Here is a 226259-nt window from a genome sequence, read left to right on the forward strand (position 1 = left end):
ACATCGAGAGGAGGTGCAGCGAAGCAAACCGTAGGCGATGCCCCCGGATGAATCCCGCAACGAAGGAACCCCGAGCCTAAGCGAGGGGCCGTACGCCGGGGCAAGACCTTTGGTTACTTTGGGGCGTTTGCCAAAGTAACCCGACCGTCAGGGCGGAACCGACAGCCGCAACACCCGAAGCAACGGATATTCACACCGCCCCCAAAAAAACACCCCACACAACCAGACCAATTCCACAGATTCCCTCCACCCAACTACAGCCCAACCCCCAAACCAGAGTAACCTGACCCCCGCACAATCCCCCCGGAGACCCAAGCCGATATGGAACTTCATGTCGTGATCAACGGCCGCAAGGACCTCGCCGGTCAGTTGTATCAACAACTGCGTGGCGCCATCGAATCCGGACGACTGACCGCCGGCACCCAATTGCCCCCCAGCCGCCTGCTCGCCGAGCAACTGGGGATCTCACGCAAAACAATCTCCGATACCTACGCCCAACTGACCTACGAAAACTTCCTCACCGGCGTGATCGGCAAAGGCACCTACGTCAACGCCCGCCCCGCCTCGCCCCAGCGCAAGCAAAGCCATTCGGAACTGGCCGGTGCCGACGTCATCGAGCGCTGGCGCAACCTGCCGGTGTTCCTGCGCCATCCGACGCTGGAAGGCTCATTGCGCTACGACTTCATCGGCGGCGCCACCAGCAAGGGCCAGTTTCCCCAGGATGACTGGCGCCGCTGCGTCTCCCACGCGCTGCGCCAGATCGCCGCTTCCAAAGGTTTCTACAGCCTGCCCGAAGGCTTGCCAGCGCTGCGCAACGCGATTGCCCGGCACATCGCGTTCTCCCGTGGGGTCAACTGTCAGGACGAGGACATCGTGGTGTGCAACGGCGCGCAACAGGCGCTGGACCTGATCACCCGCGTTCTGATCAGCCCCGGCAGTCGGGTGGCGATGGAAGACCCCGGCTACCCGCCGGCGCGCCTGCTGTTCGGCACCCATGGCGCCGAAGTGGTCGGGGTGCCGGTGGATGCCGAGGGAATTCAGGTCGAGCACATTCCCGATGGCACCCGCCTGATTTATGTAACGCCCTCGCATCAGTTTCCACTGGGCATGTCGATGAGCCAGGCGCGGCGTGTAGCGCTGCTGGAGCGCGCCCACGAACTGGGCGCAATCATCATCGAGGACGACTATGACAGCGAATTCCGCTACGAGGGTCGCCCGACCGACTCGCTGCACAACCTCGATCAGCGCGGCATCGTCGCCTACGTCGGCACCTTCTCCAAGACCCTGCTGCCAGAGCTGCGCCTGGGTTATGCGATCCTGCCGCCGGCGATTCTCGAAGCGGTGATCCGCGCCAAACAACTCACCGACCTGCACGCCTCCACCCTGCCGCAATGGGCGCTGGCGAAGTTCATCGCCGAGGGCTGCCTGCTCAAGCATATCCGCCGCTGTCACACCATTTATGCCCAGCGTCGCGAGCGCATCCTGGCGCGCATGGCCACCGATCTGGCGCCGTGGCTGGAGGCCGTGCCGCCCAGCGCCGGGTTTCATATGGCAGTGTTTTGCAAAGTACCGATCAACCTGCCGCTGGTGATCGAACTGGCCAGAAAAGTCGAAGTCGGGCTGTACGCCATCGACGGTTTCTTTCATCAGCAACCGGTCAGAAGCGGGATGTACTTCGGCTTCGGCGCCATCGAAACCCTGGACATCGACATCGCCCTTGATCGCCTGCGCGACATTCTGCAACAAGTGGCGTGAGAGATTGGTCTAACCGATTAACCGCTGATTGGTTATTGGTGATCCGGGAGTGCAGGCCTATCCTGCACAGGCGTTATCCCTCAATGAGCAGGATTCGTCCGGCCTGATTCAGGAGTGTGAGCAATGTCCAACGAAGTGATCAACACCGTTCAGGTGCAGGCTGCCACCGGCAGATCAGAGGAGCTGGGCAGGCAACTGCAGAAAATCGTCGAGACCCTGCGCCAGACGCCCGGTTGCGATTCCTACATGGTCGATCGCTGCCCCGAAGACAGCCAGCGCTGGCTGGTCAGCGCCCACTGGCAGTCGGAGGCGGCCATGCAGGCGCACTTCAACCGGCCTGAGGCTCAAGGGTTTATCGACCTGATCGACAGCCGGCTGGCAAACAGCGTCGACTTCAACAGCTTTCCGATTGTTTGAGTAACGATCAAAAGACCGCAGTCTTCGGCAGGTTCGAAGACTGCGGTCTTTTTTATGCGCCACACCACACATTGGTCACCTGAACTTCCCGAATATTGGCGGTGTAAATGTCGCGGCGCGCGGACTACCGTGATGACCGACCACTCAGCCAACCGGTGACCTCCCATGAAAACCCTGCACGTGTTTGCCGCACCGCTCGCCGCCCTCGCCCTGACCGTTTCCGCGTCTGTACTGGCCCACGGCACTGACGCCCCGTCCGAGAAAGTCACGGTGCTGCAGGATCAGATGCTGAAAAACGTTCCGGGCAAAAAAGCCCTGATGATCGAAGTCGATTACAAGCCCGGACAGTCCTCCATCGCCCACAAACACGAAGGCACTGCCATGGCCTACGTACTGGAAGGCGAGATCGTTTCCCAGGTCAAGGGCGAACAGCCGATCACCTACAAGAAGGGCCAATACTGGTACGAGCCGGCCGGCTCCGAGCATCTGGTGTCGAAGAACGCCAGCAAGAGCAAGCCTGCCAGGTTGCTGGTGTTCATGGTGCTTGCGCCAGAGGAACAAATCCTGATTCCTCTGGAAAAGTGATCGCAACTACAAGGCCCGAATCGTTGATTCGGGCCTTTTCCTTACTTCACTAAAACGCAACAACACCGAGTTCCGTTGCGAGCGAAACATGAAGCAACCGTTACTCTCTTCGAACAATTAAAACTTCCATTAGTATCAGCGCTCGCAGGACGCGAACCCAACTTGACAATGGAATATGTATATGAGCACTGAACAACAGAAATCCTTTATTGCAGCCATCAGGTGCGATGACGCCGGCATGACCCTTTTCGGTCAATGGCTGGAAAGCAGCTGGTTCAACAACACCCTGGCCAATCAGCAGAATCGCCTGACCACCCGGCACCGCTATTCCCGACTCGGAAAAATGGTCACCGCGCGAACAGCCCGCCCGCAGACGCGGACAAAGTCGCAAGACATGTTCGTGTACTTCCAGTGTCACGGCGATCGCTACACCCTGCAAATTCTGAGCGAAATCGGCCATGGCAAGTACATCGGCAAGGACCGGGACGGTTGTCTGGCGGCACTGGCCGGCGCTGACAACGCCACGTCGTTCCATCTGCTGAACGCCAGCGACAGTATCGTGACCCTGGATCAACTGCCTTCCCGCCAGGCCAGCATCGTCTTGAAAGTGCGCAATGCCGGAACGGTCAACCGGCAATACAGGAGCAACCCGCATGTTTACAGCTACGCGGACAAGAGTGGCGATTCGGTCAAATTCAATCTCACGATTCTTGAACGAAACGTTTCCCAACCGACCGGCAACACCCCTTACGTGGTCTGGATTGAACCGCTTCGCGGCGATGAAAACGACGACTGAGCATTAACAAAACAATAAGAAACGCCATCAGCCATAAGTGAAATGCTCAAATCTTTGGTTTGAGCATTTTTTATTCCCTTGAGCGATTAACCAAATCCGGTTACAGCAAACAAGACTATTGTTCAGCCTTTGTTCAGCCAATTGGTTATTTCGTTAATCATTGTCCGGTTTAGTATGTGGCAACTGTCGATATCGACGGCAACTTGAAACTTTGACTGACTTTGTTTCACGGGAGAAACACCATGAAACTTGTGTTTGCCGGTACTTTAGCGATTTCGGTATTAGCCTTGGCCGCCTGTTCGGTTCCTACCGCACCGAAAGCGGTGTCCTCGCTCGATACGCTGTTCACTGCCCCAGTGGGTCGCAGCAACGCGACTCAGGTGCAGAGCGGCCCCGGCGTGTCGCTGGGCATTGTCTACAGCCCGAGCACCCAGACCAATCGTGAATACCTGCGTGACTACCAGGCCAACGCCGGCACCGGTTTCGGCCAGAGCCTGCTGGTGCAGCCGATCCATGACGCCTACGTCGCCACTTCGAAGCCGGACATGGCGGTGGATTGGGTCAAGGCCTCGTTGCAACGTCAGTTCGGCTCGGTGACGGTTTACCCGGACATGCAAAGCCTGCGCGCCGCCCGGCCCGATGTGCTGGCGATCGTCGATACCCACAGCCAGTTGATGACATCGCGCAGCTCCGACATCAAGGCCGATGTGAGTGCCGATTTTTACGATGCGCAACTCAACTATATCGGCACGGCCAGAGGCTCAGACGCCGCAGCACTGAGCCCGCTATGGGCCGATTACAAGCGCACCGAGGACATCGTTGCCGATATCCATCAACAGCAGGACGTACAGGTTCGGGCGTTACAGAAGTTTGACCAGTCGCTGGACAGTCTGGTGAGCCGGCCGGCGCAGAAGGTGTCGATGCTTGAAGATCATCAGGCGCAGAAGGTGTATTGACCGCAAAGAAGCCAGTACCGACGCTACAAATCCTTCAGACAAAAAAAGCCCCTGCATCTCACGATGCAGGGGCTTTTTCATTCAGCGCCGGATCAGGCCGGTTCAAGCTCGGTGTTTGCAGGTGCAACCACCGGTGCCTGGCCGCTGCTCAGCGCCACGTCGTTGAGCTCACGGTTGGCGACCGCATACATGGCGTAGTCGGTGCCGCTGGCGGCACGGATTTCCACCAGCATGGCGCGCCAGCGTTCGATCATCGCGGCATTCTGCTCCATCCACAGCGCCAGACGCGCTTCCACGTCCTGAGTACCGCCGCCCGCCTGCAGAACGGCGATGGTGATCGCGCGTTGCTGCCAGTCGACGTCGTCACGGAACGCTTCACGGGCCAGGGCCTGCCAGTTGTTTTCAACCGGCAAGGCGCTGATCTGCGAGATGTACCAGGTGATGTCCAGGGCACTGCCCACGGCGAAGTAGGCCTTGGCCACTTCCGCCGGATCCTGGCCAGTCACGTCGGCAGCCTCGATGATCGGCAGCAGCGTGTACAGGTGCGTCGTACCCGCCACCATACGCGCCAGCAGCTCCGGTACACCGGCGGCAACATAAGCCTGATAACGCTCCTGCCAGTTTTCGCGGATCTCGCCGCTGAGCAGTTCGTCGAGCTTCAGACCCAGCTCCTTCAGGTGCGGACCGAAGTGCGCGACGTCACGGGCAGCGTTCTGCTCGTTGCGACGGGCACGCAGGAACCAGCGCGTGGCGCGACGGCCCAGACGCATCAGCTCGTCCATCAGCTCCAGTTGCACGTCGGCGGAAACCTGATAGTCCAGGGCTTCGATCTGACGGAACCAGTGCGGGAGGTGGAAGATGTCGCGCACGATCACGTAAGCACCGGCCACGTTCGCCGGGGTCATGCCGGTCGACTCTTTCAGTCGCTGAACGAAAGTGATGCCCATGTGGTTGACCAGATCGTTGGCGATCTGGGTGCTGACGATCTCGCGCTTCAGGCGGTGACGACGCATGGCTTCGGCAAACTTGCTGACCAGGCTCGGCGGGAACGCCGTTTCCATGTCGCGGGTCAGGTAGTCATCATCCGGCACCAGCGAGTTGAGCAGCTGTTCCTTGAGGTCGATCTTGCTGTACGAGATCAGCACCGACAGCTCGGCGCGGGTCAGGCCATGGCCTTCGGCAACGCGCTCGGCCAGTTGCTCTTCGGTCGGCAGGAACTCGATGGCGCGATCCAGCTTGCCACGGCCTTCCAGGTCGCTCATCAGACGCTTGTACTCGGCGATCCGCGCGTAGGCACGGCGGGCCGCCAGGGACAGGGCCTGAGTCTGCTTGTAGTTGTTGCCCAGCACCAGGTTTCCGACTTCGTCGGTCATGCTCGACAGCAACTGGTTGCGTTGCTTGTCGGTCATGTCACCGGCCTGAGTCACCTCGTTCAGCAGGATCTTGATGTTCACTTCGTGGTCGGAGCAGTCCACGCCACCGGCGTTGTCGATGAAGTCGGTGTTGGAACCGCCGCCATTGAGACCGAATTCCACACGGCCCAGTTGGGTCATGCCGAGGTTACCGCCCTCGCCCACCACTTTGCAGCGCAGCTCGTTGCCGTTCACACGCAGCGCATCGTTGGCCTTGTCGCCGACATCGGCGTGGCTTTCGGTGCTGGCCTTGACGTACGTACCGATACCGCCGTTCCACAACAGATCCACCGGCGCCTTGAGCAGCGCGTTCAGCAGTTCGGTCGGGGTCAGCTTGTCGGCCTGGATGTCGAAGCGCGCTTTCATTTCCGGCGAGATGGCGATGCTCTTCGCGCTGCGCGAGAAGATGCCGCCGCCGGCGGACATGATGCTGGTGTCGTAATCCGACCAGGCCGAACGCGGCAGGTCGAACATGCGCTGACGCTCGGCGAAGCTCGAAGCCGGATCCGGATTCGGGTCGATGAAGATGTGCAGGTGGTTGAACGCCGCGACCAGTTGCAGCTTGTCGGACATCAACAGGCCGTTACCGAACACGTCGCCGGCCATGTCACCCACGCCGACCACGGTGACGCTGTCTTCCTGGACGTTGATGCCGCGCTCGCGGAAGTGACGCTGAACGCCCACCCACGCGCCCTTGGCGGTGATGCCCATTTTCTTGTGGTCGTAACCGGCCGAACCACCGGAGGCGAACGCGTCGCCCAGCCAGAAGCCGTAGTCGATGGCGATGCCGTTGGCGATGTCGGAGAAGGTTGCAGTGCCCTTGTCCGCTGCCACTACCAGGTACGGGTCATCGTCGTCATGACGCACGACGTTGGCCGGCGGCACCAGGGCGCCGTCCTTCAGGTTGTCGGTAATGTCCAACAGACCGGAGATGAAGATGCGGTAGCAGGCGATGCCCTCGGCCGCGATCTCGTCACGGCTGCCGCCCAGTGGCAGGCGACGCGGCAGGAAGCCGCCCTTCGCACCCACCGGCACGATGACCGAGTTCTTCACTTGCTGGGCTTTCACCAGGCCAAGGACTTCGGTACGGAAGTCTTCTTCACGGTCGGACCAGCGCAGACCGCCACGGGCCACGTTGCCGAAACGCAGGTGGACGCCTTCGACGCGTGGCGAGTAGACGAAGATTTCGAACTTCGGCACCGGCTTCGGCAGCTCTGGAATCGCGTGCGGGTTGAACTTGAAGCTGAAGTACGACTTGTTCTGACCGTTGGCGTCGGTCTGGTAGAAGTTGGTCCGCAGCGTGGCCTTGATCAGGTCCAGGTAACGACGCAGGATGCGGTCTTCGTTGAGCACCTGGACGTCGTCCAGCGCCGTCAGGATCGCTTGCTCCAGACGCAGTTGCTTGTCGTCCAGATCCTCGTTGCTCAGCTTGCGCGCCAGGTAGAAGCGGGTCTTGAACAACCGGGTCAGCTCACGAGCGATGTCGGTGTGGTTGTTCAGGGTGCTGGCGATGTAGCCGAGGTCGAAGCCCAGGCGGATCTGCTTCAGGTAGCGGGCGTAGGCACGCAGCAGCGCCACGTCGCGCCATGGCAGGCCGGCGGTCAGCACCAGACGGTTGAACGCATCGTTCTCGGCATCGCCACGGACGATGTGGACGAACGCGTCCTGCAGGGTGTCGTTGAGTTGCTGGATGTCCAGGTCCAGGCCTTCGGCAGCGGTGAAGGCAAAATCGTGGATCCAGAACTCGCGGCCATTGGTGTGGCGCAGGCGGTACGGGAACTCACCGAGCACCCGCAGACCGAGGTTTTCCAGGATCGGCAGAACGTCGGACAGGGCCAGCGGGGTATCGGCGTGATACAGCTTGCAGTGCAGCTCGCGCTGACCGGTCACCTGACCCAATGGCTGATAGAAGCTCATCACCAGCGGATTTTTTTCGCTCAGGCTGAGCAGGTGCTGCATGTCGACCACGGCCGAATGCGCGGCGAAACGCTCGCGGTAACCGGCCGGGAAGCCTTTCGGGAAGTCCGCCAGCACGTTGGTGCCCTGGGCTTCGCCGAAGTTTTCCACGGTCAGCGCGGTGTAGTCGTCCTGCCAGCTGCGGCAGGCCTGGATCACTTCGTTTTCCAGTTGCTGCGGGTCGATGTCGATGCGGTTTTTCGGGTCGACGCGCAGGATCAGCTGCACGCGCGCCAGCACGGACTCGGAGAAGAACGTCCAGAACTCGCAGTCGCTGGCCTTCAGGCGCTCCATCAGCACCTGCTGGATCTTCTGGCGAACTTCAGTGGAATAGATGTCACGCGGCACGTAGGCCAGGCAGTAGCAGAAGCGGCCGTACGGATCTTTGCGCAGGAACACGCGGATCTTGTTGCGCTCCTGGATCTGCACGATCGACATCACGGTGCTGAACAGCTCGTCGACCGGGGTCTGGAACAGGTCGTCACGCGGCAGCACTTCGAGCACCTGCGCCAGTTCCTTGCCCAGGTGAGCCTTGGCCTGGAAGCCGGAGCGGTGTTCGATTTCCTCGACCTTGCGACGGATGAACGGAATGCTCCGCACGCTCTCGCCGTACACCGACGAGGTGTACAGGCCCATGAAACGGTGTTCCTTGATGACTTTGCCGTTGGCGTCGATTTCACGGATCGACACGTAGTCCGGGTACGCCGGACGGTGGACGCGGCTCGGGTGCGCGGCCTTGGCGAAGGTCAGCAGCTTCGGTTCACGCAGGTAGGTGACGGCGTAGTCTTCGATGCGCGTTTCGTCATACGTCATGCCGGTACGCAGCAGCTTGGTCAGGCCGAGGAACGAATGCTGGTCGTACTCGATGTGGCCGCCATCGGCCTGATCGGAAACCACGAACTCTTCGTAGCCCAGGAAGGTGAAATGATTGTTCACCATCCAGTCGAGGAAACTCTTGATTTCGTTCTTCTCGTCGGCATCGACGGCGAACGCGCTGTTATCGAGCCCGGTGAGGATTTCCTGCACCTTGGCCTTCATCGGCTCGAAATCGGCGACCGCGACGCGGACTTCGGCAAGGACCTGCTCCAGTTCCTTGGTCAGCACATTCAGCTCGGCCGCGTTGGCGCAACGGTCGATTTCCAGGTACATCAGCGATTCGTGCTGAACGCCTTCGCCCGTGGTGCCCTTCGGCAGGATTTCCAGCAGCTCGCCCTTGTCGCCACGACGCACGCTCAGCACGGTGGTCTGCAGGGTGTGAATGCTGTAGCCGCGACGGTTCAGCTCGGTACGCACCGAGTCCACCAGGAACGGCAAGTCATGGTGCAGCACTTCGACCGCGGTGTGGGTCGACTGCCAGCCATGACGTTCGTAATCGGGGTTGTAGACGCGCACTTGCGGTTGCGCGTGATCGAAGCGCTCAAGCAGGCGCCACGCAGAAAGAGTACAGCCAGCGAGGTCGGAGAGGCGACGCTGGGTCAACTCGTCCAGGGAAATGATGCCGAAGAATTGTTCAGCGAACAGCGCCACTTGTGGCAGTGCCTGTTCACTGATGTGCTGCGCCAGTGCCGCTTGCAGTTGATGCTGGAAGTCGGCTTTGCTGGCTGCGGTGAAGAACGCCATCTGTGGTACTCCGCTTGGGCTTGTTATTGATGGAAAGCGTCACATGCAAAACCCCTTTCGGGGCGTTTCGTCGCCCTGTTCCTGATTCTCGGGCAGAGGAAACAGGGTGACAGGTGGGTGAAGCTGGACGAGACAATCAAGTCACATTCACCTTCCATGGATGGGCATCTGCAAAAACGACTGCCAGGTGCATCGACAATGCCTTTACGGGTGCCCATCCGTTGCGCAGCTTAAAGGCTGCGACAATGTGTCTGCTTGCGGTGCTGCGACATATTCGGTCATTGGCACGTAAACGGCGTCGAATGCATCGAACAACACTAGCAGTCGTTGAGGAAATTGGCCGGTTCAAAGGCCGATTTGCGGAACCGGCGTGCCAGAAGCGATGACCTGGCGTTACACATCCCGAAATGAAAACGCCCATGGCCGTTGCCGGACCATGGGCGCTCGAACCGGATCAGTCCGGCAGCTCTTCGAAAGCCCTGAATTTGCTGATGGTGGAGCAGTCGTAGCAGACGGTTCGCAGGATCATCTTGTCCATGCTGGCGTCGATGTTGGGGGAGTCGCATTCGCGGCAGAACAACTGATGATTGTCTGGGTCGGAGACGGACGGCGTGAACGGGTTGTAGCGTGCCGCCTGCTCCAGCCGGTCACGCTCCGCCTCGACGGCAATCTGTTGCTGGCGGACTTTGGCGCACTTCCCGCAATTGCACATCTCGCGCCTGCCCGCCTCGCGGCGGGCAACGGGGTCGGATGCGTAATAGCGATGTGCGCAACTTGCGCAGTTGTACACGTATCGCGAAACCGGCGTTCCTCTGGCCGGACGGCGCATCCACATCGGCCGATCACAATACGGGCAGGTCAGGTCCGCACTGACCATCGGCGGCAACACTTCCAGCACGCTGTTCAGCGTTGTCGGGAGGCCGAATTCGGCGATCAGTCCGGCTTTCTTTTCACCGCCGAGGTAACGCTGATAAAGCTGTTCGACCTGCGCCTCGGACAAATGCCGGATTTCTTCCGGCCATTCGAAATATTGAGTCATTGAAAGAGATCCTTTTTTTCATGATGGCAATCGCACTCCCTTGCGGTTGAACTACGGAATCTGGCGGCAAACGCGGGCTCAAACAAGCCCAAAACCGCTGAACGGCTGCGATTTTGTCGATTTCCCGATACCCTACCCGGAACAGGAAATATTCGTACCAGCCCGTCTGAAAAGTCTTTAAGAACAATCCCTCACAAACGCCGCTTAGCGGCGCCATCAGTCCTGATGCCCAAAAAGTGACCGCAAAATTCAACCTCAGGCATTGGAGAAATTCGCGCCCTATCCGTTTTTTCTCTCAAATGAGTTGCTCTCTGTACTCGTCGGTTACGGCGTACATAAAACCTATATAAAACAGAGCATTAGAAGAATCTAATCATTTCTTACAGACCAGCAGGATTTACCCCACACAATTATAAGAACATTTTCCTACAACGCAGTTTGTGCACTGTAGCGAGTAGTGCTATCAATATTTTCAAGTTACAAACTACCGCCCCCCCCCCAGAAACAAAAAGCCCAAAGGATTGGGCTTTCAACAGAAAGGAACCAACATGCCAGAAGACAACTTCCCGGGAATAATCACTTACGGCGACGGATCATGGGAAATATACCCTTTAAATCCAGGCAGGCTCCGTGACGACATCCGCAAGAACTACCCTCTCGGCAATCCAATGCATGGATTTACCCTGGCCATCGAAAACGACTATCTCACCCGCACGCAAAATCTTGAGCAAGACTTACAGATAGAATTAAACGCTGCAGAAAGCACCTCCCCACCATTCACAACGAGTTCACCGGAGGCATGGCTAAACAGAGCGATCAACGTAGTCAATGAGCTATTGTTTCAAAAAAACGCAAACCTTCAAAAACAGCTTAGAACCGCTCAAGAATCAAAACAGCATGCAAAGCTGCAAGCCACTTACGACTCAATAATTTCGCAAAAGCAAATAGCAAGCCTTCAAGACAGGCAAACCAGACTCTATGCTGAAGTCGCCCGGCGCCAAGCCGAAGCTCTAGCGCTACAGCAGGCAGCTGAAGCACAACGACAAGCACAAGAACAGGCTCGCCTCGCTGCACTTGCAGAAGCCAAACGACTCGACGACGAAAAGGCTGCCGCAGCAGAAAAAGCACGACAACTCGATGATTACAAACGCAGCGTGGCCTACGTCGCCGACGCAAACAAATACATCCTGGAGAAGTACGGCGCAAACCTGCACCAAGTGGTGACTGATCTTCAAAAAGACATTTCAGGCAAAAAGATTCGCAGCTACAGCGAGGCCATGCAGACCTTCGAGCAGGTGCGGACCAACCCGAATGCAAGGCTCAGCCCGCAGGATACCCGCGCGGTGGTGGACGCATTGAATGCGCTGGACAAGGCGACCTACATGGACAACGTCAATCGACTGGCCAAGGGGTTTGGCGTGACCGGCAAAATAGTGCAGGCACACTCGGTAATCGAGAAGACGGTCATTGGCTTCCGTGACGGTGACTGGAAGCCTTTGATGCTGGAGTTGGAAAGTATTGCTGCGGGAATGGGGGCAGGCGCCATACTGGCTGGTGTTATCGCAATGCATGCCCAAGCCTTCGCAGTCAGCATCCCTGGCATCGTTATAGTGGGCCTACTGGTTGCCGCTGTAGCCTCCTATCTGGATGCCAAAAAAGTAGAAAGAATAAACATTATCCTCCTTGACCAGCTCAATTCCGCATCATCCACATAACCGATGCCGCAGGATTGGGTTCAACCGACTCAATCCTGCAGCACAAAAAAAACATGCATATCCAGGAGCCCTGAATGTATAAAAAAAGCCCAAGAGATATCCGCCCGTTATTGGCGAACATCTTATTTTGCACCCCAATTTTTCTTATATGCTTCATCCTGCCCGCACATCCACAAACCGCCCTGGACATTGCCATCGACAATCTCCTGGATGACCAGCTATTTGGACTAACTGGCTTTTGGTCATCTTTATTTCCTTTCAACTCAAAAGCCGCTGCAAACTATGTAGCAATATTCGGCCCACTGCTCGCCGTCTTTTCGATCTACACAACCCTCACAACAGAAACAGACCCAAAGCAACTCGAGAGCGTCACACTTAAGCGTTATCTGGCCATTTCCATCGGAGGAACTTTATTCTTTATTTTTTTGGCGTGTACTTTCTATCTTGAATCAGACGACCTCGGAACACGCACCGGAAAGTACGGCAACCTATTTGGCGCCAACGTCTTGTTCTTCTCCATCCACCACTCCCTCATGTCTTTCCTATTGTTTTTCATAGCCCCCCTTTTCACATACTCCTTCTATTACTCTATTCCACGACTTTTCATAAAACGATGGCTGTGCAAGAGACAAAAAATGAAGATGTAGCGGCAGATTTTTCTCCAGACTGGCAAAATAACGTTTTTTTCGTCGCGCCATCGCGTCCCCGCCCACCCAGGACTTCCCCCCATGCAAATGACCACCGACCTTTTGATCGTCAACCCGTGCGACGACGAGGAAGACAACATGGCCATGCTTTGCTGCCACAGCAAGAAAGGCGAAATGTTTCTGATGAGCCGTTATCCGGACGAAGACGAGCTGGAAATCACCCTGGACGGCGAGCCTTCAACGCTGGACGGCGTCAAGGCCACATTGACCGCCACCCTGCTGAAAATCGAAATCGCAGCGGCGGATGCTGATGCCCTGAACGGGGATGATGTGCTGGAGATCACGTTCAACCCGGACATGGTCGATCTGGCCGAGGTTGAGGAAACCCTGAAAAACATTCTTGACGGGACCGGGACCTTCATCAGCCAGATTTGATGGGGCCTGAACTGGCGCCTTCGCGAGCAAGCTCGCTCCCACAATGGATCGTGTTTCCCTGACAGAACGCGGTCACGTTGGGAGCGAGCTTGCTCGCGAAAGGCCCCGAAAGAACACCGCACCTCCCCCGCCCTACAAATTTCCAACAATTACCCCAGTCATTTCCCGCACTTTGCGCAAAATGCCGTTAGTCGCCACCCCCTGCGATGGATTAAAGTAACGCCCCCAGCCCCGGCGTTATTCGAACGCCTCGGCCACCCTTTCCAGGAACAGTCATCGATGGAACATCGTGAAGCGCTGCTGGCGCTGCGAACCTTTCTTTCAACGCAGATTCTCGGCCAGGAAAAACTCATCGAGCGCTTGCTCATCGCCCTGCTCGCCGACGGCCACATGCTGGTCGAGGGCGCTCCGGGTCTGGCCAAGACCAAAGCGATCAAAGAACTCGCCGAGGGCATCGAAGCCCAGTTCCATCGCATCCAGTTCACCCCCGACCTGCTGCCGGCGGACATCACCGGCACCGAAATCTATCGCCCGGAAACCGGCAGTTTCGTGTTCCAGCAAGGTCCGATCTTCCACAACCTGGTGCTGGCGGACGAAATCAACCGTGCCCCGGCCAAGGTGCAATCGGCGCTGCTCGAAGCCATGGCCGAGCGTCAGGTCAGCGTCGGGCGCAGCACCTATGAACTGTCGCCGCTGTTTCTGGTGATGGCCACGCAAAACCCGATCGAGCAGGAAGGCACCTACCCGCTGCCGGAAGCCCAGCTCGACCGTTTCCTGCTGCACGTCAAGATCGGCTTCCCCGACGCCGCCGTCGAACGGCGCATCCTGCAACAGGCGCGCGGCGAGGCTCTCAACGGCGAAACCAAACCCGAACGCCGGGTCAGTCAGCAGGCGATTTTCGCCGCGCGCAAGGAAATCCTCGGTTTGTACATGGCGGACGCCGTGGAGGAATACCTGGTGCAACTGATCATGGCCACGCGCAACCCGGCCAAGTTCGATCCGGAAATGGCCGAATGGATCGCCTACGGCGCCAGTCCGCGCGGTTCGATCGCCCTCGACCGTTGCGCCCGCGCCCATGCCTGGCTGGCCGGACGCGATTTCGTCAGCCCTGAAGACATTCAGGCCGTGCTGTTCGACGTGTTGCGTCACCGCATCATTCTGTCGTTTGAAGCCGAAGCCGCCGGCATTGACCAGGATCGGGTGGTGCAACGGATTCTCGACGTCGTAGCCGTCGCTTGACCCCCATGAACGCCTCCCTGCCGTCCGAACCGGGCATTCGCGTCAGCCTCGCCGAGCTGATCGAGATGCGTCACCGTGTGCGCGAAGTGCAGTTGTTTTCCACCCCGAGCCAGCGCAGCCCGCTGATCGGCCTGCATCACTCGAAATTCCGTGGCCGAGGCGTGGACTTTGATCAGGTGCGGGTCTATCAAGCCGGCGACGATGTGCGCACCATCGACTGGCGGGTGACCGCGCGCACCCAGGAGCCGCACACCAAGCTGTTCCATGAAGAGCGCGAACGGCCGATTTTCATCATGGTCGAGCAGAGCCGGCGGCTGTTTTTCGGTTCGGGGCTGATGTTCAAGTCGGTGCTGGCGGCGCAGGCGGCGGCGCTGATCGGCTGGGCCGCGCTGGGCCATAATGACCGCGTCGGCGGGCTGGTCTTCGGCGACAACGAGCACTATGAAATCAAGCCGCGTCGCAGCAAGCAGAGCCTGTTGCAGTTGCTCAATCGGCTGGTGCGGGTCAATCAATCGCTGCACGCCGAGCGCGAGCAGGATCGCGATGCGTTCGGCGTGGCGCTGCGCCGCGCGCGGGAAGTCCTGCGACCGGGCAGCCTGGTGATCGTGATTTGCGATGAGCGCGCGCTGTCCGACAGCGCCGAGCAGCAACTGAGCCTGCTGTCGCGTCATTGCGACCTGTTGCTGCTGCCGCTGTCCGATCCACTGGATCATGCCCTGCCCGCCGCCGGGCTGCTCAGATTCGCCGAACGTGGCGCACAACTGGAACTCGACACCCTGAATTTCGACCTGCGCCAGACGTACCGCGCCCAGGCCGAAGCGCGTATCGCCCGCTGGGAGTTGCTCGCGCAGAAACTGCGGGTGCTGCTGATGCCCCTGAGCACCCAGAGCGAAATGGTCGAGCAGATGCGCGAGTTCCTTAACCCGCAACGTCCGGGGAAAGGTCGATGAACGGCCTCGAACAACTGCAACCGCTGATTTCGCCGCCACCGATCGCCTTCTGGCCGCCGGCACCGGGCTGGTGGCTGCTGCTGTTGTTGCTGCCGCTGATCGGTATTGGATTGTGGCGCCTGCGCCGGTTCATTCCGCTCAAGAAAAAGCCGATCGTGCGCGCCGAGCAACCGCTCGACCCGGTGCGCATCGCTGCACTCGCCGAACTGGCGCAGATGCCCAAACCCTACGACGGCGCTCCGGCCGGGGCCTGGCTGCAACAGCTCAATGGCCTGCTCAAGCGCCTGTGCCGCACCCACTACCCTTACAGCCAGAGCCACACCCTCAATGGCCGCAAGTGGCTGGCGTTTCTCGATAACCGCTGCCCCGCCGCCGGCCTGACCCGCTGGATGGTGCTGGTCGAAGGCGCCTACAAGCCCGAGTGCAAACTGGACGACAAGGCCATCGCCGGCCTGACCCAAGCGGTCGACACCTGGATCCGCAAGCATGTTTGAGTTCGCCTGGCCGTGGATATTTCTGCTGGTGCCGCTGCCGTGGCTGATGCGCCTCGTGCTGCCGGTGGCCGACAGCGGCGAGCCGGCGCTGAAAGTCAGTTTTCTCGGCGACCTCGAAGGCCTCGCCCGCCGTCGCGCCCGCGCCAACCTGCCGGCGTGGCGGCAGCAGACGCCGTTCATTCTGTTATGGCTGTTGCTGCTGATCGCCGCCGCCCGCCCGCAATGGCTCGGCGAGCCTCTACCGATTGCCGCCAGTGGCCGTGATTTGCTGGTGGCGGTGGACGTGTCCGGCTCGATGGATTTCCCCGACATGCAATGGCAGGACGAAGAGGTCAGTCGCCTGTCGCTGGTGCAGCATCTGCTCGGTGATTTTCTGGAGAGCCGCGAGGGCGACCGGGTCGGCCTGATCCTGTTCGGCAGCCAGGCGTACCTGCAAGCACCGCTGACCTTCGACCGACGCACCGTGCGCGTGTGGCTCGATGAAGCGCGGATCGGCATCGCCGGCAAGAACACCGCCATCGGCGACGCCATTGGCCTGGCCCTGAAACGCCTGCGCATGCGCCCCGCCCAGAGCCGGGTGCTGATTCTGGTCACCGACGGGGCGAACAATGGCGGCGAAATCGATCCGCTGACCGCAGCAAGGCTGGCCGCCAATGAAGGGGTGAAAATCTACCCGATCGGTATCGGTGCCGATCCCGAGGAAAGCGGCGCCACCGCGTTGCTCGGCGGCAATCCGACCCTCGACCTCGACGAACCGGCCCTCAAGGCCATCGCCGACGCCACCGGCGGCCGCTATTTCCGCGCCCGTGACGGCAAAGAGTTGCAAGCGATCAAGGACACCCTCGATCAACTCGAGCCGGTGACCCAGCAACCGACCCAGGCCCGCCCGGCCCAGACGCTGTATCAATGGCCGCTGGCCTTGGCCCTGCTGCTGAGCCTGTTGCTGGTCGCTCGTGAATTGTGGCCGGACAACCCCTTGCAACGGCTGTTCACCAAGGAGCTGTATCTGCAAAGCCCCCTGCCTGACTGGCGCGCCCGCCTCAAGCGCTTGCGCCTGCGGAGGCGTCGATGATCGCCCTCTGGCCGCACTGGTTCCGTCCCTGGTGGTTGCTGCTGTTGCCGCTGCTCGGCTGGCTGATCTGGCAACTCTGGCACCGACAGAAACGCGCCGGGCGCTGGCAGATGATTTTGCCGCCAGCCTTCCACGCCGCCCTGCTCAGCGGCGGCAGCGGTCGCGACAGCAAATTGCCGTGGATCGCCCTCGGCCTGGCCTGGGTGCTGACCCTCGTCGCGCTGCTCGGGCCGAGCTGGGAACGGGTCGAACAGACCAGCCAGAAACCCGCCGACCCGCTGGTGGTGGTGCTGGAACTGACCCCGGAAATGCTCGCCACCGACTCGCCGCCCACGCGCCTGGAGCAGGCCCGGCGCAAGCTGTTCGACCTGTTGCAGGCGCGCAGCGATGCGCAGACCGCCATCGTCGTCTACGCCGGCAGCGCCCACACGCTGGTGCCGCTGTCGGACGACCTGGCGACCAGCCGCAACCTGCTCGATGCGCTGAAACCGTCGCTGATGCCGGAAAACGGCCATCGCGCCGATCTGGCGGTGAACAAGGCGCTGGCCCTGCTCAAACAGGGCTCGTTGGGTCAGGGGCGGATCCTGCTGATCGGCTCGTCGCTGTCGGAACAGGAGCGCCAAGGCATTCGTCATGCGCTGGGCGGGCAATCGGCGCAGTTGCTGATGCTCGGCATCGGCACCGCCGAAGGCGCACCGATTGCCCAGGAGGACGGCAGCTTCCTCAAGGACGCCCAGGGTGCGATCCGCGTGCCGCAACTCGACAGCCCGGGTCTGAACGCCTTCCTCAACGCGGTCGGCGGTGAATATCGTGCCGCGCGGCTGGATGAGTCGGACCTGCGCACCCTGGGTCTGCTCGATGGCCCGCACAGCTTGCGCAGCGACGGCCAGACCCTGCGCCTCGACACCTGGGCCGATCAGGGTTACTGGCTGCTGTTGCCGCTGTTGCTGCTCGCCGCGTGCGCCGGGCGGCGTGGCTGGCTGTTCTGCCTGCCGCTGCTCTTTTGTCTGCCGCAACCGAGCTACGCTTTTGACTTCGAAGACTTGTGGCTGCGCCCCGATCAGCAGGGTTTGCACTTGCTCAAGCAGAAGCGCCCGGCCGAAGCCGCGCAACACTTCGAAGATCATCAGTGGCAAGGGGTGGCGTTGTACGAGGCCGGCGACTACAGTGGCGCCGCCCAGCGTTTTGCCGAAGGCAGCGACGCCCGCTCCCACTACAATCGGGGCAATGCGCTGGCGAAAAGCGGCGAGCTGGAAGCGGCGATCGACGCCTATGAACAGGCCCTGGAACTGCAACCGGATTTACGCCCGGCGCAGACCAACAAGGCCCTGGTGGAAACCCTGCTGAAGCAGAAAAACGCGCCGCCACCCGCCGAGCCACAAACCCAGGCAGCGCAGCAGAATGTGCCGGGCGACGAACCGCCGCCCGCGACCGCGCCGCCCCCGGCGGTCAAGAGTGAAAGCCAGAGCGAGGCACCGCCGGAGTCCGCCAGCGAACCGCCGCCGCCCCCCCCGCCGCAGCCAGGCCCCGACGAAATCCCGAACAGCGCGGCGGCGGAAGAACAGAACAGCGGCCCGATGCTGCACCCCGACGGGGACAACCTCGAAGGCGAACAGCGCCAGGCACTGGAACAATGGCTGGGCAAGATCCCGGACGATCCGGGCGAATTGCTGCGACGTAAATTCTGGTACGAACAGCAACAACATCAGGATCAGGAAAACACTCGATGACCCGCTTCACCGCTCTCTTGCTGCCCCTGCTGATCTGCACGGCCTCCGCCCAGGCGACCGAGCTGACGGCCAGCGTGGATCGCAGTCGCCTGAACTCCGGCGAGACGGTCGAACTCACCCTCGAATCCAGCGATGTCACGCAATTCGGCAAACCGGATCTGACCCCCCTCGAGCCTTTTTTCGAAGTGCGCGGCACGCGGCAAGTCAACCAGCTCAACTCGCTGAACAATGAAAACCACGCCACCACCCGCTGGATGATCACTCTGCTGCCCAAACAGAACGGCAGCGTGGTCATCCCGTCGTTGCAACTGGGCGAGGCACACAGCCAGCCGATTACCGTGCAGGTCGTCGAAAGCGCCTCCATCCAGGGCCAGAACACCCGCGACCCGGTGTTCATCGAGTCCAGCCTCGACCAGACCAGCGTCTACGTGCAGGCCCAGGCGATCCTGACCCTGCGTGTCTACCACTCGGTGTCGCTGTACGACGACAGCAGCCTGAGCCCTTTACAGATCAGCGACGCGCGTGTCGAGCCACTGGGCGAGATGCGCACCTACGAGAAAGACATCAACGGCGTGCGCCACGGCGTGATCGAGATGCGCTACGCGATCTATCCGCAGCACAGCGGTTTGCTGACCGTTCCTGTGCAGACCTTCACCGCCACCGGCGTCGATACCCAGTCAACCCAGGACAGCAATTCCCAGGGACCGAAACCGGGCAAGCTGATGCACATCAGCTCCACGGAAATCGCCCTGACGGTCAAACCCAAACCGATGACCTACCCCAACGATGCGCCCTGGCTGCCGGCCCGCAGCCTGAGCCTCGAAGAGAGCTGGAACCCGGAGCCTGATCACATTCAGGTCGGCGACTCGCTGACCCGCAGCCTGACGCTCAAGGTCGAAGGCCTCGCCGGTTCACAACTGCCGGCCTTGCCGGCCACCGAGGCCAACGGCCTGCGCCGCTATCCGGATCAACCGGTGCTGACCAATCAAAGCACCGACCGGGGTCTGGTCGGCAGCCGTGAAGAACGCGAAGCGCTGGTGCCGAGCCGCAGCGGCTCGATCGAATTGCCCACGGTGGACGTGGTGTGGTGGAACACCTTCGAAGACCATCTGGAACACAGCAGCCTGCCGGCGCGTACCCTGCAAGTGGCGAACAACCCGAGCCTGCAGGTCGACACCCCGGCCGGCAGCCTGCAACCGGGCAACAGCGCCGACCTCGAAGCGCTGTGGTGGTGGAAACTCAGTACGCTGGTCCTCGCCTGCACCACCCTGCTCGGCTTCGGCCTGTGGTGGCGCGCACGCTGGCAACCGGCGATCCTGCGCGCCGCGCAAACCGGCCCGAGCCCGCGCACCCTGATGGACGACATCAAACGCGCCAGCCAGGCCAACGACCCCCACGCCACCCGCCAGGCCCTCGACGCCTGGGCGCGCCAGCAGCCGGAAACCCTGGCGGATATGGCGGCGCGCTTCGTTCCACTGTCCGACGCTCTCGACGGGCTGAACGGGGCGCTGTACAGCGAAACCGGCCAGCACTGGCAAGGCGAAGACCTGTGGCGGGCCATCCGCACGATCCCCACCGCCGAGCGGGTGCAGGACCCGACAGGCGACAGCGGCCTGCCGCCGCTTTACCCCAAATAAGCAAAAAATCGCAGCCTGCGACAGCTCCCGCACCGATCCGTGGGACGCGCCGGAGGCTGCGATCTTGCAAGACACCCAGCAACCCCTTCCGATTGCCAGTAAACTCTCCCCTCTTTCGCCGCCCTTCATCTCTCGCGGCCATCACCTCTTTTTGTTGCGGAGTCAGCCTTGCGTCTGTTTCACACCTCCGACTGGCACCTTGGGCAGAACCTGCACGGCCAGGAGCGCGATTTCGAGCACGCCTGCTTTCTCGAATGGCTGCTGCGCCAACTGAAACTGGCGCAGCCGGACGTGCTGCTGATCGCCGGTGACATCTTCGACACGGTCAACCCGCCGGTCAAAGCCCAGGAACGCCTCTACGACTTCATCGTCAACGCCCACGAGCAGCAGCCATTGCTGACCATCGTGATGATCGCCGGCAACCACGATTCCGGCTCGCGCATCGAGTTGCCCGCGCCACTGATGCGCCGCTTGCGCACGCATGCCCTTGGCCGGGTGTTGTGGCTGGATGACGGCCAGCTCGACGCCGAGCGCCTGTTGCTGCCGCTGCCCGATGCCAGCGGTGAAATCGCCGCGTGGTGCCTGGCGCTGCCGTTCCTGCGTCCGGCCGAGGTGACCGGCGCCCATCTGGGCGATGACTACCTCAGGGGTATCGGCCAGGTTCACGAATGGTTGGTCGCAGCGGCCAATGCCAAGCGCAAGCCAGGCCAGGCGCTCGTCGCCATCAGCCACGCGCACATGGCCGGCGGTTCGGTGTCCGAGGACTCCGAGCGCAGCCTGATCATCGGCAATGCCGAGGCGCTGCCTGCCAGCCTGTTCGGGCCGAGCATCAGTTACGTCGCCCTCGGCCATTTGCACAAGCCGCAGAAGGTCAACGGCGAAGAACGCATCCGCTACAGCGGCTCGCCGATTCCCTTGTCGTTTTCGGAAATCGGCTATCAGCATCAGATCCTCGACATCACCCTGGACGGCGAAACCCTGGTCAGCGTCGAACCGAAACTGATTCCCCGCGCGGTCAATCTGCAACGTCTCGGCCCTGCGCCATTGGCGGAGATTCTGCTGCAACTGGCGGATCTGCCGAACATCGATCTGCTGGCCGAAACCCAGCGCCAGCCATGGCTCGAAGTGCGGGTGCGCCTCGATGAGCCGCAACCGGATCTGCGTCATCAGGTCGAAAGCGCGCTGCAAGGCAAAGCCGTGCGGCTGGTGCGCATCGCCGCCGAGTACGCCGGCAATCGCGGGGCGGACGGCAGCGACGACGCCAGCGCGCTGATCGAACTCGACCAGCTCACCCCGCAGGAATTGTTCAGCCGTGCCTGGCTGGACAACTACGGCAACGAGGTCGATGAACAGACCCTCAAGGATTTCGCCGAACTGCTGCAAGACGTGCAAATGGAGGGCGAGCAGCCATGAAGATTCTCGCCATTCGCTTGAAAAACCTTGCCTCGCTGGCCGGGCCGTTCGAGATCGACTTAACCGCCGAACCGCTGGCGAGCGCCGGTCTGTTCGCGATCACCGGCCCGACCGGCGCCGGTAAAAGTACCCTGCTCGATGCCTTGTGCCTGGCGTTGTTCGGCGCGGTGCCACGGCTGAACAACACCGGGCGTGACGCCAAGGTGCCGGATGCCGACGGTGAAATCGCCACCGGCGACCCGCGCACCTTGCTGCGTCGCGGCACCGGCGAAGGCTTTGCCGAGGTGGATTTTGTCGGCGTCGATGGCCGCCGTTATCGCGCGCGCTGGGAAGCCAATCGCGCCCGGGAAAAGGCTGCCGGCAAGTTGCAGGCCAGCCGCCAGAGCCTGCGCGACATCGACCAGGATCAATTGCTGGCGAGCCAGAAAGGCGAGTACAAGACCCAGCTCGAAGCCGCGCTGGGGCTGAACTTCGAACAGTTCACCCGCGCCGTGCTGCTGGCCCAGAGTGAATTCAGCGCGTTCCTCAAGGCTGACGACAACGACCGCAGCGAACTGCTGGAAAAACTCACCGACACCGCGCTCTACACCCGCCTCGGCCGCCGCGCGTTCGACAAAACCAAAGAGGCCCGCGAAGCGCACAAGCAGTTGCAGGATCAGGCCACCGGCGTCACGCCCCTGGCCCCTGAGGCCCGCGCCGAACTCGACGAGCGCTTCAACGCCGCCCGACAACAATTGACATTGCAACAGGCGCAACTCAAACAGATCGAGCAGCAACACGACTGGCTCAAGGAACTGCTGCGCCTGCAAGACACGCAACAAGCCGCCGCCGAGCAACTGCGCAGTGCCCAACAGCAATGGCAGGGCCTGGCCGGCGAGCGTCTGAAGCTGACCCGGCTGGAGCAACTGGGCCCGCAGCGACATCAGTTCGCCCGCAAGCACGAACTCGACGCGCTGCTGACTCCGCTGGCCGCGCAGATTGCCGCACACACCCGGCAACATGGGGAACTGAGCGAACGTCAGACGCAACTTGCGCAAAGCCTCGACACGGCAAAAGCCGCCCTGAGCGACGCGCAACAGCAACACTCGGACAATGCGCCGCTGCTGCGCCAGGCCTTCGAAGAGCAAAGCACCCTCGCCCGCCTCGCCAAGGACGCAACGGTCAGCGCCGAAGCCAGAGCCGGCGCGGAACAGGCCTGCGGCGAAGGACAAAACACCATCGGTGCCTTGCAGGAAAAGCAGACTCTGGTCGCTGAACGCCTGCAACGCATCGCCGCCGAGCTTGAGCAAAGCAGCCATCTGGCGCCGTTGAGCGATGCCTGGAATGCCTACCGTGATCGTCTGCAACAACTGATGCTGATCGGCAATCGCCTGAACCAGGGCCAGACCGAACTGGCAAGCCTGGAACAGAACGCCACCCGCAGCGCCGAAGCGCTTGCCACGCAAAAGCAACAACTTGAAGTGCTGTTCCAGGAGGCCGGTGCCGAACCGGATGCGGTCGCCGAACAGATCGGGATCCTCGGCACGCTGTTGCAGGACAACCGCAAGCAACTGCGCGCAATCGAAGACCTGACGCGCCTGTGGGCCAGCCAGCAGGAGCTGGAAAAACGCGGCGCCGACCTGCAACTGCGCTTGGTCACCGCGCAGCAAGAGCGTGATCGCCTGACGCAGGACGGGGTGAAAACCAAGGCTGAACTGGCCGTCGCCGAACAGACCCTCAACGTCACCCGCGAACTGCTGGAGCGTCAGCGACTGGCCCGCAGTGCCAGTGTCGAAGAGCTGCGCGGGCAATTGCAGGACGACCAGCCGTGCCCGGTCTGCGGCAGCAACGAGCATCCGTATCACCAGCCGGAAGCCTTGCTGCAAAGCCTCGGTCGTCACGACGAAAGCGAGCTGACCCAAGCGCAGCAGGCAGTTGATCAGCTCAAGGAAAAACTCGCCGAACTGCGCGCCGAAGTCGGCGGCGTCATCGCCCGGCAAAAGGAACTGCTGCAACAACAGGAACAGTTGAGCGCCCAGCAACAGGCCCTGGCGCCAAGCCTCGACGCTCACCCACTGGCGGCGCAGCTGTTGAATCAGGACGCCGACAAGCGTGGCGCCTGGCTTACCCGGCAAAACGAGCAATTGAACCAGAGCATCAGCCAGGACGAGCAACGTCAAAGCGCCCTGCTCACCCTGCAAGAGGACGCCGCGCGCCTGACCCAGCAACTGCGCCAGGCGGAAACCGCTCATCAACAGGCGGCGCAGCACCTGAGCAATCAGCAGCGCGAACTCGACAGCGACCGTCTGCGACTCGACGAAGAACTCACCGCGTTCGGCAGCCTGCTGCCAGCGGAAACGATAGAAGCCTTGCGCCTTGAACCGTCCGCGACCTTTATTCAGCTCGACCGGCAGATCGCCGAGCGCCTGGCGCAAGTCGATCAGCAAAAGGAAGAACTGGCCGAACAGCAACAACGTCAACAGACGCTGGAGAAGGAACAGGATCGCCAGCTCAGCCGCGTGCAGCAGCTGCAAAGTGCCGAGCAGCAATTCAGCGCGCTCGCCGAGCAGCAACAGGCCAGCCAACAGAAACTCGCGCAGTTGCTCGGCGATCACAGCAGCGCCGAGCATTGGCAGCAGCAACTGGAGCAGGCCGTGGAGCAGGCGCGCACGGCCGAATCCACAACCACTGAGCAATTGCAGAACACTCGTACCCAGCTAGTGCAAATCGCCACCGAACTCAAGGCACAGCAAGAGCGCTTGCAGGCGCTGGAAAGCGAAGCGCATGACCTCGTCGGCAAGATCAGCGACTGGCGCGCCCGGCATCCCGAACTGGACGACGGCGGCCTCGAAGACCTGCTGCGGGTCGATGACGAGCAAGTCGCTGAGCTGCGCCAGCGTTTGCAACTCAACGAAAAAGCCGTCGAACAGGCCACGGTGCTGGTGCAGGAGCGCGACCAGCGTCTGCTCGATCATCAGGCCCAGCACAACGGCAACCTCGACGCCGAACAACTCGCCGGCGCCCTCGCCGAATTGCAGAACCAATGTGCGGTCAGCGAGCAGCAATGCGCCGAACTGCGAGCCGAGCAAGCCGAAGATCAGCGTCGGCAGAACGCCAATTCGGCACTGGCGCAACAGATCGCCGATGCGCATGCCGAGTACCTTCGCTGGGCGCGGCTCAATGCGCTGATCGGTTCGGCCACCGGCGACGTGTTCCGCAAGATCGCCCAGGCCTACAACCTCGACCTGCTGGTGCATCACGCCAACGTGCAATTGCGCCAACTGGTCAAACGCTATCGCCTGAAACGCGGCGGCAGCATGCTCGGCCTGCTGGTGATGGACACCGAAATGGGTGATGAACTGCGCTCGGTGCATTCACTGTCCGGCGGTGAAACCTTCCTGGTCTCGCTGGCCCTGGCACTGGGTCTGGCATCGATGGCGTCGAGCACGCTGAAGATCGAATCGCTGTTTATCGACGAAGGTTTCGGCAGCCTCGATCCGGAATCCCTGCAACTGGCGATGGACGCCCTCGACGGCTTGCAGGCCCAGGGCCGCAAGGTCGCGGTGATTTCCCACGTTCAGGAAATGCACGAGCGAATCCCGGTGCAGATTCAGGTGCAGCGTCAGGGCAATGGCTTGAGCACGCTGGAGGTGAAATGAACACGCTGTATTCCTTCCGCCGCTGCCCATACGCCATGCGCGCGCGGATGGCGCTGCGTTATTCGGGCGTGGCGGTGAGCATTGTCGAGGTGAGCCTCAAAGCCAAACCGGCCGAGATGCTGGCGATCTCGCCCAAAGGCACGGTGCCGGTGCTGGATGCGAGTGGTCAGGTGATCGATGAAAGCCTGGAAATCATGCGTTGGGCGCTGGCGCAGAACGATCCGCAGGACTGGTTGTTTGGCGGTGACTCACGGATTGCCGAGCTGATTCAGGAGAACGACCAGGTGTTCAAGGTGCACCTGAATCGCTACAAATACGCCGAGCGTTATCCCGAGCAGCCGATGGAAACTTATCGCGCCGAGGGCGCCTTGTTCCTGCACAAGCTGGATGCGTTGCTCGAGGGTCGTGACTACTTGCTGACCGATCATCCGAGCCTCGCCGATGTGGCGCTGCTGCCCTTCGTCCGGCAGTTCGCCCATGTCGATCGCGAGTGGTTTGCGCAGACGCCTTACGTGCGGTTGCAGGTTTGGTTGCAGCGGTTCCTGGAGTCCGAACTGTTCACCGCCATCATGAAAAAATGATTCAGGCGAGAACCGCGCACATGCCGATTGCCGAGCAATCCACTTCGAACGAACCGAGAAAACTGCTGGGGGTTTTCACCGGTGGGTTGCCGGCCAGCAGCCCCAGCGCATTGGCCCGTTCAATGTTGTGCGCGATGCTGTGATTGGCTTCGATGGCGCGGGCCAGTCCGCCGGCCGAGCCCAGGCTTTGGCCTAACAACGACGAGCCATTGGTCATGAATGCCAGAGCGGCGATGACCCAGAGTCTGTAGCCTTTCATGCTCCGCCGACTCCCGCGAGTTCAGCCCGGTCCATCGCTGCGTTTTGCGAGCGAAGTTCGAACTGGATACCGGGATGTGCAACCTGGATCGGCGCGTCGAAGCTGTGTTGCGATTGGGATGAGAGGCTGACGAACAGCACCATGACCAGGTACAGACCGATGGCCAGGTAGGCGCCGCGTTTGGCAGAAGCGATGATTGAACTGGCCATGATGATCTCCGTGGACATGTTTCGATGTGCACAGGATCAATCAGAAAAGCCTGGGTAACCACTCAGCGTTTCCCATAGTAAGCATCAGCTTCGTTGATCATTAAGCCGGTCTATTTCAGCCTTTGATAAAACTGATGAGACAAACAATGCGGGAGCCGGATTTGCCCGCTCCCGCAGTTTTGTGACAGGCACAAAAAATGCCGCAGGCTGCGATCTTTTGAGCTTGATCTTCGCGAGCAAAAATCAAATTCAAAAGATCGCAGCCTTCGGCAGCTCTTGCAGGGGCAGGCGTAACGCTCAGTGTTGAGCTTTGTGATCCAGAGCCGCGTAGAAGTTGGCGCTCTGTTGCAGGTATTTCTGGGTGTAGCTTTGGGTGTGGGATTTTTTGCTGCTGATTTCAACGCTGGCACTGGCTGGCAGCGCCACGGTGGCGGAAATGGCGGAAGCGGCAATGATGGAGAAGAGATTGAAGTTCATGGCGGTAACCCTCGTGTTCAGTTTGGCTTGCTTTGCCCGGTTGGGCCGTGAAGCAAACTTAACGCTCGAGGGTTGCTCGCTTGAAATGCTTTGAAACGTTAGCTGTTATCAGCAAAATTAATACAACGCAGCAGGCCCCGTAAACCGGGGCCTGCGACTCATTGACGCAGGAAAAACTTCAGGTCGCTCGGGGCGTCCATCGGCAGTTTTTGCACGGTTTTGCCCAGCAGACCGGACTTGGCGTCACGCTCGACCACCACAATCTGGTTGCTCTTCTGGTTGGCGATCAGCAGGAATTTGCCGCTCGGATCGAGGCTGAATTCCCGTGGGTGATCACCTTCCACCGAACGCCGTTGCAGCTCTTTGAGATGGCCGGTGGCCGGGTCGATGGCGAAGGTCAGCAGTTGATTGGCGGTGCCACGGTTGCTGACGTAGAGGAATTTACCGTCAGCGGACGCATGCAACGCGGCGGCGGCTTTGTCCGAGGTCGGCTGGCCGGCGGCCAGATCGACCATTTGCGTCTGGGTCAGCACGCCGTCGTGATAATCGAAGACCGCGACCTGCGCGCTCATTTCCATGGTCAGCCAGGCATGCTTGCCATCGGCGCTGAACAACAGATGACGCGGCCCACTGCCCGCCGGCAAGGCGACCGAAGCGGTTTTCGCCGGGGTCAGCGGCAGGTCCGGATTGGCTTTAGGGTCGAACTGGTAGATGAATACCTTGTCGGCACCCAGGTCGTTGGAGAACACATAGTGGCCGTCCGGCGAGGAAACGGTCGAATGCACATGGTTCGACGCCTGGCGCTCGGGATTGACCCGGCTCGCCGGGTGAGCGCTCATCTGCACCACCGGTTTGAGTTTGCCGTCGCTGCCCACCGGCAACACGGCGAGGGTTCCGCCCGGGTCCTCAAGCACCGAGTAGTTGCTGACGAACAGGTGGCTGGCATCGCCGCTGAGGCTCGAATGCGTCGGCTCGTTGCCCAGGCTCTGCACCTGGCTGATCTGGCTCAGCGCATGGGTCTTGGGATCAATCGCAAAACTGCTGACGCGACCCACCGGATCTTTCTGGCCGGGACCGTTTTCGTTGACCACGAACAGGTGGCGCTGATCCCTGGAGAGAGTCAGCCACGACGGGTTTTCGCTTTTGACCACTTGCAGCGGCTTGGCGTCGATCTGGCCGGTGGCGCTGTCGAAGCTCATCCGGTAGATACCCTGGCTGGTGCCGGCAGTGTAGGAACCGACCAGCAATTGGTAACTCTCGGCGCTGGCACTGGAGATGCCCATCGCGCCCACGCTGCCGGCCATCAGCAGCGGCCAGAATTTACGCATCTTCATCGGTTTCATCCTCGTCGTTGCTGCCACCGAACGCATCCAGGCAGACGAGACGGTGTTCGCCGGTATCACCCTTGATGATCCAGCTCTGCAAGGTGTCATCGAACGTCGCGGCCCTGACTTGTTCCGGGGTGAATTCCCAATGTTTCGTCACTCGACCGTCCATGAGTTCAATGTGCAGGCCGTCGTCTTCATACAGGGCGAATTCGAAGGCGTGCAGGCCATCGATCTCCAGCATGTCGCAGTGTTCGAGGACTTCGAGAAGGGTTTGGGCAGTCATGGCAAACAGTCTTTCCAGGGGGGGTAAAGCGGCAATGATAGCTCATTGTTACAAGCGACCTCTTGTGGAAGCGGGCAAGCCCGCTCCCACAACGACAACCTAGAGGGCTTCGCGCGAGGGCTTGCCGTCGACCAGCCGCTGGATGCGCAGCGGGTTGGCGTTTTTCAACGGCTCCGGCAGCAGGCTGTCGGGGTAGTTCTGGAAGCACACCGGGCGCAGGAAGCGGTCGATGGCCAGGGTGCCAACCGACGTGCCCCGGGCATCGGAGGTCGCCGGATACGGCCCGCCATGCACCATCGAATCGCACACCTCGACCCCGGTCGGATAGCCGTTGAGCAGGATCCGCCCGACCTTCTGTTCCAGCAGCGGCGTCAGTTCCGGGAACTGCTGGAAGTCCGCCGGCTCGCCGATGATCGTCGCCGTGAGTTGCCCGTGCAGCCCCTGCAGCGCGGCGCTGAGCTGCGCCTGATCCGCGACCTCGACAATCACCGTGGTCGGACCGAACACTTCTTCCTGCAACGCCTCATCGCCATCGAGCAGCAGACTGACATCGGCCTTGAACAACTGCGGCTGCGCCTGATTGCCCTGTTGCGGGTTGCCCGCCAGATGTTCGATCGCGGCGTGCGCCAGCAGCTTCTGCAAGCCGTGGCCGTAGCTGCCGAGGGTGCCGACGTTGAGCATGGTCTGCGCCGGTTGATCGCCGATCAGCCCTGCGAGCTGTTGCACGAAGGCACTGAACTGCGCCGAGCGAATGCCGATCACCAGCCCGGGATTGGTACAGAACTGCCCGCACCCCTGCACCACCGATGCGGTCAGGTCACGGGCCACCGATTCCGAGCGTGTGGCCAGCGCCTGGGGCAGAAGAATGACCGGGTTGATGCTCGACATCTCGGCGAACACCGGGATTGGTTGTGGTCGAGCGGCTGCCATGTCGCACAACGCCCGGCCGCCCTTGAGCGAGCCGGTGAAACCCACGGCCTGGATTGCCGGATGCTTGACCAGCCACTCCCCGACACCGCCGCCATAGACCATGTTGAACACGCCGGCCGGCATGGCGGTTTTTTCCGCCGCGCGAATCAGCGCATCCGCCACCTGCTCCGCCGTTGCCATGTGCCCGCTGTGGGCTTTGAACACCACCGGACAACCGGCGGCCAGCGCCGCAGCGGTATCGCCACCGGCAGTGGAAAAGGCCAGGGGAAAGTTGCTCGCGCCGAACACCGCCACCGGGCCGAGGCCGATGCGGTATTGGCGCAGATCCGGACGCGGCAACGGCTGACGATCCGGCAGCGCCAGGTCGATCCGCGCGCCATAGAAATCGCCGCGCCGCAGCACTTTGGCGAACAGGCGCATCTGGCCGCTGGTGCGACCGCGCTCACCCTGGATCCGTCCCGCCGGCAGCGCGGTTTCACGGCAGACCACGGCGACGAAATCATCACCGAGGGCGTCCAGTTCATCGGCGATCGCATCGAGGAACTGCGCGCGACGCTCGGCGCTCAGGCTGCGATAGACCGGATACGCCGCAGCGGCCGCTTGCGCGGCGGCATCCACTTCGCCTTCGGTGGCCTGGAAAAAGTCGTGAGGCAACTGCTCACCGGTGCTGGCGTCGACGCTGTGCAATTTGACGCCGCCGGCCGCGCTGCGACGGCCGCCGATGTAGTTGTGTCCGAGAATCTGAGTCATGGGAGCTCCTTAAAGGGTGCCGATGCTGTCCGGTTCGAAAACCGCTGCAACCGGTACGATGCCGTTGACCAGCGGTGCGCCGAATTCGGCCTGGCTGATTTCAAATACGTCGCCCGGCCGGGTACGGATACTATCGGCAAATGACAGCGTTGCGGTGCCGAAAAAGTGAATATGCACGTCGCCCGGGCGCAGGAACTGGCGGTATTTGAAGTGGTGGTACTCGAGGTTCGCCAGGCTGTGGCACATGTTGGCCTCGCCACTGAGGAATTCGTTCTGCCACAGCACCTCGCCGTCGCGCAGGATGCGGCTGGTGCCGGCCAGGTGCTGCGGCAGCTCACCGACCCGCAACTCCGGGCCGTAGCTGCAACTGCGCAGTTTCGAGTGGGCCAGGTACAGGTAGTTCTTGCGCTCCATGACGTGGTCGGAGAACTCGTTGCCCACCGCAAAACCGAGGCGATACGGCTTGCCGTCATGGCCGATGATGTACAGGCCGGCCATTTCCGGTTCTTCGCCGGCGTCTTCGGCGAACGGCGGCAGCGGGAAGGGCTGACCGGGGCGCACGACGATGCTGCCGTCGCCCTTGTAGAACCACTCCGGTTGCACGCCGGCCTGCCCCGCCGCCGGTTTGCCGCCCTCCACGCCCCACTTGAAGATGCGCATGGTGTCGGTCATCGCCGCTTCGTCGCCGGCCTGCTGGTGCATTTTGTCCCGGGCCGAGGCGCTACCCAAATGGGTCAGACCGGTGCCGCTGACCAGCATGTGCGCCGGGTCCGGGTGATCCAGCGGCGGCAGGATGCGCAGTTCGCTCAGCAGTTCGGCGTAGTCATGGCTGAAGCCCAGGCCGAGGGTTTGCACCTGTTGCTCCAGGCCGCTGCCGGCCTCGATGGCGGCGAGTGCCAGATCCCGCACGCTGCGAGCGCCCTGCACTTCCCGCACCTGATCGTCCTCGACCACACCGACGCGGCGCTCGCCGTTACTCAATTCGAATTGCACCAGATGCATGTTCTTCTCCTTTGCGTGTTGTTCTGCAGTTTCAGGTTCGGGTGGCGCCGCGCGCACTGGCGGCGAACTGGTCGACCGGCAGCACGTGTTTGCGCTCGAGTACGCGGTAGACGATGCCTGTGAGAACCAGCCCGAACACCATTACCCCGGACAAGAAGTACAGCCCCGAGGCCAGATTGCCGGTGTACTCCTTCAGCGCCCCGATCACGAACGGACCGATGTAGCCGCCGAGGTTGCCCACCGAGTTGATCAACGCGATGCCCGCCGCCGCACTGGCACCGGCAAAGAACCGCCCCGGCAAGGTCCAGAACACCGCCGTGCAGGAAAACAGCGCGAACGCCACCAGGCACAACGCCGCCAGTTGCGCCACCGGCAAGGTCAGCCAGGCACTGAGGAACAGGCCCATCGCGCCCAGTACATACAGCACCGCCAGATGGCCGTATCGATCGTTCAAGCGGTCGGAACTGCGCGGCACGATCAGCAAGCCGACGATGCCGAAAATGTACGGCACCGACGACACGAAACCGGTCACCAGATCGCTGCCGCCAAACTGTTTGATCAGGGTCGGCAGCCACAGACCCAGGCCGTAGATGCTCAGGGTCACCGGCAGGTAAAACAGCGCCAGCAGCAACACGCGCTTGTCCTTGAGCGCATGCAGGGGATTGCCATGGCGGGTCTGGCCGTATTCCTGCAAATCCTTTTTCAGCTCGCCGGTCAGCCAGTCTTTCTCGGCCTGATCCATCCATTTCACTTGTTGCGGGCCGTCCGGCAGCCAACGCAATACCGGCCAGGTCAGCAGGATCGCCGGGGTGCCGATGACGATGAACAGCCACTGCCAGCCGTGCAGGCCGAGGATGCCGTCCATGCCCAGCAAACCGCCGGACACCGGGCCGGTGATCATCATCGCGATCGGTTGGGAGAGGATGAACAGCCCGAGGATCTTGCCGCGATGGCGTACCGGGAACCATTGGGTGATGTAGTACAGGACGCCGGGAAAGAAACCCGCCTCCGCCGCGCCGAGCAGAAAGCGCATCACATAGAAGCTGTGCGGCCCCTGGACGAACGCCATGCCGATGGTGATGGCGCCCCAGGTGATCATGATCCGTGCGAACCAGCGCCGCGCGCCGAAGCGTTCGAGCATCAGGTTGCTGGGGATTTCCAGCAGGAAGTAGCCAACGAAGAACAGCCCGGCGCCAAGACCGTAGGCGGCATCGCCGATGCCGATGTCGGCGCCCATGTGCAGTTTGGCGAAGCCGACTGCGGAGCGATCCACGTAGGCGATCAGGTACAGCAGGATCAGGAAGGGAATCAGTTTCAACGTGATGCGCCGGACAAGCCGCAGTTCCTGGCTCATGGGTTCGGTCTCCGATTGTTGTTTTTATAGAACCTCGGGGGACGCCTCTCGCGAAAAATCACAGGGCCAATCCCTCCGTCGAAAACGACTATATAGTAATACTAATTACCCAACAACACTTCCAAAGCCTCGATTTTGCGCTTATGTTACGCCGTAGTTCGCAAACAATAGTCTTACAATAAGAGAATCGATCATGTCTGATAAGAAACCCACCCTGCGCTCGGCCCAATGGTTTGGCACTGCCGACAAGAACGGCTTCATGTACCGCAGCTGGATGAAGAATCAGGGCATCGCCGACCATCAGTTCCACGGCAAGCCGATCATCGGCATCTGCAATACCTGGTCGGAACTGACCCCGTGCAACGCGCATTTCCGCCAGATCGCGGAACACGTCAAACGCGGGGTGATCGAGGCCGGCGGATTCCCGGTGGAATTCCCGGTGTTCTCCAACGGCGAATCGAACCTGCGTCCGACCGCCATGCTCACCCGCAACCTGGCGAGCATGGACGTCGAGGAAGCGATTCGCGGCAACCCGATCGACGGCGTGGTGCTGCTGACCGGTTGCGACAAGACCACCCCGGCGCTGCTGATGGGCGCCGCCAGTTGCGACGTGCCGGCGATCGTCGTCACCGGCGGGCCGATGCTCAACGGCAAGCACAAAGGCAAGGACATCGGTTCCGGCACCGTGGTCTGGCAGCTCAGCGAGCAGGTCAAGGCCGGCACCATCACCATTGATGACTTTCTCGCGGCCGAGGGCGGCATGTCGCGTTCGGCGGGCACCTGCAACACCATGGGCACCGCGTCGACCATGGCTTGCATGGCCGAGGCACTGGGCACTTCCCTGCCGCACAACGCGGCGATTCCTGCGGTGGATGCGCGGCGTTATGTGCTGGCGCACATGTCCGGCATGCGCGCAGTGGAGATGGTGCGCGAGGACCTGAAACTGTCGAAGATCCTGACCAAGGAAGCCTTCGAAAACGCCATTCGCGTCAACGCGGCCATCGGCGGTTCGACCAACGCAGTGATTCACCTGAAGGCCATTGCCGGACGCATCGGTGTCGAGCTGGATCTGGACGACTGGACCCGCATCGGTCGCGGCATGCCGACCATCGTCGACCTGCAACCGTCCGGGCGTTTCCTGATGGAGGAGTTCTACTACGCGGGCGGCCTGCCGGCCGTGCTGCGGCGTCTGGGCGAGGCCAACCTGATCCCCAACCCGAATGCGCTGACGGTCAACGGCAAATCGATTGGCGAGAACACCAAGGACGCGCCGATCTATGGCGAGGACGAAGTGATCCGCACCCTCGACAATCCGATCCGTGCCGACGGCGGCATCTGTGTGCTGCGCGGCAACCTGGCGCCGTTGGGCGCAGTGCTCAAGCCATCCGCCGCCACGCCGGAATTGATGCAGCATCGTGGCCGCGCGGTGGTGTTCGAGAACTTCGACATGTACAAGGCGCGGATCAACGACCCTGAGCTGGACGTCGATGCGAATTCGATTCTGGTGATGAAGAACTGCGGGCCGAAGGGTTATCCGGGCATGGCCGAAGTCGGCAACATGGGCCTGCCGGCCAAGCTGCTGGCGCAGGGCGTGACGGACATGGTGCGCATCTCCGACGCACGGATGAGCGGCACGGCCTACGGCACGGTGGTTTTGCATGTGGCACCGGAAGCGGCGGCCGGCGGGCCTCTGGCGGCGGTGCAGGAAGGCGACTGGATCGAGCTCGACTGCGCCAGCGGACGCTTGCATCTGGACATTCCGGATGCGGAACTGGCGGCGCGCATGGCGGATCTGCAGCCACCGCAGCAATTGTTGGTGGGCGGCTATCGTCAGCTCTACATCGATCATGTGTTGCAGGCGGATCAGGGTTGCGACTTTGACTTCCTGGTCGGTTGCCGTGGCGCTGAAGTGCCGCGCCATTCCCACTAACCCCGCCGTGCCCTGTGGGAGCAAGCCTGCTCCCACATTTGGCTTTTGTGCCCCCCTCAGGATCGTGCTGTGCCTGCTATGATGCGCGGCATCTCCATCGCTCAGGATCGCGCCGTTCCCCATGGATTACCGTAAACCCTCCGACCGCAAAAGCATGCACTCGCGCATCGTCCAGGAACTGGGCATGCAGATCGTTTCCGGACGCTTCCTGCCCGACGACAAACTGCCCGCCGAAGCCTTGCTCTGCGAGGAGTACGCGGTCAGCCGGCCGGTGTTGCGCGAAGCCACGCGGGTGCTGGTGGCCAAGGGGCTGGTGTATTCGAAGCCTCGGGTCGGCACGGTGGTCAAGCCACGCCGCGAATGGCACATGCTCGACCCCGATGTGCTGCACTGGCTGATGCAAAGCAGCCCGCAGAATGAATTCTTCAACGTGCTGACCAGCGTGCGCAGCATCATCGAACCGGCCGCCGCCGCCCTCGCCGCCCAGCATGCCACCGACGCCGAAATCGCCAGCATCGGCGAGGCCTACCAACGCATGGAAGCAGCGCCGACCCCGGAGGCCTTGCTGCAACCGGACCTGGACTTCCACAGTCGTATCGCCGATGCGACCCACAACGACCTGCTCGCCAACCTGTGCAACATGCTGTCGGTGGCGATTGCCGAAGCGCTGAAACACTCCAACCAGCGACCGAACCTGCACGAACTGGCGATGCCACGGCACAAGGCGATTCTCACCGCGATCGAGAATCGGGATGCGTTGGGGGCCCGGCATGCGACGTTGGTGCAGCTGGATGATGCGCGGAGTGCTTTGAGTGTTGTGCTTGGGGCGGATCTTTCCTAGGTCGTTAGTCCGCCGGCCCTCACCCTGGCCCTCTCCCGGGGGAGAGGGAACCGATCCGGGAATATTGACGATCTACACCGACGTGAACGATCTGCCTTGAATCCATAATCGACTCGGTTTTTCAGGTCGATGTATCACGCGAGACATTGCGGTCAGTCCCCTCTTCCCCCGGGAGAGGGCCAGGGTGAGGGAAAGCTTTTGATCTTGCCCCATAAAAAAAGCCGCAACCCTAAGGTCGCGGCTTTTTCATTTCAGCCAAATGGATCAGTGAGCAAACAGCGAATTGCCCTTCTTCCCGGCCAGCTTCTCCGGTTTGATCAGGAACTTCGCCAGTGCCGGCAGCAGCCACAGCGCACCGAACATGTTCCACAGCAGCATGAAGGTCAGCATCAGGCCCATGTCAGCCTGGAACTTGATCGCCGAGAAGATCCAGGTGCATACGCCGATGGCCAGGCACAGGCCGGTGAACAGTACCGCTTTACCGGTGGATTTCAGGGTCTGGTAATAGGCTTCCTGCAACGGCAGCCCCGCCCGCAGGAAACTCTCCAGGCGGCTGTAGATGTAGATGCCGTAGTCCACGCCGATCCCCACGCCCAGCGCCACCACCGGCAGGGTCGCGACCTTCACGCCGATGCCCATGAACGCCATCAGCGCGTTGCCCAGCACCGAGGTCAGCACCAGCGGCAGGACGATGCACAGGGTCGCCGCCCACGAGCGGAAGGTGATCATGCACATCACCGCCACACAGATGTAGACCAGGACCAGGATGGTCAGCTCGGCCTGTTTGATCACCTCGTTGGTGGCCGCTTCGATGCCGGCGTTACCGGCCGCCAGGATGAATTCCAGACCGTCCTTGTTATTGTCCTTGGCGAACTCCTGCACCGCTTTGACCGCACGATCCAGGGTTTCGGCCTTGTGATCGTTGAGGAACACCAGCACCGGCGCCAGCGAGCAACTGTTGTTGTACAGGCCGTCGGCACGGGCGATGGAGTTGTTCAGCACGTCCGGGTTGCGCGACAGGGTTTCCCATTTCAGGTTGCCCTCGTTCATGCCCTTGATCATCTGCTTGGACACGGTCACCAGCGAGATCGCCGACTGCACGCCCTCGGTGTTCTGCATCTTCCACATCAGTTCGTCGATCGGCGCCATGGCTTCATAGCGCGAGCAACCTTCGGACTTGGTCTTGACCATCACCACCAGCACGTCGGAGCTGGTCGAGTAGTTGCTGATGATGAAGTTGTTGTCCTTGTTGTAGCGCGAGTCCGGACGCAGTTCCGGCGCGCCCTGGTCGAGGTCGCCGATCTTCAGGTTCTTGCTGTACCAGAGGCCGCCACCGAAGGCGATCAGCGCGATCAGGATCGACACCGGCGCCACTTTCGCGCTGGCGAAGTTCGACAGCAGACGCCAGAACGGATGCTCGCGGTTTGCATCCTTCTTGCTCTTGGCGACGGCGCGCTTGCTGATACCGACATAGGAAATCGCCACCGGCAGCAGGATCAGGTTGGTGAACACGATCACCGCCACGCCGATGGACGCGCCGATGGCCAGTTCGCGGATCACGCCGATGTCGATGATCAGCAGGGTGATGAAGCCGACCGCGTCCGCCAGGATCGCGATCATCCCCGGCAGGAACAATTGCCGGAAGGTACGCCGCGCGGCGGTCAGGGCGTTGTCCGCCTCACTCGATTGCAGGGCGATACCGTTGATCTTCTGTACGCCGTGGGAAATACCGATGGCGAAAATCAGGAACGGCACCAGCATCGAATACGGATCAAGGCCGAAGCCGAAGAAGTGCATCAGCCCCAGTTGCCAGACCACCGCCACCAGCGTGGTGCTCAACACCGCCACGGTGCTGCGCAGGCAGTTGGTGAACCACAGCAGCAGGATCAGGGTAATGATGAAAGCGACGCCGAAGAACAGCACCACCATCACCAGGCCATCGATCAGGTCACCGACCTTCTTGGCGAAACCGACGATGTGGATCTTGACGTTGGGGTTCTGCGCTTCGAACTTGTTGCGAATCTTGTCTTCCAGTTCATGGGAGAACTGGCGGTAATCCAGTGCCAGCAACTTGCCCTGGTCCTGCGGGTCCGGGTACGACTCCAGCAGCGGGATGTCGACGATGCTCGACTTGAAGTCGTTGGCCACCAGACGCCCGACCTGGCCGGACTTGAGCACGTTGTTGCGCAGCAGATCGAGGCTGGCTTGGGAGCCGTTGTAGCTCTGCGGAATCACCTCGCCACCGGCGAAGCCTTCCTCGGTCACCTCGGTCCAGCGCACGCTCGGGCTCCACAGCGACTTGAGGCCGGAGCGATCGACGCCGGAGATGTAGAACACCTCGTCGTTGATCTGGCGCAGGGTCTCCATGTACTCCTTGGAGAAGATGTCGCCATCGGTGGCCTCCACCGAAATGCGCACGGTGTTGCCCAGGTTCGCCAGATCGTTGCGGTGCTCCATCATCTTCTCGATGAACGGATGCTTGAGCGGGATCATTTTTTCGAAACTGGTGGACGGCCGGATCAGCGTGGCCTGCCAGAACAGGAAAATGCTGACCAGCAGGCAGATCACGATCACTGCCGGGCGGTTGTTGAAGATCAGGCGCTCGAGAAACGTCGCCTTGTCCTGATGATGAGTGCTCAAGGAAGTCATAGCTCCGCCTTCTTATTATTGATCCGGCTCATTTGCCCAGCTCGGCGCCGTTCGGCGAAGTGATTCGCACGCCGCCCTGCCCGGTCAGGATCAGATTGCCGTTGCCGGCGGCGGTGACCGACGACAGGGAAATCCGATCCGGACGGTTGAAGACGCTGAAAGTCTCGCCATTGTCGCTGCTGCTGATCACCGAACCGCCGTTGCCGACGATCACGATAGACCCGTCCTCCAGCAGCGTCGCACCGGACAACCCGAACTCCAGGGCACCGCGAGCGGCTTGCAGTTCGACCTGCTCCCAGGTGCTGCCGAAATCGGTGGAGCGGTAGAGGTTGCCGCGCAGACCGTAGGCCAGCAGCGTCTGCGCTTGCGCCGTGCCGATCACGCCGAACAGCGAGCCTTCGTACGGGCCTTCGAGTTTTTCCCAGGTCTGGCCCCAGTCGGCGGAGCGGAACATGCTGCCCTGCTCGCCGACGATGAACAGCCCGGCGTCTTTCACGGCGGCGATGGCGTTGAGGTGGAACTGGTCTTCGTTGTCGAGGCGATCGCTGACGTCTTCCCAGTGTTTGCCGCCGTCGGTGGTTTCCAGCAGCGCACCGTAGGCACCCACGGCGAGGCCGCTGTTGACGTCCTTGAACCAGACGTCGAGCAGCGGCGATTCGCGCTTGAGGTCTTCGAACTGCTTGCTCCAGGTCAGGCCGCCGTCTTCGCTGGCGAGGATCTGCGCGTCATGCCCGACCGCCCAGCCGTGCTTGTCGTCGACGAAGTACACGGCGGTGAGCAACTGGCGGGTCGGCACCTTGGCCTGTTTCCAGGACTTGCCCTGGTCATCGGAATAGAGAATGTGCCCGCGATCACCGACCGCCACCAGCCGCTGGCCGGCGTGGACGACATCGAGCATCAGGCTTTTCGCGGCCTTGGCCGATTCGGTGGCGTAAACCACGTCGGCTGGCGCTTCGGCGGCCACGACGGGCACCGACAATGTGGCAAAGCCCAGCAGAGAGAGCGCTGTAGCCAGCAACGCGGTTTTGCGTAACGCCGGCGGGCGGCAACGACTCATAGACCTTCCCCTGTTTTTTATTGTTGGGTGATTGACCTTGAAGGGCGCCGCAAGGCTGCCTGAATGACTGCCCGGTCACAAGGATAGTCCTGAAACCCGCCATCCAGAGCGCCTTCGGAAGCTGACCCATCCTATCGGGCATTCGAAACGTCTGACAATCGGCGCAACGTTATCTTTTGTTAACCGAAAGGCACGGGGTCGCCGCTGAATACGCGGCCATTCGCCGGATGGATGAGGGAATCTTGCAAGGGGGACTTGCACAACCGATATTATGGTATACCATCATACCGACAGACACTCTTAATCCCCCAGAACGGAGCAGCTCATGAGTTTCGAAATTCGCAAGATCGTCAGCTATGTCGAAGAAACCTTCATCGAAGGCGGCAAAGCCACCGATAAGCCCGTGACCATGGTCGGCCTGGCCGTGGTGATGAAAAACCCGTGGGTGGGCAATGGTTTTGTCGAAGACCTGAAACCACAGATCCGCGCCAACTGCTCCGACCTCGGCGCGCTGATGGTCGAGCGCCTGGTGGGCATCATCGGCGGTGCCGAGAAGATCGAGGCCTACGGCAAGGCGGCCGTGGTCGGTGCCGACGGCGAAATCGAACACGCCTCGGCGGTGATCCACACCCTGCGCTTCGGCAACCACTACCGCGAAGCGGTCAAGGCCAAGAGCTACCTGAGCTTCACCAACAAGCGCGGCGGTCCGGGCACTTCGATTCAGATCCCGATGATGCACAAGGACGACGAAGGCCTGCGTTCGCACTACATCACCCTGGAAATGCAGATCGAAGACGCGCCGCGCGCTGACGAAATCGTCGTGGTCCTGGGCTGCGCCGACGGCGGCCGCATTCATCCGCGCATCGGCAACCGCTACATCGATCTGGAAGAACTGGCCGCCGAAAAAGCCCAGTAATCACAATAAAAAGGCAATTGCAGGAGCGCTCCATGATTCGGCTCAACGCTGAACTCACCCCGGCCGGCACCAGTTATCTGGCGACCGGCCAAGGCCAGCCCGTGGTGTTGATCCACGGCGTGGGTCTGAACAAAGAAATGTGGGGCGGCCAGATTGTTGGCCTGGCCACGCAATACCGGGTGATCGCCTACGACATGCTCGGGCATGGCGCCAGTCCGCGACCGGCCAGTGGCACCGGCCTGCTCGGTTATGCCGAGCAGTTGCTGGAGCTGCTCGACCACCTGCAATTGCCCCTGGCGTCGGTGATCGGTTTTTCGATGGGTGGTCTGGTGGCGCGGGCCTTTGCCCTGCACCATCCGGAACGCCTGAAAAGCCTGGTCGTGCTCAACAGCGTGTTCAACCGCAGCGAAGAACAGCGTGCCGGCGTCATCGCCCGCACCGCGCAGGCTGCCGAACACGGTCCGGACGCCAATGCCGAAGCGGCGCTGTCGCGCTGGTTCAGCCGTGAATATCAGGCCGCGAACCCGGCGCAGATCGCCGCGATCCGCCAGACCCTGGCCGGCAACGATCCGCAGGGTTACCTGACCACTTACGAGCTGTTCGCCACACAGGACATGTACCGCGCCGACGACCTGGGCAGCATCCAGGCGCCGACGCTGATCGCCACCGGCGAGCTGGATCCCGGCTCGACCCCGGAAATGGCCGAGCAACTGGCCGCGCGCATTCCCGGCGCGCAGGTTGCCGTGCTGCCTGAGCAACGGCATATGATGCCGGTGGAATCGCCGCGTCTGGTCAACCAGATGCTGCTGGAATTCCTCGAATACGCACACTCCCGACAAAACCATATAAAGGGGATCGTTGCATGACACTCGCACGCTTCCAGATGTGCATCGGCGGGGAATGGGTCGACGCCCTCTCCGGCAAGACTTTCGAAAGTCTCAATCCGGCACTCGCCGAACCTTGGGCAGAACTGCCCGACGCCGACGAAGCCGATGTCGAACGCGCCGTGCAAGCGGCACAGACGGCCTTCGACAGCCCGGCCTGGCGCGGCCTGACCGCCACAGCGCGCGGCAAGTTGCTGCGTCGTCTCGGCGACCTGATCGCCGAGAACAAGGAAAAACTGGCGCAGCTGGAAAGCCGCGACAACGGCAAACTGATCCGCGAAACCCGGGGTCAGGTCGGTTATCTGCCGGAGTTCTTCCACTACACCGCAGGCCTTGCCGACAAACTCGAAGGCGGCACCCTGCCGCTGGACAAGCCGGACCTGTTTGCCTACACCGTGCACGAAGCCATGGGCGTGGTCGCCGCGATCATTCCGTGGAACAGTCCGCTGTACCTGACCGCGATCAAACTCGCGCCGGCACTGGCGGCGGGCAATACCATCGTCATCAAGCCGTCCGAGCACGCTTCGGCGACCATCCTTGAGCTGGCGCGCCTGGCCCTCGAGGCCGGGATTCCGCCGGGCGTGGTCAACGTCGTCACCGGCTATGGCCCGAGCACCGGCGCCGCCCTCACCCGCCACCCGCTGGTGCGCAAGATTGCCTTTACTGGCGGCGCGGCCACGGCACGGCATGTGGTGCGCAGCAGCGCCGAGAACTTCGCCAAGCTGTCGCTGGAACTGGGCGGCAAGTCGCCGAACATCATTTTCGCCGACGCCGATCTGGACAGCGCGATCAACGGCGCCATCGCCGGGATCTACGCGGCGTCCGGGCAGAGTTGCGTTTCCGGTTCGCGGTTGCTGGTGCAGGACGAGATCTACGATGAATTCGTCGGCCGTCTGGTCGAGCGCGCCCAGCGCATCCGCATCGGCAATCCGCAGGACGACAGCAGCGAAATGGGACCGATGGCGACCGCGCAACAACTGGCGGTGGTCGAAGGTCTGGTGGCTGATGCCATCGCCGAAGGTGCGCGTCTGCGCATCGGTGGCAAGCGCCCGAGCGGCGTCGGCGATGGCTGGTTCTACGAACCGACGCTGTTCGAATGCGACCGCAATTCGATGAAGATCATGCAGGAGGAAGTCTTTGGTCCGGTGGCCTCGGTCATCCGTTTCAAGGACGAAGCCGAAGCGCTGGCGATCGCCAACGACTCGCAGTTCGGCCTCGCTGCCGGCATCTGGACCCGCGACCTGGGCCGCGCCCATCGCCTGGCCCGGGACGTGCGTTCGGGGATCATCTGGGTCAACACTTACCGCGCCGTATCGGCGATGGCACCGATCGGCGGCTTCAAGAACAGTGGCTATGGACGCGAAAGCGGCATCGACTCGGTGCTGGCCTACACCGAACTGAAAACGGTGTGGATCAACCTTTCCCAGGCGCCGATGCCTGATCCGTTTGTGATGCGTTAGGAGGCCTGAGAAATGATCGAACCCGGCATTTACAAAGACGTCATGGGCTCGTTTCCGTCCGGGGTCACGGTGGTCACCACCCTCGACCCGGATGGCAACCTCGTCGGGATTACCGCCAGCGCGTTCAGCGCGCTGTCGATCGATCCGGCCCTGGTGCTGTTCTGCCCCAACTACGCCTCCGACACCTACCCGATACTGCGCGACAGCAAGCGTTTCGCGATCCATTTGCTGTCCGCCGACCAGACCGCCGAGGCCTACGCCTTCGCCGGTAAAGGCAAGGACAAGGCCAAAGGCATCGACTGGCACCTGAGCGAACTGGGCAACCCGATTCTCGCCAAGGCCACCGCGATCATCGAGTGCGAACTGTGGCGCGAATACGACGGCGGCGACCACGCGATCATCGTCGGCGCGGTGAAGAACCTGATCCTGCCGGAGCAGCCGGTGACGCCGATGATCTACCACAAGGGCAAGCTGGGCGCCCTACCCACCCTGGCCTGACGGATTTCACCGCGCCTCTGGGCGGGTCCCTTTGTGGGAGCAGGCTTGCCCGCTCCCACAGGGTTGCCCCCACCCGAGAGGGGATGCGGTGCGAGGAGCAATGATGAGTAACGAAAAATACGAAAAAGGCCTGAAGATCCGCACCCAGGTGCTCGGTGAAGCCTACGTCAACCGCTCGATCCAGAACGCCGACGACTTCACCCGCCCGTTGCAGGAAATGGTCACCGAATACTGCTGGGGTCATGTGTGGGGTCGTGACGGCCTGTCGCTCAAGGAGCGCAGCATGATCAACCTGGCGATGATCTCGGCGCTCAACCGCCCGCATGAACTGAAACTGCATGTGCGCGGCGCCTTGCGTAACGGCCTGAGTCGTGAGCAAATACGCGAAATTCTGCTTCAGGTCGGTATTTATTGCGGCGTCCCGGCAGCCGTGGACAGTTTCCGGCTTGCCCGTGAAGCCTTTGCCGAAGCCGACGCCGAGGCCTCCAGTTAACCCCTCGGCTGTTTGATGCCCGTCTGGCATGGACAGCCAACCTAAAGAGCGGACCCCATGAAACGCCTGCCACTCGACGACACCTTCAAGGTCAATCGCAACCCCGTTACCCTGCGCGAAATCGTGCTGGATAAACTGCGAAGCGCCATCATGAATTTCCAGCTGTTACCGGGCGATCGCCTGGTCGAGCGCGATCTGTGTGATCGCCTGGGCGTCAGCCGCACCTCGGTGCGTGAAGCCTTGCGTCACCTGGAATCCGAAGGTCTTGTCGAGTTCGCCGATGCCAAAGGCCCGCGCGTGGCGATCATCACCCTCAATGATGCCGTCGACATCTATGAACTGCGCTGTGTGCTGGAGGGCCTGATCGTCCAGTTGTTCACCCTGCGTGCCAAGGCCAAGGACATCAAGGCCCTGGAGAAAGCCCTCGACGACAACCGCAAGGCGCTCAAGGACGGCGAGCTGCAGCAGGTGATCGACTCGGTGCAGGGCTTCTACGACGTGCTGCTCGAAGGCTCCGGCAACCATGTCGCGGCCACGCAACTGCGTCAGTTGCAGGCCCGCATCAGTTACCTGCGTGCGACCTCGGTATCCCAGCAAAACCGTCGCGGCGCGAGTAACCAGGAGATGGAAAAAATGGTCGAAGCGATCAAGAGTGGTGATGCCCTGGCGGCGCATCAGGCTTGTGTCGACCACGTCCGCGCGGCCGCTGCCGTCGCCCTCGACTACCTCAAGCGCAAGCAGGAAGAAACCGGCGATACCCCGTCGATCACTCTGCCCATCGCCTTGAAAGAACCCCGCATAGGTCACTGACATGTTCAGCCCGAGCTTTTGCCCGAAATGCGGTGGCCCTGATCTTGGTCAGCAGATTCCGCCGGGCGATACGCACGAGCGCCTGATGTGCCGGGGTTGCGGCTACATTCACTACGTCAATCCGAAAATCATTGCCGGCTGCATCATCGAGCAGGACGGCAAATACCTGCTGTGCCAGCGCGCGATCCCACCGCGCCCTGGCACCTGGACGCTGCCGGCAGGCTTCATGGAAAGCGGCGAGACCACCGAAGAGGCGGCCTTGCGGGAAGTCTGGGAAGAAAGCGGCGTACGCGCGGAAATCCTCTCGCCCTACTCGATCTTCAGCGTGCCGAAGATCAGCGAGGTGTACATCATCTTCCGCGCGCTCGCGCTGGAGATCACCGGCCAGTTCGGCCCCGAGACCATGGACTACAAGTTCTTCGCCCCCGAAGACATCCCGTGGGACAAGATCTATTACCCGGCGATCCGGCAGATTCTCGAACGCTACATCGAGGAACGCCAGGCCGGGGTCTATGGCATGTACATGGGCAACGACGACAGCGGCAAAATCCACTTTATGCGCTGATTTGACTTCTGTGGGAGCAGGCTTGCCCGCTCCCACAGGGGGATTGGTAGCGTTGCTTAAAGTGGTGCGATGCCCTCGACGATGACAATCTCCGCCGTCGCCCACTCCTCGCGATAACTTTTCGCTTCCTGATACGCCGCCGAACGGTAGCAGGCCACGGCCTGTTCGTAGGAATCGAACTCGATCACCACGCTGCGCTGCGGCGTCTGGCGCCCTTCCATCGCTTCGCTGCGCCCGCCTCTGGCGAGAAATTTTGCGCCGAATTCGGCAAACGCCTTTGGCGCTCGCTGGGTGTATTGGCTGTACTGATCGGGATCGGTGACGTCGACGTGGGCAATCCAATAAGCCTTCATAGTGACCTCTCTGCTGATTTTGTATTATGGTATACCAATACTATTTCCAACAAACACTGAGAGTCCAGCATGGCCTTCAACAGTATCGAAGAAATCATCGAAGATTATCGCCTCGGCAAAATGGTGCTGCTGGTCGATGACGAAGACCGCGAGAACGAAGGCGACCTGCTGCTGGCCGCCGACGCCTGCACGCCCGAGGCAATCAGCTTCATGGCGCGCGAAGCCCGTGGCCTGATCTGCCTGACGCTGACCGACGAGCATTGCCAGCGCCTGGGGCTGGAACAAATGGTGCCAAGCAATGGCAGCGTGTTCAGCACCGCGTTCACGGTGTCCATCGAAGCGGCGGTTGGCGTCACCACCGGGATCTCCGCCGCCGACCGGGCGCGAACCGTAGCCGCCGCTGTCGCTGCCGATGCCCGTGCCGAAGACCTGGTGCAGCCCGGCCATATCTTCCCGCTGCGCGCCAAGGAAGGTGGCGTGCTGACTCGCGCCGGGCACACCGAAGCCGGCTGCGATCTGGCACGCCTGGCCGGGTTCACCCCCGCCTCGGTGATCGTCGAAGTGATGAACGACGACGGCACCATGGCTCGCCGTCCGGATCTGGAAGTGTTCGCGCGCAAGCACGGGATCAAGATCGGCACCATCGCCGACCTGATCCACTACCGCCTGAGCACCGAACACACCATCGAGCGCATTGGCGAGCGCGAGCTGCCGACGGTACATGGCACCTTCCGTCTGATCACTTTCGAGGATCGCATCGAGGGCGGTGTGCACATGGCAATGGTGATGGGCGACCTGCGCCGCGAGGAGCCAACACTGGTGCGGGTGCATGTGATCGATCCGCTGCGCGACCTGGTCGGCGCCGAGTACAGCGGGCCGAGCAACTGGACGCTGTGGGCGGCGCTGCAACGGGTTGCGGCCGAGGGGCATGGTGTGGTCGTGGTGCTGGCCAACCATGAATCGTCGCAGGCGCTGCTCGAGCGGGTACCGCAACTGACTCAGCCGCCACGGCAGTTCAGCCGTTCGCAATCGCGGATTTATTCGGAGGTCGGCACTGGCGCGCAGATTCTGCAGAACCTTGGGGTCGGCAAATTGCGCCATCTTGGGCCGCCGTTGAAATATGCGGGGTTGACCGGGTATGACCTGGAGGTGGTCGAGAGTATTCCGCTTGCGGGATGACGCTAAATCAAAAGCCCCCTCACCCTGGCCCCATCCCGGAGGGAGAGGGGATCGACCGAGGTGATTTTGCGCACCACGGCGGCATGGAATATCGAGCCGAACTCAGGTTATGAAAAGCCCCCGATCAGCTCCCTTTCCCCCTCGCCCCTCTGGGGAGAGGGCTGGAGTGAGGGGCTGGTTCTGAGTGCAGACAACCCACCCCAAGCCGCACACCAAAAAAAATCCCGTTCCAACAGATAGCCGGTAAGGCAAAATGCTTGCACAAAGTTTGGAATACCATAATATGATATTCCATAGACCGGACGATTCGAAAAGCTCGTCCAGCTACTGCTCCCGATAGGCGGGCAACAACGCAAGCCCGCTCAAAAACACAACAATGAGGGCGTAAAAATGGTGTTGAACAAAGCTGCAACCGCAATCCTGTTTGCGGGACTGCTGAGCGTGACCGGTCAGGCCGCCATGGCCGCCGAGAGTGTGAACTTTGTCAGCTGGGGCGGTAGCACCCAGGATGCGCAGAAACAGGCCTGGGCCGACCCGTTCAGCAAGGCCAGCGGCATCACCGTCGTGCAGGACGGCCCGACCGACTACGGCAAACTCAAGGCCATGGTCGAAAGCGGCAACGTGCAGTGGGACGTGGTCGACGTCGAAGCCGACTTCGCCCTGCGCGCCGCCTCCGAAGGCCTGCTCGAACCCCTCGACTTCAAACAGATCCAGCGCGACAAGATCGACCCGCGTTTCGTCAGCGACTACGGCGTCGGCTCGTTCTTCTTCTCCTTCGTCCTCGGCTACAACGAAGGCAAGATCGGCGGCACCAAGCCGCAGGACTGGAGCGCCCTGTTCGACACCAAGACCTATCCCGGCAAACGCGCCCTGTACAAATGGCCGAGCCCGGGCGTGCTGGAACTGGCCCTGCTCGCCGACGGCGTGCCGGCCGACAAGCTCTATCCGCTGGACCTGGATCGCGCCTTCAAGAAACTCGACACCATCAAGAAAGACATCGTCTGGTGGGGCGGTGGCGCGCAATCGCAGCAACTGCTGGCCTCCGGTGAAGCGAGCATGGGCCAGTTCTGGAACGGCCGGGTTCACGCCCTGCAAGAAGACGGCGCACCGGTCGGTGTGAGCTGGAAACAGAACCTGGTCATGGCCGACATCCTGGTGGTGCCGAAGGGTTCGAAGAACAAGGATGCGGCGATGAAGTTCCTGGCCAGCGCCAGCAGCGCCAAGGGTCAGGCCGACTTCTCCAACCTGACCGCCTACGCCCCGGTCAACGTCGACAGTGTGCAGCGTCTGGACTCGACGCTGGCCCCTAACCTGCCGACTGCCTACGCTAAGGATCAGATCACTCTTGATTTCGCGTACTGGGCCAAGAACGGTCCGGCCATCGCGACACGGTGGAACGAATGGCTGGTCAAATGAAAATGGCGGCCACTGCGTCCCGTCCCTCCACTGCCACCGGGAGCGCCTCTGGCGCTGCCGGTTCGGCGCCCGGCAAGGCGAGTGCGATGCCGCAAACCCCGACCCTCAAACAACGCTGGCGCGGCGCCGGCAACCTCACGCCGGCGTTGTTGTTCCTCGGCCTGTTCTTCCTCGCGCCGTTGATTGGCCTGCTGTTGCGCGGCGTGCTGGAACCGGTGCCGGGCCTTGGCAACTATGAACAACTGTTCGCCAACTCCGCTTATGCGCGGGTGCTGCTCAACACCTTCTCGGTGGCCGGGCTGGTGACCCTGTTCAGCCTGCTGCTGGGCTTCCCGCTGGCCTGGGCGATCACTCTGGTGCCGCGCGGCTGGGGGCGCTGGATACTCAACATCGTGCTGCTGTCGATGTGGACCAGCCTGTTGGCCCGCACTTACTCCTGGCTGGTGCTGTTGCAGGCATCGGGCGTGATCAACAAGGCGCTGATGGCGCTGGGCATCATCGATCAGCCGCTGGAGATGGTGCATAACCTGACCGGCGTGGTGATCGGCATGAGCTACATCATGATCCCGTTCATCGTGCTGCCCTTGCAGGCGACCATGCAGGCCATCGACCCGATGATCCTGCAGGCCGGTTCCATCTGCGGCGCCAGCCCGTGGACCAACTTCTTCCGGGTGTTCCTGCCGCTGTGCCGGCCGGGCCTGGCGTCCGGCGGGTTGATGGTGTTCGTGATGTCGCTCGGTTACTACGTCACCCCGGCGCTGCTGGGTGGGGCGCAGAACATGATGCTGCCGGAGTTCATCATTCAGCAGGTGCAATCGTTCCTCAACTGGGGCCTGGCCAGCGCCGGCGCCGCGTTGCTGATCGTGATCACCCTGGTGCTGTTCTACTTCTACCTGAAGCTTCAGCCGGAATCCCCGGTTGGCGCCAGCAACGCGAGGTAAGCCGACATGCTCCTGACTCCCAACGCCATGAGCCGCCGGATGCGCTTCGGCCTGTACGCAACCACCGGGCTGATCGGTCTGTTCCTGCTGTTGCCGATCGTGTTCATCGTCCTGCTGTCGTTCGGTTCGTCCCAGTGGCTGGTGTTCCCGCCACCGGGCTGGACGCTGAAATGGTACGTGCAGTTCTTCTCCAACGCCGACTGGATGAGCGCGGCCATGGCCAGCCTCAAGGTTGCGGTGCTGACCACCGTCTGCGCCGTCGCCCTCGGCCTGCCCACTGCGTTTGCGCTGGTGCGGGGACGCTTCCCCGGCCGGGAAATGCTCTACGGCCTGTTCACCCTGCCGATGATCGTGCCGCTGGTGATCATTGCCGTGGCGGTGTACGCGCTGTTTCTCAAACTCGGTTACACCGGGACGATGTTTGCCTTCGTCGCCAGCCATGTGATCGTCGCGTTGCCGTTCACCATCATCTCGATCATCAACTCGCTGAAGCTGTTCGATCAGTCGATTGAAGATGCGGCGGTGATCTGCGGGGCCTCGCGCCTGCAAGCGGTGTTCAAGGTGACCTTTCCGGCGATCCGTCCGGGCATGGTGGCCGGTGCCCTCTTCGCCTTTCTCGTCTCGTGGGACGAAGTGGTGCTGAGCGTGATGATGGCCAGCCCGACCCTGCAAACCCTTCCCGTGAAAATGTGGACCACCCTGCGCCAGGACCTGACGCCCGTGATCGCCGTCGCCTCGACGCTGCTGATCGGCCTGTCGGTGCTGGTCATGGTGATCGCCGCCGCGCTGCGCCGGCGCAACGAAATCAGCGCCTGAGCGCCCAGGAGTACGACATGAGTGCCGTGATCAAAGACGCGTCCCAGCAGAACGACAAACCCCTGGTCAGCCTGCGCAACCTGAACAAGCACTACGGCGACTTCGCTGCCGTGGACAACATCTCGCTGGAGATCAAGGACGGTGAATTCCTCACCTTCCTCGGCTCCAGCGGCTCCGGCAAAAGCACCACGCTGTCGATGCTCGCCGGTTTCGAAACGCCGAGCAGCGGCGAGATCCTGGTCAACGGCCAGTCGCTGGTGAACGTGCCGCCGCACAAGCGCGACATCGGCATGGTGTTCCAGCGTTATTCGCTGTTTCCGCATTTGTCGGTGCGCGACAACATTGCCTTCCCGCTGACGATCCGCAAGCTCGCCGCCGCCGAACGCGACAAACGTGTCGACGCGATGCTGAAACTGGTGCAACTGGAGCAATTCGCCCATCGCCGCCCTTCGCAATTGTCCGGCGGCCAGCAACAACGGGTCGCCATTGCCCGGGCGCTGGTTTACGAACCACGCATCCTGCTGATGGACGAACCCCTCGGCGCGCTGGACAAGAAACTGCGCGAAGACTTGCAGGACGAACTGCGCCAGTTGCATCGGCGCCTGGGCATCACCATCGTCTACGTGACCCACGACCAGGAAGAAGCCATGCGCCTGTCCCAGCGCATCGCGATTTTCAGCCACGGCAAGATCGTCGGCCTGGGCAGCGGCTATGACCTCTACCAGAACCCGCCGAATGCCTTTGTCGCGTCGTTCCTTGGTAACTCGAACTTCCTCAAGCTCAAGGCCCAGGGCAACGGCGCGGCGAGTTTCGAAGGTCAGCCACTGTCGATCCGCCTCACTGCCGGTCTGCAGAATGATCAGGATGTGCTGTTGATGGTGCGTCCGGAAAAGGCTTTGGCACTGAGCACCCAGCAAGCCACCGACGAACCGTTGGCCGCCGGCTGGAACGAAGTCTCGGCGAAGGTAGTGGAAGTGCTGTTTCTCGGTGAGAGCCAGACCTGCAGCGTGGTCACCTCGGGTGGCACTGCGATGACGGTGAAAGCGCTGTCGGCGGCGGGCATGCCGCTCAAGGCAGGCGATCCGGTGAAAGTGCGCTGGGCCACGGCGGATGCCTGCGTTTACACCGAATGGGCGGAGAGCGATCTGAACAAGGCGGCGGGAGCGCACTGAGAACCCGCACAACAGGGTCACCCTCGGGTCATCCAGCGTCGGGCTGTGGTGGCCCATTTTTTTGGCTGTCAGGAATATGGTTGGTGGGGCTGAAAAGCGCCCCTCATCGGAACGCCGCTCAGCCCTCTCCCCTTGGAGAGGGCAAACCAGCCAACACGGCCTCAACCAATAGCCCGATACCCTTCAATCTCGTCCGGCCACGCCGTCAGCACTTCAAACCCGGTCTCGGTCACCGCGACCATATGCTCCCACTGCGCCGACAGCGAGCCATCCTTGGTCAGCACCGTCCAGCCATCCGGCATGTTCTTCACATGGCGCTTGCCGGCGTTGAGCATCGGCTCGATGGTGAAAATCATCCCCGCCTTCAGCTTCAAGCCCTGATTGGGGAAACCGTAATGCAGGACTTGCGGCTCATCGTGATAGACCTTGCCGATCCCGTGCCCGCAATACTCGCGCACCACGCTGAAGCCCTCTTTCTCTGCCAGGCTCTGGATCGCGTGGCCGATGTCGCCCAGGGTCGCGCCCGGGCGCACCATGCGGATGCCGGCGCACATGGCCTCGTAGGTGGTCTTGATCAGATGCTGCGCTTCGGGCGTCGCCTCGCCGACCACGTACATACGGCTGGTATCGCCGAACCAGCCGTCCTTGATCACCGCGATGTCGAGGTTGACGATGTCGCCGTCCTGCAACGGCGTGCCCGACGGAATGCCGTGACACACCACGTCGTTGACCGAGGCGCAGACCGTTTTCGGAAATCCGTGATAACCGACGTTGGCCGGAATGGCTTTCTGCACGTTGACGATGTAGTCGTTGCACAGGCGGTCCAGCTCATCGGTGGTGACGCCGGCCTTGACGTGGGGCACCAGCATCGCCAGCACTTCGGCGGCCAGTTTGCCGGCCCCGCGCGATTGTGCGATGTCGGCCGGGGTGTTGATCTTGATCTGGTTTCTCATGCCGTGACTGCTTCCTGAGTCAGTTGTTGCAGGTCCAGGCCGCCGGCCTGTTCAGCGCGAATCAGCAAGCGGCAGATGGCGCTGTGGTCGAGGTTGGGGTGCAGTTCGGCGAGCATGCCGATGCGCATCCAGTGCTCGGCCTGTGCGTTGATCGAGCGGCTGAGCGCGGTGCTGGAGATGCGCAGATTCTCGTGCATGTCCTCTGAGATCTTGACGATGCCCATAAATGTTTCCGATACGAAATATATATGGATCGTATATTAATCGGACAGTCGCAAAAATTGCAAACCCGCAGCGGCGCGGCAAATCGCAGGCAAAAAAAAGCTGCCAGAAATGGCAGCAAAAAACTGAGAGCACGCGATGTATTGAGGCCAGTATGGGCGCCGGATAATGACAGCGTCATGACAGCCGAAAATTCATCGAACCGCCCCTGCGGCGTCATCAGGATGTCATCAAATCAACGGCAGAATCCTCGCAACCGCGAGCCTTCGACGGATGATTTGCAAGGATTCCCATGAAAGACGACGCCTCTCTGTTTGCCGCCATCGACCTGGGCTCGAATGCGTTTCGCATGATGATCGGCCAGTCGGTACGCAGCCGAAAGGGCCTGATGATTCAGGAAATCAAAACCCTGCGCGAGCCGGTGCGCCTGGCCGAAGGCCTTGATGGCGGCGCGCTGGATGCGTTGGCCCTGGATCGCGGCTGGCAGGCGTTGGCGCGGTTCGGCAAGAAGCTGCGCGGCTTCGAACCCGGCCGCGTGCGTGCCGTCGCTACCAGCGCCGTGCGCGAAGCCGACAATGCGCCGCTGTTTCTGGCCAGCGCGGAACGGCACCTGGGCTTTCGCATTGACGTCATCTCCGGGCATGAAGAAGCGCAACTGGTGTACGCCGGGGTGGCCCATGCCCTGCCGAGCGCCGAAGACATGCGTCTGGTGGTCGACATCGGCGGTGGCTCCACCGAACTGATCCTTGGCCAGGGCTCGCAACCGTTGCTGACCGAAAGCATCGCCATCGGCAGCGGCACCTTGAGCGCGCGGTACTTTCGCGGCGGCGAAGTTTCTTGCGCCGCCCTGCAGGAAGCCGAACGCGTCGCGATCCTTCAGTTTGAAAAAGTCGCCCGGCGTTATCGTGCCCAGGGCTGGCAGCAGACCATCGGCTCTTCCGGCACCGCGCGCATGCTCGCCAAAGTACTCAAGGCCAATCGCCTGAACGACTTCGGCCAGGACGGCATCACCTACGGCGGCCTGCTGCGCCTGTCATTGCTTCTGCTGAAAGTGCAGAACGTCCAGCAACTCAAACTCGCCGGTCTGCAACCCCACCGCCAGGGCATCCTGCCCGGCGGTCTGGTGATCATGCTCGCCGCGTTCAAAGCGTTCGGCATCGCGCAAATGATGCCCTCTGAACCGGGCCTGCGCCTGGGTGTGTTGCACGGCTTGATGAGCAACCATTAATACCCGCCTCGCTTTATATTCCCGCTCCCCTTCGGCGGCCCGATCGATTACCATGCCGCCGCCGGTTCCCAAACGGGATCAATAGGGAATCCGAGGTGCCTGCACGGCACCAATCGGAACTGCCCCCGCAACTGTAGGTGCTGAGCCTGCTCCTTGACTGCCACTGGGATCACCCCCGGGAAGGCCGGAGCACAGGCGATGACGCATCAGTCAGGAGACCTGCCGGCGCAGTAAATCACTAACCGGCGGGGTGTCCGGGAGGACATCCTGCCGTGCGCGTCCTCGATGGATGCCCGGCCTTGCGCGGCCTCCTTGCCTGCGTTCGATGGTGTGTTTCCAAGCCGTACCCTCCCGCTCCGCGTACGGTTCCCCTGGAGACTGCATCATGCTGCTGCCCCACGTTGCCACCCTCATCGCCGGCCTGACCCTCAGCGCTCTTGCCCAGGCGACACCGACTCACTATCCCCTGACGATCGAAAACTGTGGCAGCACCCTCACCTTTGCGCACGCACCAACGCGCACGGTCACCATCGGCCAGGCCGGTACGGAAATGCTCTACGCCATGGGCCTGGGCGACAAAATGGTCGGCACCTCGCTGTGGTTCAACAACGTGCTGGACACGTACAAGGTGCAGAACGACAAGGTCGGGCGGCTGGCCGACAACGAACCGAGTTTCGAGGCGGTTATCGGCAAACGTCCGGAACTGGTCGCCGTGGAGCTGGAATGGATGGTCGGCCCGCAAGGGGCGGTCGGCACCCGCGAGCAGTTTCATGAGCTGAAAATCCCTACCTATCTGCTGCCTTCCGACTGCGAAGCCAAGGACAATCTGGTCGGCGCCGACGGCACACGCCTTGAGCCGTTTCGCATCGACAGCATTTACAAGAGTGTCAGCCAACTGGCAGAAATCTTCGATGTGCGTGACCGTGGCGAACAGCTCAATGCCGAGCTCAAGGCCAGCCTCGCCAAATCGATCGCCACCGCGCGCAACAAAGACTTGAAGGATGCCAGCGCGCTGGTCTGGTTCTCCAGCGCCCAAATGGACATCGAACCCTTCGTGGCCGGCCACAAAGGCGTTCCTGATTTCATGCTCAGTACCCTCGGCGTGCGCAACGTGGTGCAATCCGATGAAGAGTGGCCGACGGTCGGTTGGGAAACCATCGCCAAGGCCAATCCGACCTTTCTGGTGATCGCGCGCATGGACCGCCGTCGCTTCCCGGCTGACGACTACGAGAAAAAACTGGCGTTCCTGCGCAGCGATCCGGTGACTCGTAACATGGAGGCGGTGAAACACAACCGCATCATCATTCTCGACGCCATGGCGATGCAGGCCAGCCTGCGGATGTTCGACGGCGTTGAACAACTGGCCTCGGCCATTGACGGCTACGACCTGTCGAAATGATCAGGGGCCTGGTCCGTCTGTCGCTGGTCGGGGCGATCCTGTTGGCCGCCGTGATCGCCGGTGTGGCCATCGGTGAAACGCCAATCGAACCGGGTGTGGTGTTTCAAGTGCTGGCCAACAAACTGTGGGCGGCCGGCCATGTGCTCGACCCCATCGATGAAGGCATCGTCTGGAACTATCGCCTGACTCGTGCCCTGGTGGCGGCCGCCTGTGGTGCCGGTCTGGCGACCTGCGGAGTGATTCTGCAATCACTGCTGCGCAACCCGTTGGCCGATCCCTATCTGCTGGGCATTTCCGCCGGCGCCTCGACGGGCGCGGTGATGGTGGCGTTGCTGGGCGTCGGTGCCGGAGTGCTTTCGCTGTCGGCCGGGGCCTTCGTCGGCGCCGTGACGGCCTTCGTGCTGGTGATCCTGTTGGCGCGCGTCAGCGGCTCCGCCAGCGGCACCGGGCAAATCATTCTGGCAGGGATCGCCGGCTCGCAGCTATTCAACGCGCTGACGGCGTTTCTGATTACCCGCTCGGCGAGCTCCGAGCAGGCGCGCGGGATCATGTTCTGGCTGCTGGGCAATCTCGGCGGCGTGCGCTGGCCTTCGGTGTGGCTGGCGGTGCCGGTGGCCCTGGCTGGATTGATTGTGTGCCTGTGGCATCGACGGGCGCTGGATGCGTTTACCTTTGGTGCGGATTCGGCGGCGTCCCTCGGCATACCGGTGCGCCAGGTGCAGATACTGCTGATCGGCTGCGCGGCGCTGGTAACAGCGGTGATGGTCTCGATTGTCGGCTCGATCGGTTTTGTCGGTCTGGTGATTCCTCACGCCGCACGTCTGCTGCTGGGCACCGGCCACGCACGCCTGCTACCTGCCAGCGCCCTGGGCGGCGCCTTGTTTCTGATCGCTGCCGATGTGCTGTCACGCACGTTGATCAAGGGCCAGGTGATACCGGTCGGGGTGATTACCGCGCTGGTCGGCGCACCGGTTTTCGCCTTGATCCTGATCAGCCGGAGAAACGCCCGATGAGTGTATTGAGCTGCTCAAACCTGACATTCAGGGTGCGCGGCGCCGAACTGCTCAGCGGTGTCGGCCTGGAGGTCCTTCAGGGAGAAACCCTCGGTATCGTCGGCCCCAATGGTGCAGGGAAATCCACCCTGCTCAAATTGCTCGCAGGCCTGCGTGAACCGAGTGCCGGCGAGGTTCTGCTCGAAGGTCGGCGCCTGGGGCAAATGACCCGGCGGACGATTGCGCAGAAACTCGCGGTGGTCGAACAACAGGCGGACACCGATGACGGCATTCGCGTGTTCGACGCCGTTGCCCTGGGACGTACGCCCTGGCTGTCGGCGCTTGAGCCGTGGTCACGCAGCGATGACGAAATCGTTCAGCAGGCGCTGTCCGACGTCGATGCCGTCCACCTGCGCAGCCGTATCTGGCGCAGTCTGTCGGGTGGTGAACGCCAGCGCGTACACATCGCCCGGGCATTGGCCCAGCGCCCGCAGATCCTGGTGCTGGACGAACCGGCCAACCACCTCGACATCCAGCATCAACTGGCGATTCTGAAGGTGGTGCAGGCGCTGCCGGTCACCACGCTGATCGCATTGCACGACCTGAATCAGGCGCTCAAGTGTGATCGCCTGGCGATTCTGGAGCGCGGACGACTGGTGGATCTGGGCAAGCCGCTCGACGTGCTGACGCCCCAGCGCCTGCAAGACACCTTCGGGGTCAGGGCGCATTACCTGACGGATCCGTTCGACGGCGCACAGGTCCTGCGGTTTCATTCATGAAGCGGTCGGACGGTTGTGCATATGCGTCGTCTGCCACACGGGATCGGCGTCGACCGCAATGATCTCGAACCCCTGCCGCAACCAGAAGTCGATGGCTCCCGGCAGAAATGGGTGGGTGTGCAGATAGATCATCTCGACGCCGTCCGCCAGCGCCATGGCTTTCAATGAACGGTAAAGGGCCCCGGCCAATCCCGAGCGGCGCAGCGTCGGCACGACGAACAGGCGCACGACCTCGACCACTTTGAGCCCCGGATAGGCAAGATTCGGAAAACGCCGGTCGTAGCCGAGATAGCCGATCGAGGCCACGATCCGCCCCGCATGGCGGGCGATCAGGAAGCGCCCCTCGCCTTGCAGATAGACCTCTGCAAAGCGCGCCAGGTCGTCAGGCATCCCGGACGCGCTGAGCTTGGGGAAAAGCCCGGCGCGCGCCTCGAGCACAAAGTCGAGGATTTCAGGAATGTCGGCGCCAGACACTGCCTGGATAATCGGTTGTTCACTCATGTAATGCGAATGCCTGCCAGAGTTGCAATCAGTGCCCGGTGAAGGGCACTGCCTTCACCTCAGGCGCGGGTCGAATAGCGAGGCAGATCAAGCACTCGCTCGGCGGCCCAGCCGAACACCAGGCCAACGGTCGTCCACAGTACCAACTGAATGCCCAGCGACGCCACGCGGAATTTCCACAGCAGCACGGCCGAGAAGGTTTCCGGGACTTCGTTGATGGCTGGAAACAGGAACCCGGCAATCGCCATGATGACAACGTACAGCGTCACCGCGATGATCGAGCCGCTCCAGATGCCCCTGGCAGTCATCAATTTGCGCGCCGCATTGATCGCAATCACCGCCGCAATCACCGATACCAGCAACATCAGGAAGAACAGCCTGGTGCGTTGCGCGATGGTGTCCGGATCACCCACCGATGGCGGGTTGGCAGGATATTTCAGGCCCGGCACCAGAATCAGCGTGACGAACGCCGCCAGCGCCAGCAGCGCCGCCAGACCACGCGGACCGATATTGCCGACCCGACCGAGGGCGTATGCGAACACCAGCGCAAAGATCCCGTCAAGCGAAACGCTGTACACCACCACGCCGGTGAACAGGCCGAAGCTGCTTTGCACTTCGCGGCTGACCAGTTCTTCTTCCGGCGCATCGCCGTGCATTTGCGCCATTTGCTCTTCGAAGGCAATCGCCCGATCAATCTGTGGTTCGCCGAAAACCTTGGCGAAACCGAAGGCAAGAATTCCGGCGAGCAACCCCACCAGCATGCCGCGAACCAATAATTTACCCGTCATGTCGTAATCCTTGAGTCAGTGGCAGGGGAAGCCAAGCAAGTGGCGGCCGTCGTGCACGAACTCGTGGACATACATGCCCTTGACCAGCGCAGTGGCGCCCTGCTCTGCACCGACGAAATAAATCGCCAGCATCAGCAACAGGCCGCCAAACATGGCCCAGGGAAGAATTTCGCCCAGCGGAATGGTGGGCAGGGAAACATCAGTCTGCGAAGCAGCGCTATAAGCCATGTGAACCTCCAGGGAAGACGCGTCCCGGTACGGATTTGAGATAAGGAGAACAGGGTCTGGCTCACGGCTGACATCAGCCGTTTACAGTGGCGCGACCGCACCGGATTTGCACCGGTTGCCCGTTCGGAATGAGCTGCAACATTTCCTGTAACAAAATGATACAACTCGCCGAAGTTTACGCGTTGGCCCCAATAAAAACAGGGTCCGGGAATCAATTTCATGTAGAGCCTCTTTTGGAGGCGGGGCCGCCCGCAAAATAGAGGCGCAAAAAAACCGGAGCACCGTGAAGTGCTCCGGTCGGGTCAGGCAACCGCGTCTCAGGCCAGTTCTTTACGCAACTGACGCGCCGCGTTGACCATGTGTACCAGCGCCGCTTCGGTTTCCGGCCAGCCACGGGTTTTCAGTCCGCAGTCCGGGTTGACCCACAGGCGTTCGGCCGGGATGCGTTTGGCAGCCTTGCGCAGCAGGTTGGCCATTTCCGAAGAATCCGGAACCCGTGGCGAGTGGATGTCGTAGACGCCCGGGCCGATCTCGTTCGGGTAGGCGAAGGCTTCGAAAGCGTCGAGCAGCTCCATGTCCGAACGCGAAGTTTCGATGGTGATCACGTCGGCATCCATCGCCGCGATGGACTCGATCACGTCGTTGAACTCGCTGTAGCACATGTGGGTGTGGATCTGGGTTTCGTCACGCACGCCGGAGGCGCACAGACGGAACACTTCAGTCGCCCAGTCCAAGTAGTGCTGCCACTGCGCCTGACGCAACGGCAGGCCCTCACGGAACGCGGCTTCGTCGATCTGCACGATTTTGATCCCGGCCGCTTCCAGATCCACCACTTCGTCGCGAATCGCCAGCGCCAGTTGGCGCGCCTGCACCTCGCGGCTCACATCTTCACGGGGGAACGACCACATCAGCATGGTCACCGGACCGGTCAGCATGCCCTTCATTACCTTGCCGGTCAGGCCCTGGGCGTAGCGGATCCATTCGACGGTCATGGCTTTCGGGCGGCTCAGGTCGCCGAAGATCACCGCCGGTTTCACGCAGCGCGAACCGTAGCTCTGCACCCAGCCGAAACGGGTGAACACGTAGCCGTCCAGTTGCTCGGCGAAGTATTCGACCATGTCGTTGCGCTCGGCTTCACCGTGAACCAGCACGTCGAGGCCCAGGCGCTCCTGAATTTCCACGGCATGACGAATTTCGCTGTGCATCGCTTCGGTGTATTCGGCGACAGTCAGCTTGCCTTGCTTGAACGACTGGCGCGCCAGACGGATCGACGCGGTCTGCGGGAACGAACCGATGGTGGTGGTCGGGAACAGCGGCAGATCGAGGCCGGCGCGCTGCTTGGCGATACGCTGGGCAAACAGCGACTGACGCTGGCTGTCCTTGGCGGTGATCGCCGCGACGCGCGCTTGAACGGCGGTTTTGTGGATACGCGGCGACGCGGCACGGCTGGCCTGAACGGCGCGGCTTTGGGTCAGCGCTTGCAGCACTTTCGGCGCTTCAGGCTCGTTCACCGCCTGGGCCAGTACGGCGACCTCTTCGCACTTCTGCACGGCGAAGGCCAGCCAGCTCTTCAGCTCGGCGTCGAGTTTGTCTTCGCGGCCCAGATCCACCGGGCTGTGCAGCAGCGAGCAGGACGGCGCGACCCACAGACGATCGCCCAGACGCTCATGAGCGTGTTGCAACGTGGCGAGGGCGTTTTCCAGATCGCAACGCCAGACGTTACGGCCGTTGACCACGCCCAAGGACAACACCTTGTACGCCGGCAGGCGATCAAGAATGGTCGGGTACTGATCCGGCGCACGTACCAGATCGATGTGCAGACCGTCGACCGGCAGATTCGCCGCCAGGCCGAGATTTTCTTCCAGACCACCGAAGTACGTGGCGAGCAGTTTTTTCAGCGGATCACGCTGAATCTGGTTGTAGGCGCGCTCAAAAGCGTTTTTCCATTCCTGCGGCAGGTCGAGCACCAGAATCGGCTCGTCGATCTGCACCCACTCCACGCCTTGAGCCGCAAGACGCGCAAAGATCTGGCCGTACAGCGGCAGCAGGCGGTCGAGCAATTCCAGTTTGTCGAACTCCGCGCCCTTGGCCTTGCCCAGCCACAGGTAAGTCAGCGGACCGATGATCACAGGCTTGACGTTGTGACCCAGCGCACGGGCCTCTTCGACTTCTTCGAACAGTTGATCCCAGCCCAACTGGAACTGCTGGTCGGCGCTGAACTCCGGGACCAGATAGTGATAGTTGGTGTCGAACCACTTGGTCATTTCCTGAGCATGGGCACCGCCGCAGCAGCTGTCACTGACGCCACGCGCCATGCCGAACAGGGTTTGCAGAGTGGCTTTGCCATCGTGCGGACGGAAGCGCTCGGGGATCACGCCGAACATCAGCGAGTGGGCCAGCACCTGGTCGTACCAGGCAAAATCCCCCACCGGCAGCAGCTCGATACCCGCGTCTTTTTGCAGCGCCCAATGCGCCTTGCGCAGCTCGCGGCCGACGTCGCGCAGACCCGCTTCGTTCAGTTCTCCTTTCCAGAACGCCTCTTGCGCTTTCTTCAGTTCGCGGTCGCGACCGATGCGCGGAAATCCAAGGGAATGGGCCAGTGCCATAACAAACAACTCCAATGTCTTGTCGATGGCGGCCATTGTCGATTTCGGTCATGAATGAGACAAACTCAATTTAATCTCGTTGGTCTCAAGTTTTGTTCATGTACATCACCCCGCGTCGATCTGCCCCCGTCACCCTTGACCTCTGTGTCAAAAAGTTGCGAGGGATGACATCCGGGCTTATGTTGCTTGCGTGCTAATCCCGTGCGCATGAAGCGCCATGACTCACCGAAGGAAAACGAAATGTCAAAGCAATCCCGCCCTGCAGTGCTTGGGCAGATCGGTAATACGCCGCTGGTACGCGTCACGCGGTTCGATACCGGTCCATGCACCCTGTTCCTCAAGCTTGAATCACAAAACCCCGGCGGTTCGATCAAGGACCGCATCGGCCTGGCGATGATCGACGCCGCCGAACGCGATGGCCGCCTCAAACCGGGCGGCACCATTGTCGAGGCCACCGCCGGCAACACCGGCCTCGGGCTGGCGCTGGTCGGGCGCGCCAAGGGCTACCGCGTGGTGCTGGTGGTGCCGGACAAAATGTCCACCGAGAAAGTCCTGCACTTGAAGGCCATGGGCGCCGAAGTGCATATCACCCGCTCCGACGTCGGCAAGGGCCACCCCGAGTACTACCAGGACGTGGCGGCACGACTGGCCAAAGACATTCCCGACGCCTTCTTCGCCGACCAGTTCAACAACCCGGCCAACCCGCTGGCCCACGAATGCAGCACCGCACCGGAAATCTGGGCGCAGACCGAACATGACCTGGACGCCATCGTGGTCGGCGTCGGCTCGGCCGGCACCCTGACCGGACTGACCCGGTTCTTCCAGCGCGTGCAACCGAATCTGGAAATGGTGCTGGCCGACCCGATCGGCTCGGTGATGGCCGAATACAGCCGCAGCGGCACCCTGCCGAAACCCGGTTCCTGGGCCGTTGAAGGCATCGGCGAGGACTTCATTCCGTCGATCACCGACCTCTCCAGCGTGCGCCATGCCTACTCGATCAGCGATGAAGAAAGCTTCGACCACGCCCGTCAATTGCTGAAAGCTGAAGGCATTCTCGGTGGTTCGTCCACCGGCACCCTGCTCGCCGCCGCGCTGCGTTATTGCCGCGAACAGACCGAGCCGAAACGTGTGGTCAGCTTCGTCTGCGACACCGGCACGCGCTACCTGTCGAAGGTCTACAACGACCAGTGGATGACCGACCAGGGCCTGCTGCAGCGCAAGGGCTACGGTGACTTGCGTGACCTGATCGCCCGGCGCTTCGAGGATGGCCGCGTGATTTCCGTCGGCCCCGACGACACCTTGCTCACCGCATTCCAGCGCATGCGCCTGGCCGACATCTCACAACTGCCGGTGCTGGTGGAAGGCAAGAAACTGGTCGGCGTGATCGACGAATCGGACATTCTGCTCGGTGTGCATGAGGACGCCTCGCGCTTCAGCCAACCGGTTGCCAGTGCCATGTCCGACAAACTGCAAACCCTCGCCCCCGGCGCCTCGCTGGCGGACCTGGAATCGGTGCTCAGTCGCGGCCTGGTCGCGATCATCGCCGACGCGGCAGGCTTCCATGGCCTGATCACCCGCACCGACATGCTCAATCAACTACGGAGATCCCTTGCATGAGTCAGCACGACAAGAACGCCCGGCCCCAGGGTTTCGCCACGCGGGTGATCCACGCCGGACAGACCCCGGACCCGACGACCGGGGCGCTGATGCCGCCGATCTACGCCAACTCCACCTACCTGCAGGACAGCCCCGGCGTCCACAAGGGTTTCGACTACGGTCGCTCGCACAACCCGACGCGTTTTGCCTTGGAGCGTTGCGTGGCGGATCTCGAGGGCGGCACTCGCGGATTCGCGTTTGCCTCGGGGCTGGCGACGATTTCGGCGGTGCTGGAATTGCTTGATGCCGGCTCGCACATCGTCTCCGGCAATGACTTGTATGGCGGCACGTTCCGTCTGTTCGACAAGGTCCGCCAGCGCAGCGCCGGGCACCGTTTCAGCTACGTCGACCTGGCGGACCTGTCGGCGTTCGAAGCCTCGCTGCAGGACGACACGCGCATGGTGATGGTCGAGACCCCGACCAACCCGCTGCTGAGCCTCAGCGACCTCGCGGCCATCGCCCGCATCTGCCGTGCTCGCGGCATCATCTGCGTGGCCGACAACACCTTCGCCAGCCCATGGATCCAGCGCCCGCTGGAGCTGGGGTTCGACATCGTGCTGCACTCGACCACCAAGTACCTGAACGGCCACTCCGACGTGATCGGCGGTATCGCGGTGGTAGGACAGAACGCTGAGCTGGCCGAGCGCCTGGGCTTCCTGCAAAACGCCGTGGGCGCAATTGCCGGGCCGTTCGACGCCTTCCTCACGTTGCGCGGGGTGAAAACCCTGGCGCTGCGCATGGAGCGGCATTGCAGCAATGCGCTGGAACTGGCGCGCTGGCTGGAACAGCAGCCGCAGGTGTCCCGTGTCTACTACCCCGGCCTGCCGTCGCACCCGCAGCATGAGTTGGCGAAACGGCAGATGCGCGGTTTCGGCGGGATGATTTCCGTGGACCTGAACACCGATCTGGCCGGCTCGCGGCGCTTTCTGGAGAACGTGGAGATTTTCGCCCTCGCCGAAAGCCTCGGCGGCGTCGAAAGCCTGATCGAGCATCCGGCGATCATGACCCACGCCACGATCCCGGCCGACACCCGGGCGAAACTCGGCATCGGCGATAGCCTGGTGCGTCTGTCGGTAGGCGTCGAGGATCTGGAAGATCTGCGTGCCGATCTGGCCCAGGCGCTGGCACGGATTTAACCGGCCACAAACGACAAAGCCCGCACAGGGCGGGCTTTGAAGTTCGAGTAGGCGGCCAGTGCTGGTCTCTGGCTTACGAGGTTTATCAGGACTCCCACAGTACAGGCAATGTGCTCTGCTGCTTCACACGGCGTAAGGGCTGGATCCCAGCGCGGGGATCTTTCTAACCGTGTACCCTTCGGAACGCGCCCAACGCTTCCTCGCTATCCGCTTGCGCATCAGTCTGCGTCTTCGCCTACATCCTTGAGCCTAGCAAACACCCCCGAATGCGCCCCGCCATTTTTAGACCGATTTTCTTCTAGCCCCCACCTGCAAGGAAGTTAACCGACTATCGCCTGCGGCCTCCTGGCACCGGTGCCGCCCGAACGGCGAACTATACTTCTGGTTTCGTTCGCCGGTTTCACGCAGTACGTCGACACCCGTGCGCTTTCGCGGTGCGCCCGTGCCAATCGCCAATCTGGTTAACCCCGGGCCAAGGAGCCACGTCGTCGAAACCGACGGCCAGCGCTCGGCGCTGTGTGGCTGATGGGGCGTGGAGAAGAACATGAGACACAAGCTCTGGTCTGGTGTTGTACTGGCAGTCGCTGCAACGGTGGTGACGCCCGGTGTATGGGCAGCTCAGGCGCAGGCATTGGCGTCCGACGGTGCGGATCATGTGAAGGCCGGGGCTGTGGCTTCTGATGGTTCGGATCATGTTGGCGCCGGAGCCGTTGCCTCTGATGGCGCGGACCATGTGAAGGCTGGGGCTGTGGCCTCCGACGGCGCGGATCACGTTGGCGCCGGCGCCGTTGCCTCTGACGGTTCGGACAAGGTTGGCGCTGGTGCTGTGGCCTCTGACGGTGCAGATCACGTCGGTGCTGGAGCCGTCGCCTCCGACGGTGCGGATCATGTCGGCGCCGGGGCCGTCGCCTCCGACGGTGCGGATCACGTTGGCGCTGGTGCCGTGGCCTCTGACGGTGCGGATCATGTCGGCGCCGGGGCCGTGGCCTCTGACGGTGCGGATCATGTCGGCGCTGGGGCCGTGGCCTCTGACGGTGCAGATCACGTCGGTGCTGGAGCCGTCGCCTCCGACGGTGCGGATCACGTCCGTGCTGGAGCCGTTGCCTCCGACGGTGCGGATCATGTCGGCGCCGGGGCCGTCGCCTCTGACGGTGCAGATCACGTTGGCGCTGGTGCTGTCGCCTCTGACGGTGCGGATCACGTCGGTGCTGGAGCCGTCGCCTCCGACGGTTCGGACAAGGTCGGCGCTGGTGCCGTGGCCTCTGATGGTTCGGATCATGTCGGCGCTGGTGCCGTGGCCTCTGACGGTGCAGATCACGTCGGTGCTGGAGCCGTCGCCTCCGACGGTGCGGATCATGTCGGCGCCGGGGCCGTGGCCTCTGACGGCACGGACAAGGTCGGCGCCAGTCGCCTCGCCTACTCCCGCGTCGGTGTTGGCTCCGACCAGGTCGCCTCCGCGCTCATGACCGGCAGCTATTCAGACCAGTTCAACAGCCCTCAATAACCGATCCCTGCCAACCGACGGGCGGCTTCAATAGCCGCCCGTTTTGCCTCGCACTAGCACATTTGTGCTAATCGACCACCCCGCCACGCGGCGCTATATTCCTTCGCAACCCCCGACGTTTCCCAACATTGCCGCTGTGCAGTGCGCGGGATCGTTGCGTCTGGAAAAAGAACAACACCAAGGAAGAAACACCATGAAACTGCAAAGCCTCAGCACACTCACGGTCATCGGCGCCTTGCTCATCGGCGTCACCGGTTGCCAGACCGCCAAACCCACCGAAGCCAGCATGAAAGAACGCGCCCAGACCGTCATCGGCAAACCGGTCAGCAAAATCGACAACATCCGCAGCGACAGCACCCTCACCTACTACACCGCCTATACCCCTGCCGGCGAATACAACTGCGAGCTGCCCAGCGGCGCGATCATCGCGGTCGCCAGCATGGGCATCATGACGCCGCCGCTGTCCTGTCTGCCCAAAGGCGCCTCGCCCATTCCGGTTCAGTGATCCGGCGTGACGCCACACGAACTCATTTTGCTTACCCGTCAATGGACTCCGTCTGATCATGAAAACACTTATCGTCACCCTCGCCCTCGCCGCCATCGCGCTGACTGGCTGCGCCACGCCGAAACAATGGGAAGCCACCGGCGGCAGCAAGACCGACGGCATCGTGCAGGTGTCCTACGAGCTGGGCCAGTTCGAAAGCGGGCAGACCTCGGCGGCACAGGGCCTGGCCACCGCCGAGAATCGCTGCAAGACCTGGGGTTACAAGAGCGCCGAAATCACCGGCTCCGAGAAAAACATCTGCCGCACCATGGGCCAGTACAACTGCCTGCAAACCACCATCACTCAGGACTATGAGTGCCGGCGTTGAATCAAACCTGCCCGACCGGCTCCAGTGGCCGGTCGCGCAGGGCACGCAAGGTCGCGCGCAGCTCGGCCGGGCGTACCGGTTTGGACAGGATGGCAATTTGGCGGTCGTGCAAGGCCGCCTGTATTTTCTCGATGTCATGCCCGGTGATAATCATCGCCGGCACCGCCCAGCCCCGCTGCCTGCGGACTTCGTCGATGCATTCAATGCCCGTGGAATGCGGTCCCAGATCGTAGTCGGCGACAATGATGTCGCAGTCGGTGAGCAAATCCCGCCCCGTCAATTCGGCCTGTACCTCGCAGCCCCAGCGCTCGAGTAGCGCCGAGGTTGCCAGCAACACGTTGCGATCATCCTCCACCAGACACACTTTCAGCCCTGTCAGCATGCCCGCCTGGCGTGGCTCATCGCGCTTGACCGGCTGTGGCGGCGACGCAACCAGGGGCAAGCCATGCAGGCTGACCGTCGTACCGCGCCCGAGCCGTGAACGAAGGCTGACCTCCACCCCCATCATCTGCCCGAGGCGCTTGACGATCGACAAGCCCAGGCCCACGCCTTCGACGTCCTTGTCGCGCAACTGGCGAACCCGATAAAACTCCTCGAACACCTTGGGCAGATGCGCCTCGGCAATCCCGTTGCCCTGGTCATGAATCACGATCGCCACCCCCGCTCCGCGCTTGCGTACCCCCACCAGCACGGGCCGCTGCGCACCGTACTTGAAGCAGTTGGAAAGCACGTTCTGCACCATTGTCGCCAGCAAGGCCGGGTCGGTTCGCACCCAATGCCTGCAGGGTCGCAGCCGCAACTCCACGCCGCTCCAGCGCGCGGCTTCAGCGTTCTGACGAATCAGGTCCGCCAGCCACTCGCCCAATTCCACGGTTTGCAACTTGGGCAGAATCCGCCCGTTGTCCAGGGTGTACAGATCCAGAATCGAACGGAACAGTTGCGACACGTTGAGCAGCGAACGGTCGATATTGTCCACCAGCCGCCGCTCCTCCTCACCCAGCCGCGACTCGCGCAGACAGGCCGTGAACAGGCCGATGGAATGGATCGGCTGGCGCAAGTCATGACTGGCCTGGGCGAGGAACCGCGACTTCTCCAGATTGGCCGCCACCGCCTCCTCCGACGCCTTGCGCGTGCGCTCCAGCAGCAGGTGCGCATACACCGGAATCACCGTGCTGGTAATCAGCAGCATCAGCACCATGAACGGCTGCGCCTGCCACACCGGCGTCAGGCGATAGACGATCACCAGCGCCAGCAGCGCCAGCCCCGTGGCAATCGCCAGATAGCGCGAGCCGTAGCGCATGCCATTACCGAGGTTGACCCAGACCATCACCGCGTACAGCGGCAGCGCGGCCTCGCCACCGACCACCAGGCCGAACGAGGTGCCGGTGTAGTCATGCACCATGCCGAAGATCCGCCGCGCCGGATAATGCCCCGGCCAGCGCACGATCGCCTGGCGCAGGGCGATCGACGCCAGCAGAAATACACAGATATAAGTGATCACCGGCAGATAGGTTTCGAAGCGCTGCCCGGGCAAAAAGCCCAGTGCGCCGATGTAAACCACGGCAACGCTGGCGAGGATGATGCGCAGATTGGCCTGGTCGAGTTCGGTGTTTTTCTCGAACTTCATGGGGAACGTCCTTGTGCGGCACTCGTCATATTCAGCACGAACCAACAGGCAATGCCTTCGACCGGTGCTAAGGTGCATGCCTTGATAAATACCTGATCCAGGGAGGACTCGGCCATGGCATGTCGGATCATCATAGCCGACGATCATCCGCTGTTTCGCGAGGCGATGCGGCGCACCGTCCAGCGCCTGCTGCCTGAGGCATCCATCGATGAAGCGGGCGATCTCGACAGCGTACTGGCCCTGCTGCCCCGCGGGATCGAGCCGGACTCGCTGATTCTGGACCTGCGTTTCCCCGGCCTGACGTGCGTCAGTCAGCTCGCCGAGCTGCGTCGGCGCTTGCCGCGTACAACCCTGATCGTGGTGTCGATGGTCGATGACGAGGCGTTGATCGGCGAGGTCATGGCGGCCGGCATCGACGGCTTCATCGGCAAGAACATCGCCCCGGATGACATCGGTCAGGCGATCCTGGCGATCCGCGAAGGCGAAGTGCTGGTGAAGTTCGCGCCGTCAGGCCTGTTGCCACTGGAAACCGGCGCGGCCCTGACCCCGCGTCAGCAGGACGTCCTGCGCCTGATCGCCCAGGGCAAGACCAACAAGGAAATCGCCCGCGAACTCGATATTTCGCCGTTCACCGTGCGCATTCATGTGTCGTCGCTGCTGCGCACGTTGAACGTGCCGTCGCGGGCTGCCGCGGCGGTGAAGTATTCCGGCACGCTCTGACGGCGCTTTTTTGAGCATCCTCAGTCTCAGCTAAGTCTTGTTCCCTATCGTCTCTTCCTGCGCACTTTCAGCGCTGCTCAGGAGAGGCAACCCGCCGATGAACGCCATCAAGGCCGACTGGCTCAACAAAGTACCCGAGGTGACGCTGTCCTTCTGGGTGATCAAGATTCTTTCTACCACCGTGGGTGAAACGGGTGCGGACTTTCTGGCGGTCGATGCCGGTTTCGGCGCTGGCTGGACCAGCATCGGCATGGCACTGCTGTTGGCTGTCGCGCTGTTCTGCCAGTTGCGCACCAAAGCCTATACGCCGTGGATCTACTGGCTGAGCGTGGTGCTGGTGAGCATCGTTGGCACACAGATCACTGACATCATGACCGACATGCTCGATGTCAGCCTCTACACCAGCACGGCGCTGTTCAGCGTGCTGCTGGCCATCAATTTCTTCGTCTGGTACCGGGTCGAGCGCAACCTGTCGATCCGCGAAATCGTCACGCCCCGGCGCGAATGGTTCTACTGGACGACCGTACTCTGCACCTTCGCACTGGGCACGGCGGCAGGTGACCTGGCCACCGAAGCCCTCGGCCTGGGTTTCACCCTCGGCGTCATGATCTTCGGCTTATTGATCGCCGCTACGCTGATCGCCTGGCATCTGGGCGCCAATGTGGTGCCGGGCTTCTGGATCGCCTACATCCTGACCCGCCCGTTCGGCGCCTCCCTCGGCGACTTGCTCACCCAGGCCAAGACCTATGGCGGCCTCGGCTTGGGCGCAGCGTGGACCAGCGCGATTTTTCTCAGCGTCATCGTGCTGTTGGTGGGGGCCGCGCAGATCAACACCGGCAACCGCAAAACCATCACTCAATAACTGTTCAACAGCCACCAGGAAATTCTCATGCGCACACTGCAAAACATGGTTCGTCACGTTGCGATCGTCTCCGCGATTGCCTTGCTGAGCATCGCCACCGGCTGCTCGAAACCCGCCGACAAACCCAATGCCGGAACGCCATCAGCCAGCGTCGCGGCACCATCCGGGTCGAAACTCGGCGACCTGTCGGCGTTCCGCACCATCGCCGCCGATGTCAGCGCGCTCGTCGCCAAAAACGATCTGCCTGCCGCCAAGACCCGGATCAAGGATCTGGAAAGCGCCTGGGACTCCGCCGAAGCCGGAATCAAACCCCGCGCCGCCATTGACTGGCATGTGCTGGACAAGGCGATCGACCGTTCGCTCGACGCGCTGCGCAGCAGTACGCCGAAGCAAAGCGACTGTCAGGCGGCCATGGGCGAGCTGATGGCAGCTTTCGATGCCATGCGGGTCCAGCCATGACCCGGAGCGAGTGAACGGGCGGACAAACACCGGCACAGGTGCTTGAATACAGGCGCGACGGTCACGACCGCCGCGCCTTTTTTGCGGAGTGGAACATGCGGATATTGCTGGTCGAAGACGACCCGATGATTGGTGAGGCGATCCAGGGCGCGCTCAGCGATGCGAGCTATGCCAGCGACTGGGTGAAAAACGGCCTGACCGCGCTGTCGGCGCTGCAAACGCAACCCTATGATCTGGTGTTGCTGGACCTCGGTCTGCCCGGCAAGGACGGCCTCGAGGTACTCGACAGCATACGCGCGGGCAACAACCCGGTGCCGCTGCTGATCATCACCGCCCGCGACAACCTTGATGACCGCCTGCGCGGTCTTGACGGTGGCGCGGACGACTACCTGCTCAAACCCTTCGAAATTGCCGAGTTGCTGGCGCGTATTCGTGCGGTGTTGCGGCGCAAGGGCGGCAACGCTCAGTCGCGGCTGGATAACGGCATTGTCTCGCTGGATCTGCTGTCGAAGCAGGCCTGCACTGCCGAAGCGACTGACGTGCAACTGTCGAGTCGCGAATTTGCTCTGTTGCAGGCGCTGCTGATTCGGCCGGGGGCGATTCTCTCGCGCAGCGAACTGGAAGATCGCCTGTACGGCTGGGGCAATGAAGTGGAAAGCAACGCGGTCGAGTTCCTGATCCACTCACTGCGGCGCAAACTCGGCAACCATGTGATCAAGAACGTCAGGGGTATGGGATGGATGGTTTCAAAAGGCGCCTGAGAGCCTCGGTTCAGTTTCGACTCTCCGCCACGCTGTCTCTGGCGATTTTTCTTGTGGCCGTCGCGGCTGGAGCATTCGCATTCGTTGCCGCCATCGACGAAGCCCACGAAATGCAGGACGAGACCCTGCGCCAGGTCGCCATGCTGTTCGAACGCCAGCACATGACCCTGCGTTACCCCACCATCGACCCGATTCAAGGTGATGACGAGGAGTCCCGAGTCATCGTTCAATACCTGGCCGACAGCAGCAAAGCCGTCGGCAACGACGATGCCCTGATTCCACTGCCCTTCCCCGCGACACTGGCCGATGGTCTGGCGACCGTGAACGTCACTGGCGAGGACTTCCGGGTACTGGTCAGGACTACCGCACGGGGCGAGCGGTTCGTGGTGGCCCAAGAGGCCGATGTCCGCAATCAGGAAGCCCGTGAAAGTGCCTGGCGTAGTCTGCTGCCGTTTCTGATTCTGTTTCCGGTGCTGTTGCTGGTGGTCGGCGATCTGGTACGCAAGATCTTCCAGCCGATCTCGCGCCTCGCCAGCGAGATCAACCAGCGTGACGAACAGGCCCTGCACCCGATTGACGAGCGACCGTTGCCGAATGAGATCCAGCCCTTCGTCGTCGCCATCAATCGCTTGCTGGAACGGGTCGCACAATCGATGGACAGCCAGCGCCGCTTCGTCGCTGACGCGGCCCATGAGTTGCGTTCACCGCTGACGGCGCTGTCGTTACAGGCCGAGCGCCTCGGCGCTGCGGACCTGTCGCCAGTGGCCCGCGAGCGGTTGCGACCGCTGACGCTGGGCATAGAACGCAGCCGAAAACTGATTGATCAATTGCTGACACTCGCGTGTGCACAGGCGGGTGCGGTCCGGCTTCCAGGCGCTATTTCCGTACACAGTGTTTATCGGCAGGTGCTGGAGGACTTGCTGCCACTGGCTGAGCGCAAACAGATCGATCTGGGCGTGGAAGGTGCTGCAGACACACAGGTCGTCATCAGCGAGATGGATCTGTTCACCTTGATCAAGAACCTGGTGGACAACGCCATTCGCTACACGCCACCGGGTGGAACAGTCGATCTGTCGATCGGGCAACGGCGTGGTTCAGTGACGTTGCAAGTCAGCGATTCAGGGCCCGGTATTGACGAGGCCGAACAATCGCGGGTTTTCGAGCCGTTTTATCGAAGTGAACTGAGCGAAGAAACGGGTTCCGGCCTTGGCCTGTCCATCGTCAAGGCTATCGCCGAACGTGCCGGCGCGCAGGTTCTGCTCGGTTTTACCGACGAAACCCGCAAGCGCGGCTTGCGGGTTTCGGTGGTGTTCCCAACGACAGCAGGGTGAGATTTCCGGCTCAGGTGCGGCTCAAGGATCGACGTGCGCCATCAATTCCGGCACCGATTCCGGCCGCTTTGCGTAACGCTGCGCCAGCACCGCGCAGACCATCAACTGGATCTGGTGAAACAGCATCAGCGGCAGGATCAGCACCCCGATGGTGCTGCCGGCGAACAGCACCTGCGCCATCGGCACGCCGGTCGCCAGGCTCTTTTTCGAACCACAGAACAGGATGGTGATGCGGTCTTCCTGGCTGAAGCCGAATGCCTTGCCCAATACCGTCGACGCCACCAGTACCAGCGCCAGCAGGACGCAGCAGGCCACAACCAGGCCCAGCAGGTCGATCACCGGGATCTGATGCCAGATGCCTTCATTGACCGCTTCGCTGAACGCACCGTAGACCACCAGCAGGATCGAACCCTGGTCGACGAACTTCAGCCAGTTCTTGTTGCGCCCGACCCAGGCGCCGATCCAGCGCCGGGCGATCTGTCCGGCGATGAACGGCAGCAGCAGTTGCACGCTGATTTTCAGGATCGCGTCGAGGGTCGAGCCGCCGTCGCCGTGGACGTTCAGCAGCAAGGTCACCAGCAGCGGTGTGAGGAAGATCCCGAACAGGCTGGACGCCGCCGCGCTGCAGATCGCCGCCGGAATATTGCCCCGCGCCAGCGAGGTGAAGGCGATCGCCGATTGCACCGTGGCCGGCAGTGCGCAGAGGTAGAGCATGCCCATGTACAGCTGATCGCCGACCAAGGGCGACAGCAACGGCTTCAGCGCCAGACCCAATAACGGGAACAGGACAAAAGTGAGGCCGAACACCAGCAAGTGCAGACGCCAGTGGCCGGCGCCAGCGATGATCGACTCGCGGGAAAGTTTGGCGCCGTGCAGGAAGAACAGCAGCGCGATGGCGATGTTGGTGAGCCAGCCGAAGCCGACGGCGACCTGGCCGCTGGCGGGCAGGAAGCTGGCGAGCAACACCACGCCGATCAGGGTCAGGGTGAAGTTGTCGGGCAGGAATCTTGGGCGCGTCATGGTTTGCTCATCCGGGGGTTGCCTGTACGTGAAAGCGACTCTAACGTACCTGAGAATTACCGACTAACGCCGAAGAGCCGCCAGATGCCGCCTAAAGGACACGAAAAAAGCGTCAGACGCAGCGTCCCCGGGCTGCCGAGCCTGCCTCGTCCGCTGTACGGGCGCACCGAATCGCTGCCCAATCGCGCCCTCACCCGTCGCCACAGTCACCCGTGGGTGCAACTGTCCTACGCGATTCAGGGCGTACTCGAAGTGCAGACCAGCGCCGGACGTTTCGTCGCCCCGCCGGAACGCGCGGTGTGGATTCCGGCGGGCATGCCCCATCGGGTGTTCAGCTCGCCACAGACTGAAATGCGCAGCCTGTACATTGATTGCAGCGTGTCGGGGTGGGCAATCGAGCGTTGTCATGTGCTTGGGGTCAGCGACCTGCTGCGCGAGCTGATCCGGGCGTTCAGTCTGGTGCCGGTGGAATACGACCAGAACGGCGCACACGGACGGATGGCCCAGGTGATCCTTGATCAACTGGCCGAAGCACCACAGATCGACTTGATGCTGCCACTGCCCCAGGACAGTCGCCTGCGGCAGATTTATCAGAGCCTGGAACAGCATCCGGAGCAGCAAACTACGCTCAACCACTGGAGCGGAAAATTCGGCGTTACCGAGAAAACCCTGAGTCGGCTGTTTTTGCGCGATACCGGCCTGACCTTTCGTGCCTGGCGTCAGCGCTTGCGCCTGCTGGGTGCGCTGACCCCGCTGGAACGGGGCGAACGCGTCACCGACGTGGCTCTGGCCTGCGGTTATGACTCGACTTCGGCCTTCATCGCCGCGTTTCGCCAGCAATTCGGAGAAACGCCCGGAGAGTTTTTCCGATAAAAATGCCGATATTTATCGAATTTGTACGAGCCAAGCGACCCACTTCAAGGTAGAGTTTCGTCCATCAAACATTTTTGACGTCTTTCGACGATAACCCTGATGACCCACCCTTTAGCGAACCAGTCGGCGGTAACAGCATGATCGAAGTCACTGAAGTCTCCATTGCCCAATTGCGCGCGGCGCTCGAATCCGGCCAGACCACTGCGGTGGAACTGGTGCAGGCCTATCTGGCGCGGATCGACGCCTATGATGGCCCGGACACCGACACGGCGCTGAATGCCGTGGTGGTGCGCAACCCCGAGGCGCTGAAAGAAGCCGAAGCTTCCGATGCCCGCCGGGCAAGAGGTGAACTGCTCGGCCCGCTCGACGGCATTCCCTACACCGCCAAGGACAGCTATCTGGTCAAGGGCCTGACTGCCGCCTCCGGCAGCCCGGCCTTCGCCGATCTGGTCGCCCATCGCGACGCGTTCACCATCGAACGCCTGCGCGCCGCCGGGGCGATCTGCCTGGGCAAGACCAACATGCCGCCGATGGCCAATGGCGGGATGCAGCGCGGGGTCTATGGCCGCGCCGAAAGCCCTTACAACGCTGACTACCTGACCGCACCGTTCGCGTCCGGCTCGTCGAACGGCGCCGGTACGGCCACTGCCGCGAGCTTCTCGGCGTTCGGTCTGGCCGAAGAAACCTGGTCCAGCGGTCGCGGCCCGGCCTCGAACAACGGCTTGTGCGCCTACACGCCGTCGCGCGGGGTGATCTCGGTGCGCGGCAACTGGCCGCTGACCCCGACGATGGACGTGGTGGTGCCGTACGCGCGCACCATGGCTGACCTGCTCGAAGTGCTCGATGTGGTGGTTGCCGAAGACAGCGACACCCGTGGCGACCTGTGGCGTCTGCAACCGTGGGTGCCGATTCCGAGCGTCGCCTCGGTGCGCCCGGCCTCGTACGCCGAACTGGCAGTCAACCGTGATGCCTTGGCCGGCAAACGCCTGGGTGTGCCGCGCATGTACATCAACGCCGACCCCGAGGCTGGCACCAGCGCCGAACCGGGTATCGGCGGCCCGACCGGCCAACGCATCAACACCCGGCCTTCGGTGATCGATCTCTGGAAAGAGGCGCGCAAAGCCCTGGAAGCCGCCGGTGCCGAAGTGATCGAAGTGGATTTCCCGCTGGTGTCCAACTGCGAAGGCGACCGCCCTGGCGCGCCAACCGTGTTCAATCGCGGTATCGTTTCCAAGGAGTTCCTGCACCACGAATTGTGGGAGCTGTCGGGCTGGGCGTTCGATGATTTCCTGCGGGCCAACGACGATCCGAAACTCAATCGCCTGGCCGACGTCGACGGGCCGAAAATCTTCCCGCACGACCCGGGCACCCTGCCCAACCGTGAAGGCGACCTGGCGGCAGGCATGGACGAGTACGTGCGCATGGCCGAGCGCGGCCTCGCCTCGTGGGATCAGATCCCGACCCTGCCGGACGGTCTTCGCGGCCTGGAACAGACCCGCAAGATCGACCTGGAAGACTGGATGGACCGCCTCGGCCTCGACGCCGTGCTGTTCCCGACCAACGCCGACGTTGGCCCGGCAGATGCCGATATCAATCCGGTTTCGGCGGACATCGCCTGGAGCAACGGCATCTGGGTCGCCAACGGCAACCTGGCAATCCGTCACCTCGGCGTGCCGACCGTGACCGTACCGATGGGCATCATGGCGGACATCGGCATGCCGGTAGGCCTGACGTTTGCCGGGCGCGCCTATGATGATTCGACGCTGCTGCGCCTGGCGGCAGCGTTTGAAGCGACCGGTTCGAAGCGCCAGATACCGCCGCGTACGCCGGCGCTTTCGGCGCGTCGATAGCAGCACAACGTTATGCCGCGACCGGTGGGCGCGGCATTTTTCCGACTTGATGATGAGTAACCGGATCACACTTATCAGTACCGGACAACTGTCAGTTCTATCAGTTGTTCGGTCGATAACGTGCGAGTAGCGTGAAAATGAGTTGATAGTCCCTATCAACGAAACACCTACTCACCATTCGGAAAGTTGCATCATGAACAATCCTGAAAACCCAATAGCAACTGCTCTTCGCGATGATTTGAATCCAGACTCACCGCGATCTAAAACGCCTTCTCCCTTCGTATATTACCGAGCTTCTTTTCAACCACCCCTGCCCTCCGGAAAAACAGAAATTCGTGCGAAAGAGTTCTGGTTCCAGAGCTTCACCGATCAAGCCGAAAGTCTTCTTGGAAGCAGCGGCGAGGGATTCGAAATCGAGAAACTATCCCTGGTCATTCCTAAAGGATTGAAGGACGGCACCTACCCGATAACAAGCAAAGACCGGCCATTCATTCTCATTGAAGTCGATCAGATTTCACCGGCTGCAAGGAGTGGAAATCTGACAATTACCCGCCATAACGACGGCACGATCTCAGGATTTTATAAAGTCGAGATAGTGATAGAGGACATCAAGTACACCGTTGACGGAAAATTTCATCTTGAGCCTACGTACGACAACCAATACTAGGAGCCTGCGGTGTCGCTGGGAAAATTTCGGCTGCGCTGAACGGATGAGCAAGCTGTTTCTCCGTTGCGTTCAGCGAGCCTGCTACACGCAACACTTCGGAAAAACCGAACCACAGTGACGAAATAAACGATTTTTCTCCCGCGTAATCCCCTCGCTAGCATGACCGCGTCTACCCAAACAATATTCAGACCGGGAGAACGCCATGCCAGCCACACACCTTAATATCGGCGAGCCGTGGATGTGGGGCGCCTTCATCGTCTTCGTTCTGGCGATGCTGGCCCTGGATCTGTTTGTCTTCGGCGGACGCAAGGCGCATCGGGTGTCGGTGCGCGAAGCCTCGGCGTGGGTGGTTGCCTGGTGCCTGTTGGCGCTGGCGTTTGCCGGTCTGCTCTGGTGGTATCTGAACGGCGCGTTCGGCGCCGAGATCGCGCAGCGCAAAACCCTGGAATTCCTCACCGGTTATCTGATCGAGCAATCGCTGTCGATCGACAACATGTTCGTCTTCGTGATGATCTTCGGCTACTTCGCAGTGCCGCCGGAGTTGCAACGGCGCGTACTGCTGTACGGCGTGCTCGGGGCGATCGTGATGCGCGCGGCGATGATTTTTGCCGGGGTCTGGCTGGTGTCGCAGTTTGCCTGGTTGCTGTACGTGTTCGGCGTGTTCCTGATCATTACCGGGATCAAGATGCTGGTGTTCGCCGAGCAGCAACCGGACCTCGACAACAACCCGCTGCTGCGCTGGGTGCGCGGGCATCTGCGCATCACTCACGGTTTTCATGGCGAGCGCTTTTTCGTGGTGCAGAACGGCGTGCGCTGGGCCACGCCGATGTTTCTGGTGCTGGTGCTGATCGAGGCCAGCGACCTGATGTTCGCGGTCGACAGCATTCCGGCAATCTTCGCCGTCACCACCGACCCGTTCATTATTTTCACCTCGAACATCTTCGCAATCATGGGCCTGCGCGCCCTGTACTTCCTGCTCGCCGACATGGCTGACCGCTTTCACCTGCTCAAGTACGGCCTGGCGCTGGTGCTGGTGTTCATCGGCGGCAAGATGACGGTCATGCCGTGGTTTCACATGCCCGTGGAGTGGTCGCTGGCGGTGGTGGGGACGGTGATTTTGCTGTCGGTGGTGTTGAGCCTGATCCTCACACGCAAAGAGGATCAGACCCAGTCTTTGTAGGAGCCGTGCTACGGCTCCTGCAAGGAGGTTGCGCTTACTTGTCGGACTTGATGCTGGTCCACACCCGCGTGCGCACCCGCTCCAGTTTCTGCGGCAACGGCTGCACCACGTACAGGGTTTTCAGCGCCTCGGGGGTCGGTGTCAGGTTCGGGTTGCCGGTGATTTCCTTGTTGATCAGTGGTATCGAATCCTTGTTGGCATTCGGATAACCGAGGAAATCGCTGATCCCGGCGATGACCTTCGGATCGAGCAAGTTGTTGAGGAATTCGTGCGCCTCGGTGACGTTCTTCGCGCTCTTGGGAATGGCGAAGGTGTCGAACCAGATCGGTGCGCCTTCCTTCGGCAAGCGCCAGTCGACCACCACGCCGTTGCCCGCTTCTTTGGCGCGGTTGCCGAACTGATAGAAGCTGCCGGAGTAACCGATCGCCACGCATATGTCGCCGTTGGCGATGTCGGTCATGTACTTGGCCGAGTTGAAGTAGGTCACGTAGGGGCGCACCTTGAGCATCAAATCCTTGGCCTTTTCATAATCGGCCGGGTTCTGGCTGTTTGGGTCGAGGCCCAGGTAATGCAGGGCTAGCGGCAGGATTTCCGACGGTGAATCGAGCATCGCCACGCCGCAGGATTTCAGCTTTTCCATGTTCTCGGGCTTGAATACCAGGTCCCAACTGTCCACCGGGGCGTTCTCGCCGAGCGCAGCCTTGACCTTGGCCGGGTTGAAGCCGATCAGCACCGTACCGACCATGTAAGGCACGCCGTACTGGTTGCCGGGATCGTTGGCGTCGAGCAGTTTGAGCAGCTCGGGATCCTGATGCTTCCAGTTCGGCAGCTTGGATTTGTCGAGTTTCTGGAACACGCCGGCCTTGATCTGGGTATCGAGAAACTGGTTCGACGGCACGACGAGGTCGTAGCCGGAGTTGCCGGTCAGCAGCTTGGCTTCCAGGGATTCGTTGGTATCAAAGGTGTCCCAGGTGACTTTGATGCCGCTTTGCGCAGCGAAATCCTTGGGCACGGACGGCAGGATGTAGTCCGCCCAGTTGTACACCCGCAATTCGCGCTGTTCGGCCTGTACGGCGCTGGCGAGCAGCGTCAGCCCAAAGACAGTGGCGCCCAGAATGCGTTTGATCGTGACCATATTGTTTCCCCGGATGCGGCGTGAGTCGGATGGTTTTTATGTTCTGTACACGGCAGCGGCCAGACGGGTGGCCATGGGTAAGGAGCAGCGGCTGACTCTTGTAGTTTTGCAGGATGGCTCCGATTCTTGCCGAGAGCGCCGCCCGATCACAGTAGGGGGTTGGCCAAAAGGGGATCGAAATGGCCAATTTGCGTGACCGAAAAACACATCACCGCACCAAATACAGAAAACTCTTCACGCTTGGGCTTTCAACGCCCGGGACGTGGACTTGCCTAAACCACTGATGTCGCCTATAGCTTCAATGGCCAACTGCCACTCCTCAAGAAAATGGAATTTGGACGAAGTGTCATGAAAAAAATATTAGCGATACTTGTAGCCAGTTTTTTCCTTCTGCCAGCAGTCGCATTTTCTGGATGGTTTGATAAACATGAACAACTTTCGCTGACAACCAGACTGAGTGACACTTCAACCATTCCTGACGACGCATATTTAAAAATAATCATTGTAGGTGCAAAGCCCGCGATATTGGAAATCTGTAAAGATTCATTCGCCCATGCTTTCGCGAGAAATGTCATTGGCAACAACAGCAATACGCTGATTGTTCTTACATACGATTCCGTACCAATACTAAGGCTGCAATACGATGAAAAAACCAGAACCTGTACAAAAGCGTACATTCTAGAAAAAGACCTCTCCGGCTATACACTATCAACCGATATAGCAAGGCAACATAAATTCAACATCATTTACGCGCATGACGCTGAAGTCAACAATCTATCCAACACATTGAAAAATGGTATCCCACTTTTGGAGATGACTACATCTGTTGGGCCATTGATGTCGTCCCCCATCACCCAGCAAGCTATAACTTATTTTTCCAACGCATTTTCCAATGCTGGCACGACACGAAGTGACTACACAGGCGAGTTCAAACTACCAAATCGTGAAAATCAAACCAAATTGACATTGGACGCAACCATTGGCGTCCAGAAGTTTGTACTGATGGAATTATACATAGAAGTAAAAAAATCCCTATTTGAAGAAAAAAACTACCAATCGGTAATGAACTCAAAACTTGATAACACAGCATCAATCCAGGAAATTCTCAACGCTCGCCGAACAAAAGAAGGTATAAATTTCAAGTCAGGCGACTACTCCATTATAAAAAGCGAATGCAGCTACCTGAAAAACTCATTTCAATCAAAACTAAACTCAATGGATCTGCAAAGACTTCAAGAAGCCTACTTACTCAATAATCACAGGGACAAAAAAATGGGGATTGGCTCGCTTGAACAGTGTTTTGGCTATCCAATCAGAAAGCCAAACGAGCAGCTTACATTTAAGTTTCTTGTAGATGAAGTGTCCTCGGCCGCACCAGATATCGACACTCACTTTTTAAAATTTCTAACCACAGGTGAACACGCAAAAATCCTGACAAAAGATGTAAACTTCCACGATCAGGATACAGATCTTGATATTTCAAGCATGGCAAAATATCTCAAATTGAAAAAATCGACACCTCTTTGCCACAGTTACATTGGCTATCACCAGGTAGCCTTCATGCAAATAATCAACAATAAAAACTATTTTTTGACAGCCTCAATAAATCAGGAGTACAGCAAGCTTGAGGCAAGCAAGGGAAAACTATCAAAAATCAGTAATCTTTCAATTAGCAGAACGCCAGATCCCGACTATGAGAACATCGGAGAAGTAGCTGGGTGCATTAGCAACTGGAGTCAGATTCATCAGTCTGTTAGTTCGCGATAGAAAACATAATGAAGAATTTAATTATCAACCTGACATTACTTTTAGCCACAGTGTCTATCGAAGCACAGGCAGAAAACTTCCCATGGTCTTCGATGCACAAATGCCGCTTGGGTTCTTATGCGTTCCACGGACTTTATCCAGAGGCACTCGGACAAATTGAGCGCCTTCAACTCAAACAGCGAATCACTCAAGCGTGGAATGGGTCGCAAATGAGCAGTAATGTCCATGGTACAGACTCGATTTTGGGTGGAAAGCCTGTTACAGGGGCTATCGATCTGAGCGTTCGGTGCCTCAGTGACGTACAAATAAAAAGCCTGCTCGCAGAACTTGCTGGCAGCGGGTTCATTGCATGGTACAGAAAGGATGGCCTGGACGGCTGGAAAGGGCCCAGTCACATACATGCGGTGTGGGTCCATAGCCCCTTGAAGGCAAGCTTGAAACGACAAGCGATAAGCTGGATGAATCACAAAAACGGGCTGAAATCCGATGCTCCCTACAGCTACTGGCAACCATCAGAAACCATGGTTGAATTCATAAAAGCTCGGTATGAAGCTGCTAATCAGTAAATAGAACCAACCTACCCTTGAAACTCAGTAATGCCCGGACGCTGTCCGGGCATTTGCGTATGAAACAGAGGACAGTCAGTCGGTATAGCCCAACCGCGCCGCCCTGCTCTGCTGACGGGTCTGGCCACGCGTCGCGAGGCAGTAATACAACGGGCACGTGACGATCAGCCCGACCAGCCAGGACAGATCCGCACCGTCCACCAGATTGGCGTAGGGGCCGACGTACAACGAGGTGTTGGCGAACGGCAACTGGACGATGATGCCGATGAAATAGGCAATGATCGCGTGCAGGTTGAAATGTCCGTAGATCCCGCCGTCGGCGCGGAAGATCGAGGCGATGTCGTAGCTGCCGCGCTTGATCAGGTAGAAGTCGATCAGGTTGATCGAGGCCCATGGCACCAGCACCAACAGCAGCGCCATGATCAGGCCGATGAACTCGGAAATGAAGTCTGCCGACGCGCCCAGCGCCACCACGCAGCAACCGGCCAGGATCACGCTCGACAGCACCACGCGCACTTTGATGCTCGGTGTCCACTGGCTGGCGAAGGTCTGGATCGAGGTAATGATCGACAGCACCGCGCCGTACAGATTCAGTGCGTTGTGGCTGATGATGTTGAGCAGGAACAGCACCATCAGAATCGGTCCCAGCCATCCGGTGGACTGCTTGACCGCCGCCATCGCCTCGGTGCCTTCCGGGGTCGCCAGCACCGCCACCGCACCGAAGGTGAACGACAGAATGGTGCCCAGCGTCGCCCCCAGGTAGGTGGCGAAAAACGGCTTGCTGATGCCAATGTCCGCCGGCAGGTAACGCGAGTAGTCGGACACGTACGGCGAGAAACTGATCTGCCAGATGATCCCCAGCGACACGGTCGCCAGCCAGCCGGACAGGTTGAAGCTGCCACGGGTGAAGAAGTCCGCCGGCAGATCATGGCCGAAGATGTAGATGAACCCGGCGAGCAACGCGCTGCCCATCACCCAGGTGCCGATGCGGTTCAGCGTATGGATGAAGTTGTAACCGATGACGCCGATGGCCGTGGCGCTCAGTGCGCCGATCAGAATGCTCAGCGGCGCCGGCACCGATGGCGCGATGCCGACAATGGACTTGCCCGCCAGCACAATGTTGGAAATGAAGAAACCGACGTAGATGATCGCCGCGAAAAACACGATCAGCAGCGCGCCGTAACGACCGAACTGACCACGACTCTGCACCATCTGCGGAATGCCCATGCGCGGTCCCTGGGCCGACGCGAGAGCGATCACCAGGCCGCCGATCATGTGCCCCAGCGCAATCGCCAGCAGCCCCCAGAACAGGTCCAGATGAAACACCTGAACCACCATGGCGCCGGTGACGATGGGCAGTGGCGCAATGTTGGTACTGAACCAGAGCGTGAACAGATCGCGGGCCTTCCCGTGGCGTTCCGCGAGTGGGACGTAATCGACTGTGTGATTCTCGATCAACGGGTCTTGCCGGGACATCTGGGGCATGTGCATGAACTCGAGTTTGTCTGTTCTTATCTTTGTATGAAGCCAAACCAGGGGGCTTTTTCTGCCCCCTCAGGCGAACACCATATTATGGTATTCCAAACTTTGCACAAGACTGATCTGCTGTTTTCATCGACAACTGATCCGCCATCTTCCCGGAATCCGGGGCTGACAGGAGATCAAAAAAGCCCCGTAAACCCTGAGTTTCCGACGAAACGACGCGCTTTATCGTTTCACTGAAAAAGACCTTGCAATCGATGTATTACGGTATACCATCAGACCTACAAACACATAAAAACCCGCTCCACCGCATTCGAGGATTGTCCAATGATCGATGCTGCCATCTACAAACAAGTCATGGGCTCGTTCCCGTCCGGCGTCACCGTCATCACCACCCTGGATGACGACGGCCAGATCGTCGGCCTGACCGCCAGCGCTTTCAGCTCGCTGTCGATGGACCCGGCCCTGGTGCTGTTCTGCCCCAACTACAGCTCCGACTCCTACCCGGTGCTGATCAAGAACAAGCGCTTTGCCATTCACTTCCTGTCTGGCGGCCAGCAGAGCGAAGCCTACGCCTTCGCCCGTAAAGGCAAGGACAAGGCACAAGGCATCGAGTGGACATTGAGCGAACTGGGCAACCCGATCCTGGCCAATGCGACAGCTATCATCGAATGTGAGTTGTGGCGCGAATACGAAGGCGGCGACCACGCCATCATGGTCGGCGCGGTGAAGAACCTGATCGTGCCCGAGCAGAACGCCGGCCCGCTGGTGTATTGCCACGGCAAGATGGGCGCCCTGCCCGCGTTCGCCTGAGCCTGACCACTTCCCTTTACAACAGGCCTGCAAGCGACCGGCCGCCAACAAGAGATCAGAGGTAGCGTCATGAAATTTTCCCTGTTCGTACACATGGAACGCTGGGACGAAAGCGTCAGCCACCGTCAACTGTTCGAAGACCTGACCGAACTGACGTTGATGGCCGAGGCCGGCGGTTTCAGTACCGTGTGGATCGGCGAACACCACGCCATGGAATACACCATCTCGCCGAGCCCGATGCCGCTGCTGGCGTATCTTGCGGCCAAGACCACCACCATTCACCTGGGCGCCGGCACCATCATCGCGCCGTTCTGGCACCCGCTGCGGGTGGCCGGTGAATGCGCGCTGCTCGACGTGATCAGCAACGGGCGGATGGAAGTCGGCCTGGCCCGTGGTGCCTATCAGGTTGAATTCGACCGCATGGCCGGCGGCATGCCGGCCTCCTCCGGCGGCCAGGCGCTGCGGGAAATGGTTCCGGTGGTTCGCGCCCTGTGGCAAGGCGACTACGCCCACGACGGCGACATCTGGAAATTCCCCACCTCCACCAGCGTGCCAAAACCGGTGCAGAAGCCGAATCCGCCGATGTGGATCGCCGCCCGCGACCCGGACTCGCACAACTTCGCCGTGGCCAATGGCTGCAACGTCATGGTCACGCCGCTGATGAAAGGCGACGAAGAAGTCCTCGACCTGAAAAACAAATTCCAGACCGCGCTGGATAACAACCCTGGCGTGCCGCGCCCGCAACTGATGGTGCTGCGCCACACCCACGTTCACGCTAAAGACGATCCGGAAGGCTGGAAGGTCGGCGCCAAGGCGATCTCGCGCTTCTATCGCACCTTCGATGCGTGGTTCGGCAACAAGGAAGTGCCGGTCAACGGCTTCCTCGCGCCAAGCCCGGAAGAAAAGTTCGCCGGCCGCCCGGAGTTCGAACTGGAAAGCCTGCACAAGACCGCGATGATCGGTACGCCGGAAGAAATCATTCCGCGCATCAAGTACTACCAGGAACTGGGCGTGGACGAGTTCAGCTTCTGGTGTGACAACAGCCTGCCCCACGCCGAGAAGAAGAAATCGCTGGAGCTGTTTATCAAGCATGTGGTGCCGGCGTTTCGCTGAGCACCGGGCTGACCGTTGACCCCATGAAAACGCCCCGACGGGTTCGGGGCGTTTTTATCAAGCGTGGCGTCGTTCCGCCGTACCGCCCACCCGGGTCGCCACGTCCTCGGGCGCCAGCACACGGCCATCGGCCGACAACAGTTGGATTTTCCTGATCGGCTTGCGCTTCTGTGCGTCGACCATCACCGACCCCGACTCATCCGTCTCGAACAGAAACTCCCCGCCCCACTGCGACAGCGCAACGATCACGGTCTGCAACGCGCGGCCCTTTTCCGTCAGCACGTACTCTTTATAGGCACTGCCATCGGACGCCGGCACCAGTTGCAGGATGCCCGTTTCAACCAGCCCCTTGAGGCGGGTGCTGAGCATGTTCTTGGCGATGTCCAGGCTCTTCTGAAAATCACCGAAACGGCGAACCCCGTCCAGCGCATCACGGATGATCAGCAGCGACCACCAGTCGCCGATCAGATCCAGCGTGCGGGCAACCGGGCAGATGTTGCCTTCAAAGCTTTTGCGCTTCATTTCAGGTGTCTCCAGCAAAACAGCAAAGTCGATGCGGTTGCATCTTACAACCCTTGATCGACAGCGGCTGCCTTTCCCGACCTGAAACTTAGCACTTGCGTACAAGTGGCCGGCGCACGTTGCGAGGATAGTCAACGCTGCCATCCCGGCATCCGCGATCCCTGACACAAGGAGTTCCCATGAGCACGTTCACCACCCAAGACGGCACCGAGATCTATTACAAGGACTGGGGCAGCGGCAAGCCCGTGTTGTTCAGCCATGGCTGGCCGCTGGACGCCGACATGTGGGAATACCAGATGGAGTACCTGAGCAGCCGTGGCTACCGCACCATCGCCTTCGACCGTCGGGGTTTCGGCCGCTCCGGGCAACCGTGGAACGGTTATGACTACGACACTTTCGCCGACGACATCGCACAACTGATCGAGCACCTGGACCTGCGTGACGTGACCCTGGTCGGCTTCTCCATGGGCGGAGGTGATGTCAGTCGTTACATCGCCCGTCACGGCAGCGAGCGGGTTGCCGGACTGGTGTTGCTGGGCGCGGTGACGCCGTTGTTCGGGCAGAAAGCCGACTTCGCCGAGGGCGTCGACAAAGCGGTATTCGATGGCATCAAGGCTGGTCTGTTGAAGGATCGTGCGCAGTTCATCGCCGATTTCGCTGCACCGTTCTATGGCACCAACCAGGGCCAGAAAGTCTCCGATGGCGTGCTGACGCAAACCCTGAACATCGCCCTGCTGGCCTCGCTCAAGGGCACCGTGGACTGCGTGACTGCGTTCTCGGAAACCGATTTCCGCCCGGACATGGCGAAGATCGACGTGCCGACCCTGGTGATCCATGGCGACGGCGACCAGATCGTGCCGTTCGCAACCACCGGCAAGAAAGCCGCCGAGCAGATCAAGGGTGCCGAATTGAAGGTCTACAGCGGCGCGCCGCACGGTTTTGCCGTGACCCACGCACAACAGTTGAACGAAGACCTGCTGGGCTTTCTCAATCGCTGAGTTCGAAGTGAACTGAGCACCCGAAAAAAGGGACACCGGCACCCTTGTCGGCGTCCCTTTTTTTGTCCACACGCAGGGTCAAGCCATTGACCGGCGCCCCGTATTTACGGGCCTTGCAGGCCTCTGCATCACGTTTTTATCTTCACATCCCAGCTTAATAATATTTTACCGATACCCACCCCCTCCCTAGTCTGATCCCAAGCACAGAGAACAGGTCGACAGCGGCCTGAATCCAACTGCCTCGTGAGAAAGGATTAGAGATGACCACTGAAATAATAAAAACAGACACGCTTGTTGTCGGTGCCGGTCAAGCGGGTGTGGCCATGAGTGAACACCTGAGCAAACTGGGCGTGCCGCACCTGGTTCTGGAGCGCAACCGCATCGCCGAACGCTGGCGCACCGGGCGCTGGGATTCGTTGGTCGCCAACGGCCCGGCGTGGCACGACCGCTTTCCGGGGATGGAATTCGATGACGTCGATCCGGACGGTTTCGCCCACAAGGAGCGCGTCGCCGATTACTTCGAAGCCTATGCGAAGAAATTCAACGCGCCAGTCCGTACCGGCGTCGAAGTGAAGAGTGTGCAGCGTAATGTCGGCCGTCCGGGCTTCACCGTCGAAACGTCCGACGGCGTGATCGAAGCCGCGCGCGTCGTCGCGGCGACCGGCCCGTTCCAGCGTCCGGTGATCCCGGCGATTGCGCCAAAGGACACGCGTCTGTTGCAGATCCACTCGGCCGATTACCGCAACCCGCAGCAACTGCCTCAGGGCGCGGTACTGGTAGTCGGTGCCGGTTCTTCAGGCGTGCAGATCGCCGACGAACTGCAGCGTTCGGGCAAGCAGGTCTACCTCTCGGTCGGCGCCCATGACCGCCCTCCCCGTGCCTACCGCAACCGCGATTTCTGCTGGTGGCTCGGCGTGCTTGGCGAGTGGGATCAGGCCGCGATGAAACCTGGCCGCGAGCACGTGACCATCGCCGTCAGCGGTGCCCACGGCGGTCGCACCATCGACTTCCGGGGCCTGGCCCATCGCGGCATGACCCTGGTCGGCGTGACCGAATCGTTCAACGACGGCGTGGTGACGTTCAAGCAGGATCTGCTCGACAACCTCAAGCGCGGCGACGAGAACTACCTGGCGCTGCTCGATGCCGCCGACGCCTACATCGAACGCAACGGCCTGGACCTGCCGCTGGAGCCTGAGGCGCGGGAAACCTATCCCGATCCTGACTGTGTGAAGCATCCCCTCGCCAGTCTGGATCTGGCCGAGGCCGGCATCACGTCGATCATCTGGGCCACCGGGTTCGCCGTGGATTACGCCTGGCTGAAGGTCGCGGCGTTCGATGCCAACGGCAAGCCACAACATCAGCGTGGGGTGTCCAGCGAGTCGGGCATTTACTTCCTCGGGTTGCCTTGGCAGTCGCGGCGCGGCTCGTCGTTCATCTGGGGCGTGTGGCACGACGCCAAGCACGTCGCCGACCACATCGCCACCCAGCGCAAGTACCTGGACTATCGCGATGCCGGTCAGCGCGAGGCCGCGCACAGCAAAACGGCCGACACCGTCGACGCTTGATCACCCCATTCCGTACCGGCGCCGGTTGCGCCGGGCCAGATTTCGTCAGGAGCTTCACATGAGCCAGCCAACCCACACCCGTATTCGCATGTTCAACACCAAGGACACCTACCCGAACCAGACCCTCGATAACGATTTGTGCCAGGCCGTGCGCGCCGGCAACACCGTGTACGTGCGCGGTCAGGTCGGCACCGATTTCGACGGGCAACTGGTGGGCCTCGGCGACCCGCGCGCGCAGACCGAGCAGGCCATGCGCAACGTCAAGCAACTGCTGGAAGAGGCCGGCAGCGACCTGAGCCACATCGTCAAGACCACCACCTACCTGATCGACCCGCGCTACCGCGAGCCGGTGTATCAGGAAGTCGGCAAATGGCTCAAAGGGGTGTTCCCGATTTCCACCGGGCTGGTGGTGTCGGCGCTCGGTCAGCCGCAGTGGCTGATGGAGATCGATGTGGTAGCCGTGATTCCCGAGTAAGCAGGCGCACCGGGTCGAGCCCTTCGCGGGCTTGCCCGCGAAGGGCTGGTCCAGGCCCCTCGCTCTCAAGTCGAACAGGAGTAAAGACATGACATTTTCCATCGCTGCCCGCTGCCCCGAAACCGGTCAGTTCGGCATCGCCATCAGTTCGTCGAGCATCGCCGTCGGCGCTCGTTGCCCATGGTTGCTGCCAGGGGTCGGCGCGGTCTCGAGCCAGAACATCACCCTGCCGTCCCTCGGCCCGGAAGTCCTCGCGCTGATGGAGCAAGGCCTCGCGCCCGACGCCGCGCTGGACAAGGTACTGGCCCGCAACGGCTACAGCCAGTACCGGCAGATCATCGCGATCAATCACCTCGGCCAGACGGCGCACTTCAGCGGCGGGCAAACCCTCGGCGTACACAACGCCGTGTCCGGCGATCAGTGCGTGGCCGCTGGCAACATGCTCGCCGGACGCGCGGTGATCGAAGCCATGGTCAGCGCATTCGAGGACGGCGAAGGTCAGTTGGCCGATCGTCTGATCAGAGCCCTGCAGGCCGGTCAGGCCCGCGGTGGCGAAGCCGGTCCGGTGCATTCGGCGGCGGTCGTGGTGGTCGGCGAACTGACCTGGCCAATCGTCAACCTGCGGGTGGACTGGGCCGATGAAGACCCGATCGGTCAATTACAACGCCTGTGGGATGCCTACCGTCCGCAATTGCAGGACTACATCGACCGCGCCCTCGACCCGGCCAAGGCGCCGGGTTATGGGGTTGCCGGAGACGATCGATGAGCTCCAGCGTCGAGCTGCTCAGAACGCTGGTGGGCTTCGACACCACCAGCCGCGAGTCCAACCTGCACCTGATCGAGTTCGTCCGCGACTACCTCGCCGGGTTCGATGTGCCGTGCGAGTTGATCTACAACACCGAGCGCAGCAAGGCCAATCTGTTCGCCACCCTCGGCCCGGCCCATCTGCCGGGCATCGTGCTGTCCGGGCACACCGACGTGGTGCCGGTCGACGGCCAGCCCTGGACGCTGCCGCCGTTCGAACTCAGCGAGCGCGACGGCAAGCTGTACGGGCGCGGCACCGCGGACATGAAGGGCTACATTGCCTGCGTGCTGGCGTTGGTGCCTTCGCTGGTCGAGACGTCGTTGCGCCTGCCCGTTCACATCGCCCTGTCCTATGACGAAGAGGTCGGCTGCCTCGGCGTGCGTTCGCTGCTGGCGGCGCTGGAACAACGTCCGGTCAAACCGCTGCTGTGCATCATCGGCGAACCGACGCAGCTCAAACCGGTACTCGGCCACAAGGGCAAACTGGCAATGCGTTGCGATGTCCACGGCCATGCCTGCCATTCGGCCTACGCCCCGAGCGGGGTGAACGCCATCGAGTACGCCGCCGAGCTGATCGGCGAGCTGGGACGCCTTGGCCAACAGCTCAGGGCCGGGCCTCACGACCCGCGCTTCGACCCGCCCTACACCACGGTGCAGACCGGCGTGATCAGCGGCGGCAAGGCGCTGAACATCGTGCCTGCCGATTGCCGTTTCGACTTCGAAGTCCGCGCCCTGCCCTCGCAGGATCCGGCGCAGGTCGCGGAACAACTCAAGGCGTTCGCCGAGCAGCAAGTGCTGCCGCGCATGCGTGCGGTCAGCGAGCAAAGCGAGATCCGCTTCAGCGAGTTGTCGGCGTATCCGGGCCTGGTGACCGATGCACAGAGCCAGGCGGCCGAGCTGATCGCGGCCTTCTGCGGTTCGAAGGATTTCGGCACCGTGGCGTTCGGCACCGAGGGCGGATTGTTTGATGCGGCGGGCATTCCCACGGTGGTCTGCGGGCCGGGCAGCATGGATCAGGGACACAAGCCCGACGAGTTCGTCAGCCTCTCCCAAGTGCATGCCTGCGACGGGATGCTGCAGCGGATACTGGCGTTCATTCGCGCCTGAAATCCGCGAGCGGGCCGTCCCCGAAAATCAGCCAGTCGCCGCCTTCGGCAGCTCGTTTTCAGGGCTGGCGAAGGCGGCTGTCCGAGTGAAATCCAGCGATCCGGCGGCTTACTTTTTTTAGGGCTTGAAGCAACAAAACTACTAATTTATCTCTCCCGATGCATTGCACATGATCGGCTCCAACAAGAAATGCGTCGCCCCGCGCGGCGCTCACTGAAGTACGTCCACGTACTCGTCCTTGCCTTGGAGTTCTCATGTCCAGCTCTGCAACAACCAGCGCACCACTCATTGAAAAACACACGATCGGCTATGTGCCTCCCGAGGATCGCCACGGAAAAGTCCGGGATCTGTTCACCCTCTGGTTCGGTGGCAACATCGCGCCGCTGCCCATCGTCACCGGCGCCCTCGGCGTTCAGTTGTTCCATCTGAATCTGGTGTGGGGCATCGTCGCCATTCTCGTCGGTCACCTGGTCGGCGGCGTGCTGATGGCGCTGCATTCGGCCCAAGGCCCACAGATGGGCATTCCGCAGATGATCCAGAGCCGTGCGCAATTCGGCTCCCTCGGTGCGCTGCTGGTGGTGCTGATTGCCGGCGTCATGTACATCGGTTTCTTCGCGTCCAACATCGTTCTGGCCGGCAAGTCGCTGCATGGCGTGGTCGACAGCGTTCCAGTGCCGGTCGGCATCGTCATCGGCGCCCTCGGTTCGGGGATCATCGGCATCATCGGCTACCGCTTCATCCATGTGCTCAACCGCATCGGCACCTGGGTGCTGGGGATCGGCATCGTGATCGGCTTCGGCTACATCCTGACCCACATCCAGACCGACGACTTCCTCACTCGTGGCAGCTTCAATCTCTCTGGCTGGCTCGCCACGGTGTCGCTGGCGGCGTTGTGGCAAATCGCGTTCGCACCATACGTTTCCGACTACTCGCGCTACCTGCCGGCCAACGTACCCGTGGCGGCGACGTTCTGGACCACGTATCTGGGTTCGGCGCTGGGCTCGAGCCTGTCGTTCGTGTTCGGCGCCGTCGCGGTGCTGGCGACGCCGGTGGGCATGGACACCATGGACGCGGTGAAACTCGCCACCGGCGCCATCGGCCCGCTGATGCTGGTGCTGTTTCTGCTCAGCGTCATCAGCCACAACGCCCTCAACCTGTACGGCGCGGTGTTGTCGCTGATTACGCTGGTACAGACTTTCGCCTACCGCTGGATCCCCACCGCGAAAAGCCGCGCGGTGATATCGATCATCGTCCTCGCCGCCTGCTGTTTCGCCGCCGTCGGCGCCTCGGCGGACTTCATCGGTCACTTCGTCGACATGGTGCTGGTGCTGCTCGTGGTGTTGGTGCCGTGGACTGCGATCAACCTGATCGACTTCTACGCCATCCACAAAGGCCGGTACGACATCGGTTCGATCTTCCAGGTCGACGGCGGTATCTACGGGCGCTACAACCCGCAGGCGTTGCTGGCCTATGCAATCGGCATCGCCGTGCAGATTCCGTTCATGAACACGCCGCTGTACGTTGGCCCGGTGTCGGCACACATCAACGGCGCCGACCTGTCGTGGCTGGTGGGCTTGCTGGTGACGTCGCCGCTGTATTTCTGGCTGGCCAATCGTGACAGTGCCTACCGTCGGCGGTTGTCGAGCGGGAAACTGGCGAGCAGCCTGTAACCGTGCCGCGAAAAAGCCGAAGGCCCTTCATGCGAGGGCCTTCGGCTTTTGTGCGTCTGTGACCATTGATCGGTTAATCGATGGCGGACCAATAAAAACATATTTTGATGCTTAAATTACTCTTGTTGAACATCTCACCTTCGAGGGTGCTGCCATGAACATCAAGATCGCGACATTGCTGTTGATTGCCCTGCTCGCTCAACCGGCCTGGAGCCAGACCGCCCCGCCTGCCTCCCCCACCACGGACTCCGCCGCCCTGACCACGCGCCTCGACTTGCGCGACCTGTGGGGCGAACACATCTTCTGGATCCGCAATTACGCCGTCGCCAATCAGGCCGGCAACCACAAGGCCGCCGACCTTGCGACCAAAGAAGTGGTGAGCAACGCCACTGCCATCGCCAACAGCATCGCCCCGCTCTACGGCCAGCCGGCGGCCGATCAGTTGCTCAAACTGCTGGCCGGTCACTGGGGCGCGGTCAAGCATTACAGCGATGCGACGGTCGCCAGGGACTCCGCCGGCAAACAGGCGGCGGTCAACGATCTGACCTCGAACGCCAAGGCGATTGCCGCGTTTCTGGCCAAGGCCAATCCCTACCTGCCCGAGCCGACCCTGAACGCCTTGCTCAGCGCCCACGGCGGGCATCATGTGGCGCAGATCGATCAATTGGCCTCAAATGACTACGCCGGCGAGGCGCAGACCTGGCAGATGATGCGCACGCATATACTCAACCTCGCCGATGCCTTGACCGGGGCACTGGTCAAGCAGTTTCCGGACAAGTTCCGCTAGCCCACGGGAGGCATGCCGATGCTCGAAGGACTGGGTCGCACCCAACAGGATCTGCTGCACGCCTTGCTCTACGAACCGGCGGGCATGAGCATCGATGATCTGGCCCACAGCCTGGCGATCACACGCACGGCTGTGCGCCAGCATCTGGCAGCCCTGGAGCGCGACGGTCTGGTGATGCGCGGCGGCACGCGCCCCACCGGGCGCCGTCCCGAGCATCTGCATCAGCTGACGGAACAGGCCAAGGAAGCGTTTCCCCGGCAATATCCGCTGCTGGCGAACCTGCTGATCGAAGAGGTCGCAGGCCTGATGGGCGCAGATGCGCTCAAGGACCTGATGCGCAATCTGGGGCGCAAAATGGCGGGTGATCTTGAACACCACGTTGTCGATGAGGCACGGATCGTCGAGCACATGAATCGCGCGGGCTATCAGGCCGAGGTGTTTTTCCGCTCGGCAGACGAGCCGCAGATCGTCGCTCACAACTGCGTGTTCCATCACCTGGCCAAAGTGCATCCGGTGGTGTGCGAACTCGACCTGGCGTTGATCGGCACATTGGGGGGTGGCGAAACCGAACACCTGGAATGCATGCTGCGCGGGGGGAATGTCTGTCGCTTTGCGCTCAAGGCCGAGACACCCCACTCACACGATCAATAGGGCAAGGATATGCTGCAGATACTCGGCAAGGCTTCATCGATCAACGTGCGCAAAGTGCTGTGGACCTGCGCCGAACTGGATATTCCCTTCGAACGTGAAGACTGGGGCTCGGGTTTCAAGTCAACCCACACGCCGGAGTTTCTCGCCCTCAATCCCTGCGCCATGGTGCCAGTGATCAAGGACGGCGATTTCACGCTGTGGGAATCCAATTCGATCATTCGTTATCTGGTGGCACGCTACGACGGCGCACACATCTACCCGACCGAAGCGCAGGCACGGGCGCGCGTCGATCAGTGGATCGACTGGCAGGCTTCGGAGCTGAACCGCTCGTGGTCATACGCGTTTCTGTCGCTGGTACGCAAGTCGCCGGATCATCAGGACAGCGGCGCATTGGTGGCGGGCCGTGAAGCCTGGTCACGGAGCATGGCAATCCTCGACCGGCAACTGGAGAAGACCGGCGCCTACGTCGGCGGCGAGCAGTTCTCGCTCGCCGACATTCCCATCGGACTGTCGGTCAATCGCTGGTTCGAGACACCGTTCGAGCATCCACACCTGCCGGCGGTGAGTGCTTATTACGAGCGCTTGAACCAGCGCCCCGGTTATCGTCGGTATGGGCGCAACGGCACGCCTTGAGGGGTTCCATAAAAAATGCCGGGATCTGTGAAAGACCCCGGCATTGTCGTAAATCCGCTGCTTGTCAGGCCGGCACACCCAGAATGATATGGGACGCCTTGATCACCGCCGTCGCGCTGACACCCGCCGCCAGGCCCAGCTCGGTCACCGCATCGCGGGTCACGATCGAATAGACCTTCGAGCCACCGGCCAGCTCGATCACCACTTCGGCGTTGACCGCGCCATCGGTGACGCTCAGCACCTTGCCTTGCAGGCAGTTGCGGGCAGACAGACGGATGTCGCTGGCTTCGGTCATCAGCATCACCCAGGGCGCCTTGACCAGCGCGACCGCCTCTTTGCCAACCGCGATGCCCAGGCTCTTGAGACTGGCCAGGGTCACCACCGCAACCAGTTTCTCGCCACCCGCCAGGGTCAACACAACTTCGGCGTTGACCGAGCCTTCCTGAACCTGGCTGACCTGGCCTTTGAATACGTTACGGGCACTGACTTTCATGACGGGCGTCCTCTTTTTTTGACTTTCGAGTTAGGAAACGACCTGTATCATCCGGCAAGCGCCCTGTAGATTCAACTACGGCGCGTGCTTCATGCCTGGCACCAGGACCCAAGACATCTGACTCTAGCAGTCAGATCAGCAGGTCTTCATAAAAGGCGCCATACGGAAGCTCGGGATGGGCAATCTGGATTTCCAGAATCCACACGCCTGCGTTCGGCCGGCCCTCGAAATCGCCGAGGTCGCCACCGCGATAAATCGCGTGAGGAAAATCGCTGACCCGATGGCCCTTGATGTCCAGATTCAATTCCCAGCCCATCGCCTGCGCCTGCTCGGCGGCGTAGCGGTAGAGCTCGGTGCCGCAGACGCCCTCGCGCCACAACGCCTCGACACGCACGAATAGTTCTTTGGCCGCCGCAGCACAGGCAATCATTTGTGGATCGGCGCCGGTGGTGAACGTGGCCCCGGCGTCCCCTTCATGCCCCTGCCAGACCACCCCCATGTCGATAAAGAAGATGTCCTCTTCACCCAGCACCGGGTCGCCATCGGAGCGCTGTTTGAAGGTCTTGAGCGTATTGGCGCCGAAGCGGATCAGCAGCGGATGCCAGATCCGGTCCATGCCCAGTTGCGCAAGAATCTGTTTGCCCTGGGCCTGCGCTTCGGACTCGAGCATGCCGGGTTTGATCACCCTGGCAATTTCGTCGACGGCTTTCCAGGTCAATTGCTGGGCATGACGCATGCTCTCCAGCACAAAACGTTCGCCTACCGCTTCTTTGCCGCTCAGGGCCGTGCTCATCGCTTTTTCCTTGTACTGATCTGCAGGGATGAAACGCTATATAGATTTGTATATTGCGATACTAACCGAGCGATGACACAAGGTGTCAATCAACTCTGTTCCCGCACCACTCCCCGCGCCTCCAACAACTGCACGAAACTGCTCAGACTGCGCGACACCATCCCCCGCCGCCACACCAGCCAGGTGGTCAGGAAACGAAAATCCGCCGCCAGCGGCCAGACGCTGACGGTCGCGCACCCCGGCATGCTCTGCAGCATTTTGCGCGGCATCAAGGCCAGACCCGCGCCGGCGCTGACGCAGGCGAGCATGCCGTGGTAGGACTCCATTTCGAAGATCTTGCCGGGCACCGCGGCGTCGGTGCTGAACCACTTTTCGAAATGATGACGGTAGGAGCAGTTCGAACGGAACGCATAGATGCTCGCACCGTTCACATCCGCCGCGCGCTGGATCGGCGGGTGATTGAGCGGCGCGATGATGACCATTTCCTCCTCGAACGCCGGCACGCCCTCCAGCGACGGGTGCAGCACCGGGCCGTCGACGAAGGCAGCCGCGAGTCGGCCGGACAGCACGCCGTCGATCATCGTCCCGGACGGGCCGGTGGACAGGTCCAGATCGACTTTCGGGTGCTTCTGGTTGTACGCCGCCAGTAATTCGGGGATACGCACCGCCGCTGTGCTTTCCAGCGAGCCGAGGGCAAACGCGCCTTGCGGTTCTTCGCCAGCCACGGTGGCCCGGGCTTCCTGCACCAGATCGAGAATCCGTCGCGCGTATTCGAGAAAGCTCCAGCCGGCCGGCGACAAGCGCAAGCGGCTCTTCTCGCGAATGAACAGATCGACGCCCAGATCCTGTTCAAGCTGCTTGATCCGCGTGGTCAGGTTCGACGGTACGCGGTGGATCTGCGCCGCCGCCGCGCTGATGCTGCCGTGCTCGGCAACGGCCTTGAAGATTTCCAGCTGCACCAGATCCACAGTCATTCTCCAATCGTGAAAGAAACGATCTTTATTATTCAGTTTCCAGAAAACAAACACCACCCTACTCTAGGCTCATCCACTGAACACGCAGGACGACGCCATGAGCCAGATTTCCAGCCAGACCCACGCCATCTCGATCAACCCGACCACCGGTGAACAGATCGGCCACTATGCGTTCGAGTCCGCCGAAGCCCTCGATGCCGCGCTGACCCGTGCCTCCTTCGCTTTCAACAAGTGGAAGCGCAAGCCGCTGCAGGATCGCTCCCGCGCCCTGAGCGCCCTCGCTGGCGCCCTGCGTGAAGGCGCCGAAGCCATGGCCACCATGATTACCCTGGAAATGGGCAAGCCGATCGCCCAGGCCCGTGGCGAAATCGAGAAATGCGCCAAGCTCTGCGAATGGTACGCCGAACACGGCCCGGCCATGCTCGACGCCGAATCGACCCAGGTCGAAGACGGCAAGGCCCGCATCGAATACCGTCCGCTCGGCCCGATCCTCGCGGTGATGCCGTGGAACTTCCCGATCTGGCAAGTGCTGCGCGGCGCCGTGCCGACACTGATCGCCGGCAACACCTACGTGCTCAAGCATGCGCCGAACGTGATGGGCAGCGCTTACCTGCTGCGCGACGCCTTCACCCGTGCCGGTTTCGCTGAAGGCGTGTTCGAAGTGATCAACGTCACCCCGGAAGGCGTTTCCACCGCGATCGCCGACCCACGCATCGCCGCCGTGACCCTGACCGGCAGCGTGCGCGCCGGCATGGCGATCGGCGCCCAGGCAGGCGCCGCGCTGAAAAAATGCGTGCTGGAACTGGGTGGCTCCGACCCGTTCATCGTGCTCAACGACGCCGATCTGGACGCCGCCGTACAAGCGGCGGTGATCGGTCGTTACCAGAACTCCGGTCAGGTCTGCGCCGCCGCCAAGCGCCTGATCGTCGAAGAAGGCGTGGTCGAGGAATTCACCCGCAAATTCGTCGAAGCCACACGCAAACTGAAAATGGGCGATCCGTTGTCCGCCGATACCTACATCGGCCCGATGGCCCGCTTCGATCTGCGCGACGAACTGGACCAACAGGTGCGCGATACCCTTGAAGAAGGCGCAACCCTGCTGCTCGGCGGCGGCAAGGCTGAAGGGGCCGGCAACTACTACGAGCCGACCGTACTGGCCAACGTCACCGACCGCATGACCTCGTTCAAACAGGAACTGTTCGGCCCGGTCGCCTCGATCATCACCGCCCGCGATTGCGCCCATGCCGTGGCCCTGGCCAACGACAGCGAATTCGGCCTGACCGCGACGATCTACACCGCCAACGTCGAGCTGGCGCAGCAACTGACCAGCGAGCTGGAAACCGGTGGCGTGTTCATCAACGGTTACTCCGCCAGCGACCCGCGCGTGACCTTCGGCGGCGTGAAGAAAAGCGGTTTCGGCCGCGAGCTGTCGCACTTCGGTGTGCGCGAGTTCTGCAACGCGCAAACCGTGTGGCTGGATCGTCACTGATCCGATGAAAATGAAAAGCCCGGCGGCATCATGCCCCCGGGCTTTTTTCATTCTCGATGCCTGACTTATGCCGCCGCCTCCTGCGGTTCCGTAACGGCCCGTTTGCCACTCAACAACCCCAGCACCACAGCCGCCGACGCCAGGGTAATGATTGTCAGGATGTGCAGCAGATACTGAAACGCCGAGGCATAACCCTGCACCAGCCGCTCATTGGCCAGACCCGGAACACGGTTGATGGCATGCGCCATATCGCCGGTGGTGACCCGGTGGGCCGTCTCGGCAATCAGCGCCGCGTCAGCACTGTCAGCCACCGCCTGCACGGCACTCGACAGATCGCTGTGCAACAGCGAAGCCAGAATCGCCGCAACACTCGCCAGTGCAATCCCCTCACCCGCCACCCGCACCGTGCCGAAGATCCCGGCGGCCATGCCCGCGCGCTCTTTCGGCACCACGCTGATCGACAAACCGTCCATCAAACCCCACGGCAAACCGCTGCCGATCCCGATCAACACCATCGGCACCACCAGGGCATATTTCGGTTCGCCGACGTTGTACAGACTCAGCCAGTGCAGGCCCACGGCGGCAATCAGAAAACCGCCGCCCGATAACAGGCCCGCCGATACATAACGCGTCAGCGAGGCAGCAAGCATCGGCACCACCAGCATCGGCGCGGACAACGCCAGCAACAGCAGGCCGGCATCGATTTCACTCAAACCTTCCACGCCGATAAAGCGCAGCGGCAGCATGACCACCAGCACGATGTAGCAATAGCACGTGCCGATCGGCAGCATCTGTACGCCGATAAATCGCGGGAAGCGGAACAGGGTCAGGTCCAGCATCGGCCGCTCGACGCGCATTTCGATGATGACGAACAGCACCAGCAACAACGCCGAAGCCGCCAGCAAACCCACCACCAACGGGCTGCCCCAGCCACTTTCCGGGGCTTGAATGATGCCGAACGTGAACAACGCCAGCATCGTGCTGAACGTGACGGTGCCCGGCCAGTCGAGGCCCGAGGCTTGTGGATCGCGGGTTTCCCGCATGCGCGGCAGACCGAACACCATGGCGATCACGCCAATCAACGCGGTGAAGACAAAGATCGCCCGCCAGTTGAACGCTTCGATCAGCGCCCCGGCCAGCAACGGCCCGAACGCCAGGCCGATGCCGAACGTGGTGCCGAGCATGCTGTACGCACGCGTCCGCGCATGACCCTCAAACTCCTGTGCCAGCGCCGCCGAACCACTGGCAAGCGCCGCAGCACCGGCCACCCCTTGAATCGCTCGCAGCGCATCCAGCCAGAACACCGAAGGCGCCAGGCTCTGGGCAATCGACGCGCCAGTAAACAGCAGCATGCCGAAAGCGAACAGACGCTTGCGCCCGTAGACGTCGGCCAGCGCCCCCGCCGCCATCAGCAGACTGCCGAACGACAGCATGAACGCATTGGTGATCCAGGTCAGCGCCACGGGACTGCCGCCCAGGTCTCGACCAATGGCCGGCGTCGCCACCGCGCCACCGGTAAAACTCAAGGGAAGGACCAGTGCCGACAGGCAGATGCCGCGAGGATCAGCAGCTTGTCGCGCTCGATCCGGTGTTGAGAGACAGTTGTCATGAATTCGTCCGATGAAGAAAAAATAACGTCAGGCAGGCTGCGATCGCTTGATCGCGCAAAGCACTCAGCCTGTGGCAGCTCCTGCGGGTTATGTATCACTCCTTGAAATCGGTAGACAGCGCCAACGCCTGCCACTCGGCCAACTCCTGCGCCACCAGCCGGTTCTTCGCTTCGATCCGCGCGATGGTGTCGCTGCCCAGCGCCAGGCGCTGCGGCGGACTCGACGCGTTGACCAGCGCCAGCATGGCTTCGGCGAACTTCACCGGATCGCCGGGTTGCGCATGGTTGGCGGCCTCGGCGAACTGACGCATTTTGCCGACCGTTTCGTCGTAGTCCGGCAACACCAGGGCCGTCTTGATCAGCGATTGTTCGTCGAGGAAGTCGGTGCGGAAGAAGCCCGGTTCGACCACCGTCGCATGAATGCCCAACGGTGCCAGTTCCTGATGCAGCGCTTCAGTGATGCCTTCCACCGCAAATTTGGTCGAACCGTAGACGCCCCACCCCATGTAGGCCTGATAGCCGCCAATCGACGAGATATTGATCACCCGACCACTGCGCTGGGCACGCATGTGCGGCAGCACCGCGCGGGTCACGTTGAGGACCCCGAACACGTTGGTGGCGAACAAGCGCTCGGTTTCGCTGGCACTGGTTTCCTCCACCGCGCCCAGCACGCCAAAACCGGCATTGTTGATCAGCACATCGATGCGGCCGAAACGCTTGATGCCCTCCGCCACCGCTTGATGCGCCTGGTCTTCGCGGGTCACGTCCAGGCGCACCGCCAACAGGTTCGGGTGATTGCCCAGGCGGGCGGTAATGTCTTCAGGTTTGCGAGCAGTGGCGATGACAGCGTCGCCAGCACGCAGGGCGTGTTCTGCGATGAGGGTGCCAAAACCACGGGAAGCTCCGGTAATCAGCCAAGTACGCATTTCAACTCCTCCTGTCTGCGACCCTTGGCGTGGTTGCCGGGCCTTCTCGATCAGTTGAAGCGACTGTAAAGCCGTGTTACTGATGTGATAATCCCAACAAAATTACATGGCTTTGTGAAACCTGCTCACAAATGAGACATTCGAATGAAGAACCCTTCGGCCGCTGACCTGTCGATCTTCCTGTGCATCGCCCAGCATCTGAACTTCAGCCGTGCGGCGGTTGAACTGGGTCTGACGCCCTCGGCCCTCAGCCATTCGTTGCGCGCTCTGGAAAATCGCCTTGGCGTGCGCCTGTTCAACCGCACCACCCGCAGCGTGGCCCTGACCGAGGCTGGCGAGCGTCTGTACGCGCGATTGAAACCGGCGTTCCGCGATATCGATGACGCTCTGGAAGACCTCAACCATTTTCGCGACAAGCCCTCGGGCAATCTGCGCATCACCTGCGGGCGTCAGGCTTGCGAACTGGTGCTGTTGCCGATTGCCAGCGAATTCTTGCAGGTATTTACCGATATCCGCCTGGAAGTGGTCGAAAGCGACGCCCTGCTGGACATCGTCGCCACGGGTTTCGATGCCGGGGTGCGCTTCGGTGATCGGCTGGAAGCCGACATGGTGTCGCTGCCGATCGGCCCGCCCCTGCGCTCGGTAGTGGTGGGTTCACCGGCGTTTTTCGAGCGGTATGCAACGCCGCACAAGCCTGAGGACCTGCATGGCATTCCGTGCATTCGCCATCGTTTCCCCAGCGGTTCGCTGTACCGCTGGGAATTCGAACGCGGCGGCATCGAACAGGACATCGAAGTGAACGGCCCACTGACCCTGGGCGACGTCAGCCTGATGGTCGGCCCGGCGCTGCAAGGCCTCGGATTGGCCTACGTGTTCGAGGACATGGTCAAGGAACACCTGAACACCGGGCGCCTGGTGCAGGTGCTGGCCCACTGGTGCCCGTACTACCCCGGCCTGCACCTGTATTATCCGAGTCGACGCCATGTCCCGGCGCCGCTCAAGGCCTTCATCGACTTCGCCCGGGAACGCCGAAACGGATAACCGCGCTTACAGATACTTCAACCAGGCAAGGTCACGACGCCGCGCCTTCAACGCCGAAAACCAGCGCACCGCCGGAAACAGCACGACCGCCAGCACGACCGCCGCCAGCCAAACCGCCGCCACCGACGAGAAACCGAAGTAGCTGCCCTGATTGAGCCCGAACAAGGCCACGCCAAGCAGATACAAGACCTTGAGCGCATACAGGTGCAGCAGATAGAAAAACATCGGCGCCGAGCCGAACACCGTCAGCCAGCGGATCCAGCGACGATCCTGCGCACGCTCGAACACCAGCAACAGCAGCAGGCCGACACTCACGGTCAGGGCGATGAACAGCAACGACGGCGGGTATTTGGTGATGTTGAAAAAGCTCATCAGGGTCTGCAGAGCGTTTTCGCCCACCGCCCACGGCTTCTCGCCATACCCATTGAGCAAACGCAGCGCCACGAACCCGCCAAGCCCGGCGATGCCACACAACAGCAGGCGTCGCTGACGTACAGCGGCATCGGCCGCACGGGCAAACCACGGCCCCAGCGCGTAACCGAGACCGATCACGCCGATCCAGGGCAGCAGCGGATACGAGGTGCGTAGACGCAGTTGTTCGCTGACCTCGATCCAGCCGCGATCATGCAGAATCGCCCAAGGCAGGTGCAGCGCCGAATCTGGCGAGAAATGCACGGCGTCGAGCAGGTTGTGCCCGGCGATGATCGTCAGGCTCAACGCCAGCAACCATCCGCGCGGCAGCCAGACCAGCAGCGACAAGGCGATCATGCTCAGGCCGATGGCCCAGATCACTTGCAGGTAGATCACGCTCGGTGGCAACTGGAAGGTCCAGGCGAAGTTCACCAAGGTGAATTCGAGCAGCACCAGAAACAATCCACGCTTGAACAGGAATGCGCTGACGTCTGTTTTGCCGGCGTACTTCTCACCAAACAACCAGGCCGACAGCCCGGTCAGCAACACGAACACCGGCGCGCACAAATGCGCCAGGGTCCGGCTGAAAAACAGCGCCGGTTCGGTGCTGGCGATGTCCATGGGATCGGACACCTGACGATGCAGCAGGAAGGTTTCGCGCACGTGGTCGAGCAGCATGAACAGGATGACCAGGCCCCTGAGGGCATCGATCGACAGCAGCCGGCCGGTCGCCGGGGGAACGGTAGGGGAAACAGCGAGGGTCATGGCAATTTCGTAAGCGAGTCAGGAACGACAGGGCCGCACGAATGCGGCCCGATTTTCGTTACCTTATAACATGAAAAGCCGATCCAATTGCTAGCAATTCTCAAGCAGAGCGCAGTTGCGCCAGCAGCACTTGCAATGGATGGCGCAATTGCTGGTTGGCTTCACGCTTGACCTGACTGCGGCACGAATAACCGGTAGCCAGCGCTTCGCCCTGCTCTTTCGGTGCCTCGACCTGCCTGGCCCAGGACTGTTCGAAGATCACCGCAGAGGTCACCCGGTTGCGCGCCTCGTGGCCGTAGGTGCCGGACATGCCGCAGCAACCGGTGGCCTGGGTCGCCAGTTTCAGCCCGGCCCGTTCGAACACCTGCTCCCATTGTCGGGTCGCGGCCGGCGCGTTGGTTTTCTCGGTGCAATGGGCCAACAGACGGAAGCGTTCGTCACGGCGCACGGCGGTGTTTTCCGGCATCGCCTTGAGCAACCACTCCTGCACCAGTGCCACCTCCGGGCATCCCTCCATTCCCGGCACCTTGAGGTACTCCTGGCGATAGACCAGGGTCATGGCCGGGTCCAGCCCCACCAGCGGCACACCGATCCGCGCCAGCTCACCCAACTGCCGGGCGTTGCGCAACGCGGCGCGATTGAACGCCGAGAGAAAGCCCTGCACATGCAGCGGCTTGCCGTTGGCACTGAACGGCGCCAGGTAGACCTGATAGCCGAGGCGCGTGATCAGCTCGATCAGATCCGCCAGCAGCGGCGCTTCGAAGTAGCGGGTAAACGCATCCTGCACCAGCACCACACTGCGTTCGCGTTGCGCCGGGGTCAGTGCGGACAGCACGTCCACCGTCGCCGCCTGCACCTGCCACTTACCCAGCGACCGGTGAAAATCGAACCGGCTGAGCAACGGCACATCGACCATCCCGCCGAGTCGCTCCAGCACACGGCGGCTGAACGCATTGCCCATCAGACCGTTGTACAAAAGCGGCACCCGCGCCATGTGCGGAATGCTGTATTCCAGCGAGGCAATCAGGTAATCGCGCAGCGGACGCAGATAACGGGTGTGGTACAGCTCCAGAAAACGCGAGCGGAAATCCGGCACGTTGACCTTCACCGGGCATTGCCCCGCGCAGGACTTGCACGCCAGGCACCCGGCCATGGCGTCGTACACCTCATGGGAGAAGTCCGCGCCCTGCCCCCGACTGTTCCGCCAGCGCTGCAGCAGCGTGGTGAAAAACGGCGGCCGGCGGCTGGCATCGGACAACACATCGACGCCCGCCAGCCCCTGCAAACGCAGCCATTCACGGATCAACGACGCGCGACCCTTGGGCGATTGCGCGCGCTGGCGGGTGGCTTTCCACGACGGGCACATGGCGTCGTCCGGATCGAAGTTGTAGCAGGCGCCATTGCCATTGCAGTGCATGGCCGCGCCGTAGTCCTGCCAGACCTTTTCGTCGATCTGCCGGTCGAGTTCGCCACGCAGGGTGACTTCGTCAATTTTCGACAGCGTTGCGTTGACCGTCGCCGGGGTGGCGATCTTGCCGGGGTTGAACTGGTTGAACGGATCGAACGCCGCCTTCAAGGCCTGCAACGCCGGATACAGCTCACCGAAAAACGCCGGGGCGTATTCCGAACGCAGGCCCTTGCCGTGCTCGCCCCACAACAGCCCGCCGTAGCGCTGGGTCAGCGCCGCCACGCCATCGGACACCGGCCGCACCAGCGCCGCCTGCTGCGGGTCCTTCATGTCGAGAATCGGCCGAACGTGCAGCACGCCGGCATCGACGTGACCGAACATGCCGTACTGCAAGCCATGGCTGTCGAGCAGCTCACGCAGTTCCGCGATGTACTCGGCCAGATGCTGTGGCGGCACGGCGGTGTCTTCGACGAACGGCTGCGGCCGCGCTTCCCCGGCGACGTTGCCGAGCAATCCCACCGCGCGCTTGCGCATGCCGTAGACCTTGTTCACCGCCGCCTGACCGACCGCCAGCGTATGCCCCAGTCGCTCGACGGTGCGGTCGCTGTTCAAGTGTTCGAGGAAAGTCTCGACCCTGCGTTGCAGGTCATCGGGATCGTCGCCGCAGAACTCCACCAGATTGATGCCCAGCGTCGGGCGCTCGGCGCTTGCCGGGAAATACTCGGCGACGCCGTGCCAGACGATGTCCTGCATCGCCAGCAGCAGCACTTTGGAGTCGACGGTTTCGATCGACAGCGGCTTGAGCGCCATCAGCGCCCGGGCATCGCGCAAGGCATCCATGAACCCGGCGTAGCGGATGTTCACCAGCATGGTGTGCCGGGGGATCGGCAACACATTCAATTTGGCCTCGACCACAAACCCCAGCGAACCTTCGGCGCCGCACAGCACGCTGTTGAGGTTGAAGCGCCGGTCGGCCTCGCGCAGGTGGGCCAGGTCATAGCCGGTGAGGCAACGGTTGAGGTCGGGAAAGCGCTGCTCGATCAGTTCGCCCTGCTCATCGATGATCTGCCGCGCGCAGCGGTACACCTCACCAACCCGATCCTCGCGCGCACATGCCTGCTCCAGCTCGGTCTCTTCCAGCGCCCGTCCGTGCAGCTTCTCGCCGCCACGCAGAATCATCTGCAGTTCGAGCACATGATCGCGGGTCTTGCCGTAGGTGCAACTGCCCTGACCGCTGGCATCGGTGTTGATCATGCCGCCGACAGTGGCACGGTTGGATGTCGACAGTTCCGGGGCGAAAAATAGCCCGGCGGCTTTCAGCGCGGCGTTGAGCTGATCCTTGACCACCCCGGCCTGCACCCGCACCCAGCGTTGCTCGACGTTGATTTCCAGAATGCGGTTCATGTGCCGCGACAGGTCGACGACGATGCCGTCGGTCAGCGACTGGCCGTTGGTGCCGGTGCCGCCGCCCCGAGGCGTGATCACCACCTGGCGATAGGCCGGTTCGGCGATCAGCCGCGCCAGCAGCGCCACGTCCTCGGCGTCCATCGGGAACACCGCCGCCCGGGGCAGGCGCTGATAGATCGAGTTGTCCGTCGCCAGCACCACGCGGCTGGCGTAGTCGGCGCTGATTTCACCTTTGAAACCACCGCTCTTGAGCGCCTGCAAAAACTGGCTGTAATCGGAAGTCAGGGGCGTAGCGGGAGAGAGCTGGGCGATCATCGGCAAAGGCGTCTCAGGTCAAAATCGGGCTGATGTGGCCGGAACTCTTGTACGCAACGAATGATTGCGTCAGGCTCCTTGGCCATTGGATGCCTATGTTCATTGCAGAAAGACTCTGCGACAAACGTAAATTCGACCCGACTTTAATGACTAAAACGAATGAATCCGCGAACCCTCACTCCCTCGATGTCGTTGCTGCTGGCGTTTGAAGCCGCCGCACGCCATGAAAGCTACACCCGTGCCGCCCACGAACTGTCGCTGACCCAGAGTGCGGTCAGCCGTCAGGTGCAGATTCTGGAAAAAATGCTCGGCATGCGCCTGTTCAGCCGCGAAGGCCGACGGGTGATCCTGACCGACGTCGGGCGCATGTATCAGCGCGAACTCACCGAAGCGCTCGGGCAGATTCGCAGCGCAACCCTGCAGGCCATGGCCTTCGGCTCGGGTATCCATAGCCTGCGCCTGGCGACACTGCCGACCTTCGGCTCGAAATGGTTGCTGCCACGGCTCAAGGATTTCTACACCGCGCATCCCGGCATGACCGTTCACCTGCACTCGCGAATCGAGGCCATCGATTTCGACACCAGCGAAATCGACGCGGCAATCTGCGTCGGCGGTGGCGACTGGCCGGGGCTGACCGCGCATCGCCTGCACACCGAAGAACTGGTGGTGATCGCCAGCGCTCAGCTGTCCGAAACCGAGCGGCGCAGCGCCGGCGAGCATATCGCCGGGCAACTGCTGCTCAACGTCAGCAGCAACGCCCAGGCCTGGGCCGAATGGTTCAGCCATCACGCCCTGCCCCATCGCAGCATGCGTATCGGCCCGAGTTTCGAAATGACCTCGCACCTGATTCAGGCGGTGCGCGCCAACATCGGCATCGGCCTGGTGCCACGGATTCTGGTCGAGGACGAGCTGAACAACGGCGAGCTGTTGCAACTGGGCGAGCCGATCAGCAGTCGTCGCAGCTATTACCTGGTGTACCCGGCGCGCAATGAATCGCTGCCGTCGCTGAAGGCGTTTCGGGATTGGCTGGTGCAGACACTCTGAGCCTTTGTATTGCCAGGACCGGCGCCTTCGTGGGCAAGCCCGCGAAGACGTCCGGCCAGACACCTCAGAATCGCGGCTTGAGCGCCTTCCAGTCCGCCTTGTATCGCTGCATCTGGCGCACATCGTCGCGCTGACGAATCCCGCACGTCAGGTACTGGTCATGCAGCTTGCCCAGTTGGTCGTGATCCAGCTCCAGGCCCAGTCCCGGCGCACGGGTGATTTTCACGCAGCCATCGACAATCGGCAGCTTGCCGCCCTTGATCACTTCCTCGTCCGGCTCCTGCCACGGGTAATGGGTGTCACAGGCGTAATCCAGATTCGGCACCGCCGCCGCCACATGGGCCATCGCCATCAGGCTGATGCCCAGGTGCGAGTTGGAATGCATCGATACGCCCAGACCAAAGGTGTCGCACATCTTCGCCAGGATCTGGGTATCGCGCAGGCCGCCCCAGTAATGGTGGTCGGCGAGGACGATCTGCACGCTGTTCTGCGCCACGCTGCGGCGGAATTCGTCGAAGTCGGTGACCACCATGTTGGTCGCCAGTGGCAGCCCCGTGCGTTTGTGCAACTCGGCCATGCCGTCCAGCCCAGGGGTCGGGTCCTCGTAATACTGCAAATCGTCACCGAGCAATTCGGCCATGCGAATGGACGTTTCCAGCGACCAGTTGCCGTTCGGATCGATCCGCAACGGATAGCCGGGGAAAGCCTTTTTCAGGGCCTTGATGCACGCCACTTCATGCTCTGGCGGCAGGGTGCCGGCCTTGAGCTTGATGCTCTTGAAGCCATAGGCCTCGATCATCCGCGCGGCCTGGGCAACGATCTGCTGCTCGCTCAGCGCCTCGCCCCAGTTGTCCGGTTTGTAGGGCGAATCGATGTGTTGCGCGTACTTGAAAAACAGATAGGCGCTGAACGGCACCTCATCGCGCAGTGCACCGCCGAGCAGATCCACCAGCGGCACGTTCAGGTAATGCGCCTGCAAATCGAGAAACGCCACTTCGAACGCAGAATAGGCGTTGCTCACCGCTTTGCTCGCATGGGAGCCAGGCGCCAGTTCCGCGCCCGCCAGACTGGCCGGCTTGTTCGCCGCCACCGTCGCCTGGACGATGCGACGCAACTGGTTGAGGTTGAATGGATCGAGCCCGATCAGTTGTGACTGCAATTGCTGCTGGATCGCCAGCGCCGGGGCGTCGCCATAGCTTTCACCGAGGCCGATGTAGCCGTTGTCGCTTTCGATCTCGATGATCGAACGCAGGGCGAAGGGCTCATGAATGCCGCTGGCGTTGAGCAACGGCGGATCACGAAAGGCAATCGGGGTGACGGTTACGCGGATGATTTTCAAGATGATGCTCCTGATGGATCGGAATCAGTGGCTCGCCGCCGTACTGGCCGTCGACGCGACGGCGGTTTCGGGTTCAGGCTTTGCCGGGGAATTGCCCTTGGCGCCAGGCGCCATGCGAGCGAAGAAGATCGCGACCGCCGCCACCAGCGAGGTCGCCGCGAGGCCGTACAGGCCGCCCTCGATCGAGCCCGTGGACTGCTCAAGGAAGCCGAACGCGGTCGGCGCGACAAAACCGCCGAGGTTGCCGATCGAGTTGATCAAGGCGATCACCGCCGCCGCGATGCGTGCATCCAGATAGCTTTGCGGGATCGGCCAGAACAGTGCCGAGGCCGCCTTGAAACCGATGGCCGCAAAGCAGATGGCGACGAAGGCGAACACCGGCCCGCCAGTGGTCGACATGAACATGCCAAACGCGGCGATCACCAGCGTCAGCGCCACCCAGGCCTGCTGGAATTTCCATTTGCCGGCCAGGGCCGCGAAACCGTACATCGCGACGATCGAAATGATCCACGGCACCGAGTTGAGCAAACCGACTTCGAAGTCACCCAGGCTGCCCATCTTCTTGATCATGCTCGGCAGCCAGAACGTCGCGCCGTAAATGGTCAGGGCGATGGAGAAATAGATGAAACAGAACAGCGCGATCTGCCGATCCGCCAACAGCTTGAACATCGATGGCCTGGCGACATGGGTCGCTTCCCGGGCGCGCTGTTCTTCGGCAATGGCTGTCACCAACGCTTCGCGCTCTTCCTCGCTCAGCCACTTGGCCTGGCGCGGATGGGATTGCAGCCAGAACCAGACAAACCCGCAGAGCACCACCGACGCAGCGCCTTCAATCAGGAACATCCATTGCCAGCCGTGCAGCCCCATGCCGCTGATGTGCAACAGCGCACCGGACACCGGGCCGGAAATCACCGAGGCAATCGCCGAACCGCTGAGAAACACCGCCATCGTCTTGCCGCGCTCTGAGGCAGGTAACCATTGGGTGAAGTAGTAAATGATCCCCGGGAAGAATCCGGCCTCGGCCGCCCCGAGAATAAAGCGCAGGACATAGAAACTGGTTTCGCCCCGAACGAAGGCCATGGCCATCGCGGCCGCGCCCCAGGTAAACATGATCCGCGTCAGCCAGGCCCTCGCGCCATAGCGTTGCAGGAGCATGTTGGACGGCACTTCGAACAGCGCGTAACCGACGAAAAACAGACCGGCGCCGAGGCCGTACGCCGCCGCGCCGATACCCAGATCGGTTTCCAGATGACTGCGCACGAAACCGATGTTGACCCGGTCGATGTAGTTGACGATGAACATCACCACGAACAGCGGCAGCACATGGCGCTTGACCTTGGCAGCGGCACGGGCGAGTACCGTGACGTCCGGCGAACTCTGTTGGGTTTTCAAGGGGCGACTCCCGATCATTGTTTTTTTAGGGATGCCTTTTAGGCGTAGACCGATCATGGACGGGGCAATTGATCCCGTCTAATCTAACTTGGCATTCGATTGATACCCGGATTAGATCAATGTTCGAACTGACCCAACTGCGCTGCTTCACCACCGTCGCCACCGAACTCAACTTCCGTCGCGCCGCCGAACGCCTGAACATGACCCAGCCACCGCTGAGCCGGCAGATCCAGTTGCTGGAGCATCACCTGGGCGTCGAATTGTTCACCCGCAGCACGCGCAGCGTGGCCCTGACCGCAGCAGGTCGGGCATTTTTCATCGAGGCGCAGAACCTGCTGGAGCGCGCCCAGCAAGCGGCCGTCACCGCGCGGCGCTTCGCCGAGGGCGATATCGGTTCGGTGAACATCAGTTTCGTCGGCAGTGCGGTGTATGAATTTTTGCCCAAGGTCATCGCGGAGGCTCGCCTGCGTCAGCCGCAGGTGAAAATCGATCTGAGCGAAATGAACACCTACCAGCAACACGAAGCGTTGCGCGCCCGCCGTATCGATCTGGGCATCGCCCGCGCGCCGTTACTGGAGCCGGGCTACGCCACCGAATGCCTGGTGCGCGAACCTTTCGTACTGGCCGTGCCCAGCGGCCATCGCCTGGCGAACGCCGCCGAAGTCTCGGTGAATGATCTGGATGGGCAACCGTTCCTGATGTACTCCCACGCGGCCTATCCACCGTTCAACGAACTGCTGACCGGCACGCTGCGCTCGGCCCGCGTCGCCCCGGACTATGTGCAGTGGCTGGGGTCGTCACTGACAATTCTGGCACTGGTCAACGCCGGCATGGGCGTCGCCCTGGTGCCGCGCTGCGCCACCAGTGTGGTGTTCAGGAATGTGGTGTTTCGCGATATCGATCTGGGTGAAGGCGTTCAGAGCGAACTGCACCTGATCTGGCGCGAGAATAACGACAACCCGGCGTTTGCCATGTTGCTGGAGGGCATTCGCCGGGCGGTCAGGGAAGGTTGGGGGTGATGCGTGATCAGTATTTAGGGGGCGGCGGCGGTGTAGTCGGCGTTTTGACCAACGGAACCTCCAGACGCTTTCCGTCCGGACCGAAAAAGAGCCGGGCGATATGCGGTGGCATGAGCTGGCGTGCTCTGGCAGTCATGATGAACCCTCTTGTGCAGGGTTGAGCTCAACCCATTTGATGTTTCCGGAATCTATCAACAAAAACTCAGACTCAAAAGGCGTCTTAGTGCCATCGCCATTGAGCCAGTAGGGATTCTGCATTACAAACTGTCCTGACCCGGATTCAGGCGGCCACTCGACGGGCCAGCCAAACACGCGCCTTTCATCGGTCAAGTGCAGGGTAATGAGGCTGCTGTTTTGCGAGAGGGTACTGAACCATTCACTGGGGTAGGAAGATTGTTTCGTGACATTTCGACGGCGCAACCATCCGTGCAATTGGTCATTCGTGGACAGAAAACAGGAACACAGACCCAACGCCACCGAAACGAAAAAAGCCCAGCACGCATGCACCTTGACGCTCCAGACGCCTACAGAAAAGCCCTTCAGTCCGATCCACAAACAAATCGCACCAACCCCCAGCACCACTCCATGAATCACAAACGTGAAAATCAACGCCTGCACAATCTGCCCAAATGTGTCAGGCCGTTTGAACGCGGTAAGCGTGTAGAAAATCCAGGTCGAGACAAACCCCGGAATCAAATACTGCAACAGCGGAATAACCTCTTTCACCAGATCATCCATGATCAGTGGCTCCTCAAAACCGAAAACGTATCCTCCATGAATAGCGATGCCGGCCCTGTCCGGGGCCGGCACTCAAAAGCCTAGCGCAGGCTGCGAAAACGCCCTGAACCAAGTGTCACAGTTCATTGCGCCAAAGCAGTCATCACGCGTCCTGCAAGATCAGATCCGCGCCCTTCTCCGCCACCATCAGCACCGCCGCGTGGGTGTTGCCCGATGTCACGTTGGGAAAGATCGACGCATCGACAATCCGCAAACCTTGCAGGCCGTGCACCTTGAGGCGTTTGTCGACCACCGAGGTCTGCTCGTCCGCGCCCATCGCGCAGGACCCGCACAGGTGATAGATCGAGCCGCAGTTGTCGCGGAAGTACTGGAGCATCTGCTCGTCGCTTTCGACCACCGGCCCCGGCAGCACTTCGTCGACGGTGATGTCCTTGAGCGCCGGTGCGCCCATGATCTTGCGCATCAGGCGACTGCCCTGGATCACCTCGTCGATGTCCTTTTGCGTACTCAGGTAATTGGGGTCGATCCGCGCCGCGTCCCGAGGATTTTTCGAGGCGATTTCGATATGCCCGCGACTGGTCGGCCGGCACGGGTTGAAGCACAACAGGAAACCTGAGTACGGCTCGGGCTTGAGACTGGCCTTGTTGTTTTTCGGGATCTGGTACGACAACGGGTTGAAGTACAGCTGCAGGTTCGGATGACTCTGCTGCGCATCACCCCGGAAGAAACCGCCGGCCTGATTCACGCTCATCGCCAGCGCACCCTTGCGGGTCAGCAGGTATTTCACGCCGAGCTTGAACTGGCCGAACAACGAGCTGAGCTCATCGTTGAGGGTCGGGATATTGGCCTTGTAGTAGTAGCTGACGCAGAGGTGATCCTGAAGATTCTGCCCCACCGCCGGCAGGTGCTTGACCACCGGAATCTGGTGCTTGCTCAGCAGCTCACGATTGGCCACGCCGGACAGTTGCAGGATTTTCGGGGTGTCGACAGCACCGGCACAGAGGATCACTTCCTTGCGCGCGGTAAAGGTGCGGGCCACGCCATGCTGGGTGATCGAGATCCCCGTGGCGCGTTGTTGCGACTCATCGAACAACACGCGATCGACCAGCGCGTAATGCTCGACGGTCAGATTCGGCCGGCTCAGTGCCGGGTGCAAATGAGCGAAGCTGCTGGAGCTGCGCTGGCCGTTTTTGGTGTTGACGTCATAGATCCCGGCGCCCTCGAATTTCGGCCCGTTGAAATCGTCGCTGCGCGGGTAGCCCAGCTCGTCACACCCCTTGAGAAATACGTCGCAGATCGGATGCGTCTGGCCGGCCATCGGGGTGATGCTGATCGGGCCGCTGCCGCCGTGATATTCGCTGTCGCCCAGCGGGTGGTTTTCCAGTTTGCGGAAGTACGGCAGCACGTCCTTGAAACCCCAGCCGTCGTTGCCGTTGGCAGCCCAGTCGTCGAAGTCATGGGCCTGGCCACGCACGTAGATCATCGCGTTGATCGAGCCCGAACCACCCTGCACCTTGCCGCGCGGGGCGTAGATTTCACGGTTGCCCAACTGCTTCTGCGGCTGGCTGTAGTACATCCAGTTGAAGGTCGGGTTGTAATACATTTTGGCGAAGCCGACCGGGATCCTGAACCACAGCGAGCTGTCCTTGCCACCCGCTTCCAGCAGCAGCACCGAATGTTTGCCCGACGCCGAGAGCCGGTTGGCCAGCACGCAGCCGGCAGCGCCTGCGCCAGCGATGATGTAGTCGTATGTCATGCACGGTTACCGCGTAAGTCGTTATACAAAAATCGCGAATCTGCAGGTGGGAGCGGTGGGCTCCCACAAGGACTGCGTCAGCCTTTGGCCGGCGAGGTGTCTTTGACGTCAGCCGGCGTCGGCGCCATTTGCAGGTGCAGACGTGAACCGGTGTACGGCGAATGCTTGCGCACCACGTCCATGTTCAGCTCGACCCCAAGGCCCGGCTCGGTGGACGGAATGATGTAGCCGTCTTCCCACTGCAACGGCTTTTTCAGGATTTCGGCATGGAAGCCGCCCCAGGTCTCGATGCTTTCCTGGATCAGGAAGTTCGGCGTGCAGGTCGCCAGCTGGAAACTCGCCGCCGCACCAATCGGCCCGTTGTACAGATGCGGGGCGATTTGCGCGTAGTACGCCTCGGCCATGCTGGCGATCTTCTTCGCTTCCAGCAGGCCGCCACAGCGCGCCACGTTCATTTGCAGAATCGACGCACCGCCGGCCTGCAACAGCTTGAAGAATTCGTACTTGGTGGTCAGGCGCTCGCCGGTGGCAATCGGGATGCTGGTCTTGGCGGCGACTTGCGCCATGGCCTCTTCCTGTCCCGGCGGCACCGGTTCTTCGAACCACAGCGGGTCGTATTTCTCCAGACGCCTGGCCAGGCGAATCGCCGACGACGGCACCATTTGCCCGTGGGTGCCGAACAGCAGGTCGCACTTGTCGCCCACCGCTTCGCGGATCTTACGGCAGAAGGTTTCGCAGCGTTCCAGCACCTCCAGCGAAATCTGGTGCCCGGAGTACGCGGTGTACGGGCCGGCCGGGTCAAACTTCACGGCAGTGAAGCCTTTGTTCATGTTCTCCACCGCACATTCAGCGGCCAGGTCCGGATCGTCGTAGTCGTACTCGCCACGGCTGTTGACCGGATACAGGTAGGTGTAGGAACGCAGGCGCTCGTTGACCTTGCCGCCGAGCAGCTCGTAGACCGGCTTGTTCGCGGCCTTGCCGATGATGTCCCAACAGGCCATTTCCAGGCCGCTGACCACGCCCATCATGGTCAGGTCGGGGCGTTGGGTGAACCCGCTCGAATAAGCCTGGCGGAAGAAGCGCTCGATGTGGTGCGGGTCCTGATCGAGCAGGTAGCGCTCGAACACGTCTTCGATGATCGGCAGCATGGCTTTCGGGCCGAAGGTCGCGGCGTAGATCTCGCCCACGCCTTCGATGCCGCAGTCGGTCCTGAGTTTGACGAACAGCCAGTACATGCCGCCGACGTGGGGTGGCGGGACGGCGACGATATGGGTTTCAAGGGCGACGATTTTCATCTCAGGCACCTGTCTTGTTCAAGGATTTGCGATTGATCCGGGCACGCAGGGTCAGCGCGGCAAAGGTGCCGATCAGGCCGACGGCGGCGATGTAGCCGAAATAGAGCTTGTAGCCGAGCGCACCGGGGTAATGCTCGGTGAGGTAGCCGTTGATCAGCGGAATAAAGGCATCGGGCATGTAGCCGACCACCGAGACGATGCCGATCGCCAGGCCGGTGATGCGCAGCGGGATGTTGCAATTGTCGAGAATCGCCCAGTACAGACCGCGAATCGCATAGGTCATCAGGCCGATGAAAATCACCGTGCCGATCAACAGGCCCATGCTGTTGAGCGCCGGGAATACGATCAGTCCGATCATCGCCAGCGACGCCAGCAACAGCGCCACGATCAGCACCGAAATATTCGAGAATTTGTCCCCGAGCCAGCCGCCGCCAATACCACCCACCGGGCGCATCCACAACTTGATGGTGGTAATGGTGCCGGCCATGACCGCGGTCATGCCGCCACCTTGCAGGTAATCCGAAAAGCTGTAGGTTGCCCAGAAGATGTGATAGCCGCAGAACACGATAGCGGTGACCAGCCACAGCTCGGGGATCTTCACCAGGGTCGTCAGGTCGGCCAGCAGGTTGAACTTGCCCTTCTCCACCGCTGGCGTGTCCTCCATCGACTTCGGATCCTTGATCAACACCAGCACACAGCCGATGACGATACAGGTGAAGGCATAGAGGTAGACGACGTGACGGAAACCCTCGGCGGTGGACTCGCCACGGGTTTCGGTGGCGTAGGCAAACAGCCCCAGCGCGACCGTCGCCAGCAACGCTTCGACCAGCCCGCGACCACCGTCGAGGATGCCGAAGAACCGGCCCTGTTCGGAGTGATGGGCAATCATCTTTACCCGCTTGAGCACCGACGCCCAGAACGTCAGGCCGGTGGTCAAACCCCAGCACCCGAAGATGATCATCAACCCGGTCATCGACGGCGCGGTCGAGTACCACAGACCCAGTGCGCCGGTCGCCACCAGCGAAAAGAAAATCAGGAAACGCGGCGCGATGCGGTCAGCCAGCCAACCGCTGGGCAGATAGCTGAGCAGGAATATCGTCCCGAGCATCGAGTACAGATAACCCAGCTCGCTGTGGTTGATCTGGAACACCTCGAGCATGGTCGTCTGATAGACCTGGCGCAGGTACAGAATCGGATAGATCGCGCCGGCGGCCAGCACCAGCAACATGAGTTGGAGATAGCGACTTCCCTTGTCGCCGTGGCTTTTCACAGCCGAATCGGAACCCTGAACAGCGGCAGCAGACGATGCATGCTTGGACATTGATGTGACCTCGGGCGACCCGGTGCTCCGGGCGCCCCTGATAATTGTTTTTATAGGTGTAGCGTGAGGCGTGGTGCGGTGGATCAGTACTTCATGACCACGAGTCGGGTCTGGGTGAATTCGAGCATCCCGTGCTTGCCGTCATCGCCGCCCAGGCCCGAGCGTTTCCAGCCAGCGTGGTAACCCTGATACGGATCGGCCGGGGTGCGATTGACGTACAACTCGCCGGCCTCGATGGCGTTGGCGACTTTCTGCGCGGTGCGGTAGTTCTCGGTGTACAGCACCGACGACAGGCCGAACTGGTGATCGTTGGCCATGGCCAGCGCTTCGTTGATGTCGCGGTACTTGAGCACCGGCAGCACCGGACCGAAGATTTCCTCCTGAACGATTTCCATGTCCTGGCGGCAGTTGCTGAGCAGGGTCGGCGGGTAGAAATGACCTGGGCCTTCGGGCAGCACGCCGCCGTTTTCGAGGACGGCGCCGTCAGCGATGGCGCGCTCGACCATGGCGTGAATGTTCTGCTGCGAACTGGCGTTGACCAGCGGTCCCATCAGGCTGGCGTCGGTGGCACGGTCGCCAAATTTCACCGCCGCGATTTTCGCCTTGAGCAACGCGAGGAAGCGGTCATGCACGCTTTCCTGCACGTAGACCCGCTCCACCGCCGTACACAACTGGCCGCAGTGGGTGGTCTTGGAACCGATGATCGCGCTGGCGGCGGCCTCCAGATCGGCGTCGGCCTCGATGATTGCCGGGGTCTTGCCGCCGAGTTCCAGCGACGGCTTGGCGATATTGGCCTTGCAGTAATCGAGGACGATACGCCCGGCGTTGACGCTGCCGGTCAGGGTGATCAGGCCCACGGCTTTGTGCGTGCAAACCGCAGCGGCGGTGGCGTGATCCATAGTCAGGATATTGATGACCCCGGCCGGCATGCCCGATTGCTGTACGGCTTTGGCGATCTCGAACGCCGACGTCGGGGTGTTGTTGCTCGGGCGCACCACCACGGTATTGCCGGCAATCAGCGCCGGGGCGATTTTGCGCAGCAGGGTGTAGACCGGATAGTTGAACGGAATCAGGCAGGCGACCACGCCGATCGGCTCGCGATGCAGGAACAGGTTTTCGTCGGGGCTGTCGCTGGGAATGATCTCGCCTTCGATACGCCGTGCCCATTCGGCGTGATAACGAGTGATCTGCGCGGCGTAACGGGCTTCGTTGCTGGCGTCGTTGAGGCTCTTGCCGGACTCGGCGGCCAGCGCGGCGCCAATGGCTTCGGCGCGATCTTCCAGAGCAGTGGCGAAGGCTCGCAGATGGTCGGCGCGTTCGATACTGGTGAGCTTGCCCCAGACCTTTTGCGCGGCGGCTGCCGCATCCACCGCAGCGGTGGCTTCTTCGGCGGTGGCGGCCGAGACCTGGCCGATCAGTGCTTCCGTCGCCGGGTTATGGACCGCAATCAGCGCGGCGCTGGCCGGCTCGATGAAGTGGCCGTTGACAAAATTTCGCTCGACTCGCATGTGCATCGCCCATCGTGTGTTTTTATCGATGGCGCCAGTCTTGTCATCGCTGGCGCCTTGAACAAACGATTTATCGGGCGGGCAAACATTCGAAAAATGCACGTTACCCCTAAAAACCCTCCAGACCCACTTTTGTGGGGGCGGGCAAAGGGATCAAACAGTGGCTCAGGTGGCAGCGGTTGATGGCTGCAGTTGGCGCTGCGCCAGCCAGATTTCCTCCTGCAACCACTGGCTGAACACCTGCAACTGCGGCATCTGCGCCTGTTCCGGCCGGGTCACCAGCCAGTACGACTGATGCCCGTCCACATGCACATTGAGCACCTGGGTCAACTGCCCGCTCGCCAGTTCCTGGGCGACCATGTGCCAGTCGGCAATGGTGATGCCCAGACCGTCGGTCGCCGCCTGGATCGCCAGGTCGAGCAGATCGAACTCGTAACCGCCCTGGGTATCGACGCCATGGATGCGCGCGGCGTCGAGCCAGTGCTTCCAGGTCAGGTAGCGCTGGTCTTCCTTCGCCAGCACATGCAGCAGGGTCAGGCGATTGAGGTCGATGCCCTGCTCGCCGCTCTCCCGGGAATACAGCGACGGCGCGCACACCGCGATGTGCCGTTCCTGAATCAGCAACGAACTGTCGAGCCCGTCCCACTCGCCATTGCCGAAACGGATCGCACAATCGAGGGTGTTGGTTTCCGCCAGGCTGTCCTGCAAACGGGTGGTGATGCTCAGCTCCAGTTCCGGGTGCTGCTCACGCAAGCGCCCCAGACGCGGCATCAGCCAGCGACTGGTGAAGGTCGGCGGCGCATTGATGTGCAAGCGGTTGGAATGGGTTTTCTGCTGGATGCTGCGCACTGTCAGCTCGATCTTGTCGAACGACTGATGCAGCGCCCGCAGCAGAATCTTCCCGGCTCCGGTCAGTTCCAGATGATGGTGCCGGCGCTCCAGCAGACTCTCGCCGAGCTGCTCTTCGAGCTGCCGGACCTGACGACTGACCGCACTCTGTGTCACGTTGAGCAGCTCGGCGGCGCGGGTGAAGCTGCCGGTGCTGCCGGCCACTTCGAACGCTTTGAGCGCATTCAGGCCGGGCATTTTGCGTTTCATGAAAGGCACTCGAAAACCACTGACAAGGCGTCAAGCATCCCACGACTGTGCCGGACTGTCCTACAGGATTTTCCGAGTAACATGCATTCGACGCAGGTTTGCCCGCCGTTTTTATCGTTTGTTCAACACCCGGAGGATGGCAAGACTGCGCGGCATCTCTAATAAAAACAATCGAGAGCCGCTCCATGCCCTTCCCTGCTTCCCTGCGCCTGCGCACGACCTCCATTGTCCTGTTTTGCAGCGTTGCTGCTCCGGCGATGGCCGTACAAGTCACTGACAACCTCGACCTCGGCGGTGCCATCCGCGCACGCTGGGACGTGGACCCGGATCGCGACATTCAGAAGTTCGGTCTGGACACTGTTTTTCTCAGCGCCAAGTACAACTCCGACACCTGGATCGGCGAGGCCCAATACCGTTTCTACGGTCGCTCCTACCCCTACCAGTACACGAAAAACTACGGCGACATCCGCTTCGCCAAGTTCGCCTGGGCCGGCTACAAGTTCAATCCCGACCAGCAGGTACAAGTGGGTCTGAACACCGTGCCGTTCGGCTTGCAGCCGTACTTCGGCAGCACGTTCTACGAAACCCTGGGCAACGTCATTGGCCTGGAAGATGTGCAACAGGTCGGCGCCAAATACATCCAGCAAAGTGGCGACTGGAACCTCCAGGCCGGCTACTACCTGCGTCCGGCCTGGCAAGGCAAAGGCACCAGCAAGGGCGTGACCTACTCCAGCGTGGTGTCCGGCGCCGACAGCTACGTGGCCGACGGCAGCGACAACCAGGAGCGCAACACCGTGGTGCTGCGTGTGGCGAGGGCGTTCGATCTGGGCTCGTGGAAATCCGAAGTCGGCGTCTCCGGGCTGACCTCGACCCTGGAGAACAAGGACACCGACAACGACGGCCGACGCAACGCGGTCGCCGTGCACTACCTGGGCAAGAACGGCCCATGGGGCGTGCAACTGCAAGCCGCGCGGCAGCAGATGTCGCCACGCAACGCCGGCACCGATGAAGTGGTCACCCTCGGCGGTTACGACGGCACCTACAACGTCGCCAGTCGCGGCAATCTGTATGTCGCCGACCTGAGCTATGACGTCGACGGCAAATACCTGTTCGATCAGATCAGCGGGATCAAGCTCTACGCCAACTACAGCGCCTTCGACAAATCCGCCAGCGACTTCAAGACCTCCCAGCGAATGATCCTCGGCAGTTCGTTTTCGGTAAGCAAACTGTGGGTCGCGGCCGAATGGCTGATCGGCAAGAACGACCCGTACATTGGCGGCAGCAGTTACACCCAGAGCCTGGGGGCCGGCGGGTCGGATCAGTGGGAAAACCAGGTGTACGTGAACGTCGGGTATTACTTCTGATCCTGCTCTTCAGCGCCTGAACGTCAGTCTTCGCGGGCCAGTCTGCTCCCCCATCGGAATGCGTTGTCCAGTGGGAGCGGGCTTGCTCGCGAAGGCTTCAACACAAACACCACTTGCCTCCAGCCCCCCATCAATAGTCAGATATCCCCCTCAGCCATTTCCCACAATAAAACCGGTCACCAAACCGGCCAGGGAGTTCTGCCTTCATGCGTCAACTGCCCTCGCTCAACACCCTGCGCGTGTTCGAAGAAGTCGCGCGGCATCGCAGCTTCAGTCAGGCAGCCATCGGACTGAACGTCACCCAGGGCGCGGTCAGCCGCCAGATCAAACAACTCGAAGACTATCTCGGCGTGGCGCTGTTCGTGCGCACGCCGCAAGGGCTTTCACTGACCGATGCCGGGAGCAGTCTGTCGCCCCATCTGGCCGAAGCCTTCGACCACATCGAACGCGCCCTGCAAGCGGTGCGCGTGCCCAATCTGCGCCAGCGCCTGCGGGTCCTGGCGCCGCCGACCTGGGCCACCCGCTGGTTGTCGCCGCACCTGCGCGCATTCTGTCAGCGCTACCCGGACATCAGCCTCAGCGTCACCAACCACGCCAGCCACGAAAGTCTTGCGGAGATCGACTGCCACATTCGATTCGGCCTGGCAGCGGCGCCCCATTGTGTGAGCCGGTTGCTGGTAATGGAGCGGCACATGGCGGTCGCCAGCCCGGAACTGTTCGCGGGCGATCAGGCACCGGATCTGCGGCAGTTTCCGCTGCTGCACATCCTGCATGACGGCAAGCGCCTCAAGGTCTGGGAAAACTGGCTGGCAGCCATGGGCCGAGAGGATGTGGATGCCGGGCAAGGTCTGGAATTCAGTACGCTGGATCAAGTGATCCACACGGCACTGGCCGGTGGCGGACTGGCGGTGATCGACCGGCAGATGATCGAGAAGGAACTGGCCAACGGCAGCCTGGTGCCGATCACGCCGATTGAAGTGATCGGACCTTACGGCTATTGGCTGGACGTGGCGAATGACAGGCAGGGGTTGTCGAAAGTGAAGTTGTTCACTGAGTGGCTGAGCCTCGTCAGCAATCCCTGAGTTGAACTTGAAAAGTCCCTCACCCTCCGGGCGGTCCGACGTTTCGGGAGGGCTGGAGTGAGGGTTATCGTCGGCACAGGCAACCCACATCTTCTAGGCTGAACCGGACAACCCAAGCTCCGGAGAAGACCATGCACCTCGAAGGCTCCTGCCACTGCGGCGCGGTTTCGTTCAGCCTGACCAGCGCCCACCCCTACCCGTACCAACGCTGCTATTGCTCGATCTGCCGCAAGACCCAGGGCGGAGGCGGCTATGCGATCAACCTCGGCGGCGACGCCAGCAGCCTCAAGGTTCGCGGGCGCAAACACATCAGCATCTACCACGCGAAAATGAAAAACCCCGGCGACCAACGCACCCACCGCAGCAGCGCCGAACGGCATTTCTGCTCACTGTGCGGCAGCGGCCTGTGGCTGTTCAGCCCCGAGTGGCCTGAGCTGATTCACCCCTTCGCCTCGGCCATCGACACGCCACTGCCGGTTCCGCCGGAACACACCCACCTGATGCTCGGCTCAAAAGCGCCGTGGGTGGAAGTCCAGGCCAGACCCGCAGATCAACAGTTCGAGGTCTACCCCGAAGAATCCATCGCCCAATGGCATGAGCGGCTGGGCGTGAGCTGTTGAGAATAGAGTTCATTTAATTGAGGCATGGCAGTTCCCCTTCGCGTTTTTCGTTCGGTTAACCCCTCAGCAGCACTTCAACTACCGATCGATTCGATGCAAAGGGATCTCCATGTCGCACGTCCGTTTCCATTTCGCCCTGCGCCCGCTGGCGCTGGCCTTCCCGGCCGCCCTGCTGAGTCTGGCCGCCAACGCCGCTGAAACCGTCGCCAAACCAGAGCAACCGCTGCAACTGGGCGCCACCAACATTTCCGCCCAGGGCCTCGGCGCTACCACCGAGGGCACCCGCTCCTACACCACGGGCTCGACCTCGTCCGCCACCGGCCTGCCGCTGTCGCTCCGCGAAACCCCGCAGTCGGTGACGGTGATCACCCGCCAGCAGATGGACGACCGTGGCGTGCAAGGCATCGGCGATGCGCTGCGCAATACGCCGGGCATTTCGACCCAGAAGTACGACAGCGACCGCACCGAGTTTTCCGCCCGGGGGTTTGCCATCACCAACTTCCAGTACGACGGCATCAACATTCCGTACGACGGCGTGTACGGGGAAAACCCGAACAACGGCGATGACGCCGCCAGCATCGACCGGGTGGAAATCATCAAGGGCGCCACCGGGTTGATGACTGGCTCGGGCGACCCATCGGCCACGGTCAATCTGATCCGCAAGAAACCGACCAAAGAATTCAAGGCCTCGATCAGCGGCACCGTCGGCTCGTGGGATGCCTACCGCACGGTGGGCGACATTTCCGGCTCGCTGACCGACTCCGGCAATGTGCGTGGACGCTTCGTCGGCGCCTATTCGGACAAGAATTCCTACCTTGATCACTACAGCCAGAAGAAAGACCTGTTCTACGGCATCCTCGAAGCCGACCTCAGCGACGACACCCTGCTGACCTTCGGCATCGACAAATCCAGCACCACGCCGCGCGGCACGTCCTGGACCGGCAACCCGGTGTATTTCGCCGATGGCGGTCGCACCGATTTCCCGCGCCACTTCAACTCTGGTGCAGACTGGAGCCGTCGCGACTTCGACAACATCACCTACTTCGCCTCACTGGAACAGGCGCTGGCCAATGACTGGAAGTTCAAGGTCAGCCTCGACCAGAAAACCACCGACCACGACACCCGCCTGGCGTCGGCCAGCGGCGGCAATCCGGATCGCGCCACCGGCCAAGGCATGTTCCTGTACTGGGGTCGCTGGGAAGGTCATCGCGTGCAGAACACCGCCGACGTCAACGTCTCCGGTCCGTTCACCCTCGGCGGTCGTGAACATGAGCTGGTGGCGGGCGTCATGACCGCGCACTCACGCCAGACCGGCGCAACCTACGATACCAGCGCCTTCGAACTGGTCCCGGGTAGCATCTACGACTGGAACGGCGACCTGCCGAAACAGAACTTCCCGAAAAACGGCAAATACGAACGCATCCAGAGCCAGAATGGCGTCTACCTGGCCACCCGCCTGCACCCGACCGACGACCTGTCGGTGATCCTCGGCAGCCGCCTGAGCACCTTCAAGTACAACGAAGACTATCGCTACAACGCCGGTGCCGGCCTGGACGACACCCACGCCAGCTACAAGGAACATGGCGTCGTCACGCCGTACGCGGGCCTGGTCTACGACCTCGACGACACCTACTCGCTGTACACCAGCTACACCAGCATCTACCAGCCGCAGACCTACAAGGACGCCAACGGCTCGACCCTCGCCCCGGTCGAGGGCGACAGCTACGAAGCCGGCCTGAAAGCGGCGTACTTGGACGGCCGCCTCAACGCCAGCCTGGCGTTCTTCCGCATCGAACAGGACAACGTCGCCGAATCGATCGGCACTAACCCGGTGACCAACGAAGGCATCTACAAAGCCATCGACGGCGCCACCACCCAAGGCGTGGAACTGGAACTGGCCGGCGAACTGGCCGACGGCTGGAACGTCTCCGCCGGCTACACCTACGCCCGCACCCGCGACGCCGACGAACAACGGATCTACGGCTACCCGCTGTCGACCACCAAACCGGAACACGTGGTGCGCACCTTCACCACCTACCGCCTGCCCGGCGCCCTCGACAAATTCACCGTTGGCGGCGGCGTGAGCTGGCAGAGCGCGTTCTACGGCAAAATCTACAGCGCCCCGGCTGGCGACTACACGCGGATCAAACAGGGCGGCTACACCCTGGTCGACCTGATGACCCGCTACCAGTACGACGAATACCTGAGTTTCACCGTCAATGCCAACAACGTGTTCGACAAGAAGTACCTGACCGGTCTGGGCAACTTCGACACCACGTTCTACGGTGAGCCGCGCAACCTGATGCTGACCACAAAATGGGATTTCTGACCTCGGGAGCACGCTGAATCCGACTTAACAGTCTTTGACAGTTTCCCGACAAAGCTGTCAAAGATTGCCGCTCGACACCCGCCTAGCATGGGCACCCTCACATTCCCTTCGGGTGCCTCATGCCGGTTTCATTTCGCACGTTCTCACTGTCTCTGACCTCCCTCTGCCTGCTGCTGCCCACCGACGCCCTGCGCGCCGAAGACTGGCAAGCCTCCCTGCGCGCCGGCGCCGCCAGCGTGCCCCGTTACAGCGGCAGCGACGAGCAAGTGCTGACACCATTGGCGGGCGTCGAAATCGTCAGCCCCTACGGCGTATTCCTCGACAGCCAGCGCGGCCTGGGCTGGGGCTTCGACGAAGACGACTTCGGCCTCAGCGTGTACATCGGCGCCAGCGACGTGCGCAAAGACCGCCGCTCGAAATACAAGGGCTCGGACCACCTGGAGGGCATGGGTTCCATCAAATCCCGCCCGGTCATCGGCCTCGACGGCACCTACCACATGGGCCCCCTGATCCTCGGCGCCACCTTCGAACACGCGCTGGAAAAAGACGACGATGACCACGACACCGGCTCCTCCTGGAACCGCCTCAAACTGAGCATCAGCGCGCCGTTGTACGAAGGACGCTTCGGCAAAGTGACGGGCAGCCTGAACAGCCAGTTCGGCGATGGCGACTACATGCGAACCTGGTACGGCGTCAGCACCGGACAGGCCTCACGCAGCCGGTTTCGTGCGTATGACGCCAGTGGCGGGCTGATCAGCCGTGGGGCGGACCTGACCTGGTCGTTGCCGATTGATGAGCACTGGAGCGTGTCGTCCATGCTGTCGATGCAGTACCTGAGCCACGAAGCGGCGGACAGCCCGATTGTCGAACGGCGGATGCAGACATCGCTGGTCGGGCAGGTGATCTACACCTTTTGAGGGATACGGAGGGAGAGGGAACTGACCGGTGTGGCCAAAAGAACATGTACACCCACCAGAACCAGGCCGGCCCCAAGGCCGCCTCCACGGGCAAGCCCACTCCCACAAAAAGCAAAAGCAAAAGCTCAGTCCAAATAAACCCAGGTCATCCGAAACGAAGCCCCACCCCAGACCGAGTCCCCCACCTCCACCTGCCCCCCATGCGACTGCGAAACCCGCCGCACCAGCGCCAACCCCAGCCCAAACCCACCGGTGCGCCGGTCCCGACTCGCATCCAGCCGCGAAAACGGCTGAAAAATCTTCTCCCGCCCCTCCACCGGCACCCCCGGCCCGTCATCGTTGACCTGCACCTCGTACAGATCCCCGACACGCACCAGCGACACCTCGACCCGCTGCTCGGCATAACGAATCGCATTGCGCAGCAAATTGATCACCGCCCGCGCCATGAACCGCGGCTCGATCCTCACCTCGTCGACCCCACATTCGCCGATCGACAACTGCACCCCGGCAGCCTCCGCCTCCAGCGCCACGCTGCCGACCACACTGTCGAGCCAATTGGCCGCCTGAATATTCTCGCGGGTAATCACCGTCGCCCCGCGCTCGAGACTGGCGTAGGTCAGCAACTCGGAGACCATTTCCTCCAGCTCACCGAGGTCGGCATACATATCGGCGATCAGTTCACGATTCTGGCTGGCGTCCGGCTGCTGCTTGAGCTGATCGAGTTCGAACGACAGCCGCGCAATCGGCGTGCGCAGCTCATGAGACACCGCGTTGGTCAGCTCGCGCTGATTGGCGATCAGACCCTCGATGCGCGCCGCCATCAGGTTGAAGTGTTCAGCCAGGTCGCGAATGTTCGAGCGCTTGGACAGTTGAATGCGCACCGACAGGTCGTTGTCACCGAAACGCTCGGCGGCCAGGCGCAGTTTTTCCAGATCCCGCCAGTGCGGGCGCACCCAGAAGAACAGGACAATGCCGATCATCACCGCGATCATCAGGTAGGCCCCGGCAATGTAGAACGGCATCAGGCTCGGCTCCGCCGGCAGTTTGATGCTGAGCAGTTGCGGGCCGCCGTCGATCGAAGCGATGTACTGGGTGTACTTGTCGCGGATCACCAGCAGACCACGGGCCAGTTCGGCCTGTTCCTCTTCGTTCAGCGCCAGTTGATCGGCCTGAACCAGGGTCAGGCCCAGGCCGTAGTGCGGACGGATCGCCTGCAGGCGTTGTTCCCGTCCCGTACTGTCCAGCCCGCGCAACTGTTCGGTCAGCGTCCAGGCCTGACCGCGCACGGCTTCGCGGTTGTAGTCCTGCATCTGGTAGTCGAGCAGCGCGTCGAACGTGCGCTCGACGGTCTGCAGCGCGACGACCAGCCCCAGGGTCATGACCAGAAACAGCCCGAGAAATAACCGCAGCATCTACAACTCCCACGCAAACGGATTGAACAGGTAACCCTTGCCCCACACGGTCTTGATGCATACCGGCTCACGGGGGTTGTCCTTGAGTTTGTTGCGCAATTTGCTGATGTACACGTCGACACTGCGATTGAGACCGTCGAACGCGATGCCGCGCATGCGATTGAGAATGTCATCGCGGGAAAGGGTCTGCCCGGCGGCACTGGCCAGCAACCACAGCAATTCGAACTCCATGGTCGTCAGCTCGATGTTTTCCCCGGCCAGGCGTACTTCCCGGCAACTGCGATCGATGCTCAAGTGACCGAACTCCAGCGCGCTGACCACGCCGCTGTCCGGCACCTGGCGCCGTTGCAGCGCCCGCAGGCGGGCGAGCAGCACTGGCGGCTTGATCGGTTTGATCACGTAATCGTCGGCGCCGGACTCCAGCCCCAGAATGTGATCGAGGTCATCTTCCTTGGCGGTGAGAATGACAATCGGCGTGTCCGACACGCTGCGAATCTCGCGGCACACATGCAGCCCGCTCTGCCCCGGCAGCATCAGATCAAGCACCACCACTTTGGGCCGGAACTCAAGAAAAGCGGCCACGGCCAGATCGCCGCGATGCACCGTGCGCACCTCGTAGCCGTGTTGTTCGAGGAAATGTGCGATCAGCGCGGCGAGGCGCTCATCGTCTTCCACCAGCAGGACTTTGCCAAAACCCAGGTTATCCATAACGACCGTCTGCGACCCCAATCTCAAGTGGGCGACATTATGGCGGCATTCACGACTGGGGCGTTTGTCGCGGGCAGCAAAAACCGGCCGCTGGGGCCGGTTTTCCGTGATGTTTCATACTCTTAAGAGTTTTTAACAGTTTGTATCTCAGGCCGCGACCGGCACACCGCTGTGGAAGCGGAATTCCTCGTCCGGCGACTCGATCAGTTCCTGCTCGGCGGCGCGGACTTTCTCGATCACCTGAGCGATGTCCTTGGCGTCACCGTACTGGTAGGCCAGTTTCAGATAACCCTGAAAATGCCGCGCCTCGCTTTTCAGCAGGCCGAAGTAGAACTTGCCGAGTTCTTCGTCCAAATGCGGCACCAATGCTTCGAACCGCTCGCAACTGCGCGCTTCGATGAAGGCGCCGACCACCAGGGTATCCACCAGTTTCACCGGTTCATGGCTGCGCACCACCTTGCGCAGGCCCGAGGCGTAGCGACCGGCGTGGAGCTGGCGCAGTTCGATCTTGCGTCGCTTCATCAGGCGCATGACCTGTTCGTGATGCACCAGTTCTTCCCGGGCCAGGCGCGACATCATGTTGATCAGATCGACATGGGAATGGTACTTGGCGATCAGGCTCAACGCCGTGCTGGCGGCCTTGAACTCGCAGTTCTTGTGGTCGATCAGCAGGGTTTCCTGATCGGCCAGCGCGGCCTGAACCCAGGCATCGGGGGTGCGACAGCCAAGGAATTCGTGAATTTCGGGAAGGATCATGGGACTCACGGTTTAAAGGGGTTCGAGCGAAAGGCGCCGATTATACCGGGCTGTCCGCAGACCACCAGCCGCCAGCGTTGATATGCATCAAGTCGCGGGCGCGGCGGCAGGAACTATAGTTGTGCAACGCCGTGCCTTTTCATTGCTGGAGACTCCGCTCATGCAAGCCATTCGCAGCATTCTGGTAGTCATCGACCCTGAACACGCGGAAAGCCTGGCGCTCAAGCGCGCCAAGCTGATCGCCGGGGTGACCCAGGCCCATCTGCACCTGTTGGTGTGCGACAAGAAGCACGACCATGCCGGCATGCTCAGCGTGCTCAAGGCTGCGCTGCTGGCGGACGGCTACAGCGTCACCACCGAACAGGCGTGGAACGAAAGCCTGCACGAAACCATCATCGACGTGCAGCAGGCCGAAGGTTGCGGGCTGGTGATCAAGCAGCATTACCCCGACAGTTCACTGAAAAAGGCCCTGCTGACCCCGGCCGACTGGAAACTCCTGCGCCACTGCCCGACCCCGGTGCTGCTGGTGAAAACCGCCGGTTCCTGGAAAGACAAAGTGATCCTGGCCGCCGTCGACGTGGGCAATGCCGATGGCGAACACCGCCACCTGCACACCACCATCATCGACCACGGTTTTGACATCGCCAGCCTGGCCAAGGGGCACCTGCATGTGATCGCCGCTCATCCGTCGCCGATGCTCTCGGCCGCCGACCCGACCTTCCAGCTCAAGGAAACCATCGAGGCACGTTATCGCGAGCAATGCCGGGCGTTCCAGGCCGAATTCGATATCGACGATGCACATCTGCACATCGAGGAAGGCCCGGCGGACGTGCTGATTCCGTTCATGGCGCACAAGCTCGAAGCGGCGGTGACCGTGATCGGCACCGTGGCGCGTACCGGGCTGTCAGGGGCGCTGATCGGCAACACCGCCGAAGTGGTGCTGGATGCGCTGGAAAGCGATGTGCTGGTGCTCAAGCCGCAGGAGGTCGAGGATCATCTGGTGGAACTGGCGGTGAAGCACTGAGTTTTGGGGCGTTTGAAAGTCCGTCTTCGCGGGCCAGCCCGCGAAGTGCCCGGGCTTCAGCCGCCGAGGGCATCCTTGAGGAAACCGGGCGCGATGTAGCGCTGATAATGCGCTTCCGACAGCAGGAAGAATTCCCGATCAATGGCGTCGCGCAGTTCCGGCAGGTTCCAGTCACGAAACTCCGGCATCAGCACCATCCCGTAGGCTTCCAGATTAATGATCACCCGCGCGCCCCGGGCGATCAGCTGGTAGGCCCAGCAATATTCCGACTGATGCGGCACGAAGCGGATCTTGCGCTGTTCCAGTTGCTGGCGCAGCAGCCCGCGATCGAACACCTCGACCTTGCTCGCCATCACTTGTGACAGCAATTGCTCCAGACGCAACCAGACGGCGGTCTTCTGCTCTTCGTCGTAACCGTTCCAGTGAATCACTTCATGGTGGAAACGCTTGCAGCCACGGCACACCAGGTCACCGTAAACAGTGGAGCAGAGGCCGACGCAGGGGGTCTTGATGGTCTGATTGGGCATAAATCGGGTTAACACTGAAACGCGGAACAGGTCGGCATGGTAGTCCTTTACCGGACAGACATCACCCCTCAAACATCAGGGTCTGGCGCCCGACCGGACTTTGCCCCGCCCGTCACCCCCGCCACCAAAGTCCAATAGAAGCCGACTTACCTTTAAATTTTTTTTGCCGTAGAATCAGCCAGCCTTTTTAGGCGCCAATGTCCGTTAGAAGCTGTTTTCAAAGCGTCACGAGCACAGTCGTTCCTTCAGAGCGGTGTTGGCGAAGGGTTTTTCCAGCGGGGAAAAGCCCAACGCCAACCCTCATCAGCTCCCCGTTCTGCAGGCGTAAAACTTTGAAAGCAGCTTCTGTAAGGAATGGTCGGTAATTCTGGCTAAGTGGCCCACAACGCCACGCAGCGCATGAGTACGAGCATTTCGGGATGAGCGTCCCGGACACCCATTTGGGACCACTGATGAGGGTAATAACTGTGCTTGAAGCCTACCGCAAACATATCGAAGAGCGTGCAGCACTGGGTATCGTTCCCCAGCCGCTTAACGCCGAACAAACTGCAGGCCTGGTCGAGCTGCTGAAGAATCCTCCGGCTGGCGAAGAAAACTTCCTCGTTGACCTGATCACCAATCGCATTCCACCAGGTGTGGACGAAGCGGCCTACGTCAAGGCCGGTTTCCTGTCCGCCATCGCCAAGGGCGAAGCCAAATCCCCACTGCTCGACAAGAAACGCGCCGTCGAACTGCTGGGCACCATGCAGGGCGGCTACAACATCGCCACTCTGGTTGAACTGCTGGACGACGCCGAACTGGCCGCCGTTGCCGCCGAACAACTGAAGCACACCCTGCTGATGTTCGATGCCTTCCACGACGTTGCCGAGAAAGCCAAGGCGGGCAATGCCCACGCCAAGGCCGTGCTGGAATCCTGGGCCGCCGGCGAGTGGTTCACCAACAAGCCAGCCATCGCCGACAAGTACAGCCTGACCGTGTTCAAGGTCACCGGCGAAACCAACACCGACGACCTGTCCCCTGCCCCGGACGCCTGGTCGCGCCCTGACATCCCGCTGCACGCCCTGGCCATGCTGAAAATGGCCCGTGACGGCATCGTGCCTGAGCAACAAGGCGCCATCGGCCCGCTCAAGCAGATCGAAGAAGTCAAGGCCAAGGGTTTCCCGGTTGCCTACGTCGGTGACGTGGTCGGTACCGGTTCTTCCCGTAAATCGGCGACCAACTCGGTACTGTGGTTCTTCGGCGACGACATCCCTTACGTGCCGAACAAGCGCGCCGGTGGTTTCTGCTTCGGCTCGAAAATCGCTCCGATCTTCTACAACACCATGGAAGATGCCGGCGCACTGCCGATCGAGTTCGACGTCACCAACATGAACATGGGCGACGTCATCGACGTTTACCCGCATGCTGGCAAAGTCTGCAAGCACGGCACCGACGAAGTCATCACTCACTTCGAACTGAAAACCCCGGTTCTGCTGGACGAAGTTCGTGCCGGCGGCCGTATCCCGCTGATCGTCGGCCGTGGCCTGACCGAGAAGGCGCGTGCCGAACTGGGCCTGGGCCCAACCGACCTGTTCAAGCTGCCGGAAGCACCTGTCGACACCGGCAAGGGCTACACCCTGGCGCAGAAAATGGTCGGCAAGGCTTGCGGCCTGCCAGTTGGCAAGGGCGTTCGTCCTGGCACCTACTGCGAACCGAAGATGACCACCGTCGGCTCTCAGGACACCACCGGTCCAATGACCCGTGACGAACTGAAAGACCTGGCGTGCCTGGGCTTCTCCGCTGATCTGGTGATGCAGTCCTTCTGCCACACCGCGGCTTATCCGAAGCCGATCGACGTGACCACCCACCACACCCTGCCTGACTTCATCATGACCCGTGGCGGCGTTTCGCTGCGTCCGGGCGACGGCATCATCCACTCGTGGCTGAACCGCATGCTGCTGCCGGACACCGTGGGCACCGGTGGTGACTCGCACACCCGCTTCCCGATGGGCATCTCGTTCCCGGCCGGTTCCGGTCTGGTCGCGTTCGCCGCTGCCACCGGCGTCATGCCGCTGGACATGCCGGAATCGATCCTGGTTCGCTTCAAGGGCAAACTGCAACCTGGCATCACCCTGCGTGACCTGGTTCATGCGATCCCTTACTACGCCATCCAGAAAGGCCTGCTGACCGTCGAGAAGAAAGGCAAGAAAAACGCCTTCTCCGGCCGCATCCTGGAAATCGAAGGCCTGGACGAGCTGACCGTTGAACAAGCGTTCGAACTGTCCGACGCCTCCGCCGAGCGTTCCGCTGCCGGTTGCACCATCAAGCTGCCGGAAAAGGCTATCGCCGAGTACCTGCAGTCGAACATCACCCTGCTGCGCTGGATGATCGGCGAAGGCTACGGCGATGCTCGTACCATGGAACGTCGTGCCCAGGCGATGGAAGCCTGGCTGGCCAACCCGGAACTGATGGAAGCCGACAAAGACGCGGAATACGCCGAAGTCATCGAAATCGATCTGGCCGACATCAAAGAGCCTGTGCTCTGCGCGCCAAACGATCCGGACGACGCCCGTCTGCTGTCCAGCGTTGCTGGCGAGAAGATCAACGAAGTGTTCATCGGTTCGTGCATGACCAACATCGGTCACTTCCGCGCTGCCGGTAAACTGCTGGATCAGGTCAAGGGTCAGCTGCCAACCCGTCTGTGGCTGTCGCCGCCGACCAAGATGGACGCTCACCAACTGACCGAAGAAGGCTACTACGGCATCTACGGCAAGGCCGGCGCACGCATGGAAATGCCAGGCTGCTCGCTGTGCATGGGTAACCAGGCACGCGTTGAGCCGAACAGCACCGTGGTGTCGACGTCGACCCGTAACTTCCCGAACCGTCTGGGTGACGGCGCGAACGTCTACCTGGCCTCGGCCGAGCTGGCGTCCGTTGCTTCGATCCTGGGTCGCCTGCCGACCGTCGAGGAGTACATGGAATACGCTGGCAAGATCGACAGCATGGCGGCCGATGTCTACCGCTACCTGTCCTTCGACCAGATCGCCGAGTTCCGTGAAGCGGCTGCGAATGCCAAGATCCCGGTCATTCAAGCGTAACGCTGCAAGGCAATGAAAAACGCCGCCCATCGTGAGATGGGCGGCGTTTTTTTATGCCCCGAACAAACCCTGCCAGAATTTCACGCCTGCAACCTGAGCGCCTGCTGCACTGCTCCGTCCACACTCAAGTCACTGAGCAACACATGCTTGCGCTCCTGCTCGGGCAATTGCGCCAGTACGCTCTGCGCCTGATGCTTGAGCCGCGCCAGGATCAGCAGCTTGTCCTCGGCTCGTATCTGCAAGAAAAACGCCTCCAGCGCCTCGATACTGGTGCCGTCCAGATCCGGCGACTCCTCCAGACTGAGAACGACCGTATGCACCTGCGGTGCATGCCGTGCCAGCTTCAGGGCGGCGCCGAGAATCCGCTCCGCATTGGCGAAAAACAGCGCCTCGCTCGGCCGTACGATCAGCACTCCGGGAATTTCCCGGGCGTCCGGATGGCGTTGCACATCGACATAGTCATGCCCGCCACCCATCTGCCCCAGCACCTGGATATCCGCCGAGGACATCTGCTTCAACATCAGCACGACACTGATCGCCACGGCCAGCAGCAACCCGTCCAGCACCCCCAGCACCAGCACCGCCGCCACCGCGCAGATCACCAGTACCCGGTCCCGTCGCCAGATAAAGTAGCGACCCAACGGTTGCAGGCTCAGCCCCCGGCCCAAGGCATGAATGACAATCGCGGCCAGCACCGGCTCCGGCGTCAGGGCGATGTACGGCAGCAAGGTCAACACGATCAGCAGCACAACCCCTGCCGCCACCACACCCGCCAGCCGCGACGTGGCCCCTGCCGCCTCGTTGGCAGACGTCGCCGAATACCCGGCCCCGGCCGGCATGCCGTGAAACAGGCCGGACAACAGATTAGAGGCGCCGAGGGCCAGCAGATCGCGATTCGACGACACCTTGTCGCCGTGCTTCAAGGCAAACGAGCTGATCGAGCCATAGGACTCGGCATACAGAATCATCACCATGGCAAACGCCAGTTCCCCGAGTCGCAGCCAGTCGGCGAACGGCATGTTCGGCAGACGCGGCATTTCCAGACTCAGGTCAATGACCCCGATCAGCTTCACCCCGTGAGCCGGCAGATTCAGCCAATGACTGGCAGCCACCCCCAACGCCACCACTATCAACCCGCCCGGGACCCGGCGAAACCGCGCACAGGCCATCAGCACCAGCAGCGCCGCCACAGCAACCCCCGCACCAGCCAGATTCCATCGCGGCCATTGCTCCAGCAACTGCGGCAGAAAACGGATCAGGTTGCTGTCCGTCAGATGTACGTCCACCACACTCGCCACTTGCTTGAGAATGATGGTTGCCGCCAACCCCAGCGCAAACCCGCGCAGCACGGGCTTGGCAATAAACGACGTGACGCTGCCAAGCTTGAGCAGTCCCGCGAGCAGAAACAGTACGCCCGTCATCATCACCAGACCAACGGCCAGCCCCAGGCGCAACGACGGATCACCACCCGCCAGCGAAGCGGTGGCCGCCGCCAGCACCGCCGCCGACGAAGACGTGGCCGAGACCACGGCAAAGCGGCTGGTGCCCATCAGTGCGTAGCACAGAAGGCCGGCGAACAATGCAATCACCCCGGCCTGAGGCGGCAACGCGGCAATACTGGAATAAGCCACCGCCTCAGGCAGCAACAGTCCGGCAATCGACAACCCGGCAAGCAGATCCTGACTCCGGCTTTGCCGATCGATCTGTGCCGCCGGTGCGGCTCCCATGGGTTCAGTCGGCAATCGACCCCACCCACCCCGGCAGATACCGAGCCTCCTGACTGCGTACCAGCGCCATGCCCTTGGCCTGCAATTTGGCACCCTGATTGATGATCTGATCACTGGCAATGCGGCTACGCAGAAAGTCCGCCCACAGGAACTCGCTGTAAGGCGTGGCATCCTTGGCGTAGCCACCGGCCCTGCGCAACTGGCCGGCGAGGCTGCGATAAGGGTCATCCTGCAAGTCGACGATCGACCGGGGAATGGCTTCGAAGGTACGCCTGACGCCACGGCTGTCGTAGGGATGCGCCCATTGGTTGAAGTTCATCACGTTCCAGAACGTCACCGGATCGACAAACGACAGGTCCTTGAGCACCAGCAACGATACGCGCTTGACCTCTTCTTCCAGCAGGGCGAGGCCAAAGTGGTGGTGGTCGACGATGTAGTAGACGCCTTCAGCACCCAGCACGCAGGGAAACCAGTGGTTATCCAGGGCGGCGGCCCGCTCCTTGCGTTTGAGTTGCTTCCATTCCTGGCGTTTGTCAGCGACTTCGGCGAGGCCGACCGTCAGCTGGGTGGGATGGAGTTTTTCCAGTTTGCCGCGGATCAATTGCGGGCGGGGTCGAGGCATGAGGCATCTCCGGTGGAAAGTGCCTCCCAAGCGTAGTCGCTTATATCTCGGGATGGGTGCCCTGAATCAGGCATCCGGCTGTCATGTTGAAAACAACCTGCGGGAGCGAGCCTGCACACGCCGGCAGACTCGCTCATTCACAGGGGCAATCAGACAGCCAGTTTGTAGACCAGCGCCGAAATCGCCACCAGGCCTACCGCCGTGACGAAGACATTGGACGCCTGGCCGCGATAGCGAGCCATCGCCGGCACCTTGCGAATCGCGTACATCGGCATCAGGAACAGAATCGCCGCGATGACCGGGCCACCGACGGTTTCGATCATGCCGAGAATGCTCGGGTTGAGGGTCGCCACGATCCAGCACACCACCAGCATCGCCGCTGCGACGATGCGGTCCAGGGCCTTGGCACCCGGGCGCTTGCCGCTCTTGATGATCAGGCCCTTCAAGCCTTCGCTGGCACCAATGTAGTGACCGAGGAACGACTTGGAGATGGCCACGAAGGCAATCAGCGGCGCGGCGAACGCGATGGTCGGGTTGCTGAAGTGGTTGGCCAGGTACGACAGGATCGACAGATTCTGCGCCTTGGCTTCGGCCAGTTGTTCCGGCGACAGGGTCAGCACGCAACTGAAGACGAAGAACAGCACCATCAGCACCATCAGCGCGTGGGCGCGGGACAGGATCTGCGAGCTGCGCTGTTCGGCATGGACGCCATAACGACGCTTCTGGTCCACTGCAAACGCCGAGATGATCGGCGAGTGGTTGAACGAGAACACCATCACCGGGATCGCCAGCCACAGCGTATGCAGCAGCGCCGAGGGTGCCGGCACTTGCGAAGCGGTAGCGAGGATGCCGCCGTTCCAGTGGGGGATCAGGTACACCGCAAGGAACAGCAGTGCAACGATGAACGGGTAAACCATCAGGCTCATGGCCTTGACGATTGCCTGCTCGCCGCAACGCACCACGGCCAGCAGGCCGAGGATCAGCACAAACGACAGCACCGCCCGTGGCGGCGGCATGATGTGCAATTGGTGTTCGAGGAAACTGGCGACCGTGTTGGTCAGGCCGACGCTGTAGATCAGCAGGATCGGGAAGATGGCGAAGAAGTACAGCAAGGTGATGAGTGCGCCGGCCTTGATGCCGAAATGCTCTTCGACCACTTCAGTGATGTCGGCGCCTTCGCGACCGGAAAGCACAAAACGGGTCAGGCCGCGATGTGCGTAGAACGTCATCGGGAAGGCCAGCACCGCGAGGATCAGCAACGGCCAGAAGCCGCCCAGACCTGCGTTGATCGGCAAAAACAGGGTGCCGGCACCGATGGCCGTCCCAAACAGTCCCAACATCCAGGTGGTGTCCTGACGACTCCAGCTCGAAAGTTCAGCTGGTGCCGCCGCTTCATAGCGCTCGTTGACGCTATTGGCCTGCTCATTCATCCGGTCGGATCTCCGCATTCCGGTCAGTTGCCACTCAGTCGAAACGCGCCGGAAAAAACCGACAGAAACGTCGCAACCGAAACAGGGGCGCGATTCTCCGCGATAAATGAGCAGAAGCAAAGACTTAGCTGAGGAATGGTTGTGCGGTGCAGATTGAAGGCACGTCGTTTTCAGGAATATTAAAGCCGCTAATAGACATGTAATTCGTCGTTTTCTGACATGCAACCAATAGGAGACCAAGGCAAAAAGGGCAGTCAGAACGATCGCCCCAAAAGGACTCCAAGTAACATGCAATACAGACCAAAGCCGAATAACAACCACATTTTGCGCGCTTCATCCTTGTCTTTGATGCGCACCTCTTCGGCGTACTCCTCAATCTCTCGCTCAATTTTTGCTCTTCTGGCTTTCGCGTCATATGTACTCATGTTGCCCTCCTCTTGGATCATGGGCTTGTCTGTCGTGAAACACGCCTATTCAAAATTTGAAAAAAAAGCCTGCTACAGCAGTGATTGCGGTCACCAATCCACCCAATACCGCGAGTGGATATAAACTCCTCTCCCTGTTCAGCTTTTTCTCTTCCGCCAGAAGCTTTTTGAACTCGGCCACGAGTTTCCGTGACTCGTTCTCCAGCCTTTCGAGTTCCAGATTTTCGCGATCGTTCTTGAGCATTCGCCTTCCCTGGCTTTTTGGGCAGTCGCAGCCCACGTTGCTTCGTGTCTTCATCATTTCGTGTTCATCGTCCATCTGGTAGCGGATCGATCTGGCAAATTCGTAGGCAAAATCCGTGAGCCTCGTAGGTGGCCTCATACAAAAAACACCCCATGACCAACCCACCCCCTGCGCCTGAAAGCGCTCGATCAAACATCGAAATACTTTCAATCCGCCCAACATCATCTAGCGTGAGAAAAGCCCCCTCCCCAAGGAACCCGCTCATGCCCCTCGTTCGCGTCGACATCAGACAAAACCCCGATCCCGCCTTCGCCAAACGCATCGGCGAACAGATTTACGCCGCCCTGCGCAGTTGCATCGATGTGCCGGAACACGACAACTTCCAGATCCTCACCGAACACGATGCCCAGCACTTCATCTATGACCCGCAGTACCTCGGCATCCCGCGCAGCGACGGCAATGTGTTCATTCAGATCACCATCAGCGAAGGCCGCAGCGTGGAGAAGAAACAGCTGCTGTTCAAAACCATCGCCGACAGCCTGCACAGCCAATTGGGCGTGCGCCGGGAGGATGTGTTCATCAATCTGGTGGAAGTGAAGAAAGAGAACTGGTCGTTCGGCAACGGTGTCGCCCAATACGTGACCTGACGAGCAGCGCCGCCCGGCCCCTCCGAAGATCCGCATCAGCCCCTACACTGGCTGGTGCGAGTCCGGCGCCGGCGATTGCCAAACGCTCCGGGAATCAGCACTCTGAAGCGAATGCGTACGAAAGCCGACGATCTCAGGAGCCGTGCAATGCCCGCAACCGTTCTGGTACTGGTTGAAACCATCAATGACTACCTGCCCATTCTTGAACGACAGGGCTTTCACCTGATTCTCGCCCCGACTCCCGCCGAACGTGCCCAGGCCATTGCCACCCACGGCAGCCGCATCGATGCGGTGCTGACCCGTGGCCCGCTGGGCCTGTATGCCGAAGAAATCGATGCGCTGCCGGCGCTGAAGATCATCTGCGTGATCGGCGCAGGTTACGAACAGGTGGATCTGCAAGCCGCCAGCGATCGCGGCCTGACAGTGACCAACGGCGCCGGGGTCAACGCCTCGTCGGTGGCCGACCACGCCATGGCCCTGCTGCTGGCCCTGGTGCGTGACATTCCCCGTTGCGACGCCGCCGTGCGCCGGGGCGAGTGGCCGAAAGTCATGCGCCCGTCCCTGGCCGGCAAACGCCTGGGGATTCTCGGGCTCGGTGCGGTGGGGATGGCGATTGCCAGGCGCGCAGGCCAGGGCTTCGACATGCAGATCAGTTATCACAACCGCCAGGTGCGCAGCGATGTGCCCTACGCGTTCTGCTCGACCCCGACCGAACTGGCCCGGGCTTCGGACTTCCTGGTGGTGGCAACGCCGGGCGGGATCGGCAGCAAACACCTGGTCAATCGCCCGGTGCTGGATGCATTGGGGCCGGACGGTTTTATCGTCAATATCGCCCGCGCCAGTGTGATTGCCACCGCCGACCTGATCAGCGCTTTGGAACAACGGCGGATCGCCGGTGCGGCGCTCGATGTCTTCGACCACGAGCCGCAAGTGCCGGATGCGCTGAAAACCCTCGGCAACGTGATTCTCACCCCGCACGTCGCCGGGCTGTCACCGGAAGCGACCCAGGGCACGGTGGAACTGGTAGGGAAAAACCTCGTGGCATTCTTCTCCGGAGAACCGGTGCTGACGCCCCTTGCGCTGCCACCGAGGCTGAGCAACCAGCGCATGCACTAAAGCACGCCGAGCAACGTCCACAAACGACGCGACTCGGCGTCGGCGGAAATCAGCTCGCCCAACAATTCGCTTAACGGCTTGTTGCCCCACTCCACCCCGCGCCGGATCAGATATGGCACCGGGCTGTGGGGTTCGGTGCGGGCCAGGTATTCGGCGATCAGCAGCAGTTGTCGGTAGGCCTCTTCCCGGCTGGCCGGCTCACGGAAAACCTGCGCCGCTTGCGGGACAGGGGCGGTTTCCTCGACCGGTTGCGTGACGACCTCCGGCACAGGCGCGGGCATTGTCACCGGTTGCTGTGGATGCATGGCGATAAACTCCTGAACCAGCGTCAACAACGCTTGAATGGTTTCCTGCAACGGTCGCAGCCCCGGCCCCTGATCGCCCAGGTACGCATCGCACCATGTGTCGAGGCGTTGCAGGTGTTGCAGGCTCAGCAGCAGATTGCCCTGGGTGCGCAGCCAGAACGCCATCGGCGTGACGCGGATCTGATCGCTGAGCTTCTTCTGTTCGCTGCGAGCGGTTTCCGCCGAGGTCTTGGCATTCTTGCTGTCGTTGACCTGCACTTGCTGGAGCTGCAAGCGACGCCAGGCTTCAAGGGTGTACGCCTCGAAATCGCTGTTGCGCGTGCCGAACAGCGGCACCCGGGTCAGCAGGATTTCACTGTAGCGACGCACCAGCCATTCCAGCGGAATCACCCGCCACGATTGATCGCCGTCCTCGGCCCGGGGATACAGCTGCTCGGGGTAACGCTCGCACAGACCGGCGATCAGCGCCAGGCTGCCGGGCAAACCATCCAGCGCTTGCAAGTGCAGCCAGGCCTCGCCGAGCCAGGCGCTGAGCATCAGGTCCTTGCTGCGCTCCAGCAACAGACTCGTGGTCAGTTTCTCGACTTCGGGCCAGCTCGCCCGTTTCAGGGTCGATTGCCAGACGCCGGTTGGCAGGCTGGCGTCGTCCTCGCGGCGCAGGTCGCGTAACTGATCGAACTCACGCTCATAGCGCAGATCCACACCGCAGGGCGCTTCGCTGCTGATCGGCGCGAGCAGTTGTTCGATCGGGTCCGGCAACGTGGTCGATGGCAGGCTCACAGCCCCTCCTCCCGGGTTTCAATGGCCGCCGTCGTGCCGGTCACCTGAAACGGCGAGCGCGGCGCACGGGTTGGCGGCGGTGCGATGGACAACGGCAGTTTCGAGCCCTGGCTCATCAATGACAGGCGCACGAACATCCGGGTGAATTCGTTGGTGACGCTGTCGGTCTGCGCGGTGACCGGCAGGCGCAGGCTCAACGGAAAATCGGTGTAGTCCATGCTCGGCTGACGCTGCACTGAAAAGTGCGCGCGCATCAGCCGCAACAACGACCACGGCCCGCCGTACTCCCAACCCGCCTCAAGGTCGCGCACCACCAGGTTCGGTTGCGACGGGTCATTGACCGGCCGATCCTTGCCGTTGCGTGCCCAGCGCAAGGTCAGGCGAATCGGCTGGCCGACCATCCAGCGCAGATTCGGTTGCTCGCCGGCGGGGTAGTTGACCTGCTGATTGCCCGACAACAAGCCCCACGCGATCACCTGATCGGCGCCCTTTTCCTCCTCACGGTCGGTCCGCCAGCGCACGTCCAGCTCGACGCCCAGAATGCCGCTCTTGTCGCGCACGAACAGCGGCGTGAGCCAGGTCGCGCTCTGTTTCAAACGGTTGAGAAAGTCCTCAGCCGCCAACCGCTCCGGCGCCTGACTCATCACCAGTCCGGCCTGGGCCACTGGCAAGCGCTTGTCGATCAGTTCGAGCAGATGCTGAACCCGCGCCGGGTCGGCATCCTGAGCCTGCACACCGTTGGCAAACGGGAAACGGTCGGCCAGGTACTGATTGAAGTAATTGGCCAGCTCATTCCACGCGGCGGCGGCCTGCTGTTGCTGCAGAAACTGGCAACGTTGCAGCGCCGACTGCTGCAGTTCCACCGCCCGCATCGCCAGGGTGCCGCGTCCGCCCGTCAGATTGGCGGTCTGCAACATCTGCACGCAGGAGTTGGTGTCCATTTCGATGAAGTCGCGGCTGACCAGTTGCTCGATCTGCGCCGGCGAGCTGGCGGGGTTGGAATCCTTGTATTTGAGCAATTCATCGTTGAGCGCGCTGAACTGGGTGACCCGCTCATAGTCCAGGGCCGAGAGATTCCCCTGCTGGGTCTTGAGCCATTGCAGCGCCGGGGTGCGACGTTCGGTGATGCCGAGCATGGTGTTGAACTGCTGCTTGAGGCCGAGCTTCAAGTCCTGCACGTCACTGGCGCCGTACAACTGCAAGCCAAGGTTTTTCGAGCCGTCCCACTGGCTGATTTCGGCGCGGCCACCGAACAGCGGCTGCGCGGTGATTTCATCCAGGCCACTGACAATCTGCCCCATCGCCCGACGGTTCAGGGCACTTTGCAGGCGCGCCGCCAGATCCGTGCGGTGCACCTCGACGAAGGCTTTTTGCAGGGCCATCGCCTGTTCGGCCTGAACGTTGAACACCGCGTAAGACTGCGTCTGGTCGTTGTGGTCCTTGAGGCTCAGCCACATCGCCTGGGCCGCCGCGTTCTCGGCGGCTTGCAGCAACGCGCCGCGATACACCGGCGGAATGCGCGGCAGTTCTTCGGCGATGTAACTCTTGTAGCTGGCGAAGTAGCTCAGCGAGGTGTTGAGGTCATCGCCGTCCACGACCTGGCCTTGCAGGTCGACATTGTCCTGACTGGCACGCAAGGCAATCGACACGAAGTCACGTTTGAACAGTGACTGCACCGCGTTGTCCAGCTTCACCACATGCTCCTGCAACGTCAGTTGCCCGCTGCCCTGCTGCACCAGCAGATTGCCCCGGGAACCGACCTGGGCGATCCACTGATCGCGAAAACTTTGCTGCAACCGCGCGGCCTGTGCCTCCAGTTGTTGCTCGACCGCCGGCCCCAGCAAGGCACTTTTGCGCACCTTGTCCAGCAGCTCGCGATAACCCGGCACCAGTTCCTGGCCCTTGCCACGCCCCCACGCCGAATTGGTCAGGGCGATGGCCGCCTGCAAGTCGTCGACCAGCGCCCGCAGGTCTTCCAGTTCGCGCAGGCTGTTGCCGCTGCCGACCTCCAGTTGTTCGAGGTGCAATTTGAGGTAGCCGGCCTTGCTGACGAAGTTGTCGGCGAGGAAATACTGATCGAGCCAGCGCTCCATCAACCCGGAAAAATTGCTGGTGATCAACGGCCGCTCGGCACTCAAGTCCAGCGCCTGCAATTCCCCGCTATCCCCCGCGCCGGCCACCAGCAAGCGGTTGTAGAACGCGGCATGGGGCAAGGCGCCGGCATTGAGATTGAGCGACAGCGCGTTGTTGCTCAGTTGCACCAGATCCTCCAGCGGCACCCGCTGATTGTTCTGCACCTGACTGAACAACTGGTTCTGCTGTTCCAGGCGCAACGCGCGGTCTACCAAATCCGTGGCCTTCTGATAGTTCTGCCATTGCGCCGGGTCTTCGCTTTCGACGCTGGCGCGCCGGTCGGTGCTGCGAATCGCCTTGATCTTCACCAGCTCCGCCGTCAGCAACTCATGCAGCGGGGTCAGGATATGGCGCCGGGAGGACTGCAACAGCTCCTGTTCGAGACGGCTGTCCAGCGAGGAAAACCACGACGTCGGAAACACCAGCGAGGCGTAATCCCAGCGCGGCGCCCGTTCCAGTACCCGCCAGAAGCTCTGCACGTTGCGCCGGGTCGGTTCGACCCGATGCGCCTCGTCAGTGACCGCCACGTAATTTTTTTGCGCGCCTTGCAGCAGCCGCGCCAGTTCGTGGGCATCCTTGACCGACGCATGCCACACCCACACCATCGCCACGCCCCAAATTACCCCGACCAGCAGCGCCACGCCGACGGTCAGCCGTTGCCAGCGCTGACGCAAACGCAACAGGCGCGGCACGCCCTGGGCCAGACCGCGCTCACCCACCAGACGCTGGCGCCACAACTGGCGCATGAAGGCGCTTTCCTGCAAACCGCTGTCGTCGGCGCTGAAGCCGTCACGGGCATCTTCGGACGCCTGATTGGCGCTCAAATACACTCCGCGAAAACACGGCGCCTCGCCTTGAGCGTTGCCCTGAAACACCGGTTCCAGCACATTCTGCAAACCCCGACGCAAGGTCTCCAGGCGCTCCGGCAAAGCGAACAGATCGGCGCTCAGTTGCCCGGACAAAGTGCCGATTTCCACCACTGCTTCCGCCACCGCCCGGTGCAGCCGATCCAGCGCCTGATCGCTCCACTGCCCCTGCCACACCGCATCGCGCGCGTAGGGCGACGACCAGCCCAGGGTTCGCTCCCGAGCCTCTTCGGGCAACGCGGCAATCAGTTCCTGAAACCCCGGCAACTCCTCAAGCCCGGTGATCACCACGTACACCGGCAGACTCAGGCCGAAGCGTTGCAGCAGATCGATGAACCGTCGACGCGCCGCCAGCCCCAAAGTGGTGGCTTGTTCCAGATTGCCCAGACGACTGACCGGCACCGTCCAGATCACCCCGTCCAGCGGTCGCTTGCTGCGCAGACGCAGGAGCAGTCCGAGCAGCCGCCACCAGCCACCACGCTGCAAATGCATGCCGTCTTCCGGCAGGAACAGCGCCTGCGGCACCACCAGCACCGCGCCCTCGGGATCCGACCACCAGCGGCCGAACCACGCCGGTTTGTCGGTGGGTTGCAAGCGCCATTCGGTGACCAGTTGCGTGCCCTGGTTTTCGTCGCCGAGCATCAGCAGCCAGGGCAATTGATAACGGTCGTGGCTGCCCTGCTCTTGCTCCATGTGCCGCACCGCCGCATAAAAACTGCGGATCGCCGCGCCACTGCGCGTGCGTAGCCACCACACTGCGACGGCCACCAGCGCCAACAGCAGAAGGATCGCCAGCACCCACGCGACAAGCGTCAGGGTGCTCATGAGTCTTGCTCCGGCGCCGGCACGGCATCGGTCATCTGCAACACCGGTTCCAGCTCCATGCGGATGTCGCGCCACAGCACATGACCGAGCCCGGTCAGCAACATCATCAACGCCAGAATGCCCAGCGCCAGACGAAAGCCGTCAGGCAACGCCGTGCGCACTGGCAATTGCAGCGGCGGAGTCTGCGCAGGTTGCGTCAGACGCTGGCTGACATCGGCGTAGTCCGCCTCTTCCTGCCAGGCAAAAGTGAACAGCGCCAGGCGCCATTTCTCCCGCTGCACCTGACTCTGCTCACCACGCAAGCGCCCGTGAAAACCGAGAATCAGGCACAGCAGATACACGTTCGCCAGATCGCGGGTGGTGGGTTGTTGTTCGTCGAGCAGGGTTTGAATCGCCGCCGGCACTTGCTCACCGGCCTGACGGCTGCTGTACAGACGCGACTCCAAAGGCTTGTCCTGCCACGCCGACTGACCGGGCCACGGGCTGAACAACAGGGTTTCATCGACCAGCGCGACGAAGGCGTAGACCAGCGCCTTGACCTGCTCGGTCGCCGAATCGCCGACCCGTGAGTACGCCGTTCGCCATAACCGCTGCGAGCCTTGGGTCGAGAGTTCGACCACGGTTTCCACCAGCGCCGCTTCGTCCTCGCTGTCCTTGGGCAACTGGCTCCAGTCCCGCGACCACTGCTGCCACGCCTCGCGGAATGCGCTGCTCAAGGGCGCGTCCTGCACGCTCAGGTTTCTTGTCCCGGACCCGCCATTCCCTTCAGACATACAGCGTTCCTTGTGTAATCAGGCACTTTCACTGGTCTGGGCAACAAACAGCACGACCTGCCACGGACTGCTGGTGAGTCGGGCCGCCGGTGCCGCGATCACCAGCGGCAGTTGCGCGTCGAACCAGGTCCCTTCGGCGGTGACCACAAACAATCGGGTATCGTCGCCGACGCTGTAGGCCACCTGCTCACTGCGGCTCATGGCCTGGTGCGTCAGGCCGCTCATGCGTTGGCGGCTGAGCAAGGCGATGTGCGGCGCCGAGGCGATGATCGCGCCACGCAACCAGTCGCCGGCCGCCTGTTCGCTGGCACCGTTGGGCATGCGCAGACCGATGACCAGACGCTGGCTCGGCTGATCGTCCGGCAACTCGATGGAAAACCCTTGCTCGCCGCGTTCGAACGGCAGGCTGCGATAGCCGGCGCGGATCAGTTCCAGGGTGGTTTCCAGCCAGTCGAGGACTTGCCCGTAGCCGCGCTGCAACTCGTAGAAATCCAGCGGCGCGAACGCCGGCACACCGGCCAGCAGATCGAGCGCCGACCAGGCACCGGCCAGCCCGAGCAATTGCCCATACAGGGTTTGCGGATGGGCGACGCGACTGTTGAGCGTGCCTTCGACTTCCGGCAGTCGCGCCCACAACGCGGTCAACTGGCGGCGGATCTCCAGGGCATCGTCCTGATTGCCGGCCTGCTGCGCCTGACGCAGACGCCCGCCGAGAAACAGACACTTCTCCCGAGCCCGCGCACACAGCCCGGCGACTCGTCGGCCCAGCGGTGATTCAGGCAACAGGATCGGCGTCGGCGGCGTGTAGGGCAACGGCAGGAAACCGCCGCCCTCCTTGCGGATCTTCAGCAGCGGCAGACAGATCGAATCCGCCTTGGTCAGTTGCGTACACAGGCGCGGATTCGGCCGCCACACTGTGATCGACTCGGGGAACTCGCCGCTGGTGAGATCCGGCAGCGCCTCCCCCACCAGCGACTGCAACCGGCCCTTGAGCGGGAGCAGTTGCCCGGCGCGCCACAACGGGCTGATCGCCAGGTAAACGGTGACGGTGGCGTCGTCGGTTTCGCTGATCGACGGGCCGACATCCAGCTCCAGCGCCGGGCCGACACCGGCCTGCAGATTGACCGGCAAACCATCGGGCATCGTCCCTTGCAGCGACACCACACGCACCACCCCGGCGCTCATCGCCGACGGGTCGAACTCCATGTGACCGACCCCGAAGAACCACGGGTTGCACGCCTGCGCCGCGTGCGCCACCAGCGCCTCGGCGCGCAGCCCCTGCAACTGAAAATGCTGCGGCAGCAACTGCATGCCTTCATGCCAGCAAACCGCGTCAGGTAGCAGACTCATACGACTCCCTTCGACTGCGCCGCAACCTGGCGGCGTACGGTGATTGCGTGTGCGAGGCTCAGTGCTCGGTGCTGACCAGGCTCATCTCGCGGCTGTCGAACTTCAGCCACGCCTCGCTCTGGTCGTCCAGCCGCAAGCGGTGCGCTCCGGGTGTGTTATAGCTGGCGAAGACCAAAAGTCCAGCCGCCCGCTTGCCCCCCAGCGGGAAGGGTTGACGGTCGATGAATTGCCCGGGCACCAGCTCCAGTCCCCACACGCTCATCAGTTGACGATAGTCGCGCTGGTACTGCTCGCGTCCGGCGAACCACTGGCTGGCACTGATGCCCGACAGTTGCTTGAGCAGGTCCGGGTCGTTGACCGCGATGAAGTCCACGGCGATGGGGGTGTCGTCGTTGGCCCTGGGCGCGACATCGAGGGTCAGGCTGTCGAGGTCGACCTTCGGCCCGAACAACGAACAGCCCGACAGACACACGAACAAAAGGGCAGCAAAAAAACGTGCATTCAAAATGAATTTTCCTTTTCTCGCGACAGTCCAAAAATGTTTTTCGCTTGCATTTTTATAGACCTGTTCTAGCGTCTTGGGTAGTTCGGTTCCTACAGCCGAATGTGGAAGGTTTGTCAAAGGAACGACAGGTCATCTGCCTCCCTTTCTAACCTATGGTCCAGCAAGGGAAAGCGATGAGCGGGCCACCCCGATGCATTGCGCCCGCTCATCGCATCGGAGTCCGCCGACATGGCAGAAAGTACCCAGCACAAGCTCGACCGGGTTCGCCCGCCTCGGGTGCAAATCACCTACGACGTCGAAATCGGCAATGCCATCGAGAAAAAGGAATTGCCGCTGGTGGTCGGGATTCTGTCCGACCTGTCCGGCAAGCCTCTTGAGCCATTGCCGAAACTGAATGAGCGGCGCTTTACCGAAATCGACCGCGACAACTTCAACGAAGTGCTCGCCTCCATCGCCCCCCGCGCCACGCTGCAAGTCAACAACACCCTCACCGGCGACGACAGCAAGCTCAACATCGAGCTGAACTTCAAACACATCGACGATTTCGACCCGGTCAAGGTGGTGGAGCAAGTCACCCCGCTGCGCCGTCTGTTCGAGGCTCGCCAGCGCCTGCGCGACCTGCTGACCAAACTCGACGGCAACGATGATCTGGACAAGCTGTTGCGCGACGTCATCGCCAACACCGAAGGCTTGCAAGAGATCAAGTCGGCCCGCCCGGACACCGCTGTCCCGGCCGCTGATGCCGAAGCCCCGGCCGAACCGCAAGCCTGATCGTCCATTTGAACGAGGGAGAATCCGCCATGCCCGCCGCAGCCCAGAATGAAGCCAGTGAAGGCTCGACCCAGACTTTGTCACTGCTGGACAAGATCATCGCCGAGGGCCGCATGGCCCATGACGACAGCCAGCAGGATTACGCCCGCGACATGCTCGCGGAATTCGCCACCCAGGTTCTCGACGAAGGCATGGCCATCGACAAGGACACCGTGGCGATGATCAACGACCGCATCAGCCAGATCGACGAGCTGATCAGCGCCCAGCTCAACGAAGTGCTGCACCACCCGGACCTGCAAAAACTCGAAGCGTCCTGGCGCGGCCTGCACATGCTGGTGCAGAACACCGAAACCAGCACCCGGCTCAAACTGCGGCTGCTCAACGTGACCCAGAAAGAGCTGCAGAACGACCTGGAAAAAGCCGTCGAATTCGACCAGAGCTCGCTGTTCAAGAAGATCTACGAAGAGGAATACGGGACCTTCGGCGGTCATCCGTTCAGCCTGCTGGTGGGCGACTACACCTTCGGCCGGCACCCGCAGGACATCGGCCTGCTGGAAAAACTCTCGAACGTCGCCGCCGCCGCACACGCACCGTTCATTGCCGCCGCCAGCCCACGGCTGTTCGACATGAACAGCTTTACCGAACTGGCCGTTCCCCGTGACCTGTCGAAAGTGTTCGAGAGCCAGGAACTGATCAAATGGCGCTCGTTCCGGGAAAGCGAAGATTCGCGCTACGTGTCGCTGGTGTTGCCGCACTTCCTGCTGCGCCTGCCATACGGCCCGGACACCTCGCCGGTGGAAGGCATCAACTACGTCGAAGACGTCAACGGCACCGACCACAGCAAATACCTGTGGGGCAACGCTGCCTGGGCGCTGTCGCAACGCATCACCGAAGCCTTTGCCAAGTACGGCTGGTGCGCGGCGATTCGCGGCGCCGAAGGCGGCGGCGCGGTCGAGGGCCTGCCGGCACACACCTTCCGCACCAGCTCTGGCGATCTGTCGCTCAAATGCCCGACCGAAGTGGCGATCACCGACCGCCGGGAAAAAGAGCTCAACGACCTCGGTTTCATCGCCCTGTGCCACAAGAAGAACAGCGACATCGCGGTGTTCTTCGGCGGCCAGACCACCAACAAATCCAAGGTCTACAACACCAACGAGGCCAACGCCAACGCGCGCATCTCGGCGATGCTGCCGTACGTGCTCGCGGCCTCGCGTTTCGCCCATTACCTGAAGGTCATCATGCGCGACAAGGTCGGCAGCTTCATGACCCGCGACAACGTGCAGAGCTACCTCAACAACTGGATCGCCGACTACGTGCTGATCAACGACAACGCGCCGCAGGAAATCAAGGCGCAGTACCCGTTGCGCGAGGCGCGGGTGGACGTCACCGAAGTCGCCGGCAAACCCGGTGCCTATCGGGCCACGGTGTTCCTGCGGCCGCACTTCCAGCTCGAAGAGCTGACCGCGTCGATCCGCCTGGTCGCCACCCTGCCACCTCCGGTAGCAGCCTGACCGTCACCGCCCGCAGGCCTGGCCTGCGGGCGTCAACCGTTTGTCTAGCGCGATAACCTTCAGGAGTTCCAAGCGATGGATGCAATCATTCTCGACCTCGGCGGCGACATCAAAGGCGACAGCCTGCTCGAGGGCTACACGGACAAGATCGAAGTCATGTCCTACAGCCACAACGTCGCGATGCAAGTGACCAACGACGTCAGCAACTCGGAACGGACCTCGGGCAAACCCCACGTCGGCGAGTTCACCCTGACCAAGTTCGTCGACACCTCCACCCCGTCCCTCAACGAATACTGCTGCGCCGGCAAGCCGATTCCGGAAGCCAAGATCACCATCGGCCGCAACGCCGCCGAGGGTAGCGGCAAACTGCTGCCGTTCATCATCTATACTCTCACCAACGTGGTGATTTCCAACGTCAGCGTCAGCGGCGGCACCGGTGGCAAACCGGTGGAAACCCTGTCCCTGAACTTCACCAAGATCAAATGGGAGCTCACCGCACAGAAAGACGACGGCACCAAGGAAGGCACGGCCGCCGCAACCTGGGACATGGCCGCCAACAAGCTGGTCAGTTAAGCGGACGCCCCGGCCATGGCTGGCACCGGCCTCCTTGCACCGCTGTTCGAACGCCTCGCATCCGGCGAAGCCGACGTCGCGCAGGCGTTCGATCTGCAAGCGCTGCTCGACTCGGTACACACCGAACTGGCGCGGCTGTTCAACACCCGCCGTGGCCCACGGACGCTCACCTCCCCACCCAGCGTGATCGATTACGGCATCGCCGACTGGAGTGCCCTGCAGCAACAGCGCAGCGATGATCGTCGACGCTTGGCGCGGGACATCCGCGAGGCCGTCAACCATTTCGAACCGCGCCTGCGTCTGGGCGAGGTTCAGGTCAATCCTCTGCCAGCGCAGCCGCAGCAGTTGAGCATTCGCCTGGTCGGCGAGCTGCGCAGCGGCCAGCGGCACTGGCCGGTGGCGTTTGTCATCGAGCCCGGTGGCCAGGGGCTGGAGGTGCGCCATGAGCGACTCGATTGACCCGCAACTGCTCGACTATTACCAACGTGAACTGACCTGGCTGCGACATGCCGGCGGCCAGTTCGCCGAGCGTTATCCGAAAGTCGCGCGGCGCCTGGAACTGTCGCCCGGCGAATGCCCCGATCCGCACGTCGAACGTCTGCTGGAAGGTTTCGCCCTGCTCGCCGCGCGCCTGCAACGACGGCTCGATGACGACTACGCCGAGTTCAGCGACGCCCTGCTCGAACAACTCTATCCGTTGGCGATGCGCCCGCTGCCATCGTGCGCCATCGTCCAGTTCCAACCCGACCCAGGCAAAGGCAAACTCGACGGCGGCTATCCGCTACCCCGGGACACGCCGCTGTTCGTCACCACCAGCCAGGGCGAGAGCATTCACTTTCGCACCAGCGCCGCCGTGCGCCTGTGGCCGATCGACGTGAGCGAGGCCCTGCTGCTCGGCAGCGACGAGGCCCAGGCACTGACCGGCGTCGCACAGGCTCGTTCGGCCTTGCGCCTGAGCCTGCGTTGCCTCGGCGAGACGCAATGGTCAGAGCTCACGCGCCTCAACACAGGCATCGAAAAACTGCGCATTCATCTGGCGGCGTCGCCGGTGATCAACGCTTGCCTCTATGACTTGCTCGGCGCCCATGCGGTGCAAGTGCTTGGCGGTACGCCGGGGAGCATTCCGCTGACGCTGAAGGGACTACCGCAAGTCGTCGGGTTCGCCGACGAGGAGGTATTGCTGCCGGACGAGGACGGCGTGCATCCGGGCATGCGTCTGCTGGCGGAGTACTTTGCCTTCCCGGAGAAATTCCACTTTTTCGACCTGCCGCTGGACGGTGTCGCCAGCGACAGCCAGACGCTTTATCTGTACATCGTTTTCGACCGTGCTCCGGCCAGTCGTCTGCACTTGCAGGCCAGCGACATCGCACTCGGCTGTGCGCCGGTGATCAATCTGTTCCCGCGGACCTCGGAGCCGCTGCGTCCCGACGGCACCCGCAGCGAATATCGCCTGATCGCCGACAGCCATCGGGAAAACAGCGTCGAAATCCACAGCATTCGCGGCATGCGCGCCAGCTCCAGCGCCGGGGTGCAGCGCCTGCCGGCGTATTACGGCAGCCAGCACAGCGGCGGCGACCAGCAACGTTACTGGCATGCGCGACGGGTCAGCGGCATGACCCCGAACCGGCTCGGCAGCGATCTGCTGGTCAGCGTGGTCGACACCCGGTTCAATCCGCAAACCGACCTGCCCGACTACAGCCTGACGGCCGAACTGCTCTGCACCAACCGCCACCTCGCGCAGAGCCTGCCGGCCGGCACGCCGCTGGGTTTCGAGCGACCAGGGCCGGTGGCCTGGGCACGCCTGCGCAACCCGCCAACCCCACAGAGCCTGCCGCGCCTGGACGGCGAATCGCGCTGGCGGCTGGTGTCGCAATTGACCCTCAATCACCTGTCGCTGGTCGAAGGCCCGCAGGCGCTCGATGCGCTGAAAGAGATTCTGCAACTGCATAACCTGCGCGACGAATCCAGCGCCCTGCGGCAAATCGAGGGCCTGCTGAGCCTCAGTTGCGAGCGGGTGATCGGCCATGTCGGTGCTGACGCGTGGCGTGGTTGGCGCAATGGTCTGGAGGTGCAATTGCAACTCGACCCGCAGCATTTCGTCGGCAGCAGTGCGGTGCTGTTTTCCGGGGTACTGGCGCAGTTTTTTTCGCTGTACGCCACGGCTAACCGCTTCGTGCGCACGGTGCTGATGCAGGCAGACAAGGAGGTCAAGGCATGGCAACCCCAAGCCGGCATGCCCCTGTCGCTCTGACGCTGGGCCAACGACTGCGCCGCGATCCGCAGGCGTTCGAATGGTTGCAGGCCTTGCTGCTGCTCGAGCGCGAACAGCCGCAGGCCGATTCCCTCGGTTCCGGCACGTCACCGCAAGCCGAGGCATTGAAACTGCACGGGCCGCTGACGCCCGTGTTCGCCGCCAGCCAGATCGAAAACCTGCGTGAAGAACCGGGCGAACCGCTGACCCTCGACACGCCGATGTTCGGCCTCGGCGGCCCCGACGGCCCGCTGCCCTACGCCTATCAGGAGTGGCTGCAACAACGGGCGCGGGCCAAGGATCATGCGCCTGCCGAGTTCCTCGACCTGTTCCAGCACCGGCTGCTCAGCCTGCTCTACAAAGTGATGCGCAAACACCGGATCGCCCTGGGCTTCGTGACACCCGGCGCCTCGCCGGTGCAGGCGCAACTGCGCGCCCTGACCGGGTTGTTGCCCAAGTCGCTGCAAGAGCGTCAGGCCGTTCCCGACTGTGCGGTGCTGGCCTGCACCGCGCTGTTCGCCGATGGTCGCCGCTCACTGGCGGGGTTCGCCGCGATTGTGCGCGAGCAGTTTGAAGTGCCGGTCGAGCTGAGCGCCTACGAAGGCGCCTGGCGCGAGATTCCGCCGGCCAGCCGCAGCGTGATGAAACCCGGCGGGCGCAATCTGCAACTTGGGCGCACGGCCGTGGCGGGTTCTCGGGTCTGGGACGAACACGCCGGGATTCGCCTGACTCTCGGCCCGTTGCCTTCAGCCCAGGCCGGGCGCTTTCTGCCGGACGGCGAAGCACATCCGGCACTGGCGAGTCTCGCCGGGTTGTACTTCGGCCCCGATCTGGACGTGACACTGGTGCTGCTGGTGCGCGGTGCAGGGCCAATCAAACTCGGTCGCCAGGCCCCGGCCCTGCTGAGCTGGAACGGTGGTCTGCAACGTCAGGCCAGCCTCGCGGTGCAGCGGATCGAAACCCGTCTTCGTCAGCTGGAGATCACCTGACATGGAACTGGCCAGCCTGATCGGACGCCTCAACCCGGACAACCGCCGCGCCCTCGAACGCGCCGCGCAACGTTGTTTGCAGCGCGGGCATCATTTCGTCGAGATCGAGCACCTTTTGCTTGAGCTGCTCGACATCGAGGGCGGCGATCTGGCGTTTCTGCTGCCGCGCTTCGGCCTGGAACGGGATGCGCTGACAGCGGAAATCAACAAGGCCCTGGAGCTGTTCAAATCCGGCAGCACGCGCACCCCGGCGTTGTCCTCGCACACCCTCGGTCTGCTGGAAGATGCGGTGGTGCAGGCCAGTGTGCTGGGCATCGACAGCATCCGTTCGGGGCTGTTGCTGCTGGCGTTGATCGACCGCGACGAACGCCGCAGCCTGCTGCTCAACAGCGCCTCTTCATTGCTGCGAATTCCCAAGGAAGCCCTGCGCGCCAATCTGCTGGAATGGACGGAAAACTCCCGCGAACATGTCGGCGCGCGCTCGACATCAGTGGCAAACCCCGCGCCCCGGCAGGATTCAGTGCTGGATCAATACACCCAGGACCTGACCGCCGACGCCCACGCCGGACGCATCGATCCAATCGTTGGCCGTGACGGCGAGATCCGTCAGTGCATCGACATCCTCCTGCGGCGTCGGCAGAACAACCCGATTCTGGTGGGCGCGCCCGGTGTCGGCAAAACCGCCGTGGTCGAAGGCCTGGCCCTGCGCATCGCCGCCGGGGACGTGCCGCCGTCGTTGCAGGAAGTCAGTTTACGGGTGCTCGACCTCGGCCTGTTGCAGGCCGGGGCCGGGGTCAAGGGTGAGTTCGAACAACGGCTCAAAGGCGTGATCGACGCGGTGCGCAGCGCCGACAAACCGATCATCCTGTTCATCGATGAGGCCCACACCCTGATCGGCGCGGGCGGTGCCGAGGGCGGCAGCGATGCGGCCAACCTGCTCAAACCGGCGTTGGCCCGGGGCGAATTGCGCACCCTCGCCGCCACCACCTGGATGGAATACAAAAAATACTTCGAAAAAGACCCTGCCCTCGCCCGCCGTTTTCAACTGGTGCAAGTGGAGGAGCCGGACGAAATCACCGCCGTGGAAATGCTCCGGGGCGTCGCCGCCAAACTCGAACAACACCACGGCGTGCAGGTGCTCGATGCGGCGATTCACGAAGCGGTGAAACTCTCGCACCGCTACATCTCCGGCCGCCAGTTGCCGGACAAAGCCATCAGCGTCCTCGACACCGCGTGCGCCCGCGTTGCCCTCGGTCAGCATGACGTGCCGCCGCCGCTGGAGAGCCTGCGTCACCGTCAGCAGAGCCTCAAGGAAGAAGTCGAACGCCTGCGCCGCGAGCAGGCCACGGGACTGGACCACCGTGAGCGCATCACCCTGCTCGAAGGCGAATCCACCGGCAACGTGCAGGCAATCCGCGAACTGGAAACCCGCTGGGGCGAAGAACGGGTCGCCGTGCGCGAACTGCTCGACACCCGCCGCGAACTCCTGGCCCTGAGCGAACGCGCCGACAGCGACAAACCCGATGAAGCCACCGACAGCCGCATCGATCACCTGGCCGCCGAACTGCTGCGCCTCGAAGCCGGACTCGACGCCATCCGCCAGGACGACCCGCTGGTGCCCGAGCAGGTCGACAGCAAAACCGTCGCCGCCGTGATCGCCGGCTGGACCGGTATCCCGGTCGGCAAAATGCTCGCCGACGAAGCCCACGCCGTCCGCACCCTCGGCCAGCGCATGGGCCAGCGGGTGATGGGCCAGAGTACCGCACTCAACACCATCGCCCAGCGCTTGCAGGCCTACCGCGCCGGGCTGACCGATCCGCAAAAACCGGTGGGCGTGTTCCTGCTGGTCGGCCCCACCGGCGTCGGCAAAACCGAAACTGCCTATGCGCTGGCCGACGCCTTGTACGGCGGCGAGCGCAACCTGATCAGCATCAATCTCTCTGAATATCAGGAAGCGCACACCGTCAGCCAGCTCAAGGGCGCCCCGCCCGGTTACGTCGGTTATGGCAGCGGCGGCGTACTCACCGAAGCGGTGCGGCGCAAACCGTATTCGGTGGTGCTGCTGGACGAAATCGAGAAGGCCCACCCGGATGTGCTCGAAGCGTTCTACAACGTCTTCGACAAGGGCCTGATGGAGGACGGCACCGGGCTGGTGGTGGACTTCAAGAACACCGTGATGCTCGCCACCAGCAACGTCGGCGCCGAATTGCTGCTCGACACGCCGGTGGCGCAAATCGGCAGCGAGGCCTTCAACGAAGCGCTGCACAAAACCCTGCTGCAAGCCTTCCGCCCGGCGTTTCTGGCACGCATGACGGTGGTTGCCTATCGGCCGCTGGACGAGGCGACGCTGGAAGGGATTGTGCTGGCGAAGCTGGAAAAACTGCGCGGACGCTACAAGGCTGCAACCGGCAAGCCGTTCGAATTTGATTCAGGCATCGTCAAAGCGGTACTCGCCAAGTGCAGCGCGGCAGGTGCGCGGGATGTCGAGAATGTGTTGATGACGCAGGTGACGGGGAAGTTGGCGGAGTGGGTGTTGGAGTAATCACCTCAACACCCACGGTAGAGCGATCAGGCCTCTGAAAAACGTGACGCCCATAAAAGGATGATGTGATGCCAAGTGGACACAAAACGGATCTCAACCTAGCGAACGTCAAATCAAAGAAAGACAAAGCGCTGACTTACATCAGGGGGCAGATTCTGAAGATCGAAAAACACTTCAGAACCCGCACTGTTATTTTCCTGGGCGAAAGCCACACCAATGACGTTGATATCGCCATCAATACTTCGCTTGTCGCGACCCCTCCCTTGCTCAGAGACAGCGCAACTCGCGTCATCTTCGAACGCCTGCTGGATGACCGGTACGAAGCCGGAACCAGTGCGAGCGTCGACATCAAGAAAGAGAAAATCGACCTTGAAGCAACGCCCCTCAAGCGAAGTGAGCGCATGGCAGCGATGATTGAAGATGCCTTTGCGAACGATGCGAAGACATTGGTGTACGTGGTCTGCGGTAGTCGGCACGGTCCTGAAATCTTCACCGCACTCGAAAAAATATGTTCAGCGGACTTTTCATACGTCATCAAGCCTTCAGTCACTGACTGAGTCGAAAAGGGAACAGATTTGTTGTCTCGGTCCTCATTCTGAACAGCAATCTTTCATGAACAACGTCAAGGAGACATGCAGCCATGCTCGGTATCCCTTATCAAAACGGAAAACGTCTTTGGCTGAGCTCGCCGAAGACTGATTGGTCGTCAGGTACGATGATGTTTGTCTTCGGACATTCAGCCTGGAACCCACAGGACGGCTTCTACTCCCTGCCCAAAGGCTCTCAGGTAGGTTTTTATAACGATGCCGGTGAGTTGATGAACGCTGCGAAAGCCAAAGCCATGATCTGGGACGCCAGCGAACTGGATCGGCCAGATACCATCGTCAAACAATTTCAATCTGTACAGAACCTGCGTTTATTTCCAGCCCCGGAGCATCTCGGCGGTGTTCGAGCGGCATTCGATTACGCCTCCCTTCACGGGAACGCCATTCCCATCCTTACATCCACAGAGGATGACCGTGGCGTTACGCTGAAAAATATTATTCAGCGCTTTCCGGATAAATACATTATCTGGCTGGGATGTCGCGGCATGCAGTTCATGTAGAAGTATCGGAAAAACATTCGGTATTCGGATCTAACACAAGCGCAGTGGTCGACTTATGAGAATCGGAAGTTTCAACGTCGAGAAAAACGGCAAGTCCTCGACCCTCGACAAGCAGACCCAGGTCGAATTCTTCATCCACAACTGCTGCACCGATGCATGGGACGCGGACATCGTTTTCCTGTGCGAAATCCATTCGGCCCAGGTCGACAACTACCGACTCAACCTGGCGGCCATTTACAAACACTACACCGTGCATGCGTTCGATGGCGGTTACTCAAACGCCTACATCGTGATGGTCAAGAGTTTTGAAGCCCTGCAAGTGTGCAGCCAAGGCAGTCTGTTCGGTTTGAACAGGGACCTGATCGCCGTCGAGGCCAATGCCGTGAAAGGTTATACCGGCTACGTTTTCCTCGCCCATTTCAAATCCGGACAGACCGGACTCACCAGAAGCCAACTCAGGTCCTGCACCGCGCTGGGTGGCCGCTGGGTCGCGACGGGGGACCTGAATCTGGACTATCAGAACGTCGGGCTACTTGATACCGCGGGACTCGCTTATGACTGCTGGGGCGGCCAGCAGACCCAGAGCAAGGGCGGGATCCTGGACTGGGTTCTGGCGTCCGCCGACGTCAGCGTCAAAGTCGTCGACATCACCGGACTGGGGCACATTTTCGACATGTCCGGCCCGGATCACCGCCCGATTCTTTTCGACGTCACCGGCTGAAATCCGGTTTCGCGCCGCCATTGAGGACGTTCGATGCCCCGCTCCACCGACAGCACCACCAGCCTCTCCCTCACCGCCTCATCGCTGTCGGCACTTTTCCCTGAATCGCTGTCCGGTGAGGAAGCCCTGAATGCGCTGGGTTCGCAAATCTTCACCGGCATCAACGACGGTGCGCCCCTGACGCTGACCAGCGCCATCGCCACCCACGTCACCACCACCCTGCACAACGACGCCCAACTGCGCCCGTTCGACGCCTTGGTTGCTGAAATCCGCCAGCTCCCCGCCGATGCCACTGCCGAGCGCTATCAACTGATATTAAGGCCGTGGCTCTGGTGGCTGACCCTGGCCAGCAATAACCGGGTGTTCCAGAACCTTGCCACGTCGGACATCGTCACCACGATCTTCAAGGCCCACGGTTTCACCGATTTCAAACTGTCGCTGAGTGGCAGCTACACCCCGCGTGAATATTGCGTGCAGTACGGCGAAACCGATTTCGCTTTCGTCTCGCGACTGCTGGAGGAGGAAGGCATTTTCTGGTTTTTCACCCATGCCGACGGCGTCCATACGCTGGTGCTGGGGGACAGCAATGACGCCTTCGTGCAGATCCCCAACGGGCCGAAGGTCAAGTACCTGGGCCAGGAACTCGGCGAGCGTGAGTTGCACGGCATTCGCGCAGGACAGGTGTGTTTGCAGGCGGTAGCCGGCGTGTATCGCGCGACGGATTACGAATTCACCACACCCACCACTTCGCTCTACGATCAAGCCGAGGCGGTGGCCGGGCCGCGTTCGATCTATGAGCATCCGGGCGGCTACAACGCCAAGGCCCGGGGCGATGCGTTGACCAAGCAGCGGGTCGACGGTTTGCGCAGCGAAGAGAAACGTTTCGTCGGTGAAAGCGATTGCCGCTGGCTGGTGCCGGGCCACTGGTTCACCCTCGACGGCCACGACGATGCCAGCCTGAACATCGATTGGGTGGTGACGCGGGTAACCCATGACGTCAGCCACGACGACTATCGCAACCGCTTCGAGGCGATTCCCAAAGCCACACCGTTTCGCCCGCAACGGCTCACGCCGAAACCGCGCATGCACCCGCAAACGGCGATCGTGGTGGGCAAGTCTGGCGAGGAAATCTGGACCGACGAGTATGGCCGGATCAAGTTGCAATTCCCCTGGGATCGCGACGGCAACAACGATGAAGCCAGTTCCTGCTGGGTGCGCGTGGTGTTGCCGTGGAGCGGTAAGGGTTTCGGCATGCAGTTCGTGCCGCGCATCGGCCAGGAAGTCATCGTCACCTTCATCGATGGCGATCCGGATCGGCCACTGGTGACCGGTTGCGTGTACAACGGCGACAACGCCCTGCCCTATGCACTGCCCGCGAACCAGACCCAGTCGGGAATCAAGACCCAGTCGTCCAAAGGGGGCGGCGGTTTCAACGAACTGCGTTTCGAGGACAAGAAAGACGCCGAAGAGGTGTTTCTGCAAGCGCAAAAAGACTTGAAGATCAACGTGCTCAACGACACCACCGCCACCGTCGGCCACGACGAAACCCTCACCGTGCAGAACGCCCGCACCCGCACGGTGAAGGACGGCGATGAAACCGTCACGCTGGAGAAAGGCAAACGCAGCGTGACCATCCAGACCGGCAGCGACTCACTCGATGTGAAGGACAGCCGCACGGTGAAGGTGGGCGCCGACCAGACCCACAGCACCGGCGGCAACTACACCGACAAAGTCACCGGCGACTACAGCCTGACGGTGGACGGCAACCTGACGATCAAGGTCAGCGGCACGTTGACGCTGCAAAGCGGCGGCAGTTTCACGATCAAGAGCGGCGCCGATCTCGCAACGTCGGCCAGCACCTCGATCACCCAGAAGGCCGGAACGGCCATGACCAACCAGGCCGGCACCTCGCTGGACAACAAGGCCGGGACGACGCTGACCAACGACGCCGGCATCAGCCTGACCAACAAGGGCGCCGCCTCGCAGACCGTGGATGGCGGCGGCATGCTGACCATCAAGGGCGGTCTGGTACAGGTCAACTGACAAGGAGAAGCCATGGCGATCACCCCGCTGGATCTGCAACAGGATGACAAACACCTCAAGGGTCGTCTGCAGGACGGGCAACTCGACGGTCCGTTGAACATCAAGGATGACGGTCGCCAGCAGGCGGAGCTGAATTACAGCCAGGGAGAATTGCAGGGCTCGTCCCTGCTCTATCACCCCAACGGCAAGGTGTCGGCGCAGATGCCGTTCGTGCGTGACAAGCTGCAAGGTGTCGCCAGTTTCTACGCGCCGGAGGGATTTTTACAGCGTAAGGCGAGTTACCGGCGCGGGTTGTTGCATGGCGAGGCGTTCAACTACTTCCCCGACGGGCAACTGGCGGAAGCCGAGTTCTACCGCGACGGCGTGCGTGAGGGGCGCTATCAGCGCTTTCATCCCAACGGCAAACCGGCGGTGGATGCGCGGTATCTGAACGGCCAGTTGATGGAGCCGGAGCAAGGGTTTGCCGAGGACGGGCGACCACTGGATGCCGATGGCAAGCCGATTTCCCGGGTGCGCTGGTGGTTTCGCAAATGGACGGATCCGGCGCAGGTCTGACTCAGGGAATCAACATCTGCATCTGCCCCGGCATCACAATCTTGATCACCCCCGCCCAGTTGCACATCAACGTGCTGTTGGCATCGATCGCCGGCATTCCGCCCAGCAGCAGGGTCGGCGCACCGCCGGGAATCCATGGCGTGGCAGTCGCCGGAATGCACGGCATCGGCGTCAGGACGCCAAGCGCGGCGGCGGTGGCAGCGGCGACCATCGGATTGGCCATGCTCATGCACATGCCGAACGTGGTGACGTTGACCAGCGGAATATGATCCATGATGTTCGCCGCCGGCATTCCGCCGGTCAGCGTGCGGTTGACCGGCAACACGTTGAGCACCGCCGGCGCGGCACCGAAACTGCATTGCAGGGTGGCGCTGGCACAGACTTGCGGGCAGCCCATTTCAAAGCTCCTTTCTGAACAAGGCATTCGTGCTAAACCTTAGTCGCCTGCGGGCCGCTGCGCACATTCCCAAAGGTGATTATCGTCCAACACGCTAACCTATAAGACCGAACCGCGCTTGTGACGACCCGAGCGCGCCATTAGATTAGCCAATGATGTCTGGCCTCCAAAATAAGCAGAAGGGATAAGCATGGCGCTTACTGACCAGTCCACCCGTATCCGCTCCGGCGAAGAACTCGATGCCAGCCTGATCGATCCGTATCTCAAGGCGCACATTCCGGGCCTGACCGGCACCCCACGGATCAGCCAGTTCCCCGGTGGCGCCTCCAACCTGACTTACCTTCTGGAATACCCGGAACAGGAATTCGTCCTGCGCCGTCCGCCGTTCGGCAAGAAAGCCAAGTCCGCCCACGACATGGGCCGCGAATTCCGCATCCTCAATCAGTTGCGCGACGCCTTCCCGTATTGCCCGAAAGCCTACGCCCATTGCATCGACGAGTCGGTGATCGGCGCTGAGTTCTATGTGATGGAACGGGTCAAGGGGATCATCCTGCGCTCGGACCTGCCACCGGAACTGGGCCTGGACGCAGCGAAGACCGAAGCCATATGCAAAAGCTTCATCGACAAGTTCGTCGAGCTGCACCGCGTCGACTACCAAGCCTGTGGCCTGGGCGACCTGGGCAAGCCGGAAGGCTACGTCGCCCGCCAGATCAAAGGCTGGAGCGAGCGCTACGAAAAGGCCCTGACGCCGGACGCGCCGCATTGGGAAGCGGTGAAAGCCTGGCTCAACGACAAGATGCCGGCCGACCACCCGACGTCGAGCATCGTCCACAACGACTACCGCTTCGACAACGTGATCCTCGACCCGAACAACCCGATGCAGATCATCGGCGTGCTCGACTGGGAACTGACCACCCTCGGCGATCCGCTGATGGACCTGGGCAACACCCTCGCCTACTGGATCCAGGCCGATGACCCGGCGCCGGTGCAACTGATGCGCCGCCAGCCGAGCCACGCGCCGGGCATGCTGACCCGCCGCGAGTTCGTCGACTACTACGCCGAGCGCGCCGGCATCCAGATCGACAATTTCGACTTCTACTACACCTACGGCCTGTTCCGCCTGGCCGGCATCGTGCAGCAGATCTACTACCGCTTCTACCACGGCCAGACCCAGGACAAACGCTTCGCGCAGTTCATTCACATGAACAAACTGCTGGAGCAGATGAGCCTGCAGGTCATTGCCAAATCCAGCCTCTGATCGCGGCCCCATAACAAGCCTTACTACAAGGGAATCCCATGTCCAAGACTCAGTTGTTCGACCTCGACGGCAAGATCGCTTTCGTCTCCGGCGCCAGCCGCGGCATCGGCGAAGCCATCGCCAAACTGCTGGCCCAGCAAGGCGCCCACGTGATCGTCTCGAGCCGCAAACTCGAAGGCTGCCAGCACGTCGCCGACGCGATCATCGCCGCCGGCGGCAAAGCCACTGCGATCGCCTGCCACATCGGCGAAATGGAACAGATCAGCCAGGTGTTCGCCGGGATCAAGGAACAGTTCGGGCGCCTGGACATCCTGGTCAACAACGCCGCGACCAACCCGCAATTCTGCAACGTGCTGGACACCGACCTCAGCGCCTTCCAGAAAACCGTCAACGTGAACATTCGCGGCTACTTCTTCATGTCGGTGGAAGCCGGCAAGCTGATGCGCGAAAACGGTGGCGGCAGCATCATCAACGTCGCGTCGATCAACGGCATCTCGCCAGGGGTCTTCCAGGGCATCTACTCGGTGACCAAGGCGGCGGTGATCAACATGACCAAGGTGTTCGCCAAGGAATGCGCGCAGTTCGGCATCCGCTGCAACGCCTTGCTGCCAGGCCTGACCGACACCAAGTTCGCGTCGGCGCTGGTGAAGAACGATGCGATTCTGAAGCAGGCGTTGACTCAGATCCCGCTCAAGCGCGTGGCCGATCCAAGCGAAATGGCCGGCGCGGTGCTGTACCTGGCAAGCGACGCGTCGAGCTACACCACCGGGGTTTCGCTGAATGTGGACGGTGGCTTCCTGTCCTGATTCGCTGACGCAAAAGAAAAGGCAGCCCAAGGGCTGCCTTTTTCAGGCCTCCAGCACTTTCGGCAACTGCCAGCCGAAATGCACCGACAACAACCTCAGCAACAAACACGCCGCGCCCGCCAGCAACGCCGCCGCCACCGGCGGAACACCCAGCCTGCGCCCGACGATCAACACCGCGGCGCCAACAAACGCCGAACTGGCATATAAGTCCGCCTGCAACACCACCGGCACCCGCGCCAGCACAATATCGCGCAGCACCCCGCCACCGACCCCGGTGACAGTCCCCATGAGCATCGCGACAAACGGCGAGATCCCGAAATTCAACGCTTTCTGCGCCCCGGCCACGGCAAACAGCGCCAGCCCCGCCGCGTCGAGCACAATCAGGGTCGAGCCGGTCCAGGCCAACACCTGCTCGTGAAAAACAAACGCCAGCCCGCCCATGGCAAACGCCAGCGCCGGATAACGCCAGTCGGCCACCGCATTGGGCGGCGTCGCACCGATCAACAGATCCCGGGTCACCCCGCCGCCCAGGGCAACGATGAACGCAATCACCATCACCCCGAGCAGATCGAGCTGACTGCGCATCGCCGCAATCGCCCCTTCGACGGAAAACACGGCAGTGCCGACCAGATCGGCCACCAACACAATCCGCTCGACCCGACTCCTCAACGCAAACGCCGCCCGCTACTGCGTAACGCAGCGCGTCGTGGTGATGTGCCGAGTCACCTGCCCATCGGCATACACATCCCCGGCGACCTCAGTATTTTCCAGAACCTGGCAAGTACGTTCCGGCGGCGGTGGCGGCGTCACGGGCGGGGGCGGCGGCGGACTGGCACACCCCCCCAACAGCGCAAAACCCAACACCCACGCCAACGGCGAACACACGCGTTTCCCAAGACTCTTCATAGGCTGACCCGCGATAAATGGACAACACACTCCCGCCACCGCGCATATAAGCGCCTGGCAACGGAAACCTACCCACTCATTCTTTATAGCCGAGGTGCTTGTGAGCGCCAGTGAAATGGCCACAGGGGATGGATTGGGCTGTCGATTTTGATTCGGGATTTGTGGGGTGTTTTCGTGGGGACAGATGTTTTTGAACACCCTTGAGGACGCAGCCCTCACCCTAGCCCTCCCGAAACGTCGGACCGCCCGGAGGGAGAGGGAACTGACCACATCGGCAGTAAAGAATATGTACCTCACCAAAACCCGGTCGGCCCGAAGGCCACCTTCACGGGCAAGCCCACTCCCACAGAAAAGCAAAAGCAAAAGCAAAAGCGAAAGCGAAAACAGATCGCGGACGTTATTAGGCCGAGTGTCAGCTCGCCTGCCGCTTTTGATCTTGCCGTGCCGGCCCCTTCGGCAGGCTGAGTGGAGGGATTTATCCGGGGGTGGGAGCGCAGCGACCGTTTGGCGAAGCCAAACACATCGAGAGGAGGTGCAGCGCAGCAAACCGTAGGCGATGCCCCCGGATGAATCCCGTAACGAAGGAACACCGAGCCTAAGCGAGGGGCCGCACGCCGGGGCCCAGACCTTTGCTTCCTTTGGGGCGTTTGCCAAAGGGAGTCGCCGTAAGGGCGAAACCGCCAGCAGCAACCCCCGAAGCAACGGATATTCACCCAAAACACCCCAAAACCTGGTCGGCCCAGAGGCCGCCAAGGATCAAAAGATCAAGCCAAATCAGGATCCCCCAGAGGCCCGGACAACGAATTACTCCCCAACTCATAGCGCAATTCGTCAATCAACCCCGCCATGGCCTCCGGCGTCCGCAGGGCATCCAGGCTCAACCCGCTCACCACCAGATCCACCTGCCCCGAAGCCGGGTGATAAAGCTTCACCGTCAACGAATGATCCCCATCCACCGAACATTCACACGCCAGAGGCGAAAAACTGCGCTCCAGCATCGCGCGCAACTGCGCCAGATAAATCATCCCGGCAACCTCGCCAGGCACTGACCCGGACCCGAACAGAAAAACAGGGACTGACACATAACGGCTGTTCCTTTAGCTGATTCACAGGGGACGCCACGGCAATCCGCAGACCACCGAGGCACCCCATCAGCCTAAGAATCGAAGCCGCGTGCCAACACATGAATTTGCACCCCGGCGCCTAGTGCATTTGCACTCTAGCGCTGGCCCTTGGGCCGCCGCTCGCTGGAAAACAGCCCCCGCTCGCGCGCCCAGACAATCGCCTCGCTGCGGCTGTGCACATCCAGCTTGGAATACACCGTCGCCACATGATTACGCACGGTATTGGGCGCCAGCTTCAGCCGCGCGGCGATTTCCTTGTCCGCCAGTCCCTCGCAGATCAACCCCAGCACATCTCGCTCACGCGCCGTGAGGTCGGTGAAAGAAACACTGGGCAATTGCGGCGAGTTGACGTTCTTCACGTTGGCCAGTTTCTCGATCAAGGTACGACTGAACCACGACGCATCCTTCATCACCTCTTCAATCGCCGCCACCAGCTCCAGCTCGGTCCGCTTGCGCTCGGTGATGTCCATCAGCACCAGCAAGTAGCACAGCTCATCGTCGATGCTCACGGTGTCGGCCGACACCGCGCACTCCAGCAATCCGGCGTCCTTACGCCGCACCCGCACATCGACGCGATCGACCCGGCCGGTTTTCTCCAGTGCCGCCAGCAGGCGCGTGCGCTCACCCTGGTCATCGATGAACTCAAGCTGGGCGACCGTTTTGCCGATCACCTCTTCACCCGCATAGGCCAGGGTGTCGAGAAACGCCTGGTTGACGTCGATCACCCGCTGCTCTTCGGCGCTGCACACCAGGATCGGCACCGGGGTCAGACGAAAGGCCTTGGCAAAGCGTTCTTCACTCTGGCGCAAAGCAATTTCGGCCTTGTGCCGCAGCTCCATGTCGACAAAGGAAAACAGCATGCAATCCTCATCGTTCAGTTGCAGGGTTTGCCCGGCGACGATCACTTGTTTGCTGCTGCCGTCGGGCAAACGCAGTTGCGCCTGCATCTGCGGAATGGTCGCACCGTTGCGCAAACGCTCGATGGCGAGGTCACGCCGCTCGGCCTGTTCCAGCACATCCAGCTCATAGGTCGAGGCACCGATCACCTGATCGCGGCTGTAACCGGTCATCTCCAGGAACCCCGAATTGACCTTGAGGTAGCGCAGATCGCTGAGGCGACAGATCACTGCCGGCGCCGGGTTGGCGTTGAAGGTTTTTTCGAAGCGCTGCTCGGCGTTCGCCCAGTCGGTGACATCGCTCATGATCAGCACCAGCGACTCAGGTTCACCGTCACGATCGGTCAACACCATGCTGCGCACGCTATGGACCCAGGTGCGCTCGTCATCCCGAGGCGTCACCTCCACCAATACATCGCTGAACGCCTCCCCCGCCGCCACCCGACTGATCGGGTACTGCTCCGGCGTCAGCGAGTGGTTGTTGCGATAGCGCAAATGAAAACGCTCGGCATACTCCCGGGCATTGCGGCCCAGATCTCCGACGCGATTGACGCCATGCATGCGCAGCGCCGCTTCGTTGGCCCAGAGAATGCTCTGGTCGAGTTCCAGCAGAATCACCCCGTCCGACAGACCCGCAATGATCTGCTGCAACTGGCGGCGATTGGTTTCGGTGGTCAGAACGTCCTGGCTCATTGGCCCTCCACAAATGCTCGCGTGTGAAAGTACGACCGCAGGCGTTTGTGATCGTGCCGATCACATCAGGGACACCCATGGATTGCCCCCGTGAGAGTGGACTTGGCCGCGAAGGCGGCCGAATGTCATGGCCAGAAAAGTCGCCTCACCGGAATCATCCGGCCATTCGCGCCCCACGCAGTTCTCGACTAACGTTAGTACCTCATCGGATTGAGCCCCTGCCCGCAGGCGGGCTCTTGATCAAGGAGAGACTGATGACATCCCGCCACACCATCGAGCAGACCTACCGCACCTGGTCGACGCCGATTCTGCTTGAGCTGAAAAAACGCGAACACCAGATGGGCGCGGACGAACGCCAGGCGCTGGAGACTGTAATGGTCGAAAGACGATTGCTGGACACCGGTAATCCCAATGGCAGTGAGCGTCGCCAAGGGAGCACGAATAAAACCGTCAGACCAGGCTGACAGCGATTGCCCGCGCCAACGAGCCCCTGCAGGTTGAACACAAATCCCTGCAGGAGCTTGCCTGTTACTCAAGCCGCAGCCTTGCCACCCGCCACCGCCGCCGAAGCCGCCAGCATCGCCCGCAACAACACCGCGCACCCCGCCGCCAGATCATCCGGCGCAGCGTTTTCGATTTCATTGTGGCTGATGCCGCCCTCGCACGGCACGAAGATCATCCCGGCCGGGCCGAGTTCGGCAAGGAAGATCGCGTCGTGGCCGGCGCCGCTGACGATGTCCATGTGCGACAGACCCAAGCCCTTGGCCGCACCACGCACGGCTTCGACACAACCCTTTTCGAAGTACAGCGGCGGGAAGTCGGCGGTCGGGGTCAGTTCGTAGGTCAGGCCATGTTGTTGGCAGGTGGTTTCGATGATCTGCTTCACTTCGGCGATCATCGAGTCCAGGCGTGCCGGTTCCAGGTGACGGAAGTCGAGGGTCATGCGCACTTCGCCGGGGATGACGTTGCGCGAGCCGGGATAAGCTTGCAGGCAACCGACGGTGCCGCAGGCGTGCGGCTGATGACCAAGAGCGGCGCGATTGACTGCTCCGACGATCACCGAGGCGCCGACCAGGGCGTCCTTGCGCAGGTGCATCGGCGTCGGGCCGGCGTGGGCCTCGACGCCGCGCAGTTTCAGGTCGAACCATTTCTGGCCAAGGGCGCCGAGTACGACGCCGATGGTTTTCTGCTGGTCTTCAAGAATCGGCCCTTGCTCGATATGCGCCTCGAAATAGGCACCGACCTTGTGCCCGCTGACCTTGCGCGTCCCGGCATAGCCGATGGCATTCAGCGCCTGGCCGACGGTGACGCCTTCGGCATCGACCTTGGCCAGGGTTTCTTCGAGGGTGAATTTTTCCGCGAACACCCCGGAGCCCATCATGCACGGGGCGAAGCGCGAACCTTCTTCGTTGGTCCAGACCACTACTTCCAGCGGTGCTTCGGTTTCCACGCCCAGGTCATTGAGGGTGCGCAGCACTTCGACCCCGGCCAGCACGCCGAAGCAGCCGTCGAACTTGCCGCCGGTGGGCTGGGTGTCGATGTGGCTACCGGTCATCACGGGCGGTAGGGTCGGATTGCGTCCGGGGCGGCGGGCGAAGATGTTGCCGACTTCATCGACCGTGACGCTGCAACCGGCGTCCTTGCACCACTGCACGAACAGGTCGCGGGCCTGGCGGTCGAGGTCGGTCAAGGCCAGGCGACAGACGCCTCCCTTGACCGTGGCACCGAGTTGCGCCAGGTCCATGAGCGACTGCCACAGGCGATCGCGATTGATGTGCTGATGGGTCGATTGCAGAACGTCTACGGCTGCGTTCATGGGGATCTCCTCAGGCTTTTCTTATGGCTGTTTTTGCGGTGTCCGCAAGCCCGTGAAGGGCCGCTCGCTACACCGCCGATTTCACGGCATCAGGCTGCGCCCGCATCACGCACAACCCGTAATAAATCAGGCCGCCCAGCGCCGAACCGGTGAACCAGCCGTAGCTGTAGAACCAGTTGAACGCATCGCTACCCAGCGACAGCAGGGTCAGTACCACCGGCACGCCGAAGGCGATGAACCCGGCCCAGTTCCACGCCGGATACACGTCATCGCGGTACAGCCCGGCCAGGTCCAGTTGCTGTTTCTTGATCAGGAAATAGTCCACCACCATGATCCCGGCGATCGGCCCGAGCAGGCTGGAATAACCCAGCAGCCAGTTCGAATACACGGTTTCGAGACTGACATCGGAAACGATCAGCCCGAGTTTTTTCAGCAGCTCATGGCCCATCAGTAACAGACCGGCCAGCCCGGTGAGGATCACTGCCTTGGTGCGGTTGATGGCTTTCGGCGCAATGTTCTGGAAGTCGTTGGTCGGCGACACGATGTTGGCGGCGGTGTTGGTCGACAGCGTGGCGATGATAATCAGCGCCATCGCCACCGCGACCCACACCGGGCTCTGGATATGACCGATCAGCGACACCGGATCGGAGACGCTGACGCCCACCAGTTTCACCGACGCGGCAGTCATTACCACACCCAGCGAAGCGAACAGGAACATGGTCAGCGGCAGACCGAAAATCTGCCCGAGGATCTGATCCTTCTGGCTGTGGGCGTAGCGGCTGAAGTCAGGAATGTTCAGCGACAGCGTGGCCCAGAAGCCGACCATCGCCGTCAGCCCGGCGGCGAAGTAACTGACCACGCTGGCGCCCTCCGGCCGTTTCGGCGGGATCGCCAGCAGTTCGCTCATCGACACGTTGGGCATGGCCCACACCAGCAGGCCGATGCCGACCGCCACCAGCAGCGGCGCGGACAGGGTTTCCAGCCACTTGATCGACTCGGCACCGCGAATCACCACCCACAGATTCAGCGCCCAGAAAATCATGAAGCCGATCACCTCCCCGGTGCCGCCGAGGGATTTCCAGCCCTCGAACACCGAGCCGAGAAACAGGTGAATCGCCAGACCGCCGAACATCGTCTGGATACCGAACCAGCCGCACGCCACCAGCGCGCGGATCAGGCACGGTACGTTGGAGCCGAGAATGCCGAACGACGATCTCAGCAGCACCGGAAACGGGATGCCGTACTTGGTGCCGGGAAACGCGTTGAGGGTCAGGGGAATGAGGACGATGACGTTGGCGAACAGAATCGCCATCAGCGCCTCGCCGACGCTCAGGCCGAAGTACGCAGTCAGCACCCCGCCAAGGGTGTAGGTCGGCACGCAGATCGACATGCCGACCCACAGCGCGGTGATGTGCCATTTGTTCCAGGTTCGTTCACGCACCTTGGTCGGTGCCATGTCGTGGTTGTATCGGGGACTGTCGAGGACATCGCTGCCGGCTTCGAGCTCGAACAAGCCGTCGCGCTCGGTCACTTGCGATCTGTTCTGTTGCATGGCCGCTCCACTGTTTCTTCTGATTATTTTTTGCTCACCAGACGGCTGCCACACGAGCGTGGAAACCGGACGATGGCCGGAGGAACTGACAACTTTCATGCACCGGCCAAGGTGTCAGCGGCGGCATCAATTTACGTGCCGGGTTCTCCGCGTGCGGCTTGGGCGATGCCTTTGAAGCATTTCAAGCAACTGATGTTTATCAGTTTTTAATTATTTACCCGTTCAATCCCCGGCAACTTTCCAGGCGCTCAGGCTAAACGTCGGCAAGTTGTCCGAATAGACAGGACTCAAACTGGTGCATCACACTTTTTTCATCGTCACACATCAACCTTCGGCCACTGTTCAAGCGGCTGATTTCACATAGGAAATCTTGACCATATTTCCATCCTGTCAAGTGCGTCAAAATGGTGAGCTGCCTCACCATTTTGGTGATTTTTGATTTTTATCGTTATTTATCAATAAATTAATAATTGAATAAGCTTATAAAAAATAATCTTGCCCAATCATCATTCTGCGACTAGCGTTTATTCCTGACAGTGCTGACAGGAATACATCGATCAGCGCTGCATCAATACAACATCTAGAACCGGCACCAGTCGGTCATGCCTGCGAGGAACTCGGAATGTCTCTGTTGATCCGTGGCGCCACCGTTATTACCCATGATGAAAGTTACCGCGCCGATGTCTATTGCGCTGACGGCGTGATCAAAGCCATTGGTGAAAACCTGGATGTTCCGGCCGGCGCTGAAGTGCTCGACGGCAGCGGCCAATACCTGATGCCCGGCGGCATCGATCCGCACACCCACATGCAACTGCCGTTCATGGGCACCGTCGCCAGCGAAGACTTCTACAGCGGCACCGCCGCCGGCCTGGCCGGTGGCACCACGTCGATCATCGATTTCGTGATTCCCAATCCGCAGCAATCGCTGCTCGAAGCCTTTCACCAATGGCGGGGCTGGGCCGAGAAGTCGGCGTCGGACTATGGCTTCCATGTCGCAATCACCTGGTGGAGCGAGCAGGTGCGCGAGGAAATGGCCGAGCTGGTCAGCCATCACGGGGTCAACAGCTTCAAGCATTTCATGGCCTACAAGAACGCGATCATGGCCGCCGACGACACCCTGGTGGCGAGTTTCGAACGCTGCCTGGAACTCGGCGCCGTGCCGACCGTGCATGCCGAGAACGGCGAACTGGTCTATCACCTGCAACGCAAGCTGATGGCCCAGGGCATCACCGGGCCGGAAGCGCATCCGCTGTCGCGTCCCTCGCAGGTCGAAGGTGAAGCCGCGAGCCGGGCCATCCGCATCGCCGAAACACTCGGTACGCCGCTGTACCTGGTACACGTCTCGACCAAGGAAGCCCTCGACGAAATCACCTACGCCCGCAGCAAGGGCCAGCCGGTTTACGGCGAAGTGCTGGCCGGGCATCTGCTGCTCGACGACAGCGTCTACAGCCACCCGGACTGGCAGACCGCCGCCGGTTACGTGATGAGCCCGCCGTTCCGTCCGCGCGGCCATCAGGAAGCGTTGTGGCACGGGTTGCAGGCCGGCAATCTGCACACTACCGCCACCGACCACTGCTGTTTCTGTGCCGAACAGAAAGCCGCTGGCCGTGACGATTTCAGCAAGATCCCCAACGGCACCGCCGGGATCGAAGACCGCATGGCGGTGTTGTGGGATGAAGGGGTGAACAGCGGTCGGCTGTCGATGCAGGACTTCGTCGCCCTCACCTCCACCAACACCGCCAAGATCTTCAACCTCTACCCGCGCAAGGGTGCGATCCGCGTCGGCGCCGATGCCGACCTGGTGCTGTGGGACCCGCAAGGCACCCGCACCATCTCCGCCAAGACCCACCATCAGCAAGTGGACTTCAACATCTTCGAAGGCAAGACCGTGCACGGCGTGCCGAGCCATACCGTCAGCCAGGGCCGGGTGGTCTGGGCCGATGGCGACCTGCGCGCCGAGCGCGGGGCCGGGCGCTACATCGAGCGACCGGCGTATCCGGCGGTGTTTGATTTGCTGAGCAAGCGGGCGGAGTTGCATCGCCCGACTGCCGTCAAACGCTGAATTCGAGGCCTGCGGCCTTCGCGGACAAGCCCGCTACCACATTTGAAATGCATTGCGCCTGTGGGAGCGGGCTTGCTCGCGAAGACGCCCGTCCGGACAACCTGTAAACCACTGCCCGTCAGAGGCAGCACCTCAAATAACCGTGAGGCATAAAACCGTGATCGAGACCCTGAACCATCTCCCGCACCCGCACGAAAGTGCCGCCGCCCTCGCCGGCCATTTCACCGATCTGGCGCCGCCACTCAACGCACGTCAGGCGCATCTGGAGGCCTCGCGTTGTCTCTACTGCTACGACGCGCCGTGCGTGAATGCCTGCCCGAGCGAGATCGATATCCCGTCGTTCATCCGCAATATCCATCAGGATAACGTGCCCGGTGCCGCGCAGAAAATCCTCTCGGCGAACATCCTCGGCGGCAGTTGCGCGCGAGTCTGCCCGACGGAAATCCTCTGCCAGCAGGCCTGCGTGCGCAACAACGCCCACGAATGCGCGCCGGTGCTGATCGGCCTGCTGCAACGCTACGCCGTGGACAACGCGCAATTCAGCGAGCATCCGTTCCAGCGCGCCGCCGCCACCGGTAAACGCATCGCCGTGGTCGGCGCCGGGCCGGCCGGTTTGTCCTGCGCCCACCGCAGTGCCATGCACGGCCATGACGTGGTGATTTTCGAAGCGCGGGATAAGGCTGGCGGCCTGAACGAGTACGGCATCGCCAAGTACAAACTGGTGGACGACTATGCGCAGAAGGAACTGGATTTCCTCCTGCAAATCGGTGGCATCGAAATCCGCCACGGCCAGAAGCTCGGTGACAACCTGACCCTCAGCGAACTGCATCAGCAATTCGACGCGGTGTTCCTCGGCCTCGGCCTCAACGCCAGCAAACAACTGGGCCTGGCCCACGAAGACGCGCCGGGCTTGCTCGCCGCCACCGACTACATCCGCGAACTGCGCCAGGCCGATGACCTGACGCAACTGCCGCTGGCCGAGCGCTGCATCGTCCTCGGCGCCGGCAACACCGCCATCGACATGGCCGTGCAAATGGCCCGCCTCGGAGCCCGCGACGTCAATCTGGTGTATCGCCGGGGCACGGCGGACATGGGTGCCACCGGTCACGAACAGGACATCGCCAAGGCCAATCAGGTGCGGTTGCTGACCTGGGCGCAACCGGACGAAGTGTTGCTCGACGACCAAGGCAACGTGCGCGGCATGCGCTTCGCCCGTACCCATCTGGTGGAGGGGCGGCTGCAAACCACCGGCGAAACCTTCGAGCTGGCGGCCGATGCGATCTTCAAGGCCATCGGCCAGGCCTTCGACACAACCGCCCTCGCCGACCCGATGGCCCGCGAGCTGAAGCGCCAGGGCGAAAGGATCGCGGTGGATGAAAACCTGCGCACCAGCATTCCCGGTGTGTATGCCGGCGGCGACTGCACCAGCCTCGACCAGGACCTGACCGTGCAAGCGGTGCAACACGGCAAGCGGGCCGCCGAGGCCATCAATGCTCAACTGATGCTCAACGTGGAGGCTGCGTAAATGGCCGATCTTTCGATTGTCTTCGCCGGTATCAAAGCCCCCAATCCGTTCTGGCTGGCCTCCGCGCCACCGACCGACAAGGCCTACAACGTGGTGCGCGCCTTCGAGGCCGGCTGGGGTGGCGTGGTCTGGAAAACCCTGGGTGAAGACCCGGCGGCGGTCAACGTGTCGTCGCGCTACTCGGCGCATTACGGCGCCAACCGCGAGGTGTTGGGGATCAACAACATCGAGCTGATCACCGACCGCTCGCTGGAGATCAACCTGCGGGAAATCACCCAGGTGAAGAAAGACTGGCCGGATCGCGCATTGATCGTGTCGCTGATGGTGCCGTGCGTCGAGGAGTCGTGGAAACACATCCTGCCGCTGGTGGAAGCCACCGGCGCCGACGGCATCGAGCTGAATTTCGGCTGCCCCCACGGCATGCCCGAACGCGGCATGGGGGCGGCGGTGGGCCAGGTGCCGGAGTACGTCGAGCAGGTCACGCGCTGGTGCAAGACCTATTGCTCGCTGCCCGTGATCGTCAAGCTGACGCCGAACATCACCGACATCCGCGTCGCCGCCCGCGCCGCACACCGAGGAGGTGCCGATGCGGTGTCGCTGATCAATACGATCAACTCGATCACCAGCGTCGACCTCGAACACATGGTCGCCCTGCCCACCGTCGGCAGCAAAAGCACCCACGGCGGCTACTGCGGCTCGGCGGTCAAACCGATCGCGCTGAACATGGTCGCCGAAATCGCCCGCGACCCGCAGACCCAGGGCCTGCCGATCTGCGGCATCGGCGGCATCGGCAGTTGGCGCGATGCGGCAGAGTTCATCGCCTTGGGCAGCGGCGCGGTGCAGGTGTGTACGGCGGCGATGCTGCATGGTTTCCGGATTGTCGAGGAGATGAAGGATGGTCTGTCGCGATGGATGGACAGTCAGGGCTACGCCAGCCTCGCCGAGTTTTCCGGGCGCGCGGTGGGCAACACCACGGACTGGAAGTACCTGGACATCAACTATCAGGTGATCGCCAAGATCGATCAGGCGGCGTGCATCGGCTGCGGGCGTTGTCACATTGCCTGCGAGGACACGTCACACCAGGCGATCAGTAGCCTGCGGCAGGCCGATGGCACGCACAAATATGAAGTGATCGATGATGAGTGCGTGGGCTGCAATCTGTGCCAGATCACCTGCCCGGTGCAGGACTGTATCGAGATGGTGCCGATGGAGACGGGCAAGCCGTTTCTGGACTGGAACCATGATCCGAGGAATCCGTATCACGTTGCTCTGTAGATCGCCTGCAGATCCACAAGCCCCTCACCCTGGCCCTCTCCCAAAAGGAGAGGGAACTGATTGGGGATGCTTCAGGACTCCGCCGACCTGAACGTGCAGCGTTGAATCCAGAATCAAGCTTCGCTGTGAATTCACAATCGACGCGGTGGTTCAGGTCGATGTAGCTCGCAAGTCACCTCGGTCAGCCCCCTCTCCCTCCGGGAGGGGGCTGGGGTGAGGGTCTGTGCCTCTCAAGGCTCCAGCCCGATCCCCCGCAAAATCACACTGGTCACCGTCTGCACCGCCCGCTCGAACTGCATGTCCGACAGCGGTTGATGCTCGTTGAGAATATTCACCTGATGATCGAAGTCGGCGTAGTGCTGGGTCGACGCCCAGATCATGTACAGCAGGCTCGACGGTTCCACCGGCAGAATGCGCTTGTCCTCGACCCACTGACGGATCTTCGCTTCTTTCATCTTCGCCCAGTCGTACAGGCTGACGTCCAGCGCCTCACCGAGGGTCGGGGCGCCGTGGATGATTTCATTGGCCCAGACCTTCGAGCCATACGGCCGGCTGCGCGAGTGGTTCATCTTGGCGCGGATATAACTGCTGAGTACCACGCGCGGATCGTCGAACATCTCGAAGCACAGCGCGTCCTGTTTCCACACTTCCAGCAGGTCGAACAGCACCGCGCTGTACAGCTCGCTCTTGGTACTGAAGTAGTAATGCAGGTTGGAGCGCGGCAGTTGCACTTCGGCGGCAATGTCGGCCATCGCGGTGCCGCCGAAGCCTTTTTCGGCGAACACCTTTTCCGCCGCCAGAAGGATTTTCTCGACGTTACTGCGACGGATCTCGATCTTGTGATTGCCCATGAGGGCTCCCTGACGACAACGTTGTTGAAGACTAGCATCCGCTCAGGCACGGGGGCGACAGCCGAGAACGATTCTTCACACACCCCGGCTGTTTTCTGGTTTAGGATCGCCCCCCTTCTCCTTGCAACCGCTGAAGGAATACCACCATGAGCATTCGCAAGCGCATCGCCGCTGACGATCCGCAACTCGCCGCGCTGTGGGAGCGTTCAGTCCGCGCCACCCACGATTTTCTCCCGGAAGACGATATCTCCCGGTTGTTTCCGATGGTGCGCGACGCCTACCTGCCCTCGCTCGATGTCTGGGTCTGGGAAAACCCGGACCAGACCCCGGCCGGTTTCATCGCCACCGACGCGGACACCGTGCAGATGCTGTTCATCGACCCGGCCTTCCGAGGTCAGGGCATTGGCCGGCAACTGCTCGATCACGTGGCCCGGCCACGGCTGAAAGTCGACGTGAACGAGCAGAACCCGCAGGCCCACGGTTTCTACCTGCACTACGGTTTCGAAGACATCAGCCGCTCGGCACTCGACGGCGAAGGCCGGCCATTCCCGGTCATTCACATGCGTCTGAAAGGCGCCTGATTCGCGCTCTATACTCAGCCCGCGACTTCACTGAAAGGAACCTGTCCATGTCGATGAAAAAACTGCTCACCGCTGGCGCCCTGCTGGCTTCACTGGCAGTCACTTCCCAGGCCTTCGCCCACGCCCACCTGAAAAGCCAGACCCCGGCCGCCGACAGCACCGTCACCGCACCTGCGGACCTGCGCCTGGTGTTTTCCGAAGGCGTCGAAGCCGCTTTCACCAAGGTCGTCATCACCCATGACGGCGCGCCGGTAGCGGTCAAACCGCTGACCACCGAAGGCGACAAGAAAACCCTGATCGTCACCCCCGAAGCCCCACTGACCGCTGGCGAATACAAAGTCGAATGGCACGCGGTATCGGTCGATACACACAAGAGCGAAGGCGCCTATCAGTTCAAGGTCGGCCAGTAATTCATGAGCGAAGCGCTGGTGCTGTGCCGATTCCTGCATTTCGCCGTGGTCTTGATGCTGTTCGGAGCCTGGCTGTTCAGGCCGCTGCTGCTCAAGGGTGAAGCGCCGGAACTGGATCGGCACCTGGCGCGACTGACCCGCTGGCTGGCGGCGATTGCCCTGGCCAGCGGCGTCATCTGGGCGTTGTTGATTACCGCAAGCATGGCCGGTTCGGCGGCGGACGCGTTTGATCCGGTCACCGTCGAGCTGGTCCTCGGTCATACGTTTTTCGGTCAGGTCTGGCGCTGGCATCTGTTGATCAACGCCCTGTTGCTGGCGTTGCTGTTTACGCCGTGGCGTTCGAACCGGCCATTGCGACTGGGCTTGAGCGCGCTGCTGCTGATGACGCTGGCGCCGGTCGGTCACGGCGCCATGTTCGACGGCCTCAGCGGGCAACTGCTGATCCTCAACCAAGTCATTCATCTCACCTGCGTCGGCGCCTGGCTCGGCGGCCTGCTGATGCTGGTGATGATCCTGCGCCAACCCGAACATCCCGTGCGCGAAGTCTTGCAGCGATTCAGCGGGCTCGGTTACGGGCTGGTCGCCGGCCTGCTGATCACCGGGCTGATCAACGTGCGCGTGCTCACCGGCCAATGGTGGCCGACGCAGCTGTTCTCGGGGTTCGCCCTGATCCTGTTGATCAAGGCGCTGCTAGTATTCGGCATGCTTGCACTGGCGCTGTTCAATCGCCTGCGGATCAACGATTGCGAACAGCGGATCAACGCCCTCAAGCGCAGCGTCATGCTCGAATGGCTGCTGGGGATCGGCGCCGTGGCGGCGGTTTCTGTGCTCGGCACCCTGCCGCCGATGATCGCCGTCTGAGGTCAGTGTTTCTGGGTATCACCCGCCGCCGTATCAATGCTGACCACCACCGACATCCCCGGCCGCAAGCGCTCGCTCTCCTGCTGATCCGGATCGATGGTGATGCGCACCGGCACCCGCTGGGCGATTTTCACGAAGTTGCCGGTGGCGTTGTCGGCCTGCAACAACGCGAATTCGGAGCCGGTGCCCGGCGAGATGTGCTGCACGTGGCCGGTGAATTTGCGGTGGTTCAAGCCATCGACGGTGAAGCTCGCCGGCTGCCCGACTCGCACATTGTCCATCTGGGTTTCCTTGAGGTTGGCGATCACCCATTTCTGGTTCGGCACCAGCGCCATCAACTGCGCCCCGGAGTTGACGTAGGCGCCGAGACGCACGCCAATCTGCCCGAGCTGACCGTCACGCGGGGCGATGATCCGGGTGTTGGACAAATCGATCCGCGCCAGTTGCACCGCTGCATCGGCGCTGGCCACCGCCGCTTCCAGAGAGCCACGATTGACGATCACCGTTTGCAGATCCTGCCGGGCGATTTCCAGATTGGCCTTGGCCTGCGCCACCGCCGCAATGCTTTGCGCGTTGGCGGCCAGCGCTACGTCCATCTCGCGCTTGGACACGGAACCGTCGTTGACCAGCGCCTTGTTGCGCCGCAGATCCGCCTCGCTTTTGCGCAGCTGCGCTTCGCTGTCGGCCACCACCGCCTGCCGCAACTTGATCGTCGCTTCGGCGCTGTTGCGCTGCTGCACGACGTTGGCCAGCGAGGCCCTTTGCACCGCCAGTTGCGCCAGCGACTGGTCGAGGCGTTGCTGATAGATGCGGTCATCGAGACGCACCAGCAAATCCCCTTCCTTCACAAACTGGAAGTCCTGTACCGGCACTTCAAACACATAACCGCTGAGCTGCGGGCCGATGATCGTCACCTGCCCGCGCACCAGGGCGTTTTCAGTAGTCTCGACCGCACTGCTGAACGGCGGCAACTGCCAGGCATAGAGCACGATCAACACGCCGACGATGGCAATCGCGGCAAAGCCCAGCGACGAGATGATCCGCACCCGCAACGAGCGCGGCTCGGTGTTCGTTGATGACGGCGGCGCCACGCCTTCAGGGATGGCGGCGATGGCATTGGTGGTCGTGGTAGTCGGTTCGGTCATGAAGAAGTGGCACCGCTGGAAGGTACGGAAGGTGTCGGGGCGACGGCTCTAGTGGTGCTGATCAGCCACAGCGCACGGATGGAAATCCAGATCATGGTCAGGATCGCGATCACCGCGATCAGCATGAACACATCGTTATAGGCCAGCACGTTGGCTTCGCGGGTGGCCGCGTTGGCCAGGCTGCGAATGCCCGCCAGATTGCGCAGGCTCGGGTCGGCGATCAGCGAACCAACCGCCGAACCGCCGCTCTGTACCCGCGCAGCGACACGCGGGTCGGACATCACCAGTTGCTCGACGATGTGGCTGGAATGAAATTTCTCGCGCACGATCTGGAACGTCCCCAGCAACGCCGCGCCGATCAGGCCGCCGAGGTTGTTGCAGATCCCGAACAACACCGAAAAGCTCACCAGGTTGCGCGGGTTGGTCAGCACGTTGCGAGTACCCAGCACCATGGTCGGGCCGAGGAAGAAGGTACTGCCGAACGCCAGCAGGAATTGGCTGAAATACAGATTGCCGGGGCGGGTCAGGTTGTTCGATGAGCTGTCCATGATCGAGCCGGTGGCCATCAACGCCAGCGAAACGATCAGCGGCATCAGCAGGTGTTTCGGGTCGATGGTCAGCGCACTGGTGAGCAGACCGGCGACGCTGCCGATCAGCATCACCACGTACAGGCTATGAAGCTGCTGGCTGCTCATGTTCAGGTTTTGCATGAAGCCCACGGCGCCGGTGGATTGCTCCGAGGTGACCATGCGAATCAGGATTACCGCCAGCGCCAGACGGATCATCACCCCGCTGCCGAGCCAGCGGGTCATCAGCATCGGGTTGCTGCGGTTATGTTCGATGGCCAGCCCAGCCAGAATCAGGGCAATCGACGCGGCCAGGGCGATGCCGATCCAGTCGGCCTCCAGCCACCAGTCGATCCGGCCGAGGGACAACACGGCGCACAGCAAGGCCACGCCGCTGGCCAGGATCGCAAAGGTGAGGAAATCAAGAGGTTCGAAAGTCTTGAACCGGTCACCTGGCGGCAGCTTGAGCATCAGGACACAGCCCAGCGACAGTAGCGCCATGCCCAATTCGAACAGGTACAAGCCGCGCCATTCGGCGATCTGCAGCAAGTCTTCGGAGAATAGCCGCGCCAGCGGCAAGGCCAGTTGCGAGGTGCCAAGGCCCAGCACCAGCGCCTTCATCCGCCATTTGGCCGGGAACGCCTGCACCATGTAATACAGGCCCAGTGAACTGAGTGCCGCGCCGACCATGCCGTGGGCCGCACGCACGGCGACCGCCGAATTCAAGTCATTGACGAACAGATGGCCGAAGGTCACCAGCGCATACAACACCAGAAACACCTCGGTGAACGCCCGCAAACCGAACTGCTGGCGAAACTTCACCAGCAGCAGGTTCATCGACACGTTGGTCATCACATACGCCGCCGGCAACCAGGCCATCTCGGCGGTGGTCGCCCCCAGTGCACCTTGCAGGTAAGGCAGGTTGGCGACTACAAGCGAATTGCCCAACCCGCCGGTCAACGCCACCAGCAACCCGACCAGCGCATAGGCCAGGCGCCTGGGGTTGGAGTGCAGCGGCGTCGAAGGGGAACCGGGCAGACTGGGCTTCTCGTGCGGCTGCCAGTTGCGCGGGGCGTATTGGTTCATTGATCGGCCTTGTACGGTGATGGCTTGAGTTTGCCGCAAAACGGCAGCCAAACACATATCCCTGTGGGTGCTTGCTCACACGGGTTTGGGGTGGATTGGTAAATTTTGTTTAAAAGTCATCTCGCCCGCAGCGGATTTTTCCCGGGCCTGGCGAATGCCAACCTTGCAGCACTTCTCAACCCGCAAGGTGCCCGTTATGACCACTCCCCGCTGGCAACGCTCCCCGCGTCTGCTGAAAAACCTGCTGGCCGCCGCGCTGTTGCTGCCCGCCCTCGCCTTCGCCCAGGAACGCCCGTGGCCGGATGGCTCGCAACTGGTGATTTCGGTGTCGATGCAATTCGAAACCGGCGGCCAGCCCGAAGGCGCAGAAAGCCCGTTCTCCGGTACACCGCTGCCAAAAGGTTATCCGGATCTGCCGGCGCAGACCTGGTTCGATTACGGCTACAAGGAAGGCTTGTGGCGCATGCTCGATCTGTGGGATCGCACCGGCATCAAAGTCACCTCCCACGTGGTTGGCGAAGCGGCGCTCAAGCACCCGGAACTGGCCAAAGCGATTGCCGAGCGCGGTCATGAACTGGCGGCCCACGGCATGCGTTGGGCCGATTCGTACAACATGAACTACGCCCAGGAAAAACAGTTCATCGGCGACGGCGTCGCGGCGGTGGAAAAAATTACCGGTCAGCGCTCGGTCGGCTACAACGCCAACTGGCTACGGCGCAGCCCCAACACGCTGAAGGTGCTGCAGGATCTGAACTTCACCTATCACATCGACGACGTCAGCCGTGACGAACCATTCGTGACGATGGTTCGCGGGCGCAAATTCGCCGTAGTGCCGTACACCCTGCGCAACAACGACATCGTGCTGGTCGAGGGTCGGCACTTCTCCGCCGAGCAGTTCTACCAACAACTGGTGCTGGAATTCGATCGCCTCTACGCCGAAGGCGCGAGCAAGCGGCGCATGATGTCGGTGAGTCTGCACGACCGTATTGGCGGCACCCCGGCGATGGTCGAGGCCATGGAGCGTTTTATCCGTTATGCGCAATCCCGTCCGAAGGTGACATTCATGCGCAAGGACAAGATTGCCCAGATTGTCCTGACCGAGAAAAACCCGCTGATCGACAACACGGAGGCGGCGTATAACCAGTGACAAAAAAATCGCAGCCAGGGCTGCGATTTTTTCTCTGCTAACGATTCACGCGCGCAGCAACATATAACCGGCCACCACCAGGCACACACTGGCGAATCCCACCTGCAACGCCCGCGCCGGCACCCTCGCGCACAGCTTGCGACCAATGATCATGCCGACAATGCTGGCGACGATGAAGGCCGCGCCCAGGTGGTCGATCCGCACACCGGCATGAAACGCTCCGACCACGCCAATCGCGGAAATCAGGCTGATGACCATCAGCGACGTGGCGACGATGCCGCGCATCTGCACATCGGTCAGTTGCTTGAACGCCGGCACGATCAGAAACCCGCCACCCACCCCGAGCAACCCCGACACCACCCCGGTGACCGCGCCCAGCGCCGCGAGGGTTGCGGTGCATTTGGCGGTCCAGGCGAGGCGTCCGGTTTCATGATTGAGCATGCAGTTTTTCTGCCCCCAACTGGCGTGCCCGTGGTCACTCGGCCCTTGCTCCTGACGCTCGCGCCGCAACATGCGCCAGGCGACCATCACCATCAGCAGGCTGAACAGAATCATCAGGATCTTTTCCGGCATCTGATGGGCGAAGTAGATGCCCACCGGCGAAAACACCGCACCGAGCGCCGCGATCAGCAGCGCCGCGCGATAACGCACCAGGCCATGACGCAGACCGTCGATGGCACCGACCGCCGCCGCACTGCCCACCGCGAACAACGCCACCGGTGCCGCCTGGGTCATGCTCCAGCCCAGGCCGAGTACCAGTGCCGGCACCGCGAGAATGCCGCCGCCGGCCCCGGTCAGCCCCAGAATCAACCCCATCACCACGCCAAACAGACTTGCCAGCAACATAGTGATTTCTCAGTCGACTTGAGACAGGCGCGTCAGCCACTCGCGGCCCTTGAGCATGCCGTTCCAGTAGAACCACGGCAGCAACGTCGCTTTCAGCCACCAGGCGGAACGACGCGGCACGGTCGGGTCGAGGGGAAAGGTCGGCAGCAATTTTCCGCCGTAGCCGAACTCGGCGAGGATCACCTTGCCCTTCTCCACCGTCAGCGGGCAGGAACCGTAGCCGTCGTACTTCAGCGGCAGCGCCAGCTCCTTACGCTGGGCCAGCAGGTTTTCCGCGACCACCACGATCTGTTTGCGCACGGCCGCTGCCGTCTTCGCATTGCTGGTGCCGCAAATGTCACCCAGCGCAAACACCTCGGGAAAACGCGGATGCTGCATGGTGTGCGGGTTGACCTCGCACCAGCCGGCGGCATCGGCCAGCGGACTGTGCGCGATGAAATCCGGTGCGACCTGCGGCGGCACGACGTGCAACAGGTCGAAGGTTTTCGCCTGGCGGGTGACGTTGCCGTCGGCGTCCTTCACGTCGAACCATGCGGTTCGCGCCGGGCCGTCGACCTTGACCAGATTGGCGTTGAAGGCCAGGCGGGCGTTGTATTTCTCGATGTACTTCATCAGCGGCGGGACAAACGTCGGCACACCGAACAGCGCCGCGCCGGCCAGGTTGAACTCAACCTCGACCTTGTTCAAAACCCCGGTCTTGCGCCAATGATCGCAGGACAGGTACAGCGCCTTTTGCGGCGCCCCGGCGCATTTGATCGGGATCGGCGGCTGGGTGAACAGCGCCTTGCCGCCGCGCAGTTTCTGCACCTGATCCCAGGTGTATGCCGCGTGCTGGTAGCTGTAGTTGGAGGTCACGCCGTGCTGGCCGAGGCTTTCCTGCAAACCTTCGATCTTCTCCCACGCCAGGCGCAGGCCGGGGCAGACAATCAGGCTCTGATAGCCGACGGTGCGGTCGTCATGCAGGGTTAGGCGGCGCTTGTCCGGATCGACGCCGGTCACGGCGGCCTGCACCCAGGTTGCCTGGCGTGGCAGCACCGATGACATCGGCCGGGCGGTGTCCTTCACGTTGTAGGCGCCACCACCGACCAGCGTCCACGCCGGTTGATAGTAATGATGGGTGCCCGGTTCGATCACGGTGATGTTCAAGTGCGGATCGCGCTTGAGCAGGCTGGCGACAAGACCGATGCCGGCAGTGCCGCCGCCGATGACCACGATGTCCGCACTGATGGATGGCCCCCAGTGTTGATCGTTCATTGTTTGTTCCTTATTGCCGCATGCAAGGAGTCACCACCCACCCGATGTGGGAAGGGTGGCTTTTGGATGAAATCAGGACTGAATCCAACTCTTGAGCACCGCTCCACAGTACAGCCCGGAGAGGGTTTTCATCACCTGGATCACTTCATGACTGGCGAGACCGTAAAAAATGTACTTGCCTTCACGTCGGGTCGCGACCAGCCCTTCATCACGCAGGATGCCCAATTGCTGGGACAGGGTCGGCTGGCGCACGCCGGTCATTTTCTCCAGTTCGCCGACGTTGCGTTCGCCCTGGGTCAACTGGCACAGGATCAACAGCCGATCCTCGTTGGCCAGGGCCTTGAGCAACGCGCAGGCCTTGGAGGCCGAGGCGCGCAATTGGGCGACTTCACATTCGGTCAGACTGGATTGCATTTGCAGGATGCCTTCAACGTCACTTAAGCTGCGAACATTATGTTTTTACATAAAGTGTTGCAACCCATGACAGACTTTTCGTCCTCCCGTACAGGTTCACGTCCATGCCCGCGCTGATAGAAGCCTTCCTCGACCCCGCCTCCTCGACCTACAGCTACGTGGTCTACGAGGCCGACGGCGGCCAGTGCGCAATCGTCGATCCGGTGCTCGACTACGACGGCCCGGCCGGTCGCACCTGCACCGCCCAGGCCGACAGGATCATCACCTTCGTTCGCGCCCATCGCCTGCAAGTGCAATGGCTGCTGGAAACCCACGCCCACGCCGATCACCTGTCCGCCGCGCCGTACCTGCGTCGCGAACTGGGCGGAAAAATCGCCATCGGCCAGTCGATCAGCAAAGTCCAGGACGTGTTCAAGGCGCTGTTCAATCTGGAGCCGGAGTTCTGCGTCGACGGCTCGCAGTTCGACCATCTGTTTGCGCCCAACGAGTCGTTCCTGATCGGCAACCTCAAGGCCACTGCCCTGCACGTCCCCGGCCACACCCCGGCGGACATGGCCTACCTGATCGACAGCGAGCAGATCCTGGTCGGCGACACGCTGTTCATGCCCGATGTCGGCACCGCCCGCTGCGACTTCCCCGGCGGCAACGCCCATCAGCTGTTCAACTCGATCCACAAGCTGCTGGCCTTCCCCGCCAGCGTGAAGCTCTACGTCTGCCACGACTACCCACCCGCCGGTCGCGAAGCGCAATGCCAGACCACCGTGGGTGAACAGCGCAAAAGCAATATCCATGTACACGACGGCATTGATGAGGCGGCGTTCGTCGAGATGCGGACCAAGCGCGATGCCGGGCTGGGAATGCCGACGCTGTTGCTGCCGGCGATCCAGGTGAACGTGCGGGCAGGGAACCTGCCGCCGGCGGAAGACAACGGCGTGGTCTATCTGAAAATTCCGCTGAACGCCTTTTGACGGAGATTCGCCGCCCTCCTCCAGGTGATTTTTCCCACCCTTGCCGGCGAAAGGGTCGAATTGAACGGGGTGGCCTCCAGGCGGAAACTCGATTGGGCAAACATTCAATGGAGTTTTCGCAATATGGATATTCGTATCAATCATCGGGACATGACGCCGGATCAGAAGTCCCGTTTCATCAGCGCCATCCTGAAACTGAAAACCGAAGTCGACAGCGTGCTGCAGCCCGGGATGCAGAGTCGCTACGATGACTTCGTGCAAATCCACAAGAATTCGATGGGACGTGGGAATCCACTCAGCCCCAATCCCCACTCCAGTCCTTTGTTCTACCCATGGCATCGTGTCCTGCTGCGTCAATTCGAATGGGCCTTGCAGTCCGCCGCCGGCGACTCCAGCATCACAATCCCCTACTGGAACTGGCAGCTTACGGGCGCCGATAACCCCTTCACCTCGGACTTCATGGGCGGCAACGGCGACAGCTCGCAACAACAACGCGTGACAAGTGGTCCGTTCACGGTGGAGGCAGGCCGATTCAACGTAGCGGTCTGGGACACTGATACGGGCGACGCCAGCCTACGCCGCAACCTGGGACAGAACGGCGGCCTGCCACCGCCAGGCGTAGTGATTCAGGCACTCAACAGCGTTGTCTACTGGGACGAAACCCTCGGTTGGGAGAACGTTTCGGAAGCACAACTGCACAACCCCGTGCATTCGTGGATCGGCGGCAACATGACGGAAGCGTCCTCCCCCAACGACCCGATCTTCTTCCTGCACCACTGCTACCTCGATCTGCTCTGGGAGCGCTGGAGGCAGCAGCACCGCAACGCATTGCCGTTCATGAGTTCGTCCGGCGAAGCGGGGTTGAACGAGGTTCTGGTTTTCCACCCGGTCAACGAACCGGCCCCGTGGGCGCGCGCCTATGCCGTGCGGGACACACTCGACACCCAAGCGCTCGACTACACCTACGCCTACGTCTGACGGCTCTGGCTGATCAACTGCCCAAGGTCAATCCGTTCGCCGGCAACGGCAAAGCGGTCTTGTAGCGCACCTGCTTCAAGGCAAAACTCGAGCGGATGTTCGCCACCCCTGGCACCTTGGTCAGGAAGTCCATCATGAACCGCTCCAGCGACTGAATGGTCGGCACCAGCACCCGGATCAAATAGTCCGGGTCGCCGGCCATCAGGTAGCACTCCATGACTTCCGGGCGGTCGGAAATCGCTTCTTCGAAATGCTGCAAGGCTTCTTCCACCTGCTTCTCCAGGCTGACGTGAATGAACACGTTGACGTGCAGCCCCAGCAGGTCGGCATCGAGCAGGGTCACCTGCTCGCGAATCAGTCCCAACTCCTCCATCGCCTTGACCCGGTTGAAACACGGCGTCGGCGACAGGTTCACCGAGCGCGCGAGATCGGCGTTGGTGATACGCGCGTTCTCCTGAAGGCTGTTGAGAATCCCGATGTCGGTACGGTCCAGTTTGCGCATGAGACAAAACCACCTGTTTTTTATGTTTATGCAGAATTTCTATCTGCAAATGATCTTCAGCGCAACGAAACACAGAGAAATATTCTTCTTGCCGGGGCCTATGATGTTTGTAGGACAAGATTTCTTTTATCGAAGAATGACTGCCAGCTCACTACAAGAAATTCACAAGATCGAGCGTAGAAGCCATGACCCAAGCGTATGAACCGCTGCGTCTGCACGTCCCTGAACCTTCGGGCCGTCCAGGCTGCAAAACCGACTTCTCCTACCTGCACCTGACCGATGCCGGTACGGTGCGCAAACCTTCCATCGACGTTGAACCGGCCGACACCGCCGACCTGGCCCGTGGCCTGATCCGCGTGCTCGACGACCAAGGCAATGCCCTTGGGCCATGGGCCGAGGACGTGCCGGTCGAGATCCTGCGCAAAGGCATGCGCGCCATGCTCAAGACGCGCATCTACGACAACCGCATGGTGGTCGCCCAGCGTCAGAAAAAAATGTCGTTCTACATGCAGAGCCTCGGCGAAGAAGCCATCGGCAGCGCCCAGGCCCTGGCCTTGAACATCGACGACATGTGCTTCCCGACCTACCGCCAGCAAAGCATCCTGATGGCCCGCGACGTACCGCTGGTCGACCTGATCTGCCAGCTGCTGTCCAACGAGCGCGATCCGCTCAAGGGCCGTCAGTTGCCGATCATGTATTCGGTCAAGGACGCCGGCTTCTTCACCATTTCCGGCAACCTCGCGACCCAGTTCATCCAGGGCGTGGGCTGGGGCATGGCCTCGGCGATCAAGGGCGACACCAAAATCGCCTCGGCCTGGATCGGTGACGGCGCCACCGCCGAATCGGACTTCCACACCGCCCTCACCTTCGCCCACGTCTACCGCGCGCCGGTGATCCTCAACGTGGTCAACAACCAGTGGGCAATCTCGACCTTCCAGGCCATCGCCGGTGGTGAAGCCACCACCTTCGCCGGACGCGGCGTCGGTTGCGGCATCGCCTCGCTGCGGGTCGACGGCAATGATTTCTACGCGGTCTACGCCGCTTCCAGATGGGCCGCCGAACGCGCCCGCCGCAACCTCGGCCCGACCATGATCGAATGGGTCACCTACCGCGCCGGCCCGCACTCGACCTCCGACGATCCGTCGAAATACCGTCCTGCCGACGACTGGAGCCACTTCCCGCTGGGCGATCCGATTGCTCGCCTCAAGCAGCACCTGATCAAGGTCGGCCACTGGTCGGAAGAAGAGCACAGTGCCGTCAGCGCCGAACTGGAAGCCGAGGTGATTGCCGCGCAGAAACAGGCCGAACAGTACGGCACCCTCGCCGGCGGCCAGATTCCGAGCGCCGCGACCATGTTCGAGGATGTCTACAAAGAGATGCCGGAGCACTTGAAGCGCCAGCGTCAGCAGTTGGGGATCTGACATGAACGATCACAACAACAATATTCAGCTGGAAACTTCCATGACCACGACCACCATGACCATGATCCAGGCCCTGCGCTCGGCCATGGATGTGATGCTTGAGCGTGACGACAATGTTGTGGTGTTCGGCCAGGACGTTGGCTATTTCGGCGGTGTGTTCCGTTGCACCGAAGGCCTGCAGACCAAGTACGGCACCTCGCGGGTGTTCGACGCACCGATCTCCGAAAGCGGCATCGTCGGCGTCGCCGTGGGCATGGGCGCCTACGGCCTGCGTCCGGTGGCCGAGATTCAGTTCGCCGACTACGTTTACCCCGCTTCCGACCAGATCATTTCCGAAGCCGCGCGCCTGCGTTATCGCTCGGCCGGCGAGTTCACCGCACCGATGACCCTGCGCATGCCTTGCGGCGGCGGCATCTACGGCGGCCAGACCCACAGCCAGAGCATCGAGGCGATGTTCACTCAGGTCTGTGGCCTGCGCACCGTCATGCCATCCAACCCGTATGACGCCAAGGGCCTGCTGATTGCTTCCATCGAAAACGATGACCCGGTGATCTTCCTCGAGCCGAAACGCCTGTACAACGGCCCGTTCGACGGCCACCACGACCGCCCGGTGACCCCATGGTCGAAGCACCCGGCCGCGCAAGTACCGGACGGCTACTACACCGTGCCGCTGGACGTCGCCGCGATCACCCGTCCGGGCAAGGACGTGACCGTGCTGACCTACGGCACCACCGTGTATGTGTCGCAAGTGGCCGCTGAAGAGTCCGGCGTCGACGCCGAAGTCATCGACCTGCGCAGCCTGTGGCCGCTGGACCTGGACACCATCGTCAAGTCGGTGAAGAAAACCGGCCGCTGCGTGGTCGTTCACGAAGCGACCCGCACCTGCGGTTTCGGCGCCGAACTGGTGTCGCTGGTGCAAGAGCATTGCTTCCATCACCTGGAAGCGCCGATCGAACGCGTCACCGGTTGGGACACCCCCTACCCGCACGCGCAAGAGTGGGCGTATTTCCCTGGGCCGTCCCGAGTGGGCGCGGCGCTGAAACGGGTCATGGAGGTCTGAATGGGCACGCACGTTATCAAGATGCCGGACATCGGCGAAGGCATCGCAGAAGTAGAACTGTCGCAATGGCACGTCAAGGTCGGTGATCTGGTCGTGGAAGATCAGGTGCTGGCGGACGTGATGACCGACAAGGCGATGGTCGATATTCCGTCGCCGGTACACGGCAAAGTCATCTCCCTCGGCGGGCAGCCGGGCGAAGTGATGGCGGTCGGCAGTGTGCTGATCAGCATTGAAGTAGAAGGCGCGGGCAACCTGAAAGAGTCCACCGCGCCTGCACCGGTAAAAGAGGCGACCGTTGCACCGAAAGTCGAAGCCGTCGTGGAAAGCAAACCTGCCGCGGCTCCGCGTCCGGCCCCGGCCTGCCAAGGCCCGATGGTTGCCCGCGAGGCCGATGAGCGTCCGCTGGCCTCTCCGGCCGTGCGCAAACACGCACTGGACCTGGGCATTCAATTGCGTCTGGTACGCGGCAGCGGCCCGGCCGGCCGGGTGCTGCACGAAGACCTCGACGCCTATCTGGCCCAGGGTCAATCGAATGCCTCGGCGCCTGTTGGCGCCGCTTACGCCCAGCGAAACGATGAAGAACAGATTCAAGTGATCGGCATGCGCCGCAAGATCGCCCAGCGCATGCAGGACGCCACCCAGCGCGCAGCGCACTTCAGTTACGTCGAGGAAATCGACGTCACCGCGATCGAAGAACTGCGCGCGCACCTCAACGAAAAACACGGCGCCAGCCGTGGCAAGTTGACCCTGCTGCCATTCCTGGTGCGAGCCTTGGTCGTCGCCTTGCGTGACTTCCCGCAGATGAACGCCCGTTACGACGACGAAGCCCAGGTCATCACCCGCCTCGGCGCGGTGCATGTCGGCGTCGCCACGCAAAGCGATGTCGGCCTGATGGTGCCGGTGGTACGTCACGCCGAGGCGCGCAGCCTGTGGGACAGCGCCGCTGAAATCTCCCGCCTGGCCAGCGCCGCGCGTAACGGCAAGGCCAGCCGCGACGAGTTGTCCGGTTCGACTATCACTCTGACCAGCCTCGGTGCACTGGGCGGCATCGTCAGCACCCCGGTGTTGAACCTGCCGGAAGTGGCGATCGTCGGCGTGAACAAAATCGTCGAACGCCCGATGGTCGTCAAAGGCCAGGTGGTGATCCGCAAGATGATGAACCTCTCCAGTTCCTTCGATCACCGCGTGGTCGACGGCATGGACGCGGCGCTCTTCATCCAGGCCATCCGTGGCTTGATCGAACAACCCGCAACGCTGTTTGTGGAGTAAGCAATGCAGACTCTGAACACCACGCTGCTGATTATCGGCGGCGGCCCCGGCGGCTATGTGACCGCGATTCGCGCCGGGCAACTGGGCATTCCGACCATTTTGGTCGAGGGCCAATCTTTGGGTGGCACCTGCCTGAACATCGGCTGCATTCCGTCGAAAGCGCTGATCCATGTGGCCGAACAGTTCCATCAGACCCGGCACCACAACCAGCATTCGGCGCTGGGCATCAGCGTCGGCGCGCCCACCCTGGACATCGGCAAAAGCGTCGAGTGGAAGGATGGCATCGTGGATCGTCTGACCACTGGCGTCGCCGCGCTGCTGAAAAAGAACAAGGTTCAGGTCATCAACGGCTGGGCCAAGGTGATTGACGGCAAAACCGTGGAAGTCGGCGATACGCGTATCCAGTGCGAGCATCTGGTGCTGGCAACCGGCTCCAAAAGCGTCAATCTGCCGATGCTGCCGATCGGCGGGCCGATCATCTCGTCCACCGAAGCGCTGGCGCCGACATCGGTGCCAAAACGCCTGATCGTGGTCGGCGGCGGTTACATCGGTCTGGAACTGGGCATTGCCTACCGCAAGCTCGGTGCGGAAGTCAGCGTGGTCGAAGCGCAGGATCGCATTCTGCCGGCCTACGACGCGGAACTGACGCAACCGGTACACGAAGCGCTGAAGCAACTGGGCGTGAAGCTGTACCTGAAACACAGCGTCCTGGGTTTTGACGGCACCTTGCAGGTGCGTGACCCGGACGGTGAAACCCTGAATCTGGAAACCGATCAGGTGCTGGTTGCCGTCGGCCGCAAACCGAACACCCAGGGCTGGAACCTCGAAGCGCTGAATCTGCAAATGAATGGTGCGTCGATCAAGATCGACGGCCGCTGCCAGACCAGCATGCGCAACGTCTACGCCATCGGCGACCTGAGCGGCGAGCCGATGCTGGCACACCGCGCCATGGCACAGGGCGAGATGGTCGCCGAGCTGATCAGCGGCAAGACCCGCGAATTCAACCCGACCGCCATTGCCGCCGTGTGCTTCACCGATCCGGAACTGGTGGTGGTCGGCAAGACCCCAGACGAAGCCAAGGCTGCCGGCCTGGACTGCATCGTGTCGAACTTCCCGTTCGCCGCCAACGGTCGGGCGATGACTCTGGAATCGAAAAGCGGCTTCGTGCGCGTGGTCGCCCGTCGGGACAATCATCTGATCGTCGGCTGGCAGGCGGTGGGCGTGGGTGTTTCGGAACTGTCGACGGCGTTTGCGCAAAGCCTGGAAATGGGCGCGCGGCTGGAAGACATCGGCGGCACCATCCACGCACACCCGACCCTGGGAGAAGCGGTGCAGGAAGCGGCGTTGCGTGCATTGGGGCACGCGCTGCACCTGTAATAATCGGACGAAGGGGGAGATTTTTCATAAGCAGGCTAATAAATCTGCTTCTCCCCCCATCGCCCGGGCTGCGAAACCGCTCAAGAATGAAGTATTGTTGTGCCCATCCAAAAAACGTCAGAAGCCTTGAACCGTTTCGACGGTTGTTAAGTGATAGAGGGTGTCATGGGTAACGAAAGCATCAACTGGGACAAGCTGGGTTTTGACTACATCAAGACCGACAAACGCTATCTGTCGTACTTTCGCAATGGCGAATGGGACAAAGGCACCCTGACCGAAGACAACGTGCTGCACATCAGCGAAGGCTCCACTGCCCTTCACTATGGCCAGCAGTGCTTCGAAGGCCTGAAGGCCTATCGTTGCAAGGACGGCTCGATCAACCTGTTCCGTCCGGACCAGAACGCCGCGCGCATGCAGCGCAGCTGCGCCCGCCTGCTGATGCCGCATGTGTCCACCGAACAGTTCATCGAAGCATGCAAGGACGTGGTTCGCGCCAACGAGCGCTTCATCCCGCCTTACGGCACCGGCGGCGCGCTGTACCTGCGTCCGTTCGTGATCGGCGTGGGTGACAACATCGGCGTGCGTACCGCGCCGGAGTTCATCTTCTCGGTATTCGCGATCCCGGTCGGCGCCTACTTCAAGGGCGGTCTGACCCCGCACAACTTCCAGATTTCCTCCTTCGACCGCGCCGCGCCACAAGGCACCGGCGCCGCCAAGGTCGGTGGCAACTATGCCGCCAGCCTGATGCCAGGCTCCCAGGCCAAAAAAGCGCATTTCGCTGACGCCATCTATCTGGATCCGCTGACCCACAAGAAGATCGAGGAAGTCGGTTCGGCCAACTTCTTCGGGATCACCCACGACAACAAGTTCGTGACTCCGAACTCGCCATCCGTGCTGCCGGGCATCACCCGTCTGTCGCTGATCGAACTGGCCAAGACCCGCCTGGGCCTGGAAGTGGTCGAAGGCGACGTGTTCATCGACAAGCTGTCGGACTTCAAGGAAGCCGGCGCCTGCGGTACTGCTGCAGTGATCACGCCGATCGGCGGCATCAGCTACAACGACCACCTGCACGTGTTCCACAGCGAGACCGAAGTCGGCCCTGTGACCCAGAAGCTCTACAAAGAGCTGACTGGCGTACAGACCGGCGACGTCGAAGCGCCAGCGGGCTGGATCGTCAAGGTTTGATCTGACGGCCAGACGTAAAAAAGCCCTCCATCGAGTGATCGATGGGGGGCTTTTTCATGGCTGCTGTCGGCACAGCCACTCGATGAACACCAGAGCCGAAGCTGTCATCGGCGGCACCGTACCGTAGTAATAACGTGGCAAGCGCATGCGCAAATCCGGCAGCGGGCAGATCAATCGTCCGCTCGACAGGTGCGTGCCCAGCAACGAGGTCGGGCACAAGGCGATGCCCTCACCCGCCACCGCCGCGTCCAGCACCCGATGCATGTAGTCGAACTGACGGGTTACCTGCCCGGCATCCTGACTTTGCCCAAAGCGCATGGCCCAGTTATGCCAGTCCTCGCGACGAGCCCGAACGGTCAGCAAAGTGTGCTGATTCAGCGCCGCAAGGTCCGCGAGAGGCACGCGCTCGATCAGTTCGGGTGCAGCGACCAGCAGCAATTCATCCTCGAACAGCGCATGAGCCTCGATAGTCGGTGCCCAGTCATCGCGCCCGCGCCGAATGACCACGTCGAAACGGTCGACGGCCGGATCCGGGGATCGGGTTTGGGTGATGACCTCGGTTTTGATGTCGGGGTGCTGCGCTATGAAGTCCGGCAACCGAGGCATCAGCCACAACTGAGCGAAGGAGGGACGCACATTGAGGGTCACCGTCGGCTGCGCGACCTGCTGTTTCAACTCGAACGTGGCATCGGCAATCTGCGCAAGGCCGGCGCTGACCTGCTCGTAGTAACGCTGCCCGACGGCGGTCAGCAGTGACTGGCGGATACGCCGCTCGAACAGCAACACACCGAGGTGTTCTTCCAGCAGTTTGATGTGACGGCTGATGGCGCTGTGACTGACATGCAGCTCTTCGGCCGCCAGGCTGAAGCTCTGGTGACGCGCCGCGACGGCGAATGCGCGAACAGCATTGAGCGGAGGCAATGGTTTTTTCATGCGTCTAATTTAGTTACATATGCAGCGCATTTAAAGCGTTTGTCACACCCGCAGCCGCCACGCCAATCTGCCCGCACCCAGCCACGGGATTCGACGGAGCCATCCATGCACAGCTACGGACTGTTTTTACTGTTCGCCACCCTGACCATTCTCAGTCCCGGTCCGGGCGTGGTCCTGACGTTGTCCAACGCGGTACGTCATGGCTGGGCCGGCGCCCTGCCGGGGATTTTCGGCATCGCCTCGGGCGCTTTCGTGGTGGCCGCGATCAGCGCCACCAGCGTCGGCCTGATCCTCAGCGCCTCGGCCAACGCCTTTATCGTGCTGAAATACGTCGGCGCCGCTTACTTGTTGTACCTGGGCTTCAAGAGCTGGCGCTCGGATCGCTTCGTGGCCCTCAAAGCGCTGCCGCCCTCCCGTCCCGGCTATCGGTTTCTGGAAGCGGCCTCGTTACAGTTTCTGAACCCCAAGGCCATTTTTTTTTTCCTCGCGGTGTTCCCGCAATTCATCGACACCACCCAGGCTTTCTATCCGCAGTTCTTCAAACTGGTCGCCTCTTACGGGGTACTGGTGATTCTGGTTCACGGCAGCTACGCCCTGCTCGCCCATGTCGCCAAGGGCTGGCTGTCGAGTCCGAAGGGTTCCTGGTGGACGGCGAAGGCCTCGGGGGTAACGTTTGCAGGTTTTGGATTGCTGATGGCTTCGGCAAGTCGTTGAGCACTTCCATCAAATCAAGCACGTCACTCCCGCCCTTCCTTCATAGCAATCCGCTTCCCACCCCGCGCAGCAATCCCGCTCGCCTGCCCGTTCTGTTGCTTGCCTGTCCGTGCCTGGGTAATCAACCCCGGAATCAACTCCCCCTCCGGCAGATTCTTCCAGAACCGCGCCGGCAAATGCCCTTGCATGACCTTCGGGTTCAGCCGCGCCGGGTTGAAGATGTGGCTGTAGTAAGTCAGCCACAACTCACCATGGGGATCGTCGACGTTCTGCGCCAGTTGCTGCCACTCCACCGGGCACTGGCGTTGATGAATCAACTGCTCGCCATCGTAATAAACGCCATCCCTGGGCGTGGCGATCAACCAGCGGTGGCGCCCCATGCGGCCGATGAAATGTTCGCTGGCGCTGTGCAGGATGTCGTGGGCCGGCTCATGCCAGGCCACATATTGTGGGCCGGGGCTGCCTTGCGGCCGTTCGATGAAACGCACGAACGCATGCAAATGATGGGCTTCGCGGTGCACTTGCTTGAGCCGCCGTTGCAACTCGCTGCCCAGCTTGTCGCCGGCCATCATCGCCGTGCGATCGCCGTGACTGACCCGCCACAGCACTTCGTACAGCAGACTCCAACGCTGATCGCCACGATATTGCGCGGCACATTCAAGGGTCTCGAGCAGCAGGCGCGGAATCCGCGCCTGAAACGGCCCCTGCCCCTCGGGAACAGACTGCTCGTTGGCAAACAGATCGCTGACTCCTTCAGACGCCCAGCTCACCAGACTCGGATCGACCTCATGACTGAGCAGCCAGCGCGCCTGCTGGCGCCAGCTGTCGAACAGGTCATCGCAATCGAGATTGATCATCCCCACAACCCCATTTGCTGCGGCATCGGTCGGTCGCGCAGTTGCTGATAAAGCATCTGGCTGGTGACCTCGGCCTGCTGCGGGTGGTAATCGCTGGTAATGATGAACGGCTTGGCCTTGGCCAGCACACAACGCATGCGGGCCAGGTCTTCGTAGCGAATCCGTCGCTGCCGACGCAGCTCCACCAGGCGCTCGGTGGTCCGCAGACCGATACCGGGAATACGTGAAATCAGCGCCGGCTCCGCGCGATTCAGGTCCAGCGGAAACACCTCGCGATTCTGTAGCGCCCAGGCCAGTTTCGGGTCGATGTCCAGCGCCAGATGCCCCGGCCCCTTGAACAGCTCCCCGGCGCTGTAGCCATAACCGCGCAACAGGAAATCGGCCTGGTACAAGCGGTGCTCACGCATCAGCGGTGGTGCGGCGAGCGGCACGCTTTTCGGGCTGTTGGGGATCGGGCTGAACGCCGAGTAATAGACTCGACGCAGGCGGAACGTGCCGTACAGCGCCTGGGCGCTGTGCAGGATGGTGCTGTCGTCGGTGTCATCGGCACCGACGATCATTTGCGTGCTCTGCCCGGCCGGAGCGAACTTCGCCGCGCGGGGCTCGTTGAGTACGGTTTGTTCACCGGTATAGATGGTGTTCATCGCCTGCTTGATCGAACCCAATTGCTTCTCCGGCGCCAGGGTTTGCAGGCTGGCGTCGGTGGGCAGCTCGATGTTGACACTCAAACGGTCGGCATAGCGCCCCGCCTCGGCGATCAGAGCCGGGTCGGCTTCGGGAATGGTCTTGAGGTGGATGTAGCCGCGAAACTCATGCTTCTCGCGCAGCAAGCGGGCCACACGATTGAGTTGCTCCATGGTGTAGTCCGCCGAGCGGATGATCCCGGAACTGAGGAACAACCCGCTGACGCAGTTGCGCCGGTAGAAATCCAGGGTCAGCGCGACCACTTCCTCGGGCGTGAAGCGGGCGCGCGGCACATCGCTGGAGCGGCGGTTGACGCAGTATTGGCAGTCGTAGAGACAGAAATTGGTCAGGAGGATTTTCAGCAGCGAGACGCAACGCCCATCAGGCGTGTAGCTGTGGCAAATACCCATGCCATCGGTCGCGCCCAGCCCGCTCTTGCCCTCGGAACTGCGCTTGGGCGCTCCGCTGCTGGCGCAGGAAGCGTCGTACTTGGCGGCGTCGGCGAGAATGCTGAGCTTGTCGATGAGTTGCATGGCTGGACCCGATACTGTTTGCATATACAGTATCGATCCGATTGCGATACGACAAGGCGAAAAACCTGTTCCTCGTCGGCAAGCACGCAAAGGCAAAAGATCGCAGGCGGCGATCTTTTGCCTTCCCTGCACTCAGTTCAGCGCTCAGGCACCGCGCAATTCAACCGTCAGGTGCGACAGCTCATGCACCGGCGCCAGGCGTTCGCGAATGGCCTCCGCCGTCACACCGGCAGTCGCCACCACACTGACAATCGCCGCCCGCGCCTGCGGGCCGACCTGCCAGACATGCAAGTCGCTGATGTGCACGTCGTCCGAGGTTTCCAGCAGCTCGCGGATCTCGGCGGCCACCGGTTCATCGGTGGCGTCGAGCAGCACGGCGGCGCTGTCGCGCATCAGGTTGTAGGCCCACTTGGCAATTACAATCGCGCCGACAATGCCCATCACCGGATCCAGCCATACCCAGCCCAGATAACGCCCGGCCAGCAGCGCCGCAATCGCCAGGACCGAGGTCAAGGCGTCGGCCAGGACGTGCACGTAAGCCGAGCGCAGGTTGTTGTCATGATGGTGGTGATGATCGTGGCCTTGGTCATGATGGTGCCCATGGTCGTGGCTGTGATGGCCCATCAGCAGAAACGCGCTGAGCAGATTCACCGCCAGGCCCACCACGGCGATCACCGTCGCCTCGCCGAATGCCACGCTGGTCGGCTGGAACAGCCGCAGGATCGACTCGCCGGCAATGCCCAGCGAAACCAGCCCCAAAACCATGGCCGAGGCGAAACCGGCGAGGTCGCCGACCTTGCCGGTGCCGAAACTGTAGCGGCTGTTTTGCGCATTGCGCCGGGCGAAACCATAGGCCGCCGCTGCGATGCCGAGGGCGCCGGCATGGGTCGCCATGTGAAAACCGTCAGCGAGCAACGCCATGGAACCGGTGATGTAGCCGGCGGCAATTTCGCCGATCATCATGATAAATGTCAGGATCACCACCCATAACGTGCGGCGCGCGTTCTCATCGTGGGAGGCGCCCAGGAACTGGTGGTCGTGGCGAAAGCGTTGCGCTTGCGGCGTCAGGGTCATGATTTGGCGCTCTACTTTGAATAACGACGGATGGCTTGCAGCAACTCTTCCACACCCTGGGCGCGCTCGTCGTCACTCAGGCCGGGGCGGGCCACATGTTCACGGGCGTGGGCGTCGATGAACTGATCCATCAAGCCGTTGACCGCACCGCGGATCGCCGCGACCAGGTGCAGGGTCTTGGCGCAATCGGCATCGCCTTCGAGCGCCTTTTCCACGGCCTGAACCTGCCCGGCAATACGCCTAACCCGGTTGAGCAGGTCATCTTTGTGTTCATGAATGTGCGACATACCTATACCCCCTACCCCTATATGGTGGGCATATTGGCTGATCGCCGAAATGAACGCAACTTCCGTTATGGGCGCGGATTTGCTCGCGAAGGCACGCTGAAAAACGAAGCATCATTTCAGCATCATCCGCGAGGCTACATCGCCTTGCGCCTTTGCCTACAACTGCGCCAGAATCCGCCGGCTTGTGCGGTTTGGGGGGCGTCGGTAGCTTTTATCCCGTCACTGAAATGGTCGGTGATCGGGTTTAGTCGCTCGGTGTTTTCCAGGTTCGCAAGCGGTTATTCAGTCAGGCATTTCCACGCCTGCACTCAATGGCGGCTGTGCGCAGGGCGCCCTCGGGCGCGCCGGTGATGCTTGGACACTGGTCGACTAACCTGCGTATAGCTGCCACCTATTGTTTAGTCGCAAGAAAGTGTCAGCCTCATTCAGGTATCCAAGCAAATGATTAAACCAACACCCAATCCACCAGAAACAGACACCCCAACCGAAGCCGATCCAGCCTCCCCCTATTCCTCCCTCGATCCGAAAAAGCTTCACGATGCCGCCGAGCGCGCCCTCGATCACCATCTCAAACCCCAAGCGCCGAAACGCCGCAAACCCAGCACCATGTTCACCATCGATCCCTATCTCGATCAGCAATCGCTGCTGGCCCACGCCTGCGAATCCATGGCCTCGGCCAACGTGATGCTCAGCGACTTCGCCGCCCTCCTCGACCCGCCCTACCGCAGCACCGTGCTGGGCATTGCCCAAGTGGTGATGTTCGGCGAACTGGCGGTCAACCGGGCGCTGGACACCTTCGAATCATCCATCTGAGCCGTCATTGCAAGCATCCGTGGCGAGCGAGCGAACGCCCTCGCCACATCCGGAAACTGCGTTAGGGAGGACATCACATGCTCAACCAAACAGACACACACGCCGTCGCCGCACTGAGCGCCATCGGCCTCAACGAACGCGACCACCTCTGGGCGCAACGGGCATGCCTGGTGCTGTTCGAGAGTCAAAACGAATCAATCGTCGCCTGCGCCGTCACCGCGCTCGGGCAACTGGGCGAACTGGACCGAAGCACCGTACTGCCGGCGCTAACGCGAGTGAAGAACCGCTTTCCATCACTCGAAACCACAGTGGCCCGGACGCTGGGCGAAATAGCGAGGGTTGCCTGATCCTCACGCAATCATCCCGCGGATCGCAGCCCCTCACCCTAGCCCTCTCCCGGTGGGGGAGGGAACTGATTGGGGAATGCTTGGGAAATTCGCCGACCTGGAAGTGCTCTACCGAATCCATAATCGAATCGGTCATTCAGGTCGGTGCATAACATCAGACACCCCACTCGGCCCCCTCTCCCACCGGGCGGTCCGACGTTTCGGGAGGGCTGGGGTGAGGGGAACAGGCTGACTCAGATCCAGTGTGGGAGCGGGCCTGCTCGCGAAAGAGCCGGCAGATTTACCGCTTGAAATCCGCCAGGATAAAAGGCGTATGAGCCCGAAGGTAAACATCCACATGTTCCAGCGAATGCAGCAAATCGCTGGATGTCTCAGTGCTTCCCCGGGCATCCAGGCGAGTAAGGGTGACGGAGTAAAACTCATTGTCCTGAAGCAGAACGCCAGTAAACCTGACCTTCTGCCCTTCCTCGTCGGTAACGGACGTCGCCGTCAAAGGCCTGGACTCCAGCACTTGTGAGAGCCGCGACTTGAGCGCGTTGCGTTTGGCAAGCAGCTCCTTGCTCACGACCCAAGCGCCAATCCCCACCGCAATGGAGAGCAATGTCATAAAGCCGCTGGAATAGCGCCCACGCCTCGAATGGTTTTCCCCCAACCAGTCGACGACCTGAGAAACCACGTGCCATACGTCCATTATTCAGTCCCTGAAAGTGATAAGAGCATCGGCGCAATCGACCTCAATCCTCCCGCGTCAGCACTTCCAGCAGCTCAATCTCAAACACCAGGTTCGAATTCGGCGGGATCTTGCCCATCGTCCGTTCGCCGTAGCCCAAGTGTGCCGGCACCAGCAGTTTGCGTTTGCCACCGACTTGCATGCCCATGATTCCCTGATCCCAGCCTTTGATGACGCGGCCCGTTCCGATCACGCACTGGAATGGTTTGCCCCGGCTCCAGGAAGAATCAAACTCCGTACCGTCTTCCAGCCATCCGCTGTATTGAGTGGTGATCAGCGCGCCTTTGACGGCGGTTTTGCCGTCGCCCGGTTGCAGGTCGATGATTTGCAGTTCGTCTGTCATGGTTCTTAACTCATTAGCGATGGCCCGGTCGGGGCGCGGACGCAGGTTTTCGCAGAATCCGTCGCCAATGGCAATGCATGGAACGGAATCATTCGCCGCCGCTCACATGAATATCGACATCGCTTCAAGCCAGGGACGCTCTGATGACCGACTCACGATTGCTGCGCAGTTTCATCCCGCCGTACATCCTTAACCGGATCATTGCCCACGGTTCGGAGACGCAGCGCAGGGCCGCGATGCTGACCCTCAATCATGTCCGCAGCCTGTTGCCCAATCCCGGCCCGCCCCTGCGTCCGCCGGCCAGGACGATCCAGCCAGCGGGCAAACCCGGCCTGGCCCAGCGCAGCGTTCACGATGCACAGAATAAAATGCTGCTGCCGGGGGGCGCGGTGCGCCTGGAAGGCCAGCCGGCGTCGGGCGACCGGGCGGTAGACGAGGCCTATGACGCCCTGGGCGCCAGTTATGATTTTTTCTGGAAAGTGTTGGGACGCGACTCGATCGATAACAAGGGTTTCGCCCTGATCGGCAGCGTGCATTACGGCCAGGGTTACGAAAACGCCTTCTGGAACGGCGAGCAAATGGTCTTCGGTGACGGTGATGGCGAGATTTTCCAGCGCTTCACCCGCTCGCTGGACGTGATCGCCCACGAACTGGCGCACGGCGTGACCGAGAGCGAGGCCGGGTTGATTTACGCGGGCCAGTCCGGGGCACTGAACGAGTCGCTGTCGGATGTGTTTGGCGTGCTGGCCAAGCAATACGCGCTCAGCCACACGGTCGAGCAGGCCGACTGGCTGATCGGCGCCGATCTGCTCACGCCGAGGATTCAGGGCAAGGGCCTGCGCTCGATGTCCCATCCCGGTACGGCATATGACGATCCGCTGCTGGGCAAGGACCCGCAGCCGGAACACATGCGCAAATTCGTCATCACCACGGAAGACAACGGCGGCGTTCACATCAATTCCGGAATCCCCAACCGCGCGTTTTATCTGGCGGCACGGGCGTTGGGCGGGTTTGCCTGGGAGAAGGCCGGGCGGATCTGGTACGACACGTTGTGCGATAAACGCTTGAGTCAGGATGCAACGTTCGACGCCTTTGCCCGATTGTCCGTCGAGCACGCGGGCAAGCGATTCGGGGCCAGGGAAGTCGCGGCGGTGCATCAGGGTTGGTCTCAGGTCGGCATTGAAATGTCGCTGGAGGTTGTATGAAAACCCTGCCCGAGTTGGGCGACGATGCCGTAGTGCGGGTTTCCCGACAGGGTGGCGTGGCGGCGATTCATAGCCTGAGCCGGCCGAGGGAGATCGAGTTCGCGCAATGCGATACCGGCCAGCGCAGCCGAATCTGCTCGGTACTGGAAAGGTGTTTGTCCTTGGACAACAGCGAGTCCGGGCGTGGGGATCAGCGGTTTTATCAGATCGAGGTGCGCTCCCGGGCCGGTGAAATGGTGCTGAAAGTGCCGGAGGATCAGGCACCGGGCGATCTGGTTCATCTGTGGGACAAGGGGCAATTGTTGTAGGGAGCCAATAGATACTGACCAAGTGCCATACACGCGGGCTTTACAGGGGCTGTTGCCGCGCAGATCAGTGATTTAAGCTGTGCGGCAATTTCGTCGGTGTACGGTCCGCTCGTCATGTTGACTACTTCTGAATGAATCCGGTCTGGATCGTCGCGGTTGCGGGCGCGATCATGCTTGGCGTGATCGGCTACCTGTTATGGCGCCAGCGTGCGCTGCACAAGCAATTGGCGACGTATCAGGCACTGGTGAGCCGCCTGACCGACCATCCACCGCCGCGTACCGATGGCGACGCCGAACGTTTCAAGCGCAGCCAGTATTTCGCCCGGATCGGCACCTGGGATTGGGAAGTCGACACCGACCGTCTCTACTGGTCGGACGCGATCTTCGGCATGTTCGGGTTCAAGATCGGCGAAGTGACGCCGTCCTACGCCCTGTTCTGTTCCTGCGTCCACCCGGACGACCGGGAGAAAGTCCGTGCCGGTGAGTTGCGCTGTCTGGAAACCGGCGAAAACCACGACGAGGAATACCGCGTGGTCTGGCCCGATGGCACCATTCGCTGGCTGCGCGAGACGGGCAACGTGGTGAAAAACGATCACGACACCATGGTCAAAATGATGGGCGTGGTGCGCGACATCACCGAAGAAAAGGCGTCCGCCAGCTACCTCCAGCACCTGGCCCACTTCGACCCGCTGACCGGTCTGCCCAACCGGCTGGTGCTGGAAGAACGGCTCTCGCAAGCCCTGGAACACGCCCGCAACACCGAGACTCGGGTGGCGCTGGTGTTCGTCGACCTCAACGGCTTCAAATCGATCAACGACCGCTACGGCCACGCTGCCGGCGACCGCGTCCTGATCACTACCGCCACCCGCCTCAAACGCATCCTGCGCGCCAGCGACACCGTCGCCCGGATCGGCGGCGACGAATTCGTGGTCGTCCTCCAGGGCCTCTCCCCCGCCCTTAACCTGCAAGACGAAGCCCGCAGCATCTGCCAGAAAATCTTCGTCGAACTCTCCCCGACCATCACCATCGGCAGCGACCAGCGCCACATCGGCACCAGCCTCGGCGTCGCCGTCTTCCCCGACCACGCGCCGAGCATGGATCGACTGCTGCACATTGCCGATCTGGCGATGTATGAGGCCAAGCGCAGCGGGAATAATCAGTATCGGTTAGGGGGCGAAAACCCGGTGCGCGTCCATGCACCGGGGTATTGAGCGGGCGGGTCAACGCACCACCGGCTGAATCTCCACAATCGTCCCGTTGGTAATCATCACCATCACGTACTTGTCATCGATCTGTACCCACTGCGCCTGCGGCTCCGGTGCCTTGAGGCCTTTGTGTTTCCAATCGGTGATGGCTTTTTCGCTGCGCTGGTAGATGTCCGGCGCGCGGTCGTTGACCTTGAGTGCGCGGTTGCCGGTCGGGGATTGCACGCTGGTGCTACTTGAGGTTTCGGCCGCTTGAACGATGGGGCTGATCCCGGCGATACCCGCGACGAGGGCCAGGCTGGCGATTAGGGTCTTGTTGTTCATCGGTGAACCTCCTGAATTGTCTGATACCTGAACTCCGACTGTGGGGCACGGGAATCATTCCATGTGGTTTGCTGACTTCTGGCGAGACAGTCTAGAACCTCCTCTCCAGCAGGATGACCCCGACAGGTTCACGGCCAGACCTGCGCATTTACGCTAAGATGCCGCGCAAAACTTGCCGAGTGAATAAGGACATCACCGTGAAAATCTACATCGTCGTCAACCTGGTGCTTCTCGGCCTCCTCGCCCTCTACGCCGTACACCTGTTCAACTCGTTGGTCGCCCGCCGCAACGAAATCAAAAACGCCTTCGCGCAAGTCGAAGTCCAACTCAAACGCCGCTATGACCTGATCCCCAATCTGGTTGCCGTTGCCAAGGGCTATCTGGCCCATGAGCGCGAAACCCTTGAAGCGGTCATCTCTGCGCGCAACGCTGCGGTGGTCGGGCTGGCGGCTGCACAGGCCAAACCCGGCAACGCACAACATATTGCAGAGCTAGGCCAGGCAGACGCCGCGCTCAGCAGTGCCGTCGGCCGATTGAACCTGACTCTGGAAGCCTATCCGGAACTCAAAGCCTCACAGAACATGCAGCAACTCAGTGAGGAACTGAGCAGCACCGAGAACAAAGTGAGCTTCGCACGACAGGCTTTCAACGATGCGGTCATGGCCTACAACACCCTGAAACAGAGTTTCCCGGCGGTGCTGCTGGCCGCCAGTTTCGGCCATCGCGACGACGCCGTTCCGCTGAAGTTCGCCGATACGCTGGCAATCAAATCAGCGCCCACCGTTTCGCTCTGAACCTCCCTGCCCACGGACGGCTCCATGAACTTCTTTGAACAACAACACCAGGCCCGGCGCAAGACCACACAGTTGGTCAACCTGATGATCCTGTCGGTTCTCGCCCTGATCGTCCTCACCAGCCTGCCTTTTGTCTACACGGGTTTTGAGGATTACTTGAACGGTACTGGCAGTTTGCGGGATGCCTTGATGGCGATGGCTGTGATCGCATCACTCATCAGTGGTGTCGTGGTGATTGGCGGCCTGTTGAAATACCGGGAACTGCGTGCCGGCGGGAAAGTGGTTGCCGAAAAACTTGGCGGTCGACTGATCAACGACAACGCGCGCTCGCTGGATGAACAACGACTGATGAACGTCGTCGAGGAAATGGCGATCGCCTCCGGCACCATCATTCCCGCGGTGTACCTGCTACCGGACGAAACCATCAACGCCTTCGCGGCCGGACTTACGCCCGAAAACGCGGCCATTGGTGTGACGCAAGGCGCCGTCAGATTGCTGACCCGGGAAGAACTGCAAGCGGTGATCGCCCACGAATTCAGCCACATTTTCAACGGGGACATGCGCCTCAATACCCAACTGGTCGCGGTGGTACACGGTCTCTTGGTTTTGGGACTCACCGGTGCCTACATTCTGGCCAGCCAACTCAAGATTGAAAGCGGCAAAAAGCGCGATCTGCGAATGGTCCTGCTGGGGATGTTCATCGGTCTGGTGTTGTGTGCTGCCGGATTCGCCGGGAATTTCTTTGCCAACCTGATCAAGGCCGGCGTTAGCCGCCAACGCGAATTCCTCGCCGACGCCAGCGCCGTACAGTTCACCCGCAACCCACAAAGCATTGTCGGCGCCCTGAAAAAGATTGGTGGACAGGGTTCGTCCATCAGAGCAGCCCGCGCCGGTGAATTCAGTCACCTGTATTTCAGCGCTGGCGTGTCGAACCCACTCAGTCGCCTGTTTGCCACTCATCCGAATCTGAGCGAGCGTATCCGCCGAATTGATCCGCAGTGGGACGGCAATTTTGCACCTGCCCAAGCAGGCTCATCTCCACAGGTTTAGTAATGTTCACCAACCACCCGCCAACCCATAACGCTGGGTGAGCGGGCTTGCTCGCGGAGGCCAGGCCAGCCACCCTCCCCACCCGCTGAACCACCGCTTTCGCGAGCCAGTCCGGCTCCCACGGGTTTCCGACCGATGCCATGCAATCGGCGATTGATCCGCTCTGCACATCAATGCATGCCAACAATGCAATTAACAGATCGATCCCCCTGCGCCACTATCCGCCCCAATAAAAACCGTGCGCCGCCTCCCCGTAGCGCACGTCATAAAAGCGGTGGAGTACTTTTCTATGACAGCCTCAATCCCACACGGCGGCTCGCGGGCCGGCGCCATTTTCCGGGTGACCTCGGGTAACTTCCTCGAACAGTTCGACTTCTTCCTGTTCGGCTTCTATGCCACGCAGATCGCGGCAGTGTTCTTTCCGGCGAGCAGTGAGTTCGCGTCCCTGATGATGACCTTCGCCGTGTTCGGCGCAGGCTTTTTGATGCGTCCGCTGGGGGCGATCGTGCTCGGCGCGTACATCGATGACGTCGGCCGGCGCAAAGGTCTGATCGTCACCCTGTCGATCATGGCCAGCGGCACGATCCTGATTGTGCTGGTGCCCGGATATGAGTCCATCGGCCTGTTCGCTCCGGCGCTGGTGCTGATCGGGCGCTTGCTGCAGGGTTTCTCCGCGGGTGCGGAACTGGGCGGCGTGTCGGTGTATCTGGCGGAAATCGCCACACCGGGCAATCGCGGGTTCTTCACCAGTTGGCAGTCGGCCAGCCAGCAAGTGGCAATCGTCGTCGCGGCTGCGCTGGGCTACGCGCTGAACCAGTGGATGGCGCCGGATGTGATTGCCGATTGGGGCTGGCGGATTCCGTTTTTCGTCGGCTGCATGATCGTGCCGTTCATTTTCCTGCTGCGGCGCAATCTGGCGGAAACCGAAGAGTTCACCGCGCGCAAGCATCGCCCGAGCATGAAAGAAGTGTTCCGCACCCTCGGCCAGAACTGGGTCGTGGTAATCGGCGGGATGCTGATGGTCGCGCTGACCACCACCGCGTTCTATCTGATTACCGTGTACGCGCCGACCTTCGGCAAAACCGTGCTGCACCTGAGCACCTCCGATGCGTTGCTGGTGACGCTGTTGGTGGGAGTGTCGAACTTCTGCTGGCTGCCCATCGGCGGTGCAATTTCCGATCGCATCGGTCGCCGTCCGCTGCTGATCGCCATGGCGCTGCTGGCGCTGGCGACGACTTATCCGGCGCTGTCGTATCTGGTGCAGGCGCCGAGCTTCGCTCACATGCTGCTGGTGCTGCTGTGGCTGTCGTTCATCTACGGCATGTACAACGGCGCGATGATTCCGGCGCTGACCGAAATCATGCCGGTGGAAGTGCGCGTGGCCGGGTTCTCCCTCGCCTACAGCCTGGCGACTGCGGTGTTCGGCGGTTTCACTCCGGCGATGTCGACGTTCCTGATCCAGTACACCGGGGATAAAGCCGCGCCGGGCTACTGGATGAGTGTCGGCGCGCTCTGCGCGTTGTGCGCGACGCTGTACCTGTATCGCCGTAGCGGCGGTCGTCTGCAACCGGCCGTGGCCTGAGGAGCGTCTGCATGAAAAAACTGTTCAGCCTGACCGCGTTTGCCCTTCTCGCGTGCAGCGCTCTGGCGCAAGCCGAAGAACTGCGGGTGATGACCTCCGGCGGCTTCACCGCCGCCTATAAGATCCTCGGCCCGAAATTCGCGGCCACCACCGGCAATACCCTCGACACCACCCTCGGCCCGTCGATGGGCAAAGCCCCGGAGGCGATCCCCAATCGCCTCGCACGCGGTGAGCAGGCCGATGTGGTGATCATGGTCGGCTACGCCCTCGACGACTTGATCAAGCAAGGCAAGGTCGACCCGGCTTCGCGGGTGGAGCTGGCGGATTCGCGGATCGGTCTGGTGGTGCGTGAAGGCGCGCCGAAGCCGGATATCAGCAACGTCGACGCCCTGAAGAAAACCCTGCTCGACGCTCAATCGGTGGCCTACTCCGACAGCGCCAGCGGCGTGTACATCGAGCAGCAGCTGTTCAAGCGCCTGGGCATCGAAGACCAGTTGAAAGCGAAAGCGAAGATGATCCCGAAAATCCCGGTGGGCTCGGTGGTCGCCACGGGCGACTATCAACTGGGCTTCCAGCAGGTCAGCGAATTGCTGCCGGTGCCGGGGGTGAGTTTCGTGGCGAAGATTCCGGAGTCGGTGCAATCGGTGACACGTTTCGCGGCGGGCATTCCGGTGGGCGCGCAGCATCCGCAGGAGGCCAAGGCCCTGCTCGCCTACCTCGCCGCGCCCGCCGCCCAGGCGGATGTGCAGGCCACCGGGCTGGATTCGGTCAAGCGCTGACGGTGGGCGGCTGGACCTTCATTTCCACCACCAGCCGCTCCAGTTCCAGTGCCGCCGGGGTCAGGGTACGACCCCGGCGCTTGATGATGCCGACGCTGCGCATCACTTGCGGATCGGTCAGCGGCACCCGCGTCAGGATCGGATGATCCGCCGCCGGCATCGCCATCAGCGGCACCGCCGCCACCCCCAGTCCCGCCTCCACCAGACCGATCATCGTCGTCACATGCAGGGTTTCGCAGATGCTCGGGCGCTGCGGCACCACGCGGCTCAACGCCTGATCGAGCAGAAAGCGATTGCCGGACGTCTTGTCCAGCGAGATGTAATCCTGCTGGTAGAACTCGTCCCACGTCACACTGCCGCGCCCGGCCAACGGGTGATCGCGGCGACAGGCGACCACGTAGCTTTCTTGCACCAGCGGCTCGAAATCGACGCCGGCGTCCTGGGTGCCCATGAAACTCAGACCGAAATCCGCCTCGCCATTGACCACCGCGCTGAGCACGTCGTGGGCGCTGGAGTCGTGGACTTTGACTTTGATCCGGGGAAACTGCTGGTGATAACGCGCAACCACGCGCGGCATGAAGTAATACGCCGCCGACGGGACGCAGGCGACGGTGACGTGACCGAGCCGGTTCGAGGCCACTTCGCTGATGCCGAGCAACGCCACGTCAAGGTCATCCAGCAAGCGCTCGACCCGAGGAATGAACCCGCGCCCGGCCTGGGTCAGGCTGACCTTGCGGGTGGTGCGCTCGAACAGCTTCACACCGAGGGCGTCTTCGAGCTTTTCGATGCGCCGGCTCAAGGCCGGTTGCGAGATCAGCACGGTGTCGGCGGCCTTGCGAAAACTGCCCTGCTCGACCACCGCACGAAAGGCTTGCAGGTCGTTGAGGTCGAAGTTGATGGCCATGGGAGACTCGCGGAGATTGATTCGCTGGAGCTATAAATGTAACTAATTGATGCAAATTATTACAGGATCACATCAATACAATCCGCAGCCACCGAACGATGTTCAGATAGGCGCCTGCTCTCTGCACCAGCCCTCCCCAGTGGCTTTGCGGTAGATATGAAATCGTTTCAGCCTTTATCCTTGTCGCCCCCGCCGTACCGCGTTACTGGAGTCCCGCCATGCCCCATGAAGGCAATCTGTTGCAAGCCGCCGTCGTCTTTCTCTTCGCTGCGGTACTCGCCGTGCCCCTCGCCAAACGCCTGCAACTGGGTGCCGTGCTCGGTTATTTGTTTGCCGGGGTGATCATCGGCCCGTCGGTGCTGGGCCTGGTCGGCAATCCGCAGAGCGTCAGCCATATTTCCGAGCTGGGGGTGGTGCTGCTGTTGTTCATCATCGGTCTTGAGCTGTCACCACGCCGCCTGTGGGTGATGCGCAAATCAGTGTTCGGCGTCGGTCTGGCGCAGGTGTTGCTGACCGGTTCGGTGATCGGCGTGCTGGCGCTGTCGGTGTTCGGCCAGACGCTCAACAGTGCCATCGTGCTTGGGCTCGGGCTGGCGCTGTCGTCTACCGCGTTCGGCCTGCAGAGCCTGGCCGAGCGCAAGGAACTGACCAGCCCCCACGGGCGTCTGGCGTTCGCGATTCTGTTGTTCCAGGACATCGCCGCGATCCCGCTGATCGCCCTGGTGCCGATGCTCGCTGGCGTCGAACACCACACCAGTACCGCCGACGATGTGCGCCACAGTTTGCAGGTCCTCGGCAGCATCGCTGTGGTGGTGATCGGCGGGCGCTATCTGCTGCGTCCGGTGTTCCGCGTGGTGGCGAAAACTGGCCTGCCGGAGGTGTCCACCGCTACCGCATTGCTGGTGGTGATCGGCACGGCCTGGTTGATGGACCTGGTGGGTGTATCGATGGCGCTCGGGGCGTTTCTCGCCGGCCTGCTGCTGGCGGATTCGGAATATCGCCATGAGCTGGAAGCGCAGATCGAACCGTTCAAGGGCCTGCTGCTCGGGCTGTTTTTCATCAGTGTCGGCATGGGCGCCAACCTCAGTCTGCTGCTCAGCACGCCGCTCACGGTGCTGGGCCTGACGCTGCTGTTGATCGGCCTGAAGCTGCCGCTGCTGTTTGTGGTCGGCCGGCTTGCGGGCGGGTTGAACAAGGTCAGCGCCGTTCGCCTCGGTATCGTGCTGGCGGCGGGCGGTGAGTTTGCTTTCGTGGTGTTCAAGATCGGTCGCGATCAGGGTCTGTTCGAGCCGCAGCTGTATGACCTGCTGGTGCTGACCATCACCCTGTCGATGGCCGTCACCCCGCTGCTGCTGTTGATCTGCGCGCGACTGGTCAGCCCCAAGGTGCAACCGGTGGAAGTGCCGGAGAAATTCCGTCAGATCGACACCGAAACCCCACGCGTGGTGATCGCCGGCATGGGCCGGATGGGGCAGATCGTGGCGCGGATCCTGCGCGCGCAGAACATCAAGTTCGTGGCGCTGGACACGTCGGTGGAAACCATCGAGCTGTCGCGCAGTTTCGGCGGTGTACCGGTGTTCTACGGCGACCCGATGCGCCCGGAAATCCTCAGTGCGGCCAAAGTCGAGGAAGCGGAATATTTCGTGATCGCCACAGACGATCCGGAGACCAACATCAAGACCGCCGAAGTCGTGCGCAAGCTTTACCCGCACATGAAAATCATCGCCCGCGCACGTAACCGTCAGCACGTTCACCGACTGGTGGATGTCGGCGCCGAGGCGGTGCGTGAGACGTACTACTCCAGTCTGGAAATGAGCCGCCGCACGCTGGTCGGCCTCGGTCTGACCCAGGCCCAGGCCGATGCGCGGATCAAGCGCTTCAAGCACCACGACGAACAGGTGCTCGAAGCCCAGCACGCGATCTACGACGACGCGGCCAAAGTCCTGCAGACCGCCCAGGAAGCCCGGGCGGAACTGGCGCGGTTGTTCGAATCGGATCAACTGGAAGAGGAATCGCGCAAGGCTTGATACCCCTCCCAAGCGCCGATGCGGGAGCCGGCCCGGGTTCATGACCGGGCCGACGCATTCGCGGGCAAGACAGTTGCTCTCACATTATTCCGGGTTGCTCCCGAATCCCGTATCAGGCACAGCCCTTGTGGGAGCGGGCTTGCCCGCGAAGAGGCCGGCACATTCGACATTAGTGCTGGATGAGATCAGGCCATTTCCAGTGCCCGCTCCTCCCTCGCCGATGCGCTTTCAAAGCGATCCGCCAAAAACGGCGTGATGTCCAGCGGCAGCGGTTCATCGTTGACCAGTTTGTCGAGCAACACCCCGGTAATCGCCGACGTCAGCACCCCGGTGCGGAAGTGCCCGCAGGCGTTCAAGTAGCCGTCCACCCCGCGCACCGGCCCGAGAATCGGCAGTTCATCCGGCGACCCCGGGCGCAACCCTGCCCAGGTGCGCTTGAGGTTGATGTCCGCCAGTTCCGGCAGGCAACGCACCGCGCCCTGCACCAGACCGGCGATTTCCGGCCAGGTGGTGGTGACGTCGAAGCCTTTGTCTTCAGTGGTGCTGCCGATCAGGATTTCGCCGTTGTCCTTCTGCGCCATGTAGCAATCGCTGGTGGTCAGGCAGCCGTTGAGGATTTTCGGCAGGCGTTCGGTGAGCAGGATCTGACCCTTCACCGGTTTCACCGGAATCCGCACGCCGGTGGCCCACTCGCTCAGGTCCGCCGCCCAGGCACCGGCGGCGTTGATCAGGGTCTTGCAGTGAAACACCCCCGCTTCAGCCGTCTGCACCCCGGTCACCCGCGTACCGTGATGCAACACCCCGGTGACGTTGGTGTTGACGAACATCTCCACGCCGTTCTGCCGGGCACCCTCGGTGTAGGCATCGGCGAGACGGAACGGGCTGACCTGGTGATCGCAGAGAAACTCCAGCGCACCGCGCGCCTCACGGCTGACGCTCGGCTCCGCTTCACGCAACGCCGCCTGATCGAGCCAGCGCACCTGATCGGCCAGGTGCGGAATGCAGCCGACAATGTGCTCGGCATACATCTGGTCTTCTTCGTCGTAGATTACGAATTTGAGCCCGGTCTTCTCGAACTTGAAATCCATCCCGTGGTTGTCCAGCAGTTCACGGTGCAACGCCGGGTACAGCGCGTTGGACTGCAAGGCGAAGTCGAAGAACGACGGCGGCAGGATGTGCGGCGTACTCGCGTCCACCGCCACCGCCGCGCCCTGGGTCGCGCGTTTGCGGTTGGCCGACATCATGCGGAAGAAAATCACCCCGCAACCCAGGCCCACCGACTCACCGATGGCCCACAAGCCGCCGGCGGAGGCGCGGGTCGCATTGCCCGGACGCTTGGCGTCGATCAGCGCGACTTTGAGATCCCTGCGCTTGGACAGTTGATAGGCAATGGACGCGCCGATCACGCCGCCTCCGGCGATGACCACATCATAAAACTTACTCATGGGAAACGGCCTCCGTGCCGAGGGACTGGAACGCGGAAAAAGGGATCGGATCAACCGGGAAGCGCGGCCGCAGCCAGCCGACATCCTGTCGACCGGTGGCCTGGCGCAGACGGTCGCTGCAATAGCCGACGCACATCCGTCCCTGACAGTCGCCCATGCTTACGCGGGTGCGCATTTTCAGGCTGGCGATGTCTTGCACACCCTGCTCCAGCGCCCGGTCGATGTCGGCGCGGGTTGCGTGCTCGCAGCGGCAGATCACCGTGTCGGCCGCCGGCAATGCGGTTTGCCCGACGCCGCGTCCGGTGTAGCGATCCACCGCTGCACGAAAGCGCACGATGGATTTGAGTTTGCCCAGGTAACGGTCGCGGCGAACCCGCGCCAGCTCCTCTTCCAGCACGCCGCGTTGCAGCAGGATCGAGGTCGCGGCGATCTTGCCGGCGAGCATCGCCGCTTCACCGCCGCGAATCCCGCCCATGTCGCCGGCCAGATGCACGTGCGGCTCACTGCTCTGCTGCCAGATATTGGCGTGGGCGCGCAGATAGCCGTCGTCGCTGAAGCCGTGATCCAGGCCCATTTGCTGGCTCAACTGGGTACGCGGAATGAAGCCGTAGCCGACCGCCAGGGTCTTGGCCTCAATGCGTTCGAGCCGGGACAGATCCGCCTCCCACGTCGCCGAATACGGCGCCACGCTGACGCTGCTCAACTCGCCATCACCCCGAGCCTCGACCACACCCCAGCCGTAGTTCATCGGGATGCCGTGCAGTTTCAGGTAGGTGAGCATGCTCAAGCCGTCTAGGAACAATTGCGGCTTGTTCAACAGCGCCAGGCTCTCGCGGGCGATCTTGCCGAAAGCGCAGGCCTCGTAGACGCCGGCGACGCTGACGCCGGAGGCGTGCAACTGACACGCCACCAGCGGCAACAGCGGTCCGGTGCCGGCGATCACCACCGGCCCTTGCGGCTTGACCACGCCGCTCTTGATTTGCAGTTGCAAGCCACCGAGCAGGATCACCCCCGGCAGGGTCCAACCAGGAAACGGCACGCTGCGCTCATGGCAACCGGCGGCCAGCAGCAACTGCGGGTACTCGATTTCATGCAGGCGTTCATCGCCGTCCAGCACCACCAGCGAGCGCGTGCCTTCGGCACCGACCACCCGATGATTGAGGCGCACGTCGATCAACCCGGATTGCGCCTGGAAATCACCGTGCAGTTTGCCCAGCGCTTCGGAATAGCGCGGTCCCAGGTAATCCAGCTGCACGCCGTCGCGCAACGGCCCGCGATAGACCACGCCGCCAAGGCGCGAGGCTTCTTCGAGCAAGGTACAGCGCACACCATGGCGGGCCAGTTCGATGGCAGCCGCCATTCCCGCCGGGCCGCCGCCGACGATCACCGGATACAGGCTCATGGCGCCTCCTGCTCGTTGATGCGGTTGACCCGGGTTTCGATGTGCATGCCCTCGCGCACCACGGTCTGGCAGGCGCGGCGCTTGTGCCGGCCATTGATCTTCACCAGACAGCACTGACACACGCCCATGCCGCAATAGGCACCGCTGACCTGGTTGTGATCGTTGCGCGCGACCTGGCGCACACCGAGGGACTGAATGACGCTGAGGACGGTTTCGCCGATGGCGGCGGTGACCGGTTGACCGTTGATGTGTACGGTCATATCCGCCTGTGTCAGAGGCTGGATATCAAAGGTTCTTTCTAGGCAGTGCATTGCGATGTTCATCCGTGAAGGTTCGGTTGAGGTGGTGTCAGCTCCTTGCTGCACTACATCTTGTCGACGTTTTTATTGCTGTGGTTTGGGTGTCGACGCGGGTACTCCCGTCAGCGCAACAAGGTGCGCGTGAAGCACTGTAGTTCATACCTCAGCAAAGGCCTGGATCATTCACGTTAGGCGATCGCGCCGGGGGGAATATTGATCCAGGCCAGTGAAAGCAGTCGGATTGTTCAACGATCAGTTGGAGAAAACGAACTGTCCCTTGATCTTTTTCGGTCCGATGAAACCCAGATCAGGGAACAGCAGGTTTTTCAGCCAGGCAACGAAGAACACCATCGCCAGCGTAATCACCACCCCGATCACCGTCCCCGTCGGGTCCTCGGCGTAACCCTTGAACATCCGTGGCACCTGGCTGATCGACAGAATCACGTAAGCGGTATAAGCCTGCGCCATGTTCCGGTGGAAGCCCCAGACAAACAGCAAGGGCACGCCTCCAGCAAACAGGCCCAGCCCGATGGCGAAACCCGGGCTGATGGTCAATCCCAGAAAATAGCCGGCCACCAGACCGATAAGCGCCTGGACGTAAGTCAGCCCGAGCAGGATTTTTATCTTGCCGGCATGCCGGTCCAGCAACTGCGGATCCGGACGCGAGCCGATCAGATAAGCCAGGGCCTTGTCCTTGAGCGCGCCACCGGACAGCGCCTGGAAAGTCTCGGTCTTCGAGCGCCCGGCGCCGAGCATTTCGCCAACCTGGCGTCTGATTTCCTTCTTGTCCAACGTACTCATCCTTAAAAACAGGTAGAAAGCGGCCAATCCACTTCCGGCAGTGATTCTCCCTTCTGCCCTCCCGGAAAGCAAAAAGCCGCTTGCACCCGAAAGTGAAAGCGGCCGAGGCCCGTGCCTCAAGGGATCAGTGTACGAACAGGGCGATCAGAATGATGATCGGGATCGGCACGCCGAGGAAAAACAGCAGTAGTGAACGCATGGTCATGCTCCTTGATTAACGGACGGGGGTCGTCGTGGTGTAGGTTTCGACTTCGACGTACTCGACGGCATCCCGGCGGCGACCGCCGAAGGTAGCGGCGAGGCTGGCAAAGAAAGCACCGGCCAACAGCGCGACAAACATCCACAGCGTTGTCACGGCAGCGACTTTGGCGGCGGTATCGGCCGCTTGCTGGGCCTTCACTTTGGCGTCGGCAATGGCTTTCTGGGTACGGGCATAGATTTCATCGACACGACGTTCGGCATCGGCCTGCGACAGGTTGGTCCGTTGCGCCACCAGTTGCGCGAGGTAGGTACGGTCCTCGGCGCTGAGCTGACCGTTGGCCAGGCTCTGGGCGAAGATCCGGGTCACGGTGCCACGGGCCGCGTCATCGCTGACGGCAGCCGGACGGTCATCACGGAACAGGCTGTCGACGAAGTAACCGTACTGATCGCTGTCGGTGTTGGCCGCCGCCGTACCGGCTGCCTGGGTCATCGCGCTGGCGGCACCACCGGCAACACTGGCTCCGGCCTGCACCCCGCCACTGACGATGCTGCTGACCGAGCCGACCACCAGCGTCGCGGTCACCAGCGTCGCCACACACCAGGCCAGGAAACCATGGGCGGTGTCGCGGAAATACACCTCGTCACCGTGCATGTTGGCCCACTTCACCCGCAGCCGGCCGGCGATGTAGCCACCCGCGCCGGAAGCGATGATCTGCGTGGCAGCCAGCCAGACAATCGTCGAAATGCCCAGGCCCTTGGCACTGACGCCCTCCCCGGCCCATGGAGAAACCGCTGAGAAGCCCAGGCCGAAGCCGAGCAGCACCAGAATCATCGACAACGCCGCAGCCGCTGCGGCACCGGCGAAGATCGCGCCCCAGGACACCCCTGAGACGTCACTCGACTCACCTTCAAAGGCAGGATAAAACCCATCAGAGGATCTATTCATTGTTGTTCTGCTCCCGGCAGGAAAAATGGTGTTACAACTCGTCGAGAGATGAATTGCAGTGACCGTGCCAGACGCAAAACTTTAATAAATCCTTATTTTTCAATCAGTTAAATAAACTGAACTTCCTGTGACCATGCAAATTGCAACAATCCGTCAATAACAGCGGGTTTTATGCATTGGCCAAAAGCCTGTCATTTACGTTTGTAGCTTTTGTTGCCGCCAGGCGTCAGGCAATACACACCGCCACGCGGCCCGGTGCAAAAAGAACCCGTGCCGCAGGCGCAACCGTCGTTGCTCTGTAGAAACTTTTGCGGACGTGCATCAGTTCTCTCGCCAAACATCGCGGCGCAGCTTTTTTTCGAGCCGCTGATCGAGCCGTCATTGCACAGAAACAGATCACCATCGCAGCGATCGATACCACCCTTCTTCCCGGAACACGGGGTGTTCGCCGCCATGGCAGACAGGCTGAACAGGGCTAGCAATAATCCGGTCACTGGCATCCAGCCACAGCGAATCAACGTACGCACCACACCACTCCTGGTTGAAATTATGGCCAGATGATATCAACGATCCGCACAAATAAATCCGCAACCTCGGCAAATGGCAGCTACAACATGAAAGTTAATTTAAAGCGACAGCGCAAAATCTTGGCAAAATGCTGCCATTCCGTTTGAACCGATCAGCAGGGCCGCCCTATGACTCGTATCTTGACCATCGAAGACGACGCCGTGACCGCGCGGGAAATCGTTGCCGAACTGAGCAGCCACGGCCTCGACGTGGATTGGGTCGACAATGGCCGCGAAGGCCTGGACCGCGCCGTCAGCGGCAACTATGACTTGATCACCCTTGACCGCATGCTGCCGGAGCTGGACGGTCTGGCCATTGTCACCACCCTGCGCACCATGGGCGTGGCGACGCCGATTCTGATGATCAGTGCGCTGTCCGATGTCGATGAGCGAGTGCGCGGCCTGCGCGCCGGTGGTGACGATTACCTGACCAAGCCTTTCGCCACCGACGAGATGGCCGCTCGGGTCGAGGTGTTGCTGCGGCGGCAGAACAGCGGCGGCACGCAACCGACCACCCTGCAAGTGGCGGATCTGCAACTGGACCTGATCACTCACGAAGCGCGGCGCGCCGAGCAGGTGCTGACGCTGTTGCCGACCGAGTACAAATTGCTGGAGTTTCTGATGCGCAACAGCGGCCAGATCCTCTCGCGGATGATGATTTTCGAAGAAGTCTGGGGTTATCACTTCGACCCCGGCACCAACCTGATCGACGTCCACATCGGTCGCCTGCGCAAGAAGATCGACCCGCCGGGCAACGTCCCGCTGATCCGCACCGTTCGAGGCTCGGGTTATGTCATTGCCGAACCCGTCTGACGGCTGGCGTTCCTCCAGCAGCCGGCTGCTGGCGCTGTACAGTTCGTTGTTCGTGGCCTGGAGCGCGATCCTCATGGGGGTCATGTATTTCGAGGTGTCCGCCTACCTCGACAACCTCGCCAAGCACTCCTTGATGCAACGCCAGCACCTGTTCTCGCACTTTCAGGGCGATCAGCTGGAAGAGGCCCTGGCCGCGAGCATGACGTTCGACATTCGCGGCATCGACGCCTACGGCCTGTTCGATGCGCACGGCAATTACCTCGGCGGTGCGTTGCAGCAGATCCCCGAAGGCCTGGCGCTGGACGGCAAGATTCACACCCTGGCCGATTGCGCCGACTCCGATGACCCGACCCTACCCGCTGACAGTTGCGATGCCATCGCCACCCACACCCGCGACGGTCGCTGGCTGGTGTTGCTGCGTGACAACGGTTCGCTGTTCGCCGTGACCCGGATCATCCTGCATGCGTTGTTCTGGGGCGTTTCGCTGACGATCCTGCCGGGAATCGCCGGTTGGCATCTGTTGCGTCGCCGACCGCTGCGGCGGATCCGCGCGATCCAGGCCAGCGCCCAGGCAATCGTGGCCGGCGATCTCACCCATCGCCTGCCGCTGTCCAATCGCCGGGATGAGCTGGACATGCTCGCCGCCATCGTCAACGCCATGCTCGAACGCATCGAGCGCCTGATGAACGAGGTCAAAGGCGTCTGCGACAACATCGCCCACGACTTGCGCACCCCGTTGACCCGTCTGCGCGCGCAGCTGTATCGCATGCAGCAGCAGGCTGGCGAAGGTTCCCAGGAGGCGACCCAACTGGATCTGGTGCTGGCCGAGGCGGATACGCTGATGGCGCGGTTTCGCGGGTTGTTGCGGATTTCCGAGCTGGAAGATCGGCAGCGGCGCTCAGGCTTTGTCGAACTGGACCCGGTGTTGTTGCTTGAAGAACTGCACGAGTTCTACCTGCCACTGGCCGAAGAAGACGAACTGCGGTTCGAGCTGAACATGCCGGAAACCCTGCCGCGCCTGAACGGCGACCGGGCGTTGCTGTTCGAGGCCCTGGCGAACCTGTTGAGCAACTCGATCAAGTTCACGCCGGCCGGGGGCACGGTGATTTTGCGTGGGGTCAATGATGGCGGGCATACCCGGATCGAAGTACATGACTCAGGTCCCGGCATTCCCGCCTCGGAGCGCGAAGCGGTGTTCCAACGCTTCTACCGCGCCGAGGGTGGACAGCTGAAAAACGGCTTTGGTCTGGGATTGTCGATCGTCGCCGCGATTGTCAGCCTGCATGACTTCAGTCTCGATGTCGGCAGCAGCGAGCTGGGCGGCGCGAAACTGGTGCTCGATTGTCGGCAGAGCCTGATCTCGCAATCCTGAAGTTCACCCTCCCGTGTGGGAGGGTGATCACCGATCAATCAGGCCGGGTAATTGGCCCGCAACGCCTCAAGACCGCCCTGATAGATGCCGCTGAACAGCGCCACCACTTCCTCGTCGCTCACGCCCTTGGCATTGAAGCGGCCCGACCAGGTCACCCGTGCGCCCTGCCCCAGGGCTTCGACTTTCAGGGTCGACAGATAGTCAGTGGCCGGGAACGGCGCTTGCAGGATCGAGTAGCTGTAGGTTTTCGCCGCGTCATCGAACGCTTGCAGGCGCTCGATCACCACGCCGCCGTCGGCGGTTTGCAGCGAACGCACGCGCCCGCCTTCGCTCAGTTCGCTTCGGGGAATGAACGGCAGCCAGTCCGGCAGCGAGTTGAAGCCGCCGATCAATTGCCAGACCTGCTCGGCCGAAGCCGGGATATCGATAAATGCTGATGCAGTTGCCATGAATAAACGTCTCTGGGTAGAAATTCAGGTTCAGATTGCCAGGCTGTCGACCACGCCACCGTCAACGCGCAGCGCGGCGCCGGTCGTGGCCGAAGACAGCGGTGAAGCGATGTAGGTGACCAGATGCGCGACTTCCTCGACATCCGCCACACGCTGGATAATCGACGTCGGACGGGCCTTGCGCACAAAGGCGTCGGCCTCGTCACGCAGCTCACGGCCGGACTCGGCGGCGGCCCCCTGGAGCATCTTTTGCAGACCGTCGGTGAAGGTCGGCCCCGGCAGGACCGAATTGACCGTCACCCCGGTACCGGCCAGGCGCTTGGCCAGACCATGGGACACCGCCAGGTTGGCGCTTTTGGTCACGCCGTAGTTGATCATGTCGGCCGGTGTCGCCACGCCGGATTCCGAGGACAGGAAAATCACCCGGCCCCAGCCCTGCTCGACCATGGCCGGCGTGTAATGCCGCGCCAGACGTACCCCGGAGATCACGTTGATCTCATAGAAGCGCGTCCACTCACTGTCCGGCGTTTCGAAGAAGTCCACGTCGTTGAAGATCCCGAGGTTGTTCACCAGGATGTCGGCCTTCGGCTCCGCCGCGAACAGTGTCTGCGCGCCTTCGGCGGTGCCCAGGTCGGCCGTCAGACCACGCAGTTGCGCACCCGGCACCTTCTGGCGAATGCTCGCCAGTGCCTCGTCGACCTTGGCGCTGGTGCGGCCGATCACCACCACCGTGGCGCCGGACTCGGCCAGCGACCGGCTGATGCCCAGGCCGATGCCGTCGGTACTACCGCTGACGATTGCGAGTTTTCCAGTCAAATCGATTTTCATGCTTTCACCTCGTCGATTGGCAATGGTGCCCGTTCCGACACCAGGTTCGCTTCACGCATGGCCTGCCAGAAACCGGCCGGGATCACCGCCGACAGCGCCGCCACATCTTCAGCAATCCGCCCCGGTTTGCTGGCGCCGGGAATCACCGCCGCCACCGCCGGATTGGCCAGGGAGAATTGCAACGCCGCTGCCTTTACATCCACACCATGGGCCGCCGCGAGCGCTTTGATCCGCTCGACTTTCGCAATGATCTGCGGGCTGGCTTTCTGGTATTCGAAGTGCGCGCCACCGGCCAGGATCCCCGAGCTATAAGGGCCGCCGACAACGATTTCAACGTTTTGCGCCCGTGCCGAATCCATCAGACGCTGCAAGGCGCGGTCGTGATCCAGCAGAGTGTAGCGGCCGGCCAGCAGAAAGCCGTCGGGTTGCGCTTCGCTGAGGTCGAGGGTCAGTTCGCACGGCTCGACCTTGTTCACGCCCAGGCCCCAGCCCTTGATCACGCCTTCTTCACGCAGACGGGTCAGGACCTTGAACGCACCGGTGCGCGCCTGGTTGAAATACTCCAGCCATTGATCGCCATAGAAGTCCTGGGCGATGTCGTGGACCCAGACGATGTCGAGACGGTCGGTCTTCAGACGTTTGAGGCTGTCTTCGATCGAACGCAGGGTGGCGTCGGCACTGTAATCGTTGACGATCTTGTTCGGCCGGCCGTGTTCGAACACGCCGCTTTTCTCGCCCAGATCCCGGGCAGCGGCGTCTTCGACTTCATCGAGAATCACCCGGCCAACCTTGGTGCTGAGCACGTAGTCATCCCGTTTGTAGCGGGACAACGCCTCGCCCAGGCGGATTTCCGAGAGGCCCGAGCCATAGAACGGCGCGGTGTCGAAATAACGCACGCCGGCCTCCCACGCCGCGTGTACGGTGGCTTGTGCTTCGTCTTCCGGGATTGCGCGGAACATGTTGCCCAGTGGTGCGGTGCCGAAGCCCAGTTGGCCGGGCAGTTTGTCTTTCAAGCTCATGATGATTTCCTCGTAGTGTCTTGGCCGTGATCGACCGTTGGGCAGATCCTAGATTGCGACCTCAAGACCGTCCAAGACATAATGCGCAGCACTTGAGTCCCTGAAGGTCTGACATGCTGGATATTCGCCAATTGCGCTATTTCGTGGTGGTCGCCGAGGAAGAGCACGTCGGTCGTGCCGCCGAGCGCCTGCACATTTCTCAGTCGCCGCTGAGCCGGCAGATCGCCCAGCTCGAAGAGCGCCTCGGCCTGACCCTGTTCGAACGCAGCCAGCAACGCATCCGCCTGACCCGTGACGGTCAGACGTTCCTTGCCGAAACCCGCGCCCTGCTGACCCACGCCAATCGCCTGGAATCCCTCGGCAAACGCCTGGGCCGTGGCGAGGAAGGCGGCTTGTGCATCGGCTACATCGAAAACGCCATGCACGCCGGGGTGCTGCCCAATGCGTTACGCGTGCTTCGGGTGGATCGGCCCAACGTCCACGTTGCGTTGTACAACCTGAGTTCCGCCGAGCAACTCGAAGGCCTGCGTCAGCGTAGTCTGGATATCGCGCTGGTCAGTGAGCCGCCGACGACTGACGACCCCGACCTGCTGGGTTTCCAGGTCCTGGACGACCCGATGCTGCTGGCGTTGCCGGAACAGCATCCGCTGGCACAGCGGGCCGCGCTGAGCCCGGAGGATCTGGCCGGTCAGGAGTGGATCGGTGTGCAACCGCGCCAGGGCGCCGACGATGAGTTTGTAAGCGCGTGCATCCGTGCCGGGTTCACCCCGGATGTGCGCATGCAGGCCACCGAGCCGTTTACCGCCCTCGGGTTGGTCGCTTCAGGGCTGGGCATCGCGATGATCCAGAAGGGTCTGAGCCATAACGCGCCGCCGGGCGTGGTGCTGCGCGAGGTGCCTTGGCTCGCGTTCACCACGCCGCTGTGGGCAGCGTGGCACCGGATCAATTTGCGCCCGTTGGTGGAGACGTTTCGCAAGGTGCTGACGGACCCCAACCCTCAGCCTCTTCCAGAGGGTGAGGGTTGGGGGATATTGGATGAGCGTCAGGCCACGATCACCGCCCCTTCGCCAGCTCCATGATCATCCTCGACAACAGATAGATTCGCGGCGCCACGCTGTCGACTTCGGCGTACTCCTCGGGGGTATGGATATTGCCGCCGACGATCCCGAAACCGTCCAGCGTCGGCGTCCCGACACCGGCCGACAGGCTGGCATCCGCCGCCCCGCCGCTGCCTTCTTCGGTCAGTTTGCGGCCGATTTCACCGTAGATCCCCTGCGCCATGGCCATCAGACGATCGGACTCCGCCGTCTGCGGCATCGGCGGCAAGCCGCGTTGCAGGCTGGTGATGACGGTGGTGTCGGCAATCAACTTGTCCTGCGACACCCGCGCCAGGTCTTTCTCGATCCGGTCGAACTCCTCCGGCACCGCCGCGCGCACGTCAGCCTTGGCCATGGCCTGATCGGGAATCACGTTGGTGCGATCGCCAGCCTTGAGCACGGTGAAATTGATCGTGGTTTTCTTCGCCTCGTCGCCCAGCTTGCCCAGTTGCAGAATCTGGTGCGCCGCCTCCATTGCCGCGTTGCGCCCCAATTCCGGCGCGACCCCGGCGTGAGCCGCTTTGCCCTTGACCTCGACCAGCGCCGTGGCACTGCCCTTGCGCCACACCACCAGGCCATCGGCCGGACGGCCCGGCTCGAGATTGAGGGTGACGTCGTGCAGCTTCGCGGTTTTCTTGATCAGGTCGGTGGCGACGTCCGAACCGGTTTCTTCGCTGGCGTCGAGCAGAAAGGTGATTTGCGCGTAATCCTTGAAATCGAGGTTCTTGAGGACTTTCAGCGCATAGATACCGGCAACGATGCCGCCCTTGTCATCCATCACCCCAGGCCCGTACGCCCGGCCATCCTTGATGTGAAACGGCCGCTCGGCAGCGGAACCCTCCTTGAACACCGTGTCCATGTGCGCCATCAGCAGGATTTTCGCCTTGCCGGTGCCCTTGAGGGTGGCGAGAACGTGGTTGGTTTTTTCCGGGGTATTGGGCACCCGTTCGATGGTCGCACCGAGCTTTTTCAACTCGTCGATGGCGATCTCGCTGACCTGCTTCAGACCCGGCTCATAACCGGAGCCGGAGTCGATATTGACCAGGCGTTCCAGCAGTTTCAGGGCTTCGGGCTGGTACTGCTCGGCATCGGCAAGGACTTGTTTGTGGGGTTCGGAAAAAGCGCTGGAGGCCGTAAAGGACAGTGTCAGGCCGAGGCCGGCGGCCAGCAGGGAACGCGGGATATTGAGCGTCATGAATCGATCCTTGTTTCGTGTCGTGAGGCTCTGAACCGTACCGTACATCGCGCCGAGGCTCTACACCGGATGCGACATTCCCCGGATTGATACCGCACTCCCAGGCTCCGTGGGAGTGGGCTTGCCCACGAATGGGCCGGCACAGGCAATATCTTCATCGACCGACCTGCCGCCTTCGCGAGCAAGCCCCACAAGAAGACTTTCGGGGGGATCAGACCGAGCCGAGCACTTCGCGCCGGGGTTTGCCGGCACTGCAGCAGATCACCCGGTTGCGCCCGGTTGACTTGGCTTCATACAGCGCGAGATCAGCGTCGTTGAGCCATAAGGTGGCATCGCCGTGGGACGCGTCGAGCACCGCCAGGCCAATGCTCAGGCTGACTTTCAGTGCCGGGCTCTGTTCGTAGCCCAGCGCGGAAAAACGCTCACGCAATGCTTCCATGCTCTGGGCGGCATTGAACAGCGGCAGTTCTGGAAGGATCACGCAGAACTCATCACCACCATAACGTCCGGCCACATCACTGGCCCGCAGGTTCTGCTTGAGCATCTTGCTCAACTGGCGCAGGACAATGTCACCGGCCACATGGCCGTAGGTGTCGTTGATGGTTTTGAAATGATCGATGTCGATCAGCGCGATAGCTGCGCCTTTCTGCTCGCGCTTGCAACGCTGGAACTGGATTTCCAGCTGATCCTTCCAGGCGCCGTGATTGAGTAAACCGGTGAGGCTGTCGGTGCGACTCAACGCCAGCAATTCACGTTTATGCCGGCCCAGGGTGTAAGCCTGACGGAAACAGATCCAGCCCAGCGCCAGCGGATACAGCATCAACAACGGCAGGCAGGCGTAGAGTTGCGAAGGCGTGGTTGCCGGGATGAATGCCGGCGCAAACACCACCAGCCCCACCCCGACGCCCAACAACTGCGCCGCCGCGCCGGCCAGCAGAAAACGCAGGCCGCCAATGGCAACATTGTTCATCGCCATCATCGAAACGGTCGTGGCACTGGGCAGCGGATTGAAATGCATGGCGGCGACCCAGAAGCCGCCGAGAAAGGCGTCGATCAGCAGATTGCGGTGTTCGGCGTGGTAAGGAACCCTCGCCCGGCGCGCCCATTGAAAGGCCAGATGCGGCCAGAGCAGGCCGTTGAACAGCATCAGCACCCAGACCCACACGGGCGGGTCGAGCGGGTACATGGCAGCGCCCACACACAAGAGCCCGAGGACCAGCCCGAGCGTTCGCGATGTATACAGCCTCCTGGCCAGTGAAAGTCCCTTTCCTCCTGTTTTTCCCATAGGAGCCTCTACCACTCGGCGCGACGGCGCGTACTGCAAAACCGACTGCTGGGAGTCTAACAGGGCAACGTTAAACCGCCATCACCGGCCAGCGGGCCGAATACCCCGCCATCACCACCCCACACCGGGCAAATGTTTGGCTATACATGAATGTAGGAAAACGGAAAAACGACTATAAGAAGGAGGCCCATGCACACCTATCGAGTGTTGATCATCGGCAGCGGTTTTGGCGGCCAGTGCGCGGCGGTCAACCTGCTCAAGGCCGGCATCGACGATTTTCGCTTGCTCGAGCGGCGGGACTTCTTCGGCGGCACCTGGTGCCAGAACACCTACCCCGGCGCGGCGGTAGACGTGCCTTCGCCATTGTATTCGCTGTCTTTCGCGCCCTATCGCTGGACGCAGATGTTCGCCGGCCAGGCAGAACTGCACCGCTACACCGAATACGTGGCCGAGCGTTTCGGCTTGCGTGAGCGGGTCGAGTTACAGACCAATGTCGAACGCCTCGAGTGGGACGACACACAAAAGCGTTGGGCCGTACACACGGGCACCAAGGGCACTTTCTATGCGCAATTCGTGATCAACGCCAGCGGGCCGCTGAGCCAACCGGTCATCCCACACTTCCCTGGGCAGGAACGCTTTCAGGGCAAGACTTTTCACACAAACAATTGGGATCACAGCTACGACTACCGGGATAAACGCGTGGCGATCATCGGCAGCGGCGCCAGCGCGGCACAGGTGATTCCGGCGATTGCCCCGGATGTCGAACACCTGCACGTCTTCCAGCGCACGCCACACTGGGTCTTGCCCCGGGCCGACCGCACATTCGGTGGTTTTCAGCGCTGGCTGCTCGGTCTGAAACCGGCCTACAAACTGTTGCGCTGGCTGCTCTATTGGCAGTTCGAGACGCGGGTCATCGCCTTCAAATACTCAAGACCGGCAGTTCATCTGGTGCAGCGCCAGGCCCTGCGCTTCCTCAAACGTCAGGTGCCTGACCCGCAAATGCAACGCAAACTGACACCGGACTTCACCATCGGCTGCAAGCGCGTACTGGTTTCCAGCACGTACTACCCGGCGCTGACCCGGCCCAACGTGACCCTGCACAGCCGCGAGCAAGGCATCGCGGCCCTCGATGAAACCGGCATTCTCACGGCGGACGGTCAGCACGTCGATGTTGACCTGATCGTCTGGTCGACCGGTTACGACGCCACCGACGGGGTGATTTCCTACCCGGTCAGCGGCAAGAACGGCGTGCAGCTGCGCGACGTCTGGGCACAATTTCCGCGCGCCTACCTCGGCACCAGCCTGCCGGACTTTCCCAACCTGTTTATCGTCACCGGGCCGAACACCGGGATTGGCCACACCTCGGCGCTGTTCATCATCGAATCGCAGATGAACTACATCCTCGACTGCATCCGCACCTTGCAGGCCAAAGGCCTGCGCAGCATTGAAGTTCGCCCCGAAGCAGAACGTACCTACACTCAGATGATTCACCGGGAGATGGAGCGTACGGTCTGGAAAACCGGTGGCTGTCACAGCTGGTATCAGAGCAAAAGCGGTCATGTGATCGCGATATTTCCGGGCTTCAGTTTCAGCTTTTACCGGTTGACCCGGGCGCTGAAACCGGCTGACCACATTCTGTCTTGAGCACGTAAAAGGAAGACGTCGATGCTTTTACTGTTTGTCGCCCTCGCAGTTTTCGTGGCCTGGAGCTGGTTGAGTTATCCGGCGGTCGGCCATTGGCTCTATGACCTGAGCATGGCGCTCGAGGCCAAGTTGTATCGTCTGCACAAAATTGAAGTGCCGATCGCCGAAATGTCCGTTTCGACCTGGCAAGGCGGGCCATACGAAGCGTCGAGCAGCATCCTGATGCTCCACGGCTACAGCGCCGAGAAGAACCTGTGGCTGCGCTTCGCCCGGCACTTTGTCGGGCATTACCGGGTGATCATTCCGGATCTGGCCGGCCACGGTGAAACCGGCTTCAAGGCCGGAGGCGGCTACGACATTGCGGTACAAGCCAAACGAATGATCCAGTTGCTGGACGTCTGCGGCGTCGAAAAAGTGCACGTGATCGGCAACTCGATGGGCGGCTACATCGCCGCGTGGCTGGCGGCGAACTACCCCGACCGGATCGCCTCGGTGGCCCTGATCGACCCCGCCGGCGTCACCGCGCCGGAGCCCAGCGACATGGAACGCCACCTGGCACGCGGGCATAACCCGTTCCTGATCAATTCCCGGGAGGAATTCCGGCGCTTCTACGCGATGACCATGGCTACACCGCCGTGGGTGCCCGGCCTGGTGCTGGACGCCATGGCCCAGCGTTACGAGCAGCAGCGCGACGAACTGGAAGAGATCTTCCGTGATTTCCGCGCCAGCCCGCCGATGGAGCCGCAACTGCCCAACATCAAATGCCCGGCGCTGCTGCTTTGGGGCCGCAAGGATCGCCTGATCGACGTCAGCAGCGTACCGGTGTGGAGCAAGGGCATCGTCAATTTGCGGGTCGACGTCTGGGACGGTGTCGGGCACATGCCGATGGTCGAGCAACCCGCCAACACCGCGCGGTTGTATCGGGACTTTTTGAGCACTGGCGCACGATGAAATAAGCACGGGATCAGTCGTTGGCAGAATGAAGTTCGTAGGATTCTTCGTTTGCCCGCGCAGGAGAAGGCTGCGATCTTTCCTCCATCCTCTACGTGACCGTGCCAGGAATTTTTTTCATGACCGTGCAGCCGTTCATCAGCCCCGACCTGATCCGCCAACGCTTCTCCAAAGCGATGTCCGACATGTACCGCGAAGAAGTGCCGCTGTACGGCGCACTGATGGAACTGGTCGAACAGACCAACCGCAATGTGCTGGAGCGCGATCCGAACGTCGCCCGGCAACTGAACAGCACCGGCGAAATAGAACGCCTGGACATGGAGCGTCATGGCGCGATCCGGGTTGGCACCGCCGCCGAACTCGCCACCCTCGCCCGCCTGTTTGCGGTGATGGGCATGCAACCGGTGGGCTATTACGACCTGACTCCGGCGGGCGTTCCGGTGCACTCCACGGCATTCCGTGCGGTGCATGAAGATGCCCTGCAAGTCAGCCCGTTCCGAGTGTTCACCTCGCTGTTGCGCCTGGAGCTGATCGAGGCTCCCGAGCTGCGAGCCTTCGCAGAGTCGGTGCTGGAAAAGCGCTCGATCTTCACGCCGCAAGCACTGCGCCTGATCGAACAGGCCGAAAGCGCCGGTGGCCTGACCGAGTCCGAAGCCTGGGAATTTGTCCTGCAAGCCCTGGAGACTTTTCGCTGGCATCACAGCGCCACCGTTACCGCCGCGCAGTACCAGAGCCTCAGCGCCCAGCATCGCCTGATCGCCGATGTGGTGGCCTTCAAAGGCCCGCACATCAACCACCTGACGCCCCGCACCCTGGACATCGACACCGTACAGACACAGATGCCCCTGCATGGCATCACCCCCAAGGCCGTCATCGAAGGCCCGCCGCGCCGGCAGTGCCCGATCCTGCTGCGCCAGACCAGTTTCAAGGCGCTGGACGAGCCGATCGCCTTCACCGACCAGGCGCAGACCCGTGGCAGCCACAGCGCCCGTTTCGGTGAAATCGAACAACGCGGCGCGGCGCTTACGCCCAAGGGCCGTGCGCTGTACGACCGCTTGCTGAATGCCGCTCGCGATGAACTCGGTGACTTTCCCAACGAAGGCAATGCCCTGCGCTATGACGCGCTGATGACTCAGCACTTTGGCGAATTTCCTGACAGCCTTGAGGGCATGCGGAAACAGGAGCTGGCGTATTTTCGCTATTTTGTGACGGAAAAAGGCCAGACGGCGGGTCGCCAGGGTGATGCGTCTGTGGAGGATCTGGTGAGTAACGGCTATGTGAAAGCTGAACCACTGGTGTACGAAGATTTCCTGCCAGTCAGTGCGGCAGGGATTTTTCAGTCGAACCTCGGGGATGCAGCGCAGGCCCACTATGGCGAGCATTCCAATCGCCAGGCCTTCGAACAGGCACTGGGGCGTTCGACGATCGATGAGTTGGGGTTGTATGCCGAGACGCAGCGGCGGTCGATCGAGGAGTGTCTGGCGCTGCTGAGTCGTTGAAGTAAGAAAGATCGCAGCGTTTAGCAGTTCCTGCATTGAAGTTCGGTCCCTGCAGGAGCTGCCGAAGGCTGCGATCTTTGGCTTTCTAAAACGTCAACGTAACCGCGACAGCAATGCCAACGCAGTCTCTTCGGATGACGCCGGATTCTGCCCGGTCAACAGCAACCCGTCTTCCACCGTATAACTGACCCAGTCCTCAGCTTTGGAATAAATCCCGCCCTTGGCCTTGAGTTCATCTTCCACCAGAAACGGCACGACATCGGTCAATTGCACCGCGTCTTCCTCACTGTTGGTGAAGCCGGTGACGCGCTTGCCCTTGACCAGTGGCTGACCATCGGCCCCCTTGACATGACGCAGCACGCCGGGCGCGTGGCAGACCGCCGCCACCGGTTTGCCGCTGTTGTAAAACGCCTCGATCAAGGCAATCGAGTTTCGGTCTTCGGCCAGGTCCCACAACGGTCCATGGCCGCCGGGGTAGAACACCGCGTCGAAATCCGCTGCCTTGATCGTCTCGAGCCTGACTGTCGAGGCCAGGGCCGACTGGGCGGCGGAGTCCTTGCGAAAACGCTCGGTGGCGTCGGTTTGCGCATCGGGTGCATCGCTCTTCGGATCGAGCGGTGGCTGGCCGCCCTGGGGCGACGCCAACGTCAGTTGAGCGCCCGCGTCCTTGAACACGTAATACGGTGCGGCGAACTCCTCCAGCCAGAAGCCGGTTTTTTTGCCGGTGTCGCCCAGTTGATCGTGGGAAGTCAGAACCATCAGAATTTTCATATCGTTCGTACTCGGTTTGAGGAATGTTCAAACGCTCAACGGCGCGTGAGTGATTGACCCTTTTGCCCACGGGTTCGTTTCACCCGGTCGAATGCTGGCATCAGGCCGTGATGCGCAAGAAGTTGCGCAACAGTTTCCCGAACAAGCCGGTCAGAATCGCTGGAAGCCTTGTGGCTCAAGGCTTCCAGCCAAGTGCGCAAGAAGTTGCGCAGTACTGCGCAACTT

General features: G+C 61.6%; 209 protein-coding genes, 1 pseudogene and 2 riboswitches. Of the genes and pseudogenes, 122 read left to right on the forward strand and 88 right to left on the reverse strand.

What is annotated here, in order from left to right:
• The first annotated feature begins 321 nt into the window (after positions 1-321).
• The 5 genes from N8H74_RS21300 (at position 322) to N8H74_RS21320 (ending at position 4509) form a co-directional block, all read left to right on the forward strand.
• Positions 322-1755, forward strand: a complete 1434-nt coding sequence (locus N8H74_RS21300) for a PLP-dependent aminotransferase family protein (RefSeq protein ID WP_262150035.1) — start codon at positions 322-324, stop codon at positions 1753-1755.
• Positions 1756-1878: 123 nt separating this feature from the next.
• Complete coding sequence (locus N8H74_RS21305) at positions 1879-2172, forward strand: putative quinol monooxygenase (protein ID WP_262150037.1); 294 nt, start codon at positions 1879-1881, stop codon at positions 2170-2172.
• A gap of 165 nt (positions 2173-2337) precedes the next feature.
• The gene (locus N8H74_RS21310; protein ID WP_217833281.1) at positions 2338-2757 is read left to right on the forward strand and encodes a cupin domain-containing protein; all 420 of its coding nucleotides are present in this window, start codon (positions 2338-2340) and stop codon (positions 2755-2757) included.
• 181 nt (positions 2758-2938) lie between these two features.
• On the forward strand, positions 2939-3553 hold the full coding sequence (locus N8H74_RS21315) for a hypothetical protein (RefSeq protein ID WP_262150039.1): 615 nt from the start codon (positions 2939-2941) through the stop codon (positions 3551-3553).
• A gap of 242 nt (positions 3554-3795) precedes the next feature.
• Positions 3796-4509 carry an ATPase gene (locus tag N8H74_RS21320; protein ID WP_262150041.1) on the forward strand — a complete coding sequence of 238 codons (714 nt, stop codon included), beginning with the start codon at positions 3796-3798 and terminating at the stop codon, positions 4507-4509.
• A 92-nt stretch (positions 4510-4601) separates the two neighbouring features.
• Here N8H74_RS21320 and N8H74_RS21325 read toward each other — a convergent pair whose 3' ends face one another.
• Together N8H74_RS21325 and N8H74_RS21330 are read right to left on the reverse strand one after the other, a co-directional pair.
• Complete coding sequence (locus N8H74_RS21325; protein WP_217833274.1) at positions 4602-9497, reverse strand: NAD-glutamate dehydrogenase; 4896 nt, start codon at positions 9495-9497, stop codon at positions 4602-4604.
• A 454-nt stretch (positions 9498-9951) separates the two neighbouring features.
• Positions 9952-10536 carry a hypothetical protein gene (locus tag N8H74_RS21330; RefSeq protein WP_262150044.1) on the reverse strand — a complete coding sequence of 195 codons (585 nt, stop codon included), beginning with the start codon at positions 10534-10536 and terminating at the stop codon, positions 9952-9954.
• 548 nt (positions 10537-11084) lie between these two features.
• Here N8H74_RS21330 and N8H74_RS21335 point away from each other — a divergent pair.
• The 12 genes from N8H74_RS21335 to N8H74_RS21390 all read left to right on the forward strand — a co-directional run bounded on the left by N8H74_RS21335 (position 11085) and on the right by N8H74_RS21390 (position 26087).
• On the forward strand, positions 11085-12251 hold the full coding sequence (locus tag N8H74_RS21335; RefSeq protein WP_262150046.1) for a colicin-like pore-forming protein: 1167 nt from the start codon (positions 11085-11087) through the stop codon (positions 12249-12251).
• Positions 12252-12325: 74 nt separating this feature from the next.
• Positions 12326-12898: a hypothetical protein gene (locus N8H74_RS21340; protein WP_262150048.1), complete on the forward strand. Its 573-nt coding sequence runs from the start codon at positions 12326-12328 to the stop codon at positions 12896-12898.
• Between the two features lie 81 nt (positions 12899-12979).
• Positions 12980-13333: a hypothetical protein gene (locus tag N8H74_RS21345; RefSeq protein ID WP_217833265.1), complete on the forward strand. Its 354-nt coding sequence runs from the start codon at positions 12980-12982 to the stop codon at positions 13331-13333.
• Between the two features lie 279 nt (positions 13334-13612).
• Positions 13613-14572, forward strand: coding sequence for a MoxR family ATPase (locus tag N8H74_RS21350; protein WP_217833263.1), 960 nt, complete (start codon positions 13613-13615; stop codon positions 14570-14572).
• A 5-nt stretch (positions 14573-14577) separates the two neighbouring features.
• Complete coding sequence (locus N8H74_RS21355; RefSeq protein WP_217833261.1) at positions 14578-15522, forward strand: DUF58 domain-containing protein; 945 nt, start codon at positions 14578-14580, stop codon at positions 15520-15522.
• Positions 15519-16016, forward strand: a complete 498-nt coding sequence (locus N8H74_RS21360; RefSeq protein ID WP_262150051.1) for a DUF4381 domain-containing protein — start codon at positions 15519-15521, stop codon at positions 16014-16016. Before N8H74_RS21355 ends, N8H74_RS21360 begins: the two co-directional genes overlap by 4 nt.
• Positions 16009-17088 (forward strand): VWA domain-containing protein, encoded by a 1080-nt coding sequence (locus N8H74_RS21365; RefSeq protein WP_217833257.1) that lies wholly within the window; start codon positions 16009-16011, stop codon positions 17086-17088. Before N8H74_RS21360 ends, N8H74_RS21365 begins: the two co-directional genes overlap by 8 nt.
• Positions 17085-18818 (forward strand): tetratricopeptide repeat protein, encoded by a 1734-nt coding sequence (locus N8H74_RS21370; protein ID WP_262150053.1) that lies wholly within the window; start codon positions 17085-17087, stop codon positions 18816-18818. The genes N8H74_RS21365 and N8H74_RS21370 overlap by 4 nt, the downstream gene beginning before the upstream one ends.
• Entirely contained in the window at positions 18815-20455 is a 1641-nt protein-coding gene (locus N8H74_RS21375) for a BatD family protein (RefSeq protein ID WP_262150054.1), read from the forward strand. Before N8H74_RS21370 ends, N8H74_RS21375 begins: the two co-directional genes overlap by 4 nt.
• Before the next feature lie 168 nt (positions 20456-20623).
• The gene (locus N8H74_RS21380) at positions 20624-21868 is read left to right on the forward strand and encodes an exonuclease SbcCD subunit D C-terminal domain-containing protein (RefSeq protein ID WP_262150056.1); all 1245 of its coding nucleotides are present in this window, start codon (positions 20624-20626) and stop codon (positions 21866-21868) included.
• A complete protein-coding gene (locus N8H74_RS21385) occupies positions 21865-25506 on the forward strand; it encodes an AAA family ATPase (protein WP_262150058.1) in 3642 nt (1213 codons plus the stop codon). Before N8H74_RS21380 ends, N8H74_RS21385 begins: the two co-directional genes overlap by 4 nt.
• A complete protein-coding gene (locus N8H74_RS21390; protein ID WP_262150060.1) occupies positions 25503-26087 on the forward strand; it encodes a glutathione S-transferase in 585 nt (194 codons plus the stop codon). Before N8H74_RS21385 ends, N8H74_RS21390 begins: the two co-directional genes overlap by 4 nt.
• Before the next feature lies 1 nt (position 26088).
• On the opposite strand, the gene N8H74_RS21395 is transcribed toward N8H74_RS21390, so the two are convergent.
• From N8H74_RS21395 to N8H74_RS21430, 8 genes are all read right to left on the reverse strand, one after another.
• Positions 26089-26346: a hypothetical protein gene (locus tag N8H74_RS21395; protein ID WP_262150062.1), complete on the reverse strand. Its 258-nt coding sequence runs from the start codon at positions 26344-26346 to the stop codon at positions 26089-26091.
• Positions 26343-26555: a hypothetical protein gene (locus N8H74_RS21400; RefSeq protein ID WP_262150064.1), complete on the reverse strand. Its 213-nt coding sequence runs from the start codon at positions 26553-26555 to the stop codon at positions 26343-26345. Before N8H74_RS21400 ends, N8H74_RS21395 begins: the two co-directional genes overlap by 4 nt.
• A gap of 297 nt (positions 26556-26852) precedes the next feature.
• Complete coding sequence (locus tag N8H74_RS21405) at positions 26853-27032, reverse strand: hypothetical protein (RefSeq protein ID WP_217833240.1); 180 nt, start codon at positions 27030-27032, stop codon at positions 26853-26855.
• 158 nt (positions 27033-27190) lie between these two features.
• Positions 27191-28366 (reverse strand): lactonase family protein, encoded by a 1176-nt coding sequence (locus tag N8H74_RS21410; RefSeq protein ID WP_262150066.1) that lies wholly within the window; start codon positions 28364-28366, stop codon positions 27191-27193.
• Positions 28353-28643 carry a DUF5629 family protein gene (locus N8H74_RS21415; protein WP_217833236.1) on the reverse strand — a complete coding sequence of 97 codons (291 nt, stop codon included), beginning with the start codon at positions 28641-28643 and terminating at the stop codon, positions 28353-28355. Before N8H74_RS21415 ends, N8H74_RS21410 begins: the two co-directional genes overlap by 14 nt.
• Positions 28644-28742: 99 nt before the next feature.
• On the reverse strand, positions 28743-30323 hold the full coding sequence (locus N8H74_RS21420; RefSeq protein WP_262150071.1) for an aldehyde dehydrogenase (NADP(+)): 1581 nt from the start codon (positions 30321-30323) through the stop codon (positions 28743-28745).
• 9 nt (positions 30324-30332) lie between these two features.
• The gene (gene araD1, locus N8H74_RS21425; protein ID WP_262150073.1) at positions 30333-31325 is read right to left on the reverse strand and encodes an AraD1 family protein; all 993 of its coding nucleotides are present in this window, start codon (positions 31323-31325) and stop codon (positions 30333-30335) included.
• 31 nt (positions 31326-31356) lie between these two features.
• Complete coding sequence (locus tag N8H74_RS21430) at positions 31357-32679, reverse strand: MFS transporter (protein ID WP_262150075.1); 1323 nt, start codon at positions 32677-32679, stop codon at positions 31357-31359.
• A gap of 193 nt (positions 32680-32872) precedes the next feature.
• Here N8H74_RS21430 and N8H74_RS21435 point away from each other — a divergent pair, with 193 nt between their 5' ends.
• Complete coding sequence (locus N8H74_RS21435) at positions 32873-34609, forward strand: IlvD/Edd family dehydratase (protein ID WP_262150077.1); 1737 nt, start codon at positions 32873-32875, stop codon at positions 34607-34609.
• 121 nt (positions 34610-34730) lie between these two features.
• A complete protein-coding gene (locus N8H74_RS21440) occupies positions 34731-35450 on the forward strand; it encodes a FadR/GntR family transcriptional regulator (protein ID WP_262150079.1) in 720 nt (239 codons plus the stop codon).
• 264 nt (positions 35451-35714) lie between these two features.
• On the opposite strand, the gene N8H74_RS21445 is transcribed toward N8H74_RS21440, so the two are convergent.
• Both N8H74_RS21445 and N8H74_RS21450 read right to left on the reverse strand, forming a co-directional pair.
• Positions 35715-38099 carry an RND family transporter gene (locus tag N8H74_RS21445; RefSeq protein ID WP_217833222.1) on the reverse strand — a complete coding sequence of 795 codons (2385 nt, stop codon included), beginning with the start codon at positions 38097-38099 and terminating at the stop codon, positions 35715-35717.
• Positions 38100-38127: 28 nt separating this feature from the next.
• Positions 38128-39156 carry a YCF48-related protein gene (locus N8H74_RS21450; protein ID WP_217833220.1) on the reverse strand — a complete coding sequence of 343 codons (1029 nt, stop codon included), beginning with the start codon at positions 39154-39156 and terminating at the stop codon, positions 38128-38130.
• A 325-nt stretch (positions 39157-39481) separates the two neighbouring features.
• On the opposite strand from N8H74_RS21450, the gene N8H74_RS21455 reads away from it, so the two are divergent.
• The 7 genes from N8H74_RS21455 to N8H74_RS21485 all read left to right on the forward strand — a co-directional run bounded on the left by N8H74_RS21455 (position 39482) and on the right by N8H74_RS21485 (position 44782).
• A complete protein-coding gene (locus N8H74_RS21455) occupies positions 39482-40072 on the forward strand; it encodes an amino acid synthesis family protein (protein ID WP_217833217.1) in 591 nt (196 codons plus the stop codon).
• A gap of 32 nt (positions 40073-40104) precedes the next feature.
• Complete coding sequence (locus N8H74_RS21460; RefSeq protein WP_217833215.1) at positions 40105-40938, forward strand: alpha/beta fold hydrolase; 834 nt, start codon at positions 40105-40107, stop codon at positions 40936-40938.
• Positions 40935-42416, forward strand: coding sequence for an aldehyde dehydrogenase (locus N8H74_RS21465; protein ID WP_262150084.1), 1482 nt, complete (start codon positions 40935-40937; stop codon positions 42414-42416). The genes N8H74_RS21460 and N8H74_RS21465 overlap by 4 nt, the downstream gene beginning before the upstream one ends.
• A gap of 12 nt (positions 42417-42428) precedes the next feature.
• Positions 42429-42914 carry a flavin reductase family protein gene (locus N8H74_RS21470; RefSeq protein WP_262150086.1) on the forward strand — a complete coding sequence of 162 codons (486 nt, stop codon included), beginning with the start codon at positions 42429-42431 and terminating at the stop codon, positions 42912-42914.
• Positions 42915-43017: 103 nt separating this feature from the next.
• Entirely contained in the window at positions 43018-43407 is a 390-nt protein-coding gene (locus N8H74_RS21475; RefSeq protein WP_217833210.1) for a carboxymuconolactone decarboxylase family protein, read from the forward strand.
• Between the two features lie 57 nt (positions 43408-43464).
• Positions 43465-44217 carry a GntR family transcriptional regulator gene (locus N8H74_RS21480; protein ID WP_262150088.1) on the forward strand — a complete coding sequence of 251 codons (753 nt, stop codon included), beginning with the start codon at positions 43465-43467 and terminating at the stop codon, positions 44215-44217.
• Position 44218: 1 nt separating this feature from the next.
• Complete coding sequence (locus tag N8H74_RS21485; RefSeq protein WP_262150090.1) at positions 44219-44782, forward strand: NUDIX hydrolase; 564 nt, start codon at positions 44219-44221, stop codon at positions 44780-44782.
• 56 nt (positions 44783-44838) lie between these two features.
• Here the strand turns inward: N8H74_RS21485 and N8H74_RS21490 are convergent, their stop codons facing one another.
• The gene (locus tag N8H74_RS21490; RefSeq protein ID WP_217833203.1) at positions 44839-45135 is read right to left on the reverse strand and encodes a DUF1330 domain-containing protein; all 297 of its coding nucleotides are present in this window, start codon (positions 45133-45135) and stop codon (positions 44839-44841) included.
• A gap of 69 nt (positions 45136-45204) precedes the next feature.
• Here N8H74_RS21490 and ribBA point away from each other — a divergent pair, with 69 nt between their 5' ends.
• The 5 genes from ribBA (at position 45205) to N8H74_RS21515 (ending at position 50659) form a co-directional block, all read left to right on the forward strand.
• Complete coding sequence (ribBA, locus tag N8H74_RS21495; protein ID WP_262150092.1) at positions 45205-46314, forward strand: bifunctional 3,4-dihydroxy-2-butanone-4-phosphate synthase/GTP cyclohydrolase II; 1110 nt, start codon at positions 45205-45207, stop codon at positions 46312-46314.
• Positions 46315-46704: 390 nt separating this feature from the next.
• Positions 46705-47730, forward strand: a complete 1026-nt coding sequence (locus N8H74_RS21500; RefSeq protein WP_217833198.1) for an ABC transporter substrate-binding protein — start codon at positions 46705-46707, stop codon at positions 47728-47730.
• Positions 47727-48671: an ABC transporter permease gene (locus N8H74_RS21505; RefSeq protein ID WP_262150343.1), complete on the forward strand. Its 945-nt coding sequence runs from the start codon at positions 47727-47729 to the stop codon at positions 48669-48671. The genes N8H74_RS21500 and N8H74_RS21505 overlap by 4 nt, the downstream gene beginning before the upstream one ends.
• Positions 48672-48677: 6 nt before the next feature.
• Positions 48678-49487: an ABC transporter permease gene (locus N8H74_RS21510; RefSeq protein WP_262150094.1), complete on the forward strand. Its 810-nt coding sequence runs from the start codon at positions 48678-48680 to the stop codon at positions 49485-49487.
• 17 nt (positions 49488-49504) lie between these two features.
• Positions 49505-50659, forward strand: a complete 1155-nt coding sequence (locus tag N8H74_RS21515; protein WP_262150096.1) for an ABC transporter ATP-binding protein — start codon at positions 49505-49507, stop codon at positions 50657-50659.
• 161 nt (positions 50660-50820) lie between these two features.
• Here the strand turns inward: N8H74_RS21515 and map are convergent, their stop codons facing one another.
• A complete protein-coding gene (gene map / locus N8H74_RS21520; RefSeq protein ID WP_262150098.1) occupies positions 50821-51612 on the reverse strand; it encodes a type I methionyl aminopeptidase in 792 nt (263 codons plus the stop codon).
• A complete protein-coding gene (locus N8H74_RS21525) occupies positions 51609-51836 on the reverse strand; it encodes a ParD-like family protein (protein ID WP_217833189.1) in 228 nt (75 codons plus the stop codon). The genes map and N8H74_RS21525 overlap by 4 nt, the downstream gene beginning before the upstream one ends.
• Before the next feature lie 24 nt (positions 51837-51860).
• Here N8H74_RS21525 and N8H74_RS21530 point away from each other — a divergent pair, with 24 nt between their 5' ends.
• From N8H74_RS21530 to N8H74_RS21550, 5 genes are all read left to right on the forward strand, one after another.
• Positions 51861-52130, forward strand: coding sequence for a hypothetical protein (locus N8H74_RS21530; RefSeq protein ID WP_217833187.1), 270 nt, complete (start codon positions 51861-51863; stop codon positions 52128-52130).
• A complete protein-coding gene (locus tag N8H74_RS21535; RefSeq protein ID WP_262150101.1) occupies positions 52127-53062 on the forward strand; it encodes a Ppx/GppA family phosphatase in 936 nt (311 codons plus the stop codon). The genes N8H74_RS21530 and N8H74_RS21535 overlap by 4 nt, the downstream gene beginning before the upstream one ends.
• 45 nt (positions 53063-53107) lie before the next feature.
• A riboswitch (cobalamin riboswitch) is annotated at positions 53108-53304 on the forward strand.
• Between the two features lie 143 nt (positions 53305-53447).
• Positions 53448-54461 (forward strand): ABC transporter substrate-binding protein, encoded by a 1014-nt coding sequence (locus N8H74_RS21540; RefSeq protein WP_262150103.1) that lies wholly within the window; start codon positions 53448-53450, stop codon positions 54459-54461.
• Positions 54458-55474 (forward strand): iron ABC transporter permease, encoded by a 1017-nt coding sequence (locus tag N8H74_RS21545; protein WP_262150105.1) that lies wholly within the window; start codon positions 54458-54460, stop codon positions 55472-55474. The genes N8H74_RS21540 and N8H74_RS21545 overlap by 4 nt, the downstream gene beginning before the upstream one ends.
• Positions 55471-56232 (forward strand): ABC transporter ATP-binding protein, encoded by a 762-nt coding sequence (locus N8H74_RS21550; protein WP_262150107.1) that lies wholly within the window; start codon positions 55471-55473, stop codon positions 56230-56232. Before N8H74_RS21545 ends, N8H74_RS21550 begins: the two co-directional genes overlap by 4 nt.
• Here N8H74_RS21550 and N8H74_RS21555 read toward each other — a convergent pair.
• The 4 genes from N8H74_RS21555 to metE form a co-directional block, all read right to left on the reverse strand.
• On the reverse strand, positions 56227-56733 hold the full coding sequence (locus N8H74_RS21555) for a GNAT family N-acetyltransferase (RefSeq protein ID WP_262150109.1): 507 nt from the start codon (positions 56731-56733) through the stop codon (positions 56227-56229). The two genes, N8H74_RS21550 and N8H74_RS21555, sit on opposite strands and share 6 nt — an antisense overlap.
• A 59-nt stretch (positions 56734-56792) precedes the next feature.
• Positions 56793-57521: a CbtA family protein gene (locus tag N8H74_RS21560; protein WP_262150112.1), complete on the reverse strand. Its 729-nt coding sequence runs from the start codon at positions 57519-57521 to the stop codon at positions 56793-56795.
• Between the two features lie 15 nt (positions 57522-57536).
• On the reverse strand, positions 57537-57749 hold the full coding sequence (locus N8H74_RS21565) for a CbtB-domain containing protein (protein ID WP_262150114.1): 213 nt from the start codon (positions 57747-57749) through the stop codon (positions 57537-57539).
• Between the two features lie 34 nt (positions 57750-57783).
• Positions 57784-57913: riboswitch (cobalamin riboswitch) on the reverse strand.
• 153 nt (positions 57914-58066) lie between these two features.
• Entirely contained in the window at positions 58067-60355 is a 2289-nt protein-coding gene (metE, locus tag N8H74_RS21570) for a 5-methyltetrahydropteroyltriglutamate--homocysteine S-methyltransferase (RefSeq protein WP_262150116.1), read from the reverse strand.
• Positions 60356-60595: 240 nt separating this feature from the next.
• Here metE and N8H74_RS21575 point away from each other — a divergent pair, with 240 nt between their 5' ends.
• The 5 genes from N8H74_RS21575 to N8H74_RS21600 all read left to right on the forward strand — a co-directional run bounded on the left by N8H74_RS21575 (position 60596) and on the right by N8H74_RS21600 (position 65523).
• Positions 60596-61972 (forward strand): cystathionine beta-synthase, encoded by a 1377-nt coding sequence (locus tag N8H74_RS21575; RefSeq protein WP_262150118.1) that lies wholly within the window; start codon positions 60596-60598, stop codon positions 61970-61972.
• Complete coding sequence (locus tag N8H74_RS21580) at positions 61969-63147, forward strand: cystathionine gamma-synthase (protein ID WP_262150120.1); 1179 nt, start codon at positions 61969-61971, stop codon at positions 63145-63147. Before N8H74_RS21575 ends, N8H74_RS21580 begins: the two co-directional genes overlap by 4 nt.
• Before the next feature lie 1021 nt (positions 63148-64168).
• A complete protein-coding gene (locus N8H74_RS29350) occupies positions 64169-64651 on the forward strand; it encodes a phage infection protein (RefSeq protein ID WP_347710406.1) in 483 nt (160 codons plus the stop codon).
• 193 nt (positions 64652-64844) lie between these two features.
• Entirely contained in the window at positions 64845-65156 is a 312-nt protein-coding gene (locus N8H74_RS21595) for a hypothetical protein (protein WP_217833160.1), read from the forward strand.
• A gap of 58 nt (positions 65157-65214) precedes the next feature.
• Positions 65215-65523 carry a YecR-like lipofamily protein gene (locus N8H74_RS21600; RefSeq protein ID WP_262150126.1) on the forward strand — a complete coding sequence of 103 codons (309 nt, stop codon included), beginning with the start codon at positions 65215-65217 and terminating at the stop codon, positions 65521-65523.
• A gap of 1 nt (position 65524) precedes the next feature.
• Here N8H74_RS21600 and N8H74_RS21605 read toward each other — a convergent pair whose 3' ends face one another.
• The gene (locus N8H74_RS21605; RefSeq protein WP_262150129.1) at positions 65525-67150 is read right to left on the reverse strand and encodes a hybrid sensor histidine kinase/response regulator; all 1626 of its coding nucleotides are present in this window, start codon (positions 67148-67150) and stop codon (positions 65525-65527) included.
• Positions 67151-67264: 114 nt separating this feature from the next.
• Here N8H74_RS21605 and N8H74_RS21610 point away from each other — a divergent pair, with 114 nt between their 5' ends.
• The 5 genes from N8H74_RS21610 (at position 67265) to N8H74_RS21630 (ending at position 71283) form a co-directional block, all read left to right on the forward strand.
• On the forward strand, positions 67265-67870 hold the full coding sequence (locus tag N8H74_RS21610; RefSeq protein ID WP_217833152.1) for a response regulator transcription factor: 606 nt from the start codon (positions 67265-67267) through the stop codon (positions 67868-67870).
• Positions 67871-67967: 97 nt separating this feature from the next.
• The gene (locus tag N8H74_RS21615; protein ID WP_262150132.1) at positions 67968-68732 is read left to right on the forward strand and encodes a hypothetical protein; all 765 of its coding nucleotides are present in this window, start codon (positions 67968-67970) and stop codon (positions 68730-68732) included.
• A gap of 27 nt (positions 68733-68759) precedes the next feature.
• Entirely contained in the window at positions 68760-69191 is a 432-nt protein-coding gene (locus N8H74_RS21620) for a hypothetical protein (RefSeq protein WP_262150134.1), read from the forward strand.
• Positions 69192-69286: 95 nt separating this feature from the next.
• Positions 69287-69952 carry a response regulator transcription factor gene (locus N8H74_RS21625; RefSeq protein WP_262150136.1) on the forward strand — a complete coding sequence of 222 codons (666 nt, stop codon included), beginning with the start codon at positions 69287-69289 and terminating at the stop codon, positions 69950-69952.
• Positions 69928-71283 (forward strand): ATP-binding protein, encoded by a 1356-nt coding sequence (locus N8H74_RS21630; RefSeq protein ID WP_262150137.1) that lies wholly within the window; start codon positions 69928-69930, stop codon positions 71281-71283. The genes N8H74_RS21625 and N8H74_RS21630 overlap by 25 nt, the downstream gene beginning before the upstream one ends.
• 21 nt (positions 71284-71304) lie before the next feature.
• Here the strand turns inward: N8H74_RS21630 and N8H74_RS21635 are convergent, their stop codons facing one another.
• A complete protein-coding gene (locus N8H74_RS21635; protein ID WP_217833141.1) occupies positions 71305-72303 on the reverse strand; it encodes a bile acid:sodium symporter family protein in 999 nt (332 codons plus the stop codon).
• Positions 72304-72387: 84 nt separating this feature from the next.
• Here N8H74_RS21635 and N8H74_RS21640 point away from each other — a divergent pair, with 84 nt between their 5' ends.
• The 4 genes from N8H74_RS21640 to N8H74_RS21655 all read left to right on the forward strand — a co-directional run bounded on the left by N8H74_RS21640 (position 72388) and on the right by N8H74_RS21655 (position 76873).
• Positions 72388-73176 (forward strand): helix-turn-helix transcriptional regulator, encoded by a 789-nt coding sequence (locus tag N8H74_RS21640; RefSeq protein ID WP_262150140.1) that lies wholly within the window; start codon positions 72388-72390, stop codon positions 73174-73176.
• 137 nt (positions 73177-73313) lie between these two features.
• Entirely contained in the window at positions 73314-75026 is a 1713-nt protein-coding gene (locus N8H74_RS21645) for an amidase (RefSeq protein WP_262150142.1), read from the forward strand.
• Between the two features lie 193 nt (positions 75027-75219).
• Entirely contained in the window at positions 75220-75693 is a 474-nt protein-coding gene (locus N8H74_RS21650; RefSeq protein WP_262150144.1) for a hypothetical protein, read from the forward strand.
• Between the two features lie 202 nt (positions 75694-75895).
• Positions 75896-76873 carry a TerC family protein gene (locus tag N8H74_RS21655; RefSeq protein ID WP_217833132.1) on the forward strand — a complete coding sequence of 326 codons (978 nt, stop codon included), beginning with the start codon at positions 75896-75898 and terminating at the stop codon, positions 76871-76873.
• Positions 76874-76907: 34 nt separating this feature from the next.
• Here N8H74_RS21655 and N8H74_RS21660 read toward each other — a convergent pair whose 3' ends face one another.
• Entirely contained in the window at positions 76908-78008 is a 1101-nt protein-coding gene (locus N8H74_RS21660; RefSeq protein ID WP_262150147.1) for a polyamine ABC transporter substrate-binding protein, read from the reverse strand.
• A gap of 348 nt (positions 78009-78356) precedes the next feature.
• On the opposite strand from N8H74_RS21660, the gene N8H74_RS21665 reads away from it, so the two are divergent.
• Together N8H74_RS21665 and N8H74_RS21670 are read left to right on the forward strand one after the other, a co-directional pair.
• Positions 78357-79775: a hypothetical protein gene (locus N8H74_RS21665; RefSeq protein WP_262150149.1), complete on the forward strand. Its 1419-nt coding sequence runs from the start codon at positions 78357-78359 to the stop codon at positions 79773-79775.
• Between the two features lie 8 nt (positions 79776-79783).
• Positions 79784-80341 (forward strand): hypothetical protein, encoded by a 558-nt coding sequence (locus N8H74_RS21670; protein WP_262150151.1) that lies wholly within the window; start codon positions 79784-79786, stop codon positions 80339-80341.
• 75 nt (positions 80342-80416) lie between these two features.
• On the opposite strand, the gene N8H74_RS21675 is transcribed toward N8H74_RS21670, so the two are convergent.
• Entirely contained in the window at positions 80417-81826 is a 1410-nt protein-coding gene (locus N8H74_RS21675) for a cytosine permease (protein ID WP_262150153.1), read from the reverse strand.
• Positions 81827-82150: 324 nt separating this feature from the next.
• On the opposite strand from N8H74_RS21675, the gene N8H74_RS21680 reads away from it, so the two are divergent.
• Complete coding sequence (locus tag N8H74_RS21680) at positions 82151-82636, forward strand: flavin reductase family protein (RefSeq protein ID WP_217833127.1); 486 nt, start codon at positions 82151-82153, stop codon at positions 82634-82636.
• Between the two features lie 69 nt (positions 82637-82705).
• On the forward strand, positions 82706-83749 hold the full coding sequence (locus N8H74_RS21685) for an LLM class flavin-dependent oxidoreductase (protein ID WP_217833125.1): 1044 nt from the start codon (positions 82706-82708) through the stop codon (positions 83747-83749).
• A gap of 57 nt (positions 83750-83806) precedes the next feature.
• Here N8H74_RS21685 and N8H74_RS21690 read toward each other — a convergent pair whose 3' ends face one another.
• The gene (locus tag N8H74_RS21690) at positions 83807-84271 is read right to left on the reverse strand and encodes a helix-turn-helix domain-containing protein (RefSeq protein ID WP_217833123.1); all 465 of its coding nucleotides are present in this window, start codon (positions 84269-84271) and stop codon (positions 83807-83809) included.
• Between the two features lie 179 nt (positions 84272-84450).
• Here N8H74_RS21690 and N8H74_RS21695 point away from each other — a divergent pair, with 179 nt between their 5' ends.
• From N8H74_RS21695 to N8H74_RS21735, 9 genes are all read left to right on the forward strand, one after another.
• On the forward strand, positions 84451-85269 hold the full coding sequence (locus tag N8H74_RS21695) for an alpha/beta hydrolase (protein ID WP_262150155.1): 819 nt from the start codon (positions 84451-84453) through the stop codon (positions 85267-85269).
• 260 nt (positions 85270-85529) lie between these two features.
• Complete coding sequence (locus tag N8H74_RS21700) at positions 85530-86834, forward strand: NAD(P)/FAD-dependent oxidoreductase (protein ID WP_262150157.1); 1305 nt, start codon at positions 85530-85532, stop codon at positions 86832-86834.
• A gap of 58 nt (positions 86835-86892) precedes the next feature.
• On the forward strand, positions 86893-87309 hold the full coding sequence (locus N8H74_RS21705; protein ID WP_217833118.1) for a RidA family protein: 417 nt from the start codon (positions 86893-86895) through the stop codon (positions 87307-87309).
• 88 nt (positions 87310-87397) lie between these two features.
• Entirely contained in the window at positions 87398-88075 is a 678-nt protein-coding gene (locus tag N8H74_RS21710; protein WP_217833116.1) for a DUF1028 domain-containing protein, read from the forward strand.
• On the forward strand, positions 88072-89220 hold the full coding sequence (gene argE, locus N8H74_RS21715) for an acetylornithine deacetylase (RefSeq protein WP_262150160.1): 1149 nt from the start codon (positions 88072-88074) through the stop codon (positions 89218-89220). The genes N8H74_RS21710 and argE overlap by 4 nt, the downstream gene beginning before the upstream one ends.
• Positions 89221-89474: 254 nt before the next feature.
• Positions 89475-90890, forward strand: a complete 1416-nt coding sequence (locus N8H74_RS21720) for a cytosine permease (protein ID WP_217833113.1) — start codon at positions 89475-89477, stop codon at positions 90888-90890.
• Between the two features lie 154 nt (positions 90891-91044).
• Positions 91045-91677 carry a hypothetical protein gene (locus N8H74_RS21725; protein WP_262150162.1) on the forward strand — a complete coding sequence of 211 codons (633 nt, stop codon included), beginning with the start codon at positions 91045-91047 and terminating at the stop codon, positions 91675-91677.
• Positions 91678-91695: 18 nt separating this feature from the next.
• Positions 91696-92328 (forward strand): MarR family transcriptional regulator, encoded by a 633-nt coding sequence (locus N8H74_RS21730; RefSeq protein WP_262150164.1) that lies wholly within the window; start codon positions 91696-91698, stop codon positions 92326-92328.
• Between the two features lie 9 nt (positions 92329-92337).
• Positions 92338-92961, forward strand: coding sequence for a glutathione S-transferase (locus N8H74_RS21735; RefSeq protein ID WP_262150168.1), 624 nt, complete (start codon positions 92338-92340; stop codon positions 92959-92961).
• 64 nt (positions 92962-93025) lie between these two features.
• On the opposite strand, the gene N8H74_RS21740 is transcribed toward N8H74_RS21735, so the two are convergent.
• From N8H74_RS21740 to N8H74_RS21750, 3 genes are all read right to left on the reverse strand, one after another.
• Positions 93026-93454, reverse strand: coding sequence for a TOBE domain-containing protein (locus N8H74_RS21740; protein WP_217833107.1), 429 nt, complete (start codon positions 93452-93454; stop codon positions 93026-93028).
• 130 nt (positions 93455-93584) lie between these two features.
• On the reverse strand, positions 93585-94247 hold the full coding sequence (locus tag N8H74_RS21745) for a M24 family metallopeptidase (protein WP_262150170.1): 663 nt from the start codon (positions 94245-94247) through the stop codon (positions 93585-93587).
• Positions 94248-94336: 89 nt separating this feature from the next.
• Positions 94337-95215, reverse strand: a complete 879-nt coding sequence (locus N8H74_RS21750; RefSeq protein ID WP_262150345.1) for a LysR family transcriptional regulator — start codon at positions 95213-95215, stop codon at positions 94337-94339.
• Between the two features lie 103 nt (positions 95216-95318).
• On the opposite strand from N8H74_RS21750, the gene N8H74_RS21755 reads away from it, so the two are divergent.
• A complete protein-coding gene (locus N8H74_RS21755; RefSeq protein ID WP_262150172.1) occupies positions 95319-96710 on the forward strand; it encodes an aldehyde dehydrogenase family protein in 1392 nt (463 codons plus the stop codon).
• Positions 96711-96775: 65 nt separating this feature from the next.
• Here N8H74_RS21755 and N8H74_RS21760 read toward each other — a convergent pair.
• Both N8H74_RS21760 and N8H74_RS21765 read right to left on the reverse strand, forming a co-directional pair.
• Positions 96776-98319 (reverse strand): annotated as a pseudogene (locus N8H74_RS21760) (MFS transporter).
• Between the two features lie 95 nt (positions 98320-98414).
• Positions 98415-99245 (reverse strand): oxidoreductase, encoded by an 831-nt coding sequence (locus N8H74_RS21765; RefSeq protein WP_262150174.1) that lies wholly within the window; start codon positions 99243-99245, stop codon positions 98415-98417.
• Between the two features lie 144 nt (positions 99246-99389).
• Between N8H74_RS21765 and N8H74_RS21770 the strand changes: the two genes are divergently transcribed.
• Positions 99390-100286: a LysR family transcriptional regulator gene (locus tag N8H74_RS21770; protein ID WP_262150176.1), complete on the forward strand. Its 897-nt coding sequence runs from the start codon at positions 99390-99392 to the stop codon at positions 100284-100286.
• Between the two features lie 6 nt (positions 100287-100292).
• Here the strand turns inward: N8H74_RS21770 and N8H74_RS21775 are convergent, their stop codons facing one another.
• Together N8H74_RS21775 and N8H74_RS21780 are read right to left on the reverse strand one after the other, a co-directional pair.
• Positions 100293-101462, reverse strand: a complete 1170-nt coding sequence (locus N8H74_RS21775) for a DUF1624 domain-containing protein (protein ID WP_262150178.1) — start codon at positions 101460-101462, stop codon at positions 100293-100295.
• Between the two features lie 100 nt (positions 101463-101562).
• Positions 101563-104592: an FAD-binding and (Fe-S)-binding domain-containing protein gene (locus N8H74_RS21780; RefSeq protein WP_262150347.1), complete on the reverse strand. Its 3030-nt coding sequence runs from the start codon at positions 104590-104592 to the stop codon at positions 101563-101565.
• A gap of 159 nt (positions 104593-104751) precedes the next feature.
• Here N8H74_RS21780 and N8H74_RS21785 point away from each other — a divergent pair, with 159 nt between their 5' ends.
• Positions 104752-105636: a LysR substrate-binding domain-containing protein gene (locus tag N8H74_RS21785; RefSeq protein ID WP_262150180.1), complete on the forward strand. Its 885-nt coding sequence runs from the start codon at positions 104752-104754 to the stop codon at positions 105634-105636.
• A 64-nt stretch (positions 105637-105700) separates the two neighbouring features.
• Here N8H74_RS21785 and N8H74_RS21790 read toward each other — a convergent pair whose 3' ends face one another.
• A complete protein-coding gene (locus N8H74_RS21790) occupies positions 105701-106975 on the reverse strand; it encodes a glucarate dehydratase family protein (protein ID WP_262150182.1) in 1275 nt (424 codons plus the stop codon).
• 24 nt (positions 106976-106999) lie between these two features.
• On the reverse strand, positions 107000-108367 hold the full coding sequence (locus N8H74_RS21795; protein WP_262150184.1) for an MFS transporter: 1368 nt from the start codon (positions 108365-108367) through the stop codon (positions 107000-107002).
• A gap of 119 nt (positions 108368-108486) precedes the next feature.
• Between N8H74_RS21795 and N8H74_RS21800 the strand changes: the two genes are divergently transcribed.
• A complete protein-coding gene (locus N8H74_RS21800) occupies positions 108487-109386 on the forward strand; it encodes a LysR substrate-binding domain-containing protein (protein WP_262150187.1) in 900 nt (299 codons plus the stop codon).
• A 132-nt stretch (positions 109387-109518) separates the two neighbouring features.
• On the opposite strand, the gene N8H74_RS21805 is transcribed toward N8H74_RS21800, so the two are convergent.
• The 6 genes from N8H74_RS21805 to N8H74_RS21830 all read right to left on the reverse strand — a co-directional run bounded on the left by N8H74_RS21805 (position 109519) and on the right by N8H74_RS21830 (position 117102).
• On the reverse strand, positions 109519-110124 hold the full coding sequence (locus N8H74_RS21805) for a DUF6338 family protein (protein ID WP_262150188.1): 606 nt from the start codon (positions 110122-110124) through the stop codon (positions 109519-109521).
• A gap of 142 nt (positions 110125-110266) precedes the next feature.
• A complete protein-coding gene (locus tag N8H74_RS21810; protein WP_262150191.1) occupies positions 110267-111880 on the reverse strand; it encodes a GMC family oxidoreductase N-terminal domain-containing protein in 1614 nt (537 codons plus the stop codon).
• A 77-nt stretch (positions 111881-111957) separates the two neighbouring features.
• Complete coding sequence (locus tag N8H74_RS21815; protein ID WP_217833087.1) at positions 111958-113175, reverse strand: mandelate racemase/muconate lactonizing enzyme family protein; 1218 nt, start codon at positions 113173-113175, stop codon at positions 111958-111960.
• A gap of 1 nt (position 113176) precedes the next feature.
• Positions 113177-114496, reverse strand: a complete 1320-nt coding sequence (locus N8H74_RS21820; RefSeq protein WP_262150193.1) for an MFS transporter — start codon at positions 114494-114496, stop codon at positions 113177-113179.
• Positions 114497-114579: 83 nt separating this feature from the next.
• Positions 114580-116004 (reverse strand): aldehyde dehydrogenase, encoded by a 1425-nt coding sequence (gene aldA / locus N8H74_RS21825; RefSeq protein ID WP_262150348.1) that lies wholly within the window; start codon positions 116002-116004, stop codon positions 114580-114582.
• A gap of 165 nt (positions 116005-116169) precedes the next feature.
• Complete coding sequence (locus N8H74_RS21830; protein ID WP_262150195.1) at positions 116170-117102, reverse strand: LysR substrate-binding domain-containing protein; 933 nt, start codon at positions 117100-117102, stop codon at positions 116170-116172.
• Positions 117103-117287: 185 nt separating this feature from the next.
• Here N8H74_RS21830 and N8H74_RS21835 point away from each other — a divergent pair, with 185 nt between their 5' ends.
• The 5 genes from N8H74_RS21835 (at position 117288) to N8H74_RS21855 (ending at position 123414) form a co-directional block, all read left to right on the forward strand.
• The gene (locus N8H74_RS21835) at positions 117288-118466 is read left to right on the forward strand and encodes a hypothetical protein (RefSeq protein WP_262150197.1); all 1179 of its coding nucleotides are present in this window, start codon (positions 117288-117290) and stop codon (positions 118464-118466) included.
• A gap of 206 nt (positions 118467-118672) precedes the next feature.
• Positions 118673-119548: a LysR substrate-binding domain-containing protein gene (locus tag N8H74_RS21840; RefSeq protein WP_262150198.1), complete on the forward strand. Its 876-nt coding sequence runs from the start codon at positions 118673-118675 to the stop codon at positions 119546-119548.
• Between the two features lie 131 nt (positions 119549-119679).
• Positions 119680-120168, forward strand: a complete 489-nt coding sequence (locus N8H74_RS21845) for a GFA family protein (protein WP_262150200.1) — start codon at positions 119680-119682, stop codon at positions 120166-120168.
• 109 nt (positions 120169-120277) lie between these two features.
• A complete protein-coding gene (locus N8H74_RS21850) occupies positions 120278-122497 on the forward strand; it encodes a TonB-dependent siderophore receptor (RefSeq protein WP_262150202.1) in 2220 nt (739 codons plus the stop codon).
• 119 nt (positions 122498-122616) lie between these two features.
• A complete protein-coding gene (locus tag N8H74_RS21855; RefSeq protein ID WP_262150204.1) occupies positions 122617-123414 on the forward strand; it encodes a MipA/OmpV family protein in 798 nt (265 codons plus the stop codon).
• Positions 123415-123539: 125 nt separating this feature from the next.
• Here the strand turns inward: N8H74_RS21855 and N8H74_RS21860 are convergent, their stop codons facing one another.
• The 3 genes from N8H74_RS21860 to miaE all read right to left on the reverse strand — a co-directional run bounded on the left by N8H74_RS21860 (position 123540) and on the right by miaE (position 126290).
• Positions 123540-124826: an ATP-binding protein gene (locus tag N8H74_RS21860; protein WP_262150206.1), complete on the reverse strand. Its 1287-nt coding sequence runs from the start codon at positions 124824-124826 to the stop codon at positions 123540-123542.
• Positions 124827-125534 (reverse strand): winged helix-turn-helix domain-containing protein, encoded by a 708-nt coding sequence (locus N8H74_RS21865; RefSeq protein ID WP_217834134.1) that lies wholly within the window; start codon positions 125532-125534, stop codon positions 124827-124829.
• Between the two features lie 147 nt (positions 125535-125681).
• Complete coding sequence (miaE, locus tag N8H74_RS21870) at positions 125682-126290, reverse strand: tRNA isopentenyl-2-thiomethyl-A-37 hydroxylase MiaE (protein ID WP_217834133.1); 609 nt, start codon at positions 126288-126290, stop codon at positions 125682-125684.
• Between the two features lie 160 nt (positions 126291-126450).
• On the opposite strand from miaE, the gene N8H74_RS21875 reads away from it, so the two are divergent.
• Positions 126451-127314 (forward strand): universal stress protein, encoded by an 864-nt coding sequence (locus N8H74_RS21875; RefSeq protein WP_217834132.1) that lies wholly within the window; start codon positions 126451-126453, stop codon positions 127312-127314.
• A gap of 56 nt (positions 127315-127370) precedes the next feature.
• On the opposite strand, the gene N8H74_RS21880 is transcribed toward N8H74_RS21875, so the two are convergent.
• Complete coding sequence (locus N8H74_RS21880; protein WP_217834131.1) at positions 127371-127841, reverse strand: DUF1289 domain-containing protein; 471 nt, start codon at positions 127839-127841, stop codon at positions 127371-127373.
• A 467-nt stretch (positions 127842-128308) separates the two neighbouring features.
• Between N8H74_RS21880 and acnB the strand changes: the two genes are divergently transcribed.
• Positions 128309-130918: a bifunctional aconitate hydratase 2/2-methylisocitrate dehydratase gene (acnB, locus tag N8H74_RS21885; RefSeq protein WP_217834137.1), complete on the forward strand. Its 2610-nt coding sequence runs from the start codon at positions 128309-128311 to the stop codon at positions 130916-130918.
• A gap of 80 nt (positions 130919-130998) precedes the next feature.
• Here acnB and N8H74_RS21890 read toward each other — a convergent pair whose 3' ends face one another.
• The 5 genes from N8H74_RS21890 to N8H74_RS21910 all read right to left on the reverse strand — a co-directional run bounded on the left by N8H74_RS21890 (position 130999) and on the right by N8H74_RS21910 (position 135366).
• Positions 130999-132645: a SulP family inorganic anion transporter gene (locus tag N8H74_RS21890; RefSeq protein WP_262150214.1), complete on the reverse strand. Its 1647-nt coding sequence runs from the start codon at positions 132643-132645 to the stop codon at positions 130999-131001.
• Between the two features lie 4 nt (positions 132646-132649).
• Positions 132650-133267 carry a ParB-like protein gene (locus N8H74_RS21895; RefSeq protein ID WP_262150216.1) on the reverse strand — a complete coding sequence of 206 codons (618 nt, stop codon included), beginning with the start codon at positions 133265-133267 and terminating at the stop codon, positions 132650-132652.
• A 149-nt stretch (positions 133268-133416) separates the two neighbouring features.
• Entirely contained in the window at positions 133417-134697 is a 1281-nt protein-coding gene (locus N8H74_RS21900; protein WP_262150218.1) for an HAAAP family serine/threonine permease, read from the reverse strand.
• A gap of 254 nt (positions 134698-134951) precedes the next feature.
• Positions 134952-135122 (reverse strand): hypothetical protein, encoded by a 171-nt coding sequence (locus N8H74_RS21905; RefSeq protein ID WP_262150220.1) that lies wholly within the window; start codon positions 135120-135122, stop codon positions 134952-134954.
• Between the two features lie 49 nt (positions 135123-135171).
• Positions 135172-135366 (reverse strand): hypothetical protein, encoded by a 195-nt coding sequence (locus N8H74_RS21910; protein ID WP_262150222.1) that lies wholly within the window; start codon positions 135364-135366, stop codon positions 135172-135174.
• A 263-nt stretch (positions 135367-135629) separates the two neighbouring features.
• On the opposite strand from N8H74_RS21910, the gene N8H74_RS21915 reads away from it, so the two are divergent.
• A complete protein-coding gene (locus tag N8H74_RS21915) occupies positions 135630-136013 on the forward strand; it encodes a tautomerase family protein (RefSeq protein ID WP_262150223.1) in 384 nt (127 codons plus the stop codon).
• A gap of 147 nt (positions 136014-136160) precedes the next feature.
• Positions 136161-137129: a 2-hydroxyacid dehydrogenase gene (locus tag N8H74_RS21920; protein ID WP_217834124.1), complete on the forward strand. Its 969-nt coding sequence runs from the start codon at positions 136161-136163 to the stop codon at positions 137127-137129.
• Here N8H74_RS21920 and tssA read toward each other — a convergent pair.
• From tssA to N8H74_RS21945, 5 genes are read right to left on the reverse strand one after another with little or no spacing between them, the layout of a single operon-like run.
• Positions 137126-138214, reverse strand: a complete 1089-nt coding sequence (gene tssA / locus N8H74_RS21925) for a type VI secretion system protein TssA (protein ID WP_262150225.1) — start codon at positions 138212-138214, stop codon at positions 137126-137128. The two genes, N8H74_RS21920 and tssA, sit on opposite strands and share 4 nt — an antisense overlap.
• Entirely contained in the window at positions 138211-142038 is a 3828-nt protein-coding gene (locus N8H74_RS21930; RefSeq protein ID WP_262150227.1) for a type VI secretion protein IcmF/TssM N-terminal domain-containing protein, read from the reverse strand. Before N8H74_RS21930 ends, tssA begins: the two co-directional genes overlap by 4 nt.
• Positions 142035-142811 carry a DotU/TssL family secretion system protein gene (locus tag N8H74_RS21935; protein WP_217834121.1) on the reverse strand — a complete coding sequence of 259 codons (777 nt, stop codon included), beginning with the start codon at positions 142809-142811 and terminating at the stop codon, positions 142035-142037. The genes N8H74_RS21930 and N8H74_RS21935 overlap by 4 nt, the downstream gene beginning before the upstream one ends.
• A gap of 18 nt (positions 142812-142829) precedes the next feature.
• On the reverse strand, positions 142830-144161 hold the full coding sequence (tssK, locus tag N8H74_RS21940) for a type VI secretion system baseplate subunit TssK (protein ID WP_262150229.1): 1332 nt from the start codon (positions 144159-144161) through the stop codon (positions 142830-142832).
• A 58-nt stretch (positions 144162-144219) separates the two neighbouring features.
• Positions 144220-144666, reverse strand: coding sequence for a type VI secretion protein (locus N8H74_RS21945; RefSeq protein WP_217834119.1), 447 nt, complete (start codon positions 144664-144666; stop codon positions 144220-144222).
• A 228-nt stretch (positions 144667-144894) separates the two neighbouring features.
• Here N8H74_RS21945 and tssB point away from each other — a divergent pair, with 228 nt between their 5' ends.
• The 12 genes from tssB to N8H74_RS22005 all read left to right on the forward strand — a co-directional run bounded on the left by tssB (position 144895) and on the right by N8H74_RS22005 (position 157727).
• Positions 144895-145437 carry a type VI secretion system contractile sheath small subunit gene (tssB, locus tag N8H74_RS21950; protein ID WP_217834118.1) on the forward strand — a complete coding sequence of 181 codons (543 nt, stop codon included), beginning with the start codon at positions 144895-144897 and terminating at the stop codon, positions 145435-145437.
• Positions 145438-145466: 29 nt separating this feature from the next.
• Entirely contained in the window at positions 145467-146948 is a 1482-nt protein-coding gene (gene tssC, locus N8H74_RS21955; RefSeq protein ID WP_217834117.1) for a type VI secretion system contractile sheath large subunit, read from the forward strand.
• Between the two features lie 75 nt (positions 146949-147023).
• Positions 147024-147521 carry an Hcp family type VI secretion system effector gene (locus tag N8H74_RS21960; protein WP_217834116.1) on the forward strand — a complete coding sequence of 166 codons (498 nt, stop codon included), beginning with the start codon at positions 147024-147026 and terminating at the stop codon, positions 147519-147521.
• Between the two features lie 15 nt (positions 147522-147536).
• A complete protein-coding gene (tssE, locus tag N8H74_RS21965; protein ID WP_217834115.1) occupies positions 147537-147980 on the forward strand; it encodes a type VI secretion system baseplate subunit TssE in 444 nt (147 codons plus the stop codon).
• Positions 147964-149772: a type VI secretion system baseplate subunit TssF gene (gene tssF, locus N8H74_RS21970; protein ID WP_262150233.1), complete on the forward strand. Its 1809-nt coding sequence runs from the start codon at positions 147964-147966 to the stop codon at positions 149770-149772. Before tssE ends, tssF begins: the two co-directional genes overlap by 17 nt.
• Positions 149736-150761: a type VI secretion system baseplate subunit TssG gene (tssG, locus tag N8H74_RS21975; protein WP_262150235.1), complete on the forward strand. Its 1026-nt coding sequence runs from the start codon at positions 149736-149738 to the stop codon at positions 150759-150761. The genes tssF and tssG overlap by 37 nt, the downstream gene beginning before the upstream one ends.
• A 1-nt stretch (position 150762) precedes the next feature.
• Positions 150763-153303 carry a type VI secretion system ATPase TssH gene (gene tssH / locus N8H74_RS21980; protein WP_262150237.1) on the forward strand — a complete coding sequence of 847 codons (2541 nt, stop codon included), beginning with the start codon at positions 150763-150765 and terminating at the stop codon, positions 153301-153303.
• 68 nt (positions 153304-153371) lie between these two features.
• On the forward strand, positions 153372-153860 hold the full coding sequence (locus tag N8H74_RS21985) for a hypothetical protein (RefSeq protein WP_217834111.1): 489 nt from the start codon (positions 153372-153374) through the stop codon (positions 153858-153860).
• A gap of 83 nt (positions 153861-153943) precedes the next feature.
• Entirely contained in the window at positions 153944-154408 is a 465-nt protein-coding gene (locus N8H74_RS21990; RefSeq protein WP_262150240.1) for a putative adhesin, read from the forward strand.
• 55 nt (positions 154409-154463) lie between these two features.
• Positions 154464-155129 carry an endonuclease/exonuclease/phosphatase family protein gene (locus tag N8H74_RS21995; protein WP_217834109.1) on the forward strand — a complete coding sequence of 222 codons (666 nt, stop codon included), beginning with the start codon at positions 154464-154466 and terminating at the stop codon, positions 155127-155129.
• Positions 155130-155162: 33 nt separating this feature from the next.
• Positions 155163-157172, forward strand: a complete 2010-nt coding sequence (tssI, locus tag N8H74_RS22000) for a type VI secretion system tip protein VgrG (protein ID WP_262150242.1) — start codon at positions 155163-155165, stop codon at positions 157170-157172.
• Between the two features lie 12 nt (positions 157173-157184).
• Positions 157185-157727 (forward strand): toxin-antitoxin system YwqK family antitoxin, encoded by a 543-nt coding sequence (locus N8H74_RS22005; RefSeq protein ID WP_262150244.1) that lies wholly within the window; start codon positions 157185-157187, stop codon positions 157725-157727.
• Position 157728: 1 nt separating this feature from the next.
• On the opposite strand, the gene N8H74_RS22010 is transcribed toward N8H74_RS22005, so the two are convergent.
• Positions 157729-158124 carry a DUF4280 domain-containing protein gene (locus tag N8H74_RS22010; protein WP_007958887.1) on the reverse strand — a complete coding sequence of 132 codons (396 nt, stop codon included), beginning with the start codon at positions 158122-158124 and terminating at the stop codon, positions 157729-157731.
• A gap of 190 nt (positions 158125-158314) precedes the next feature.
• On the opposite strand from N8H74_RS22010, the gene N8H74_RS22015 reads away from it, so the two are divergent.
• Positions 158315-159382 carry a phosphotransferase family protein gene (locus N8H74_RS22015; RefSeq protein ID WP_262150247.1) on the forward strand — a complete coding sequence of 356 codons (1068 nt, stop codon included), beginning with the start codon at positions 158315-158317 and terminating at the stop codon, positions 159380-159382.
• Between the two features lie 38 nt (positions 159383-159420).
• Positions 159421-160188, forward strand: coding sequence for an SDR family oxidoreductase (locus N8H74_RS22020; protein WP_262150249.1), 768 nt, complete (start codon positions 159421-159423; stop codon positions 160186-160188).
• A gap of 42 nt (positions 160189-160230) precedes the next feature.
• On the opposite strand, the gene N8H74_RS22025 is transcribed toward N8H74_RS22020, so the two are convergent.
• The 3 genes from N8H74_RS22025 to N8H74_RS22035 form a co-directional block, all read right to left on the reverse strand.
• On the reverse strand, positions 160231-160827 hold the full coding sequence (locus N8H74_RS22025; protein ID WP_262150250.1) for a TRIC cation channel family protein: 597 nt from the start codon (positions 160825-160827) through the stop codon (positions 160231-160233).
• Between the two features lie 1031 nt (positions 160828-161858).
• Positions 161859-162119 carry a DUF1652 domain-containing protein gene (locus N8H74_RS22030; RefSeq protein WP_262150251.1) on the reverse strand — a complete coding sequence of 87 codons (261 nt, stop codon included), beginning with the start codon at positions 162117-162119 and terminating at the stop codon, positions 161859-161861.
• Positions 162120-162313: 194 nt separating this feature from the next.
• Positions 162314-163807 (reverse strand): helix-turn-helix transcriptional regulator, encoded by a 1494-nt coding sequence (locus tag N8H74_RS22035; RefSeq protein ID WP_262150253.1) that lies wholly within the window; start codon positions 163805-163807, stop codon positions 162314-162316.
• A 254-nt stretch (positions 163808-164061) separates the two neighbouring features.
• On the opposite strand from N8H74_RS22035, the gene N8H74_RS22040 reads away from it, so the two are divergent.
• Positions 164062-164271, forward strand: a complete 210-nt coding sequence (locus N8H74_RS22040) for a hypothetical protein (protein ID WP_217834101.1) — start codon at positions 164062-164064, stop codon at positions 164269-164271.
• 68 nt (positions 164272-164339) lie between these two features.
• Here the strand turns inward: N8H74_RS22040 and N8H74_RS22045 are convergent, their stop codons facing one another.
• Entirely contained in the window at positions 164340-165623 is a 1284-nt protein-coding gene (locus N8H74_RS22045; RefSeq protein ID WP_262150255.1) for a Zn-dependent hydrolase, read from the reverse strand.
• A 67-nt stretch (positions 165624-165690) separates the two neighbouring features.
• Positions 165691-167175, reverse strand: a complete 1485-nt coding sequence (locus tag N8H74_RS22050) for an NCS1 family nucleobase:cation symporter-1 (protein ID WP_262150257.1) — start codon at positions 167173-167175, stop codon at positions 165691-165693.
• A 622-nt stretch (positions 167176-167797) separates the two neighbouring features.
• On the opposite strand from N8H74_RS22050, the gene hydA reads away from it, so the two are divergent.
• From hydA to preA, 3 genes are all read left to right on the forward strand, one after another.
• Positions 167798-169237 (forward strand): dihydropyrimidinase, encoded by a 1440-nt coding sequence (gene hydA, locus N8H74_RS22055; protein ID WP_217834098.1) that lies wholly within the window; start codon positions 167798-167800, stop codon positions 169235-169237.
• Between the two features lie 157 nt (positions 169238-169394).
• The gene (locus N8H74_RS22060) at positions 169395-170762 is read left to right on the forward strand and encodes an NAD(P)-dependent oxidoreductase (protein WP_262150259.1); all 1368 of its coding nucleotides are present in this window, start codon (positions 169395-169397) and stop codon (positions 170760-170762) included.
• Positions 170763-172037 carry an NAD-dependent dihydropyrimidine dehydrogenase subunit PreA gene (gene preA, locus N8H74_RS22065; RefSeq protein ID WP_262150262.1) on the forward strand — a complete coding sequence of 425 codons (1275 nt, stop codon included), beginning with the start codon at positions 170763-170765 and terminating at the stop codon, positions 172035-172037. It abuts the gene before it with no gap.
• Between the two features lie 230 nt (positions 172038-172267).
• Here preA and N8H74_RS22070 read toward each other — a convergent pair whose 3' ends face one another.
• On the reverse strand, positions 172268-172888 hold the full coding sequence (locus N8H74_RS22070) for a TetR/AcrR family transcriptional regulator (protein WP_038365564.1): 621 nt from the start codon (positions 172886-172888) through the stop codon (positions 172268-172270).
• 146 nt (positions 172889-173034) lie between these two features.
• On the opposite strand from N8H74_RS22070, the gene N8H74_RS22075 reads away from it, so the two are divergent.
• From N8H74_RS22075 to copD, 3 genes are read left to right on the forward strand one after another with little or no spacing between them, the layout of a single operon-like run.
• Positions 173035-173469 (forward strand): GNAT family N-acetyltransferase, encoded by a 435-nt coding sequence (locus N8H74_RS22075; protein WP_217834095.1) that lies wholly within the window; start codon positions 173035-173037, stop codon positions 173467-173469.
• Positions 173470-173516: 47 nt separating this feature from the next.
• The gene (gene copC / locus N8H74_RS22080) at positions 173517-173879 is read left to right on the forward strand and encodes a copper homeostasis periplasmic binding protein CopC (RefSeq protein WP_217834094.1); all 363 of its coding nucleotides are present in this window, start codon (positions 173517-173519) and stop codon (positions 173877-173879) included.
• Between the two features lie 3 nt (positions 173880-173882).
• Complete coding sequence (gene copD / locus N8H74_RS22085; protein ID WP_262150266.1) at positions 173883-174740, forward strand: copper homeostasis membrane protein CopD; 858 nt, start codon at positions 173883-173885, stop codon at positions 174738-174740.
• A gap of 2 nt (positions 174741-174742) precedes the next feature.
• Here the strand turns inward: copD and N8H74_RS22090 are convergent, their stop codons facing one another.
• Both N8H74_RS22090 and N8H74_RS22095 read right to left on the reverse strand, forming a co-directional pair.
• Positions 174743-175885 carry an HlyD family secretion protein gene (locus N8H74_RS22090; RefSeq protein ID WP_262150268.1) on the reverse strand — a complete coding sequence of 381 codons (1143 nt, stop codon included), beginning with the start codon at positions 175883-175885 and terminating at the stop codon, positions 174743-174745.
• Positions 175882-177537 (reverse strand): MFS transporter, encoded by a 1656-nt coding sequence (locus N8H74_RS22095; protein ID WP_262150270.1) that lies wholly within the window; start codon positions 177535-177537, stop codon positions 175882-175884. The genes N8H74_RS22090 and N8H74_RS22095 overlap by 4 nt, the downstream gene beginning before the upstream one ends.
• 196 nt (positions 177538-177733) lie before the next feature.
• Between N8H74_RS22095 and N8H74_RS22100 the strand changes: the two genes are divergently transcribed.
• Complete coding sequence (locus N8H74_RS22100) at positions 177734-178684, forward strand: polysaccharide deacetylase family protein (RefSeq protein WP_262150272.1); 951 nt, start codon at positions 177734-177736, stop codon at positions 178682-178684.
• Between the two features lie 45 nt (positions 178685-178729).
• Here N8H74_RS22100 and N8H74_RS22105 read toward each other — a convergent pair whose 3' ends face one another.
• The 3 genes from N8H74_RS22105 to N8H74_RS22115 form a co-directional block, all read right to left on the reverse strand.
• Positions 178730-179530 carry a sulfite exporter TauE/SafE family protein gene (locus N8H74_RS22105; protein WP_262150274.1) on the reverse strand — a complete coding sequence of 267 codons (801 nt, stop codon included), beginning with the start codon at positions 179528-179530 and terminating at the stop codon, positions 178730-178732.
• Positions 179531-179539: 9 nt separating this feature from the next.
• Positions 179540-180784: an FAD/NAD(P)-binding oxidoreductase gene (locus N8H74_RS22110; RefSeq protein WP_262150276.1), complete on the reverse strand. Its 1245-nt coding sequence runs from the start codon at positions 180782-180784 to the stop codon at positions 179540-179542.
• 72 nt (positions 180785-180856) lie between these two features.
• Positions 180857-181198: a metalloregulator ArsR/SmtB family transcription factor gene (locus N8H74_RS22115; RefSeq protein WP_217834088.1), complete on the reverse strand. Its 342-nt coding sequence runs from the start codon at positions 181196-181198 to the stop codon at positions 180857-180859.
• Positions 181199-181302: 104 nt separating this feature from the next.
• Here N8H74_RS22115 and N8H74_RS22120 point away from each other — a divergent pair, with 104 nt between their 5' ends.
• Both N8H74_RS22120 and N8H74_RS22125 read left to right on the forward strand, forming a co-directional pair.
• Positions 181303-182166 carry an MBL fold metallo-hydrolase gene (locus N8H74_RS22120; protein WP_262150279.1) on the forward strand — a complete coding sequence of 288 codons (864 nt, stop codon included), beginning with the start codon at positions 181303-181305 and terminating at the stop codon, positions 182164-182166.
• Between the two features lie 123 nt (positions 182167-182289).
• Entirely contained in the window at positions 182290-183144 is an 855-nt protein-coding gene (locus N8H74_RS22125; protein WP_262150281.1) for a tyrosinase family protein, read from the forward strand.
• 13 nt (positions 183145-183157) lie between these two features.
• Here the strand turns inward: N8H74_RS22125 and bkdR are convergent, their stop codons facing one another.
• Positions 183158-183646, reverse strand: a complete 489-nt coding sequence (bkdR, locus tag N8H74_RS22130; RefSeq protein WP_016985245.1) for a Bkd operon transcriptional regulator BkdR — start codon at positions 183644-183646, stop codon at positions 183158-183160.
• A 185-nt stretch (positions 183647-183831) separates the two neighbouring features.
• Between bkdR and N8H74_RS22135 the strand changes: the two genes are divergently transcribed.
• From N8H74_RS22135 to N8H74_RS22155, 5 genes are all read left to right on the forward strand, one after another.
• Positions 183832-185067 carry a 3-methyl-2-oxobutanoate dehydrogenase (2-methylpropanoyl-transferring) subunit alpha gene (locus N8H74_RS22135; RefSeq protein ID WP_217834085.1) on the forward strand — a complete coding sequence of 412 codons (1236 nt, stop codon included), beginning with the start codon at positions 183832-183834 and terminating at the stop codon, positions 185065-185067.
• A gap of 1 nt (position 185068) precedes the next feature.
• Positions 185069-186127 carry an alpha-ketoacid dehydrogenase subunit beta gene (locus N8H74_RS22140; protein ID WP_262150283.1) on the forward strand — a complete coding sequence of 353 codons (1059 nt, stop codon included), beginning with the start codon at positions 185069-185071 and terminating at the stop codon, positions 186125-186127.
• The gene (locus N8H74_RS22145) at positions 186128-187396 is read left to right on the forward strand and encodes a dihydrolipoamide acetyltransferase family protein (RefSeq protein ID WP_262150285.1); all 1269 of its coding nucleotides are present in this window, start codon (positions 186128-186130) and stop codon (positions 187394-187396) included.
• A gap of 3 nt (positions 187397-187399) precedes the next feature.
• Entirely contained in the window at positions 187400-188773 is a 1374-nt protein-coding gene (gene lpdA / locus N8H74_RS22150) for a dihydrolipoyl dehydrogenase (protein ID WP_262150287.1), read from the forward strand.
• 165 nt (positions 188774-188938) lie between these two features.
• Positions 188939-189958, forward strand: coding sequence for a branched-chain amino acid aminotransferase (locus N8H74_RS22155; protein WP_217834081.1), 1020 nt, complete (start codon positions 188939-188941; stop codon positions 189956-189958).
• A 54-nt stretch (positions 189959-190012) separates the two neighbouring features.
• Here the strand turns inward: N8H74_RS22155 and N8H74_RS22160 are convergent, their stop codons facing one another.
• Positions 190013-190891 carry a LysR substrate-binding domain-containing protein gene (locus N8H74_RS22160; protein ID WP_262150289.1) on the reverse strand — a complete coding sequence of 293 codons (879 nt, stop codon included), beginning with the start codon at positions 190889-190891 and terminating at the stop codon, positions 190013-190015.
• A gap of 105 nt (positions 190892-190996) precedes the next feature.
• On the opposite strand from N8H74_RS22160, the gene N8H74_RS22165 reads away from it, so the two are divergent.
• Positions 190997-191605: a LysE family translocator gene (locus tag N8H74_RS22165; protein ID WP_262150291.1), complete on the forward strand. Its 609-nt coding sequence runs from the start codon at positions 190997-190999 to the stop codon at positions 191603-191605.
• A 23-nt stretch (positions 191606-191628) separates the two neighbouring features.
• Here the strand turns inward: N8H74_RS22165 and N8H74_RS22170 are convergent, their stop codons facing one another.
• The 4 genes from N8H74_RS22170 to N8H74_RS22185 form a co-directional block, all read right to left on the reverse strand.
• Positions 191629-192462, reverse strand: a complete 834-nt coding sequence (locus N8H74_RS22170) for a TIGR03915 family putative DNA repair protein (protein WP_262150293.1) — start codon at positions 192460-192462, stop codon at positions 191629-191631.
• Complete coding sequence (locus tag N8H74_RS22175; protein WP_262150295.1) at positions 192459-193679, reverse strand: putative DNA modification/repair radical SAM protein; 1221 nt, start codon at positions 193677-193679, stop codon at positions 192459-192461. Before N8H74_RS22175 ends, N8H74_RS22170 begins: the two co-directional genes overlap by 4 nt.
• Before the next feature lie 144 nt (positions 193680-193823).
• Positions 193824-194753, reverse strand: coding sequence for a CDF family Co(II)/Ni(II) efflux transporter DmeF (gene dmeF / locus N8H74_RS22180; RefSeq protein ID WP_262150297.1), 930 nt, complete (start codon positions 194751-194753; stop codon positions 193824-193826).
• An 11-nt stretch (positions 194754-194764) separates the two neighbouring features.
• The gene (locus tag N8H74_RS22185; RefSeq protein WP_217834075.1) at positions 194765-195040 is read right to left on the reverse strand and encodes a metal/formaldehyde-sensitive transcriptional repressor; all 276 of its coding nucleotides are present in this window, start codon (positions 195038-195040) and stop codon (positions 194765-194767) included.
• A gap of 441 nt (positions 195041-195481) precedes the next feature.
• Here N8H74_RS22185 and N8H74_RS22190 point away from each other — a divergent pair, with 441 nt between their 5' ends.
• The gene (locus tag N8H74_RS22190; protein ID WP_262150299.1) at positions 195482-195853 is read left to right on the forward strand and encodes a hypothetical protein; all 372 of its coding nucleotides are present in this window, start codon (positions 195482-195484) and stop codon (positions 195851-195853) included.
• A 77-nt stretch (positions 195854-195930) separates the two neighbouring features.
• The gene (locus N8H74_RS22195) at positions 195931-196200 is read left to right on the forward strand and encodes a hypothetical protein (RefSeq protein ID WP_262150301.1); all 270 of its coding nucleotides are present in this window, start codon (positions 195931-195933) and stop codon (positions 196198-196200) included.
• Positions 196201-196480: 280 nt separating this feature from the next.
• Here N8H74_RS22195 and N8H74_RS22200 read toward each other — a convergent pair whose 3' ends face one another.
• Together N8H74_RS22200 and N8H74_RS22205 are read right to left on the reverse strand one after the other, a co-directional pair.
• Positions 196481-196891 carry a hypothetical protein gene (locus N8H74_RS22200; protein ID WP_262150303.1) on the reverse strand — a complete coding sequence of 137 codons (411 nt, stop codon included), beginning with the start codon at positions 196889-196891 and terminating at the stop codon, positions 196481-196483.
• Positions 196892-196934: 43 nt separating this feature from the next.
• Positions 196935-197273, reverse strand: coding sequence for an FKBP-type peptidyl-prolyl cis-trans isomerase (locus tag N8H74_RS22205; protein ID WP_217834071.1), 339 nt, complete (start codon positions 197271-197273; stop codon positions 196935-196937).
• A gap of 143 nt (positions 197274-197416) precedes the next feature.
• On the opposite strand from N8H74_RS22205, the gene N8H74_RS22210 reads away from it, so the two are divergent.
• The 3 genes from N8H74_RS22210 to N8H74_RS22220 all read left to right on the forward strand — a co-directional run bounded on the left by N8H74_RS22210 (position 197417) and on the right by N8H74_RS22220 (position 199997).
• Positions 197417-198478 (forward strand): M4 family metallopeptidase, encoded by a 1062-nt coding sequence (locus N8H74_RS22210; RefSeq protein ID WP_262150305.1) that lies wholly within the window; start codon positions 197417-197419, stop codon positions 198476-198478.
• Positions 198475-198786, forward strand: coding sequence for a protealysin inhibitor emfourin (locus N8H74_RS22215; protein WP_262150306.1), 312 nt, complete (start codon positions 198475-198477; stop codon positions 198784-198786). The genes N8H74_RS22210 and N8H74_RS22215 overlap by 4 nt, the downstream gene beginning before the upstream one ends.
• A 131-nt stretch (positions 198787-198917) precedes the next feature.
• Positions 198918-199997, forward strand: a complete 1080-nt coding sequence (locus tag N8H74_RS22220) for a sensor domain-containing diguanylate cyclase (RefSeq protein WP_262150307.1) — start codon at positions 198918-198920, stop codon at positions 199995-199997.
• Positions 199998-200006: 9 nt separating this feature from the next.
• Here the strand turns inward: N8H74_RS22220 and N8H74_RS22225 are convergent, their stop codons facing one another.
• Positions 200007-200315: an RcnB family protein gene (locus N8H74_RS22225; RefSeq protein ID WP_217834067.1), complete on the reverse strand. Its 309-nt coding sequence runs from the start codon at positions 200313-200315 to the stop codon at positions 200007-200009.
• A gap of 197 nt (positions 200316-200512) precedes the next feature.
• Here N8H74_RS22225 and N8H74_RS22230 point away from each other — a divergent pair, with 197 nt between their 5' ends.
• The 4 genes from N8H74_RS22230 to N8H74_RS22245 all read left to right on the forward strand — a co-directional run bounded on the left by N8H74_RS22230 (position 200513) and on the right by N8H74_RS22245 (position 204520).
• Positions 200513-201109 carry a LemA family protein gene (locus tag N8H74_RS22230; protein WP_217834066.1) on the forward strand — a complete coding sequence of 199 codons (597 nt, stop codon included), beginning with the start codon at positions 200513-200515 and terminating at the stop codon, positions 201107-201109.
• 24 nt (positions 201110-201133) lie between these two features.
• A complete protein-coding gene (locus N8H74_RS22235; protein WP_262150309.1) occupies positions 201134-202159 on the forward strand; it encodes a M48 family metallopeptidase in 1026 nt (341 codons plus the stop codon).
• A 289-nt stretch (positions 202160-202448) separates the two neighbouring features.
• Positions 202449-203741, forward strand: coding sequence for an MFS transporter (locus tag N8H74_RS22240; protein ID WP_262150310.1), 1293 nt, complete (start codon positions 202449-202451; stop codon positions 203739-203741).
• A gap of 11 nt (positions 203742-203752) precedes the next feature.
• On the forward strand, positions 203753-204520 hold the full coding sequence (locus N8H74_RS22245; RefSeq protein WP_262150312.1) for a substrate-binding domain-containing protein: 768 nt from the start codon (positions 203753-203755) through the stop codon (positions 204518-204520).
• Here the strand turns inward: N8H74_RS22245 and N8H74_RS22250 are convergent.
• Positions 204510-205424 (reverse strand): LysR family transcriptional regulator, encoded by a 915-nt coding sequence (locus tag N8H74_RS22250; RefSeq protein ID WP_262150314.1) that lies wholly within the window; start codon positions 205422-205424, stop codon positions 204510-204512. The genes N8H74_RS22245 and N8H74_RS22250 overlap by 11 nt on opposite strands.
• A gap of 218 nt (positions 205425-205642) precedes the next feature.
• Between N8H74_RS22250 and N8H74_RS22255 the strand changes: the two genes are divergently transcribed.
• Complete coding sequence (locus N8H74_RS22255) at positions 205643-207451, forward strand: monovalent cation:proton antiporter-2 (CPA2) family protein (protein WP_262150316.1); 1809 nt, start codon at positions 205643-205645, stop codon at positions 207449-207451.
• A gap of 185 nt (positions 207452-207636) precedes the next feature.
• Here N8H74_RS22255 and hcnC read toward each other — a convergent pair whose 3' ends face one another.
• The 6 genes from hcnC to N8H74_RS22285 form a co-directional block, all read right to left on the reverse strand.
• Entirely contained in the window at positions 207637-208896 is a 1260-nt protein-coding gene (hcnC, locus tag N8H74_RS22260; protein WP_262150318.1) for a cyanide-forming glycine dehydrogenase subunit HcnC, read from the reverse strand.
• Positions 208889-210298: a cyanide-forming glycine dehydrogenase subunit HcnB gene (gene hcnB, locus N8H74_RS22265; RefSeq protein ID WP_262150320.1), complete on the reverse strand. Its 1410-nt coding sequence runs from the start codon at positions 210296-210298 to the stop codon at positions 208889-208891. Before hcnB ends, hcnC begins: the two co-directional genes overlap by 8 nt.
• Complete coding sequence (gene hcnA / locus N8H74_RS22270) at positions 210295-210609, reverse strand: cyanide-forming glycine dehydrogenase subunit HcnA (protein ID WP_262150322.1); 315 nt, start codon at positions 210607-210609, stop codon at positions 210295-210297. The genes hcnB and hcnA overlap by 4 nt, the downstream gene beginning before the upstream one ends.
• Positions 210610-210849: 240 nt before the next feature.
• Positions 210850-211389, reverse strand: coding sequence for a hypothetical protein (locus N8H74_RS22275; protein ID WP_217834057.1), 540 nt, complete (start codon positions 211387-211389; stop codon positions 210850-210852).
• Between the two features lie 223 nt (positions 211390-211612).
• Positions 211613-212545 (reverse strand): hypothetical protein, encoded by a 933-nt coding sequence (locus N8H74_RS22280; RefSeq protein WP_217834056.1) that lies wholly within the window; start codon positions 212543-212545, stop codon positions 211613-211615.
• Between the two features lie 191 nt (positions 212546-212736).
• Complete coding sequence (locus N8H74_RS22285; RefSeq protein ID WP_262150351.1) at positions 212737-213072, reverse strand: hypothetical protein; 336 nt, start codon at positions 213070-213072, stop codon at positions 212737-212739.
• A 168-nt stretch (positions 213073-213240) separates the two neighbouring features.
• Here N8H74_RS22285 and N8H74_RS22290 point away from each other — a divergent pair, with 168 nt between their 5' ends.
• Together N8H74_RS22290 and N8H74_RS22295 are read left to right on the forward strand one after the other, a co-directional pair.
• The gene (locus N8H74_RS22290) at positions 213241-213924 is read left to right on the forward strand and encodes a response regulator transcription factor (RefSeq protein WP_217834055.1); all 684 of its coding nucleotides are present in this window, start codon (positions 213241-213243) and stop codon (positions 213922-213924) included.
• On the forward strand, positions 213902-215296 hold the full coding sequence (locus N8H74_RS22295; protein ID WP_217834054.1) for a HAMP domain-containing sensor histidine kinase: 1395 nt from the start codon (positions 213902-213904) through the stop codon (positions 215294-215296). The genes N8H74_RS22290 and N8H74_RS22295 overlap by 23 nt, the downstream gene beginning before the upstream one ends.
• 38 nt (positions 215297-215334) lie before the next feature.
• Here the strand turns inward: N8H74_RS22295 and N8H74_RS22300 are convergent, their stop codons facing one another.
• From N8H74_RS22300 to N8H74_RS22310, 3 genes are read right to left on the reverse strand one after another with little or no spacing between them, the layout of a single operon-like run.
• On the reverse strand, positions 215335-215745 hold the full coding sequence (locus N8H74_RS22300) for an SRPBCC family protein (RefSeq protein WP_217834053.1): 411 nt from the start codon (positions 215743-215745) through the stop codon (positions 215335-215337).
• 30 nt (positions 215746-215775) lie between these two features.
• Positions 215776-216573, reverse strand: coding sequence for an SDR family oxidoreductase (locus N8H74_RS22305; RefSeq protein WP_262150326.1), 798 nt, complete (start codon positions 216571-216573; stop codon positions 215776-215778).
• Complete coding sequence (locus N8H74_RS22310) at positions 216570-217592, reverse strand: aldo/keto reductase (RefSeq protein WP_262150328.1); 1023 nt, start codon at positions 217590-217592, stop codon at positions 216570-216572. Before N8H74_RS22310 ends, N8H74_RS22305 begins: the two co-directional genes overlap by 4 nt.
• 113 nt (positions 217593-217705) lie before the next feature.
• On the opposite strand from N8H74_RS22310, the gene N8H74_RS22315 reads away from it, so the two are divergent.
• Positions 217706-218671: a LysR substrate-binding domain-containing protein gene (locus N8H74_RS22315; RefSeq protein WP_262150330.1), complete on the forward strand. Its 966-nt coding sequence runs from the start codon at positions 217706-217708 to the stop codon at positions 218669-218671.
• Here the strand turns inward: N8H74_RS22315 and N8H74_RS22320 are convergent.
• Complete coding sequence (locus N8H74_RS22320) at positions 218646-219884, reverse strand: M20/M25/M40 family metallo-hydrolase (protein WP_262150332.1); 1239 nt, start codon at positions 219882-219884, stop codon at positions 218646-218648. The genes N8H74_RS22315 and N8H74_RS22320 overlap by 26 nt on opposite strands.
• Positions 219885-220095: 211 nt before the next feature.
• Positions 220096-221169, reverse strand: a complete 1074-nt coding sequence (locus N8H74_RS22325) for a diguanylate cyclase (RefSeq protein WP_262150334.1) — start codon at positions 221167-221169, stop codon at positions 220096-220098.
• Between the two features lie 189 nt (positions 221170-221358).
• On the opposite strand from N8H74_RS22325, the gene N8H74_RS22330 reads away from it, so the two are divergent.
• The 3 genes from N8H74_RS22330 (at position 221359) to N8H74_RS22340 (ending at position 225263) form a co-directional block, all read left to right on the forward strand.
• Complete coding sequence (locus N8H74_RS22330; protein ID WP_262150336.1) at positions 221359-222813, forward strand: NAD(P)/FAD-dependent oxidoreductase; 1455 nt, start codon at positions 221359-221361, stop codon at positions 222811-222813.
• 21 nt (positions 222814-222834) lie between these two features.
• A complete protein-coding gene (locus N8H74_RS22335; protein WP_262150338.1) occupies positions 222835-223764 on the forward strand; it encodes an alpha/beta fold hydrolase in 930 nt (309 codons plus the stop codon).
• Positions 223765-223883: 119 nt separating this feature from the next.
• Positions 223884-225263, forward strand: coding sequence for a VOC family protein (locus tag N8H74_RS22340; RefSeq protein ID WP_262150339.1), 1380 nt, complete (start codon positions 223884-223886; stop codon positions 225261-225263).
• A gap of 93 nt (positions 225264-225356) precedes the next feature.
• Here N8H74_RS22340 and N8H74_RS22345 read toward each other — a convergent pair whose 3' ends face one another.
• Together N8H74_RS22345 and N8H74_RS22350 are read right to left on the reverse strand one after the other, a co-directional pair.
• Complete coding sequence (locus tag N8H74_RS22345) at positions 225357-226034, reverse strand: type 1 glutamine amidotransferase domain-containing protein (protein ID WP_262150340.1); 678 nt, start codon at positions 226032-226034, stop codon at positions 225357-225359.
• Between the two features lie 35 nt (positions 226035-226069).
• A partial coding sequence (locus N8H74_RS22350; RefSeq protein WP_262150341.1) for a hypothetical protein occupies positions 226070-226259 on the reverse strand: 190 nt, incomplete at its 5' end.

Origin of the sequence: Pseudomonas sp. B2M1-30, assembly GCF_025447575.1 — a bacterium.
GTDB lineage: Bacteria > Pseudomonadota > Gammaproteobacteria > Pseudomonadales > Pseudomonadaceae > Aquipseudomonas > Aquipseudomonas botevensis.

Excerpts from the sequence above, each read along its gene's own strand:
- N8H74_RS21545 (WP_262150105.1), top strand. The coding sequence starts at position 54,458 with ATGATCAGGGGCCTGGTCCGTCTGTCGCTGGTCGGGGCGATCCTGTTG.
- tssE (WP_217834115.1), top strand. The coding sequence starts at position 147,537 with ATGGCTGGCACCGGCCTCCTTGCACCGCTGTTCGAACGCCTCGCATCC.
- N8H74_RS21565 (WP_262150114.1), bottom strand. The coding sequence starts at position 57,749 with ATGGCTTATAGCGCTGCTTCGCAGACTGATGTTTCCCTGCCCACCATT.
- N8H74_RS21665 (WP_262150149.1), top strand. The coding sequence starts at position 78,357 with ATGAAAAAAATATTAGCGATACTTGTAGCCAGTTTTTTCCTTCTGCCA.
- N8H74_RS21600 (WP_262150126.1), top strand. The coding sequence starts at position 65,215 with ATGAAAACACTTATCGTCACCCTCGCCCTCGCCGCCATCGCGCTGACT.
- N8H74_RS21785 (WP_262150180.1), top strand. The coding sequence starts at position 104,752 with ATGAATCCGCGAACCCTCACTCCCTCGATGTCGTTGCTGCTGGCGTTT.
- N8H74_RS21390 (WP_262150060.1), top strand. The coding sequence starts at position 25,503 with ATGAACACGCTGTATTCCTTCCGCCGCTGCCCATACGCCATGCGCGCG.
- N8H74_RS21550 (WP_262150107.1), top strand. The coding sequence starts at position 55,471 with ATGAGTGTATTGAGCTGCTCAAACCTGACATTCAGGGTGCGCGGCGCC.
- bkdR (WP_016985245.1), bottom strand. The coding sequence starts at position 183,646 with ATGCGCAAACTGGACCGTACCGACATCGGGATTCTCAACAGCCTTCAG.
- N8H74_RS21560 (WP_262150112.1), bottom strand. The coding sequence starts at position 57,521 with ATGACGGGTAAATTATTGGTTCGCGGCATGCTGGTGGGGTTGCTCGCC.
- N8H74_RS21340 (WP_262150048.1), top strand. The coding sequence starts at position 12,326 with ATGTATAAAAAAAGCCCAAGAGATATCCGCCCGTTATTGGCGAACATC.
- N8H74_RS22165 (WP_262150291.1), top strand. The coding sequence starts at position 190,997 with ATGCACAGCTACGGACTGTTTTTACTGTTCGCCACCCTGACCATTCTC.
- N8H74_RS21460 (WP_217833215.1), top strand. The coding sequence starts at position 40,105 with ATGATTCGGCTCAACGCTGAACTCACCCCGGCCGGCACCAGTTATCTG.
- N8H74_RS21465 (WP_262150084.1), top strand. The coding sequence starts at position 40,935 with ATGACACTCGCACGCTTCCAGATGTGCATCGGCGGGGAATGGGTCGAC.
- N8H74_RS21475 (WP_217833210.1), top strand. The coding sequence starts at position 43,018 with ATGAGTAACGAAAAATACGAAAAAGGCCTGAAGATCCGCACCCAGGTG.
- N8H74_RS21995 (WP_217834109.1), top strand. The coding sequence starts at position 154,464 with ATGAGAATCGGAAGTTTCAACGTCGAGAAAAACGGCAAGTCCTCGACC.
- N8H74_RS21610 (WP_217833152.1), top strand. The coding sequence starts at position 67,265 with ATGGCATGTCGGATCATCATAGCCGACGATCATCCGCTGTTTCGCGAG.
- N8H74_RS21540 (WP_262150103.1), top strand. The coding sequence starts at position 53,448 with ATGCTGCTGCCCCACGTTGCCACCCTCATCGCCGGCCTGACCCTCAGC.
- N8H74_RS21905 (WP_262150220.1), bottom strand. The coding sequence starts at position 135,122 with ATGAGTACATATGACGCGAAAGCCAGAAGAGCAAAAATTGAGCGAGAG.
- N8H74_RS21310 (WP_217833281.1), top strand. The coding sequence starts at position 2,338 with ATGAAAACCCTGCACGTGTTTGCCGCACCGCTCGCCGCCCTCGCCCTG.
- N8H74_RS21910 (WP_262150222.1), bottom strand. The coding sequence starts at position 135,366 with ATGCTCAAGAACGATCGCGAAAATCTGGAACTCGAAAGGCTGGAGAAC.
- N8H74_RS21615 (WP_262150132.1), top strand. The coding sequence starts at position 67,968 with ATGAACGCCATCAAGGCCGACTGGCTCAACAAAGTACCCGAGGTGACG.
- N8H74_RS22125 (WP_262150281.1), top strand. The coding sequence starts at position 182,290 with ATGGATATTCGTATCAATCATCGGGACATGACGCCGGATCAGAAGTCC.
- N8H74_RS21435 (WP_262150077.1), top strand. The coding sequence starts at position 32,873 with ATGTCTGATAAGAAACCCACCCTGCGCTCGGCCCAATGGTTTGGCACT.
- N8H74_RS21325 (WP_217833274.1), bottom strand. The coding sequence starts at position 9,497 with ATGGCGTTCTTCACCGCAGCCAGCAAAGCCGACTTCCAGCATCAACTG.
- hydA (WP_217834098.1), top strand. The coding sequence starts at position 167,798 with ATGTCTCTGTTGATCCGTGGCGCCACCGTTATTACCCATGATGAAAGT.
- N8H74_RS21915 (WP_262150223.1), top strand. The coding sequence starts at position 135,630 with ATGCCCCTCGTTCGCGTCGACATCAGACAAAACCCCGATCCCGCCTTC.
- N8H74_RS21770 (WP_262150176.1), top strand. The coding sequence starts at position 99,390 with ATGAAGAACCCTTCGGCCGCTGACCTGTCGATCTTCCTGTGCATCGCC.
- N8H74_RS21450 (WP_217833220.1), bottom strand. The coding sequence starts at position 39,156 with ATGAGTCGTTGCCGCCCGCCGGCGTTACGCAAAACCGCGTTGCTGGCT.
- N8H74_RS21810 (WP_262150191.1), bottom strand. The coding sequence starts at position 111,880 with ATGACATACGACTACATCATCGCTGGCGCAGGCGCTGCCGGCTGCGTG.
- N8H74_RS21300 (WP_262150035.1), top strand. The coding sequence starts at position 322 with ATGGAACTTCATGTCGTGATCAACGGCCGCAAGGACCTCGCCGGTCAG.
- N8H74_RS21865 (WP_217834134.1), bottom strand. The coding sequence starts at position 125,534 with ATGGATAACCTGGGTTTTGGCAAAGTCCTGCTGGTGGAAGACGATGAG.
- N8H74_RS21500 (WP_217833198.1), top strand. The coding sequence starts at position 46,705 with ATGGTGTTGAACAAAGCTGCAACCGCAATCCTGTTTGCGGGACTGCTG.
- N8H74_RS21680 (WP_217833127.1), top strand. The coding sequence starts at position 82,151 with ATGATCGATGCTGCCATCTACAAACAAGTCATGGGCTCGTTCCCGTCC.
- N8H74_RS21490 (WP_217833203.1), bottom strand. The coding sequence starts at position 45,135 with ATGAAGGCTTATTGGATTGCCCACGTCGACGTCACCGATCCCGATCAG.
- N8H74_RS21445 (WP_217833222.1), bottom strand. The coding sequence starts at position 38,099 with ATGACTTCCTTGAGCACTCATCATCAGGACAAGGCGACGTTTCTCGAG.
- N8H74_RS21430 (WP_262150075.1), bottom strand. The coding sequence starts at position 32,679 with ATGAGCCAGGAACTGCGGCTTGTCCGGCGCATCACGTTGAAACTGATT.
- tssB (WP_217834118.1), top strand. The coding sequence starts at position 144,895 with ATGGCAGAAAGTACCCAGCACAAGCTCGACCGGGTTCGCCCGCCTCGG.
- N8H74_RS21695 (WP_262150155.1), top strand. The coding sequence starts at position 84,451 with ATGAGCACGTTCACCACCCAAGACGGCACCGAGATCTATTACAAGGAC.
- N8H74_RS22210 (WP_262150305.1), top strand. The coding sequence starts at position 197,417 with ATGACCGACTCACGATTGCTGCGCAGTTTCATCCCGCCGTACATCCTT.
- N8H74_RS21855 (WP_262150204.1), top strand. The coding sequence starts at position 122,617 with ATGCCGGTTTCATTTCGCACGTTCTCACTGTCTCTGACCTCCCTCTGC.
- N8H74_RS22225 (WP_217834067.1), bottom strand. The coding sequence starts at position 200,315 with ATGAACAACAAGACCCTAATCGCCAGCCTGGCCCTCGTCGCGGGTATC.
- N8H74_RS22005 (WP_262150244.1), top strand. The coding sequence starts at position 157,185 with ATGGCGATCACCCCGCTGGATCTGCAACAGGATGACAAACACCTCAAG.
- tssI (WP_262150242.1), top strand. The coding sequence starts at position 155,163 with ATGCCCCGCTCCACCGACAGCACCACCAGCCTCTCCCTCACCGCCTCA.
- N8H74_RS22120 (WP_262150279.1), top strand. The coding sequence starts at position 181,303 with ATGCCCGCGCTGATAGAAGCCTTCCTCGACCCCGCCTCCTCGACCTAC.
- N8H74_RS21370 (WP_262150053.1), top strand. The coding sequence starts at position 17,085 with ATGATCGCCCTCTGGCCGCACTGGTTCCGTCCCTGGTGGTTGCTGCTG.
- N8H74_RS21720 (WP_217833113.1), top strand. The coding sequence starts at position 89,475 with ATGTCCAGCTCTGCAACAACCAGCGCACCACTCATTGAAAAACACACG.
- araD1 (WP_262150073.1), bottom strand. The coding sequence starts at position 31,325 with ATGCATCTGGTGCAATTCGAATTGAGTAACGGCGAGCGCCGCGTCGGT.
- N8H74_RS21725 (WP_262150162.1), top strand. The coding sequence starts at position 91,045 with ATGAACATCAAGATCGCGACATTGCTGTTGATTGCCCTGCTCGCTCAA.
- N8H74_RS21580 (WP_262150120.1), top strand. The coding sequence starts at position 61,969 with ATGAGTCAGCACGACAAGAACGCCCGGCCCCAGGGTTTCGCCACGCGG.
- N8H74_RS22135 (WP_217834085.1), top strand. The coding sequence starts at position 183,832 with ATGACCCAAGCGTATGAACCGCTGCGTCTGCACGTCCCTGAACCTTCG.
- N8H74_RS21360 (WP_262150051.1), top strand. The coding sequence starts at position 15,519 with ATGAACGGCCTCGAACAACTGCAACCGCTGATTTCGCCGCCACCGATC.
- N8H74_RS22310 (WP_262150328.1), bottom strand. The coding sequence starts at position 217,592 with ATGAGCTTGAAAGACAAACTGCCCGGCCAACTGGGCTTCGGCACCGCA.
- N8H74_RS21395 (WP_262150062.1), bottom strand. The coding sequence starts at position 26,346 with ATGAAAGGCTACAGACTCTGGGTCATCGCCGCTCTGGCATTCATGACC.
- N8H74_RS21635 (WP_217833141.1), bottom strand. The coding sequence starts at position 72,303 with ATGACGCGCCCAAGATTCCTGCCCGACAACTTCACCCTGACCCTGATC.
- N8H74_RS22200 (WP_262150303.1), bottom strand. The coding sequence starts at position 196,891 with ATGGACGTATGGCACGTGGTTTCTCAGGTCGTCGACTGGTTGGGGGAA.
- N8H74_RS21805 (WP_262150188.1), bottom strand. The coding sequence starts at position 110,124 with ATGGATGATCTGGTGAAAGAGGTTATTCCGCTGTTGCAGTATTTGATT.
- N8H74_RS22340 (WP_262150339.1), top strand. The coding sequence starts at position 223,884 with ATGACCGTGCAGCCGTTCATCAGCCCCGACCTGATCCGCCAACGCTTC.
- N8H74_RS22330 (WP_262150336.1), top strand. The coding sequence starts at position 221,359 with ATGCACACCTATCGAGTGTTGATCATCGGCAGCGGTTTTGGCGGCCAG.
- N8H74_RS21485 (WP_262150090.1), top strand. The coding sequence starts at position 44,219 with ATGTTCAGCCCGAGCTTTTGCCCGAAATGCGGTGGCCCTGATCTTGGT.
- N8H74_RS22245 (WP_262150312.1), top strand. The coding sequence starts at position 203,753 with ATGAAAAAACTGTTCAGCCTGACCGCGTTTGCCCTTCTCGCGTGCAGC.
- N8H74_RS21710 (WP_217833116.1), top strand. The coding sequence starts at position 87,398 with ATGACATTTTCCATCGCTGCCCGCTGCCCCGAAACCGGTCAGTTCGGC.
- tssH (WP_262150237.1), top strand. The coding sequence starts at position 150,763 with ATGGAACTGGCCAGCCTGATCGGACGCCTCAACCCGGACAACCGCCGC.
- N8H74_RS22035 (WP_262150253.1), bottom strand. The coding sequence starts at position 163,807 with ATGAGCCAGGACGTTCTGACCACCGAAACCAATCGCCGCCAGTTGCAG.
- copD (WP_262150266.1), top strand. The coding sequence starts at position 173,883 with ATGAGCGAAGCGCTGGTGCTGTGCCGATTCCTGCATTTCGCCGTGGTC.
- N8H74_RS22160 (WP_262150289.1), bottom strand. The coding sequence starts at position 190,891 with ATGAAAAAACCATTGCCTCCGCTCAATGCTGTTCGCGCATTCGCCGTC.
- tssC (WP_217834117.1), top strand. The coding sequence starts at position 145,467 with ATGCCCGCCGCAGCCCAGAATGAAGCCAGTGAAGGCTCGACCCAGACT.
- N8H74_RS22050 (WP_262150257.1), bottom strand. The coding sequence starts at position 167,175 with ATGCAACAGAACAGATCGCAAGTGACCGAGCGCGACGGCTTGTTCGAG.
- N8H74_RS21510 (WP_262150094.1), top strand. The coding sequence starts at position 48,678 with ATGCTCCTGACTCCCAACGCCATGAGCCGCCGGATGCGCTTCGGCCTG.
- N8H74_RS22100 (WP_262150272.1), top strand. The coding sequence starts at position 177,734 with ATGACCACTCCCCGCTGGCAACGCTCCCCGCGTCTGCTGAAAAACCTG.
- N8H74_RS21420 (WP_262150071.1), bottom strand. The coding sequence starts at position 30,323 with ATGACTCAGATTCTCGGACACAACTACATCGGCGGCCGTCGCAGCGCG.
- N8H74_RS21920 (WP_217834124.1), top strand. The coding sequence starts at position 136,161 with ATGCCCGCAACCGTTCTGGTACTGGTTGAAACCATCAATGACTACCTG.
- N8H74_RS21845 (WP_262150200.1), top strand. The coding sequence starts at position 119,680 with ATGCACCTCGAAGGCTCCTGCCACTGCGGCGCGGTTTCGTTCAGCCTG.
- N8H74_RS22205 (WP_217834071.1), bottom strand. The coding sequence starts at position 197,273 with ATGACAGACGAACTGCAAATCATCGACCTGCAACCGGGCGACGGCAAA.
- N8H74_RS21595 (WP_217833160.1), top strand. The coding sequence starts at position 64,845 with ATGAAACTGCAAAGCCTCAGCACACTCACGGTCATCGGCGCCTTGCTC.
- N8H74_RS22140 (WP_262150283.1), top strand. The coding sequence starts at position 185,069 with ATGAACGATCACAACAACAATATTCAGCTGGAAACTTCCATGACCACG.
- N8H74_RS21660 (WP_262150147.1), bottom strand. The coding sequence starts at position 78,008 with ATGGTCACGATCAAACGCATTCTGGGCGCCACTGTCTTTGGGCTGACG.
- N8H74_RS21470 (WP_262150086.1), top strand. The coding sequence starts at position 42,429 with ATGATCGAACCCGGCATTTACAAAGACGTCATGGGCTCGTTTCCGTCC.
- N8H74_RS21685 (WP_217833125.1), top strand. The coding sequence starts at position 82,706 with ATGAAATTTTCCCTGTTCGTACACATGGAACGCTGGGACGAAAGCGTC.
- N8H74_RS21765 (WP_262150174.1), bottom strand. The coding sequence starts at position 99,245 with ATGCGTACTTGGCTGATTACCGGAGCTTCCCGTGGTTTTGGCACCCTC.
- N8H74_RS21675 (WP_262150153.1), bottom strand. The coding sequence starts at position 81,826 with ATGCCCCAGATGTCCCGGCAAGACCCGTTGATCGAGAATCACACAGTC.
- N8H74_RS21355 (WP_217833261.1), top strand. The coding sequence starts at position 14,578 with ATGAACGCCTCCCTGCCGTCCGAACCGGGCATTCGCGTCAGCCTCGCC.
- N8H74_RS22105 (WP_262150274.1), bottom strand. The coding sequence starts at position 179,530 with ATGTTGCTGGCAAGTCTGTTTGGCGTGGTGATGGGGTTGATTCTGGGG.
- N8H74_RS21700 (WP_262150157.1), top strand. The coding sequence starts at position 85,530 with ATGACCACTGAAATAATAAAAACAGACACGCTTGTTGTCGGTGCCGGT.
- N8H74_RS21840 (WP_262150198.1), top strand. The coding sequence starts at position 118,673 with ATGCGTCAACTGCCCTCGCTCAACACCCTGCGCGTGTTCGAAGAAGTC.
- dmeF (WP_262150297.1), bottom strand. The coding sequence starts at position 194,753 with ATGACCCTGACGCCGCAAGCGCAACGCTTTCGCCACGACCACCAGTTC.
- N8H74_RS21605 (WP_262150129.1), bottom strand. The coding sequence starts at position 67,150 with ATGAAGTTCGAGAAAAACACCGAACTCGACCAGGCCAATCTGCGCATC.
- N8H74_RS21860 (WP_262150206.1), bottom strand. The coding sequence starts at position 124,826 with ATGCTGCGGTTATTTCTCGGGCTGTTTCTGGTCATGACCCTGGGGCTG.
- map (WP_262150098.1), bottom strand. The coding sequence starts at position 51,612 with ATGAGAAACCAGATCAAGATCAACACCCCGGCCGACATCGCACAATCG.
- N8H74_RS21655 (WP_217833132.1), top strand. The coding sequence starts at position 75,896 with ATGCCAGCCACACACCTTAATATCGGCGAGCCGTGGATGTGGGGCGCC.
- N8H74_RS21410 (WP_262150066.1), bottom strand. The coding sequence starts at position 28,366 with ATGAAGATGCGTAAATTCTGGCCGCTGCTGATGGCCGGCAGCGTGGGC.
- N8H74_RS21345 (WP_217833265.1), top strand. The coding sequence starts at position 12,980 with ATGCAAATGACCACCGACCTTTTGATCGTCAACCCGTGCGACGACGAG.
- N8H74_RS22145 (WP_262150285.1), top strand. The coding sequence starts at position 186,128 with ATGGGCACGCACGTTATCAAGATGCCGGACATCGGCGAAGGCATCGCA.
- N8H74_RS21690 (WP_217833123.1), bottom strand. The coding sequence starts at position 84,271 with ATGAAGCGCAAAAGCTTTGAAGGCAACATCTGCCCGGTTGCCCGCACG.
- N8H74_RS21735 (WP_262150168.1), top strand. The coding sequence starts at position 92,338 with ATGCTGCAGATACTCGGCAAGGCTTCATCGATCAACGTGCGCAAAGTG.
- N8H74_RS22325 (WP_262150334.1), bottom strand. The coding sequence starts at position 221,169 with ATGGGAAAAACAGGAGGAAAGGGACTTTCACTGGCCAGGAGGCTGTAT.
- N8H74_RS22020 (WP_262150249.1), top strand. The coding sequence starts at position 159,421 with ATGTCCAAGACTCAGTTGTTCGACCTCGACGGCAAGATCGCTTTCGTC.
- N8H74_RS21320 (WP_262150041.1), top strand. The coding sequence starts at position 3,796 with ATGAAACTTGTGTTTGCCGGTACTTTAGCGATTTCGGTATTAGCCTTG.
- ribBA (WP_262150092.1), top strand. The coding sequence starts at position 45,205 with ATGGCCTTCAACAGTATCGAAGAAATCATCGAAGATTATCGCCTCGGC.
- N8H74_RS22015 (WP_262150247.1), top strand. The coding sequence starts at position 158,315 with ATGGCGCTTACTGACCAGTCCACCCGTATCCGCTCCGGCGAAGAACTC.
- N8H74_RS21800 (WP_262150187.1), top strand. The coding sequence starts at position 108,487 with ATGTTCGAACTGACCCAACTGCGCTGCTTCACCACCGTCGCCACCGAA.
- tssG (WP_262150235.1), top strand. The coding sequence starts at position 149,736 with ATGGCAACCCCAAGCCGGCATGCCCCTGTCGCTCTGACGCTGGGCCAA.
- N8H74_RS22185 (WP_217834075.1), bottom strand. The coding sequence starts at position 195,040 with ATGTCGCACATTCATGAACACAAAGATGACCTGCTCAACCGGGTTAGG.
- N8H74_RS22240 (WP_262150310.1), top strand. The coding sequence starts at position 202,449 with ATGACAGCCTCAATCCCACACGGCGGCTCGCGGGCCGGCGCCATTTTC.
- N8H74_RS22190 (WP_262150299.1), top strand. The coding sequence starts at position 195,482 with ATGATTAAACCAACACCCAATCCACCAGAAACAGACACCCCAACCGAA.
- N8H74_RS22305 (WP_262150326.1), bottom strand. The coding sequence starts at position 216,573 with ATGAAAATCGATTTGACTGGAAAACTCGCAATCGTCAGCGGTAGTACC.
- argE (WP_262150160.1), top strand. The coding sequence starts at position 88,072 with ATGAGCTCCAGCGTCGAGCTGCTCAGAACGCTGGTGGGCTTCGACACC.
- tssK (WP_262150229.1), bottom strand. The coding sequence starts at position 144,161 with ATGAGTCTGCTACCTGACGCGGTTTGCTGGCATGAAGGCATGCAGTTG.
- N8H74_RS21875 (WP_217834132.1), top strand. The coding sequence starts at position 126,451 with ATGCAAGCCATTCGCAGCATTCTGGTAGTCATCGACCCTGAACACGCG.
- N8H74_RS21890 (WP_262150214.1), bottom strand. The coding sequence starts at position 132,645 with ATGGGAGCCGCACCGGCGGCACAGATCGATCGGCAAAGCCGGAGTCAG.
- hcnB (WP_262150320.1), bottom strand. The coding sequence starts at position 210,298 with ATGAGCCTGTATCCGGTGATCGTCGGCGGCGGCCCGGCGGGAATGGCG.
- N8H74_RS21895 (WP_262150216.1), bottom strand. The coding sequence starts at position 133,267 with ATGCCTCGACCCCGCCCGCAATTGATCCGCGGCAAACTGGAAAAACTC.
- N8H74_RS21620 (WP_262150134.1), top strand. The coding sequence starts at position 68,760 with ATGCGCACACTGCAAAACATGGTTCGTCACGTTGCGATCGTCTCCGCG.
- N8H74_RS21780 (WP_262150347.1), bottom strand. The coding sequence starts at position 104,592 with ATGATCGCCCAGCTCTCTCCCGCTACGCCCCTGACTTCCGATTACAGC.
- copC (WP_217834094.1), top strand. The coding sequence starts at position 173,517 with ATGTCGATGAAAAAACTGCTCACCGCTGGCGCCCTGCTGGCTTCACTG.
- N8H74_RS22070 (WP_038365564.1), bottom strand. The coding sequence starts at position 172,888 with ATGGGCAATCACAAGATCGAGATCCGTCGCAGTAACGTCGAGAAAATC.
- N8H74_RS21505 (WP_262150343.1), top strand. The coding sequence starts at position 47,727 with ATGAAAATGGCGGCCACTGCGTCCCGTCCCTCCACTGCCACCGGGAGC.
- N8H74_RS21335 (WP_262150046.1), top strand. The coding sequence starts at position 11,085 with ATGCCAGAAGACAACTTCCCGGGAATAATCACTTACGGCGACGGATCA.
- N8H74_RS22095 (WP_262150270.1), bottom strand. The coding sequence starts at position 177,537 with ATGAACCAATACGCCCCGCGCAACTGGCAGCCGCACGAGAAGCCCAGT.
- N8H74_RS21745 (WP_262150170.1), bottom strand. The coding sequence starts at position 94,247 with ATGAGCACGGCCCTGAGCGGCAAAGAAGCGGTAGGCGAACGTTTTGTG.
- N8H74_RS22335 (WP_262150338.1), top strand. The coding sequence starts at position 222,835 with ATGCTTTTACTGTTTGTCGCCCTCGCAGTTTTCGTGGCCTGGAGCTGG.
- N8H74_RS21575 (WP_262150118.1), top strand. The coding sequence starts at position 60,596 with ATGTCAAAGCAATCCCGCCCTGCAGTGCTTGGGCAGATCGGTAATACG.
- N8H74_RS22300 (WP_217834053.1), bottom strand. The coding sequence starts at position 215,745 with ATGGCAACTGCATCAGCATTTATCGATATCCCGGCTTCGGCCGAGCAG.
- N8H74_RS22220 (WP_262150307.1), top strand. The coding sequence starts at position 198,918 with ATGAATCCGGTCTGGATCGTCGCGGTTGCGGGCGCGATCATGCTTGGC.
- N8H74_RS21645 (WP_262150142.1), top strand. The coding sequence starts at position 73,314 with ATGATCGAAGTCACTGAAGTCTCCATTGCCCAATTGCGCGCGGCGCTC.
- N8H74_RS21530 (WP_217833187.1), top strand. The coding sequence starts at position 51,861 with ATGGATCGTATATTAATCGGACAGTCGCAAAAATTGCAAACCCGCAGC.
- N8H74_RS21755 (WP_262150172.1), top strand. The coding sequence starts at position 95,319 with ATGAGCCAGATTTCCAGCCAGACCCACGCCATCTCGATCAACCCGACC.
- N8H74_RS21350 (WP_217833263.1), top strand. The coding sequence starts at position 13,613 with ATGGAACATCGTGAAGCGCTGCTGGCGCTGCGAACCTTTCTTTCAACG.
- N8H74_RS22320 (WP_262150332.1), bottom strand. The coding sequence starts at position 219,884 with ATGACGCTCAATATCCCGCGTTCCCTGCTGGCCGCCGGCCTCGGCCTG.
- N8H74_RS21385 (WP_262150058.1), top strand. The coding sequence starts at position 21,865 with ATGAAGATTCTCGCCATTCGCTTGAAAAACCTTGCCTCGCTGGCCGGG.
- N8H74_RS22235 (WP_262150309.1), top strand. The coding sequence starts at position 201,134 with ATGAACTTCTTTGAACAACAACACCAGGCCCGGCGCAAGACCACACAG.
- N8H74_RS22075 (WP_217834095.1), top strand. The coding sequence starts at position 173,035 with ATGAGCATTCGCAAGCGCATCGCCGCTGACGATCCGCAACTCGCCGCG.
- N8H74_RS21525 (WP_217833189.1), bottom strand. The coding sequence starts at position 51,836 with ATGGGCATCGTCAAGATCTCAGAGGACATGCACGAGAATCTGCGCATC.
- N8H74_RS21330 (WP_262150044.1), bottom strand. The coding sequence starts at position 10,536 with ATGACTCAATATTTCGAATGGCCGGAAGAAATCCGGCATTTGTCCGAG.
- N8H74_RS21775 (WP_262150178.1), bottom strand. The coding sequence starts at position 101,462 with ATGACCCTCGCTGTTTCCCCTACCGTTCCCCCGGCGACCGGCCGGCTG.
- N8H74_RS21880 (WP_217834131.1), bottom strand. The coding sequence starts at position 127,841 with ATGCCCAATCAGACCATCAAGACCCCCTGCGTCGGCCTCTGCTCCACT.
- N8H74_RS21930 (WP_262150227.1), bottom strand. The coding sequence starts at position 142,038 with ATGAGCACCCTGACGCTTGTCGCGTGGGTGCTGGCGATCCTTCTGCTG.
- N8H74_RS21670 (WP_262150151.1), top strand. The coding sequence starts at position 79,784 with ATGAAGAATTTAATTATCAACCTGACATTACTTTTAGCCACAGTGTCT.
- hcnA (WP_262150322.1), bottom strand. The coding sequence starts at position 210,609 with ATGCACTGCCTAGAAAGAACCTTTGATATCCAGCCTCTGACACAGGCG.
- miaE (WP_217834133.1), bottom strand. The coding sequence starts at position 126,290 with ATGATCCTTCCCGAAATTCACGAATTCCTTGGCTGTCGCACCCCCGAT.
- N8H74_RS21555 (WP_262150109.1), bottom strand. The coding sequence starts at position 56,733 with ATGAGTGAACAACCGATTATCCAGGCAGTGTCTGGCGCCGACATTCCT.
- N8H74_RS22155 (WP_217834081.1), top strand. The coding sequence starts at position 188,939 with ATGGGTAACGAAAGCATCAACTGGGACAAGCTGGGTTTTGACTACATC.
- N8H74_RS22255 (WP_262150316.1), top strand. The coding sequence starts at position 205,643 with ATGCCCCATGAAGGCAATCTGTTGCAAGCCGCCGTCGTCTTTCTCTTC.
- N8H74_RS22170 (WP_262150293.1), bottom strand. The coding sequence starts at position 192,462 with ATGATCAATCTCGATTGCGATGACCTGTTCGACAGCTGGCGCCAGCAG.
- N8H74_RS22295 (WP_217834054.1), top strand. The coding sequence starts at position 213,902 with ATGTCATTGCCGAACCCGTCTGACGGCTGGCGTTCCTCCAGCAGCCGG.
- N8H74_RS21630 (WP_262150137.1), top strand. The coding sequence starts at position 69,928 with ATGGATGGTTTCAAAAGGCGCCTGAGAGCCTCGGTTCAGTTTCGACTC.
- N8H74_RS21455 (WP_217833217.1), top strand. The coding sequence starts at position 39,482 with ATGAGTTTCGAAATTCGCAAGATCGTCAGCTATGTCGAAGAAACCTTC.
- aldA (WP_262150348.1), bottom strand. The coding sequence starts at position 116,004 with ATGCGAGTCGAGCGAAATTTTGTCAACGGCCACTTCATCGAGCCGGCC.
- N8H74_RS21440 (WP_262150079.1), top strand. The coding sequence starts at position 34,731 with ATGGATTACCGTAAACCCTCCGACCGCAAAAGCATGCACTCGCGCATC.
- N8H74_RS22345 (WP_262150340.1), bottom strand. The coding sequence starts at position 226,034 with ATGAAAATTCTGATGGTTCTGACTTCCCACGATCAACTGGGCGACACC.
- N8H74_RS21705 (WP_217833118.1), top strand. The coding sequence starts at position 86,893 with ATGAGCCAGCCAACCCACACCCGTATTCGCATGTTCAACACCAAGGAC.
- N8H74_RS22090 (WP_262150268.1), bottom strand. The coding sequence starts at position 175,885 with ATGACCGAACCGACTACCACGACCACCAATGCCATCGCCGCCATCCCT.
- N8H74_RS22215 (WP_262150306.1), top strand. The coding sequence starts at position 198,475 with ATGAAAACCCTGCCCGAGTTGGGCGACGATGCCGTAGTGCGGGTTTCC.
- N8H74_RS21835 (WP_262150197.1), top strand. The coding sequence starts at position 117,288 with ATGCCCTTCCCTGCTTCCCTGCGCCTGCGCACGACCTCCATTGTCCTG.
- N8H74_RS22195 (WP_262150301.1), top strand. The coding sequence starts at position 195,931 with ATGCTCAACCAAACAGACACACACGCCGTCGCCGCACTGAGCGCCATC.
- hcnC (WP_262150318.1), bottom strand. The coding sequence starts at position 208,896 with ATGAGTAAGTTTTATGATGTGGTCATCGCCGGAGGCGGCGTGATCGGC.
- N8H74_RS21315 (WP_262150039.1), top strand. The coding sequence starts at position 2,939 with ATGAGCACTGAACAACAGAAATCCTTTATTGCAGCCATCAGGTGCGAT.
- N8H74_RS21815 (WP_217833087.1), bottom strand. The coding sequence starts at position 113,175 with ATGAAAATCGTCGCCCTTGAAACCCATATCGTCGCCGTCCCGCCACCC.
- N8H74_RS21365 (WP_217833257.1), top strand. The coding sequence starts at position 16,009 with ATGTTTGAGTTCGCCTGGCCGTGGATATTTCTGCTGGTGCCGCTGCCG.
- N8H74_RS22030 (WP_262150251.1), bottom strand. The coding sequence starts at position 162,119 with ATGATTTATCTGGCGCAGTTGCGCGCGATGCTGGAGCGCAGTTTTTCG.
- N8H74_RS22290 (WP_217834055.1), top strand. The coding sequence starts at position 213,241 with ATGACTCGTATCTTGACCATCGAAGACGACGCCGTGACCGCGCGGGAA.
- tssF (WP_262150233.1), top strand. The coding sequence starts at position 147,964 with ATGAGCGACTCGATTGACCCGCAACTGCTCGACTATTACCAACGTGAA.
- N8H74_RS22110 (WP_262150276.1), bottom strand. The coding sequence starts at position 180,784 with ATGAACGATCAACACTGGGGGCCATCCATCAGTGCGGACATCGTGGTC.
- lpdA (WP_262150287.1), top strand. The coding sequence starts at position 187,400 with ATGCAGACTCTGAACACCACGCTGCTGATTATCGGCGGCGGCCCCGGC.
- N8H74_RS21900 (WP_262150218.1), bottom strand. The coding sequence starts at position 134,697 with ATGAATGAGCAGGCCAATAGCGTCAACGAGCGCTATGAAGCGGCGGCA.
- N8H74_RS21400 (WP_262150064.1), bottom strand. The coding sequence starts at position 26,555 with ATGGCCAGTTCAATCATCGCTTCTGCCAAACGCGGCGCCTACCTGGCC.
- N8H74_RS21305 (WP_262150037.1), top strand. The coding sequence starts at position 1,879 with ATGTCCAACGAAGTGATCAACACCGTTCAGGTGCAGGCTGCCACCGGC.
- N8H74_RS22175 (WP_262150295.1), bottom strand. The coding sequence starts at position 193,679 with ATGCAACTCATCGACAAGCTCAGCATTCTCGCCGACGCCGCCAAGTAC.
- N8H74_RS21480 (WP_262150088.1), top strand. The coding sequence starts at position 43,465 with ATGAAACGCCTGCCACTCGACGACACCTTCAAGGTCAATCGCAACCCC.
- N8H74_RS21960 (WP_217834116.1), top strand. The coding sequence starts at position 147,024 with ATGGATGCAATCATTCTCGACCTCGGCGGCGACATCAAAGGCGACAGC.
- metE (WP_262150116.1), bottom strand. The coding sequence starts at position 60,355 with ATGGCACTGGCCCATTCCCTTGGATTTCCGCGCATCGGTCGCGACCGC.
- N8H74_RS21375 (WP_262150054.1), top strand. The coding sequence starts at position 18,815 with ATGACCCGCTTCACCGCTCTCTTGCTGCCCCTGCTGATCTGCACGGCC.
- N8H74_RS21830 (WP_262150195.1), bottom strand. The coding sequence starts at position 117,102 with ATGAAACGCAAAATGCCCGGCCTGAATGCGCTCAAAGCGTTCGAAGTG.
- N8H74_RS22040 (WP_217834101.1), top strand. The coding sequence starts at position 164,062 with ATGACATCCCGCCACACCATCGAGCAGACCTACCGCACCTGGTCGACG.
- N8H74_RS22115 (WP_217834088.1), bottom strand. The coding sequence starts at position 181,198 with ATGCAATCCAGTCTGACCGAATGTGAAGTCGCCCAATTGCGCGCCTCG.
- N8H74_RS22010 (WP_007958887.1), bottom strand. The coding sequence starts at position 158,124 with ATGGGCTGCCCGCAAGTCTGTGCCAGCGCCACCCTGCAATGCAGTTTC.
- N8H74_RS21985 (WP_217834111.1), top strand. The coding sequence starts at position 153,372 with ATGCCAAGTGGACACAAAACGGATCTCAACCTAGCGAACGTCAAATCA.
- N8H74_RS21515 (WP_262150096.1), top strand. The coding sequence starts at position 49,505 with ATGAGTGCCGTGATCAAAGACGCGTCCCAGCAGAACGACAAACCCCTG.
- N8H74_RS22045 (WP_262150255.1), bottom strand. The coding sequence starts at position 165,623 with ATGAACGCAGCCGTAGACGTTCTGCAATCGACCCATCAGCACATCAAT.
- N8H74_RS21740 (WP_217833107.1), bottom strand. The coding sequence starts at position 93,454 with ATGAAAGTCAGTGCCCGTAACGTATTCAAAGGCCAGGTCAGCCAGGTT.
- N8H74_RS21535 (WP_262150101.1), top strand. The coding sequence starts at position 52,127 with ATGAAAGACGACGCCTCTCTGTTTGCCGCCATCGACCTGGGCTCGAAT.
- N8H74_RS21730 (WP_262150164.1), top strand. The coding sequence starts at position 91,696 with ATGCTCGAAGGACTGGGTCGCACCCAACAGGATCTGCTGCACGCCTTG.
- preA (WP_262150262.1), top strand. The coding sequence starts at position 170,763 with ATGGCCGATCTTTCGATTGTCTTCGCCGGTATCAAAGCCCCCAATCCG.
- N8H74_RS21990 (WP_262150240.1), top strand. The coding sequence starts at position 153,944 with ATGCTCGGTATCCCTTATCAAAACGGAAAACGTCTTTGGCTGAGCTCG.
- N8H74_RS21415 (WP_217833236.1), bottom strand. The coding sequence starts at position 28,643 with ATGACTGCCCAAACCCTTCTCGAAGTCCTCGAACACTGCGACATGCTG.
- N8H74_RS21850 (WP_262150202.1), top strand. The coding sequence starts at position 120,278 with ATGTCGCACGTCCGTTTCCATTTCGCCCTGCGCCCGCTGGCGCTGGCC.
- N8H74_RS22250 (WP_262150314.1), bottom strand. The coding sequence starts at position 205,424 with ATGGCCATCAACTTCGACCTCAACGACCTGCAAGCCTTTCGTGCGGTG.
- N8H74_RS21820 (WP_262150193.1), bottom strand. The coding sequence starts at position 114,496 with ATGTCCAAGCATGCATCGTCTGCTGCCGCTGTTCAGGGTTCCGATTCG.
- N8H74_RS21935 (WP_217834121.1), bottom strand. The coding sequence starts at position 142,811 with ATGTCTGAAGGGAATGGCGGGTCCGGGACAAGAAACCTGAGCGTGCAG.
- N8H74_RS21640 (WP_262150140.1), top strand. The coding sequence starts at position 72,388 with ATGCCGCCTAAAGGACACGAAAAAAGCGTCAGACGCAGCGTCCCCGGG.
- N8H74_RS21650 (WP_262150144.1), top strand. The coding sequence starts at position 75,220 with ATGAACAATCCTGAAAACCCAATAGCAACTGCTCTTCGCGATGATTTG.
- N8H74_RS22315 (WP_262150330.1), top strand. The coding sequence starts at position 217,706 with ATGCTGGATATTCGCCAATTGCGCTATTTCGTGGTGGTCGCCGAGGAA.
- N8H74_RS21405 (WP_217833240.1), bottom strand. The coding sequence starts at position 27,032 with ATGAACTTCAATCTCTTCTCCATCATTGCCGCTTCCGCCATTTCCGCC.
- N8H74_RS21625 (WP_262150136.1), top strand. The coding sequence starts at position 69,287 with ATGCGGATATTGCTGGTCGAAGACGACCCGATGATTGGTGAGGCGATC.
- N8H74_RS22280 (WP_217834056.1), bottom strand. The coding sequence starts at position 212,545 with ATGAATAGATCCTCTGATGGGTTTTATCCTGCCTTTGAAGGTGAGTCG.